Annotated in this window: 216 protein-coding genes, 1 tRNA gene and 1 pseudogene (1 of these 218 cut by a window edge); 142 read left to right on the top strand and 76 right to left on the bottom strand. The window is 29.8% G+C overall.

What is annotated here, in order from left to right; genetic code table 11:
• The 14 genes from ACY2RX_RS08055 to ACY2RX_RS08120 form a co-directional block, all read left to right on the top strand.
• Nucleotides 1–192, top strand: a 192-nt coding sequence (locus ACY2RX_RS08055; RefSeq protein WP_490103456.1) for a hypothetical protein, incomplete at its 5' end; no start/stop codon positions are given.
• Between the two features lie 182 nt (nt 193–374).
• Complete coding sequence (locus tag ACY2RX_RS08060; RefSeq protein ID WP_490103457.1) at nt 375–1481, top strand: T9SS type A sorting domain-containing protein; 1107 nt, start codon at nt 375–377, stop codon at nt 1479–1481.
• Nucleotides 1482–2075: 594 nt separating this feature from the next.
• On the top strand, nt 2076–3065 hold the full coding sequence (locus ACY2RX_RS08065; RefSeq protein WP_490103458.1) for an AAA family ATPase: 990 nt from the start codon (nt 2076–2078) through the stop codon (nt 3063–3065).
• Nucleotides 3066–3127: 62 nt separating this feature from the next.
• Nucleotides 3128–3997, top strand: coding sequence for a DUF58 domain-containing protein (locus tag ACY2RX_RS08070; RefSeq protein ID WP_490103459.1), 870 nt, complete (start codon nt 3128–3130; stop codon nt 3995–3997).
• A gap of 83 nt (nt 3998–4080) precedes the next feature.
• Nucleotides 4081–5097: a BatD family protein gene (locus ACY2RX_RS08075; protein WP_490103460.1), complete on the top strand. Its 1017-nt coding sequence runs from the start codon at nt 4081–4083 to the stop codon at nt 5095–5097.
• Entirely contained in the window at nt 5084–6088 is a 1005-nt protein-coding gene (locus tag ACY2RX_RS08080; protein ID WP_490103461.1) for a vWA domain-containing protein, read from the top strand. The genes ACY2RX_RS08075 and ACY2RX_RS08080 overlap by 14 nt, the downstream gene beginning before the upstream one ends.
• Nucleotides 6089–6135: 47 nt before the next feature.
• Nucleotides 6136–6501 (top strand): four helix bundle protein, encoded by a 366-nt coding sequence (locus tag ACY2RX_RS08085; RefSeq protein ID WP_490103462.1) that lies wholly within the window; start codon nt 6136–6138, stop codon nt 6499–6501.
• A gap of 34 nt (nt 6502–6535) precedes the next feature.
• The gene (locus tag ACY2RX_RS08090) at nt 6536–7582 is read left to right on the top strand and encodes a vWA domain-containing protein (protein ID WP_490103463.1); all 1047 of its coding nucleotides are present in this window, start codon (nt 6536–6538) and stop codon (nt 7580–7582) included.
• Between the two features lie 2 nt (nt 7583–7584).
• Complete coding sequence (locus tag ACY2RX_RS08095) at nt 7585–8409, top strand: tetratricopeptide repeat protein (protein WP_490103464.1); 825 nt, start codon at nt 7585–7587, stop codon at nt 8407–8409.
• A 69-nt stretch (nt 8410–8478) separates the two neighbouring features.
• On the top strand, nt 8479–10248 hold the full coding sequence (locus ACY2RX_RS08100; RefSeq protein ID WP_490103465.1) for a BatD family protein: 1770 nt from the start codon (nt 8479–8481) through the stop codon (nt 10246–10248).
• Between the two features lie 11 nt (nt 10249–10259).
• Entirely contained in the window at nt 10260–11009 is a 750-nt protein-coding gene (locus ACY2RX_RS08105) for an SH3 domain-containing protein (protein ID WP_490103466.1), read from the top strand.
• Between the two features lie 5 nt (nt 11010–11014).
• Nucleotides 11015–11323, top strand: a complete 309-nt coding sequence (locus ACY2RX_RS08110; protein ID WP_490103467.1) for a hypothetical protein — start codon at nt 11015–11017, stop codon at nt 11321–11323.
• Nucleotides 11324–11402: 79 nt separating this feature from the next.
• Nucleotides 11403–13265, top strand: coding sequence for a SulP family inorganic anion transporter (locus ACY2RX_RS08115; protein WP_490103468.1), 1863 nt, complete (start codon nt 11403–11405; stop codon nt 13263–13265).
• A gap of 11 nt (nt 13266–13276) precedes the next feature.
• The gene (locus tag ACY2RX_RS08120; RefSeq protein ID WP_490103469.1) at nt 13277–13906 is read left to right on the top strand and encodes a carbonic anhydrase family protein; all 630 of its coding nucleotides are present in this window, start codon (nt 13277–13279) and stop codon (nt 13904–13906) included.
• Nucleotides 13907–14015: 109 nt separating this feature from the next.
• Here the strand turns inward: ACY2RX_RS08120 and ACY2RX_RS08125 are convergent, their stop codons facing one another.
• Together ACY2RX_RS08125 and ACY2RX_RS08130 are read right to left on the bottom strand one after the other, a co-directional pair.
• The gene (locus ACY2RX_RS08125; RefSeq protein WP_490103470.1) at nt 14016–14402 is read right to left on the bottom strand and encodes a hypothetical protein; all 387 of its coding nucleotides are present in this window, start codon (nt 14400–14402) and stop codon (nt 14016–14018) included.
• 49 nt (nt 14403–14451) lie between these two features.
• Nucleotides 14452–14967 (bottom strand): CvpA family protein, encoded by a 516-nt coding sequence (locus tag ACY2RX_RS08130; protein ID WP_490103471.1) that lies wholly within the window; start codon nt 14965–14967, stop codon nt 14452–14454.
• 81 nt (nt 14968–15048) lie between these two features.
• On the opposite strand from ACY2RX_RS08130, the gene ACY2RX_RS08135 reads away from it, so the two are divergent.
• On the top strand, nt 15049–15399 hold the full coding sequence (locus ACY2RX_RS08135) for a hypothetical protein (protein ID WP_490103472.1): 351 nt from the start codon (nt 15049–15051) through the stop codon (nt 15397–15399).
• Between the two features lie 75 nt (nt 15400–15474).
• Here ACY2RX_RS08135 and ACY2RX_RS08140 read toward each other — a convergent pair whose 3' ends face one another.
• Nucleotides 15475–16662, bottom strand: coding sequence for a C40 family peptidase (locus ACY2RX_RS08140; RefSeq protein WP_490103473.1), 1188 nt, complete (start codon nt 16660–16662; stop codon nt 15475–15477).
• A 120-nt stretch (nt 16663–16782) separates the two neighbouring features.
• Between ACY2RX_RS08140 and kynU the strand changes: the two genes are divergently transcribed.
• The 11 genes from kynU to ACY2RX_RS08195 all read left to right on the top strand — a co-directional run bounded on the left by kynU (nt 16783) and on the right by ACY2RX_RS08195 (nt 26054).
• Nucleotides 16783–18042: a kynureninase gene (gene kynU / locus ACY2RX_RS08145; protein ID WP_490103474.1), complete on the top strand. Its 1260-nt coding sequence runs from the start codon at nt 16783–16785 to the stop codon at nt 18040–18042.
• 61 nt (nt 18043–18103) lie between these two features.
• Nucleotides 18104–19513, top strand: a complete 1410-nt coding sequence (locus tag ACY2RX_RS08150; RefSeq protein WP_490103475.1) for an FAD-dependent oxidoreductase — start codon at nt 18104–18106, stop codon at nt 19511–19513.
• A 93-nt stretch (nt 19514–19606) separates the two neighbouring features.
• Nucleotides 19607–19927, top strand: coding sequence for a GIY-YIG nuclease family protein (locus ACY2RX_RS08155; RefSeq protein ID WP_490103476.1), 321 nt, complete (start codon nt 19607–19609; stop codon nt 19925–19927).
• A 35-nt stretch (nt 19928–19962) separates the two neighbouring features.
• Entirely contained in the window at nt 19963–20505 is a 543-nt protein-coding gene (locus tag ACY2RX_RS08160) for a DUF1697 domain-containing protein (protein WP_490103477.1), read from the top strand.
• 79 nt (nt 20506–20584) lie between these two features.
• Entirely contained in the window at nt 20585–20998 is a 414-nt protein-coding gene (locus ACY2RX_RS08165; RefSeq protein WP_490103478.1) for a RidA family protein, read from the top strand.
• A gap of 38 nt (nt 20999–21036) precedes the next feature.
• Complete coding sequence (locus tag ACY2RX_RS08170; protein ID WP_490103479.1) at nt 21037–21186, top strand: hypothetical protein; 150 nt, start codon at nt 21037–21039, stop codon at nt 21184–21186.
• Between the two features lie 115 nt (nt 21187–21301).
• Complete coding sequence (locus ACY2RX_RS08175) at nt 21302–22750, top strand: aldehyde dehydrogenase (protein ID WP_490103480.1); 1449 nt, start codon at nt 21302–21304, stop codon at nt 22748–22750.
• Nucleotides 22751–22853: 103 nt separating this feature from the next.
• Nucleotides 22854–23648 carry an SDR family oxidoreductase gene (locus ACY2RX_RS08180; protein ID WP_490103481.1) on the top strand — a complete coding sequence of 265 codons (795 nt, stop codon included), beginning with the start codon at nt 22854–22856 and terminating at the stop codon, nt 23646–23648.
• A gap of 97 nt (nt 23649–23745) precedes the next feature.
• The gene (locus ACY2RX_RS08185) at nt 23746–24270 is read left to right on the top strand and encodes a 3-hydroxyanthranilate 3,4-dioxygenase (protein ID WP_490103482.1); all 525 of its coding nucleotides are present in this window, start codon (nt 23746–23748) and stop codon (nt 24268–24270) included.
• Between the two features lie 3 nt (nt 24271–24273).
• Nucleotides 24274–25356: an amidohydrolase family protein gene (locus ACY2RX_RS08190; protein ID WP_490103483.1), complete on the top strand. Its 1083-nt coding sequence runs from the start codon at nt 24274–24276 to the stop codon at nt 25354–25356.
• 5 nt (nt 25357–25361) lie between these two features.
• Nucleotides 25362–26054: an SGNH/GDSL hydrolase family protein gene (locus ACY2RX_RS08195; protein WP_490103484.1), complete on the top strand. Its 693-nt coding sequence runs from the start codon at nt 25362–25364 to the stop codon at nt 26052–26054.
• Nucleotides 26055–26059: 5 nt separating this feature from the next.
• On the opposite strand, the gene ACY2RX_RS08200 is transcribed toward ACY2RX_RS08195, so the two are convergent.
• The 12 genes from ACY2RX_RS08200 to dnaK all read right to left on the bottom strand — a co-directional run bounded on the left by ACY2RX_RS08200 (nt 26060) and on the right by dnaK (nt 37897).
• Nucleotides 26060–26683 carry a hypothetical protein gene (locus ACY2RX_RS08200; RefSeq protein ID WP_490103485.1) on the bottom strand — a complete coding sequence of 208 codons (624 nt, stop codon included), beginning with the start codon at nt 26681–26683 and terminating at the stop codon, nt 26060–26062.
• A 50-nt stretch (nt 26684–26733) separates the two neighbouring features.
• Nucleotides 26734–27162 (bottom strand): DUF2141 domain-containing protein, encoded by a 429-nt coding sequence (locus ACY2RX_RS08205; RefSeq protein ID WP_490103486.1) that lies wholly within the window; start codon nt 27160–27162, stop codon nt 26734–26736.
• A 98-nt stretch (nt 27163–27260) separates the two neighbouring features.
• Nucleotides 27261–29408: a TonB-dependent receptor gene (locus tag ACY2RX_RS08210; protein ID WP_490103487.1), complete on the bottom strand. Its 2148-nt coding sequence runs from the start codon at nt 29406–29408 to the stop codon at nt 27261–27263.
• Nucleotides 29409–29507: 99 nt separating this feature from the next.
• Complete coding sequence (locus ACY2RX_RS08215) at nt 29508–30137, bottom strand: GyrI-like domain-containing protein (RefSeq protein WP_490103488.1); 630 nt, start codon at nt 30135–30137, stop codon at nt 29508–29510.
• Nucleotides 30138–30147: 10 nt separating this feature from the next.
• A complete protein-coding gene (locus ACY2RX_RS08220) occupies nt 30148–31065 on the bottom strand; it encodes an AraC family transcriptional regulator (protein ID WP_490103489.1) in 918 nt (305 codons plus the stop codon).
• Nucleotides 31062–31415 carry a hypothetical protein gene (locus ACY2RX_RS08225; protein WP_490103490.1) on the bottom strand — a complete coding sequence of 118 codons (354 nt, stop codon included), beginning with the start codon at nt 31413–31415 and terminating at the stop codon, nt 31062–31064. The genes ACY2RX_RS08220 and ACY2RX_RS08225 overlap by 4 nt, the downstream gene beginning before the upstream one ends.
• 1 nt (nt 31416) lies before the next feature.
• The gene (locus tag ACY2RX_RS08230) at nt 31417–31725 is read right to left on the bottom strand and encodes a hypothetical protein (RefSeq protein WP_490103491.1); all 309 of its coding nucleotides are present in this window, start codon (nt 31723–31725) and stop codon (nt 31417–31419) included.
• Nucleotides 31725–33023 (bottom strand): NAD(P)/FAD-dependent oxidoreductase, encoded by a 1299-nt coding sequence (locus tag ACY2RX_RS08235; RefSeq protein ID WP_490103492.1) that lies wholly within the window; start codon nt 33021–33023, stop codon nt 31725–31727. The genes ACY2RX_RS08230 and ACY2RX_RS08235 overlap by 1 nt, the downstream gene beginning before the upstream one ends.
• Nucleotides 33004–34266 (bottom strand): phosphoethanolamine transferase, encoded by a 1263-nt coding sequence (locus tag ACY2RX_RS08240; RefSeq protein ID WP_490103493.1) that lies wholly within the window; start codon nt 34264–34266, stop codon nt 33004–33006. The genes ACY2RX_RS08235 and ACY2RX_RS08240 overlap by 20 nt, the downstream gene beginning before the upstream one ends.
• A 359-nt stretch (nt 34267–34625) precedes the next feature.
• Nucleotides 34626–35171 carry a class I SAM-dependent methyltransferase gene (locus tag ACY2RX_RS08245; protein WP_490103494.1) on the bottom strand — a complete coding sequence of 182 codons (546 nt, stop codon included), beginning with the start codon at nt 35169–35171 and terminating at the stop codon, nt 34626–34628.
• Between the two features lie 68 nt (nt 35172–35239).
• On the bottom strand, nt 35240–35773 hold the full coding sequence (locus tag ACY2RX_RS08250) for a hypothetical protein (protein ID WP_490103495.1): 534 nt from the start codon (nt 35771–35773) through the stop codon (nt 35240–35242).
• 216 nt (nt 35774–35989) lie between these two features.
• Nucleotides 35990–37897, bottom strand: a complete 1908-nt coding sequence (gene dnaK, locus ACY2RX_RS08255) for a molecular chaperone DnaK (protein ID WP_490103496.1) — start codon at nt 37895–37897, stop codon at nt 35990–35992.
• A 249-nt stretch (nt 37898–38146) separates the two neighbouring features.
• Between dnaK and ACY2RX_RS08260 the strand changes: the two genes are divergently transcribed.
• The 3 genes from ACY2RX_RS08260 to ACY2RX_RS08270 all read left to right on the top strand — a co-directional run bounded on the left by ACY2RX_RS08260 (nt 38147) and on the right by ACY2RX_RS08270 (nt 42646).
• Nucleotides 38147–38488: a DUF2853 family protein gene (locus ACY2RX_RS08260; RefSeq protein WP_490103497.1), complete on the top strand. Its 342-nt coding sequence runs from the start codon at nt 38147–38149 to the stop codon at nt 38486–38488.
• Between the two features lie 88 nt (nt 38489–38576).
• Nucleotides 38577–40001 carry an L-serine ammonia-lyase gene (locus ACY2RX_RS08265; protein WP_490103498.1) on the top strand — a complete coding sequence of 475 codons (1425 nt, stop codon included), beginning with the start codon at nt 38577–38579 and terminating at the stop codon, nt 39999–40001.
• A gap of 173 nt (nt 40002–40174) precedes the next feature.
• On the top strand, nt 40175–42646 hold the full coding sequence (locus tag ACY2RX_RS08270; RefSeq protein WP_490103499.1) for a T9SS type A sorting domain-containing protein: 2472 nt from the start codon (nt 40175–40177) through the stop codon (nt 42644–42646).
• Between the two features lie 96 nt (nt 42647–42742).
• Here ACY2RX_RS08270 and yaaA read toward each other — a convergent pair whose 3' ends face one another.
• Nucleotides 42743–43501 carry a peroxide stress protein YaaA gene (gene yaaA / locus ACY2RX_RS08275; protein WP_490103500.1) on the bottom strand — a complete coding sequence of 253 codons (759 nt, stop codon included), beginning with the start codon at nt 43499–43501 and terminating at the stop codon, nt 42743–42745.
• Between the two features lie 186 nt (nt 43502–43687).
• Here yaaA and ACY2RX_RS08280 point away from each other — a divergent pair, with 186 nt between their 5' ends.
• The 8 genes from ACY2RX_RS08280 (at nt 43688) to ACY2RX_RS08315 (ending at nt 49885) form a co-directional block, all read left to right on the top strand.
• Nucleotides 43688–44227: an RNA polymerase sigma factor gene (locus ACY2RX_RS08280; RefSeq protein ID WP_490103501.1), complete on the top strand. Its 540-nt coding sequence runs from the start codon at nt 43688–43690 to the stop codon at nt 44225–44227.
• A 41-nt stretch (nt 44228–44268) separates the two neighbouring features.
• On the top strand, nt 44269–44805 hold the full coding sequence (locus tag ACY2RX_RS08285) for a hypothetical protein (RefSeq protein ID WP_490103502.1): 537 nt from the start codon (nt 44269–44271) through the stop codon (nt 44803–44805).
• A gap of 71 nt (nt 44806–44876) precedes the next feature.
• The gene (locus tag ACY2RX_RS08290; protein ID WP_490103503.1) at nt 44877–45746 is read left to right on the top strand and encodes a hypothetical protein; all 870 of its coding nucleotides are present in this window, start codon (nt 44877–44879) and stop codon (nt 45744–45746) included.
• Between the two features lie 46 nt (nt 45747–45792).
• Nucleotides 45793–46266, top strand: a complete 474-nt coding sequence (locus ACY2RX_RS08295; RefSeq protein ID WP_490103504.1) for a hypothetical protein — start codon at nt 45793–45795, stop codon at nt 46264–46266.
• Nucleotides 46267–46272: 6 nt separating this feature from the next.
• The gene (locus ACY2RX_RS08300; protein WP_490103505.1) at nt 46273–47181 is read left to right on the top strand and encodes a hypothetical protein; all 909 of its coding nucleotides are present in this window, start codon (nt 46273–46275) and stop codon (nt 47179–47181) included.
• 68 nt (nt 47182–47249) lie between these two features.
• Nucleotides 47250–47576 carry an ArsR/SmtB family transcription factor gene (locus ACY2RX_RS08305; protein ID WP_490103506.1) on the top strand — a complete coding sequence of 109 codons (327 nt, stop codon included), beginning with the start codon at nt 47250–47252 and terminating at the stop codon, nt 47574–47576.
• A 32-nt stretch (nt 47577–47608) separates the two neighbouring features.
• Nucleotides 47609–48496, top strand: a complete 888-nt coding sequence (locus ACY2RX_RS08310) for an arsenite methyltransferase (protein ID WP_490103507.1) — start codon at nt 47609–47611, stop codon at nt 48494–48496.
• 84 nt (nt 48497–48580) lie between these two features.
• Nucleotides 48581–49885: an APC family permease gene (locus ACY2RX_RS08315; protein ID WP_490103508.1), complete on the top strand. Its 1305-nt coding sequence runs from the start codon at nt 48581–48583 to the stop codon at nt 49883–49885.
• Nucleotides 49886–49966: 81 nt separating this feature from the next.
• Here the strand turns inward: ACY2RX_RS08315 and ACY2RX_RS08320 are convergent, their stop codons facing one another.
• Both ACY2RX_RS08320 and ACY2RX_RS08325 read right to left on the bottom strand, forming a co-directional pair.
• Nucleotides 49967–51001, bottom strand: a complete 1035-nt coding sequence (locus ACY2RX_RS08320) for an RluA family pseudouridine synthase (protein ID WP_490103509.1) — start codon at nt 50999–51001, stop codon at nt 49967–49969.
• A gap of 103 nt (nt 51002–51104) precedes the next feature.
• Nucleotides 51105–51662 (bottom strand): PASTA domain-containing protein, encoded by a 558-nt coding sequence (locus tag ACY2RX_RS08325; RefSeq protein ID WP_490103510.1) that lies wholly within the window; start codon nt 51660–51662, stop codon nt 51105–51107.
• Between the two features lie 92 nt (nt 51663–51754).
• Between ACY2RX_RS08325 and ACY2RX_RS08330 the strand changes: the two genes are divergently transcribed.
• From ACY2RX_RS08330 to ACY2RX_RS08365, 8 genes are all read left to right on the top strand, one after another.
• Nucleotides 51755–52738, top strand: a complete 984-nt coding sequence (locus ACY2RX_RS08330) for a D-alanine--D-alanine ligase (protein WP_490103511.1) — start codon at nt 51755–51757, stop codon at nt 52736–52738.
• A gap of 85 nt (nt 52739–52823) precedes the next feature.
• Complete coding sequence (coaD, locus tag ACY2RX_RS08335) at nt 52824–53285, top strand: pantetheine-phosphate adenylyltransferase (protein WP_490103512.1); 462 nt, start codon at nt 52824–52826, stop codon at nt 53283–53285.
• 30 nt (nt 53286–53315) lie between these two features.
• Nucleotides 53316–54281 (top strand): energy transducer TonB, encoded by a 966-nt coding sequence (locus ACY2RX_RS08340; protein WP_490103513.1) that lies wholly within the window; start codon nt 53316–53318, stop codon nt 54279–54281.
• 7 nt (nt 54282–54288) lie between these two features.
• Nucleotides 54289–56034, top strand: coding sequence for a M14 family metallopeptidase (locus ACY2RX_RS08345; RefSeq protein ID WP_490103514.1), 1746 nt, complete (start codon nt 54289–54291; stop codon nt 56032–56034).
• 84 nt (nt 56035–56118) lie between these two features.
• Nucleotides 56119–57150: a lactonase family protein gene (locus ACY2RX_RS08350; protein WP_490103515.1), complete on the top strand. Its 1032-nt coding sequence runs from the start codon at nt 56119–56121 to the stop codon at nt 57148–57150.
• Nucleotides 57151–57186: 36 nt separating this feature from the next.
• Nucleotides 57187–57651, top strand: coding sequence for a (2Fe-2S)-binding protein (locus ACY2RX_RS08355; RefSeq protein WP_490103516.1), 465 nt, complete (start codon nt 57187–57189; stop codon nt 57649–57651).
• Nucleotides 57648–59867, top strand: a complete 2220-nt coding sequence (locus tag ACY2RX_RS08360) for a xanthine dehydrogenase family protein molybdopterin-binding subunit (protein ID WP_490103517.1) — start codon at nt 57648–57650, stop codon at nt 59865–59867. Before ACY2RX_RS08355 ends, ACY2RX_RS08360 begins: the two co-directional genes overlap by 4 nt.
• A 17-nt stretch (nt 59868–59884) precedes the next feature.
• Nucleotides 59885–60256: a DUF2200 domain-containing protein gene (locus ACY2RX_RS08365; protein ID WP_490103518.1), complete on the top strand. Its 372-nt coding sequence runs from the start codon at nt 59885–59887 to the stop codon at nt 60254–60256.
• Between the two features lie 7 nt (nt 60257–60263).
• On the opposite strand, the gene ACY2RX_RS08370 is transcribed toward ACY2RX_RS08365, so the two are convergent.
• Nucleotides 60264–61892 (bottom strand): SulP family inorganic anion transporter, encoded by a 1629-nt coding sequence (locus tag ACY2RX_RS08370; protein ID WP_490103519.1) that lies wholly within the window; start codon nt 61890–61892, stop codon nt 60264–60266.
• Between the two features lie 52 nt (nt 61893–61944).
• Entirely contained in the window at nt 61945–62541 is a 597-nt protein-coding gene (locus ACY2RX_RS08375; protein ID WP_490103520.1) for an NUDIX hydrolase, read from the bottom strand.
• A 7-nt stretch (nt 62542–62548) separates the two neighbouring features.
• On the opposite strand from ACY2RX_RS08375, the gene pyrE reads away from it, so the two are divergent.
• Nucleotides 62549–63190 carry an orotate phosphoribosyltransferase gene (pyrE, locus tag ACY2RX_RS08380; RefSeq protein WP_490103521.1) on the top strand — a complete coding sequence of 214 codons (642 nt, stop codon included), beginning with the start codon at nt 62549–62551 and terminating at the stop codon, nt 63188–63190.
• A 10-nt stretch (nt 63191–63200) separates the two neighbouring features.
• Entirely contained in the window at nt 63201–63590 is a 390-nt protein-coding gene (locus ACY2RX_RS08385; RefSeq protein ID WP_490103522.1) for an SRPBCC family protein, read from the top strand.
• Here the strand turns inward: ACY2RX_RS08385 and ACY2RX_RS08390 are convergent.
• Nucleotides 63587–64318, bottom strand: a complete 732-nt coding sequence (locus tag ACY2RX_RS08390) for a biotin--[acetyl-CoA-carboxylase] ligase (RefSeq protein ID WP_490103523.1) — start codon at nt 64316–64318, stop codon at nt 63587–63589. The genes ACY2RX_RS08385 and ACY2RX_RS08390 overlap by 4 nt on opposite strands.
• An 84-nt stretch (nt 64319–64402) precedes the next feature.
• On the opposite strand from ACY2RX_RS08390, the gene rsfS reads away from it, so the two are divergent.
• The 10 genes from rsfS (at nt 64403) to ACY2RX_RS08440 (ending at nt 74005) form a co-directional block, all read left to right on the top strand.
• On the top strand, nt 64403–64771 hold the full coding sequence (gene rsfS, locus ACY2RX_RS08395; protein WP_490103524.1) for a ribosome silencing factor: 369 nt from the start codon (nt 64403–64405) through the stop codon (nt 64769–64771).
• Nucleotides 64772–64790: 19 nt separating this feature from the next.
• Nucleotides 64791–66767: an ATP-dependent zinc metalloprotease FtsH gene (gene ftsH / locus ACY2RX_RS08400; RefSeq protein ID WP_490103525.1), complete on the top strand. Its 1977-nt coding sequence runs from the start codon at nt 64791–64793 to the stop codon at nt 66765–66767.
• Nucleotides 66768–66785: 18 nt separating this feature from the next.
• Nucleotides 66786–67370, top strand: coding sequence for an LUD domain-containing protein (locus ACY2RX_RS08405; protein WP_490103526.1), 585 nt, complete (start codon nt 66786–66788; stop codon nt 67368–67370).
• Between the two features lies 1 nt (nt 67371).
• Nucleotides 67372–68166: a phosphatidate cytidylyltransferase gene (locus tag ACY2RX_RS08410; RefSeq protein WP_490103527.1), complete on the top strand. Its 795-nt coding sequence runs from the start codon at nt 67372–67374 to the stop codon at nt 68164–68166.
• A gap of 2 nt (nt 68167–68168) precedes the next feature.
• Nucleotides 68169–68825, top strand: a complete 657-nt coding sequence (locus ACY2RX_RS08415; RefSeq protein WP_490103528.1) for a phosphatidylserine decarboxylase family protein — start codon at nt 68169–68171, stop codon at nt 68823–68825.
• Nucleotides 68826–68830: 5 nt separating this feature from the next.
• Complete coding sequence (locus ACY2RX_RS08420) at nt 68831–69097, top strand: acyl-CoA-binding protein (RefSeq protein WP_490103529.1); 267 nt, start codon at nt 68831–68833, stop codon at nt 69095–69097.
• A gap of 3 nt (nt 69098–69100) precedes the next feature.
• Complete coding sequence (locus tag ACY2RX_RS08425) at nt 69101–69718, top strand: YceI family protein (RefSeq protein ID WP_490103530.1); 618 nt, start codon at nt 69101–69103, stop codon at nt 69716–69718.
• A gap of 125 nt (nt 69719–69843) precedes the next feature.
• On the top strand, nt 69844–73314 hold the full coding sequence (locus ACY2RX_RS08430; protein ID WP_490103531.1) for a DUF8693 domain-containing protein: 3471 nt from the start codon (nt 69844–69846) through the stop codon (nt 73312–73314).
• A gap of 18 nt (nt 73315–73332) precedes the next feature.
• Nucleotides 73333–73506 (top strand): hypothetical protein, encoded by a 174-nt coding sequence (locus ACY2RX_RS08435; RefSeq protein WP_490103532.1) that lies wholly within the window; start codon nt 73333–73335, stop codon nt 73504–73506.
• Nucleotides 73507–73555: 49 nt separating this feature from the next.
• Nucleotides 73556–74005 (top strand): hypothetical protein, encoded by a 450-nt coding sequence (locus tag ACY2RX_RS08440; RefSeq protein WP_490103533.1) that lies wholly within the window; start codon nt 73556–73558, stop codon nt 74003–74005.
• 3 nt (nt 74006–74008) lie between these two features.
• On the opposite strand, the gene ACY2RX_RS08445 is transcribed toward ACY2RX_RS08440, so the two are convergent.
• The 5 genes and pseudogenes from ACY2RX_RS08445 to ACY2RX_RS08465 form a co-directional block, all read right to left on the bottom strand.
• A complete protein-coding gene (locus ACY2RX_RS08445; protein WP_490103534.1) occupies nt 74009–74887 on the bottom strand; it encodes a TIGR01777 family oxidoreductase in 879 nt (292 codons plus the stop codon).
• A gap of 10 nt (nt 74888–74897) precedes the next feature.
• Entirely contained in the window at nt 74898–75473 is a 576-nt protein-coding gene (locus tag ACY2RX_RS08450) for a YdeI/OmpD-associated family protein (protein ID WP_490103535.1), read from the bottom strand.
• A pseudogene (locus tag ACY2RX_RS08455) lies at nt 75473–75631 on the bottom strand (peptidase M28); the annotation flags it as partial. The gene ACY2RX_RS08450 and the pseudogene ACY2RX_RS08455, both read right to left, overlap by 1 nt.
• A gap of 163 nt (nt 75632–75794) precedes the next feature.
• Nucleotides 75795–77132, bottom strand: coding sequence for a hypothetical protein (locus ACY2RX_RS08460; RefSeq protein WP_490103536.1), 1338 nt, complete (start codon nt 77130–77132; stop codon nt 75795–75797).
• Nucleotides 77133–77229: 97 nt separating this feature from the next.
• Complete coding sequence (locus tag ACY2RX_RS08465) at nt 77230–77610, bottom strand: DUF6249 domain-containing protein (protein ID WP_490103537.1); 381 nt, start codon at nt 77608–77610, stop codon at nt 77230–77232.
• Between the two features lie 147 nt (nt 77611–77757).
• Here ACY2RX_RS08465 and ACY2RX_RS08470 point away from each other — a divergent pair, with 147 nt between their 5' ends.
• The 3 genes from ACY2RX_RS08470 (at nt 77758) to ACY2RX_RS08480 (ending at nt 80332) form a co-directional block, all read left to right on the top strand.
• On the top strand, nt 77758–78342 hold the full coding sequence (locus tag ACY2RX_RS08470) for an RNA polymerase sigma factor (protein ID WP_490103538.1): 585 nt from the start codon (nt 77758–77760) through the stop codon (nt 78340–78342).
• Complete coding sequence (locus ACY2RX_RS08475; protein ID WP_490103539.1) at nt 78329–78739, top strand: hypothetical protein; 411 nt, start codon at nt 78329–78331, stop codon at nt 78737–78739. The genes ACY2RX_RS08470 and ACY2RX_RS08475 overlap by 14 nt, the downstream gene beginning before the upstream one ends.
• 228 nt (nt 78740–78967) lie before the next feature.
• Complete coding sequence (locus ACY2RX_RS08480; protein ID WP_490103540.1) at nt 78968–80332, top strand: TlpA family protein disulfide reductase; 1365 nt, start codon at nt 78968–78970, stop codon at nt 80330–80332.
• Here the strand turns inward: ACY2RX_RS08480 and ACY2RX_RS08485 are convergent.
• A complete protein-coding gene (locus ACY2RX_RS08485; RefSeq protein WP_490103541.1) occupies nt 80329–80688 on the bottom strand; it encodes a YraN family protein in 360 nt (119 codons plus the stop codon). The genes ACY2RX_RS08480 and ACY2RX_RS08485 overlap by 4 nt on opposite strands.
• A gap of 47 nt (nt 80689–80735) precedes the next feature.
• On the opposite strand from ACY2RX_RS08485, the gene ACY2RX_RS08490 reads away from it, so the two are divergent.
• A complete protein-coding gene (locus tag ACY2RX_RS08490; protein ID WP_490103542.1) occupies nt 80736–81632 on the top strand; it encodes a DUF1207 domain-containing protein in 897 nt (298 codons plus the stop codon).
• Nucleotides 81633–81639: 7 nt separating this feature from the next.
• Here the strand turns inward: ACY2RX_RS08490 and ACY2RX_RS08495 are convergent, their stop codons facing one another.
• Nucleotides 81640–82590, bottom strand: a complete 951-nt coding sequence (locus ACY2RX_RS08495) for a S66 peptidase family protein (protein ID WP_490103691.1) — start codon at nt 82588–82590, stop codon at nt 81640–81642.
• A 101-nt stretch (nt 82591–82691) separates the two neighbouring features.
• Between ACY2RX_RS08495 and metG the strand changes: the two genes are divergently transcribed.
• Nucleotides 82692–84830, top strand: a complete 2139-nt coding sequence (gene metG, locus ACY2RX_RS08500) for a methionine--tRNA ligase (RefSeq protein ID WP_490103543.1) — start codon at nt 82692–82694, stop codon at nt 84828–84830.
• A gap of 24 nt (nt 84831–84854) precedes the next feature.
• On the opposite strand, the gene ACY2RX_RS08505 is transcribed toward metG, so the two are convergent.
• Genes ACY2RX_RS08505 through ACY2RX_RS08520 form a run of 4 tightly spaced genes read right to left on the bottom strand, consistent with a single transcriptional unit; the run spans nt 84855 to nt 88254 of the window.
• Entirely contained in the window at nt 84855–85619 is a 765-nt protein-coding gene (locus ACY2RX_RS08505) for a UDP-2,3-diacylglucosamine diphosphatase (RefSeq protein ID WP_490103544.1), read from the bottom strand.
• A gap of 15 nt (nt 85620–85634) precedes the next feature.
• Complete coding sequence (locus tag ACY2RX_RS08510; RefSeq protein WP_490103545.1) at nt 85635–87209, bottom strand: S41 family peptidase; 1575 nt, start codon at nt 87207–87209, stop codon at nt 85635–85637.
• Nucleotides 87199–87627 carry a deoxycytidylate deaminase gene (locus ACY2RX_RS08515; protein ID WP_490103546.1) on the bottom strand — a complete coding sequence of 143 codons (429 nt, stop codon included), beginning with the start codon at nt 87625–87627 and terminating at the stop codon, nt 87199–87201. The genes ACY2RX_RS08510 and ACY2RX_RS08515 overlap by 11 nt, the downstream gene beginning before the upstream one ends.
• A 45-nt stretch (nt 87628–87672) precedes the next feature.
• The gene (locus ACY2RX_RS08520; RefSeq protein WP_490103547.1) at nt 87673–88254 is read right to left on the bottom strand and encodes a HupE/UreJ family protein; all 582 of its coding nucleotides are present in this window, start codon (nt 88252–88254) and stop codon (nt 87673–87675) included.
• A gap of 263 nt (nt 88255–88517) precedes the next feature.
• Here ACY2RX_RS08520 and ACY2RX_RS08525 point away from each other — a divergent pair, with 263 nt between their 5' ends.
• The 7 genes from ACY2RX_RS08525 to ACY2RX_RS08555 all read left to right on the top strand — a co-directional run bounded on the left by ACY2RX_RS08525 (nt 88518) and on the right by ACY2RX_RS08555 (nt 96201).
• A complete protein-coding gene (locus tag ACY2RX_RS08525) occupies nt 88518–88757 on the top strand; it encodes a hypothetical protein (protein ID WP_490103548.1) in 240 nt (79 codons plus the stop codon).
• Nucleotides 88758–88760: 3 nt separating this feature from the next.
• Entirely contained in the window at nt 88761–91085 is a 2325-nt protein-coding gene (locus tag ACY2RX_RS08530; protein WP_490103549.1) for a molybdopterin-dependent oxidoreductase, read from the top strand.
• Nucleotides 91086–91088: 3 nt separating this feature from the next.
• Complete coding sequence (locus ACY2RX_RS08535) at nt 91089–91778, top strand: nitrate reductase cytochrome c-type subunit (RefSeq protein ID WP_490103550.1); 690 nt, start codon at nt 91089–91091, stop codon at nt 91776–91778.
• Nucleotides 91778–92404, top strand: coding sequence for a cytochrome c3 family protein (locus tag ACY2RX_RS08540; protein ID WP_490103551.1), 627 nt, complete (start codon nt 91778–91780; stop codon nt 92402–92404). The genes ACY2RX_RS08535 and ACY2RX_RS08540 overlap by 1 nt, the downstream gene beginning before the upstream one ends.
• Before the next feature lie 6 nt (nt 92405–92410).
• A complete protein-coding gene (locus ACY2RX_RS08545; protein ID WP_490103552.1) occupies nt 92411–93538 on the top strand; it encodes a 4Fe-4S dicluster domain-containing protein in 1128 nt (375 codons plus the stop codon).
• A 28-nt stretch (nt 93539–93566) separates the two neighbouring features.
• Entirely contained in the window at nt 93567–94784 is a 1218-nt protein-coding gene (dsrP, locus tag ACY2RX_RS08550) for a sulfate reduction electron transfer complex DsrMKJOP subunit DsrP (protein ID WP_490103553.1), read from the top strand.
• 142 nt (nt 94785–94926) lie between these two features.
• Nucleotides 94927–96201: an alginate export family protein gene (locus tag ACY2RX_RS08555; RefSeq protein WP_490103554.1), complete on the top strand. Its 1275-nt coding sequence runs from the start codon at nt 94927–94929 to the stop codon at nt 96199–96201.
• Between the two features lie 129 nt (nt 96202–96330).
• Here the strand turns inward: ACY2RX_RS08555 and ACY2RX_RS08560 are convergent, their stop codons facing one another.
• From ACY2RX_RS08560 to ACY2RX_RS08585, 6 genes are all read right to left on the bottom strand, one after another.
• A complete protein-coding gene (locus tag ACY2RX_RS08560; protein ID WP_490103555.1) occupies nt 96331–96957 on the bottom strand; it encodes a LutC/YkgG family protein in 627 nt (208 codons plus the stop codon).
• Nucleotides 96920–98290: a lactate utilization protein B gene (locus ACY2RX_RS08565; protein ID WP_490103556.1), complete on the bottom strand. Its 1371-nt coding sequence runs from the start codon at nt 98288–98290 to the stop codon at nt 96920–96922. Before ACY2RX_RS08565 ends, ACY2RX_RS08560 begins: the two co-directional genes overlap by 38 nt.
• A gap of 1 nt (nt 98291) precedes the next feature.
• Nucleotides 98292–99032: a (Fe-S)-binding protein gene (locus ACY2RX_RS08570; protein WP_490103557.1), complete on the bottom strand. Its 741-nt coding sequence runs from the start codon at nt 99030–99032 to the stop codon at nt 98292–98294.
• A 17-nt stretch (nt 99033–99049) separates the two neighbouring features.
• Complete coding sequence (fucP, locus tag ACY2RX_RS08575) at nt 99050–100345, bottom strand: L-fucose:H+ symporter permease (RefSeq protein ID WP_490103558.1); 1296 nt, start codon at nt 100343–100345, stop codon at nt 99050–99052.
• 52 nt (nt 100346–100397) lie between these two features.
• Nucleotides 100398–101837: an aldehyde dehydrogenase gene (gene aldA, locus ACY2RX_RS08580; RefSeq protein WP_490103559.1), complete on the bottom strand. Its 1440-nt coding sequence runs from the start codon at nt 101835–101837 to the stop codon at nt 100398–100400.
• Between the two features lie 244 nt (nt 101838–102081).
• Nucleotides 102082–102987 carry a helix-turn-helix domain-containing protein gene (locus ACY2RX_RS08585; protein WP_490103560.1) on the bottom strand — a complete coding sequence of 302 codons (906 nt, stop codon included), beginning with the start codon at nt 102985–102987 and terminating at the stop codon, nt 102082–102084.
• A 100-nt stretch (nt 102988–103087) separates the two neighbouring features.
• On the opposite strand from ACY2RX_RS08585, the gene rhaD reads away from it, so the two are divergent.
• The 15 genes from rhaD (at nt 103088) to ACY2RX_RS08660 (ending at nt 123905) form a co-directional block, all read left to right on the top strand.
• Nucleotides 103088–103882: a rhamnulose-1-phosphate aldolase gene (rhaD, locus tag ACY2RX_RS08590; RefSeq protein ID WP_490103561.1), complete on the top strand. Its 795-nt coding sequence runs from the start codon at nt 103088–103090 to the stop codon at nt 103880–103882.
• A 19-nt stretch (nt 103883–103901) separates the two neighbouring features.
• Nucleotides 103902–105689: an L-fucose isomerase gene (locus ACY2RX_RS08595; protein ID WP_490103562.1), complete on the top strand. Its 1788-nt coding sequence runs from the start codon at nt 103902–103904 to the stop codon at nt 105687–105689.
• 198 nt (nt 105690–105887) lie between these two features.
• Nucleotides 105888–107201, top strand: a complete 1314-nt coding sequence (locus ACY2RX_RS08600) for an FGGY family carbohydrate kinase (RefSeq protein ID WP_490103563.1) — start codon at nt 105888–105890, stop codon at nt 107199–107201.
• A gap of 5 nt (nt 107202–107206) precedes the next feature.
• Nucleotides 107207–108361, top strand: a complete 1155-nt coding sequence (locus tag ACY2RX_RS08605) for an iron-containing alcohol dehydrogenase (RefSeq protein WP_490103564.1) — start codon at nt 107207–107209, stop codon at nt 108359–108361.
• 370 nt (nt 108362–108731) lie between these two features.
• Nucleotides 108732–109166, top strand: coding sequence for an L-fucose mutarotase (fucU, locus tag ACY2RX_RS08610; RefSeq protein ID WP_490103565.1), 435 nt, complete (start codon nt 108732–108734; stop codon nt 109164–109166).
• A gap of 123 nt (nt 109167–109289) precedes the next feature.
• Complete coding sequence (locus ACY2RX_RS08615; protein WP_490103566.1) at nt 109290–109832, top strand: RNA polymerase sigma-70 factor; 543 nt, start codon at nt 109290–109292, stop codon at nt 109830–109832.
• A gap of 112 nt (nt 109833–109944) precedes the next feature.
• Nucleotides 109945–111114 (top strand): FecR family protein, encoded by a 1170-nt coding sequence (locus ACY2RX_RS08620; RefSeq protein WP_490103567.1) that lies wholly within the window; start codon nt 109945–109947, stop codon nt 111112–111114.
• 220 nt (nt 111115–111334) lie between these two features.
• Nucleotides 111335–114700 carry a SusC/RagA family TonB-linked outer membrane protein gene (locus ACY2RX_RS08625; protein WP_490103568.1) on the top strand — a complete coding sequence of 1122 codons (3366 nt, stop codon included), beginning with the start codon at nt 111335–111337 and terminating at the stop codon, nt 114698–114700.
• A 4-nt stretch (nt 114701–114704) separates the two neighbouring features.
• On the top strand, nt 114705–116117 hold the full coding sequence (locus ACY2RX_RS08630; RefSeq protein WP_490103569.1) for a RagB/SusD family nutrient uptake outer membrane protein: 1413 nt from the start codon (nt 114705–114707) through the stop codon (nt 116115–116117).
• Entirely contained in the window at nt 116104–117603 is a 1500-nt protein-coding gene (locus tag ACY2RX_RS08635) for a receptor L domain-containing protein (protein ID WP_490103570.1), read from the top strand. Before ACY2RX_RS08630 ends, ACY2RX_RS08635 begins: the two co-directional genes overlap by 14 nt.
• Nucleotides 117604–117682: 79 nt before the next feature.
• Nucleotides 117683–118570, top strand: coding sequence for a T9SS type A sorting domain-containing protein (locus ACY2RX_RS08640; RefSeq protein ID WP_490103571.1), 888 nt, complete (start codon nt 117683–117685; stop codon nt 118568–118570).
• Between the two features lie 43 nt (nt 118571–118613).
• Nucleotides 118614–119477, top strand: a complete 864-nt coding sequence (locus ACY2RX_RS08645) for an endonuclease/exonuclease/phosphatase family protein (protein ID WP_490103572.1) — start codon at nt 118614–118616, stop codon at nt 119475–119477.
• Between the two features lie 154 nt (nt 119478–119631).
• Nucleotides 119632–120879, top strand: a complete 1248-nt coding sequence (locus tag ACY2RX_RS08650) for a ComEC/Rec2 family competence protein (protein ID WP_490103573.1) — start codon at nt 119632–119634, stop codon at nt 120877–120879.
• A 7-nt stretch (nt 120880–120886) separates the two neighbouring features.
• Nucleotides 120887–122530 carry an alkaline phosphatase PafA gene (gene pafA, locus ACY2RX_RS08655; protein ID WP_490103574.1) on the top strand — a complete coding sequence of 548 codons (1644 nt, stop codon included), beginning with the start codon at nt 120887–120889 and terminating at the stop codon, nt 122528–122530.
• A 178-nt stretch (nt 122531–122708) separates the two neighbouring features.
• Complete coding sequence (locus tag ACY2RX_RS08660; protein ID WP_490103575.1) at nt 122709–123905, top strand: IS256 family transposase; 1197 nt, start codon at nt 122709–122711, stop codon at nt 123903–123905.
• A gap of 105 nt (nt 123906–124010) precedes the next feature.
• On the opposite strand, the gene ACY2RX_RS08665 is transcribed toward ACY2RX_RS08660, so the two are convergent.
• Together ACY2RX_RS08665 and ACY2RX_RS08670 are read right to left on the bottom strand one after the other, a co-directional pair.
• A complete protein-coding gene (locus ACY2RX_RS08665; protein ID WP_490103576.1) occupies nt 124011–126116 on the bottom strand; it encodes a KAP family P-loop NTPase fold protein in 2106 nt (701 codons plus the stop codon).
• A 129-nt stretch (nt 126117–126245) separates the two neighbouring features.
• A tRNA-Leu gene (locus tag ACY2RX_RS08670) sits at nt 126246–126327 on the bottom strand.
• Nucleotides 126328–126454: 127 nt separating this feature from the next.
• Here ACY2RX_RS08670 and ACY2RX_RS08675 point away from each other — a divergent pair.
• From ACY2RX_RS08675 to pth, 4 genes are all read left to right on the top strand, one after another.
• Nucleotides 126455–127396: a ribose-phosphate pyrophosphokinase gene (locus ACY2RX_RS08675; protein WP_490103577.1), complete on the top strand. Its 942-nt coding sequence runs from the start codon at nt 126455–126457 to the stop codon at nt 127394–127396.
• A gap of 18 nt (nt 127397–127414) precedes the next feature.
• Nucleotides 127415–128035 carry a 50S ribosomal protein L25/general stress protein Ctc gene (locus tag ACY2RX_RS08680; protein ID WP_490103578.1) on the top strand — a complete coding sequence of 207 codons (621 nt, stop codon included), beginning with the start codon at nt 127415–127417 and terminating at the stop codon, nt 128033–128035.
• A gap of 96 nt (nt 128036–128131) precedes the next feature.
• Nucleotides 128132–129802: a glycosyl hydrolase family 28-related protein gene (locus ACY2RX_RS08685; protein ID WP_490103579.1), complete on the top strand. Its 1671-nt coding sequence runs from the start codon at nt 128132–128134 to the stop codon at nt 129800–129802.
• A gap of 27 nt (nt 129803–129829) precedes the next feature.
• Nucleotides 129830–130459 (top strand): aminoacyl-tRNA hydrolase, encoded by a 630-nt coding sequence (gene pth / locus ACY2RX_RS08690; RefSeq protein ID WP_490103580.1) that lies wholly within the window; start codon nt 129830–129832, stop codon nt 130457–130459.
• A gap of 27 nt (nt 130460–130486) precedes the next feature.
• On the opposite strand, the gene ACY2RX_RS08695 is transcribed toward pth, so the two are convergent.
• The 8 genes from ACY2RX_RS08695 to lysM all read right to left on the bottom strand — a co-directional run bounded on the left by ACY2RX_RS08695 (nt 130487) and on the right by lysM (nt 137078).
• Complete coding sequence (locus tag ACY2RX_RS08695) at nt 130487–130939, bottom strand: 6-pyruvoyl trahydropterin synthase family protein (protein WP_490103581.1); 453 nt, start codon at nt 130937–130939, stop codon at nt 130487–130489.
• 98 nt (nt 130940–131037) lie between these two features.
• On the bottom strand, nt 131038–132537 hold the full coding sequence (locus ACY2RX_RS08700) for a GH3 auxin-responsive promoter family protein (protein ID WP_490103582.1): 1500 nt from the start codon (nt 132535–132537) through the stop codon (nt 131038–131040).
• Nucleotides 132537–133403, bottom strand: a complete 867-nt coding sequence (locus ACY2RX_RS08705; RefSeq protein ID WP_490103583.1) for a M23 family metallopeptidase — start codon at nt 133401–133403, stop codon at nt 132537–132539. Before ACY2RX_RS08705 ends, ACY2RX_RS08700 begins: the two co-directional genes overlap by 1 nt.
• Nucleotides 133404–133452: 49 nt before the next feature.
• Nucleotides 133453–134037 (bottom strand): nicotinate (nicotinamide) nucleotide adenylyltransferase, encoded by a 585-nt coding sequence (nadD, locus tag ACY2RX_RS08710; protein WP_490103584.1) that lies wholly within the window; start codon nt 134035–134037, stop codon nt 133453–133455.
• An 84-nt stretch (nt 134038–134121) separates the two neighbouring features.
• Nucleotides 134122–134700, bottom strand: a complete 579-nt coding sequence (gene gmk, locus ACY2RX_RS08715) for a guanylate kinase (RefSeq protein ID WP_490103585.1) — start codon at nt 134698–134700, stop codon at nt 134122–134124.
• Nucleotides 134701–135567: a YicC/YloC family endoribonuclease gene (locus ACY2RX_RS08720; RefSeq protein ID WP_490103586.1), complete on the bottom strand. Its 867-nt coding sequence runs from the start codon at nt 135565–135567 to the stop codon at nt 134701–134703.
• 36 nt (nt 135568–135603) lie between these two features.
• A complete protein-coding gene (locus ACY2RX_RS08725; protein ID WP_490103587.1) occupies nt 135604–136500 on the bottom strand; it encodes a DMT family transporter in 897 nt (298 codons plus the stop codon).
• A 107-nt stretch (nt 136501–136607) separates the two neighbouring features.
• Nucleotides 136608–137078 carry a peptidoglycan-binding protein LysM gene (gene lysM, locus ACY2RX_RS08730; protein WP_490103588.1) on the bottom strand — a complete coding sequence of 157 codons (471 nt, stop codon included), beginning with the start codon at nt 137076–137078 and terminating at the stop codon, nt 136608–136610.
• 146 nt (nt 137079–137224) lie between these two features.
• Here lysM and ACY2RX_RS08735 point away from each other — a divergent pair, with 146 nt between their 5' ends.
• The gene (locus tag ACY2RX_RS08735; protein WP_490103589.1) at nt 137225–137788 is read left to right on the top strand and encodes a hypothetical protein; all 564 of its coding nucleotides are present in this window, start codon (nt 137225–137227) and stop codon (nt 137786–137788) included.
• An 82-nt stretch (nt 137789–137870) separates the two neighbouring features.
• Nucleotides 137871–138524: a uracil phosphoribosyltransferase gene (gene upp, locus ACY2RX_RS08740; protein WP_490103590.1), complete on the top strand. Its 654-nt coding sequence runs from the start codon at nt 137871–137873 to the stop codon at nt 138522–138524.
• Here upp and ACY2RX_RS08745 read toward each other — a convergent pair.
• Complete coding sequence (locus ACY2RX_RS08745) at nt 138519–139448, bottom strand: DUF6427 family protein (protein ID WP_490103591.1); 930 nt, start codon at nt 139446–139448, stop codon at nt 138519–138521. The two genes, upp and ACY2RX_RS08745, sit on opposite strands and share 6 nt — an antisense overlap.
• A gap of 41 nt (nt 139449–139489) precedes the next feature.
• Between ACY2RX_RS08745 and ACY2RX_RS08750 the strand changes: the two genes are divergently transcribed.
• The 4 genes from ACY2RX_RS08750 (at nt 139490) to ACY2RX_RS08765 (ending at nt 141539) form a co-directional block, all read left to right on the top strand.
• Nucleotides 139490–139711, top strand: coding sequence for a DUF6341 family protein (locus ACY2RX_RS08750; RefSeq protein ID WP_490103592.1), 222 nt, complete (start codon nt 139490–139492; stop codon nt 139709–139711).
• 9 nt (nt 139712–139720) lie between these two features.
• A complete protein-coding gene (gene trmB / locus ACY2RX_RS08755; protein ID WP_490103593.1) occupies nt 139721–140392 on the top strand; it encodes a tRNA (guanosine(46)-N7)-methyltransferase TrmB in 672 nt (223 codons plus the stop codon).
• A gap of 192 nt (nt 140393–140584) precedes the next feature.
• Nucleotides 140585–140914, top strand: a complete 330-nt coding sequence (locus ACY2RX_RS08760) for an MGMT family protein (protein ID WP_490103594.1) — start codon at nt 140585–140587, stop codon at nt 140912–140914.
• A gap of 124 nt (nt 140915–141038) precedes the next feature.
• Entirely contained in the window at nt 141039–141539 is a 501-nt protein-coding gene (locus tag ACY2RX_RS08765) for a hypothetical protein (protein WP_490103595.1), read from the top strand.
• Nucleotides 141540–141597: 58 nt separating this feature from the next.
• Here ACY2RX_RS08765 and ACY2RX_RS08770 read toward each other — a convergent pair whose 3' ends face one another.
• Nucleotides 141598–141933: a hypothetical protein gene (locus ACY2RX_RS08770; protein WP_490103596.1), complete on the bottom strand. Its 336-nt coding sequence runs from the start codon at nt 141931–141933 to the stop codon at nt 141598–141600.
• 288 nt (nt 141934–142221) lie between these two features.
• Between ACY2RX_RS08770 and ACY2RX_RS08775 the strand changes: the two genes are divergently transcribed.
• The 18 genes from ACY2RX_RS08775 to ACY2RX_RS08860 all read left to right on the top strand — a co-directional run bounded on the left by ACY2RX_RS08775 (nt 142222) and on the right by ACY2RX_RS08860 (nt 162530).
• Nucleotides 142222–143355 carry an Mrp/NBP35 family ATP-binding protein gene (locus tag ACY2RX_RS08775; protein ID WP_490103597.1) on the top strand — a complete coding sequence of 378 codons (1134 nt, stop codon included), beginning with the start codon at nt 142222–142224 and terminating at the stop codon, nt 143353–143355.
• 10 nt (nt 143356–143365) lie between these two features.
• Nucleotides 143366–143602, top strand: coding sequence for a NifU family protein (locus ACY2RX_RS08780; RefSeq protein ID WP_490103598.1), 237 nt, complete (start codon nt 143366–143368; stop codon nt 143600–143602).
• A 75-nt stretch (nt 143603–143677) separates the two neighbouring features.
• The gene (locus ACY2RX_RS08785) at nt 143678–144733 is read left to right on the top strand and encodes an NAD(P)/FAD-dependent oxidoreductase (protein ID WP_490103599.1); all 1056 of its coding nucleotides are present in this window, start codon (nt 143678–143680) and stop codon (nt 144731–144733) included.
• Nucleotides 144734–145129: 396 nt separating this feature from the next.
• Nucleotides 145130–146287 (top strand): homogentisate 1,2-dioxygenase, encoded by a 1158-nt coding sequence (locus tag ACY2RX_RS08790; protein WP_490103600.1) that lies wholly within the window; start codon nt 145130–145132, stop codon nt 146285–146287.
• A 234-nt stretch (nt 146288–146521) separates the two neighbouring features.
• The gene (gene hppD, locus ACY2RX_RS08795; RefSeq protein ID WP_490103601.1) at nt 146522–147682 is read left to right on the top strand and encodes a 4-hydroxyphenylpyruvate dioxygenase; all 1161 of its coding nucleotides are present in this window, start codon (nt 146522–146524) and stop codon (nt 147680–147682) included.
• A gap of 126 nt (nt 147683–147808) precedes the next feature.
• Complete coding sequence (locus ACY2RX_RS08800) at nt 147809–148726, top strand: tryptophan 2,3-dioxygenase family protein (RefSeq protein WP_490103602.1); 918 nt, start codon at nt 147809–147811, stop codon at nt 148724–148726.
• Between the two features lie 100 nt (nt 148727–148826).
• The gene (locus ACY2RX_RS08805) at nt 148827–149597 is read left to right on the top strand and encodes a DUF3108 domain-containing protein (RefSeq protein WP_490103603.1); all 771 of its coding nucleotides are present in this window, start codon (nt 148827–148829) and stop codon (nt 149595–149597) included.
• Between the two features lie 99 nt (nt 149598–149696).
• Nucleotides 149697–150965, top strand: a complete 1269-nt coding sequence (locus ACY2RX_RS08810; RefSeq protein ID WP_490103604.1) for a peptidoglycan DD-metalloendopeptidase family protein — start codon at nt 149697–149699, stop codon at nt 150963–150965.
• 3 nt (nt 150966–150968) lie between these two features.
• Nucleotides 150969–152537, top strand: a complete 1569-nt coding sequence (gene pgi, locus ACY2RX_RS08815; protein ID WP_490103605.1) for a glucose-6-phosphate isomerase — start codon at nt 150969–150971, stop codon at nt 152535–152537.
• Between the two features lie 217 nt (nt 152538–152754).
• Nucleotides 152755–155331, top strand: coding sequence for a TonB-dependent receptor (locus ACY2RX_RS08820; RefSeq protein ID WP_490103606.1), 2577 nt, complete (start codon nt 152755–152757; stop codon nt 155329–155331).
• A gap of 11 nt (nt 155332–155342) precedes the next feature.
• Nucleotides 155343–156470 (top strand): hypothetical protein, encoded by a 1128-nt coding sequence (locus ACY2RX_RS08825; RefSeq protein WP_490103607.1) that lies wholly within the window; start codon nt 155343–155345, stop codon nt 156468–156470.
• A gap of 101 nt (nt 156471–156571) precedes the next feature.
• Nucleotides 156572–156994: a hypothetical protein gene (locus ACY2RX_RS08830; RefSeq protein WP_490103608.1), complete on the top strand. Its 423-nt coding sequence runs from the start codon at nt 156572–156574 to the stop codon at nt 156992–156994.
• A gap of 2 nt (nt 156995–156996) precedes the next feature.
• Complete coding sequence (locus ACY2RX_RS08835; RefSeq protein ID WP_490103609.1) at nt 156997–157725, top strand: lysophospholipid acyltransferase family protein; 729 nt, start codon at nt 156997–156999, stop codon at nt 157723–157725.
• A 5-nt stretch (nt 157726–157730) separates the two neighbouring features.
• A complete protein-coding gene (locus tag ACY2RX_RS08840; protein WP_490103610.1) occupies nt 157731–158711 on the top strand; it encodes an acyl-ACP desaturase in 981 nt (326 codons plus the stop codon).
• Between the two features lie 351 nt (nt 158712–159062).
• Nucleotides 159063–159677 (top strand): hypothetical protein, encoded by a 615-nt coding sequence (locus ACY2RX_RS08845; RefSeq protein WP_490103611.1) that lies wholly within the window; start codon nt 159063–159065, stop codon nt 159675–159677.
• Nucleotides 159678–159766: 89 nt separating this feature from the next.
• Nucleotides 159767–160228, top strand: coding sequence for a hypothetical protein (locus ACY2RX_RS08850; RefSeq protein WP_490103612.1), 462 nt, complete (start codon nt 159767–159769; stop codon nt 160226–160228).
• Nucleotides 160229–160279: 51 nt separating this feature from the next.
• A complete protein-coding gene (locus ACY2RX_RS08855) occupies nt 160280–161689 on the top strand; it encodes a sensor histidine kinase (RefSeq protein WP_490103613.1) in 1410 nt (469 codons plus the stop codon).
• A 58-nt stretch (nt 161690–161747) separates the two neighbouring features.
• The gene (locus ACY2RX_RS08860; RefSeq protein ID WP_490103614.1) at nt 161748–162530 is read left to right on the top strand and encodes an enoyl-CoA hydratase/isomerase family protein; all 783 of its coding nucleotides are present in this window, start codon (nt 161748–161750) and stop codon (nt 162528–162530) included.
• 59 nt (nt 162531–162589) lie between these two features.
• Here the strand turns inward: ACY2RX_RS08860 and ACY2RX_RS08865 are convergent, their stop codons facing one another.
• Both ACY2RX_RS08865 and ACY2RX_RS08870 read right to left on the bottom strand, forming a co-directional pair.
• Nucleotides 162590–163249, bottom strand: a complete 660-nt coding sequence (locus ACY2RX_RS08865; protein WP_490103615.1) for an HD domain-containing protein — start codon at nt 163247–163249, stop codon at nt 162590–162592.
• Nucleotides 163250–163360: 111 nt separating this feature from the next.
• A complete protein-coding gene (locus ACY2RX_RS08870) occupies nt 163361–163771 on the bottom strand; it encodes a BrxA/BrxB family bacilliredoxin (RefSeq protein ID WP_490103616.1) in 411 nt (136 codons plus the stop codon).
• Between the two features lie 371 nt (nt 163772–164142).
• Between ACY2RX_RS08870 and ACY2RX_RS08875 the strand changes: the two genes are divergently transcribed.
• The 7 genes from ACY2RX_RS08875 to ACY2RX_RS08905 all read left to right on the top strand — a co-directional run bounded on the left by ACY2RX_RS08875 (nt 164143) and on the right by ACY2RX_RS08905 (nt 171336).
• A complete protein-coding gene (locus ACY2RX_RS08875; protein WP_490103617.1) occupies nt 164143–164901 on the top strand; it encodes a TerB family tellurite resistance protein in 759 nt (252 codons plus the stop codon).
• Between the two features lie 148 nt (nt 164902–165049).
• Nucleotides 165050–168457, top strand: a complete 3408-nt coding sequence (gene ileS, locus ACY2RX_RS08880; RefSeq protein ID WP_490103618.1) for an isoleucine--tRNA ligase — start codon at nt 165050–165052, stop codon at nt 168455–168457.
• Nucleotides 168458–168461: 4 nt separating this feature from the next.
• Nucleotides 168462–168839, top strand: a complete 378-nt coding sequence (locus ACY2RX_RS08885) for a TraR/DksA family transcriptional regulator (RefSeq protein ID WP_490103619.1) — start codon at nt 168462–168464, stop codon at nt 168837–168839.
• Nucleotides 168840–168878: 39 nt separating this feature from the next.
• Nucleotides 168879–169523: a hypothetical protein gene (locus ACY2RX_RS08890; protein ID WP_490103620.1), complete on the top strand. Its 645-nt coding sequence runs from the start codon at nt 168879–168881 to the stop codon at nt 169521–169523.
• A 43-nt stretch (nt 169524–169566) separates the two neighbouring features.
• On the top strand, nt 169567–170175 hold the full coding sequence (locus ACY2RX_RS08895) for a lipoprotein signal peptidase (protein ID WP_490103621.1): 609 nt from the start codon (nt 169567–169569) through the stop codon (nt 170173–170175).
• 131 nt (nt 170176–170306) lie between these two features.
• The gene (locus tag ACY2RX_RS08900; protein WP_490103622.1) at nt 170307–170660 is read left to right on the top strand and encodes a hypothetical protein; all 354 of its coding nucleotides are present in this window, start codon (nt 170307–170309) and stop codon (nt 170658–170660) included.
• A 76-nt stretch (nt 170661–170736) separates the two neighbouring features.
• Nucleotides 170737–171336 carry a DUF4230 domain-containing protein gene (locus ACY2RX_RS08905; protein ID WP_490103623.1) on the top strand — a complete coding sequence of 200 codons (600 nt, stop codon included), beginning with the start codon at nt 170737–170739 and terminating at the stop codon, nt 171334–171336.
• A gap of 65 nt (nt 171337–171401) precedes the next feature.
• On the opposite strand, the gene ACY2RX_RS08910 is transcribed toward ACY2RX_RS08905, so the two are convergent.
• Entirely contained in the window at nt 171402–171581 is a 180-nt protein-coding gene (locus ACY2RX_RS08910; RefSeq protein WP_490103624.1) for a hypothetical protein, read from the bottom strand.
• Nucleotides 171582–171607: 26 nt separating this feature from the next.
• Entirely contained in the window at nt 171608–173740 is a 2133-nt protein-coding gene (locus ACY2RX_RS08915; protein ID WP_490103625.1) for a DUF8693 domain-containing protein, read from the bottom strand.
• A gap of 145 nt (nt 173741–173885) precedes the next feature.
• Here ACY2RX_RS08915 and ACY2RX_RS08920 point away from each other — a divergent pair, with 145 nt between their 5' ends.
• Nucleotides 173886–174893, top strand: coding sequence for an SAM-dependent methyltransferase (locus ACY2RX_RS08920; RefSeq protein ID WP_490103626.1), 1008 nt, complete (start codon nt 173886–173888; stop codon nt 174891–174893).
• A gap of 50 nt (nt 174894–174943) precedes the next feature.
• On the opposite strand, the gene ACY2RX_RS08925 is transcribed toward ACY2RX_RS08920, so the two are convergent.
• The 5 genes from ACY2RX_RS08925 to ACY2RX_RS08945 form a co-directional block, all read right to left on the bottom strand.
• Nucleotides 174944–175570 carry a phage tail protein gene (locus tag ACY2RX_RS08925; RefSeq protein WP_490103627.1) on the bottom strand — a complete coding sequence of 209 codons (627 nt, stop codon included), beginning with the start codon at nt 175568–175570 and terminating at the stop codon, nt 174944–174946.
• A 145-nt stretch (nt 175571–175715) separates the two neighbouring features.
• Nucleotides 175716–176396: a response regulator gene (locus ACY2RX_RS08930; protein WP_490103628.1), complete on the bottom strand. Its 681-nt coding sequence runs from the start codon at nt 176394–176396 to the stop codon at nt 175716–175718.
• Between the two features lie 14 nt (nt 176397–176410).
• Nucleotides 176411–177202: a sensor histidine kinase gene (locus tag ACY2RX_RS08935; protein ID WP_490103629.1), complete on the bottom strand. Its 792-nt coding sequence runs from the start codon at nt 177200–177202 to the stop codon at nt 176411–176413.
• Between the two features lie 139 nt (nt 177203–177341).
• Nucleotides 177342–177980 carry a hypothetical protein gene (locus ACY2RX_RS08940; RefSeq protein WP_490103630.1) on the bottom strand — a complete coding sequence of 213 codons (639 nt, stop codon included), beginning with the start codon at nt 177978–177980 and terminating at the stop codon, nt 177342–177344.
• Nucleotides 177981–178355, bottom strand: coding sequence for a hypothetical protein (locus ACY2RX_RS08945; protein WP_490103631.1), 375 nt, complete (start codon nt 178353–178355; stop codon nt 177981–177983).
• A 164-nt stretch (nt 178356–178519) separates the two neighbouring features.
• Here ACY2RX_RS08945 and uvrC point away from each other — a divergent pair, with 164 nt between their 5' ends.
• The 3 genes from uvrC (at nt 178520) to ACY2RX_RS08960 (ending at nt 183842) form a co-directional block, all read left to right on the top strand.
• A complete protein-coding gene (gene uvrC, locus ACY2RX_RS08950; protein ID WP_490103692.1) occupies nt 178520–180322 on the top strand; it encodes an excinuclease ABC subunit UvrC in 1803 nt (600 codons plus the stop codon).
• A 55-nt stretch (nt 180323–180377) separates the two neighbouring features.
• Nucleotides 180378–182573: a patatin-like phospholipase family protein gene (locus ACY2RX_RS08955; RefSeq protein WP_490103632.1), complete on the top strand. Its 2196-nt coding sequence runs from the start codon at nt 180378–180380 to the stop codon at nt 182571–182573.
• Between the two features lie 111 nt (nt 182574–182684).
• On the top strand, nt 182685–183842 hold the full coding sequence (locus tag ACY2RX_RS08960) for a hypothetical protein (protein ID WP_490103633.1): 1158 nt from the start codon (nt 182685–182687) through the stop codon (nt 183840–183842).
• A 237-nt stretch (nt 183843–184079) separates the two neighbouring features.
• Here ACY2RX_RS08960 and ACY2RX_RS08965 read toward each other — a convergent pair whose 3' ends face one another.
• Nucleotides 184080–186362 (bottom strand): inorganic phosphate transporter, encoded by a 2283-nt coding sequence (locus ACY2RX_RS08965; protein ID WP_490103634.1) that lies wholly within the window; start codon nt 186360–186362, stop codon nt 184080–184082.
• Between the two features lie 69 nt (nt 186363–186431).
• A complete protein-coding gene (locus ACY2RX_RS08970; protein WP_490103635.1) occupies nt 186432–187631 on the bottom strand; it encodes a porin in 1200 nt (399 codons plus the stop codon).
• 339 nt (nt 187632–187970) lie between these two features.
• Here ACY2RX_RS08970 and ACY2RX_RS08975 point away from each other — a divergent pair, with 339 nt between their 5' ends.
• Nucleotides 187971–190793, top strand: coding sequence for a TonB-dependent receptor (locus ACY2RX_RS08975; protein WP_490103636.1), 2823 nt, complete (start codon nt 187971–187973; stop codon nt 190791–190793).
• 185 nt (nt 190794–190978) lie between these two features.
• Nucleotides 190979–192943, top strand: coding sequence for a hypothetical protein (locus tag ACY2RX_RS08980; protein ID WP_490103637.1), 1965 nt, complete (start codon nt 190979–190981; stop codon nt 192941–192943).
• 218 nt (nt 192944–193161) lie between these two features.
• Here ACY2RX_RS08980 and ACY2RX_RS08985 read toward each other — a convergent pair whose 3' ends face one another.
• From ACY2RX_RS08985 to ACY2RX_RS09005, 5 genes are all read right to left on the bottom strand, one after another.
• Entirely contained in the window at nt 193162–194094 is a 933-nt protein-coding gene (locus tag ACY2RX_RS08985) for a DUF3078 domain-containing protein (protein WP_490103638.1), read from the bottom strand.
• A gap of 66 nt (nt 194095–194160) precedes the next feature.
• Nucleotides 194161–195015, bottom strand: a complete 855-nt coding sequence (locus ACY2RX_RS08990; RefSeq protein WP_490103639.1) for a DUF3078 domain-containing protein — start codon at nt 195013–195015, stop codon at nt 194161–194163.
• 63 nt (nt 195016–195078) lie between these two features.
• Nucleotides 195079–195588 carry a DUF2480 family protein gene (locus ACY2RX_RS08995; RefSeq protein ID WP_490103640.1) on the bottom strand — a complete coding sequence of 170 codons (510 nt, stop codon included), beginning with the start codon at nt 195586–195588 and terminating at the stop codon, nt 195079–195081.
• Nucleotides 195589–195674: 86 nt separating this feature from the next.
• Nucleotides 195675–195995, bottom strand: coding sequence for a DUF59 domain-containing protein (locus tag ACY2RX_RS09000; protein ID WP_490103641.1), 321 nt, complete (start codon nt 195993–195995; stop codon nt 195675–195677).
• A gap of 11 nt (nt 195996–196006) precedes the next feature.
• On the bottom strand, nt 196007–196432 hold the full coding sequence (locus tag ACY2RX_RS09005; protein WP_490103642.1) for a SufE family protein: 426 nt from the start codon (nt 196430–196432) through the stop codon (nt 196007–196009).
• A gap of 74 nt (nt 196433–196506) precedes the next feature.
• Between ACY2RX_RS09005 and ACY2RX_RS09010 the strand changes: the two genes are divergently transcribed.
• The 5 genes from ACY2RX_RS09010 to ACY2RX_RS09030 all read left to right on the top strand — a co-directional run bounded on the left by ACY2RX_RS09010 (nt 196507) and on the right by ACY2RX_RS09030 (nt 204825).
• Nucleotides 196507–197433, top strand: coding sequence for a PfkB family carbohydrate kinase (locus tag ACY2RX_RS09010; RefSeq protein WP_490103643.1), 927 nt, complete (start codon nt 196507–196509; stop codon nt 197431–197433).
• A gap of 65 nt (nt 197434–197498) precedes the next feature.
• Entirely contained in the window at nt 197499–199397 is a 1899-nt protein-coding gene (locus ACY2RX_RS09015) for an amidophosphoribosyltransferase (protein WP_490103644.1), read from the top strand.
• A gap of 131 nt (nt 199398–199528) precedes the next feature.
• On the top strand, nt 199529–199804 hold the full coding sequence (locus ACY2RX_RS09020) for a T9SS type A sorting domain-containing protein (RefSeq protein WP_490103645.1): 276 nt from the start codon (nt 199529–199531) through the stop codon (nt 199802–199804).
• A 78-nt stretch (nt 199805–199882) separates the two neighbouring features.
• Nucleotides 199883–201661 carry a hypothetical protein gene (locus ACY2RX_RS09025; RefSeq protein WP_490103646.1) on the top strand — a complete coding sequence of 593 codons (1779 nt, stop codon included), beginning with the start codon at nt 199883–199885 and terminating at the stop codon, nt 201659–201661.
• A 197-nt stretch (nt 201662–201858) separates the two neighbouring features.
• Nucleotides 201859–204825 carry a DUF8693 domain-containing protein gene (locus tag ACY2RX_RS09030; RefSeq protein ID WP_490103647.1) on the top strand — a complete coding sequence of 989 codons (2967 nt, stop codon included), beginning with the start codon at nt 201859–201861 and terminating at the stop codon, nt 204823–204825.
• 85 nt (nt 204826–204910) lie between these two features.
• On the opposite strand, the gene ACY2RX_RS09035 is transcribed toward ACY2RX_RS09030, so the two are convergent.
• Nucleotides 204911–205519 (bottom strand): superoxide dismutase, encoded by a 609-nt coding sequence (locus ACY2RX_RS09035; RefSeq protein ID WP_490103648.1) that lies wholly within the window; start codon nt 205517–205519, stop codon nt 204911–204913.
• A 111-nt stretch (nt 205520–205630) separates the two neighbouring features.
• Complete coding sequence (fbp, locus tag ACY2RX_RS09040; protein ID WP_490103649.1) at nt 205631–206641, bottom strand: class 1 fructose-bisphosphatase; 1011 nt, start codon at nt 206639–206641, stop codon at nt 205631–205633.
• A 174-nt stretch (nt 206642–206815) separates the two neighbouring features.
• On the opposite strand from fbp, the gene ACY2RX_RS09045 reads away from it, so the two are divergent.
• The 9 genes from ACY2RX_RS09045 to ACY2RX_RS09085 all read left to right on the top strand — a co-directional run bounded on the left by ACY2RX_RS09045 (nt 206816) and on the right by ACY2RX_RS09085 (nt 217100).
• Nucleotides 206816–207295 (top strand): GNAT family N-acetyltransferase, encoded by a 480-nt coding sequence (locus tag ACY2RX_RS09045; RefSeq protein ID WP_490103650.1) that lies wholly within the window; start codon nt 206816–206818, stop codon nt 207293–207295.
• 1 nt (nt 207296) lies between these two features.
• A complete protein-coding gene (locus ACY2RX_RS09050) occupies nt 207297–208547 on the top strand; it encodes an aspartate kinase (protein ID WP_490103651.1) in 1251 nt (416 codons plus the stop codon).
• A gap of 173 nt (nt 208548–208720) precedes the next feature.
• Nucleotides 208721–210532, top strand: a complete 1812-nt coding sequence (locus ACY2RX_RS09055; protein ID WP_490103652.1) for a GNAT family N-acyltransferase — start codon at nt 208721–208723, stop codon at nt 210530–210532.
• A 181-nt stretch (nt 210533–210713) separates the two neighbouring features.
• A complete protein-coding gene (locus ACY2RX_RS09060; protein WP_490103653.1) occupies nt 210714–211070 on the top strand; it encodes a phage holin family protein in 357 nt (118 codons plus the stop codon).
• 78 nt (nt 211071–211148) lie between these two features.
• Entirely contained in the window at nt 211149–212471 is a 1323-nt protein-coding gene (tig, locus tag ACY2RX_RS09065) for a trigger factor (RefSeq protein ID WP_490103654.1), read from the top strand.
• A 154-nt stretch (nt 212472–212625) separates the two neighbouring features.
• Nucleotides 212626–213285, top strand: a complete 660-nt coding sequence (gene clpP / locus ACY2RX_RS09070; RefSeq protein WP_490103655.1) for an ATP-dependent Clp endopeptidase proteolytic subunit ClpP — start codon at nt 212626–212628, stop codon at nt 213283–213285.
• Between the two features lie 112 nt (nt 213286–213397).
• On the top strand, nt 213398–214636 hold the full coding sequence (gene clpX, locus ACY2RX_RS09075; RefSeq protein ID WP_490103656.1) for an ATP-dependent Clp protease ATP-binding subunit ClpX: 1239 nt from the start codon (nt 213398–213400) through the stop codon (nt 214634–214636).
• A 219-nt stretch (nt 214637–214855) separates the two neighbouring features.
• Nucleotides 214856–216868, top strand: a complete 2013-nt coding sequence (gene dnaG / locus ACY2RX_RS09080) for a DNA primase (protein WP_490103657.1) — start codon at nt 214856–214858, stop codon at nt 216866–216868.
• Between the two features lie 100 nt (nt 216869–216968).
• Nucleotides 216969–217100, top strand: coding sequence for a hypothetical protein (locus tag ACY2RX_RS09085; RefSeq protein ID WP_490103658.1), 132 nt, complete (start codon nt 216969–216971; stop codon nt 217098–217100).
• Between the two features lie 292 nt (nt 217101–217392).
• Here the strand turns inward: ACY2RX_RS09085 and nadE are convergent, their stop codons facing one another.
• The gene (nadE, locus tag ACY2RX_RS09090; protein WP_490103659.1) at nt 217393–218181 is read right to left on the bottom strand and encodes an NAD(+) synthase; all 789 of its coding nucleotides are present in this window, start codon (nt 218179–218181) and stop codon (nt 217393–217395) included.
• A gap of 59 nt (nt 218182–218240) precedes the next feature.
• Between nadE and gldB the strand changes: the two genes are divergently transcribed.
• Both gldB and gldC read left to right on the top strand, forming a co-directional pair.
• Nucleotides 218241–219197, top strand: coding sequence for a gliding motility lipoprotein GldB (gene gldB, locus ACY2RX_RS09095; RefSeq protein WP_490103660.1), 957 nt, complete (start codon nt 218241–218243; stop codon nt 219195–219197).
• A complete protein-coding gene (gene gldC / locus ACY2RX_RS09100; RefSeq protein WP_490103661.1) occupies nt 219197–219532 on the top strand; it encodes a gliding motility protein GldC in 336 nt (111 codons plus the stop codon). Before gldB ends, gldC begins: the two co-directional genes overlap by 1 nt.
• 346 nt (nt 219533–219878) lie before the next feature.
• Here gldC and ACY2RX_RS09105 read toward each other — a convergent pair whose 3' ends face one another.
• The 7 genes from ACY2RX_RS09105 to tamL form a co-directional block, all read right to left on the bottom strand.
• Complete coding sequence (locus ACY2RX_RS09105; RefSeq protein ID WP_490103662.1) at nt 219879–221363, bottom strand: OmpA family protein; 1485 nt, start codon at nt 221361–221363, stop codon at nt 219879–219881.
• 70 nt (nt 221364–221433) lie between these two features.
• Nucleotides 221434–222558 (bottom strand): 2-amino-4-hydroxy-6-hydroxymethyldihydropteridine diphosphokinase, encoded by a 1125-nt coding sequence (gene folK, locus ACY2RX_RS09110; RefSeq protein ID WP_490103663.1) that lies wholly within the window; start codon nt 222556–222558, stop codon nt 221434–221436.
• Between the two features lie 81 nt (nt 222559–222639).
• Entirely contained in the window at nt 222640–224880 is a 2241-nt protein-coding gene (locus ACY2RX_RS09115; RefSeq protein WP_490103664.1) for a polyribonucleotide nucleotidyltransferase, read from the bottom strand.
• A 257-nt stretch (nt 224881–225137) separates the two neighbouring features.
• Nucleotides 225138–225407, bottom strand: coding sequence for a 30S ribosomal protein S15 (gene rpsO, locus ACY2RX_RS09120; RefSeq protein ID WP_490103665.1), 270 nt, complete (start codon nt 225405–225407; stop codon nt 225138–225140).
• Between the two features lie 153 nt (nt 225408–225560).
• Nucleotides 225561–226433, bottom strand: coding sequence for an acetyl-CoA carboxylase, carboxyltransferase subunit beta (gene accD / locus ACY2RX_RS09125; protein ID WP_490103666.1), 873 nt, complete (start codon nt 226431–226433; stop codon nt 225561–225563).
• Between the two features lie 155 nt (nt 226434–226588).
• Complete coding sequence (gene fbaA / locus ACY2RX_RS09130; RefSeq protein WP_490103667.1) at nt 226589–227656, bottom strand: class II fructose-bisphosphate aldolase; 1068 nt, start codon at nt 227654–227656, stop codon at nt 226589–226591.
• Nucleotides 227657–227753: 97 nt separating this feature from the next.
• Nucleotides 227754–230243, bottom strand: a complete 2490-nt coding sequence (gene tamL / locus ACY2RX_RS09135; RefSeq protein ID WP_490103668.1) for a translocation and assembly module lipoprotein TamL — start codon at nt 230241–230243, stop codon at nt 227754–227756.
• A gap of 70 nt (nt 230244–230313) precedes the next feature.
• Here tamL and ACY2RX_RS09140 point away from each other — a divergent pair, with 70 nt between their 5' ends.
• Nucleotides 230314–230686: the 5' portion of a TrmH family RNA methyltransferase gene (locus tag ACY2RX_RS09140; RefSeq protein WP_490103669.1), read on the top strand. Its footprint extends 359 nt past the window's final position; 373 of the gene's 732 nt are visible here — the first part of the coding sequence; its start codon is at nt 230314–230316; the stop codon falls past the right edge of the window.

The following is a 230686-nucleotide window of genomic DNA, read 5'->3' on the forward strand; positions in this document are numbered from 1 at the left end:
CAGGTTTTAGAAAAGCGAAAAGGAATTTTTAAACATCAATCACAAAAAGATGGTGTTGTATTTCAAGGAGCAGATAGTAGAGAGTTTTGGCAGAGAGCAGAAGACAGAAATCAAGAAACAGCCAATATATATGATGAATTAGGATTGGCTCATTATGCCGCTATGGAAGCTTTTGTGAGATGGGAATACTAAAAACTTCTAATGAAAACTCAATAATATTAATAAAACGAAAGATGTAAAGATTGATTTTTTAGAACAGTAAATTTATCTATGAAAATCGATTACAGAACCGATAATTAGAATTATATTAAAAAATAGAACCATATTTATATGGTTCTATTTTTTTAACTTTGAATACTTTTATTTTTTGTATTATGAAATTTCAACATATTTTTTTATTCGTTTTCAGCATCTTTATCAATTCAACCTTTGCTCAAAAAACTTATTATATTCCGGGTTCTGGAGTAAAAGTGAAAGAATTATCTTTCGAAGCAACATCATTATTAACAGAGAAATTTAATTATGGTTTAGGTTGGGCAGGAAGTGGGTTTGGTCTTTCTGGAACTCAAAGAGGAGCGCCAGAAATAATTTCTGTAATGGCAAATCCTCAAAAAGTTTCATCATCAGGAAATCAAGTTTTGGCATTTAGGTCTAAAGAAAGAGATAACGCTTGGTATACAGAAAACCCATCAGCAACAGGAACAACAGTATATGGTAACGCAGATACAGAAACACAAGATGATTTTTTTATGTACGGAGAATCTTGGGTATCTGCAGATAAACCTTCTGTAATGATGCATGTGTTTTTACCAAATTCATTAGGCGCAGGTGGTGTTAGTTCTTTGAGAATGCCAGTAAAATACAACAATTCTACTATTAATTCTTGGCCAGGCATTTGGTGTTATGGAGCTGAAATATATTTAAGAGGTCCTGGAAGATCAGATATTAAAATTACAACAAATGCGCCAAATGGAGGAAAAAATACTTGGTGGACACTTGGTTTATCAATAACTCCAACAGGAGACATTCAATATTATGCAACTCCTAACTATGTAACCACTTTAACAAGCGATCATTGCATTGGGTTTAATAGCGAAATAAGTCCTGCAAATGGGCACAATTACAATCCTGTTGATAAAAATAGAGATGCTATAATTATGTCTTCTAACAGAAACTTATCGCAAACACCAACCTTAATAGATCGCTTATACTATACTAAAGGAACAACAACTCAAGTTCTAAATGTAAAAAACAATAAGATTGCTTCTTTAAAAATATATCCTAACCCAACCACAAACTATATTTTTATTAAAGAATTACAAAGTAAGAAGCTATATAAAATTGTTGACAATTTAGGAAGAATTGTTAAAACTGATTTTATAAGTTCAACAAGTAACAGAATAAACGTAAATACCTTGTCTAGAGGAGTTTATTTATTAGTTATTGATAAATACAGTGCTAAAACGTTTATAAAAAACTAATTTTTTACACTAAACAGAGCCGAATCATACTTTTATTTTTAGCTATGAATTCACAAATTTTTTACTTTAATTATTAATTTCAATTATAAAAACCAAAAGTTTTTATAATTAACGTGAGTTTGATATATTATTTATTGATAATCAATTAGTTATTTGTTTTTTGGTGCGCAAATGTCATTCAGATGAAGAATGAGGAAGAATCTCATTAAGATTGAGATTTCTCATCACTCGTACTTCGTTCTTTCGAAATGACAAAACACTGATAATAAGAAATATAGTACCTCAATATAATTCTATGTTATATCGAACTCACGTTATTTATCAAAATTATTTTTGAATAGTCATCTATAAATTCGTGGCTAAAGTTTGTAGTATATTTCTTTTTTAAAAAAGTATGATTTTGCCCTAATACATTTAAACAATTTTCTTTTTACCATAAATTTTTATCAAAAGAGGGTATTATATTTCATTTTAATAACCTGTATTTATATACAAAAAAATACAAATCATCTTTAACCTTGTTTTAACAATTTTTTTTTTGTTAAAATTGTAGCTTTGTTTTTCGTAAAAAATAACACCTAATACAATATTACAATGGATGTAGATGTAAGAGCTATTAATGAGAAAATTGAAAGAGAAAGTGCCTTTATAGATATACTTACTTTAGAAATGAATAAAGTAATTGTGGGGCAAAAACAAATGATAGAAAGTTTGTTAATTGGTCTTTTAGGCAATGGTCATATTTTACTTGAAGGAGTTCCAGGGTTGGCAAAAACATTAGCAATTAATACCTTGTCAAAAGCGGTTCAAGGTAGTTTTAGTAGAGTTCAGTTTACACCAGATTTATTGCCTGCAGATGTTGTTGGAACTATGATTTACAATATGAAGGTAAATGATTTCTCCATTAAAAAAGGACCTATTTTTGCAAATTTTGTTTTAGCTGATGAGATAAACAGAGCGCCAGCAAAAGTGCAATCGGCATTATTAGAAGCAATGCAAGAACGTCAAATTACCATTGGCGATACTACTTTTAAATTAGATGAACCTTTCTTGGTAATGGCAACTCAAAACCCAGTAGAACAAGAAGGAACCTATCCTTTACCAGAAGCGCAAGTAGACAGGTTTATGCTAAAAGTTGTTATAGATTATCCAAAATTACAAAACGAGCAAATAATTATGCGTCAGAATTTATCGGGTAGTTTTGCCGCTGTTAATCCTGTAATTTCTGTAGACCAAATTTTAAAAGCAAGAGAAGTTATTAATGAGGTTTATATGGATGAAAAAATAGAAAAATACATTCTCGATATTATTTTCGCAACACGTTATCCAGAAAAATATAACTTACCACAATTAAAAGATTTAATCAGTTTTGGAGCTTCACCTCGTGGAAGTATCAATTTAGCAAGAGCCGCTAAATGTTATGCTTTTATAAAACGAAGAGGCTATGTAATACCAGAAGATGTTAGAGCGGTAGTTTTTGATGTTTTGCGACACAGAATAGGAATTACTTACGAAGCTGAAGCAGAAAATGTAACTTCTGTAGACATTATTAATTCTATTATTAATGAAGTTGAAGTGCCTTAAATAGCTCTTAGCATTTAGCATTTAGCAATTAGCAAACAGCGAAAAGCCAACAGCTTAAAAAAATGAATACCAAAGAAATACTCAAAAAAGTTCGTAAAATAGAGATTAAGACAAGACGTTTGTCTGATCATATTTTTGGAGGTGAATATCACTCATCTTTCAAAGGGCGAGGTATGACTTTTTCTGAAGTAAGACAATATCAATTTGGCGATGATGTTAGAACCATAGATTGGAATGTTACTGCGCGTTACAACCAACCTTATGTAAAAGTTTTTGAAGAAGAACGAGAGTTAACAATGCTATTAATGGTAGATGTTTCTGGTTCAGAATTATTCGGAACATCCACTCAATTTAAAAAAGAAACCGTTACAGAAATTGCAGCAACATTGGCTTTTTCTGCAACTCAAAATAACGACAAAGTCGGATTGATTTTATTTTCTGATGACATCGAATTATACATTCCTCCAAAAAAAGGAAAAAGTCACGTGTTAAGAATTATTAGAGAATTAATCGAATTTAAACCCAAAAGTAAAAAAACAGATATCTCTGCAGCGTTAAAATTTTTATCTAGTGTGATGAAAAAAAGAGCCATCGTTTTTTTATTATCCGATTTTATGGACGATGATTACGAAAAAACATTAAAAATAGCAGGCAAAAAACACGATTTAACAGGTATTAGAGTGTATGACAAACACGATGAAGAAATTCCGAATTTAGGAATGGTGCCAATGTTAGATGCAGAAACGGGCAATATTCAATTAATAAACACATCCTCTAAATCTGTAAGAACAAGTTACAAAGCAAATGCTTTACGATTATCAGACTATTATTTAAATATGTTTAAAAGAAGTGGCGCAGGTACTATTAATACTAGAGTTGATGAAAGTTATGTAAAAAAATTATTAGGTTATTTTAAACATAAAGGAAGATAAAAAAAGCCCATCTTAATCTTCCCAAAGGGAAGAAACAGTTGTGGAAAATCAGACAGGAAACAGTAATAATGAAAAATTAGAAATTGAAAAAAAGTAACATAAATATCGATTTTCAAAAAAGTGATAAAAAATCGCAAGCCAAGTGCTTTCTTTTCTTCGGAAAAAGAGTTAGAGAGATAGGCCTTTTCTTTTTTCTTTTTTCTCTTTTCTGTTTTTCTACTTTTGCTCAAGAAGGAATGGTAAAAGCGGAGATTGACACCACAAATATTAGAATTGGTGAGCAGTTTCATCTTAAAATTTCTGTAAACGAAACACAAAATGTTATTATTCCTAAACTTCAACTTACAGGATTAGAAATTGTAGATTCTACTAAAGTTGATACAATTAAAAACAAGTTAATCAGAAAATATATTTTAACAGGTTTTGATAGCGGCGCATTTTACATTCCGCAACAACAAATCTTTGTAAAAAATCAAGCATATTTAACAGATTCATTATTAATAAACGTAGCAACAATTGCTATTGATACGACTAAAGTGAAGAAATTTCCAATCAAATCTATAAAAGCAGAGCCCTATACTTTTGATGATTTTAAAATCTATTTATATCTTATTTTAGCAGCTTTGGCAATTATTGGTTTTTGGATTTATTGGTTTGTCATCAGAAAACGAAAAGAAATTGAAGAAGAACCAACATACAAAGCTTTACCACCTTATGAAGAAGCCATTTATCGTTTAAATGAATTAGATGAAAAACTGTTGTGGCAAAACAATAAAATAAAACAATATTATTCTGAATTAACAGAAATTGTAAGAGGTTTTATAGAACGAGAATTAAACGTACCAGCATTAGAAAAAACAACTGACGAGGTTTTAGAAATGCTAAAAGACTTTAAAGATTCTGAGGTAATTGTTACCTCGCAAGATACTATTGATAAACTAAAAAGTTTATTGTGTGAAGCAGATTTAGTAAAATTTGCAAAATCGAAACCACTTGCTTTAGAAATTGAAGAAGATAGAAAAGATGCAGAAGATATTGTGAGCAATTTAAAACCTAAACCAATGGTAGAAGAAAAAGACGCAGAAGATGAATTGGAGTAATTTTGAATTTCATAATCCCGAGTTTTTGTGGTTACTAATAAGCATTCCATTATTGGCAATTTGGTATTTTTTTATGTGCAAAAAAGATGCCGCTGTTTTAACAATGCCAAGTGTTAAAGGTTTTAAAGTAGATTCCTTTTTATCAAAATTAAAACCATTTTTGTATGTATTAAGATTGTTAGCCTTAGCGGCAATTATTGTGGCTTTGGCAAGACCAAGAAATGTATCTGTAAGCAAAAAAACAAAATCTAATAGAGGTATAGATATTGTAATGGCAATAGATGTTTCTGCCTCTATGTTGGCCAGAGATTTAAGACCCAATAGATTAGAAGCGTTAAAAAAAGTGGCGGTAAATTTTGTAGATAGAAGACCCAATGACAGAATAGGAATTGTAGTTTATGCTGGCGAAAGTTTTACACAAACACCTATTACTAGTGATAAAGGAATTGTAAAACGTACAATTTCTGAACTAAAATGGGGGCAATTAGAAGGCGGAACAGCCATAGGAATGGGTTTAGGTTCTGCAGTAAATAGGCTAAAAGAAAGTACTGCAAAAAGTAAAGTGATTATTTTATTAACGGATGGTGTAAATAATTCTGGAAATATAGACCCAAGAACTGCCACAGAGTTAGCAAAAGAATTAGGAATTAAAACCTACACAATAGGAATTGGAACCAACGGAATGGCAGATTTTCCTTGGAGCAGAGACCCAAGAACAGGGAAGTTAAATTTTAGAAAACAACAAGTTGAGATTGATGAAGCTTTGCTAAAAGAAATTGCTTCAGAAACGGACGGAAAATATTTTAGAGCAACAAACAATACCTCTTTAAAAGAAATTTATAATGAAATTGACAAACTCGAAAAAACAAAAATAGAAGAATTTAAGTATTATAATTATCAAGAAAAGTACAGGTTTTTTGTCTTTTTAGGATTAGGATTGTTATTATTTGAATTTGTTTTAAGAAGCACAATTTTTAAGAGTTTTATATAAAATATTGTGTAAATGTTGAATTGTTTAAATGTGTAATTGTAAAAAAGATGTATGTATTTTCATTTGAGAAATTAAAAGTATGGCAAGAAGCTATTGATTTATCAGTAGAAGTTTACAACATATCAAAAAGTTTTCCTGCTAATGAAAAATACGGAGTTACAAGTCAATTAAAAAGAGCAACAAATTCGATTGCTGCAAATATTGCAGAAGGAACATCAAGAATAACAAGTAAAGACAAAGCACATTTTTCAACAATAGCTTTTAGTACAACAATGGAAGTTTTAAATCATATAATAGTATCAAAAGAATTAGAATTTATATCCGAAGAACAATATTTAAAATTAAGAGAAAGAATTTACAAAATATCGAATATGTTAAATTCATTAAGAAAGTCTCAATTAAAGAACAGTTAACCATTTACACAATTAAACAATTACACGTTTTCAGATGTATCGTATAGAAGAACCAATTTATTTTTATGTATTCGCAATCATACCAATAATGATTGTTATTTTCTTGTTGGTTTTCTGGTGGAAAAAAAGAATGCAAAAAAAATTTTCTGACAGTAAACTATTGCAAAGGTTAGCGCCAAATTCTTCTACTTTTAAATCGGTTTTAAAATTAGGAATGTTGCTTGTAGCAATTGCTTTTTTAGTAATTTCTTTGGTAAATCCTAAAATGGGAACCAAACTAAAAACGGTTAAAAGAGAAGGTGTAGATGTGGTTTTTGCTTTAGATGTTTCTAAAAGTATGTTGGCAGAAGATATTGCCCCAAACCGTTTAGAAAAAGCCAAACAAATTATTTCTAAAATTATTGATAAATTAGGTTCAGATAGAGTTGGTGTTATTATTTATGCAGGTAATTCTTATCCACTTTTACCAATTACCACAGATCACGCTGCCGCAAATATGTTTTTGCAAAATGCGAATCCAGATATGGTTTCTAGCCAAGGAACAGATATAAACGGAGCGTTAGAATTGGCAAAAACGTATTATAATAATGATGATCAAACCAATCGGTTTTTAATCATTATTTCTGATGGAGAAGATCATCAAGAAGAAACAAAACAAGTAGCTCAAAATTTAGCGAATGACAGCGTTAAGATTTATACTATTGGAGTGGGTACAGAAAACGGAAGCCCAATTCCTATGCGTATAAATGGCTCTATGATTGGTTATAAAAAAGATAGAAAAGGCGAAACAGTGATTACCAAACGCAAACCAAAAGTTTTGCAAGGAATTGCAGATGCTGCCGACGGAAAATACATAGATGGTAATGTTACCGAAAAACCAGTAAAAGTAATTGCAGATATTATTGCAAATGCAGAAAAAAATGAATTTGAAACCAAACAATTTTCAGATTATAAAGACCAATTTCAGTGGTTTTTGGCATTAGGTTTGCTATTTTTAGTTGCAGATATATTTTTGTTTGATAAGAAAACAAAATGGTTGAAAAAAGTAGATTTATTTAATGAAGAAAAATTGAAGAAATAGTAATGAAAAATTTACAATATTTATTAATTATTTTCTTGGTGCTATTTTCATCAAAAGAAATGTTAGCACAAAAAGATTCTATTGCTTTACAACGTAAAGCTAGAAAATTTTTAAGACAAGGAAATGATTTATACAAACAACAAAAATATACAGATGCTTCTGTAGCATACCAAAAAGCACTTGGTAAAAATATTAAATACGACAAAGCTTCATATAATTTAGGAAATGCGTTGTATCAAAATAAAAACTTTAAAGAGGCAGTTCCGCAATACGAATTAACGGCAGAAACCGCCAAAGATAAGTTTACCAAAGCAGAAGCGTATCATAATATTGGCAATGCAATGCTAGAATCTAAAAACTATCAAGCAGCTGTAGATGCGTTTAAAAATTCTTTAAGAAATAATCCTAATGACGATGAAACTCGTTACAATTTGGCAGTTGCGCAAAAGTTGTTAGACAAACAAAATCAGCAAAATAAAGACGATAAGAATAAAGATAACAAAGACAAAAAAGACAAGGATAAAAAGGATAAAGACAATAAGAATAAGGATAAAAATAAAGATAAAGACGGGAAAGATAAAGACAAGGATAAAAAAGAAGACAAAGACGGAGATAAGGATAAAAATAAGGACAAAAAACAAGATCCTAAGAATAATAAAGACGACAAAAAAAACAAACAAAAACCAAAGCCACAACAAGGTAAAATGACACCCCAGCAAATTAAGCAGTTGTTAGAGAGTTTAAATAATGAGGAGAAAAAAACTCAAAAAAAGATGAATGCTAGAAAAGCAAAAGGTAAAAAAGTAAAACAAGAAAAAGATTGGTAGTTTATTGTGTAATTGTTTAATCGTTAAATTGTAACAGTTAACCAATTATACAGTTTTCAAAAAAATAAAATGACTTTAAAAATTCGCATACTATTTTTTATTAGTTTACTCTCTTTTATTGCAGTAGGGCAAGAAGCAACATTAACAGCAAAAGTTAGTAAAAATAAACTTGGCTTAAATCAACGTTTAAGAATAGAATTCGCAATAAATAAACAAGGTGGAGATAATTTTACTCCTCCTAAATTTACCAATTTTAAAGTGGTTGGTGGACCAAGTCAGTCAGTCAGTCAATCTTGGATTAACGGTAAAGTCAGTTTTTCTCAATCGTACACATACATTATCCAACCCAAAAGAAAAGGAGAGCTTACAATTGGTGCTGCAAGCGTTACATTAGATGGAAAAACCATAAAATCTAAACCTATAAAAATTATTGTTTTAGACGCTGTAGAATTGCCTAAAAACCCAAATGACCCTAATTATATTGCACAACAAAATATTCATTTGGTTGCAGAAATTTCTAAACCGAACCCTTTTGTAGGTGAAGGAATTTATGTGGAATACAGATTGTATGTTAGCGAAAATATTAATGTCTATGATTATGGCGTAACAGAAGCTCCTCAGTACAATGGTTTTTGGAACCAAGCTATTAAAACAAATGGTTTTCCTGTAAAAATTGGAAAATATAATGGCGAAGATTACAGATATGTTGTTATGCAAAAAGCATTATTAATTCCCACAAAAACAGGAAAGTTGGTAATAGATCCTATGAAAATGGATATTGTAATTGGTGTTCCTACTGGTAGAGCAGACTTTTTTGGAAACGTAATTACTAGAAATATTAGAAAAGAATTTTCATCGGCTAAAAAGATACTTAATCCTAAAAATCTTCCTTTAGAAAATAAACCAGAAAACTTTACAGGTGCCGTTGGTGATTTTAATTTTGCAGTAACTTTAAGTAAAGATATCTTAAAATCTAACGAAAGTGCTCAAATTAAAGTGGGGGTTACTGGTAAAGGAAATTTAAAACTCTTTGAATTGCCAGAAGTAACAACGCCTGTAGAATTAGAGAAATATCAACCAGAAAGAAAAGAAAAAGTTAGAGTGAGTGCTGGCGGAATTTCAGGTTCTGTGTCAGATATTTATACTGTAGTACCACAATATAAAGGAAAATACAAAATACCCAAGGTTGCATTTTCGTATTTTAATCCGAAAGAAGAAAAGTATTATACGCTATCTTCAGAAGATTTATTTGTTGATGTTATTGAAGGAAAAGAACTAATTACCAATAGCGATAAAAAAGATAACTCTATTCAGAAACAGGCTGTTAAACTCACAGGAAAAAACTTTAGATATATACAAACTAAAACGTCTTTTCAACCTTTAAATTCTGATGATTTTTTTCAATCGAATTTGTTTTACATACTTTTATTATTGCCTTTAATTGCTATTCCTGTAGCAATATTTATAGCAAAACAAAACGAAGCTAGAAGTAATGATATTATTGGAAATAAATTAAGAAAAGCAGAAAGATTAGCTAAAAAATATTTGTCTGAAGCAAAAAAACAATTAGGAAATAAAGAAGCATTTTACGAAGCATTAGAACGCGCTTTGCATAATTATTTAAAAGCAAAATTGGGTGTTGAAACTGCCGATATTAGCAAAGAAAAAATTACTCAATTTTTAGAACAAAAGAATGTTAATGCTACTTCTATTACTCAATTTATTGAAGTATTAAAACAATCAGATATGGCACGTTATTCGCAAATAACAAACACCGAAATGGAAGCCGAATTTGAGAGAGCAAAACAAGTTATTGTACAATTAGATAAACAATTATAAAAATTATAGAAATGAAAAACATATTATTTTTATTATTGATAATTGCCAATTCTGTTACTGCACAAAATGTAGATAGCTTGTTTGTGTCTGCCAATGAGTTATACAAAAATGGAGATTTTGAACAAGCAATACAAACTTATAAAAAGATAGAATTGCAAGATGTAGCATCATCAGAATTGTATCAAAATTTAGGAAACTCTTATTATAAGTTAAACAAAGTTGGACCCTCAATTTATTATTACGAAAAAGCCCTGAAGTTAAATCCTTTAAACGAAGATGTAAAAAATAATTTGGTGTTTGCCAAGCGTTTGGCTTTAGATAATATAGAAGAATTGCCGCAAACTGTATTACAAAAATTCAACAAAAATTATCTACAAAAACTATCTTATAATCAATGGGCAATTACGGTTGTTGTATTTTCTATAATTGCAAGTTTGTTGTTTTTATTATTTTATTTTGCAGAGGTTCCGTCTAAAAAAAGACTCTATTTTATAACAAGTATGGCAAGTTTTTTCTTTTTAGTGATATCTCTTTTTATAACGTACAATCAGTACAATTTTTCTAAAAAAAATAAAGAGGCGATCGTTTTTGTAGAAAAAACAAAAGTTAGAAATGCACCTACATTAAATTCTGATGAGGTATTTACTTTGCATGAGGGTACAAAAGTTATTGTATTAGATGTTGTAGATAATTGGAAAAAGATTAAATTAGCTGACGGCAAATTAGGATGGATTATTTCTTCCGAAATAAAAGAATTATAGTTTTAATGAAGATACCAAAACCTACCATTTTTAAAATACTTTTTTTAATGATACTTTCATTAAAGTTAAGTTTTGCTGTTTATCAAAATCTTTCTTTAATCTCAGAATCTATAGAAACTGCCTATGTTTTAGATATTGATGAGCCAGAAAATGAAGAAAAACAAGAAAAAGATGAAACTGAAAAAATTCATCAAAAAGTAAAAGATGTTTCATTAAATTTATCAACAAACATCTTTAAGTTTAGCTCAAAAGTAACTTTAAATTACAAAACTTTACATTTAGAGTTTACCACACCGCCACCAGAAATTATTTAAATTATTTCTAGAAAATCAAACAATTTAATTTTTAACTTTAAGCCTATTTAAAAAACAATAGGTTAAGAAATATTTATTTATGAAAAATTTATTTTCAAACATTAAAGGTGATGCTTTTGGTGGTATAACTGCCGGAATTGTAGCTTTACCATTAGCTTTAGCATTTGGAGTTTCCTCTGGTTTAGGACCAAGTGCAGGTTTATACGGAGCAATTTTTATTAGTTTCTTTGCCGCTCTTTTTGGAGGAACAAATACTCAAATTTCTGGTCCAACTGCGCCTATGACTGCCGTAAGTATGGTAGTAATTGCAGGTATTATTGCTGCAAACGACGGTGATGTAACCAAGGCTTTACCAACAATTTTAACCGTATTCTTATTAGCAGGTTTATTGCAAATAGGTTTAGGAATTTTAGGTTTAGGAAAATACATAAGATACATTCCGTATCCTGTGGTTTCTGGATTTATGACGGCCATTGGAGTTATTATATTAGTAACTCAAATTTTACCATCTGTTGGTTATTATGCAAAAGAAGACGCTCAATTTGTAGAGCAGTTTAAACCGCAAGCGGAAGAAATTATTCTAGAAAATATCTTAAAAGAAGAGGCTGGAGAAAAAATTCTAGTTTTAGAAGACTTCAAAGAAACAATTTCTCGTGCTGAAAAAGTAACACAAGCAGATATTCTTAAAGAAAGTGAAACATTAGCAGGTAAAGAAGCTTCTGGTGTTTTAGGAACATTTAAAGTATTACCAAGAGCTTTAAAAAATATTAATTGGCTTGAAGTTATATTGGCTTTAGGAACAATTTTAATTATCTACGGATTTAAACGAATAACAACTGCCATACCAAGTACACTTGTTGCCTTGTTGGTAATGTCTGGAATTGCTGTTGGTTTTGGGTTAAATTATCGTCCTATTGAAGAAATTCCAAGCGGATTTCCAATTCCGAATATGGGAATAATTACTGAGTTTAGTCTTTCTAACGTTACACCGTATATTTTTACCGCATTAACTCTTGCGTTATTAGGAGCCATAGATTCGCTTTTAACATCTGTAGTTGCAGATAATATGACCAAGACAAAGCACAAACCAAATAAAGAATTAATTGGTCAAGGTATTGGTAACAGTATTGCATCAATTTTTGGAGGAATTCCTGGAGCTGGAGCAACAATTAGAACGGTTGTAAATATTAATTCTGGTGGTAAAACAAAGCTTTCTGGTATGATTGCTGGTATAATGTTATTGGTAATTTTATTAGGTTTAGGACCAGTTGCATCCAAAATTCCAGCAGCAGTTTTAGCAGGTATTTTAATTACTGTTGGTATTGGTGTTATGGATTATAAAGGATTAAAAGCAATACCTGCATTACCAAAAGATGCTAAAATTGGACCTTTTAAAGTAAGTTCTGAAGTAATTATAATGTTGGTTGTTTTATTACTTTCAACTTTCTGGAACTTGGTATATGCTGTTGGTATTGGTTTAGTAATCGCTTCATTAATGTTTATGAAGAAAATTGGAGACTTAACTGCAGAACGTTCAGACGTTAAATCTTTAAAAGAAGAAGCTTGGTCTGATGAAAAAGATTTTCCCGAAAACTTTAAAGAAAAGGTTTTTATAAAACATATTAAAGGACCTTTGTTTTTTGGTTCTACTAGCGATTTTCAAGCGTTGGCATTGCAAATACCAGAAACTGCATCTACAGTTATTATGCGTTTAGGTAGAATGCAATATATGGATCAATCTGGGTTATATGCAATGGAAGATATGTTGCAAGATTTAAAAACGAAAAACGTAGAAGTTTTATTTGTAGACCTACTAGATCAACCAAGATATATGATGGAAAGAATTGATATCATTCCAGATTTCATTCCTCCATCTCATATTTTTAAAACTTTTGAAGAATGTACTAATTGGGTACAAGTAAACATAAAAGACAATCATTAAAAAATATAAATATGAGAAATACAGCAATTAATAAAGAAGTGCAATCGGGTTTATCACCAAATGGTGTTTTACAAGATTTATTAGAAGGAAATAATCGTTTTGTAAACAATCAGCAGGAAAAAGTAGCACATTTAGATTTGGTAAAGCAAACTGTTTCTGGGCAATATCCAAAAGCAGTAGTGTTATCATGTATAGATTCTAGAGTGCCTGTAGAGCAAGTTTTTGACCAATCTGTTGGTGATATTTTTGTAGCTAGAGTTGCAGGTAACTTTGAAAATACTGATATTTTGGGTAGCTTAGAATATTCATGTAATGTTGCAGGAAGTAAATTAGTTTTTGTTTTAGGCCATGAAAGTTGTGGAGCTGTAAAAGCAGCTTGCGATGGTGTAGAATTAGGTAATATTACAGAGATGTTAGAAAATATTTTACCTGCTGTTAAAGAAGCAGCTTTAGATTTTGATGATGATGTAGATTCTTCGAACAAAGATTTTGTTGCTAAAACTGTAGAGAGTAATGTGCGCTTAACAATAGAAAGAATTCGCGAAAAAAGTGGAATCTTATCAGAAATGGAAGATAATGATGAAATTAAAATTGTTGGTGGAGTTTATTCTTTACAAACAGGTAAAGTTACAATGCTTTAATCGAAAAGAATTTTTCTGAGTCTAGACCAGAATCAGGATTTCTAAATTAACAGGAAGCAAAAAACCCAAGATTAAAAATCTTGGGTTTTTGTTTATATATTGAAAATTTTTATCTATTTCTATTATTAACTCTTGTCATTCTTCCTTCCCAAGATCGTCCTCCTAAAGTAGAAGTATAATACACTTTTTTACCTCTTATTCTATTAATTTTAATATGAAGTTTAGTGCCAATTTTAAAAGGAAAATCTGGCAAGTTAGTTTCTTTTATAATTAAGTTATACTCACAATCTGTAATCCATTCAATATCAGACTTAATAAAATGCTTTTTTTTATTATGGTATTCTACATAATCATTTACTTTAAAAATAACTAAAACATCTTTTTTAGCATATCTATATGTAAAAGTATTATTTTTTAATGAGGAGCAATCTTTTTTATCAAAAGACATCAGCGCAATAAGACCGAATAAGAAAATTAATTTATATAATTTTTTCATAGTGATGATTAGTTTTTACGGCAGCAATTTACAAAAAAGCTACATAGATTTATATATTTTTAGAAGGGGTTTTTTCCTGTTTTTTTTCTTTAATTATAGAGGGGAATATAGTTGGGGCTATTTTTTTTACGGGTTCAAATAAAATAGAATCTTCTAAAGTTTCCTTATCAACAAAAGGAATTGTGTCATTCATTTTTCCAAAGAAAATAAAAACAACACTTAATATAAGTCCTATTTTTAAAGCTCCAAAAACACCTCCTAAAATTTTATTTAAAATACCTAAAGAAGCAAAATCTGCAATCTTGGTTAGCACCTTACCCAATAGAGCAATAATTATTATAATAATAACAAAAGTTGCAGCAAATGCAACTAAAGATATATATTCTTGATCCCAAGATACGGATTCTTTTAGAAAATCGGAAGCAAAATACGAAAAATGAATTGCTCCATACACTCCACCAACTAAGGCAACTAAAGAAGCCACTTCTACAAATAATCCTTTCATTAAGCCTCTTACAAAGCCAAAGAGCAATAATGCTGTAACAATAATATCAAAAATATTCATTTAAAATCTTTACCCAAACCTACATCTTTTTTTTATAATTTAAAAATGTGGGTTGTATATTTACATTCTTAAACGAGGAGTATGCCAAAAGTAATTAGCTTAAAAGAAAAGTGGAATGTTTTAGTAAATAAATTAACCCATCAATTTGCGAATGGAGATGCGTTAAATATTGATGGAATTATATATTTAGTTGGTGTTCAGGAGTTAGGGCAAGGTCATAGAACTTTTAAAAAAGACGAAAAAGTAAACTTAATGCACATAGCTATTTGTAAGTTATTAGAACCTTATGGTTATTATGAATTTGATTTTTTTGACGATGATGGTTGGCCTCATTATAAGACAATAACAGAATTACCTACTTTAAAACCTGGTGAACAAACGGTTTTAATGAAAGAAGCGGTTATTCTGTATTTTGAAAGATTGTCTTATTGAACATTTTAGACATAAATCTTTTAATAATCTTATAACTAATATGATATCTAGACTAATCGCTTATATTCTTTTCGATTAAAACTTTATCTTGTCTCTCAAATCAATAATATCTTTATCCACAATACCTAAATAACGTTTACTACCTAAATATCTGTGTTTATTAAAATCATCGTAATTGGGTTGGTTTTTATCCATAGAACTTAGATGCACATTTCCAGAAGCGTGGATAAATTCCATTTTGTCATTTCCTAACCAAATGCCAACGTGAGTTACTCTTTGTTTTTTTTCTGCAGTTGCTTTTTTACCAAAAAATAGTAAATCGCCTTTTTCTAAACCTTCAAATTTTAAATTTTCATCCACAGTTTTACCGGCATTAATTTGTTGCGATGCATCTCTTGGAATCACAAAACCATTCATTAAAAACACCATTTTTGTAAACCCACTACAATCCATTCCTTTGCTAGATGTACCACCCCATAAGTAAGGAAAACCGTCCATTTTTATAGCAATAGTTTCTATGCTTTCTTTTGATGGATGTAAATTTTGTAACCAAGAAGTATAAATTACAGCTTCATTTTTCTTTACATATCCAATTCTGTTATCAGGATATTTTACTTGGTAAAACTCATTGTCTTCAGAAATGTATTGTAACAGTCCGCCTAAAGTAATATCAGAAATAATTTGAGAATTCTTAGATTTATCAACATAAACATAACCAAAATTTTGAGTAAAAAGTACTTTTTTAGCTTCATTCCAAACATCAAAATCATTTTTATTCATTTTTGTAATTCCGCCTTTGTCTACCCAAGAAATATACTTATCAGGAGTTTGAATTCTGTAAAAATCACCTTTTTTATCCAAAACTTTTAAAGACATTCCTAACAAACCTTGTGTACCCAATTCAGCAGAATGTTTGGGTTTAGATCTAATGTTAATTACAGAATTCCTTGCAACAGCAAATTGTAAATTTCCAACTGCGGAATCTGGCAAAATTCGAACCTTATTTATAAAGTCTAATTTTCTTTTTTTTAAGCTGTCTAAAAGTATAGAAAATGCTTTTTTAGAAGTAGTTTCTCCTTCTAAAAAAAGTTTGTTGTTTAAAGTGTAGAATTGAATATCAAACAATTCAACTCTTTTGTCTGGAGCGAATTCTTTCTTTATTGATGAATGAATATTTTCTAATTCAGTAATTGTTTTTACATCTTTTTTACAAGAGCATAAAGCAAAAATTATAGTTAGAAAAAAATATTTAAATAGTTTCATTAATATCAGTTTTGTGTAAAAATACAAAAATAGCGTTTCAATGAAAAAGCTTTATTCGTTCAAAATTATTGAAATCTATCAAGGATTGTTTTATATTTGAAAGACAATCTTTTTAAATTAATGAATTATCAAAACACCTTAAAATACGCACAACAACAAGATAAAGAAGATAAGCTTGCTGATTTACGAAATCGATTTCTTATTCCTAAAGATAAAGAAGGAAATGATTGGTTGTATTTTACAGGAAACTCTTTAGGATTACAACCAAAGCAAACTCAGAAATACATTCAGCAAGAATTAGAAGATTGGGCAAATTTTGGAGTAGAAGGTCATTTTGAAGCTCAAAACCCTTGGTTGTCTTATCACGAGTTATTGACTGATAAAATGGCAAAAATTGTGGGCGCAAAACCCATAGAAGTTGTGGTGATGAACACATTAACAACCAATTTACACTTGTTAATGGTTTCATTTTACAGACCCACCAAAACAAAATATAAAATTGTTATAGAAAGTGATGCATTTCCTTCAGATAGATATGCAGTGCAATCTCAATTAAAGTTTCACGGTTTTTCTGAGGATGATGTTATTGAATGGAAACCAAGAAAAGATGAAGAATTGTTAAGAATAGAAGATTTAGAAGAAATTGTTTCAACCCAAGGCAATGAAATTGCTTTGCTATTAATAGGAGGCGTAAATTATTACACAGGTCAGTATTTAGATATTAAGAGAATTGCAGCAATTGGTCATTCAAAAGATTGTGTTGTCGGTATAGATTTAGCGCATGGAGCAGGAAATATTCAACCAAATTTACACGATTCTGGTGTAGATTTTGCAGCTTGGTGTACCTACAAATATTTGAATTCTGGACCAGGAAGTTTAGCAGGATTGTTTGTGCACGAAAAGTATTCTAAAAATAAAAATTTACCGCGTTTTGCAGGCTGGTGGAATCACAATAAAGAAACACGTTTTAATATGCGTCAACCATTTGATGTGATGGAAGGAGCAGAAGGTTGGCAATTAAGTAATCCGCCAATATTATCTATGGCAGCCATAAAAGCTTCATTAGATATGTTTGATGAAGTTGGTATGGACACTCTGTGTCAGAAATCAGAAAAACTAACAGGGTATTTTGAGTTTTTAATCAACCAAATTGGTTCTGAAGATATTAAAATTATCACGCCGTCAAATCTAAAAGAAAGAGGTTGCCAATTATCCATTCAAGTAAAAAATGCGGACAAAAGTTTACATCAAAAACTAACAGAAAATAATATTATTACCGATTGGCGAGAACCAGATGTAATACGTTGTGCGCCAGTGCCAATGTATAATTCTTTTGAAGATGTGTATAGAATGGTTCAAGTATTACAAAGATTGTTATAAATATATCTTAGACCTCACAGGTTTTAAAAACCTGTGAGGTCTTTTTAAAAGAATAATATTAATGAATAAACAAAATAACATACTAATCATAGGCGCAGGTTTATGCGGAAGTTTATTAGCATTGCGTTTAGCGCAAAGAGGTTATAAAGTTGATGTTTATGAAAGTCGCCCAGATTTACGAACTACAGATATTTCCGCAGGAAGATCTATCAATTTAGCCTTATCAGATCGTGGTTTTAAAGCTTTAAGACTTTGCGGAGTAGAAGAGAAAGCACGTGAAATTTGTATACCAATGTATGGTCGTTTAATGCATAATAGAGCTGGAAACACGTTCGCATCTAATTATTCTGGAAGAGAAAATGAGTATATCAATTCAATTTCTAGAGGAGATTTAAACGGAATTCTATTAACCGAAGCCGAAAAGCACGAAAACGTAACCATTCATTTTAATAAAAAATGTACGTCGGTTGATATTGAAAATACGGTTGCACACTTTAAAGATTATACTACCAAAGAAGAATTTTCTGTAGATGCAGCTGTTATCTTCGGAACAGATGGAGCAGGTTCTTCAATGAGAAAAAGTTATTATTTAGAGAAGAAGTTTTTATTTAGTTATTCTCAGAATTATTTAAATCACGGATATAAAGAACTAGAAATTCCTGCTGATAAAGTAGGAAATCATCAAATAAGTAAAAATTATTTACACATTTGGCCACGTAGCGATTTTATGTTAATTGCACTTCCAAATTTAGATGGAAGTTTTACGGTAACACTCTTTTTAAGTTATGATGAAGGCGAATATAATTTCAATAATTTAACTTCCGAAGAAAAAATAACTGCCTTTTTTGAAAAAGAATTTCCAGATGCATTAAAATTGATTCCGAGTATAAAAGATGAGTTTTTTAACAATCCAACAGGAGCTTTAGGTACTGTAAAATGTTCGCCTTGGCATTATCAAAATAAAACCCTTTTAATGGGTGATGCTGCGCACGCCATTGTTCCGTTTTACGGCCAAGGAATGAATGCGTCGTTTGAAGATGTAACAGTTTTTGATAACATTCTTTGTCATTTCGAGCGCAGTCGAGAAATCTTTGATTGGGAAACTGTTTTTAAAACCTACGAAAAAGCTAGAAAAGAAGATACAGATGCCATTGCCGATTTAGCGATTGACAATTTTTATGAAATGAGAGACCACGTTGCGAATCCGTTATTTAAAGAAAAGAGAAAGTTAGAAATGGAATTAGAAAAAACATTTCCTTCAGAATATTTTTCTAAATATTCTATGGTTACTTTTAATGAAAATATACCATATGCAGAAGCTATGAAAAAAGGTAGAGCGCAAGACAAAGCTTTGTTAAATATGTTTGCAGATAATGATTTGGCTACTATTACTGATTTAAAAGAAGTGCTCAAAAAAGTACAAGAAGAAACCAATGAGATTTTAGAAGAAGATAAAATTGCAGGATTGTAAAATCTAATAAAGTGTCTCCTCGAGCGCAGTCGAGAGGATGAAAAAGTAAAAATCAATTTAAATGTCTCCTCGAGCGCAGTCGAGAGGTTAATAATGAAAACGTATTATGTTTACATATTAAAATGTTCTGATAATTTTTTATACACAGGTATAACAAATAATCTTGAAAGAAGATTTGAAGAACATCAAAAAGGATTAAATAAAAGTTGTTTTACATATAAAAGAAGGCCTTTAGAGTTGGTTTTTAATCAAGCTTTTAATGATGTAAAACAAGCAATTTATTTTGAAAAGAAAATTAAAAAATGGAGTGGTAAAAAGAAGTTAGCACTAGCAAATGGAGATTTTGATATGTTAGAAATTTTATCAGAATGTAGAAATGCTACTCATCATAAATATAAACCAGATAATAATTAGGTCTCGACTGCGCTCGACCTGACAAATTAAGTAATATGAAAACATACATCGTTTTACTACGCGGAATAAATGTATCAGGAAAACACAAACTTCCGATGGTAGATTTACGCGATTTATTAAACGAATTAGGATTTCAAAATGTAAAAACCTACATCCAAAGTGGAAATATTATTTTAACTTCGGAAGAAAGTAAAACAGCAATTTGTAAAAAGATAGAAGACGGAATTAAAACTAAATTTGGATATGATGTTCCAGTAATTGCCAAAACAGTTTCAGAGTGGAAAAAAGCGATTGAAAATTATCCATTTCAGATAGACAACCCTAAAATAGTAACGTTTGTATTTTTAGATAAAAAAACATCAGAAACCAAAATTGAAGCAAAAGGGATAAATGAGGATAAATATAAAATTGATGGTGATGTTGTGTATCTTTATTGTCCGTCAACGTTTGCAAAAACAAAATTGTCTAACAATTTGTTTGAGAGAAAACTAAAAGTTACAGCAACAACACGTAATTTAAGAACAACGTTAAAGTTGCTTGAAATTGCCCATCCTAACCTTCCCAAAGGGAAAGAATGAGTAAGTTGATGAAAATAATTAAAACTCAAATCCCCGAATTGAGTTTCTCCCCTTTGGGGAGATTAAAAGAGGCTTATATATGAAAGTAACACCAAGAGGCGCATATCCACACGTAAAAGTTGTGGGCGATTTTATTTTTGTTTCAGGAACTAGTTCTAGAAGAGCAGATAATACCATTGCAGGTGTAGATATTATTGACGAAATGGGAACAAAACGTTTAAATATTGAAACCCAAACAAGAGAAGTTTTACAGAATATTGATAAAACACTGCAAACGGTTAGTGCGAGTTTAAAAGATGTGGTTGATGTTTCTACCTTTTTGGTAAATATGAATGATTTTGCTGGCTACAACAAAGCTTATGCAGAGTTTTTTGATAAGGAAACTGGACCCACAAGAACCACAGTTGCTGTACATCAATTACCACACCCAGATTTGGTGGTAGAGATTAAAGTAACGGCTTATAAGAAAAAGAATAGAGAAACTAGAAACTAAGACAGTTTTGTCATTCCTGCGAAAGCGGGAATCTATAAATGATGATAGATTTTAATCAACATATAAATGTATTTGAAGAAAACGGTTTTTCAATTGTTGAAGGAATTTTTCAACAAGAAAAACTGAATGAGATTATTAATTTTATTGAGAGTAATAATTTTGATTTTTCTGAAAAAATTATGATATAAGAGTAATTTATTTAGAGTTTTGTAATCAAGAGATTCCAATAGAATGATTAAAAAGAATTATAATAATTAGAAAAGACCTCACAGGTTTTTAAAAACCTGTGAGGTCTGGGTAAGTATGAACATAAAAAATTACATAAACGGCGAATTCGTAAATCCAATTAAAGGAGATTTTATAGACAACTACAACCCAGCAATTGGAGAAGTGTATGGGCAAATACCAAACTCATCAAAAGAAGATGTTGAGTTAGCTTATCAAGAAGCTTCAAAAGCTTTTCCAAGTTGGTCTAATACAACCTTAGATGAACGTCATAAAATACTATCCAAAATAGCCGATTTAATAGAGCAAAATCTAGACAAACTTGCTGAAGCAGAATCTAAAGATAATGGGAAACCATTGAGTTTAGCCAAAGCCATTGATATACCAAGAGCCTCATCAAACTTTCGTTTTTTTGCCAATGCTATTACGCAGTTTTCATCAGAAGCGCACGAAAGTGTTGGGTTAAATGCGGTTAATTTTACCTTACGTCAACCAATAGGCGTTGTAGGTTGTATTTCTCCGTGGAATTTACCTTTGTATTTATTCACTTGGAAAATTGCTCCAGCAATTGCCGCAGGTAATTGCGTGGTTGCAAAACCCAGTGAAGTTACACCAATGACAGCGTATTTATTAGGCAAAATTTGTAACGAAGCAGGTTTGCCAAAAGGTGTGTTAAATATAGTCCACGGATTAGGACAAACAACTGGTCAAGCCATTGTAGAGCATCCAAATATCAAAGCCATTTCTTTTACAGGCGGAACAACAACAGGAGCACATATTGCCAAAGTTGCTGCGCCAATGTTTAAAAAGTTGTCGTTAGAATTAGGTGGTAAAAATCCGAATATTATTTTTGCTGATTGCGATTATGAAAAGATGTTGAATACTACAGTTCGTTCTTCATTTGCCAATCAAGGCCAAATTTGTCTCTGCGGAAGTCGAATTTTAGTTGAAGAAAAAATCTATCAAAAATTTAAGAAAGATTTTATTAAAAAAGTAAAACAATTAAAAGTTGGTCATCCATCAAAACCAAATACAGATATAGGAGCATTAGTATCAAAAGAACATTTAAAGAAAATAGAATCTTATGTCGAAATTGCAGAAAATGAAGAAGGCAAAATATTATGTGGAGGTTTAGAAGTTACAATTCCAGATTTTGAAAATGGTTATTATTTTCAACCTACAGTAATAGAGGTTTTAGATAATTCTTGTCGCTTAAATCAAGAAGAAATTTTTGGCCCAATTGTAACTTTAATGTCATTTAAAACAGATGAAGAAGCCTTGCAATTGGCTAATGATACTAAATATGGTTTATCAGCAACTTTATGGACCAATAATTTAAATAGAACTATGCAATTATCTAAACAGTTACATAGTGGAATTGTTTGGGTAAATACGTGGTTGTTACGTGATTTAAGAACGCCTTTTGGCGGACAAAAAGAAAGTGGAGTAGGACGCGAAGGTGGTTTCGAAGCCTTACGATTTTTTACGGAGCCTAAAAATGTTTGTATAAAATATAGCCCCTCTTAATTTCCCCAAAGGGGAGAAATTTGAGGTAAAAATTAATAATTTAAAACTCTAATTACCCAGTTTAGAGTTCCTTCCTTTTGGGAAGGTTAGGATGGGCTTTTTTATGAATTTAGAACTAAAGAACAAAAACGCGTTGGTTTGCGGTAGCACACAAGGAATAGGAAAAGCATCAGCAATTCAATTAGCACAAGAAGGTGTAAATGTAACGTTAGTTGCTCGTAACGAAGAGAAGTTAAAAGCAGTTTTAAAAGAACTAAATGCTTGTCAGTTCGAGCGCAGACGAGAACAAAAACACAATTATATTGTTGCAGATTTTTCGAATCCAACAGAGTTGAAAGAAAAAATAGAAGCATCAAATTTAAACTTCCATATTTTAGTAAATAATACTGGAGGTCCAGCTGGAGGTCCTGTTTTTAATGCACAGTTAGATGAATTTGAACGTGCGTTTACACAACATTTAAAATGTAATCACGTGTTGGTGCAAGCAATTGTTCCGTTTATGAAAGAAGTTGGTTACGGTCGCATTATCAATGTAATTTCTACATCTGTAAAACAACCTTTAGACGGTTTGGGTGTGTCAAATACCATTCGTGGAGCAGTTGCCAATTGGTCAAAAACATTAGCAAATGAGTTAGGTTCCTTCGGAATTACAGTAAACAATGTACTTCCTGGTGCTACAGGCACAGAGCGTTTAAATGAAATCATTAACAATAAAGCGAAGAAAACAGGAAAATCTATTGAAGAAGTTTCCGAAGCAATGAAAAACGCTTCACCCGCTAAACGATTTGCAAAACCAGAAGAAATTGCCAATGCAATTGTGTTTTTAGCAAGCGAAAAAGCAAGTTTTATAAACGGAATTAACGTTCCTGTAGATGGCGGAAGAACAAAATCATTATAGGAAGAATCAAGAACCAAGATTTTTAGAGCCAAGACATTTTAGTGTATCTTTAAGCTGTCTTGAATCTTGTCTCTAAAAGTCTAATAATCTAAAGAATATGAAACTAGTACAACCTTTAAATTTTAAAAAGTGGATTGACGAGCATCGTCATTTATTAAAACCACCCGTAGGCAACAAATGTGTTTGGAATAATGGCGAATATATTGTAATGGTTGTTGGTGGCCCAAACTCAAGAAAAGATTATCATTATAACGAAACTCCAGAATTTTTCTATCAAGTAGAAGGCGATATGGTTTTGAAGATTATAAATGATAAAGGTGAAATGGTTGATGTAGAAATTAATGAAGGTGATATTTATTTGTTGCCTGCAAAAGTGCCACATTCTCCACAGCGAAAAGAAAATACAGTTGGTTTGGTTATCGAATATCCGCGTGCAAAAGGAATGATGGACGCCTTAGAATGGTATTGCGAAAACTGTGGAAATCAATTATACAGAAAGAAATTTAAGTTAGAGAATATAGAAACGGATATGCCAACAATTTTCGATAAATATTATTCTGATAAAAAGAAATGTACTTGTAATAATTGTGGAACAGTGATGGATGCTCCAAATAAAATCTAAAAAATGAAACGCAAATTACGCATAAACGGACATTCACATTTATTACCATACCCAGAAGAAATTCCTAAGTTTATGAAGGATAAAGAAATTTTTTGGGTAGATGATGAGCGTAAACATATGCTGCAAAAAGGTTGGAAACGTCCTGTAACAGATTCTAGTTTTTTCTTGGATGAAAAATTAATTTGGATGGAAAAAAACAAGATTGATCACGCAGTTGTTTTAAACCTTTCTCAATTATATGGTAATGGTTTACGTTTAGAAGAAATGAAAAAAGCCTTGCGCTTTCAAAACGATTTTAATGCAAAAGTACAACACAATCATCCAGATAAATTTACTTGTGGTTTTGTGGTACATCCTGGTTTTATTTATGGTGCACTCTATGAGATTGAACGTTGTGTAAAAGAATTAGGTTTAAAAGTTTTGTGCTTACCCACGCATTTTATGGATTCTATTGGGCAATGGCGTTGTGTTTTTGACAAAGAAAATGATCCCATTTTCGAATTGGCAAACAAGTATAAATTAGCCATAGAAATTCATCCTTATGATGGAGATAAAATGATAAAATTAGAAAATACCAATTGGCGTTTTCATCTCATTTGGATGTTGGCACAATGTGGAGATGCATATCATTTTTATACGTTAAACGGAATGCAAGAGCGTTATAAAAATATTAGAACTTGTTTTGCACATGGAGGTCAATTAGCACAAATGAACTTAGGAAGAAGAATTCAAGGCTTTGATGGAAGACCCGATTTATTTGAAGGAAAAACACATCCTAGAAAAGCTGTTGGCCATAAAAATATATTCTTTGATACACTGGTGCACGATACGGGTTCTTTAGAATTATTGGTTAAAAATCAAGGTTCAAAACAAGTATTAATTGGTTTAGATGATCCGTATCCGTTAGGAGAAATGGAAAGTGATCGTCAATCTTCTTACCCAGGAAAAATTTTAGATTTAGCCATAGATAGAAATATTATTTCTGAAAATGAAAAAGATGCTATGTGGGAAAGTAATGTTTTACAATGGCTTTTTGGTGAAGATGAAAAAGCTAAAAAAGAGTTGGTTGATAAAATTTTAAGTTAAGCTCGATGAAAAAACTTTTAAAATACAAAGCATTTATTTTTTTATTCTTTTTTTGTGGGCTTACCACAAACGCTCAAAAAATATTATTTGTTGGTAATAGTTTAACTTACACTAACAATATGCCAAAAATACTAGAGTTTATAGCAAAAAATTCTGGAGAGGAGATAATAACTAAAAGTTTATGTAAACCTAATTACGCTTTGGCAGATCATTTAACTGATGGTACTTTGCAGAAATTAATAGCTAAGGGTAAATACAATTATGTAATTGTACAACAAGGACCATCTTCTCAATCAGAAGGAAAAAAAATGCTAATTGAAGACGGAGCAATTATAAAAAAGATTTGCAAAAAGTATAATGCAAAATTGGTTTATTTTATGGTTTGGACATCTAAAATATGGTATCATACTTTTGATTTAGTAATAAAAAATTATAAAATTGCTGCCCAAAAAAATGATGCTTTATTATTTCCTGTTGGAGAAGTTTGGAAAAATTATAACAAGCATAAAAATGTAGAAAATCTATATGAATTTGATGATTTTCATCCGTCTAAAGCAGGAAGTTTTTTGGCAGCTTTAACAATGTTTCATCAATTATATCCTACAAAAAATCTTCACCTTTTAAAATTTAGAGATTATAAGAAATGGGTAAAAGATGAAGATTCTTTTGAATTAATGATTAAGCAAATTAATAAATAAGTTGTTTATTCTTGACATTGTTTTAAAACATTTTCAGCTCTTTTTACCATAAATCTTGGGTAAAATTCGATATCAATTTTTTCTTTTTTACCCAGTTCAATTGCTCTTTTTACATCTTTACAGAATGGTTTTGTAGATTGCTTAAAAAAGCGAGCTGCACCCATATCAGATTCTGCTTTGCTTAAAATTACTCTTGGATTGTTTGGTGCAATTTTTATAGCTTTTGCATACAAACCAGAGTTTTTCATAGACATTGTCATTCCATATTTTTGTCCGTCAAAGACAATATAAGCTGTATTTAATAAAGCTTGTGTAATTAAAATTTCTGGATTGTCTGGAGAATTAGAACTAGCTGCGTCTAAAAATTTTTGAGCCTTTGTTAATTTAGCTTTTAGTTTTGTTTCATCTTTTATGGCAAAGCTTTCTAAAATTTCTATGGTTGCGGCATAATAGGCTGGTAACCAATTTTTAGTTTCTGCTTTTGAAATTCTTTCAAAAAGCTGAGAAGCTTCTGCTGTTTTTCCTTCTTGCCAAAGAGAAAATGCTTTTTGCATTCCCTTTTGATATTTGGTTTGCGCAGAAATTCCTGTTGCAAATATTACTGCGATGATAAGTATAATTTTTTTCATAATATTACGGTTAAAGTTGTTGTGTAAAGTTGATGTGTTTTGAGAAAAGATTATTTTACTTTTATAGATATAGTTGTATCTGTTTTTAACGTAAATTTTGCATCTTTATATTTTGGAGGTCCCATAAAACCTTTGGCATTATTAGACATTCCTATAGGCTCTTTTGGAATTCCAAAAAAGTTTGTATCCATTTTTTTGTTATCATTTGCATCGTGGAAAGATGAAATTGCATAAATTCCTTTAGGTAGGTTTTTAAAAATAACTACAGATTTTTTGTTTTTTATTTTCGCAATTTCTCCTTTATAATTTTTCTTTAAAAAGTTTGCTTCTGTATTGTAAAGAGCTACAAAAAGACTTCCTTTATCAGATTTCATACCAGAGAATTCTACAGTTAAATTAATTGTTTCATTTTTTTCTTGAGCATTTATTTTGAAAATAAAAGTGAAAAAAATAGCTGTTATTAAAAGTGTGTTTTTCATAATGTTTGTTTTAAGATGATTCAAATATCAGATGTTTTTTTTATTAAAAAATGAAAACGATACTGAAATGTTATTTTTTATTTCTGAGTTGTAACTTTTTATAAATTATCTAATTGATTCGATTTGTTGTCATCGCTAATTGTCCAGAAAAAACCTATAAAAAAGAAGCGATCTGCACTTGGTACAATAGCTTGTCTGTTAAATTTTCCATTCATATTTGGTGTGTTTTTATATCGGTAACCAAATACATTTTTGGTGCCTAAAGCGTTGTTAACAGAGAAGTACAGTATTTTTTGTTGACTTATTAAATACGCCCAATTTAAACTTAAAGAGTTGTAGTTTTTAGTTGTATTATTTAAAAAACCAGTTTCGTTTTTGTTGGTGTAATTTCTGCCTGTACCAAAGTTGTAACTAAAGCCAATCTGACTTTTCCAATCTTCTACCCAATGTTTTGCAACCACAGACAAGTTGTGTTTAGAAGCAAAATTTGGTCTGGCTTTAGTAGGATAATTTTTATAATCTCTTTGGGTGTCTAAATATGAGTAAGAAACCCAGTAATCTGTATTTTTTATTTTCCCATTTTGCCTCCAAAAAATATCTACTCCTTTCGCAAAACCATTTCCGTTATTATTAAAATTACTGGTAAAGTTTGGTTGTTTGTTATTGTATTTTACTAGGTTTTTATAGTTTTTATAATAAGCTTCAATTCTAAAAATTTGTCCTTTTTTTGTTGCTTGATAATTGGCAATTAAATGCGATGTGTTTTCTGATTTAAAATCTTGATAAAACTTTAAATACGCATTCTTAGGATTTTGATAAAACTGCCCGTAAGCAAATGAAAACTGAGAATTTTTGCCAGATTTATAAGATGTTGATGCTCTTGGTGATATTGTAAATTCGTTTAATAAACCTGTGTTTTCTGCTCTTACTCCAATTTTTGTTGCTAATTTTTTTGAGAAGAAAATATCTGTTTCTACAAACGAAGCAAAAATGTTATTGTTAAAACCATAGTTGAATTTAGAACTGTTTATTGGAGTGTAGTTTTCATCATAATCACTCATAAAATATTCGGCTCCGAAGTTTAATTTAAATCGGTTAGAAAAATTCTTTTTAAGTTTAAGTTTTATATGTGCAGCGTTTTCATTGCTATTTACTTTGTCCTCAATAATTTTTAAATTAGAGTTATCGTTTGTAAAACTAATACCTGTTTCGTATTTCCAGTTATTTCCGAATTTATTTTTGTACGATCCATTAAAATAAAGATTTCTATTTTGTAATCCAAAGCGAAAACCATTTGTAAAATTGATGTCTTCTTGTATTACATCAAAATTTGTATAACTATAAGCATTATATAATTTTAGCATAGAATCATCTTTAAATTGATGTCTAAAAACCATTTCTCCGCTTAAAGCTTGGTAAGGTTTGTTCCATTGATTTCTGTCAGGAAAAGCTTCTAAATAAGGTGCTAAATTAATATAAGAAGTGTTGATGCTAAAAGAGTTTTTATCCCATTTTTGGGTGTTTCCAAGACCAACACCAACCGTCATTAAACTAACATCTGTTTTTTCTTGATTGGGTTCATCAATAGTGTTTAATAGTAAAACACTAGACAAAGCTTGCCCGTATTCAGCAGAATAACCACCTGTAGAAAAAGTAACTCCTTTAAATAAAAATGGAGAATATCTACCTCTGGTAGGAATGTTGTTTGTTGTGGGTGTAAAAGGTGTAAAAACACGGATTCCATCAATAAAAATCTGAGTTTCTTCTGCTTCTCCTCCTCTTACAAATAAACGTCCATCTTCTGCAACAGGAGTTGTGCCTGGTAGTGTTTGTATGGCACCAAAAACATCGCCTAAAGCACTTGCAGTAGTTACAATATCTAAAGGTTTTAAGACGGTAACTTTTGCTTTTTCGCTAGCTTCAAAAGTACCTGCATTTATAACAACTGCGTCTAATGTATTTACATCTTCGCGTAATTTTATTTTTAAGTTTTTTAGTGATGAAACATCCGCAGTTTTTATATGAGTTTCGAAAGAAAGAAAAGAAACTACTAAAGTTTGAGTTCCTTTTTCTGATGTAGTAAAAGAAAATTCACCTTTTTGGTTTGTTGATCCACCATCATAAGTGCCATCTAAATAAACATTTGCTCCGTTTATTGGATTGTTTTTTTTGTCTGTTACTTTACCAGAAATTGTAGTTTGCGCAAATAATGAAATTTGACAGAATGTAAATAAAATGCGTTTCATCGGTTTTTTTTTGATAATACAAAGATGCAGTGTTCTTCATTTTTTAAATAAAAACAAATACCGAGTTGTAATTTTTTATTGATGAATTGTAAAAATATTTTAACTCACGTTAAAACGTAAAACTGTTTTAAGTTTTTCTGCAGGAATTTTTCTAAAATCTGATAAATAAATTTCTCTATGACGTTTAGATTTTCTCTTTAAACCTTTACTTTTAGCAAAATCTTCCATTATTTTAAAAGTTGCAGGTTCATCATCATAAGAACCAATATGCAGCATTTGTACACAATTTCCTTCAGTGATTTTTTCCAACTTTACTTTGGCTAATAACGGATTTGGTTTCTTAAGCTTTACTTTTTTAATAGTTTCTAAAGCATATTTTTTGGTGATAAAATTAGGTTGTCTTATCATTAAAGTAAAAACTAAATCGTCTTTATTTAATTTTGTGTTTTCTGTGTAGTTTTTTTTAGCTTCATCAGAAATATCCCAAACACCTTCTAATGGATACACAGTGTAATCATAATAATTATCTAAAACCGGATTTTTCTTTAAACCCATTTTTATGCCATAACAAATAGAGTATAATACACCAATATAATTTGCAAATTCAGGATTATTTGGATTTCCTTTTCCAGAAATAGTTAAAAAATTATATTTAGGAATTTGAATTTGTTCTGGTTTGGCTTTAGGAATATAAATTTGTTTTTCCTTTTTTCTCCATTCGTGTTTCATCAGAATTATTTTATAAAATTGGAATACATAAATCTACAATAAACTTGTTTTCTGGATGCTCTGCAGCGTTATTGTAATAAATTTCAAAAGGATCAATATCAGATTTTTTGTAGCCATTTTCAAACATAAAAGCAAAAGAAGATTCCCAAGCTTGTTGAAATTGAAAAGGTGTAATTTCTAATCTAGAAACCAAGCATTTTGTAGGGTTTATAGTTCTTAAATTTATTTCTCCATCAACTTTTATAGGATCATTTAAAACAATACAAGCACTCATTCTTAAATTACTTGGATCTGTAATTTTAGGACTGTCGTGATAAATAGTTACCATTCTTGTTTGCTCATTTATCAAGCCTTTTGGAGTTGCCCATTTTACTAATTTATTATAAATACTGCCAATTGCTTCTATTTTTCCTTTATGAGAAATGTAAGCTAAATCTAATCTTGGAACTTTTTTAATTTCTATTTTTGCTTTCATTTTTAACCAATTTAAAGCGTTATTAATGTTGCAAATATATTGCTCAAATGTAATTGTTACTTTTCCATTCTTGCTTTCGGTTTTGCGAATCTTGCTGTATTTTTCTGGACTTTCTTCTTTAAATTTCTGAGGAGATAATCCATAGAACTTTTTAAAAGATTTAGAGAAAGAAGATAAATTTTGATAACCAACTAATTCAGCAATTTCTGTAATATTTTTTTCATTTTGATGTAATAAGTACGCAGCAGCTTTTTCAATTCTTTTTCTATTGATGAAGTTGTTTACTGTTTCTCCAACAATTACTTTAAACAATCTATGAAAATGAAATGGAGAAAAATGTGCTTTCTCTGAAATAATTTCTAATGTTAGTTTTTCTGATAAGTTTTCTTCAATAAAAAGAATTGCCGTATTTAAACGTCTAATATTTTCTTTAGCAATTTTAGATAAAGTCATTTGTTGTTTTTTTGCAAGTAATAAAATAAAAACCCACTTGCAAAGTATAAAATAATATCTATATAATCTTTGGTGTATCTTGCTAAATAATTAGGAATTATAAACTCGAAAAAGATACTATATAGTAAGCATAAATATAAAATAACAGGTAAACTAATTTTATAATTGACCTTATTTTTAGACCACTTTAAAGTTTGTAAACTAATAAATAATACAATTGGGATGATTAAAAAATCGTTTACATAATGACGTATAAATCTTGGTAACTGAATATTAAAAAAAGAAGAAAAGTAAATAAAAGTACCTGTTAATACTGAAAAAATAAAATAGTAAAATAGCTTTTTATTCATACTAACCAGCTGCAACCATTGCAATAAACCAAGCAAAACCTGCGCCAATTGCGCTAACAATTACGATTGCTGAGTATAAAAACCAGCCAAAAAAGCGGTAAAGAAAAAAAGGATGTTTTTTTAAACGTTCTGCTAAATTAGGGTTTTCAATTTTAAGAAGAATTTCATCAATGTGAGCTTGCTTAACTTTTTCTGCGTTTAACTCTCTTTTCTTTTGATGAGAAATTAGTGTATTGCAATTTGTACAATAATCTTTGTTGGTATTAAAAATTTTACAATTTGGGCATTTAATTTTTCTGCTTTCTGCCATCATTGTTTTTTAAAGCTGTATTGATTTTTCTTTTTAAAAGGTCTAATAATTAAACGCGTTTCTCTATCAAAACGAATGTAATTATACACCCAATTTAGAAAAACAATGGCTTTATTTCTAAAACCGATTAACGAAAATAAATGAACAAACATCCAAATAAACCAAGCAAAAACACCTTGAAATTTCCATTTTGGTAAATCTACAACTGCTTTATTTCTGCCAATAGTAGCCATAGAACCTTTGTTATTATATCTAAATTCTTGTTGTTTTTTATTCGTTATTTTTGCTAAAATATTTTTAGCAACCAATCTGCCTTGTTGTATAGCGGGTTGCGCCATCATTGGGTGTCCGTAAGGATTTTCTTTTGAAGACATACAAGCAACATCGCCAACAGCATAAATATTAGAATGATTAATAACTTGATTAAATTCATTCACTTTAATTCTTGCAGCTCTTTCTATAACACATTCAGCACTTAAACCATCAATCATTTTTCCTTTAACACCAGCTGCCCAAATAACAGTTTCTGCATTAAAATGATCTTCGCCATTTGTGGTAACAGTTTTACCATCATAATCTAAAACACGTAAATTTTTCCAAACATTAACACCTAATTTTATTAAGAAATCTTCAGCTTTTTCAGAAGCTTTTGCACTCATTCCTTTTAGCAAGCATTCAGAGCTTTGAATTAAATTTATTTGCATTTGTCTGATATCTAAATCTGGATAATCTTTAGGCAAAATTCCTTTTTTCATTTCTGCCAAAGCACCCGCTAATTCAACACCAGTTGGTCCTCCACCCACAATTACAAAATTCATTAACGCATTTCTTTGTTCAATGTTTGATGTTAATAAAGCTTCTTCAAAATTCTCTAAAATTAAACTTCTAATGTTTAAAGATTGCGGAACAGATTTCATTTCCATAGCAAACTTTTGAATGTTGGTGTTTCCAAAAAAGTTGGTGGTTGAGCCAGTTGCAATAATTAATTCATCATATTCTAAATTTCCAATTGATGTTTCAATAGCGTTTTTATCAGGATTAATTTTAGTAACATCTGCTAATCTAAAATAGAAATTATCTACATCGTTAAAACGTTTTCTTAACGGAAAAGCAATTGAATCTGGCTCTAAACCTCCTGTAGCAACTTGATAGAGTAAAGGTTGAAAAGTATGATAATTATGTTTGTCTATTAAAACAACTTGGAGCTCTTGTTTTTCAAGACCTTTTGCAGCTGCTAAACCTGCAAATCCGCCTCCAATAATAACAACTCTGGGAAAACTAGTTTGTGGAATGTTCATCTAGATTTTTAATTATTTTATAAACCTTTAATTCTTGGTATTTGTCGAAATAAAATATTGTGTCTTTGCTCTTGTAGTTTTGATTTACAATACTTTTATTTTTATTAAAATAATTAGTATTGTTTGTTGCAAGATTTACAATAGTATGAAAAATACTTTCTGTAGTAACAGGTTTATTTATATTATTTTTTGCAGCAATAAATTCTTTACTGCTCGTATCTGAAGACCAATAAATATAAGGGATTTTGTAGGTAAAATCGTTAGGAACAAAATAACCATGAAATAATAGGTTTTCATCTGTATCCATTAAATTTTCTCCATGGTCAGAAAAATAGACTAATGAAGAATTTTTATTTTGAATTTCTAAAATTACTGAATGCAAAAAACGATCTACTTCTCTTATTGCATTATCATAAGAATTTACTATTTTATTTTTTACTTCAACATTAAACTCATCATAAACATCAGGTTTAAAATAAGCATTTTTAGAATCATATCTATCTCTATATTTACTATGACTTCCGTAAGTGTGAAGAATTATAAATTTTTTTCTTGCAGAGTCTTTTAAAATTTCTTTGAATTTATGAAGTACTTTATCGTCTGTAGAAAAAACAGGATTAATAGAGATTAATTTATCACTTTCAGATTTATAACAATCAATTAAAGATCTATAATCTCCTTGATTATCTACAAAATAAGTTTTATATCCTAATTCTTTCATTGCAGTTATTATGCTTTTTTCTGAATATATAATTTTATTATTCCATTTTTTTTCATCAATTCTACTTAAAGCAAAAGGGATACTAGAACTTGTTGTTCCGAAAGGAGTGTATGCCTCTGGGAAAGAAATTAAATCTATTTTAGATAAGAGAGGATTTGTTTCTCTTTTGTAACCATTTAGCTGAAAGTTTAAACTTCTAGAACTTTCTCCTAATACTAAAACTACAGTTTTGCTTAAAGAATCATTTACTTTTTTATAACCAAATTTAAAATTTGAAGTATTCTTTTCGTATTGACTTATTTTTTTATCAATTATAATTGCTGTTCTTATATTTCTAATAAAATTTAGCGGAAATATTTTTTTTGATAATTCTAATGCTACAAATTTTGGATTATAAAACACACTTTTTTGTCCATAAATTACTTTATATCTATCTGAGTTTTTAATTCTAATAATATTTAAAAAAAGAAAAACAGAAAACAAGGCAACAAAGAGTAATCTGTATTTTCTTAATATATACATCTTAGTTTTTATTAAAATAAAAAAGATAATTAAAAGAATGAATAAGTATAAGTATAGGTTTTCTACTGTGGCTAGTGTCTCTTCTAAATTTGTATTAAAAAGAGAAATGTTTATTAATGTTGAGTTAATTACATCATTTTTAATGTCTAAACTATAATATAATTGAATGATGCTCAGTAAAAAAATAGGGATTGAAAAAAATAATAAAAAACTTTTTTTAAATGAAGCTAAAATCAGATAAATAGATAAAACTAAAACCGTACCAATTAACGATTCACCTAAGATTAGGTTAGGAAGAATTAAAAATAAAAGATAAATAATTAATGAAATAATCTTGCTATATTTTTTTATTTGTAACATTATTTATAGCATTTGTATATAAAACTTGGCGGTAAATTTCTAACAACAAAATCTAGTTTTACAAACTTAAATTTATTTTTAAAAAAGAAGTACTTGCCAAAACTATATTGATATTGAATGAAACAACCATTTTGTTGTAAATGAGCTAGTACTTTAGTTATTAAACTATCTATTAAGTTTTGTTTAAGAAGCGTTAATGGTAAACTAGAAATCACAAAATCTATTTTTTTATTCTTAATAGCTTCGATTTTGCTAAAATCTTCTGCAGAAACATTGTGTATTTCAAAATTATTATAATGTTTAAATTTTTCAGTACAATATTCGAAAAAACTAATATTGGTTTCAAAAGCAATTAATTTAGTGCTTTTAGGAATTCTTTTTAAAATTTCTTCTGTAAAGTTACCATTGCCAGAACCAAACTCTAAGATAATTTGGTTGCTTTTAAAATCTAAATCTTTTAAACATTTTTGAATTAGATGTTTAGAACTTGGTTTTATGCTGCCAACTGTATTTATTCTATTTATAGCTTCTTTTGTGAAAAACATATATTTTTTACATAAGTAACAAATATAATTAATCTTATAAGATATATTAATATCTACAATAAATGATATTAATATTTTAAATAAATCTTTTTTTTTATTTCTAATAAATTTTTATCAGAATTAATAAAATCTAAAATAATGTTTACTCGTAATTCATTAATTTCTGAGTCAAAATATTTTGCCCATTTATCATCTTTAAAAAGATAATTTATTTGTTTTATTCTTTTTTGAGCTTCAGAAAATGTAAATAAATATTGATTTGATTCTTCTGTGTTTACTTTAATGTTTGATGTTTTTTTATTAAAATCAACAAAAATAAAAAAGTTTTTTTCTGATGAATTGATAGGGTAAAAGTCGCTCCATTTTGCAAAACCTATTACAATTTGTTGGTTTTTATAGTTTTTGTTAGCAATTAATTTCCATCTACAATTGGCAACTCTTCCCCAATGATTCGATTTTCTATAAACACCTTCTTCAGTATAAAAATAAACACTTTCAGATTTACTTTTATAGTTGGTTTTTTCTAGAAATTGAAAGTTATCAACTTGTTGAAATTCACAAAAAGTATGTTTAAAAAAATTGGTTTTGTTATAGGTTTTCAAGATTGAAATTTAAAATGTTATTGCGAATGTAATGAAGCAATTTGAATTATCATCAAAGAGATTGCTTCGTTCCTCGCAATGACACATAAAAAACGCAACCAAATTAATGATTGCGTTTTATATTAATAGTAATTAAATTACTTTTTTGATGAGATCCCAAATCAATTTTGGGATAAGCGATTCACACAATTTTGTTTTACAAAACAGGTTCTCTGCTTACTTTACTTCTTCAAAATCTACATCTTCTACATTATCTCCTTGATCTGCATTACCAGCTTTTGGTTGCTCTTGTTGCGCTCCAGCATCTGCGCCACCAGCTTGTTGTTGAGCAGCATACATTTCTTCAGAGGCTACTTTCCAGGCTTCATTAATTTTTTCCATTGCAGCATCAATTTGAGCTAAATCTTTAGACTCGTGCGCTTTTTTCAATTCTTCTAAAGCAGCTTCAATAGGTTCTTTTTTATCTGCAGATAATTTATCACCAAATTCTTTTAATTGCTTTTCTGTTTGAAAAATCATAGAATCTGCACCATTAATTTTCTCTGCAGTTTCTTTAGCAGCTTTATCGGCATCAGCATTTGCTTCTGCTTCTTGTCTCATTTTTTCGATTTCTTCTTCAGTTAATCCAGAAGAAGCTTCTATACGAATGTCTTGCGTTTTATTGGTTGCTTTATCTGTTGCAGAAACTTTAATAATACCATTGGCATCAATATCAAAAGTTACTTCAATTTGTGGAATTCCTCTTCCTGCTGGCGGAATACCATCTAAATGGAAACGTCCAATAGTTTTGTTGTCAGCAGCCATTGCTCTTTCTCCTTGTAAAACGTGGATTTCTACAGAAGGTTGATTGTCTACAGCTGTAGAAAATACTTGCGATTTTTTAGTTGGAATGGTTGTGTTTGCGTCAATTAATTTTGTAAACACATTTCCCATAGTTTCTATTCCTAAAGATAAAGGTGTTACATCTAATAAAAGAACATCTTTTACATCACCTGTTAAAACTCCTCCTTGAATTGCAGCACCTAAAGAAACTACTTCATCTGGGTTTACACCTTTACTTGGCGATTTCCCAAAGAATTTTTCAACCGCTTCTTGAATTGCAGGTATTCTTGTAGAACCACCTACTAAGATAATTTCATCAATATCAGAAGTAGATAAATCAGCATTTTTTAAAGCTGTTTTACAAGGCTCAATTGTTCTTTTAATTAAATCGTCAATTAATTGTTCAAATTTTGCTCTACTTAATGTTCTTACCAAGTGTTTTGGACCACTTGCAGTAGCAGTAATGTATGGTAAGTTTATTTCTGTTGATGTTGAACTAGATAATTCAATCTTTGCTTTTTCAGAAGCTTCTTTTAAACGTTGTAAAGCCATTGGGTCTTTACGCAAGTCCATATTTTCTTCAGATTGGAATTCTTCTGCTAACCAATTGATGATTTTTTCATCTACATCATCACCACCTAAATGCGTATCACCATCTGTAGCTAAAACTTCAAAAACGCCATCACCTAATTCTAAGATAGAAACATCATGTGTACCACCACCAAAATCGAAAACAACAATTTTCTTGTCGTCATTAGCTTTGTCTAAACCATAAGCTAAAGCAGCAGCAGTAGGCTCGTTAATAATTCTTTCTACTTTTAAACCCGCAATTTCACCAGCTTCTTTTGTAGCTTGTCTTTGTGCATCGTTAAAGTAAGCAGGCACAGTAATTACAGCTGAAGATACATCTTGACCTAAGTAATCTTCTGCCGTTTTTTTCATTTTTTGCAATACCATAGCAGAAATTTCTTGAGGCGTATATAAACGACCATCAATATCTACTCTTGGGGTGTCATTGTCTCCTTTAACTACTTTATAAGGAACTCTGTTTACTTCTTTAGAAGATTCAGAGAATTTGTTACCCATAAAACGTTTAATAGAATACACCGTTTTTGTTGGGTTGGTTACGGCTTGCCTTTTTGCTGGATCACCAATTTTACGTTCTCCCCCTTCTACAAAAGCAACAATAGAGGGTGTAGTTCTTTTTCCTTCAGCATTAGGAATTACAACTGGCTCATTACCTTCCATTACAGAAACACATGAGTTTGTTGTTCCTAAATCTATTCCTATAATTTTACTCATAATAATTATTTATATTAATTTTTTAAATTCAATTTTACATTTACAGTTTAGTCAAATGGTATGCCAACTATTTTTTGACTAGAAAATGTCAGTTTTTAAAAATAAATTTAATAAAGTTGTGACATATTGACATAAATTGTATCTAAAAAAGAGAAGAGCAATCATAATTTGAAAACCACTTTTATTTTCTTATATTTGAATTGTTCTATAAAGAATCAAAACATTACAAATTAAATTAAAAACGAAATCATGAGTAAATTTGACGAAAAAGTTGCTTTGTACAAAAAATTTATGGACGATAGAAATCTACGTTCTAACACAGAGTTATTAGCTGCAGTAACCAAAGGTTTAGGACCTTCTATTTATAAAGCTGACGCAGAAACTGTTTCTGGATCTGATCCTAAAGAATTAGAAACTGTTAAAAAGAACTTTTTAATGAAAAAGTTAGGTTTGGCAGATAGTAAAGAATTAGATGCAGGAATTGAAGAAGTAATGGAAAGAATTGGTAAGTCTGAAAGAAACAAATATAGAGCAGTAGTTTATTATATGCTAATGAAGAAATTTGATAAAGAATCAGTTTACGGTTTCTAAAATTTTATATTTTATTAATACAAAAAAATCCAGCTCTATGAGTTGGATTTTTTACATTTACAGCGTTTTTAAGTTTTAATTTTTACGAATGTCGCAATTTATTAGTGTTTTTGATATGCTCAAAATAGGTGTTGGTCCATCAAGTTCTCATACTTTAGGTCCATGGAGAGCTGCTCAACAATGGGTTCAAAAATTGAGAGAAACAAATATTTTTGATACTATTGATGCTGTAAAAGTAGATTTATATGGATCATTATCTTTAACAGGTAAAGGCCATGCAACAGATTTGGCAATTCTTTTGGGGTTGAGTGAAGCTGATCCAGAATATATTCCTATTGTAGATATAGCCATTATTGTAGATAGAATAAATACACAAGAAGAGTTGCATTTTAAAGGTGGAAAAAAAATCCCTTTTTATAAAAATTCAATTGTTTTTAATCGTAATTTTTTACCATTTCATTCTAATGGTGTTGCTTTTAGAGGTTTTTCTGAGGGAAAAGAAATTTCAACAGAAACGTATTTTTCTATTGGTGGCGGATTTATTGTTCAGGAAAAAGATCATCTTGAGGAAGAAATTAAAATCAATAAACAAAATTTTCCTTATCCAATTAATAGAGCAAAACAATTAGAAGAGTATTGTGAGAGAAATCTTTTATCAATATCAGAAGTTGTTTTTAAAAATGAATTAGAATTACGTTCTTCTAAAGAAATTGATTTCGAATTGAATAGAATTTGGGATACAATGTTAGAGTGTATGTACATAGGATGTCATACAGAAGGTAGACTCCCTGGAGGGTTAAACGTAAAAAGACGCGCTTTTGATACACACAAAAAACTTATTAAAGAAGCACAATATTCTAACCCTGAAGAATGGATTGTAGCTATTAGAAATTCAGAGGTAAAATTTAGAGAAACCTTAAAATGGGTAAGCTGTTTTGCTTTGTCTGTTAATGAAGTAAACGCTTCTTTAGGTAGAGTTGTTACTGCACCAACAAATGGAAGTGCAGGAGTAATTCCTGCGGTGTTAATGTATTATTTGGTGATAGAAAATCACGAAGCCAATTTTAAACAAATAAAACAATTTTTACTAACTGCTGGAGAAATTGGTAGTATATTTAAAAAAAATGCCACAATTTCTGCAGCAATGGGAGGTTGTCAGGCAGAAATTGGTGTGTCATCTGCAATGGCAGCTGCCGCTTTAACAGAATTATTAGGCGGAACACCAGCGCAATCTTTAGTGGCAGCAGAAATAGCAATGGAGCATCATTTAGGTTTAACTTGCGATCCTATTGGCGGTTTGGTGCAAGTGCCTTGTATTGAGCGTAATTCTATGGGAGCAATAAAAGCAATTAACGCAGCAGAAATGGCGCTAGAAACCGATCCAAAAGAAGTAAAAGTACCTTTAGATAAAGTAATAGATACTATGTGGGAAACCGCAAAAGATATGCATAAAAAATACAAAGAAACTTCTGAAGGTGGCTTAGCTGTTAATGTTGGTTTAGCAGATTGCTAAATTTTATTAAATGTCTTTTTAAAAATTATTCAAAATTCTTATATTTACTTAGGTGAAATAAATTTCAAAAATCTACCGTTTGGTTTTTAATACTCCTTCAATAACTTGTAGAGGGTTTTTATGCTTTAACTTGTTTTAATAGTATTATTTACATAAAATTTAAATAAATGAATATGAAAACAACTTTTCTTTCTGTTTTATTAAGTTTAATTTTTTTTCAAGCTCAATCACAAGAATATAAAGAAAAAATAAAAAAAGGAACCTCTACTGTTAGAGAGATTATTAATTCTGCTGAAACTTACTTTAAAAATCATAAAGGAAAAAGTAAGAAATATAGAAGGTGGAAACACAATGCCCTAAGATTACAAAATGAAAAAGGCTATTTGCCTACTCATTCAGACTTTATAAACGCATTAGAAGATTACCAATCTAAAAGGAATCTGAGAAAGGTTGAGAATACAACAAATGCATCATGGGAAGAAATGGGACCAAAAACAGTTAAAGTTCATGTAATTTCAGAGGGAATTATGACTGCAACAGATTATGCTATTGGGCGATTAACCTCTTTTGCTATAGACAAAAATAACACAAATAAAATTATGGTTGGTGCTCATAAAGGTGGTTTATGGAGGAGTTTAGATAAAGGAAGTACTTGGACTCCTTTAACTGATAGCCACAATAATATGGTTGTATATAGCTTAGCCATTACACCTTCTAACTCATCAGTTTATTTTTGGGGATCTAACGGTGGGAAATTATACAAATCTACAGACTCAGGTTCTACTTGGGTTTTACATTCTACGATAGGTAATCCAGACTCAGAAATAAATGAAATAGTAAAGATTTTAATTCACCCTACAGACCCTAAAATAATGTATGCAGCTTCTAATTCCGAAGGAATCTTTAAAAGCACTAATGGAGGATCAACTTGGGTTAATATAGGTTTTAATAATGCTGGATACGATATTGAATTTAAACCAAACAATCCTTCTGTTGTTTATGCTATAGGGCGTGGAGGACTCTATAAATCTATAAATAATGGAGAAAGTTTTACAGAAATAACATCTGGTATCACTTCTGGTAATTTTGCAAAAATGATAGCAGTTACACCAGCTTCTCCCAACTTAGTCTATGTTCTTTCTGAGGTTGATGGCGGGTTTGAAGGTTTATATAAATCTACTAATTCTGGAGATTCTTTTACAAAATTGACTCACAGTGAAAACTACCTAGGTGCTCAGGCGCCAAGAGATATGGATATAGCTATTTCTAATACAAATGCCAATGAAATTTATATTGGAGGGCTTAAAACATGGAGGTCTACAGATGGAGGTGTTTCATTTACTTCTTTAGAATTGGCTTATCATCATGTAGATGTAGATTTAATGGAGTTTGTTGGAAATGAGTTGTTTGTGTGTACAGATGGAGGTTTGTTTCTTGCAGAAAATCCTTCAAATAATGTAACTAATACGTATTATAAGAACTTAACTGCTGGTTTAGGGATAAAACAAATATATAATTTTGGAGTTTCTCAAACGAATCCAGTTATAATATCTTCTGGAGCTCAAGATTCTGGTACATTAGCAAAGTTTGAAGACTTATGGTACCAAGTTAGTGGAGGTGATGGATTTGAAACTTTTATTGATAAAACAGACCCAACAATTGTTTACAGTTCATCACAAAATGGAGTTTTTTATAAAAGTAAAAAGAATGAAAACTCACTTGAATCCATAGCATTTAACAATCCTAACGAAAATTTAAACACAGAGTCTAGTGCTTTAGAACAAGATCCTAATTTACCAAATACATTATATATAGGAAAAGATAAAATTTATAAGTCTTCTGATGGAGGACAAACTTGGGTAGGTATATCTCAGTTACTATCTGATATAATGCACATCAAAGTAGCTAAATCTGATAGCAAAACTATTTATACTACTAGGATAGATGGTGATAATACTAAACTGTATAGAACAACAACAGGTACAGGTAATTGGACTTTATTAAAATCTTTTGAAGGTAATATCAATTCAATTGCTGTGCACCCAACTAATCCTAATAGAGTAGCGATTGCTTATACAGGTGCAAATAAAGTGATGGTAACAATAGATGGAGGAACAACTTGGGTTTCTTACAAAAAGAACCTCCCTAATTTTAGTGCATTGTCTTTAGTTTGGCAAAACAATGCAGATAATGGTTTATATGTTGGGATGAATTATGGTGTATTTTATATTGATGACACTTTTTCTGAATGGCAAGAATTTAAAAATCATTTACCAAATACCATTGTTAACGAGTTAGAGATTAATTTTAGTGATAATAAGATTTATGCTGCAACGTATGGTCGTGGTGTATGGAGATCTGATGTTTTTGATAAAAATGCACTTTCCATAATTAAAAATGAAGAGTTTATCTTTAAAATATTTCCTAACCCAACAGTAGATAAAATTTACATTAAAACAAATACACTAAAAGGGGAAGTTAAATTAACAATATTCGATTATAAAGGTAAAATGATTTATTTAAATCAAAAAGCAAAAATTGATGAGAGATTTATCTTAGATGTTTCAGGGTATGCTTCTGGAATTTATTTCTTACGCTTTAATACAAAAAAAGGAGTTTATACTTATAAGTTTATAAAGAAGTAATACTTGTTTTTAAAACGAAATAAAAATTTCAAAACTAGCACCTTATCTATTAATAAAAGAGGTGCTAATTCTCAACAACAATAATTCTATCTTCCTTTACCTCGTAAAAACCAATTCAGTTTCTGATGACATTTGTTCTGAAAAACGATAGTTATCAACATCAAAACCTTTTAATTCTTCAATTGTTTTTACATTGTTGTCAATAATATAGCGAACCATTAATCCGCGCGCTTTTTTAGCAAAAGTCATAATGGTTTTATACTGTCCTTTTTTAAAATCTTTAAAAACAGGCGTTATCATTGGCACTTTTAAAACCTTTTTAGGTATAGCTTTAAAATATTCAGAACTTGCTAAATTTATCAATAATTCATCCTCTTTTAATTCATCATTTAAAGATTTAGCCAAAGTGTCATCCCAAAATTTATAGAGGTTTTCTTTTCTACCAACTTTTAGTTTGGTACTCATTTCTAATCTGTAAGGTTGTATTAAATCTAAAGGTTTTAGCAAACCATATAAACCCGATAAAATTCGCAAGCGATCTTGTAATAAAGGAAGCTTTTCTTCTTCTAAAGAATTTACGTCAATTCCTCTAAAAACTTCACCAGTAAAAGCGTAAATAGCTTGTTTTGAGTTCTCTATATTAAAAGGAGTTTGCCAAGTTTGGTTTCTATCATAATTTAAGCGAGCCAAATCGTCAGAGATTTTCATTAATTCTGATAATTTCTTTTTAGAAAGCGTTTTTAACTTCTTGTTTAGCTTTTTAGATTGTTCTAAAAAACGCGGTTGTGTATGTAAACTTGTTAAAACTTTACTTTCGAAATCTAAAGATTTTGCTGGTGATATTATGATTTTCATACTCTGTTTTTATTGATATGTAAAAATACAATTGATTAAAAGATTTAAAAAATAATAAGTAATTTAAAATTGATATTTCCATTTATAAAATTGATAGCATTTGTAAAAGCTAAAATTTATTTTTAAATTCATCTAAACTATTTAGGTTTTTAAAGGTCTAAGAGATAGAAACTAGCAAATAATTACTTGAGTAAAGACACTGAACTTGTAAAAAAGTTAAAAGATGCTACACTAAAAGATATTGCTTTTAGTGAGCTGCTTTGCGTCTATCAAGAGCGTTTGTATTGGCATATTAGAAAAATTGTTGGCACGCATGAAAATGCTGACGATGTATTGCAAAATACCTTTATCAGAATTTATAAAAGCATTCAAAATTTTCAAGAAAAAAGCAGTTTGCATACTTGGATGTATAGAATTGCTTACAATGAATCTATCCGTTTTTTAGAAAAAAATAATAAAAAAAGTTATGATAATATTGATGAAATTTCTAGCAATTATTTAGAAGTTGTATTTGAAGATGCGTATTTTGATGGAGATGAAATTCAAAAAAAATTAAACACAATTATAAATGGATTTAAAGAAAAACAGAAGCGTGTTTTTGAAATGAAATACTTTGATGATTTAAGTTTTAGGCAGATTTCAGAAATTTTAAAAGTGTCTGAAAGCACGTTAAAATCGTCTTATTATTCAGCAGTAAAAGTTATTGAAGAAAAAATATTTTTATAAAACCAAACTATTTTTATAAAGTTGGGTCTAACTATTATATTATGAAAAAATCACAAAAAAATAGCCATAAAGAAAGTTTTTTAAAAGAAGACTTTAAAGGTGATATTTCTAAACATCACAAAAAGTATTTAGGAACAACTATTCCTGAAGGATATTTTGCAAAATCTAAAATATCAATTTTAGATAAAATAAAAGAGGATGTTAAAACAGCAGCACCAAAAGACGTTAAAAAACAATTGGTTTTTTGGATGCGTCCTAAATTTAGATATGCAGTTGCAGCATCCATAGTTTTTATTTTAAGTGTAACACTTTGGTTGCAGCATTCTAATAAAAATGATTTTAACAATGTAAATATTGAATTACTTTCATCTGCAGAAGATGTTTTAATCAATTCATTATTGGTAGATGATGCAGATTTAGATTTGTTTGCAAACCATACTTTAATGAACGAAATAGTTTTTAAAGCGGAACTTGATGAACAAAAAATGGATGATTTATTTTTAAATTCATTATTTATAGAAGACTCATTAATAGATAGTTACACGGGTGAAAAGTTTTTAGAAACAATTATTTTATAAAAAAATCAAACTATTTTAAAAAATGTAGTTCTAATTAAATAGAAACAATTATTAATTAAAAATTTACACTTATGAGAATTTCAATTTCTAAAGAGAATATTTTAAAATCGAGTATTTTATTTTTCTCAATTACTGCATTTTTTTTATCAGCTTTATTATTTACATCTTGTTCAGATTCTGAATCATCAGAATTAATAGATGATACTTCTTTAATAGAGCAAATTGAAAAAGCATCTAAAACACAAGTAGATATTTCTAGTTTACCTGCTGCAACACAAAATGTTTTAAATGAAGATTTAGCAGACAGTTATGTTAACAATGCTCAATTAGCATCTGGTTTGGGTTACAAAATATCTGTAATTACAGACAATGAATCTAGAGCAGAAGCTAGTAGCGATGTTTTCTTTGCTACAAATGGTAGACAATTAAATGATAAAAAACAAAGAGCTAAAAAAAGAAGACATAAATGTTTTCAGTTTGTATTTCCTGTAGATTTTATAATGCCAGATAATTCATCTATCACTTTAAATAGTAAAGAAGATTGGAAATTAATAAGAGATTGGTATAAAGCAAATAAAGGTGTTAAAGAACGTCCAGAATTAGTGTTCCCAGTAGATATTACTTTAGAAGATGGTACTGTTCAAACTTTAATTAATAGAGATGAATTAAAAGCAGTAAAAGATTCTTGTAAAAAAGGAAAAGATAAAAGAAAGTGTTTTAAATTAGTATTGCCAGTTAGTTTTACAATGCCAGATGCAACTGTAATTAATGTTACCGAAAGAAAAGATTTTAAATTAATTAGAGAATGGCATAAAGCAAATCCTGATGCTACTAAAAAAGGAACTTTAAATTATCCTGTAGATATTTTTTATAGAAATCAAACAACAGTAACTATAAATAATGAAACAGAAATGGAGGCAGCCAAAAATGGGTGTAAATAAAAAGTATTTTGTACTTTAGATGTTAAAGAGTAAAAATAAATTAAAAATGAAATTAAAAACCATCATATATACTATTTTCTTTATGAGTTTGATGTTCTTTAATACCACACTTTTTGCTCAAAATTCTAGTTACGATTTAATTACTAAAGAGCTCACAAAAGAGCAAAGAGCATTGTTGCAGAAAGAAAGAGAAGTAATGAAATCTAACAGAAAAGCTTTTAAAGCTACACTTACTAAAGAACAATTATCCATTTTAAGAGATAAAACAATTTCTAAATCAGAAATTCGAAAACGCTTGTTAACCACTTTTACTAGAACACAGAAAGATTTGGTAAGAAACCAACAAATGCGTTTAAGAAAAACGAGAGATAATTTTAGAAAAACGCTTTCTGGCGAACAACGCAAAATGCTAAAAGAACGGATTGATAAAATTAGAAAAGCAAAAGATAGAGGAGAATTAAAAAACGGAACAAGAGTAAATAACCCTAACAAAAGAAAAAAAAGAAATAGAGGAAATTAGTTATTTATGAGGCTTCTTTATCAAGAATTAAAAAACACTTTACAAGTTTTTGGGTTGCTATTGTTTACAATGGCAACCTCTTTTTGTGCTTATGCTCAAGAAGATAAAGATGATGATATAGATGGTTTGTTAGACGAACTTTTTTTTAGCAATCAACAATTTTTAGATGAATTAATAGAAAGCGATTTTACCTACAATTTTTTATACACATCTTTATCTTACAACAGCAACACTTTTTTTTCTGGTAGAGATTCAGGTACAAATCAATTTAATATCATTCCTCAAGTTTCTTATTATCATTCTTCAGGATTTAACGCTAGTATTTCCGGAATTTATTATCAAAGTTTTCAACCCAATTGGGATTTTACAAGCGCTTCTGTTGGCTATTTTAATACTTTAGGAAAAGCCAAAAACCTTATCTATAATTTAGGATACACAAAGTATTTTTATTCTGATGGAAATGATGATTTTACAAATTCTTTAGACCTAAGTTTAGGAATAAGAAATAAAAAAAGAACTTTAGGAACCAATATTTCTGCCTCTTATTTATTTGGTTCAGAAAGCAGTTTTCAATTCGTTTCTAGCAGTTATTTAAACCTTACTTTAAAAAGAACTTCAAATTTTGCACTACGTTTAAGACCAAGATTCAACTTTATAGTCGCCAAACAAAACATTACCCTAGAAAAGTTTGTTTTTGTAAAAGGAAAAAGAGTTTTAAGAACGTTTAATTTTGATGTTTTTAATTTGATGAATACACAACTTAATATTCCATTATCACTTTCATTAAAATCTTGGGATTTTGAATTAGGGTATAATCTAAATTTCCCAAATGCATTGGTAAACGAAAACAACTTAAATACAACTGGCTTCTTTAATCTTTCCGTTGGTTATTTGTTCGATTTAAGTAAAAAATAAAAAATCATTTTAATGAATATAGCTTTTGTTTTAAATATTAATCGCAATATTGCAATAAATAAATTAAGATGGGTGTAACCAAGTCAGAAATTTTTACAGAAGAACAAAATAAAATAGCAGAAATAGCAAAAGTGTTAGGGCATCCTGCTAGAATTGCCATTTTAGAGTTTTTAATCAAATTAAAATCTTGTGTTTGTGGAGATTTAGTTAAAGAAATTGGTTTGGCACAACCCACAATTTCTCAACATTTAAAAGAATTAAAAAAAGTAGGAATAATAAAAGGAACCATAGAAGGTACAAGTGTTTGCTATTGTATAGACCAAGAAAATTGGGAGCATATAAAAAATACCTTAAACATATTTTTAAATAAAAATTCAACAAATAGTTGTTGTTAAACAGAAAAAAATAACAAATTAAAAGAACACAAATGAATAAAGAGCAAGAATTAAAAGACATTGTAAGAGAACGTTATGCAAAAATTGCAGAACAAGGAAAAGCAGAAAATGCAGCATCTTGTTGTGGCGCTACTACACCATCAAATAAAGTATATAATATTATGATGGATGATTATACAGATACAAAAGGATATGTAGAAGATGCAGACCTTGGTTTAGGATGTGGCTTACCAACAGAATTTGCTATCATTAAAAAAGGAGATACTGTTATAGATTTAGGTTCTGGTGCAGGAAATGATTGCTTTGTGGCTAGACACGAAACTGGTGCAGAAGGAAAAGTAATTGGTATAGATTTTACACCAATTATGATAGAAAAGGCACGTATAAATGCAGAAAAATTAGGTTACAATAATGTTGAATTCAGACAAGGAGATATAGATGCAATGCCTGTAAGTAATGATGTTGCAGATGTAATAGTAAGTAATTGTGTATTAAATCTTGTACCAAACAAACAAAAAGTAATTAGAGAAATATACAGAGTTTTAAAACCAAGTGCACATTTTAGTGTTTCTGATATTGTTTTGGTTGGTAAACTACCAGAAGCTTTAAAACAAGATGCAGAAATGTATGCAGGTTGTGTTGCTGGTGCTATTCAAAAAGATGATTATTTACAAATGATACAAGAACAAGGTTTTAAAAACATAAAAATTCAGAAAGAAAAACCTATTGTTATCCCTAATGATATTTTGAGCAAATACTTATCAGAAGAAGAGGTAAATAAATTTAATAAGGGAGCTACAGGAATTTTTAGTATCACTGTTTATGCAGAAAAACCTGGAGAAAAATTTGAAAAAAAACATATAAAAATACCAGAAACTAATGCAGAGTCTTGTTGCTCACCAAAAAGTGGTTGTTGTTAGTTTGTTTATAATTTAAAAAAAGATAATTTAGTCATCACAATAAATAAACATCAAATTGTTTAAAACTAAGGTTAATTTATAACAATGACACAGCATAGAAAGAGAAATAAAAACTTAGGTTTAGCAGAATTAATAGCTATTGCTCTTGGAGGAATGGTAGGTGGTGGAATATTTACAATACTAGGAATTTCTGTTTCTTTAATAGGAAACTTAACACCAATTGCAATTATTATAGGAGGATTAATAGCGTCTTTAGCGGCATATTCTTATGTAAAATTAGGACTGTATTACAAAGATGAAGGAGCAACGTATTCTTTTTTTAAACGCACTTTTCCTAATTCAAATTTCTTTGCGTCTGCAATTGGTTGGTTTATTATATTTGGTTACATAAGTACTTTGGCACTTTATGCTTACACTTTTTCTTCTTATGCAATTAGCAGTACAGAATTTGCTGATAATATTTATATTAGAAAAAGTATTGCAATTGGCGTAATTACACTCTTTACTTTAATAAATATTTGGAGTGTAAACGGAATGGGTAAAATAGAAGATTTAATGGTATATACCAAACTCGTTGTTTTAACTATAATTTCTTTTGTTTTAATGAATCACGGAACAACAGATTTTGGTTCGTTTATAGAGAATATGACTTTAGATTTAGAAAAATCAAGTGTTTTTTCTATTCTAATTGTTGCCTCTTTAACTTTTGTTGCTTACGAAGGTTTTCAATTAGTTATTAACGCAGTTAGTGAAATGACAAACCCAGAAAAGAACATACCAAGAGCAATTTATAGCGCAATTACTTTGGCAGTATTAATTTATGTTGTTATTTCTATGGGAGCATTATTTGCTATTCCAACAGAAGAGATTGTTAAAAATAAAGAATTTGCACTTGCTTCTGGAGCAGGAAATGTTTTAGGTAAGCTAGGTACAAATTTGGTGATTTTTGGAGCTATTTTAGCAACAAGTAGTGCAATTAGCGGAACTGTTTTTGGTTCATCTCGTCAAATGTCAGTCATTGCAAAAGATGGGTTTTTTCCTCGAATTTTATCTATTAGAAAAAATAGCAGTCCACAAAATGCAATTATTGCAATGGCGTTAATTTCAAGTTTGTTAATTTTAATTGGTGGATTAGAACTAATACTCGAATTTGGAAGTATTACCTTTCTCTTAGTTTCCTTATTAATGGCAATTGCTAACTTTAAAATAAGAAGTAAAACCAATTCTTCTACATTTTTAACGGTAATTTCTATAGTAGGTTTAAGTATTGGTGGCGTTTTAATTCTGTATTATGAATTTACAAATAACTGGCAACAAATGCTAGCTATAATTATATTGTATATTTTACTTGCTTTAGGAGCTTGGAAATTTTCAAGAACTAAAGGATAAAAACAAAATTAAAAAACCTATTTATTGATGATGTGATTTCTAAGCACAAACAAAATAACATAAAAACATTAGCGAATTATTTTAAATTTCTTCTTTAGAATGCTCAGAATACGTTCTCCATTTTTCTAAACAATCTGCTATATCTCGTGGAATTTCAGAATTAAATTGTAAAAATTCTCCCGTTGTTGGATGCGTAAATCCTAAGGTTTTTGCGTGTAAAGCCTGTCTTGGTAACACTTTAAAACAATTGTGTACAAACTGCTTGTATTTGGTAAAAGTAGTTCCTTTTAAAATGTCATTTCCACCATAACGTTCGTCATTAAAAAGAGTATGACCAATGTGTTTAAAGTGCGCTCTAATTTGATGTGTTCTACCCGTTTCTAATTTACATTGCACTAGAGTAACATACGTTAAACGCTCTAAAACTTTAAAGTGTGTAACAGCGTGTTTCCCAAAATCGCCATCAGGAAAAACAGCCATTTGCAAACGGTTTTTTAAACTACGTCCAATATTACCTTCTATTCTTCCTTCGTCTTCTTCAATATTTCCCCAAACCAAAGCATAGTATAAACGCTCTGTAGTTCTATCAAAGAATTGTTTAGATAAATGTGCCAATGCAAATTCGGTTTTTGCAATTACTAATAATCCGCTTGTATCTTTATCAATTCTATGTACCAAACCTGGTCTTTCATTAGTGTTGGTGGGCAAGTTTTCTATGTGATGCATTAAACCGTTTACCAAAGTTCCAGAATGATTTCCGTGCCCAGGATGCACCACCATTCCTGCAGGTTTATTAACAACAATTAAAGCATCATCTTCATAAACAATATCTAAAGGAATATCTTCTGCAATCAATAAATTTTCTTGAGGAGGATATGCTAAAACAACTCTAACAACATCATTTGGTTTTACTTTATGATTCGATTTTACAACCAGATCATTTACCAAAACATTACCAACTTTTGCAGCTTGTTGTATTTTATTTCTGGTGGCATTTTCTACAAAATTCATCAAAAATTTATCTACTCGTAAAGGTACTTGTCCTTCAGTAGCAACAAATCTATAATGCTCGTACAAATCGTCGTTTTCTATGTTTTGAGGTTGATTTTCTTGCATTTTTTTTATTTAGTGGCAAAGTTTTTTAACTAAGTTACAGAGTTACAAAGTAAAAAAGTTGCAAAGCTGAATAGTATTTTAGTTCTGCTAACTGCTAACTGAATTAATTCCCTCTACCATCACCTAAAACTAAATCTACAATAGAATTTAGCGGTAATTTATCTCCAGGATTTAATATTTTTCCTTTGTAACGTAAACCACGAACCACATTTTTACCAATATCGTTAACATAAGTAAAATCTGTACCAACATTTAAACCTTTAGAACGCAATTGAGAAGTAGCTTGTCTTTTTGTACGCCCGTTTAAATTAGGGATTGTTACATCTCTATATTTAGACGGATTTAAAGTTAAATAGATTTTACGTTTTTCTTTTACAAAATCTCCAGCTTCTGGGCTTTGTTCTATCACAGATCTTTTTGGGTAATTAGGGTTATAACTCGCACTATCAATCACTATAAAATCTAAATTAAGTTCTTTTAAATTTTTAGCTACATCTGTTAAAGACATCTTATGTAAATTAGGAACTTGAATTTTTTGATTGTGATTGGTAGAAAAACCCAACCAATATTTTAAGGTAAAAATAAAGACCAATAAACCAATAATTGCAATGGCAACTTGTTTAAAAAAAACCTTACTTTTTAAAAATTGAAAAACACTCATTTTTTGATTTTTAGAACACACAAATATATAAAAACTAAACGTTGCTATTTCTATTATTATTTTGATAAATTTGTTTTATTATTTTACAGTCAATGAAGAAGAACATCGCAATTGTTATGGGTGGTTATTCATCCGAAGTTAATATTTCTCTTAAAAGCGGAAACGTTGTTTATAATCATTTAGATAGAGAGAAATACAATCCTTTTAGGGTTCATATTTTAAAAGAAAAATGGGTGGCGTTAGATGATTCTGATAACGAATATGCAATTAATAAAAACGATTTTTCTTTTGTTTTAAATAATGAAAAAATCATTTTTAATTGTGTGTTTAATGCCATTCATGGTTCGCCAGGAGAAAACGGAATGTTATTGGCGTATTTTAATTTAATAGGAATAAAACACACTTCTGCACCATTTTATCAAATGGCATTAACGTTTAATAAAAGAGATACTTTAAGTGTTGTAAAAGAATATGGTGTAAAAACTGCTGTGTCTGTATATTTAAATAAAGGCGATGAAATTAATCTTCAAAAAATTATAGATAAAGTTGGTTTACCTTGTTTTGTAAAGCCTAATAATGCAGGTTCTAGTTATGGAATTTCTAAAGCACATACTTTAGAAGAAATGATGCCTGCAATTAAAAAAGCTTATAAAGAAGATTCAGAAATTTTAATTGAATCATTTTTAGAAGGTACAGAAGTTTCTGTTGGCGTAATTGAATATAAAGGAAAAACCACGGTTTTACCAGTTACAGAAATAGTTACAGAAAATGATTTCTTTGATTATGAAGCTAAATATGAAGGAAAATCTCAAGAAATTACACCCGCTAGAATTTCTAAAGAAGAGAAAATAAAAGTTGAAAAAACTGCCAAAAAGGTATATTCAATTTTAAATATGTCTGGTTTTTCTCGTTCTGAATATATTTTAGTAAATTGTGAACCATATTTCTTAGAAATGAATACAGTTCCTGGGCTTACAGAAGAGAGTATTTTGCCTCAACAAGCTAACGAAGCAGGAGTCTCATTAAAAGATTTATTTGGTAATGCCATAGAAAGTTCCCTCAATAGCTTTAAATAAAGAGGTGTTACCTCTTAAGTTTTAAGGTATTTTTCTATTTTTATCAACTATTAATTTCTATACTTCAAAGTATAAAAGAGGGTATATGAAAAGAGCAATATTTCCAGGGTCATTTGATCCCATAACTTCTGGTCATCACGATATTATAACTCGTGGTGTTACTTTATTTGATGAACTTATTATAGCCATTGGTGTAAATTCTAATAAAAAATATATGTTTTCTTTAGAACAACGTAAAAAGTTTATTGAAGATTCTTTTGCTGATAATCCAAAAATTAAAGTAGTTGCCTACAAAGGTTTAACTGTAGATTTTTGCCAAGAAAATAATGTGGAGTTTATTTTAAGAGGGTTAAGAAATCCTGCAGATTTTGAATTCGAAAAAGCAATTGCTCATACAAATAGAGATTTAGCTCCCATAGAAACTGTTTTTCTATTAACAGCCGCAAGTACATCTTATATATCTTCATCAATTGTAAGAGAAGTGATTAGAAATAATGGAGATTACACAAAATTAGTCCCTAAAAGTGTTAGAGTTGCAAAACAATAAATTAATACAATAACAATAAATCAAAACAAAATGAAAAAATTTATAATTGCATCATTAGTTATGATGATGTCATTTTTAGGGTTTTCGCAAAGTTCTTATTATAAAGTAGGCGATACGCTATATTATGCAAACAATAGAGCAACTTATGTAAAAACAAATACTTTAGTTGTTATAAAAGAAACCAATGTTGGTAAAAATAGTAATGTTTTTAAAGTTGAAAAATTTTTATTAGACAATACTAAAAATAAATATGTTTTAGACTCTAAATTTACTACCAATGGCTTACAATTATTAAAAGCCAATGGAGGTTTTGTATCTTTTCATAAAAATGGAAATAAAGCATCTGAAGGTAAAGTTATAAATGGTAAAAAAGGAAATGGAATCTGGACATATTATTATAAAAATGGAAAGAAAAAATCTGAAGAGAAAAGGTCTAAAGAAACTTTTTTTAGTGATGAAACTTACAATTTAATAGAGAGTTTTTGGGATGATAAAGGAGAACAAACTGTAACCAATGGTAATGGCTTTGTTCAATTTAAAAATGATGAAGGTTTATTTGAAAAAGGAAGTTATAAAAAGGGTTTAAAAAACGGATTATGGACGGCTTTTAACGGAAAAGAAAAAAAATATGAAGAAACTTACAAAAAAGGAAAACTTACCAAAGGAACAAGTTGGAACAAAACCAGTGATGAATTTTCATACAAAGAAGTAAATACACCTGCATTTTACAAAAAAAGAGATAATAGTGCTATAAGAAAATATGTTAGCAAAAGGTTTAATACAGAAACAGCCGGAATTAAAGGAGATATTTATGTTACTTTTACTGTTACTAAAGAAGGTTTTGTAAAGAATGTTAATGTAATTAGAGGTTTAAACCCTGAGTATAATAACGAGGTAAAAAAAATACTTTCAGAAATGCAAGGATGGACACCCGCAAAGAAAAGAGGAAAAACGTATAACTCTAACTATACTTTAGATTTACATTTCAAAGATTAAAAGTAATATGAAAAGAATTGTTGTATTACTTGTTTTTTTAACGGTTATTTCTTGTGATAAAAAAACAAAAAAAGAGTTAGATTTTACAACACTTTTCGAAAAATCAAAAGGAACAGAAACATCAAAATACAAAGACGTTATTTCTTATTATAAAGATTTAGCAGATGCGTATTCTGGAGTTTCTTTGTTTTCTTTTGGGCAAACAGATTCAGGAGAACCTTTACATTTAGTAGTTTATAGTCAGCAAGAAATTTTTAATGTTAATGAAATTAAAATAGCAACTAAAAATAGAATTTTAATTAATAACGGAATTCATCCAGGTGAATCTGACGGAATAGATGCTTCTATGCTTTTGATTAGAGATATTATTCAAAATGATTCTTTAAAAGAAAAATATAAAAATTCTATTATTTGTGTAATTCCTGTTTATAATATTGGCGGCGCATTAAATAGAAATTCTCATTCTAGAGCAAATCAAAACGGACCTAAAGAATATGGCTTTAGAGGCAATGCCAGAAACTACGATTTAAATAGAGATTTTATAAAACAAGATACTAAAAACGCGGCTGCTTTTGCAGAGATTTTTCATACAGTTAATCCAGATGTTTTTATTGATAATCACGTTAGTAATGGTGCAGATTATCAATATGCAATTACACATTTATTTACACAACATAACAAATTAGGAGGTAATTTGGGCAAGTTTATAGAAACAGAAATGCGCCCGAGTATAGAGGAATCTTTAGCAAAAAAAGACATCATTATTACGCCTTATGTGAATGTTTGGGGTAAAACTCCAGAGAATGGATTTTCTCAATTTTTTGATGCTCCAAGATATTCTACAGGTTATACAACTTTGTTCAATACTTTAGGGTTTATGGTAGAAACTCATATGTTAAAACCGTATAAAACACGAGTAGAACAAACTTATCAATTAATGCTATCTGCTTTAGATTTTACTGAAAAAAAATCAACCCAAATCAAAAAATTAAGAGCAAATGCTGTTGATGAGATATTGGCTAAAAAAACATATCCAATAAGTTTTAAAGTTGATGTAGAAAATTCAACAGAATTGCAGTTTAAAGGTTATGAAGCTGCAATTATTGATAGTAAAGTAACCTCAGGAAAACGTTTGTTTTATGACACCAATAAACCATTTACAAAGTCAACAAAGTATTACAATAATTTTTTAGTAACTAAAAAAATCACCATTCCTAAAGCCTATATTTTACAGCAAGGTTGGCATAAAATAGTAGATCGATTAAAAAACAATCAAATACAATTTTCAAGATTTAAGAATGATACCATTATTTCTGTAGAGGTAAATCATATTGCAGATTACAAAACAAGAACATCTGCTTACGAAGGTCATTATTTGCATTATAATACAACAGTAAATACATCAATTCAAAAAATAAATTTTAGAAAAGGCGATTTGTATATTCCAACAAATCAAAATGGAGTTCGTTATTTATTAGAAACTTTAGAAGCAACAGCAACAGATTCTTTTTTTAATTGGAATTTTTTCGACACAATTTTACAACAAAAAGAAGGGTATTCTGGCTATGTTTTTGAAGATGTAGCAGAAGAGATTTTGGCTAAAAATCCATCACTTAAAAAGAAATTTGAAGATAAATTAAAAAATGATGATGCGTTTGCTAAAAACCCAAGAATGCAACTCAATTTTATTTATAAAAATTCACCTTATTACGAGTCAGCGCATTTACGTTTACCAATTTTTAAACTATTTTAAATAATGAAATATGTCTCATTTTTATTTTTAGTAACAATTTTTTTTGGATGTCAAAATCGAAAATCAAAAGTTAAAAAACAATCTATGAGCACTACTTTTTATGTAGGAACATACACAAATAAAGATTCAAAAGGAATTTACAAATACCAGCTTTCTAAAGAAGGAAAACTAAAACAAATAGGTTTGGTTGCTAAAACAGAAAATCCTTCTTTCTTAGCAAAAACAAAAGATAATAAAACTTTATTGGCTGTAAATGAGTTAGATGAAAACGGTACTGGTTTTGTGTCTTCATTTGCCATAAAAAAAGATACTTTGCAGTTTATTGGCAAATCAAAATCAGGAGGAGCGCATCCTTGTTTTATTGCTGTTAATAAAGAAAATGATGTGTTAACTGCCAATTATACAGGTGGTAATATTGGGTTGTTAAATGTTGATGAATTGGGTAAATTATCAACATTATTAAATGTACAACAGCATTTTGGTAAAGGAACAACAGACAGGCAAAAATCACCTCACGCACATTCTACTTGGTTTCATCCTGCAAAAAACGAAGTTGTCTCTGTAGATTTAGGCACCAATCAATTGTGGTTTTCTAAAATTGATACTGATAAAAACAAATTGGTTTTTACAAAACAGAAGACTTTAAAAATGGCAGAAGGAGCTGGACCAAGACATCTAGTTTTTCATCCAAATAATAAATGGATGTATGTAATAAACGAATTAAACAATACAGTTTCATTGATAAAACAAAAAGAAGAAAACTATTATGTAGATTTCTCAATTTCTACGCTGCCAAAAGATTTTATGGGAAATAGTTTTACTGCGGATATTCATATTTCTGATGATGGCAAGTTTTTGTATGCTTCTAATCGCGGACATAATTCTATAGCAATTTTCGAAGTCAATCCTAAAAATGGTACTCTAAAAACGGTTGGTTTTGAAGCTGTTTTAGGAGATTTTCCTCGTAATTTTTCTCTATCACCAAACAACAATTTTTTGTTAGTCGCTAATCAAAATACCGATAACATTATTTCTTTTAAAAGAGATTCATTAACAGGCAAACTAACTTTTGTAAGTAAAATTTCTGCGCCAACACCAGTTTGTATATTGTTTTAAATTTTTATGTAACTTGTTGCTTTTAAAAAAATACAAGTGAGTAAAATTTTATCAATCAACGGAAAAACTTATACTATTGATGTACAAGATGATATGCCTTTATTGTGGGCAATTAGAGATATTGCTGGTTTAACAGGTACAAAATTTGGTTGTGGCGTTAGCCAATGTGGCGCCTGTTCTATTTTAATTAATGGTACATTAACAAAATCTTGTAGTATGCCAGTTTCTTATGGCGTTGGAAAAGAAATTATTACTATCGAAGGAACTTCAGAAAACCTAGAATTTTTACGCAAAGCTTGGAACGATGGTAATGTGCCACAATGCGGATATTGTCAGTCTGGGCAGTTAATTGCAGCTACATCATTATTAGATAAAAACGCAAATCCAACAGATAAAGATATAGATAATGCTATGAGTGGCAACATTTGTAGATGCGGAACCTATACAAGAATTAGAAAAGCAATTCATAAAGCTGTTGCGCTTAAAAACGAATCAATATGAGTAAAATTCAGCAAATAAATCGTAGAGATTTCGTAAAATTATTGGGTTTAACTTCTGGCGGAATTCTCTTAGGATGTAATATTTCTTCAGATAAAAAAGAATTTATTCCGCAAGCGGATAAAAAAACATTTTCGCCAAATTTATTTGTTCAAATTCAAAAAGATGGAAACATTACTTTGCTAGCATCTCGTTCTGAAATGGGGCAAGGAATTAGAACGTCTTTAACCTCTGCAATTGCAGATGAATTAGAAGCAGATTGGAAATATATTACTGTAAAACAAGCAACAGGTAATGCAAAATATGGCAATCAGAATACAGACGGTTCTAGAAGTGTAAGAACTTTATTAAAACCAATGCGCAAAATGGGAGCAACAGCAAAAGCAATGCTAATTACTGCTGCTGCTAAAAAATGGAATGTGTCAGAAACAGCTTGTAAAGCAGAAAATCATTACATTGTAAATAAAGTTACAAAAGATAAAATTTTCTACGGAGATTTAGTAGATGAAGCATCAAAAGTTACAATTCCTGATGAAAAAAACATCAAATTAAAAAAAGTTGAAGATTTTAAATACATAGGTAAAACTTTAAAAAGTGTCGATTTAAAAGATTTTACACACGGAACAGCAAGGTATGGAATTGATGTAAGAATTCCGAATCTAAAATTTGCGGCAATTGCTAGATGTCCTGTTACTTTTGGTACTGTTAAAACTGTAGATAAATCGGATGCAGAAAAAACTGCAGGTGTAGAAAGTGTTTTTCAATTAGATAGAATTGTGCCGCCAACAGGTAAGTTTTTTGGAGCTTTAGGAGGTGTTGCAGTCATAGCAAATAATACTTGGGCGGCTTTTCAAGGAAAACTCAATTTAAATATTGAATGGAATTATGGTAAAAATCATTCTTTTGATTCTGAAGAGTTTACAAAAACGATAACAAAGAGAGTTCAAAAAAAAGGAAAGTTAGTTCCTGGGAGTAGAGGCAATATAAATTCTGCTTTTAAAAAATCAAAAAATATAGTTGAAGCCACTTATAACGTTCCTTTTTTGGTACACGCTCCTATGGAAGTTCCAAATGCAACAGCTTGGTTTCAGGGTGATAAAATTGAAGTTTGGGCACCTGTTCAAGATCCGCAAACTGCTAGAGCAGAAATTGCTCACTTTTTTGAAGTTCCGCTAGAAAATATTACAATTAACGTTACTTTTTTAGGTGGTGGTTTTGGTAGAAAATCAAAATCTGATTTTGTGGTAGAAGCTGTGGCGTTGTCAAAAAAAATAAATGCGCCAGTACAAGTTGTTTGGACTCGTGAAGATGATGTAAAACACAGTTTTTATCACGCTACAAGTGCACAATATTTAAAAGGTTCTTTAGATAAAAACGGACAAGTTTCTGGATGGTTACAACGTGTTGCATTACCATCTATAACATCAAGTTTTAAACCAATGTCAGATTACGCAGCAGGTTTTGAGCTTAATCAAGGTTTTACAAATAATCCTTATAACTTAGAGAATTTTCAATTAGAAAATGTAAAAGCAGCGTCTCATTTAAGAATAGGTTGGTTGCGTTCTGTAGTTAATATTCATAGTGGTTTTGGTAACAATTCTTTTGTTGATGAATTGGCTTTTGCAGCAAAAAAAGATCCTGTTCAATTTCAATTAGATTTAATAGGAAAAGATAGAATTATTAAAGGAAGGTCTAAGTTTTCATATCATTCTAAAAGAATGAAAAAGGTATTAAAGAATACTGCTAAAATTGCTAATTGGGGCAAAAATTTACCAAAAAATCACGGTTTGGGAGTCGCAATTCATTATAGTTTTTATAGTTATGTAGCCACCATTGTAGAAGTTTCTGTTAAGAATAATAAAGTAAAAGTAGAAAATATTTGGACCACCATAGATTGTGGTTTGGTATTAAATAAAGATAATGTAAAAAATCAGTTAGAAGGTGCAGCAATTTTTGGAATGTCTTTAGCGTTGTTTGGCAAAATTTCAGTAAAAGAAGGAGCCGTAGAACAACATAATTTCTTTGATTATCAAATGACAAGAATGAAACACACTCCAAATATTTATATTGATATTATTGATAATATGGATGAAAAACCAACAGGAGTAGGAGAACCTGGAGTTCCTGTAATGGCACCAGCAATTTGTAATGCAATTTTTAATGCTTCAGGTAAAAGAGTTCGCTCTTTGCCTATTATAGAGGAAGGATTTATGGTGTAATTTTAAATTTATAAAAAATGAAAGATACAAGTCATCATGATGAACGAGTTGCAAATATGAAGTTTGCGTCTGTTTATCCACATTATATTACAAAAGTTGAAAAAAAAGGGAGAACTCAAGAAGAATTACTACAAGTTATAGAATGGTTAACTGGTTATGACCAGAAAAAAATCAATCAGTTTATCCAATCAAAAATTACTTTTAAAGAGTTTTTTGATGGCGCTACTTTAAACCCTAATGTGTATTTAATTAAAGGTGTAATTTGTGGTTATAGAGTTGAAGAAATAACAAACCCAATAACAAAACAAGCCAGATATTTAGATAAGTTAATAGACGAATTAGCTAGAGGTCGTAAAATGGATAAGATTTTACGAACTCCCAAAAAATAATTATTTGCTAAAATTGATACTCGTTTAAAGGTTTAGGAAAATCTTCAGGGTTTGCTGCTAAATGATAACGGGGATCATCAATAGCTTCTTCAATAATATCTGTATAAATTGGGCTAGATTTGTATAGCAACAACTTACAATCTTCACTTAAATGCTTTAAAGTTATTTTTTTACCTGCTGCTTGATATTTTTCTACCAAAGCAAAAATGGCTTCTATTGCAGAATGATCCGAAACGCGAGCTTCTACAAAATCGATTTCTACTTTTTCGGGGTCGTTTTTCACATCGAATTTGTCATTAAAAGCAGCAATGCTTCCAAAGAATAAAGGTCCCCATATTTCATAAATTTTAGTGCCATCATCTTTAAAACGTTTTCTAGCTCTAATACGTTTAGCGTTTTCCCAAGCAAAAGCCAAAGCAGAAACAATTACACCAGCAATAACTGCAATTGCTAAATCAAAAATTACGGTTAAAGCAGAAACTAAAATTAGTACAAAAATATCTGTTCTAGGTATTTTGTTGATGATTCTAAAACTAGACCAAGCAAACGTACCAATAACTACCATAAACATAACGCCAACCAAAGCCGCAATAGGAACTTGCTCAATGTAAGAAGATGCAAAAAGGATAAACATTAGTAAGAAAACGGCTGCTGTAATTCCAGATAAACGTCCACGTCCACCACCTTTTATATTAATAATTGATTGCCCAATCATTGCGCAACCACCCATTCCGCCAAACAAACCAGTAATAATATTTGCACCACCTTGTGCCATACATTCACGGTTTGAATTTCCACGCGTTTCAGTTAAATCGTCAATTAAATTTAAAGTCATTAAAGATTCTATTAAACCAATGGCGGCTAAAATTCCTGCATAAGGTAAAATGAACCAAAATGTTTCCATATTTATAGGGATGTTAGAAAAAGTTTCTAAAACAGGAACAGGAAACCCACCTTTTAAGCCTTCTCCACCACCATCTCTAATAAAAGAACCAACCGTAGCAACATCTAAATTTGAAAATATTACAATACCTGAAACAACCAAAATTGCAATTAAAGCTTCAGGTAATTTTTTGGTTGCTTTAATTTTAGGTAAACCCCACATTATTAACATAGTTAAACCCACCAAACCAATCATATACCATAAAGAATTACCTTCTAACCAAACTTTTTCTCCGTTAACAGTTTGTTTAAACATACCTAATTGCGATAAGAAAATAACAATTGCCAAACCGTTTACAAATCCCATCATTACTGGGTGTGGAATTAAACGAACAAACTTACCCAATTTAAAAACACCAGCTAAAATTTGTATGATTCCCATTAAAATTACGGTTAAGAAAAGGTAATATAAACCTAAATTTTCTTCAGGATTTCCCATAGCATTTCCTTCAGCAACTAAAGAAACCATAACAACAGCTAAAGCACCTGTTGCGCCAGAAATCATTCCTGGTCTACCTCCAAAAATAGACGTAATTAAACCAATCATAAACGCAGCATATAAACCCACAAGCGGATCTACACCTGCCACAAAGGCGAAAGCCACTGCTTCAGGAACTAATGCTAATGCAACTGTGATTCCTGATAAAACATCATTTCTTACGTTTTTTACACGTTTGGTAATAAATTCAGTCATAATTATTGGTAGTTTTTAGAAGTCGGCAAAGATAGTAGGTTTTTTTAGAAAACTAACTTTCTTTAAAAGTATCATACACTAATTTTATATTGGCATATGAATTTTTAAAAATCTCTTTAATTTCAGTCTCATTTTTAAATCCAACTTCTGTTATTCCTTCTTTTATTTGAGGAATTAATTTTTTGTTATAATCAGAAGTCATTAAAAACCAGTGTGTTTCTTTTAATTTTATGCCTTTATGAAAGTAAATATGATAAGTTGTTAATAAAGGTTTAATCAATTTTAATTTTTTGATGCCACATTCTTCCTCAACTTCTCTAATTGCAGCAATTTCTTGGGTTTCTCCTTTTTCAATCCATCCTTTAGGTAAATCCCAAACAGCATTTCTGTAAATAAACAAAACTTCTTTTTTAGAATTTAAAACCAAGCCACCAGCTGCAGGAATTACTTTCATATTTTTAAGAAATGATTCCCAATCGCTCTCTAAATCAGTAGAATATAAATTGATGCCTTTAATCTCTTTATTTTTTATTTGTGCAATAATTTCATCAAAAGAGATGTTTTTAAAAGAATAAACAGGGAAATTATTTTCTTTTTTAGTAGAAGAAGTGATAATTATCTGCGCATCATTTACAAAAACTTTATACATTTGCGGTATGATTTTAAACAAAGATACGGCAAAAAAAACGGCTGAGCTTTTATTGCAAATTAAGGCAATAAAATTAAGTCCAAGCAAACCATTTAATTGGGCATCAGGCTGGAAATCGCCCATATATTGCGATAACAGAATTACATTATCTTATCCGCCAGTTCGTGTTTTTTTAAAAGAAGAAATTGCAAAAATTGTTGAATTAGAATATGGTAAACCAGATGTAATTGCTGGTGTTGCTACAGGCGCAATTGCTATTGGAATTTTAGTAGCTCAAGAATTAGGAGTTCCTTTTATTTATGTAAGACCTGAACCAAAAAAACACGGTAGAAAAAACCAGATTGAAGGTCATTTAGAAAGTGGACAAAATGTGGTTGTTATTGAAGATTTAATTAGTACCGGAAAAAGCAGTTTAAATGCAGTCGAAGCTTTAAAAGAAGCAGGAGCTAGAGTAAAAGGAATGGTAGCTATTTTCTCTTATGGATTTAATGTGGCAGACAAAAATTTTGATGAAAAAGGAATTCGTTTAACTACGTTAAGTAATTACGAAAACCTATTAGAACAAGCTTTAGATAGTAATTATGTTACTGAAAAAGAGTTGGCTACTTTAAATGATTGGAGAGAAAATCCTAGTGAGTGGAAACAATAAATTTAAGAAAATGAATATAAACGGAAATACAGTAATTTTAGAAAAACCGGCTAAAGAAGTCTTTATGTTTTTTACCAAATTAGAAAATTTTAAAGAAATTATGCCAGAGAATATTCAAAAATTTGAAGTGGATGGAGATTCATTTTTATTTGGATTACCAGGGATGCCAGAAATTAGATTGGTGTTAAAAGAAAAAACGGAATTTTCTAACATTACTCTAGGAGCTGCAAGTAGCAAATTACCTTTTACTTTGGCTGCAGATATTAATGAAATATCCGAAAATAAAACAGAAGTACAACTAAAATTTGATGGAGATTTTAACCCAATGATGGCAATGATGATTAAAAAGCCATTAACCAAATTTGTAGACACGCTTACAGAAAATATTGGCAAACTTTAAAGAAAAGAAATTTCTTTAATTCCGAATTCTTTTATAGATTCATCTTCTAATTCAATTAAAAGATTACCCACATCAGAAATTCCGGAAATCATACCCATAAAAATTTCATCCTTACTATTTTTAAACATAGTAGGGATGTTTTTTTTGTACAAAACTTTTAAATAATTGTCTTCTAAAAATTTAAATTTTTTGTCTTCTAATAACTTTATTTTTTCTTGAATTTTTATTAGAATATCTTTTAGTAAATCATCTAAATTAAATTTTTTTGATGTTGCTAATTTTAATGAAGTAGCATTTTTTAGGTAACTAGGAAATATTTCTTGGTTTACATTCAACCCAATTCCTATCACAGAATTTTTAATACTGTCACCTTTAAATGTGTTTTCTATTAAAATACCGCAAATCTTTTTATTTGCTGACAGAATGTCGTTAGGCCATTTTATAGAAAGTTTAGGAGTTTTTTTATCAAAAAGCACCTCATAAATAGATGATGAAATTGCAAAACTTAAATATTTTTTTTGAGTAATTTTTAAATCATCAAAAGTTATAAATATACTGAATGTAAGGTTTTTGTAAGGTTCAGTAATCCATTTTTTTTCTTGTTGCCCTCTTCCTTTTGTTTGTTTTTCTGTTACTGCAACAGTAAAATTTTTGAGTGTAGAATTTTGTGCCAAATCCTTTAAAAAAGAATTTGTAGAATCAATGGCACTAAGTTTGATTATTTTCAATTGTTAAATAAAGTGTAAACTACCGTAATAATACATAAAATACTCGCAAAAAAATAATAACTTTGCGTTTAATTAAAAAAGTTAATGACAAAAAAACAAGTAAGTACAGACAATTTAATTGCTGTAATCATAAAAGGGATTGATGATGTAAAAGGAGAAGACATTCAATTACTAGACTTACGAGATATAGAGAATACCGTTTGCGATTATTTTGTAATCTGCTCAGGTAACTCAAACACACAGGTAAATGCAATTTCTGGTTCAATTCAAAAAGCGGTTAGCAAAGAGTTGAAAGACAAACCTTGGCACATAGAAGGACAAACAAATTCAGAATGGGTTTTAATGGATTATGTAAACGTTGTTGTACATATTTTTCAGAAACACATTCGCGATTTTTACGATATAGAGAGCCTTTGGGGAGATGCTAAAATAACAGAAATAAATCCAGTTTAATTTTTTGATTTTTTAATAGATGAGTGATTCAAAAAAAGATAATAATTCTAATATGCCTAAGTTTAAATTTAGCGCATATTGGGTATATGCGGCTATATTTATTGCAATAATAGCTATACAGTTTTTTAATAGTGGAGATTTAGCTTCAAAAAATATTTCTAAAAATGAGTTTAATGAAATATTAAAAGAAAACGATATCAAAAAAATTGTTGTTGTAAATAACAATTTAGCGCAAATATATATAAAAGAAGAAGCCTTAAAAAAAGAGCGTTACAAGAAAATGGTAAAATCTGCTTTTTATTCTAAAGGTTCCTCTTTATTCGAATATGATTTTGGCGATTTGCAAAATTTTGAAGATAGCATAGAGAAATCTAGAAGCGAAAAAGACTTAAATTTTGATTTAAAATATGAATCAAAAACCAGTATGTTCGAAACTATTTTAGGTTTTCTGCCATTTATCATTTTAATAGCAATATGGCTATTTTTTATGAGAAGAATGTCTGGTGGTGGAGCTGCTGGTGGTGGAGGTCAAATTTTTAGCATCGGAAAATCAAAAGCAAAATTATTTGACAAAGACACAAAAGTAAAAACAACTTTCGAAAATGTAGCTGGTTTAGAAGGCGCAAAAGAAGAAGTACAAGAAATAGTAGATTTTCTTAAAAGTCCAGAAAAATATACCTCTTTAGGAGGTAAAATACCAAAAGGAGCTTTATTAGTTGGCCCTCCAGGAACAGGAAAAACCTTATTAGCAAAAGCAGTTGCTGGTGAAGCAGAAGTGCCTTTTTTCTCTTTATCTGGTTCAGATTTTGTAGAAATGTTTGTAGGTGTAGGTGCATCTAGAGTGCGAGATTTGTTTAAGCAAGCACAGCAAAAATCACCATCAATTATTTTTATTGATGAGATTGATGCCATTGGTAGAGCGCGTGGTAAAAACAGTATGACAGGGGGTAATGACGAAAGAGAAAATACTTTGAATCAACTATTAACAGAAATGGATGGTTTTGGTACAGATACCAATGTTATTGTTATTGCAGCAACCAATAGAGCCGATGTTTTAGACAAAGCCTTAATGCGTGCAGGGCGTTTTGATCGTCAAATTTATGTTGATTTGCCAGATATTAAAGAGCGTCAAGAAATTTTTGAAGTGCACATAAAACCACTAAAATTGGCTGAAGATGTAAACATTGAGTTTTTAGCACAACAAACACCTGGTTTTTCGGGTGCAGACATTGCTAATATGTGTAATGAATCTGCCTTAATTGCTGCAAGAAATGGTAAAAAAGCAATTCATCATCAAGATTTTTTAGACGCTGTAGATAGAATTGTTGGCGGTTTAGAAAAGAAAAACAAAGTAATTACACCAAAAGAGAAAAAAGTAATTGCTTATCATGAAGCAGGTCATGCAACCGTAAGTTGGATGTTAGAACACGCAGCTCCATTAGTAAAAGTAACCATTGTACCAAGAGGACAATCTTTAGGTGCAGCTTGGTATTTGCCAGCAGAAAGAATGATTGTTCAAACCGAGCAAATGTTAGATGAAATGTGTGCAACTTTGGGAGGTAGAGCAGCAGAGAAAATTATTTTTGATAAAATATCTACAGGTGCTTTAAGCGATTTAGAAAAAGTAACCAAACAAGCCAGAGCAATGGTTACCGTTTATGGTTTAAATGATGAAGTTGGCAACATAACGTATTACGATTCTTCTGGAAATGATGCTTTTGTAAAACCTTATAGCGAAGAAACAGGAAAGAAAATTGATAGAGAAATTTCTAAAATGATAGAGGCTCAGTATGTAAGAGCAGTTGAGTTATTAAGCAATCATAAAGAAAAATTAACGGTTCTGGCAGAATTATTATTAGAAAAAGAAGTTATCTTTAAAGATGATTTAGAAAAAATATTTGGAAAAAGACCTTTTGAAGAAGTAGCACCAAAAATTGAAAAAGAAATTAAAGAAAAAGAAGATATTCCCCCAGTTGCAGAAAGCACTGAAGAATAAATTAATATCTTTAAATGAATGAATTTTTTTAAGAAACTATTCAATATCCCTATAAAAGAGGATAAGGAAATTCAAAAGCAAGAAGTAGATCTATCTTTAGACGATCTTTTTGTGCATAATTTTTTAGAAAAAGGAGGAAAATTTTTATACTGCTTAAAAAAAGCAGAGGTTACCAATAATTTTAAAAGTATTCTTAAAGAGAATAATTGGAACGAAATAACACTTTTAAGCAAAGATTTATCTTCTTATTTTAAGAAAAAAGATTTGAAAATTAATAATGATTTTAAATCAGATGTTCCTGTTTTTATTAAATGTGAACATTTAATTGCAGATAATGGAGATATTTTATTTTCTTCTAATCAGCTAAAAAGTATAAAATTGTCTGCAATGCCTCAAAATTTTATTGTATTTGCAACCACTAGCCAGTTGGTTAGAGATATGGGGCAAGGTTTAACAGGTATTAAAATAAATCATAAAAAAAAATTACCAACCAATATTTCTGCTATTAAGAATTATCAAATTGATAAAAATGATGATAATTTCCTAAACTACGGTAACAGTAACTCAAAAAACTTATATTTGCTGCTATTAGAAGATTTATAGTATGGGTAACCTTTTCAAAAGGAGTTTTTCAGGAATTATTTACGTTTTACTTTTTTTATCGGCGATACTTTTTTCAAAAGAATCGTACATAATTCTTACATCAATTTTTGCATTATTATGCATTTGGGAATTCTCTAAATTATTACAATTTAAAGGAGTTATAGGATACATTCTTTTTGGTTTAACACTTTTTTTGTTATTAAAAAAACCAGATACACATACAATATCTTATATTTTAATTATAACAATTTTATCTTCTGTTTACCTTATTTATCAACTGTTTACTAAAAAAGAAATAACTTTTAGAGACGAAAGAGCAAAATTAGGATTAATAATAAGATACCTCATTTTTTCTATGCTATTTTTAGTGCTTTTACCTATTTATAAAGGTGAATACAATCCTCATTTAATGATTAATATTTTAATACTGATTTGGGTTAACGACAGTTTTGCTTTCTTGGTAGGCAAAAACTTTGGTAAAAGAAAATTGTTTGTTTCTGTTTCACCAAAAAAAACAATAGAAGGTTTTTTTGGTGGATTAGTTTTTGCGCTAATATCAGCTTTTATCATTAGTAAATATAATACCGATTTTACACTTGTTAATTGGTTAATTATTGCCACTATTGTTAGTGTTATAGGTACTGTTGGAGATTTAGTAGAGTCTAAGTTTAAAAGACAAGCTAATATAAAAGATAGTGGTAGTATTATGCCTGGTCATGGAGGTATTTTAGATAGATTAGACAGTTTGCTGTTTGCAGCACCATTTGTATATTTGTATATCAATTTTATAATTTAAGTATGATTCGTTTTCACAAAGAAGGATATAAAATCATTGTTATTGCGTTTATAATATCGATTGCTGGTATTTTATTAGCAGAAAGATTTATAGAAACAACTTGGTTGGTAAAAGCAATTCAAATCTTAATTATTGGTTTTTTAATAATTGTTTTACAATTTTTTAGAAACCCAAAAAGAGTTGCGCCTTTAAACGATAATGCATTAGTTGCCCCTGTAGATGGTAAAGTTGTAGTGATTGAAGAAGTAGAAGAACCAGAATATTTCAAAGACAAAAGATTACAAGTATCCATATTTATGTCTCCAATAAATGTGCATGTAACAAGATATGCAATGAGCGGAAATATTAAATATAGCAAATATCATCCTGGTAAATACTTAGTTGCTTGGCATCCAAAAGCATCAACAGAAAACGAAAGAACTACAGTTGTTGTAAATAACAATTTTTTTGGCGATGTTTTATACAGACAAATTGCTGGCGCTTTAGCAAAAAGAATTGTAAATTATGCTAAAGTGGGAGATAAAGTAGTACAAGGAACAGATGCTGGTTTTATTAAATTTGGGTCGAGAGTAGATTTGTTTTTACCTTTAGGTACTAAATTAAATGTATCTTTAGGTGATAAAGTAAAAGGAGGAGTGCAAATAATTGCTGAAAAATAGTATTTATGGATACTGATTTAGACATAGAGTTTAATGAAGCTTTTAAAAAAATTTCAGCATTAAAAAAAGCAATAGCACCAGATGTTATGTTAAAGTTTTATGCTTACTATAAACAGGCAACTTTTGGTAATAAATTTTCTTTTAATAGCGGACTTAATGTTAGAAGTGCCTTTAAATTCAATGCTTGGATGCAATTAAATGGTATGTCTTCTAAAGAAGCCAAAAAAGAATATATTAAATTAGCAAATACAGTTTTAAATTATAAAGATTAAATTATGAAAAGAGTTTTAGTTTTAAGTCTATTAGTAGTTTTTGTTTTCAATTTTACGGCTTGTAAATCAGAAAAAAAATCAGATAATAAAGTTGAAGAAAAAAAGAGTACATCTTTATTTTCAGTAAAAAAAGCTAAAAAAGAAATTAATTTTACAGCATACAAGACTACAGAAAAATTGCCAGTAGGAGGTAAGTTTACTAAAGTTGATATTAATTCTGGTGGCGAAGGAAATTCTATAAAAGAAGCAATTAATAATACAAAATTTTCAATTCCGGTAAGTAGTATTTTTACAAAAGATACCAGTAGAGATTTTAAAATTAAGAAGTTCTTTTTTGGTGTTATGGATAATACAAAATTATTATCTGGTAAATTGGTTATAGAAAATGATTCTATTGGTTATACTACCATTAAAATGAATGGCATTTCTGAGAAAGTTGCTTTTTCTTATACTATAAAGGATAAAACTTTTGAAATGAATGCAGTTATGGATATTACAAAATGGAATGCTGTAAAAGCTTTAAATTCTTTAAATACAGAATGTAAAGAATTGCATAAAGGAGCAGATGGCGTTTCAAAAACTTGGAGCGATGTTGCTCTAAATATTAAAACTACATTTTAGAAATTTGTAATTTTTATTTGTTTTTCAAAAAAAACAGCTATATTTGAAGAAATTAATAATTAATCAACCCCTAAAAAAATAAAAGTTAAGTATTAATTAAATACTCTTTTTGCCCCTATACAAAAATGACTAAAAAATTTTCCCCTAAATTTTTAAGACTTGTGCTTGTCTTAATTTCTTTTTCATTTAACTTATCGATTTTCTCACAATCAAATGTCTATATAAAAGTAAACTGGGCTAGTTATTCTGGAGAAAATAAAATTGAAATAATAAATTCTTCAAATACAATTGTATTAACTTATGATCATAATTATGGAACTTCTAGTAATACTTCACATACAAATCAGAATTCGAGTACAGTAAGTTTGCCAAATGGAAACTATACTGTAAGAGTTTATGATAATTATGGTGATGATTGGAATGGAAGTAATCCTTATGCAAAAGTATTTGTAAACAATGTAGAGAAATTTAATTTTAATGGAGATTTTTCTAATAATGGAGCAGCTAATGTAGAAATTAAGTTAGATTATAACTTAACAATTGGTTCTTTAGACGATGCTTCTTTTAGTTATGCTTCATCTTCTTATTCTAAAACAGATTCAGACCCAACACCAACAATTACTGGAGAATCTGGAGGCACATTTTCTTCTACAGCTGGTTTAAGTATAAATTCATCAACAGGTAAAATAGACACTTCTGCTTCTACAATTGGCAATTATGTTGTTACTTATACTACCACAGCACCAAATCAAAATAGTGCTACTTTTAACATCGCAATTAATGCAGCAAGTACACCCGGAGTTGCAGAATATTTTAGTAATAACGCATCATTTTCAAATAATATAGAATATATTCCTGGTAACTTACCCATAATAATTTCTGCTCCTCATGGAGGAAAAAATGTAGACAATACCTTATCAACAAGAAGTTGTGGTGTAAATGAAGAAGATAATAATACAGATATTTTAATCAGAATTATTCAAAAAGAAATTTTCGATTTAACAGGAGGTTATCCGCATATAATCATCAACAATTTAAGCAGATCTAAGTTAGATCCAAACAGAAATAAGACAACAGCAACTTGTAATAATTCAGCAACAAACCCTTATTTTGATGCTTATCATGGTTTTATTGATAAAGCAAGTGCTAAAGTTACAGCAGATTACGGAAAAGGTATTTATATAGATTTACATGGTCAGAGCCATACACCAAAAAGAATTGATGTTGGTTTTAATATTTCTACAGCTACTTTAGATGCAGGAACTTTAAGTAATTCTATTTCAACTTCTACGATTCAAAATTTAAAAAATAATAATTTAGGAAATTTACAATTAGATGCTCTTGTTAGAGGAACTACAAGTTTTGGGCATTTTTTACAAACTACTGGAGGTTCTTTTTACAATTCTACAAATAGTGGTACATATAAACAATGTGGTAGAACAACTGGTTATAGAGCTGTGCCAAGTTCTTATAATTCTGGAGGTTGTAATGATACAACACCAAATGGTTCTGCATATTTTGCGGGAGATTATTATAGCAATATTAGACACGGTTCAGGTCCTGCAGCTTCAGAATCTACAGTAGCAGGTGGTACTATTGGTGGTGGTGGTGTAGTAGATGGAATGATGACAGAAGTAAATAGAGATGTTCGTCATTTAGGAAATTTAACAGCAGAATATAACAGAAGTGATAGCAAACCGCAAACTATTGTTCCTTTTGGTAAAGATTATGCAGCCGTTATTCTTAAGTTTATAGAAGCTCATTATAACGATTTTTCTAAATTCTCTTACGCATCTAATACGCATTCAATTTATGGAGTAGATGTTACCCCAACAATTAATGGAGTTTCAGGAGGAACTTTTACAACTACATCTGGTTTATCAATTAATGCTTCTACAGGTATTATAGATGTTTCTAGCTCAACCCCAGGCACATATACAGTTACTTATACAGGCGGAAACATACATACTTACTATAAAAAAGAAGCTCAAATAATAATAAATTCATCAACAGTAACAAACGTATTAAAAGCTAATTCTGGTAATTGGTCTTTGGCTTCAAATTGGAGTTTAAACAGAGTGCCAATTACAACAGATAATGTAAATATTCCTTCTGGTAAAACAATTAATTTAGATGTTGCTGATGTAACTGTTGCTGATGTTTCAGTGGCAGGTAATTTAAATATTAATGCCGGAAAATCTCTTACAGTTAGCGGTAATTTAACAACCACAGGTACAACAAGAGTAAAATCTGATGCAACAAGTAGTGGGTCTTTAATAGTAACAGGAACTTCATCTGGAAATATTTTATACGAAAGATATATAGAAAACAATAGCAATTGGTTTGTTATTTCTAGCCCAGTTGAAAATCAAGATATAGATGCTTTTGCAAGTGCAAGTGCTTTAGCTACTGGTAAAGGTAATAATAGAGGCTTATCGAGTTATAATAATGTTTCTCAAACTTGGGAGTATTATCAAAATGGAACCACAACTTCTGGTAATTTTAGTTTAGGGGAAGGCAGAGCAATTAGGCTTTCATCTGCAGGAAACGTAAACTTTACAGGGAATTTAAGAACAAGTAACGTACCTAAACCTGTAACTTTAGGAGCTAATGGTTGGAACTTAGTGGGTAACTCTTTTCCTTCTTTTATGAATATAAATGACCCAGCAAATAATACAAATAATATTATTGATATTAATTTTGGTTTATTAAAAACAGGTTTTAAAGCGGTTTATTTTTGGGATACAAATACAAAAACGTATAAACCTTTTAACAATTCGTCTAATGCAACTTATGCTGCACCAGGGCAAGGTTTCTTTGTAAAAGTAAATGCGAATGGTAATCTTCTTTTAAATACAAATATGCAAAGTCATCAATCTGGAGATTTGTTTTTTAAAGGCGCTAGCAAAACAAATAGATTCGAGATTAGCTTACAAGTTTCTAACGGAAAAAGTAATAAAAACACCGAGGTTAAATATATAAAAGGAACTACTACTGGTTTAGATGATGGTTATGATGCAGGTTTGTTTTCTAATAATAACTCTTTTAATGTTTATACGCATTTAATTACTGATGATAATGGCACAAAATACGCAATACAAGCCTTACCAAATACAAATTATTCTAGTATGATAATACCTGTTGGTGTAAATGCTAAGAAAAATGCAACTTTAACATTTGCAGCAGATATTATTAATACTCCAAATGATGTAGAAGTTTTTTTAGAAGATAAAGTAACAGGAGAATTTTATAAACTTAATCAAAAGAATGCTTCATATAAAGTTACTTTATCAGAAGATTTAAATGGAAAAGGAAGATTTTTTATACATACAAAAAATAATACCTTATCAACAAATAATGATTTATTATTAAGAGATGTTACTGTATTTAAAAGAGGTAATCAGTTAATAATAAAAGGACTAAATCAAGAATCTAAAATTAAACTATTCTCTATATTAGGTAAACAAGTTTTATCAAAAGAACTAACTAATAAACCAGAACATCAAATAGAAATTCCAAAATTAACTTCAGGAGTTTATTTGCTTCAAATAGAAACTAATAAAAATAAAATACAGAAAAAAATAGTTTTAGAGTAACCCCTAACTTTAAAAAAAATGAACAAAAAAATATCCCCTAAAAACCAAGAAACAATATCGAGAAAAGAAGCCGTAAAAAAAATTGGCTCTTATACAAAATATGCTGCTCTTACTGCCTTAGGCACATATATGATATTAAGCCCGCAATCGGCACAAGCAGCAAGTCCAGAACCTCCAGGAGCAGGATTTTAACTCAAGAATTTAACCCCTAAACACATATTAACCCCTAAATTATTTTACAATGAAAAATTTTAAAAATCAATTATTTTTAGCAGCATTATTGTTAATTACATTTTCAGTTAGCGCACAAGATTATTTAATGACCCTTAAACCACTTTCTGCAAGTGTTTTAAAAGTTGATGAAAAGAAAACAGTAGAATCACCTTTAATAGAAAACCAAACATTTACTTATAATTATAAAGGTGGAGAAGTAGAAGTTGTTTTTAAAGGAAAGCAACATTTTGAATTCTTTAATAATAAAAAACACTTTATTAAATCTGAATTAGTTTGGACTTCTAAAGACGAATGTTATATGGTTATAAAAGAATATAATTTACCAAATTTCCCTTTTAAAGCGGGTACAAAGATGAGAATGAAAGTAACAAAAGTAGAAGATGGCTTTGTGCATTATGTATCTACATTAGGAGGTAGATCTTGGAAAGGTAAAATGAAAGAAACACTAATTAAATAATATTTAGCTTAGATCAATCAAAGCTTTTTTAAGTATAGAAAATCGGAAAGAATACCCATTCTTTTCGATTTTTTTTGATGATATTTTACTTCCTTTTAAAAGAATAACTGCCATCTCACCAAAGATTAATTTTAATAAAAAAGAAGGAACTCCTATTGGTAAAAAAGGTTTTTTACAGATTTCTGCAAGTATTTTAGAAAAGGATTTACTAGTTTGAAAGTCAGGAGCAACAGCATTGTAAATTCCAATTAAATTATTTTCAACCGCCATTATATACATATTACACAAATCTTCTATATGAATCCAAGAAATATATTGTTTACCAGAACCTAGTGGTGCAATAATAGGCGTTTTCATTTTTTCTAATGCACCCTCTTTTTTTGATAAAACAATACCCGTTCTAAAAATTGTTACAGGTATGTTTAGTGTTTTAAATTGATGCGCTGCATTTTCCCATTTCTGACAAACATCACCTAAAAAATCATTGGCAGGTTTGTCATCTTCAGCAAAAATAGTATTTGAAGTTATTGTGCCGTAATAACCAGTTGCAGAGGCAGAAATAAATCCTTTTAAATTTATTTTGTATTCTTTTATTTTTCTAAAAAGTAGATTACTTGCTTCAACTCTGCTGTCTAAAATTTCTTTTTTTCTTTTTTTATTCCATCTTTTTTCTGCAATACTTGCACCCGCAAGATGAATGATATAATCTGTGTTTTTTAGTGCTTTTTCATCAATAAAATTGTTAGAAATATCCCAGAGAAACTCGTTTTCTTCTTTCGGATTTCTTGTTAAAATAGAGATACTATGACTTCTTTTAAGCAGCATTTTAGTTAATTTTTTACCAACTAAGCCTGTGCCACCTGTAATTAAAATTTTTGCCATTTAAAATGTTTTAACGAGTTGCTCTCGATTTTATATTTCTTTCACAAAAAGAAATAATTTCTATAATTCTTCTTTGCCTTGTGCTTTCTCTTTTTGCCTGATTTAGCCAGTATAAATAACTTTTTCTATAGCTTGGTGCAAAGCTTGAGTAATTAGTAAAAGCCGTTTTATTTTTATCAAATTCTATTTGTAAATCTTCTGGAATGATGCCTTTTTCTACGTCATCTAAAGCGGTCCAAGAGCCATTTTGTTTACCAATTTTAATAATTTCTAAACCACTTTTGTGCATTAATTTATCAGAAGATAATTCTTTTATATATTTTTTATTGAGAGCGCTCCAAACACTTTTTGGGTTTCTAGGACAGAAATATTGTTTACGTTTTCCATTTCCTAAACTTTTAACGGTAGAATCTATCCAACCAAAACAAAGAGCCACTTTTACTGCTTCTTCCCAACGCATAGAAGGTTCTTTGTTTTCTACTTTGTAAAAAACGAGAAAAACACCTTTTGAAGAATTGTAATTATTTTCTAGCCAATTTCTCCATTCAACATTATTTTTAAAATAAAGTTCAGGTTTATCTGGCATTACCTTATAATTTTTGATGGAAAACTTACCACGCTTTCGTGCCCATTTTTTCCTACGGATGCAACACCAAAAAAGAAGTTGTCAATAACAATTCCGTCTAAAGTAAACGCTGTTGCTGTTACAAATTTAAAGTTATTCCAAGTTTTAGAAGTAGTATTACTCAATGTATAACGCGTGCCAAAGTTAGCCAGAGTTGTAATGTCTGCTTTAATTCTACTGGCAGAAACTGCATTTATAATATCGTACATTTTAGTATCTGTTTGCGCTATTATTGTTGTAGAAATTAGTAGTAAAAGTATTGTAAGTTTTTTCATCTGATAATTATTTATAATACCAAAAAGGAATATCGACTACTTTTTGTGTTTCTATTTTTTTTGATTTTTTACCAATTATATTTTTACTTATTTGGAGTAAATGTTTTCCTTCACTAATATTTTTTATGGGTAAAAAAGTTTCAAAACCAAGTTGCTTATTCACTTTTGCAATATGAAAATCCGAAGAAAAGTTTATGCTATCTACTTTTAGCATATAATTAGAGTTTACAGTTTTTAGATATAAACCATAAATGCTGTCTTTTTTTAAATAGTGTTCTCTTCTTTCTTTTTTTGTTTTGGTGTTTAATATTATAATATCGCTTTTTAAACCTCTATTGTCTTTTTGCGGCTTTAAATTTTTATTAAGTTTTAAAATCTGATCTTCAATTTTTTCCTTAAAAGGGATAAAAATTTTTAAGTAAGGTTTGTCTATAATTTTAGCTTGTATAGAAGCTATTTTTACATATTGATTTTCTTCTAATAAAGAAAGATAATTATGGTTTTTAGAATAATTTGCAGATGTAGAAGAGTTATCAGAAATATAATTAGATCTCACATTATTTAATGTTGCTGAATAAAAGAAAAGGCTGTATAAAGGAACTAAAATAAAAGCGATTCTTCTACCAAATTTGTTGTCTAAAAAGTTGTAAACTAAAGGTCTGTATAAAAAGGATAAAGTAATTACACTAAATACTTTATAGATGGGCATATATAAAAAAGATGTCCATTCTTTTTTCTTTAAAAAACCTTGTGTAATAAAATCTATAAAAACAATTAGCGCAAGAAATAAGTAAAATATAGCAAAAAAACCTAAAAACATTGTTCCTACAATTTCTGAAAAGATGCCAGATTCCATAAAAAGTTTTATTGCTAAAACGAGTATAAAAAACACGCAAAAAACGGCAATAAAATAGAAGAGTGTTAAAAATGTTACAGCAAATAAAATACTACAATAGTTTTCTAATTTGGCAATGTAACTATCAAAAGAACCAACTTTCTTTTTTAAATATTTGGTAAAACGTTTTCCGTAGTTTAATTCTTCATAATCAATTTCGTTAGAAACGTAGCGTAAACCTATGGCGCCAATCCATAAACCTCTTAAAACAACATGTATAATTAGGTTAATTATAAGGATGTAACAAGAACCTATAACCACTCTAAATAACGGTGTTATGTAAGTATTTTCTAATGCTCTGGCTTCATTGTAACCAGCTTCTAAAGGAGCTAACGCACTAATTAAACCAAAAATTGCAAAACCAGAAATTAGTAATTCTAGTTGCCAACTTTCTTGTTGCAATTTGTCTAATAGTTCTTTAAACTTACTGTCTTTATAATCGTTCTTCATTAAAAAAATATTTTCTTTAAAGATACTGACTTTTTAAAAACAAAAAAACCACTTCATAAAAATGAAATGGTTTGTAAACTGAGTTAAAAATTTTGGATTATTCTTTGTCTAATTTTTTGGTTTGATTAAATCCTATAAGTAAAGCGCCACCAGCACATAAAAATATAGATGCTGCATAGAAAACTCCAGAATCTATGGCGTTTTCTGGTCTGTTTTGCCAAGAACCATTATATCCAAAATGATAACTTAAAAGTGTACCTAATAAGATGCCAATTCCAATTCCCATTGCTAAAAGACCAAGATTAAGAATTAAAACTTTCCAGAAAGGAGCTGCATTTTTTGCGGATCCTTTCATAAAAATACTTGCATCTGCACCTTTTTCTATTAATGCTAAACGTTCTTTATTTCTTGTTGAAAAGTATAAATAAAATACTCCAAAAATGCTTCCAAAGATTACTGCTAAAACTGCGACTTCCATAATTTATTATTTTTAAGTTTTAAAATGATTAATTTTATTGTGTTTGTAGCTTTGACGATAACATTTAAAATTAGGTTACAAAAAAAGCAAAAAATATTTTTTATAAAAAACTGTAACCTATTTCTATGAGATACAGTCAAAGAAAAAATGACAAACAACAAAGACCAACTATATATTACAAAAGTCATCAACGGAGATACAAATGCTTTTGTGTATCTTGTTGATAATTATAAGAATATGGTTTTCTCTTTGGCGTTTAAAATGACAAAGAATAGAGAAGAAGCAGAAGAAATTAGTCAAGATACGTTTATAAAAGCCTATAAAAATTTAAATAAATTTAAAGGCGATTCTAAATTTTCTACTTGGTTGTACAGAATTGCTTATCACGCAAGTTTAGACAGTATCAAAAAAAATAAAAACAATAATAATACCTTTGAAATTAACAATATTACTTACCATCAAATTAAATCTGTAGATGCTGTTTTAGAAGGAATTGAAAGAAAAGAACGCGCTAAAATTATGAATGACTGCTTGTTAAAATTGCCTTTAGAAGAGCGTTCTATAATTTTGATGTTTTATTACGATGAGTTATCTTTAAAAGAAATTATTGAGGTAACTTCTTTGTCTGAAGCCAATGTTAAAGTAAAATTACATAGAGCCAGAAAAAGATTGTTAACTATTGTAGAACAAAATGTTGAACCAGAAATTATAAGCCATTATGGGAGAAAATAAACACATAGAAGAATTAGATGCTTTTGCAAAAAAGTATGTAAAAGAAATTCCGAAAGAAAAAATTTCTACAAATTTTACGGCTTCAATAATGCAATCTATAGTTGCAGAAGGTAAAGAAAGTGTTTTTAAAACCAAAGCGTTAATTTCTAAAAAAGCTTGGTTTGTAATTGCTGTATTAATTTTAGCTATAATTTTAATTCCGTTTAAAGCATCAGAAAAAAGTTTAGTAACGATTCCTGAAATAGATTTTTCTTTCTTAGATAAAATTCAAATTCCAAATTTATTGGAATCAATTTCTGTTTCTAACACAGTTTTATATGTAGTATTTTTCTTTGGATTGATGGTAATTGCGCAAGTAGTTTTCTTAAAGAATTACTTTAACAAACGGCTAGAGTAAATTGCATAAAAATTACTGTATTTATTTTTTCGTTTTTTATCGTATAAATAGCTCAATTGTTAAGGCTTTTCCTATTCCAGAAGAAGCCCAGTAATCCAAATTACTTTATTAGAAAAACCATAAATTTTCACTTTTAACGTTACAATATACCTATTTTAATAGAGAAATAGTATTTTTGGTACACTTCTTGAAAATAGTTTGTCAAGAACAAAAATCAACTTTAAAAAGATGAAAAAATTACTCGCATTATTATTTTTAGCAACCTCATTTGTCCAAGCACAATATACTGTTAACGGAACAATGACACCAACCATAAAAAGCGATTGGGTTATTTTATATAAAATTGAAGGAGCAAGACAAAATTTTGTGCAAAACACTACAATAAAGATTGATTCTATTACTGTTGATGCTAAAAAGAAAGCCATTGGTAGGTTTAGTTTTACCTTGCCAAAAGACACAGAAATAGGCTCTTACAGAGTTACTTATAAGTTAGAAGGAGCAGGTTTTGTAGATTTTTTATTTAATAAAGAAGACGTAAGTTTTGGTTTTCATCCAGATTATCCAAACCAAACTGTAACTTTTTCACAATCTAAAGAAAACATTTTTTATAAAGAATATTTAACAGCAATTTCTAAAGCCCAACAAACTTTAGATTCTATACAAGTTGCAGCTTTGCAAAATCTTAATTTAGATTTAAAGGAGAAATATAAATCTGCCTATAAAAATGTAGATTCTATTCAGAAAAAATATTTAAAAGCTTCTAACGGAATGTATGTACAACCGTTTGTAAAAGCAACTTTTAGAAATAGTCCTTTAGAGATTATTAATACTCCGCAAAAGTATATGGCAAATATGATTGATACTTTTTTTGATAGAATGGATTTTAACAATAAAACACTTTTAAATTCTTCTTTTTTAATTGATAGAATTACAGATTATGTTTTTTATATTAATTATTCTGATGATGTTGCTACACAAAAAAAACTCTACAAACAATCAGTAAATAAGGTGTTATCCAAAATTGAAAACATCACTTTTAAAAAGGATATTATTGAGTTTTTAATTGGCCAGTTTGAAGCATCAAAAAATTTAACTTTAATTGATTATCTTTTTGAAACTCATTATAATAAGTTGCCAAATGGAGTTCAAAATAAACAATTTAAAGAAGAAAAATTAGCACTTTTAGCTGCTGAAATTGGTAGAGTTGCCCCAGATTTTTCTTGGAAAGAAAATGGCAAAACATTAAAACTATCAACATTAAACGATGCTCAAAATTATTTGCTAGTTTTTTGGAGTACAGAATGTTCTCATTGTTTGCGAGAAATTCCTCAGTTGCATAAATTTTCACAAGACAATAAAAAAGTAAAAGTGATTGCTTTTTCTTTAGAAAAAAATGATTTTGGTTGGAAAAACTATAAACAAAATCTACCAAATTGGCATCACGTTTTAGGTTTAAATAAATGGCAAAACAAAATTGCAAGAACGTATAACATTCTTTCTACACCAAGTTATTTTTTGTTAGATGCTAATAAAAAAATTATTGCAAAACCAGATGAGTTAGAAGAATTAAAAGGCTTATTACAAAAGCTCTAAAAATGCAAAAAAGCATCTTTTAGATGTTCAATTTTTGTGTTGTTTTTTTGATGAATTATAGCAATAATATCAAAACGGACCTCTACATCTAAATCTTTTTCTACCACATAATGATCTATGGCAGAAAGTAGTAATTTAATTTTCTTAGGATTCACAAAATCTTGCGGATTTCCAAAATAATTGGTACTTCTTGTTTTTACTTCAACAACCGCTAAAACATCTTTTTTTTGAGCAATAATATCAACTTCTGCTTTTAAATATCGATAGTTTTTTTCGAGAATTGTATAGTTTTTATCAACTAAAAAATTGATGGCTAGTTGTTCTCCTTTTTTTCCTAATTCATTGTGTTGTGCCATAATGTTAAATTACAAAATATTAATTACTTTTATTTAAAATTATTTTAATGAAATCAATCAAAAGTAATCTCTATATTTTTATCTTTATTTTTTGCTTTTCTTCAAGTTTTGCACAAAAAAAATCAAATATATTTGAGCCTTTTTTAAGCCAGAAAAAAAGAAATTTTCCGTTTTTATTATTTAGCCCAACAGACAATAGTAGTGCATTTAAAGCGAGTCCTATTACGGCTAAAACCGCTAGCGGTTTTCAATTCAATTCTTACAAAGTTTTGGTAAATTTAAAAGCAAATGTTTTTAAAAAAATCTATGAAAAGAATAATTATCAATTCGCAATTAGTGGTTTGGTAGATAATCAGTTTGTGTTTAGAGAAGAGAAATCTGTCACGTTTAATGGCATTACACATTCTTTGTTTAATACTGATTTTTTTATCTATTTTCATAATGATTTTGTATTGAATCAAAATAATTTTCTTCGAATAAATCTCTATCATAGATCATCTCATTTAGGTGATGATTTTCTGTTAAAAAACAATTATACCAAAATTACAAACCCAGATTATTGGTCTAACGACCCAAGCAACTACGAAACCATTGAAGTTTTGTATGCATATAATAAAGAAAAAATAGGGTTTTATGGAGGCATTTCTTACATTATTAGAACAGAGAGTAATCGTAAAAAATTAGCATTACAAACAGGTGGAGTTCTTAAAAACTTCGAATTTGAAAGTGAGTTTTTAAACAGAATTTTTATTGGATATGATTTTCGTTTCTTAGAAAATAATAATTTTAATGCAGATTTTAATGGCGGAATTGGGTATGCCTTTAAAAACAACAATAGCTTACGATTAGAATATTACAAGGGTCATTTGCCTTACAGCAGATTAGAAAAAGAAGTAAAAACCAGTTGGCTTTCAGTGGCTTTTTATTATAATTTGGAGTTGTAAAATGAAGTTAATTCTTAAAAACTATTGAAGATTGCTTACTGCCACTCTTTACCGATAACTGAACATTTCTTCCAAAAATTAACGCTCTATTATCAGCTTCATGACCTGCAGGAAAATCGAACAAAATAGGAATGTTTTTAGGTAAAATATCTAAAAAAAGTTGCTCAATAGAACTTCCCCAAGGCGTTGTGTTTTTCTTAATACTTGTTATATTGCCAACAATAACAGCTTTTACATTTTTAAAATAATTAGCGCGTTTTAAACTCTGTAACATTCTATCAATAGCATATTTATATTCGCCAATTTCTTCAATAAAAAGAATTTTCCCATCAGTTTTTAACTGACTTTTAGAACCTAACATCGATGTTAAAATGGCTAAGTTTCCGCCAATAAGTTGTCCTTCAACTTTTCCTTTTTTATTGTATTTTGATGATGGAATTCTATAAGATATTTGTTCTCCAAACAGCGTTTTTTTGAATGATGAAACGGTTTCTATAATTTCTTCAGTTTTTTCTTCTAAACTTGTTGCCATCATTCCGTGAATGGTTTCTACACCTAAATTATGAATATGGTTATGAAACGCAGTAATATCAGAATAACCAATAATCCATTTTGGTTTTTTTAAGAATTTTGTAAAGTCTAATTTATCTAAAATCCTTACAGAACCATAACCACCTCTTGCTGCCCAAATTGCTTTAATATTTGGATTGTCTAAAGCTTTTTGAAAATCAGCAGTTCTTTCTGCATCAGAACCAGCAAAGTGATGTGCTTTTTTAAATAAATTTTTTCCTAAAACCACACACAAACCCCAGCTTTCTGCTAAATCTTTTGCCTTTAAAATTGTTTCTTGACGATTTTTTAAGATTCCTGCAGGCGCAACAATAGCAATGGTATCACCTTTTTGTAAATAAGATGGAGTTGTTAATTTTTCTTGAGCTATTGTTGATGAAAAAATCATCAATAAAAAAAGAATATATACTATAAAGTTTTTCAAAATCTATATTTTTTCTAATTATCTAACAATCTAAATATCTGTAAACGTAAATGTATCTATTTTCTATGACATTAAAAACTCCCTTTTTTGTACTTTTGCACTTCAAAAATCAGTCCAAAAAAATTAGAAACACTATGAGTGCTCCAAAAAGATATACAATTACAGCAGCTTTGCCTTATACAAATGGGCCAATTCATATTGGTCATTTAGCAGGTGTTTATGTTCCTGCAGATATTTATGCGCGTTATTTACGCGGAATTGGTAAAGATGTGGCGTACATCTGTGGTTCTGACGAACATGGAGTTGCCATACCAATGAGAGCTAAAAAAGAAGGTGTTTCTCCACAAGATATTATTGATAAATATCACGGAATTATTAAAAAATCTTTTGCTGATTTTGGGATTTCTTTTGATAATTATTCACGTACATCTTCAGAAATTCATCATAAAACAGCCTCAGAGTTTTTTGTTGATTTGTATGAAAAAGGAGAATTTATAGAAGAAGTAACAGCACAATTGTATGATGCAGAAGCAAACCAGTTTTTAGCTGATAGATTTGTGGTAGGAACTTGCCCAAAATGTGGCTTTGAAGAGAGTTATGGAGATCAATGTGAAAACTGCGGAACAAGTCATAACGCAACAGATTTAATCAACCCAAAATCTGCAATTACAGGAAATGTACCCACAGTAAAAGAAACAAAACACTGGTTTTTACCTTTAGATAAACACGAAGCTTTTTTACGAGAATGGATTTTAGAAGGTCATAAAAAAGACTGGAAACCAAATGTTTATGGACAAGTAAAAAGTTGGGTAGAAGATGGTTTAAGACCAAGAGCAGTAACTAGAGATTTAGATTGGGGAATTCCTGTTCCTGTAAAAGGCGGAGAAGGAAAAGTTTTATATGTTTGGTTTGATGCGCCTATTGGATATATTTCATCAACCAAAGAATGGGCAGCAAGAGAAGGAAAAAACTGGGAAGATTACTGGAAAAAAGACGATACTAAAATGGTTCATTTTATAGGGAAAGACAATATTGTTTTTCACTGTATTATTTTTCCAAGTATGTTAAAAGCGCATGGAGATTATATTTTACCTGATAATGTGCCTGCCAATGAATTCTTGAATTTAGAAGGAAATAAATTATCAACTTCTAAAAATTGGGCAGTTTGGTTACACGAATATTTAGAAGAATTTCCGAATCAGCAAGATGTGTTGCGTTATACATTAACGGCAAATGCACCAGAAAGTAAAGACAACGATTTTACTTGGAAAGATTTTCAAGCAAAAAACAACAACGAATTGGTTGCCATTTTTGGTAATTTTATCAACAGAGTTGTGGTTTTAACCAACAAATATTATCAAGGAATTGTACCAACGCCAAATAATTTTACAGAAGTAGATGAAGATGTTTTGGCGGCTGTAAAAGAGTTTCCTAATATTATTGGTAAATCAATTGAAAGATATCGTTTTAGAGAAGCAAGCCAAGAATTGATGAATTTAGCAAGATTGGGTAACAAGTATTTAGCTGATGAAGAACCTTGGAAAGTAATTAAAGTTGATGAAGAACGCGTACAAACCATTATGTATGTTGCCTTGCAAATAGCAACAGCATTAGCAGTTGTTTCTGAACCATTTTTACCTTTTACATCAATAAAATTAAAAGGTATTTTAAATGTCAGTTCGAGCGCAGTCGAGAACTCTATAACTTGGAAAGACATCACTGAAAAAGACGTTTTATTACCAGCAAATCATCAAATAAACAAAGCAGAATTATTGTTTTCTAAAATTGAAGATAAAACCATTGAAGCGCAATTAGCAAAACTAGCGGCAACAAAATTAGCCAACGAGCAAGAAAACAAAGTTGTTGAGCCTCAAAAAGAAACGATTGAATTTGACGATTTTACAAAATTAGACATCAGAATTGGAACTATTTTAGAAGCCGAAAAAGTAGCAAAAACAAAAAAGCTTTTAAAACTAAAAGTTGATGTTGGTATTGATACAAGAACCATTGTTTCTGGAATTGCAGAGAGTTTTTCACCAGAAGAAATTATTGGTCAACAAGTTGCTGTTTTGGTAAATCTAGCACCAAGAAAAATTAGAGGTGTAGAAAGCCAAGGAATGATTTTAATGACAGATACTCCTGATGGAAAATTAGATTTTGTTGCACCAAAAAAAGCAGTTAAAAATGGACAACAGGTAAGTTAATGCTAAAAACAAAGTATAATCTTTTTAGCTTTTATACTCTAAAAGCTGAAAAGATTCATCAAATTTACCATAAGTAAAATACTGAATCCAATCGCCAAGATTTATGTATTTAGAGTTTTCTTGTAAATTGATATTTAATGGTAAATGTCTGTGTCCAAACACAAAATAATCGTAATGATTTTCTGTAAGTTTTTCTTTACAATATTGCACTAACCACTCGTTTTCATCACCTAAATATTTTGCATCTTCATCACCAGAAATCAATTTGTTTTTTACAGACATATAATGTCCTAACCTTACGCCTAAATCTGGGTGTAACCATTTAAACATCCATTGAAATAAAGGAAAAGTAAACACTTTTTTCATTCGTTTGTAACCTTTATCTCCAGGACCTAAACCATCTCCATGGCCAATTAAAAATTTTTTATTGTTGATGAGAAATTCTTGTGGAGTATGATAAACAGGAATATTAAGTTCTTTTTCAAAATAACCATTCATCCATAAATCATGATTGCCAATAAAGAAATAAATAGGAATTCCGCTATCGCGAATTTCTGCTAGTTTTCCTAAAACACGCACAAATCCTTTTGGAACAACAGTATCATATTCGAACCAAAAATCGAATAAATCGCCTAATAAAAATATGGCTTCTGCATCTTTTTTAATTACATTTAACCAAGCCACAAACTTTTTTTCGCGCGGAAAACTAGCTTCTGGAGTTGGTGCACCAAAATGTTGGTCTGAAGCAAAATAGACTTTTTTATTTGCAGATGTAGTTATAGAAATCATTTTTGCAAAGTAACGCTATTCCTTTTTACTTTCCAACTCTAAAACTTTTTGCAGCATTTTATCGTCTTTATGTATAATTCTATAAAAACCAACATCGCCAAAAAGTGTATTTGCAATAGATGCTTTTACATATTTTTTAAGGCTTTGTTTCATTTTAAAAGTGGGTTTTGCACGGTCTTTTATTTTTGATAAATACGAATCAAAAACTTTTTCATCTTTGTCAAAATCTTTTATAAAACTATCAATTGTCCATTTTGCAAGTTCTTTTCTATTGTTATCTACATAATCAAACGCAAAATTATTAACGGTATTAAAATAGAAAGGCGATAGATAAGAAGTGGTGTCTATGGCTACAAACACATCAGGAATAATACCACCTCCACCATAAACCACTTTTCCTTTTGGTGTTTTAAATTTTAAAGAATCTATAACTTTAATGCTGTCTTTGCTCAACAATTCTCCATTAGTAATTCTTTTTTGATAATCTTTGTAATAGTTTTTATTTCCATTTTTACTATAAGGTTTTTGAATAGATCTTCCTGTTGGGGTGTAATAACGAGCTGTTGTTAAACGAACTGCAGAACCATCGCCTAAATCCATTTCTACTTGTACCAAACCTTTGCCAAAAGAACGACGCCCTATAATAGTGCCTTTGTCATTATCTTGTAATGCACCAGCTACAATTTCTGATGCAGATGCTGAGTTTTCATCAATTAAAACATACAAACCTCCGTTTTCGAAACTCCCTTTTGATGTTGCGTAAGATTCATCAATTTTACCTTTATTGTTTTTTGTAAAAACGATGAGTTTATCGTCTTCTAAAAATTCATCAATAATATTGTTGGCAATGTCTATAAAACCGCCGCCATTTCCGCGTAAATCTAACACCAAATCTGTCATACCTTTATCAATTAAAGTATTTAAAGAGGCTTTAAATTCTTTGTAAGTATTTCTTGCAAAACGATCTAGTTTAATATAACCCACAGTGTCGTTAATCATATAAGCTAAATCTACACTTTTAATGTTTACTTTACCACGGATAATATCAACCTTAAAAAGTGAATCGTTACTTTTTCTGTAAACCTGAAGCGCAACTTTAGTGTCTGGTTTTCCTTTTAAATATTTGGGCACTTTGTTGCTAAACATTTTTTTACCAAACAAAGTATCTGCATTTGCCATTAAAATTCGGTCTCCGGCTTTAATTCCGGCTTTAATACTTGGACCTCCTTTTATGGGATGAATTACAGTGATTGTGTCACTTATCATTCTAAATTGCACGCCAATTCCTACAAAATTACCTTGCATATTTTCGGTAACAGCTTGTAAGTTTTCTTTGGGAATGTATACAGAGTGCGGATCTAATTTGCCTAACATTTGAGTAATAGCACCATCTAATAAATGGTCTGTATTTATGGTGTCTACATAATCTTTTTCTATAAAATTAATGAGTCTTTTTATCTTCATTTCTTGCGAAGAATTTTTAGATAAAGACAATATGCTAGAAGGGTTTCCATTTAAAGAAACGCCAATAATAATTCCAAAAATTATGGCTAATGAAAAATAGAAAGGAAAGTTATTTTTATTCTTCATAAGGTAAATATTTAATTTTTATACCTGCTTTTTTTAAAAAATCTATTCCAGAAGTATCTCTGTAAGCATTTGCATAAACAACACGCTTAATACCTGCTTGGTGTATGAGTTTGCTGCATTGTGTACAAGGAGATAGTGTTATATAAAGTGTTGCACCGTCTGCAGATTGAGTAGAAGCTGCCACTTTTAAAATGGCATTTGCTTCTGCGTGTAAAACTTCCCATTTTGTTAAACCTTCTTCGTCTTCGCAACAATTATCAAACCCAGTTGGAGTTCCGTTAAATCCGTCAGAAATAATCATTCTGCCTTTTACGATTAAAGCACCAACTTGTTTGCGTTTACAATGAGAGAGTTTACCCCATTCTCGCGCCATTTTTAAATAGGCTCTGTCGTATTTTAATTGTTTGTTTTCTGTCATTTAAAACGAAAGTAAAAATATTTGTAGAAATAGGACGTTAATAATTTACCAAAATACCCTGTCTATCATCATTTGTATTGCAAAACCAATAACCACTGATGAGCACACTAAAATCCAATCTCTTTTGGTAACGCTAAAAAAGTTTTGTAAAAGGGTGCCAATTATTAATATTCCTAAAACAATAATTATTTGTGCAGCTTCTATACCCAAAGCAAATTCTAACAACGGAAAAAGTTTATTGTCTTCTTTGCCAACCATCATTCTAAAATAATTAGAGAAGCCTAACCCATGGATAAGACCAAAAAAGACGGCAAAAATTAAGTTGGTGTTTTCTTTACCAAAAGATGATTTTTTAGCTGTAAAAACATTTACCAATCCTGTTGTAAAAATAGTTAATGGAATTAAAAACTCTATTAAATCCATTCTAATTTTTAAAATTCCATAGGCAGATAATGCAAGCGTAATAGAGTGTCCAATAGTAAATAAGGTAATTAACCAAAGTACTTTTTTCCATTGATTAAAACTGAAAACAACAGTTAAAACAATTAAGAATAAAATATGATTATAAGCTTTAAAGTCTAACACATGGTTAAGACCCATTTTAAAGTAGAGAATAAATTCGTCCATTTTTTTAAATTTAGAGGATTTCAAAGATATTAAAAATCAGAGTTGATTTAAATAAAGAATTGTGTTAAATAGTTTTTTAGCCATTCCTTATTTATAATGAAAATAAACTACTTTTAAAATCTTTAAAGATATTTTACTTAAAGTGTTGATTTATAGGTTTTTTTATTGGTAATTCAGTTTCTTAGAAAAGAATAATATGACAATTATCATATTCTGTTTTAAGATATAAAGATAATTTTATCCGACATTAAATTTTTATCAAAATGGCCATAAAAAGTTATTTAGCGCATCCACAAACAGGTCAAAAACAGCAACTTATAAATGAGTTGTCTGCCTTGGGTAATTGCGAGATAATTCCAGCAGAAAATAAAGACGTTATTGTTGTTGTAACCGAAACAATGAGCGATCATGAAGACAAAATTTTAAAAGAGCAAATAGAAACTTTTACTAGCTTAAAATTACTAGCATTAGTTTCTGGATTTAACACACCAAAAAACAATTAACAGATGAGTGCACCATTATCAAGTAGAAGAAGTTTTATAAAAAAAATGGCAGCTACAGCAGCAATGACAGCAGCTGCAACAATGTTTCCAGGAATTGTTTTTGCAAATGAACAATTAGCAGGAATTCCTAAAGGAAATTTAGATTGGAAAAAAGGACCTTGTCGTTTTTGTGGAGTTGGATGTGGAATTCTTGTGGGGGTTGAAAACGGAAAAGCGGTTGCCGTAAAAGGAGACCCAAAATGTTCTGTAAACAAAGGCTTACTTTGTGTTAAAGGATATCACCAAACAATGTGTATCCAAGCAAAAGACAGATTAACACACGCTTTAGTTAAGAAAAATGGACGTTATGTAAAAACACCAATAAATGAAGCATTAGATTTAGTGGCTAGTAAAATGAAATCTACCATAGAAAAGTATGGTAAAGATTCTGTGGCAATGTACACTTCTGGTCAATCTACAATTCCTGAAGGTTATGTAGCTTCAAAGTTGATGAAAGGAGCCATTGGTACCAATAATTTAGATTGTAATGCACGTTTATGTATGGCAAGTGCAGTAGCAGGTTTTTTAACAACTTTTGGAGCAGATGAGCCAATGGGTTGTTATGAAGATTTTGACTATGCAGATTACTACATTACTTGGGGTAATAATATGGCAGAAATGCATCCTGTATTATTTTCTAGAATGTTAGAACAAAAAAATAAGAGAGGTGCTAAAATTATAGATTTTGCAACCAGAACAACACGTTCTAGTATGGCATCAGACAAATCAATTTTATTTGAACCTCAAACCGATTTGGCAGTTGGTAATGCTATCTGTTACGAAATAATAAAAAATGGTTGGGTAAATAAATCGTTTATAGAAAAACACTGTAACTTTAGTAAAGGGCTTACTAAGATGGGTTATGGTATGGAAGATAAGTTTAAATTTAAAGACAAACCCACAAAAATAGATTTCGACCAATACAAAGCTTTTTTAGAAGATTATACTCCAGAAAAAGTTGCGAAATTGTCTAATGTCTCCGTAAAAGATATTAAGTATTTAGCGTCAATTTTTGGAGATCCAAATAAAAAAGTAATGTCACTTTGGTGTATGGGTGTAAACCAACATACTAGAGGAACTTGGATGAATAATATTATTTATAACATCCATTTATTAACAGGTAAAATTTCGCAACCTGGTAACGGCCCATTCTCTTTAACAGGACAACCTTCTGCTTGTGGTACCGCTCGTGAAGTAGGTACATTTACACATAAATTACCAAAAGGTGTGGTAATGAAAAAGAAACACAGAGAACTGGCTGCAAAAATTTGGAAAGTTCCTGTAGAAAGAATTCCTTCGAAACCAACTTATCATACAACAGAAATGTTTAGAGCTGTAGATAGAGGTGATATTAAGTTTATTTGGACTCAAGTTGTAAACCCATTAGTGTCTTTACCAAGAACCAGTAGATTTAGACCAGGAATGGAGAAAAAATCTTGTTTTGTGGTAGTTTCTGATGTGTTTCCAACACCAACTACAGATGTTGCTGATGTTATTTTACCAGCATCTTGGCATATAGAAAAATCTGGTTTGTATGGTAATTCAGAAAGACGTACCCAACATTGGGATAAAATGGTGGAAGGTCCAGGAGAAACCACACCAGATGCGTGGATGACTATAGAAGTTGCAAAACGTATGGGTTATGGAGATTTATTTCCGTATTCAGAAGAAAATCACGTAGAAGAAATCTATAACGAATACCGCCAATTCCACGAAGGTAAAAAACACGGAATGGCACCATTAGATGCCTTAAAAAAAGAATCAGGTATAATTTGGCCATATGTAAATGGTAAATCTACTCAATGGCGTTTTAATGCAGAATATGATCCAGCAGTTAGTAATGGAGAAGATTTTCATTTTTATGGCAAACCAGATGGTAAAGCTGTAATTTGGCAACGTCCTTACGAAAAACCAGCAGAATCGCCAGACAAAGAATATCCATTCTGGTTAAATACGGGGCGTGTTGTTGAGCATTGGCATACAGGTTCTATGACACGTAGAGTTCCTGTATTGCATAAAGCAATGCCTGCTGCATATATTGAATTTCATCCAGAAGATGCAAAAGCGTTAGGAATTAGTAAAGGAGAAAAAGTAAAAGTATCTTCTAGAAGAGGTTCTTGTGTTTTACCTGCATCAATAAATGAAAGAGGGTTGCCTACAAAAGGACAAGTGTTTGCTCCGTTTTTTGATGAAAATATGTTAATTAATGATGTAACCTTAGACGCTTTTTGTCCTATTTCTAAAGAACCAGACTTTAAAAAGTGTGCAGTAAAAGTCGAAAAAGTTTAGATTATGAAAAAACGATTAGGTATTATTTCGTTATTTGTACTTCTATTTATTGCTTTTATAGTTGTATGGAATTTTAGTTACCAAACAGGTAAAGAAGAAGCATATATTCCTATGTCTAAAGATATAGAAAACCCTGTAATTTTTGGAGAAAAAGCAGTGTTTGAACGTTCTGAATACGCTATAGATTATGCTAATATGCCTGTTGATAGAAATCATCAACGTAAAATGGATAACTATTTTGATGATAGAGCTTTTTATGGTGCGCCACCAAGTATTCCTCATGAAGTAAGTAGTGAAAGAAATATGGGAGGTAATAGCTGTTTAAAATGTCATAAAAACGGCGGGTATGTAGATAAGTTTAAAGCTTATACACCAGTAACACCACATCCAGACAAAGTAAATTGCCGCCAATGTCATGTGCCTCAAAAAACCAAAGGGTTGTTTAAAGCTTTTACTTATAGAAGAATTGAAGCTCCAAAACCAGGAAAAAATAATGCACAATTAAGTAGTCCTCCTGTAATTCCTCATCAATTGCAATTAAGAGAGAATTGTTTGGCTTGTCATGCAGGACCAAGTGCTCCTAGAGAAATAAGAGTATCTCATCCAGAGAGAGTAAATTGCCGCCAATGTCATGTGCCAAATAATAAGGTAACTGTAGATATTGGAGAATTCACCAGAAAAATAAAGAACTAATGAGAAACTATTCAATTATTAAACTAACAATCTTTTTTGTTTTAGTATCTCTTGTAATTTCTTCTTGTAAACATAAAGAGGAAGAGTATCATAGTATTACTGATAAAATTAAAGCAAAAAGTAAAAATTATCACGGTGTATCAGTTTCATCAGAAAATTATTTTGATGATGTTAAAATGATTAAAATCTCTGAAGACAACCATACTTTTTTAATTCCAGAAAGAAAAAGTCAGATTAAATCTTATGCTTGTACAGAGTGTCATACAAAACCATTAAATCAGTTGCATAGTAAAGATGTAAAAAAAGCGCATTGGGATATAAAATTAGCACATGCAGATCTAAATACTATGAATTGTATTACTTGTCATAATGAAAAAAATATGGACGAGTTAAAAAGTTTAACCGGTTCTAAAATCGATTTTAATAAGAGTTATAAACAATGTAGCCAGTGTCATACAAAACAATTTGATGATTGGAAAGGCGGAGCTCATGGAAAGAAAATTGGAGGTTGGGCACCACCCAGAGCATCTATGACTTGTGTAAATTGTCATAATCCGCACAAGCCACATTTTGAAACTAGATGGCCAGCACGTTTTAATACTCAAAAGATTAAAGAAAGAAAATAAAAAGGCATGAGCAATACTAACGAAAAATGGTTTTCTTTAAATTTAAATAGCCAACATAAGCAAACATCTAGTTCTTGTGGTTGTGGTAAAACAGAAGGAGGTTGTAATTCTCATCAACCTAAAGAAAATCTAACAGAACAAGAGTTTTTAGAAGCCGCAGTTAATGCATCAATAGGAGAAGAAGTTAAGAAAGATGGTTTTGACCAAGTTTTTGATGTAAAAATGAATAGAAGAACGGCCTTTAAACAATTAACAGCAAGTTTGTTAATTGGAGCAGGGGCAGTAACCACTTCATGTACTTCTGTTGTGGGAGATAAAACCAAAGAAAAAGCACAAATAGATTGGGAAGAACAATTTAAAGGAAATTATAAATTGATGTCTGATGATGAGAAAAATGCTACTGTAAATAGATTAGTTCGTTCTTATCAAATTAGAACCAATAAAACCATAAGTATGTCCTCTAAAAACGCAGACAAAGATGTGCTTTTTGGATACGCTTTTAATATATCTAAATGTAAAGGATATATGGATTGTGTAAGTGCTTGTGTAGAAGAAAACAATCAAGACAGAAATTCACAAATGGAATATATCAGAATTCATGAAATGAAAGATGGTAAAGGTTTCAATTTTAGTGAAGCAGATGACAATTATTATCATGAAGTACCCGCAGAAGGGCATTTTTATATGGGAACTCAATGTTTTCATTGCGATAATCCACCTTGTGTAGATGTGTGTCCTGTACAAGCAACTTGGCGTGAAGAAGATGGCTTGGTTGTAGTAGATTACGATTGGTGTGTGGGTTGTAGATATTGTATGGCAGCTTGTCCTTACGATGGTAGAAGATTTAATTGGAGCAAACCAGAAGTGCCAGAAGCAGAAGTAAACAAAAACCAACATTACCTTGGTAATAGAATGCGTAAGAAAGGCGTTATGGAAAAATGTACATTCTGTGTGCAACGTTCTAGAGCAGGTAAAAATCCTGCTTGTGTAGAGGCTTGTCCAACAGGAGCACGTGTTTTTGGTAATTTGTTAGATCCAAATAGTACAATACGTTGGGTTTTAGAAAATAAAAAAGTGTTTAGATTAAAAGAAGATTTAGGAACAGAACCAAAGTTCTGGTACTATATGGACTAAAATATTTTTCAATAGAAAAAAAGAAAACATGAGACGACTTAAGGTTTTTAAAAGTTTAATAAAAGGAAGTTTAGACGTTATTACACACGGCTCTAGAAAATATCATATTTGGATGGCATTTTTGACTTTTGTAATGTTAACAGGAATGTATTGTTATTCTATTCAACTAGAAGAAGGACTAAGTGTTACTGGTATGACAGACAAAGTAAGTTGGGGTCTTTACATCTCTAACTTTACATTTTTAGTAGGAGTAGCAGCAGCAGCAGTAATGTTGGTAATGCCAACCTATGTTTTAAAAGATATCGATTTTAAACAAGCAGTTTTAATAGGAGAAGGTGTAGCTGTAGCAGCATTAATTATGTGCTTGGCATTTGTAATTGCAGATATGGGAGGGCCATCAGTTTTATGGCATATGATACCAGGTATTGGTGTTTTTAACTTTCCTGATTCTATGTTAACTTGGGATGTTTTAGTTTTAAATGGATATTTATTTTTAAACATTACCATTCCTTTTTATATTCTTTTTAGACATTTTCAAGGAAAAGAATCTAAAAAAAGTGTGTATATACCAGGCGCATTATTATCAGTTTTTTGGGCAGTAGCGATTCACTTAGTAACGGCATTTTTATACCAAGGTTTACAAGCACGTCCGTTTTGGAATAATGCCTTATTAGGACCTCGTTTTTTGGCATCAGCTTTTGCAGCAGGGCCTGCTTTAATCATTCTAGTTTTAGCCGTAATTAGAAGTTTTACAGAATTTAAAGTGCCAGATAAAACCATTAAAAAAATAGCAATGGTGGTTACAGTTGCAGCACAAATTAACATTATTATGTTAATTTCTGAATTGTTTAAAGAGTTTTATGCACCAACACATCACAGTGAAAGTGCTTATTATTTATTCTTTGGTTTAGATGGTAAAACAGCTTTATTACCTTGGATTTGGACTGCTATTTCTTTAAATGTTTTAGCAACAGTAATTCTAACTTTTCATAAATTAAGAAACAATTTAAAAGTATTGTACTTTGCTTGCTTTATTTTATTTGTTGCTATTTGGATAGAAAAAGGATTCGGATTAATTGTTCCAGGATTTATACCTGGTCCTTATGGTAAAATAGCAGAATACACGCCAACAGGAATAGAAATTGGTGTTACTTTAGGTATTTGGGCTTTAGGAGCTTTAGTTTTTACAATTCTAGCAAAAACCGCAATTAGTATAGAAACAGGTAAACTTAGGTATAAAAAATAGTCAATTTTACTAACCAATATTTTATCTTGTAATATGAGATTTATCATATAAATAAGCAAAAAGCAAAACTATTTTTGTGTTTTGAATAATAATTTAGATTAATTAAAAACAAGTAAATTCAATTTATATTAAACAATAGAAAATGAAAAATAAGTACATTATTTTAGGATTAATGTTGATGTGTTTTCAATTTGTAAACGCACAATTTACATTAGATGGAGAATTTAGACCACGTACAGAATATCGTCATGGATTTGGAAGTATAATTCCGGATGCAGCAGATGCAGGATTTGGAATCTCTACCAGAGCAAGATTAAATGCTGGTTTTATGACAGATAATTACTGGGTATATATTAGCTTACAAGATGTTATGGTTTGGGGAGAAAACAGACAAATTTTACCTTATGACCAAAACAATTCTTTTGCAGTATTCCAAGCTTGGGCAGAACTAAAATTAGGAGAAAATACTTCTACAAGAGTTGGGCGTCAAGTTTTATCTTACGATGACCAAAGAATTTTAGGAGGTTTAGATTGGGCGCAGCAAGGTAGAAACCACGATGCAGCATTATTAAAGTATAAAAAAGACAATTTTAAGTTAGATTTTGCTTTAGCATTTAACCAAGATTACTCTCACCCAACAGGCTTTAGGTCAGTAGGAACAGATTATAGTACAACAGGTTTTTTCTCGTATAAAACAATGCAAATGTTGTATATGAAACAAAAATGGGAAAAATTATCTGGTAGTTTATTGTTAATGAATAATGGATTTCAAAAGTACGACACTAGTAATAATCCTGATGGTGTAAGCAACTTACAAACTTTAGGGACTCATCTTACTTATAAAGGTGGAGATTTTGGTTTGTCTGCAAATGCTTTCCTTCAAACAGGAAAACGCCAAGGTGAAGTAAAGGTTAAAGGAGCTTATTTATTTGGCTTAGATGCAACTTTTAAAACAACTGATAATGTTACTTTAGGAGCAGGTTTAGAAATGATTAGTGGTAACGATGGTGGAGCTGGAGAAACAGGAGCGTTCTTCCCATTGTATGGTACTAACCATAAATTTAATGGTTTTATGGATTACTTTTATGTGGGTAATCACGCAAATTCTATTGGTTTAGTAGATATTCACGCAAGTGCAAACTTTAAGTTAAGTAACACATCTAGTTTAATGGCAAAGGTTTTAAACTTTAGAGGAGAACAAGCTTTAGCAAGTGGAGAAAAATCTTTAGGAACTGAAGTAGATTTAGTGTATAAAAAGAAATTTAAAGGGTATGCTTTAGTTGCAGGTTATTCTCATATGTTTGCAAATGATGGAATGTATGAACTTAAAAAAGTAGCAAAAGCGAATGCAGCTGATGTTCAAAATTGGGCTTGGGTAATGTTAGTAATTAAACCTAAGTTTTTATCAGGTAAATAAAAAGCAAAAGATTATATATTTAAAAGAGACAACAATAGCGTTGTCTCTTTTTTTTGTACAATATAATATTTTGTTTATAAGATAATTAAAGATAAAAAATACAGATATTACTTAGCGTCCTAAATGAAGTTAATTCTCCGTATTTATCAAAAATATACTCAAACTTAACGCGCCTTGTGCACCAATTACAAGAGATTGCTCAATATCAGCAGTTTTTGAAGGACCAGAAAGTAACACTCCAAAATCATTGTCTACCGCTGTTAATTGTTTGTAAGCTTGGTGTAAATACGGAACCACATCATTTTTATTAATTACCAACACTAAATGCTTGGTAATAAAAGGTAAAACGCGTACAGGTAATTGTTTATCATGAACCCAAACAGCACCATTTTCTGCAATTCCAAAAGATCCTTTTAAGATAAGCACATCTAAATCGTCTAAATCGTGTGGTTTTTGTAATTCAGATAAATTAATAGTATTAAATGCTTCTGTTTTTTCTAAAACAGAATAATTTAATGTTGTATTCGGATATAATTTTTTAACCTGATTGATAATATCATTGTTAGAAGTTGCAGTAAAGACATTGCCACCAACAATTTCAACCTTTTTTTTAAATTCTTTTAATTGATTGATGTCTTCGTAAAAAACTTTTGCATCAATTTTAGGTAACTCCAAAATTTCTGGTTTATTCTTTTCTATTTTAGACAATATTTGTTCTCTACTCATCATCTTTTTTTCTGTTTTTATACCAATCATCAAAACTTTCTTTTGGTCCGCTTGGTAAATCACGATGTTTTCCCCAAACGTTAGGTTTAGAATTGATAAGGCTTTTTGGCATATTTCTAAGCGACCAGCGTGCAAGTTTCCCAACTTTTTTATACTGAGAAGGATTCGCAAATATTTTTCCCATAGCTTCCATAGACTTCTTTTTTACAAAAGGTTGTTTGGTTTCTTTGGTAATTATTTGTCGCCATTTGTATAACTGTGTATGAATATCAATTTTTACAGGACACACATCAGAACACGATCCGCAAAGCGTAGATGCAAATGGTAACGTGCTATATTTTTTTAAATTTTTACCAGGTGATAAAATAGCGCCAATAGGTCCAGGAATTGTAGCGTTATAACTATGCCCTCCACTACGTCTATAAATAGGACAAGTATTCATACACGCTCCACAGCGAATACAATGTAAAGAAGCTCTAAAATCGGGTCTGCTTAGTTGTTTAGACCTGCCATTATCAACTATAATAATGTGCATTTTGGCTTCTTTTCGTGGTTTTTTAAAGTGCGATGAATATGTTGTTATGGGTTGCCCAGTTGCAGATCTTGCCAACAATCTTAAAAAAACACCTAAATGTTCTTGCTTAGGAATTATTTTTTCTACACCCAAACAGGCAATATGAACAGGTGCTAAATGTGCACCCATATCAGCATTTCCTTCATTTGTACAAACAACAAATCCGCCAGTATTGGCAATTGCAAAATTTACTCCTGTAATGGCAACATCTGCTGTAATAAATTTTTCTCGAAGATGTTTTCTTGCTTCATTAGTTAAGTACTGAGGGTCGCCATTACTAGGTTTTGTACCTAAATGATCTTGAAATAATTCATCTACTTCATACCTGTTTTTGTGTATTGCAGGCAAAACAATATGACTTGGTGGCTCTTTTGCTAACTGAACAATACGTTCGCCTAAATCTGTATCTATAACTTCTATGCCTTTATCCTCTAAAAAAGGATTTAAATGGCATTCTTCCGTTAACATTGATTTGCTTTTTACAACTTTTTTAGCATTAGTTTCTTTTAAAATAGAATGAACAATATGGTTGTGTTCATCAGCATTTGCTGCCCAATGAACTTGAACGCCGTTTTTTAAAGCATTTTCTTCAAATTGTACTAAATAGTTGTCTAAATTAGATAGGGTATGTGCTTTTATTTGCGAGCCTAATTGCCTTAATTGCTCCCATCCTTTAACGGAATGCGCAGATAAATCGCGTTTATGACGAACAAACCATAGTGCTTTATCATGCCAATCAACTCTTTTTTCGTTTTTATTGAAAATACTTGCTAATTTTGAATGACTCATTTTATTCTAGTTTGCTATTTAAAATTTCGGCAATATGTAAAACTTTTAAAGGTTGCTTGTTTCTATTTATCAATCCTTCTAAATGCATTAAACAAGAAGTATCTGTTGCAGTAATAACTTCTACACCATTGTTTAAATGATCTTTAATTTTATCTTTTCCCATTTTTACAGAAACAGCTTCTTCTGTTATGGCAAAGGTTCCTCCAAAACCACAACATTCATCACTTCTATCTAAAGGTATTATTGCTGCGCCTTTAACTTCTTTTAGTAATTCTTCGATATAAGAATATGGTTTGCTAACAACTTCAGAGCAAGAACCAAGTCTTAATCCTCTTAAGCCATGGCAACTTTTATGTACTCCTATTTTATAAGGGAAAGAAGCTCCTAGTTTTTTTACTTTTAAAACATTTAATAAGAAATCACACAATTCATAAACATTGTTTCGTACATTTTTTACATCATTAGTTTGAGGGATAATATTGTAATGTTTTTTTACGTGATAAGCACAACTTCCTGAAGGTGTAACTATATAATCGAAAGATTTAAAATTATCAACAAAATTATTACAGGCTCCAACAGATTCGTATTCGTAACCAGAATTTGCCATTGGTTGTCCGCAACAAGTTTGTTTTGTAGGATACACAACTTCTACATTTAGCTTTTCTAAAATTTGTAGTGTTGCTATGCCCACTTGCGGATATAACTGGTTTATGTAACAAGGGATAAAAAGACCAACTTTCAATTTTTTTAAATTTTATATTACTGATGTACTTTTAGTGTTCTGTAACCGTAAATTGCAATAATGCAAAAACAAATAAAAGGTAGAATAAACGAAAAATTTACTGCAGAAAAACTTCCAACGGTTTTTAGATCAATAATCAATCCTTGAAGAATAGGCATTAAAGCGCCACCAACAATAGCCATAACAAGTCCTGCTGCACCTAAAGCAGCATCTTCTCCTAAACCATTTAAAGCAATTCCGTAAATGGTAGGAAACATTAAAGACATAAAAGCAGAAGTAGCAATTAGACAATATAAACCAAACATTCCTTCAATAAAAATTACACCTAACATTGTAAACATAGCTCCTATTGCAAAAAGGGTTAAAAGTTTTCTTGAGTTAATGTATTTCATTAAAAAGGTACTTATAAAACGACTAGACAAAAAGATTCCCATTGCAAGAATATTGTAGTTTTGTGCTGTTGATTTTGAAATACCAAGGTTGTCTGCGTATTGAATGATAAATGTCCAACACATTATTTGTGCAGCCACATAAAAAACTTGTGCGAATACACCTTCTCTATATTTTGAGTTTCTTAAAAGCCTACCAAAAGAAGAAGCAACACTTGTTTGGTGTTCATTCTTTTTTCTTTTGGGCATTTTAGTAAATAAAATAATTAAAAGCATTACAACAACTACACAGCCTAAAATAAGATAGGGGTTTCTTATAATTTCTAAATCATGGGTTCTTATAATTGCTTTTTTTGCACTATCTAACGTAGAAAAAATTAACTCTCCAGCTTCATTTCTTTTGTCAGAATCTAAGGCTGTAAGAATAAATTTTGAGGCAACAAACATTCCAAACAAAGAACCTATTGGGTTAAATGCTTGCGCTAAATTTAATCTTTGAGTAGCAGTGCGTTCATCTCCCATAGACAAAATAAAAGGATTTGCAGTGGTTTCTAAAAAAGCCAATCCAAAAGTTAAAATATATAAAGACACTAAAAAGAAACCAAAAACTTCATATTGAGCTGCTGGAAAAAATAGAAAAGCCCCAATAGCATATAAAGTTAATCCTAGTATAATTCCTTTTTTGTAACTGTATTTTCTAACAAATAAAGCAGCCGGAATTGCCATAGTTGCATAGCCGCCATAAAATGCTAGTTGTACTAAAGCTGCTTTGGCTGTAGAAATTTCCATAACTGTGCCAAATGCAGCAACCATTGGGTTTGTTATATCGTTAGCAAAACCCCACAATGAAAAAAGTGATGTTATAATTATAAAAGGAAGTAAAACTTCTTTAGAAACAACAGGTATTTTTTCTTTTGAACTCATAATCTAAAAAATTTAAAAAACATAAACCTAACTTTTAAGGCTTGTTACATATTTATCTATATTGTGCATAAACAACTTTGGTTTGTAAATACTCTTCCATTCCGTGTTTACCATCAGCACCACCTAAACCAGATTTTTTCCAACCTGCATGAAATCCTTGAATAGCTTCAAAATGTTCTCTGTTTACATAGGTTTCTCCAAATTGCAGTTCGTTTGATGCGTGCATTACTTTGTTAAAATTTTCAGAAAAAATAGAAGAAGTTAATCCGTATTCACAATCATTTGCTAAATTAATAGCTTCGTCTAAATCTCCAAATTTCATCACAGGTAATATTGGTCCAAAAACCTCTTCTTGTATAATTTGCATTTTTTGATTGACATTGGTTAAAACCGTTGGTTGATAAAAATAACCTTTTTCAAATTGTTCTAAACGATTTCCTCCAACAAGAACTTCTGCGCCTTCTTTTTTAGCAAATTCTACCATTTCAGCAACTTTGTCTACTTGGTCTTTAGAAACCATACTACTCATATCTGGGTTATTGTCAGAAAAAGCATCTTCTACTTTTACTTCAGACATTTTTTTGGTTACTTTTTCCATAAACTCATCGTAAACAGCATTTTCTACATATACTCTTTCTGCACAATTACAAACTTGTCCACTAAAAATAACTTTTGATGAAACAATAGCATTAACTGCTAAATCTAAATTTGCATCAGCACAAACAATTGCAGGAGCTTTACCTCCTAATTCTAAAGATACTTTTGTAATGTTGGCAGCAGCAGCTTCCATAATTTTTTGACCCGCAAAAACACTACCTGTAAGACTTACGATTCCTGTAATTGGACTTTTTGTAAGCGCATTGCCAACAATAGAACCTGTACCACAAACAAAATTTAAAACTCCTGCAGGTAACCCAATATTTTTTATTAATTCAGAAAACTCCATAATAGTATTTGGTGCAATACAGCTTGGTTTTATAACACAGGTATTACCAGTTACTAAAGAGGGAGCTACTTTACGGGCCATTACAAAAAACGGAAAATTCCAAGGACAAATACCTACAGCGACTCCAATAGGAGCTTTATGTAAAAAGATGTGCTCTTTTTTTCTGTCAGATTGAATAATTTCTCCTTCTATTCTTCTTGCCCATCCTGCGTTATAATCAAAATAATCAGCAGTAACGTCAATTTCTACTTGTGCAAGCCCTATTACTTTTGCTTGTTCAGCAGCTAAAGTTTCAGCTAAAAAAACTCTGTTTTTTCTGATTACATCAGCCATTTTATGTAAATAACTAGCTCTTTCAATTGCTGTTAATGATTTCCAATTTTGTTGTGCAGTTTGGGCTGCTTCTAAAGCATTATTCGCATCAATTATAGATCCTTTAGGAATTAAAGATAAAACTTTTTCGGTACAAGGATTCAAAACTTCTTTCATATCAGAAGAAGTAGATTTTACAAATTTTCCGTTAATAAATTGATTGAATTGCTTCATAATAATGTGGTTTTTATAATAGTAAAAGAATAAAAAATATTTTTTTATTCTTTACTTACTATTAAATGTTAGTAATTATATGCGGTTTCCACAAATTTATAGATAAACACTACTTTAAGTTTTATCTATAACAATCAATAATATGTATAATTTAAACACTGTGCTATAATTGTTGATTTTAACTCAGGTTAAAACCCCTTTAATGTGAGTTGTTTAAGAGTGTTTTAGTTGCTGTGTAGAATTTTTATACTTGTGTGTATTTTCCTGAATTATATGAGCCAGGACTAATGCCTGTAACTAATTTAAAAACTCTAGAAAAATGGTATCTATCAGAAAAACCTAAAATAAAAGCAACTTCTTCTATTGTTTTATTTGTATGTTCAAATAATTCGCAAGATCTCGCAATTTTTCTTTTTTGTATAAAATTATGAAGTGTAATTTTCATTTCATTTTTAAATAAACGCGCAAAAGAATTAGGTGCCATATTAACTATTGATGCAATTTCTGGGTTTTTTAATTTATTACCTATATTAACTTCTATGTGGCGTATTACCTTTAAAACTCGTTGGTCAACATTAATTGTTTTCCATAATTCTGGTCCTATATTAGTTAAAGCTTCTTTTATAAAAGCTTGAAGTTTTAAATTAAAAGTAAATTTAAAATTTTTGTTTTCTATTTTTAATCTTTCAGTTAGATAAGCTAACCTATCTTTTAAGTAATCTGTTAGCTCAATTTTTAAAATACCAGGATACACATTATCAAAAGGAGAGCCAAGATTAAAGTGGATAAAGAAGTGAAATAAAGAATTTTCTGTATAAAGATTTTCATCAAAGTCATTTGTTAAATGACGACCCGAAACATGAATTCCGGTTTTAAATATATGTTTTTTGGAAGAACGAGAAGAAAAAGAAGTAAAAGGAGGTATTATATATAAAGCATTAGGTTTCATTATATGAATTTCATCTAAATGCACCAGCTCTCCACCTTCATTTTTATTCCAATAAATTCTCCAAAAAGGAAATATCATATCATGGCAATCCCATAAATCTAAAAGCCAATATCTACAGCAAAGTAACTTTAAATTAAAATTTATAAAATGCTGCTTGTTAGAAGATGGATCTCCTAACGCTATGTTTTTTGCTAGCTTCAATTTTTAATGACGTTTAAATTAGATACAAAAATACAAATTTTGAATATTTATTTGTGCCTACTCTGTTCGTAAATTTGTGTATTCAAAAATGTAGAATTTTATGAAAACAATAAATCTTCCTTTTAAAGTTGAAAATGAATTAAAAAAAGTATCTAAAGTAGCAGGATACTTATGGCAAAGAGAATGGGCAGAAAGAAATGCAGGAAACATATCTATGAATTTAACATCTTTCTTTACAAAAGAAGAAGTGAAAGATATTGGAGAAGAAATACCTTTCGATTTTCCTGAAGGAGCAGGTGGTCTTGTAATATATATTACAGGAACAGGATGTTATTTAAGAGATTTGGTAGATAAACTAGAAGAAGTTTCTTGCATCCTTTATATAAATGAATCTGCAACAGCATACTCAATTATTTGGGGTGGTAAACGCGAAAATTTTGGACCTACTTGCGAGTTAATTTCACATGCAAGTATTCATCTTTTTAATTCTATTCATCAGCCAGAAAATTTAGCGGTAGTTCACACACATCCTCTTGAGTTAATTTGTATGAGCCATCATGAGTTATTTGATAATGAAGAAGAACTGAATAGACAAATTTGGATGATGTGCCCTGAGGTAAAAGTATTTGTCCCTAAAGGAATTCATTGTACTCCATATGCTTTGTCTAGTACAGCAGAATTAGCTAAAGTTACTATAGAAGCATTTAAAACAAGAAATGTTTCGCTTTGGGAAAAACACGGAGCAACAGCTACAGCACCAGATGTAGAAAAAGCTTGGGATTTTTTAGATGTAGCTAATAAAGGAGCTAAACTTTTAATGATGTGTTGGGCTTCAGGTTTTAAACCAGCTGGGCTTTCCAATGAACAACTAACAGAACTAGAACAATTTACCTAATTGAAAAAAAATAATTAAGATGAACAGATTAATAGGTAGACTACCAAAAATAGGAATTCGTCCAGTAATAGATGGGCGTGAAGCAGGTGTAAGAGAATCACTCGAAGATCAATGTATGGATATGGCGAAAGCCGCCGCAAAATTGATTGAAAGCAATTTACGTTTCCCTAGTGGAGAACAGGTTGAATGTGTGATTGCAGACACCACCATAGGTGGAGTTGCAGATGCTGCAGCCTGTGCAGACAAGTTTAAAAAAGAAGGTGTAGAAGTATCATTAACAGTAACTCCTTGTTGGTGTTATGGAACAGAAGTTATGGATACTGACCCTTTAATGCCAAAAGCGGTTTGGGGTTTTAATGGTACAGAAAGACCAGGTGCTGTGTATTTAGCAGCAGCGTTAGCAGGCTATTCTCAAAAAGGATTACCTGCATTTGGTATTTACGGAAAAGAAGTGCAGGATGCTGGCGATATGAGCATTCCAAAAGATGTGGAAGAAAAACTTTTACGTTTTGCTAAGGCAGCTTTAGCGGTGGCACAAATGAAAGGGAAATCATATTTATCAATAGGTTACAGTTCTATGGGTATTGCTGGCTCTATGGTTGATGTTAATTTTTTACAAGATTACTTAGGCGTAAGAGCAGAATTTGTAGAATCTGTTGAAATATTACGTCGTATAGATGAAGGTATTTATGATAAAGAAGAATATGAAAAAGCACTAGCTTGGACTAAAGAAAACTGTGTTGAAGGAAAAGATTATAACAGTCCTGAAGCTCAAAAATCTGCCGAAGTAAAAGCAGAAGAGTGGAAAAAAGTGGTTAAAATGACACTTATTTGTCGTGATTTAATGATTGGCAATCCTAAATTGAAAGCACTTGGTTTTGGTGAAGAATCAAAAGGAAGAAATGCGATTATGGGTGGTTTTCAAGGACAAAGACAATGGACAGACTATCAACCTAATGCAGATTTTACAGAATCTATACTAAACTCATCTTTCGATTGGAATGGTATCCGTCAAGCTTTTGTTTTTGCAACAGAAAATGATTGTTTAAACGCAGTTTCAATGTTATTTGGACATTTATTAACCAATACAGCGCAATTGTTTTCAGATGTTAGAACTTATTGGAGCCCAGAATCTGTAGAGCGTGTTACAGGTAAAAAACTATCTGGTATCGCCAAAAATGGTATTATTCACTTGATAAATTCTGGGTCAACCACATTAGATGCTACAGCACAACAAACAGATGCAGATGGTAACCCAACTATGAAACCGTATTGGGATATTACCGAAGAAGAAGCACAAAAATGTTTAGATAACACAAAATGGCCAGCAGCCATTGGTGAATATTTTAGAGGTGGAGGCTTTTCATCACAATTTAAAACAAAAGGTACTATGCCTTTAACCATGTGTAGAATAAATTTAGTGAAAGGCATTGGTCCTGTCCTACAAATAGTTGAAGGATGGAGTGTAGAATTACCTGAAGATATTCATACTATATTAGACGAAAGAACAAATCCAACTTGGCCAACAACATGGTTTGTACCTAGGTTAACAGAAAAAGGATTCTTTAAAGATGTATATACTGTTATGGCAAAATGGGGCGCTAATCACGGAGCTATTTCTTACGGACATATTGGTGCAGATTTAATTTCGTTAGCCTCTATACTTCGTATTCCTGTGAATATGCATAATGTAGCTGAAGCTGATGTGTTTAGACCTAGTGCTTGGTCTGCGTTTGGAGAAAACCTAGAATCTGCAGATTACAGAGCCTGCGAAAATTATGGCGCATTATACGGATTTAAATCTTAAAAAAATAAATTTGAATTAGTTTTTAGATGAAGCTTCCATTATAATCGAAAAGAATTCCCCGAATGCTTGCATCGGGGTTTCAGTTGAAATTGTCATTCCCGTGAAAACGGGAATCTAAAATATTGAATTTCAAGAAATTGTTTTTATTAAGAAAACGCTCATTAAATGGGAGCTTTATCGTCTTAAATTGATCTAAAAATGAAAAAAGTAATAGCCGTTTTTGATATCGGAAAAACACATAAAAAAATCTTTCTGTTTGATCATAATTTTTCAGTCGTTTACAAAAATGTGATACGTTTTGATGAAACTGTAGATGATGATGGCTATCCTTGTGATGATATAAAGGCTATTGAAAACTGGATTACTTCGCAAATTAAAATTATTCAAAAAGAAGGTGAGTTTAAAATTAAAGCTATTAATTTTTCAACACATGGTGCATCATTAGTTTATTTAGATAAAGAAGGAAAACGCATTACGCCACTTTATAATTATTTAAAACCATTAGATATTGATTTTAATGATTTTTATGACAAATATGATGGTGTTGAAGAATTTTCAAGAAAAACAGCATCACCTGCTTATGGTATGCTAAATGCAGGTTTACAAATCTATTGGCTAAAAACAAAGAAGCCTCATTTTTGGAATAAAGTAGATGCTATTTTACATTATCCACAGTATTTAAGCTATTTATTTTCTAATAAAATTACAGCAGATTATACTTCTATAGGAGCACATACTGCTACTTGGAATTTTGATAAAATGGGCTATCATAAATGGTTAGAAAAAGAAAATATTTCATTACCAAAACCCACAAAAACGAGTAGTATTACAAAGCATAATGTAAATGGAGAAAATATTGCAATTGGTAAAGGATTGCATGATAGTTCATCATCAATAATACCACTTTTACAAAATAACAAAACAGATAGAGAATTTGTTTTATTATCAACCGGAACTTGGATTATCTGTATGAATCCTTTTAGCAAGAAAACCTTAACACAACATCAATTAAAAAACGATTGTTTGTGTTTTATGACTCCAGAAAAGCAACAAATAAAATCATCGATGCAATTTTTAGGAAAAGTGCATGAAGTGAATACCTTAATTCTTAGTAATTATTTTGGTGTTAAAACGGATTATTATACTGATTTAGAATTAGATAAAAATTTGTGTAAAAATGTGGTTTCAGCATCAAAAAATAGCTTTTTTAAAAAAGATATTCCAGAGAATTATAAAGGCGATATAAATCAATTAAAAAAATATAATAACTATAAAGCAGCTTATTATCAATTAGTTTTTGAAATAACGAATCGCGTTTATGAGGGTATTAAACTCATATTAGATAGTAACCATAATTTAAAAGATGTATTTGTTTCTGGCGGATTTAATAAAAACGACATCTTTATTTACTATCTGTCACTTATGATGCCAGAACAAAACATACAGTTTCCTAACTATAAAAATGCCAGTGCATTAGGAGCTGCCGTATTAATGAAAGAATTTTTAAAATAAAAGATATGTTACAAAGTAGAAGAATTTATTTACCTCCACTAAGTTTAATTGGACCAGGTTCTTTAAATGATTTAGGAGAAGAGTTAAAAGCACTTCCTTATAAAAAAGCACTTTTTGTTACCGATAATGTATTAGTTAAAATTGGTGTTGCACAAAAAGTGATGGATGTTTTAAAAGCATCTGATATAGATATGGTGCTTTTTGATGATGTTAAACCCAATCCAACCGTAAAAAATGTTAATAACGGATTAGATTTATTAAAAGAAAATAATTGCGATTTTATATTAACACTTGGTGGCGGATCTCCCCAAGATTGCGGAAAAGCAATTGGTATTTTAGCAACTAATGGCGGTGAAATTAATGATTATGAAGGTATTCATAAATCTAAAAAAGTGTCATTACCACTAATTGCAATAAACACTACTGCAGGAACAGCGAGTGAAGTTACCATAAACTATGTTATTACAGATGTAGAACGCCAAATAAAAATGGTAATGGTAGATAAAAACTGCTTAGTTTCTATAGCGGTTAACGACCCAGAATTAATGTTAGGCAAACCAGCAGACCTAACTGCAGCTACAGGTATGGATGCTTTAACACACGCTATTGAATCTTATGTTACAAAAGGAGCTTTTCGATGGTCTGATGCATTGGCATTAGAGGCTATTAAATTGATATCTGAAAGCTTAGAAGAAGCTGTACATAACGGCAACAACCTAGAAGCAAGAAGTAAAATGGCTTGGGGACAATTTATAGCGGGTCAATCTTTTTCAAACGCAGGTTTAGGATTTGTACACTCTCTGGCGCATCAATTAGGAGGTGTTTACGATTTACCACACGGTGTTGCAAATGCCATTTTATTGCCTCATGTAGAACGTTTTAACATTCCTTCATGTGCTCACAAATTAAAAAGAGTAGCTAGAGCGATGGGTGTAGCTGTTTTAGATATGAATGATGAAGAAGGAGCTTATGCAGCAATAGAAGCTATTGAAAAATTATCTAAAGCTGTGGGTATTCCATCAGGACTTGAAGAATTAGGCGTTAAGGAAGAAGATTTTGAAATAATGGCACAACACGCCTTAGAGGATGTTTGTACTGGAGGTAACCCTAGAGACGTTACTTTAAATGATGCAATATCAATTTATAAAGCTGCATTTTAAAATCTATTTTCTAAAACTTTAAAGCTATTTAGCAAATCTGAAAAAAAAGGAAAATGTAAAAAAGTATCTTAAAAACTTTATAAATTTTTAAGATACTTTTTTAGTTTAATTTATTTCTGAGTAACAACACCTAATTCTCCAACAGACATTTTCTTAACATCATCAACCATTTTAAGGTCTTTTCACTTAATATAACGCCCTTTTGTTTTGTTGAATTATCGGGTTATTTAAAATAAAAAATGTTAAAAAGTAGAAGAATTTATTTACCTTCACTGAGTTTAAAAGATTAGGTTTTTTAAAGGATTTAGGGGATGAATTAAAAATACTTTGTAACTGATAAAGTATTAAAATAAATTAAATATATTATAAAATGTTAAAAGGAATATCACCATTAATTAGTCCAACTTTATTGAAGATTTTAGCAGAAATGGGCCATGGAGACGAAATTGTTTTAGCGGATGCTCATTTTCCTGCAAAATCCCTTAACTCAAAAGTTTTACGATTAGATGGTGTGCCAATACCAGCTTTATTGTCAGGAATTTTACCTCTTTTTGAATTAGACAGCTACACTCCTTTTCCATTAATTATGATGGCAGCTGTTCAAGGAGATGTTTTAGATGCTAAGGTAGAAGAAAGTTATTTAAAAAGTATTCATACTATTTACCCTAATGCTGCACCAATAAAACGTATTGATAGATTTGATTTTTATGATAGAGCTAAAGATGCATTTGCTATAGTTATAACAGGAGAAACTGCAAAATATGGAAATATTATTCTTAAAAAAGGAGTAACACCAATAACTTAAAAAAGTCAATTAAGGCAATTATTTATATTAATTTTCGTAGTGTTTTGATGCTTATTTTTTAAAAGTAAGTTCTATTTATTTTATTTAAATTGCAAATTAATTAATCTAATTAAATAGTTTTCATTGGTAACTAAAGAGAATATAATCATTAAAGAAAAAATTAAAGAAATATTTGATTTATATTATCAAGGGCTTGTGCAATATGCTGCTCGTTTTTTGAATTTAAAAGACGAGTGTGAAGATTTAGTTCAAGATGTTTTTGTTGGGCTTTGGGAAAAAGAAAATATTTTTCCAGATAATATATCTCTTAAGGTTTACCTATATAAAACAACAAGAAACAAATGTTATAATGTTATTAAGCACAATAAGGTTAAAGACAAGTATGCTTCTAGTACTATAAAAGCCTTAGAAGACGATACCTTATTTCTAAAGCAATTATTAGAAGAAGAGGTAGTAAGGCAATTGCATAAATCTATAGAAGTGCTTCCAAAACGAAAAAAAGAAATTATTAAATTAAGTCTTAAAGGTTTAAAAAATAGCGAAATTGCTGAATCGCTAGGCATTAAAACACAAACTGTAAAAACCCTTAAATCACAGTCTTACAAAATTCTAAGAGAACAATTTGTAAAATTAGACACATTTATTTATTTTTTATTAGCTAACTAATAGCCTCACTTAGAGCATTATATTAAAGTTTATTTTAATTTATAAAAAAAAGTACAAATTTTAATAGTACCTTTTTTATTATTAGTTGTTCTATATATAAATGTACTAAAAAATGAATGATATTTTTAGCATATCTACATTAATAATTAAAGAGAAACTAAAAGTTATTACTGATTTAGAAAAAGAAGATTTAAAAAGGTTAAATAACAAATACTCTTTTTCAAAAGAAATAAACTTTAAAGATTTAGTAAATCGAGTTTCTTCGTATTCAGAAATAAATAAAGAAAAAGCTTGGGCTGCTATAGAGCTTAAGTCTAAAAAGCATCAAAGAAAACCAATTATTAAATTATTTAATAAATCTTGGCAAAAATATGCAGCAGCAATTCTATTAGCTATTCTTACAACAAGTTATTTTTTTAGAGATAATTTTTTTAAAAATGATATTGAAATTATAGATCCAATAACAGTAAACACTCCTATAAAACCTGGTACAGACAAAGCAACTTTAACATTAGAAGATGGTTCTCAAATTGCTTTAGAAAAAGGAGAATCTTTTCAAACACAAAACGCCAAAAGTAATGGAGAGGAGATTATTTATAAAGCTAAAAAACAGACCACCAAAGAAATTACATATCATTACCTAACCATACCTAGAGGTGGAGAATATTATATAAAATTATCTGACGGCACTCAAGTATGGCTTAATTCAGAATCTCAATTAAAATTTCCTACAAACTTTGTTAAAGGAGAACCTCGTCAAGTAGAACTTGTTTATGGTGAGGCTTATTTTGATGTTTCTCCAAGTACAGAAAATGGAGGCTCAAAATTTAAAGTATTCAATCAATTTCAAGAAGTAAAAGTTTTGGGTACAGAGTTTAATGTCAAAGCATATAAAGATGAGGTTAATATTTATACCACATTAGTAGAGGGGAAAGTAGAAGTTAGTATTAAAGATAAAAAACAAGATTTAGTTCCAAGTCAACAATTAAATTTAGATATAAATACCAATATTTCTACAGTAAAAACTGTTGATGTTTATACTGAAATATCTTGGAAAGATGGTGTTTTCAGTTTTAGAGAAAAACCATTAAAAGAGATTATGAAAATAATTTCTAGATGGTATGATATAGATGTCTTTTTTAAAAACAAAGAACTTGAAGATATTACATTTAAAGGAGTGTTAGGAAAAGACCAAAAAATAGAAGAAATTCTGGCTACAATTAAAACATTAAGTGTGCTTAAAGATTATGAAATAAACGATAATACAATCATTTTAAAATAAATTACTATTCAATAACCAAAACTATAAAGGATATGAAAAAAATAACGAAATAAGAAAAAAGCAAAGGGAATAGAGTATAAACCGTGGTAAGTGTAAGACTCAAATTCCCTTTTTTGAATCATTAATTAAATATTTAACTAATAAATAACTAAACAAATTTATGGAAATTATATTAAAGAATGTTCTATTTAATTTTAGAAAAAAAATAATCAAAGTCTTTATGAAAGCCCTCATTTTTTTATTTTGTATTGCTGCTTTTGGCTTTGCTCCTAGTGAGGTACTATCTCAAAGTTCTAATATAAAGATCGATTCAGACATCACCTTAACTGTTGATGAGGTTTTCGATCTTATAATGAAACAAACAGATTACAAATTCATATACCAAGAAGGTATTTTTAAAGACTTTCCGAAAGTTTCTTTAAAAAAAGGAAAGATTAATACAAACAATTTATTAAAGAGAAGTTTATCTAGCGGAAGCTTTAATATTATTATAACTAAAAATAAAACGGTTTTAGTAAAACAAAAATTAGTTAAAGAAGAGCCAGAAAAGCAACAATTTCAAGTCTCAGGAACCGTTAAAGATAAAAATGGACAGTTATTACCTGGAGCTTCAATTTTAGAGAAAGGAACTACAAACGGAACTCAAACAGATTTTGATGGTAAGTTTTCTTTAAAAGTTTTGGATGAAAATGCTACAATAGTCGTGTCTTATATAGGATATAAAACACAAGAAATCAAAATTAAAAATCAGGTTTTTGTTACAATAACACTACAAGAAGATGCTGCGCAATTAGATGAAATCGTTGTTATTGGGTATGGTGGTCAATCCAAAGCAAAAGTAACTGGAGCAATATCTTCTGTTAAAGGAGAAAGTCTTAAAGATGTTCCTTTTACAGATGCTTCACAAGCATTAGCAGGAAAACTTTCTGGTGTTCAAGTAACACAGAATACTGGTGCACCTGGTTCAACGCCTAACATAAACATAAGGGGTGTGGCAACATTAACTGCAGGTACTAAGCCTTTAATAGTTTTAGATGGTTTACCACTGTCTGAAAATGCAAATATTCAATCTATAAATCCAACAGATATTGAGTCTGTAGAAATTTTAAAAGATGCTGCATCTGCTGCAATTTATGGTTCTAGAGGTTCTAACGGAGTTATTTTAATTACTACTAAAAAAGGACAAAAAGGGAAATTACAATTTTCATATAATTCTTATTATGGTATTCAAAGTGTTGCTAAAAAACTTAACTTATTGGACGGTTATGGGTTGGCGAAATTAATTAAAGAAGCTCGTGATAATAAATATGTAAGCTTAGATCCAGTTAATCATTCTCCTAATGACTCAAATAAAATAAGAAAAGGTAACACATCTAGTACAGGGGTATTAATTCCTAACTATATGCAGCCTTATTTAGATGGACAAAAAGGATTAGTGAATACTGATTGGCAAGATGCTATTTTTGTTAATGCTCCTATTGAGAGTCATGAATTCAACGCTAGTGGAGGTAGTGACAATACAACCTTTTTTGTGTCAGGAAATTATTTTAATCAAGAAGGTATAATTATAGGGACAGGTTTTAAGAGATATTCATTAAGAGTAAATTTAAAGACGAAGTTTAGTGATAAATTAACATTTGGTATTAATTTGACTCCGTCAAAATCTGAACAAAATAAAATAGTTGAAAAATGGGCACAATCACCTGTGTCTATGGGAATTAATTCACATCCGTTTTTCCCAGTATATAATGCTGATGGCTCCTATGCAATAAGTGAGCAAGTAAGAGAAGCTGCATTGTATGGTTTGCCTGAGGCCGAAAACGTTGTAGCTATTTCTGATCTTACTAAAGATGTAAGAGAAGACTCAAGGTTATTGGGGGGAACGTATTTAGAATACAATGTTCTCAAAGATTTAACAGCAAAAACATATTTTGGCGGGTATATTATTTCTTCTCGTTCTAATTATTTTAGACCTTCCTATTTAGGGATTTATAGAGTGCCAGCACCTACTGTAGCACAAGGGAGGTCAAGTACATTTAGGATTAATAACTGGATAAGTGAAAATACACTTCATTACAAAAAGAGATTTAATGATCATAACCTAGATGTTCTATTAGGGTATTCTATACAAAATGAAAATATTGAAAGAAATAATATTAGAGCTCAAGGATTTCCTAATGATGAAATACAAACAATAAATGCAGCAACAGATATTATTTCTGCATCTTCTAGTATAACTGAGTGGAGCCTAATATCTTATTTAGGTAGAGTACAATATGATTATCAAGATAAATATTTATTGTCTGCAGCAGTTAGAAGGGATGGTTCTTCAAGATTCGGAGCAGATACTCAATTTGGTGTTTTTCCTTCTTTATCTTTAGGATGGAGGGTAGATAAAGAAAATTTCTTTCCAAAGGATGCATCTATTTCTTCTTTAAAGTTTAGAGGTAGTTGGGGGATAACAGGAAATAATCAAATAGGGAATTTTGGTTCTCAAGCTTTGTTGGGGTCAGCTAATTATAATTTTAATGGGGCAGTAGCAAGTGGTCTTAGACCAAGTACTTCGCCTAATAATAAACTGTCTTGGGAAGAATCAACTACAACGAATATTGGTTTTGATGCAGCGTTCTTTGATAATAAATTGACCTTATCTACAGAGGTTTATAGAACAGATACAGATGGTCTTTTATTAAATGTTCCAGTGCCAAGTCATTCAGGTTTTAATAGTTCTTTACAAAACATTGGAAAAATAAGAAATGAAGGTTTAGAATTTAGTATTGGTTATCAAACTAAAATAGGTGATTTTGAAATAAATTCTTTAGCAAATATTTCAAAAAACAAAAATAAGGTACTTTCCTTAGGTCCAGGACAAGACAGGATTATTTCAGGTAGAAATATTACTGAAGTAGGGAAACCTGTAGGAGCACATTATGGTTATAAAATTGCAGGTATTTTTGAAACTCAAGAGCAAGTAGATAATCTTCCAAAATTTAGAAACAAAGCAAATATTGGAGAGTACAGATTTGTGGATTTGAATAGAGATGGTATTATTAATAGTGATGACAGAACTAGTTTAGGTACATATTGGCCAGATTATACTTGGGGATTAACGAATACATTTAAGTATAAGTTTGTAGATTTTAGTTTTAATTTACAAGGAGTAGAAGGTGTTTCTGTTCATGATAGAATGGTAAGTGTAGTTCTTTATTCTCATGAACCTTGGGGGAATCATACTAAAGATTATGTGAATAATGTTTGGAGGAGTGTAGATAGCCCTGGTAAATATGCAAAACCTGGTTCAAGATCAAATACCTTACACAGAGAGTCTGACCTTTTTATTGACGATGCATCATTTATACGAATTCGTAATATAACCTTTGGTTTAACACTAGATAAAAGTTTAGTAAAAAACCTATTTGTTAATAGTATTAGAGTTTACACATCAGCAAAGAATCCATTTACATTTACCAATTTCAGAGGATATAATCCAGAACAAAGTGAAGGAAACCCTCTTAAACCTGGTGTTACCTTAGGTAATTTCCCTTTAGAAAAATCTATTGTTTTTGGTGTTAATTTAAATTTTTAAGAAAATGAAAAAAATATTTATAATAATTTTGTTGACACTTACAATAAGCGGGTGTGAAAATCAACTTAATATAAAACCAGAGTCTAATTTTACTACAGATAATTTTTATAGAAATAAAAATGACATAGAACAAGTTGTTAATGCTGCATACGCATTCTTGCAGTCCGAAGGGCAATATGGTGAGAACTTTCATTTTTTTATGGAAGTAAGAGCAGATAATTCAGTTGAAACAGATTTAAATGTTAGAGGTGGTGATTTTGGTCAGTTTGAAACATTTAGTATTGCAACAACAAATAGCTTGTTAAACGAAACTTGGTCAGATTGCTATAAAGGTATTCAAAGTTGTAATATAGTATTAAATAGAATCGAGGGTATCCCGGATATGCCACAAGAGCAAAAAAGTATTAGAAAAGGAGAAGTACTTTTTATTAGAGCATTAACTTACTTAAACTTGGTGAGAATTTGGGGAGATATTCCTTTGGTTTTAAAAGAAACTAAGAACCCTTTTGATTTTTTTGACGTTGAAAGAACAAAGGTAGCAGATGTTTACAAACAAATTGAAACAGATTTATTGGAGGCTATTGACTTTTTACCTGTATCACCGTTACAGATAGGTCGTGTTACTAAAGGTGCAGCACAAACGTTATTAGGAAAAACATATTTAACACAGAAGAAATATAATGAAGCTGTTACAAGTTTAAAACTTGTTTCAGGGTATAAATTGATTGATAACTATGCGCAAGTATTTGGTCCTCAATTTGAAAACAATGATGAATCAATTTTCGAAGTTCAATTTACAGGAGGTATTGGTGGAGAAGGTAGTAAGTTGTCAAATTTATTTACTCCGTTAGGAGGTAATAGTATTGTAAATAATGTAGGACAACCTTCAGGTCATAATGCACCTACAATGGAACTATTAAATAGTTATGAAGTAAATGATTCACGTAAGAATGTTACAATCGGTATTGTTAATGGTAAGCAATTTGCTAAAAAATATATTACAGAACCTAAAGGACCAAATGATTCAGATGCAAATGTAATTGTGTTAAGGTATGCTGATGTTGTTTTAATGCTTGCAGAAGCATTAAATGAAATTGGCTATGTGGCAGATGGTGAGGCGTTTACGCTAATAAATAAAATAAGGAATAGAGCAGGTTTAGTTAGTTTGACATCCGCAACAATAACAACACAAGAGTTGTTTAGAACTGCTGTAGCTAAAGAAAGAAAGCTAGAATTGGCTTTTGAAAATCATCGTTGGTTCGATTTATTAAGAACCGAAAACTTTGTAAATGTAATGAATAATTCTAGTCAAGAATCAGGAAGTTTTACAGTAAAATCATTTCATAAGTTTTTCCCGATACCTCAAAAACAAATAGATACTAACCCAGAAAAAATCAAACAAAATGAAGGATATTAAATTAATTGATGACGTATTAAAATGTAAGTTCAACAATGTTTTAATCTTTGTTGTGGCATTATTATTAACGGTAACTTTTTTTTCTTGTTCAGATGAGAATAATGAGTTTTCACAACCTGTTCCTATAACAAATTTTAAAGCTACTTCAGGAATTAACAAGGTAACTTTAAATTGGGATGCAGTGAATGCTCAAAATTTTAGTGGGTATTGGGTAGATTTCTACCCAGGTGATGGGCTATCTGTTATTACAGATAAAACGAATAACTCAATCGTATTTGAGAAATTAGACCCGAGTATTGAATATCGTTTTACATTAGTATGGGTAGATGATAATAAAGTAAGATCAATGCCTACAATAGTGAATGCGAGACCTAAATCTTTATTTGTTGAGCCACAAGTGGTTTACGATGGGGATTTAATTATTGAAAATCAAGATCAATTAAATGCACTTCCATTAGCTTATACAAAGATAGATGGTAAATTAAGAATTAAGGGTGCTGATATTACAGATTTATCAAAGTTATCATCTTTAAAAGAAATAAAAGGAAACTTAGAAATTATTGATGGAAATACTACATTAACAAGTATATCTGGACTTGAAAAGTTAGAAAAAATTGGTGGAAGCTGTTGGATTCGTAGAAACCCACTGTTAGTCTCGGTAGAACCATTACAAAAATTAACATCTATTGGTAAGAATTTATACTTTTATGAGAATGATGCAGTACAATCTCTTTCAGGTTTTGATAACTTAACAGAAGTAGGTGATATGTTTATTGGTGACCGTGATGGAGATATTTCAGATGGTGAAGGAAATCCAATCTTAAAAGATTTTTGTGCGCTTCAAACATTATTTACAAGTGCATCAAGTAGGAAAGTATTTATTGGAGAAAACGCATACAATCCTACAGTATCTCAAATTGTAAAAGGGTATTGTACAAAGGTGGTAAAAGATGGAAATTGGACAATTTCCTCACAAGCAAATTTAGATGCTATAACTGAGAAGTATACACATATAAATGGTAAATTGGTTATTAAAGGGGCAGATATTACAGATTTATCTAAATTAATTGGATTAGTAGAAGTCAAAGGGCTTGAAATTAGAGATAGTAACACTGTTTTAACAAATTTAGATGGGTTAAATAATTTAACTACAATTGTTGGTAATTTTTGGTTACGAAGAAATGCTGAATTGATTTCAATTCAGGGCTTAGAATCGTTAAGGGAGATTAATGGCAACTTGGTTCTTTATCAAAACCCTAAGATTCCATCATTAGCAGGTTTAGAGAAATTGGCTAAAGTGAAAAATATGTATATTGGAGATAGAGATGGAGATCCAACAGACGGAGAAGGAAATCCCTTATTAACTAATTTATGCCCTTTACAACTTGCAGCTTCTTATGGAAGTCTTGTAGAATTTTTTATTGCTGAAAATGGGCACAACCCAACGAAGCAAAACATTATTGATGGTACTAACTGTAGCTTATAAACCAATCAATTATTTAATAAATTTTTCTTTCAAATAACTTGAAAGGAAAATTTAGAATTTGTTTTAAAAATATTATATTATGAAAACACACACACATACTAAGAAATTTCAATTGTTTATTATGTTATTGTTAATTGTTGTACAATTTGGTACTGCACAAACATTTACAGGAGATTTAATAATTTCAACTCAAGCAGAATTAGATGTATTACAAACTTATACAAAAGTAACAGGTAAATTAAGAATAAAAGGAGCTGATATTAAGGAACTTTCTAAATTAAGTACTATTCAAACAATAGGAGGTAATTTAGAGATTTTAGACTCTAACACGAGTTTAACTAATTTAAATGGACTAGGAGGATTAACCTCAATAGGAGGTAATTTTTGGTTAAGAAAAAATACAGAGTTAATTGATATTTCTGCACTATCTAATTTAAAAGAAATATTAAACAATACTTCAGGAGGTTTGTATCTTATCGGAAACTCTAAATTAACAACTTTAGACGGTCTTGATAATTTAGAAAAGGTGGCAAATATGTATATAGGTGATCGAGACGGGGATCCAAATGATGGAGAAGCAAATCCATCATTAATAAATCTATGTGCATTGCAAAAAGCTGCAAATTATTCAGGTTTGGGTAGTTTTATTATTGCTGATAATGGATACAATCCAACTTCTGCTCAAGTTGTTTCTGGTACAAATTGTGTTTTAGGTTTGAAAGATGTTTTTGGTCAAAAGTTTAGTGTGTATCCAAATCCAACACAAGAATTTATACAAATGTCAGATTCTCGAAACAAGGAGTATAAGGTTAATGTATTTAATAATCTTGGTAAGCTAATTATTGGAGATGCTATTATTTCCAATGTGAAAAGAATAAATATTTCAAAATTAGAAAAAGGTGTTTATTTTATGAAAATTAGTCTAGGGAAAATTAGTGCAGTAAAGAAAATTATAAAATCAAATTAGTTCTATACTTATAATTTCTTTGATTATTTTAAAATTAATAGTTATGAAAATAAAAAGATTTATGTTGGTAATATTGTTTTTTTCAATATTAATGGCATGTAGCAGTAATAATGATAATCCTTCTGATTCAGATCCAAAACCAATTAATCAATGTGATTCTGGAGATTGTATTAAGGTAGCAACATTTAATGTTGCTGTTGGTCAAAAAGCGACAGCATCTAGTATTGCTGCAAAATTAAAACCTCTCAATTTAGATGTTTTGACACTTACAGAGTGTCCTACTTTGATTGATAAAAGTTCAGGAGATAAAGATTTTGTAGAAATAATTGCTGAAACTTTAGGAATGTCTTATTGGAAAATAGGAACAATTTCATCAGCAAATCATTGGGAAGCATGGGGTAAAGATGTAACTGGGAAATACCATGGTAAATTAAAAGCTATTTTAAGTAAAACTCCTTTGTCTAATCCAGAAGATATTATATTAAATGGTAGAGGTTGGTCTCCAGCTAGTGCGTTTAAAGTTAGAACTACTATTAAAAGTAAAAGCTTTGCTATTTATGCATTACATATCCCTGGTAGTAATGATGTTGTGGATGGTTCAGTTCATAAAGATTTTGCTGATAGAATACTTGTAAACGAAAGTTCTACAAATTTTTTAGTAATGGGAGACTTTAATGATATTCCAACGAATGCAACTATGAAATATATTAATGGAAAAGGGATGAAAAATGCTTTAGATGACCTTGATAATTTAAATGAAAGATTAGATGCATATTCATCTGGTCGAATAGATAATATTCTCTACAATAATGCTTCAAAAACGAAAGGTATTGATGGATATAGTATGTACAACCCAGCTATTTCAGATCACCCTTATGTTTGGTGTAAACTATTATATGAGAAATAAGATTAAGATTTTTTTGATAAATTAAGTTTGTAAGTAGTAGCTGATTTGTTAAAAGGTCAGCCATTATTTTTATCTGATATTTAGATTAAATAAAGTCATTTAAAATAATCAAGCTTCTTAAAATCACAAGCTAAAATCAATATATAAAAGATAAATGAAGAAACTAAAATATAAAGTAATAGCATTATTAACCTTGTGTTTGTTTAGTTGTAATGAGAAAAAAGAAACACCTCTAGAAAGTAACAAGTCGTCAGAAAACCATCAACGATTTTCTCCTTGGCAAGAAGGGTTTTTAGATATCCATCATATTAATACAGGAAATGGCGATACCAGTTTTTTAATTTTACCAGATGGCACCACAATGCTTTTTGATGCAGGAATTATTCAAAAAGAGGAATTTGAAAAAAAATACGCACCTTTAAAAGCATCACTTCCAAAACCAAACGATTCACTGTCAGCAGCACAATGGATTGTAAAATACATTCAAAATCTCTTGCCAAAAAATAACTTTAAAATTGATTATGCTTTGGTATCTCATTTTCATGAAGATCATTATGGGAGTTTAGTAGAGTTGGGTAATCAGATTCCGATTCAAAAAATAATTGATAGAAATTATCCCGATTATGATTTCCCTTTTGACTTAAAAAAGTATTTGAAAAAAGAGGCTATTTTTCAAGAGTATTTATTATTTATAGAGAAAAATAAAATACCATCAGCATCATTAATTGTGGGTAGTCATTCCCAAATTAAATTACAAAATTTACCTGAAAAGTATCCAACTTTTAAAATTCAGAATGTAAAATCAAACGGAACAATTTGGACAGGTAAAAACAATGAAACTTTTAAATATTTTACAGCAAAAGATATGACCTCCTTTTACAAAGGAAAATACAATGAAAACCCACTCAGTTTAGCATTAAAAATTTCGTATGGAAAATTCGATTATTTTACGGGCGGAGATAATACAGGCTTACAGGGTTTTGGATTACCAAAATGGTTTGATGTAGAAACCCCCATAGCAAAAGCAGTAGGTAGTGTAGAAGTAACTACTTTAAATCATCATGGAAACAGAGATGCTACCAATGAATTTTTTGTAAAAACATTAGACCCAAAAGTAGTAATTCAACAATCTTGGTGTTCAGATCATCCTGGGCAAGAAGTGTATCAACGTCTTATTTATAAAGATAAAAATGCAGAGAAGCGTTACCTTTTTGCAACGAATATGCACAATGAAACGAGCGTAACTTACGGACCTTGGTTTGTTAAGAATTATAAGAGTTTGCAAGGGCACATTGTAGTAAGAGTATTTCCTAGAGGAGAGAAGTATAAAGTGATTATTTTAAATGATAATTCTATAGATTTAACCGTAAAAGAAACATTTGGACCTTTTAAAACATATTAAGAAAAAAATGAAGTTTAGTTTAAAGTTATTAGTAATTATTATGCTTGTTAATATTCAAGTTAATTACGCACAACAAGTAGATAAACCTAAATTAATTGTTGGTGTAATAATAGATCAAATGCGGGCTGAATACTTATATAGGTTTCAAGAAAATTATACAGAAAACGGATTTAAACGATTAATACGAGAGGGTTTTAATGTAAAAAACACTCACTATAATTATATTCCAACAGCAACAGGTCCAGGGCATACGTCTGTTTTTACAGGAACCACTCCTGCTAATCACGGCATCGTTTCAAACCATTGGTATAGTAGAGATTTAAAAAGAACGATGTATTGTGCAAAAGACTCAACCTCTTATTTAGTAGACAATTTGGGGATTCAAAAAGATGCAAAGTTTCGTGTTTTTTCGAGATCACCAAAAAACGCAAAGACTTCTATGATAACTGACGAATTAAAATTAGCATCAACAGGACGTTCTAAAGTTATAGGGATATCTATAAAAGATAGATCAGCCATTTTTCCTGCAGGTCATATGGCAGATTATGCCTTTTGGTATAATTCTAAAAACGGACATTTTGTGAGTAGCTCTTATTATACTAATAAGCTTCCAAAATGGTTAATAGCATTTAATAATCAACAAAAAGCAGATGATTTATTAAATAAAAGATGGAATTTTTTATTGCCCATAAATAGGTACAGAAATTCTAGTAAAGACGATTCGCATTTCGAAAAAATATTTAAAGGGAAAACAAAAAGTACTTTTCCTTATAACTTAAAAGAATTACGCAAAATTAATAATAATTTTAATCTATTAACAGAGGTACCTTATGGAAATACAATGGTTACAGAATTAGCGATAGCCACTCTTAAAGGAGAAAATTTAGGAAAAGGAAAAGAATCCGATTTTTTAACCATTAGCTATTCAAGTACAGATTATATTGGCCATCATTTTGGAATACGATCTAAAGAATTAGAAGACACTTATATAAGAATGGATCGAGAAATAGCAAGATTACTAGAGGCGTTAGACAAACAAGTTGGCAAAGGAAACTATATGTTGTTTTTAACTGCAGATCATGCCGGAAGCGATCATCCTCACTTTTTAAATGAAAAGAAACTACCAGGTAAATTTTATAACTCTAAAAAAATGAAAGGTATTTTAGAAAAGCATCTTTCAAAGATTTTTGGAGAAAGAATCTATATTTCTTTTATGGATAAAACGCAGATTTATACGGCTAAGACAACTATTTCTAAAAAGAAACTTTTAAATGAAATTAAGAATTATTTAAGCACTTTAGACGGTGTTAAAGCAGTTTTTGCACCAGCTTTAAAAGAAGAAAATTTGAATAATAGTTTAATAGAAAATGTTATAAAAAATGCCTATAATTCAAAAACATCAGGAGATATTATTTATCAAATGGAATCTGGCTGGATGGAAGAACGCTCTTTTGGAACCACGCATTGTACTTGCTACACCAGTGATACTCATGTGCCCTTATTGTGGTATGGATGGAACATTCCTAAAGGAGAATCTGTAAAAAAAGTAGAAATAACGCAAATAGCACCTACTCTTTCTATGTTATTGAATATTCCATTGCCAAGTTCAAGTAATCGAAATCCAATAATTAATATTTTTATAAGGAAATAAAAAAGGACGGTTTCCAAAAAACTGTGTAAATAGAAAATTAAGGTACTAAACCAATAAGTGTGTAAGTAAAGTTATTCTGGAATTTTTCTAGAGCAATAATTAAATTGCTCCGTGAGGAAAAATTTTGGAAATAACTTTACGATTAAATTATTATTAAATTTATAAACACACATTTATTATGAAACCAGAAGATTTATTAAACGAAGACTTTTTAAAACAATTTAAGACAGGCTCAGAACTGACCAGTTTTATAGAACAGCTTCATAAACGTGGAGTAGAGAAAATTCTTGAAGGTGAGTTAGATGCACATTTAGACTACGATAAGCATCAAAAAAGTACTAACTCCAACTCACGAAATGGTTATGGAACTAAAACCATTAAAACTAAGCTTGGAGAGACTCAAATTCAAGTTCCCAGAGACAGAGATAGTTCATTCAATCGAATGCTCATCAAGAAAAGAGAAAATGTGGCTGATGGAGTAGAAAACATCATTATTTCTTTATATGGCAAAGGAATGAGTATTTCAGACATTGAAGAACAAATCAGAGAAATTTACGATTTTAATATTTCTAGTTCTGCTATTTCAAGAATTACAGACAAAATAACAGCAGATATTATAGCTTGGAAAAACAGACCTCTAGAAGCTACTTATTTGATTGTATGGATGGATGGTATTGTTTTCAAGGTTCGTGAAAACTCCAAAGTGATCAATAAAACCATTTATATTGCTGTTGGATTGCGAATTGATGGAAAGAAAGAAGTCTTAGGATTATGGCTAGGAAAAAACGAATCTTCCTCTTTTTGGATGACTGTTTTAACCGAGATAAAAGCTAGAGGAACACAAGATGTTTTAATTACAGCTACAGACAATTTAAACGGATTTACTGATACCATTAAAACGGTTTTTCCTAATTCTGTAACTCAAATTTGTGTGGTGTATCAAATCAGAAATTCTTGTAGATATGTGGTTTGGAAAGATAAAAAAGCCTTTGCCAAAGATATGAAGCAAATCTATACTGCACCTACTAAAGAAGCTGCTAAAGCTGCTTTAGAGGACTTTAAAATAAAATGGAACTCAAAATATTCTTATGCCATAAAGTCTTGGGAAAACAATTGGGATGAACTCACCGTTTTCTTTGATTTTCCACTCGAAATTAGAACCATTATTTACACCACTAATTTGATAGAAAACTTAAATGGAAAAATTAGAAAATATACCAAAAACAAACTCTCTTATCCAACTGATGATGCAGTAATTAAATCTGTATTTTTAGCTTTAAGAGAATCCACAAGAAAATGGACAATGCCTATTAGAAATTGGGGAATCATTTTAAATCAATTTTTGGCTATATTTGAAAACAGGATTAAACTATAAAAAGTTTAACCCTGTAATTTTTTACTTACACACTTGATGGGATAGTGTCTTTTAGAACTTGCTAAGTTAAGGTTACTTGAGGTTAACAAGATTATAGATGATACTTTATCTTTCTGAAACTTCTAATGTCTCAAAATTATAATAAGTACTCTTTTTAAATCCATCCTCATATGCTTTTAAAAATATATCAACAACGTTTTGTTCGTCTGAATCTAAAATACTTCTATCAATATTCTTTAGACGGTTTTTAATATCTTCCTTATCCATTTTAGGAAAAAACTGATACTCTGCAAGTTGAAAGCTAATATTTGATTTTCCAGATAAACTGTTCATATATGCTCCTTTTAGACATAAATAAATATATTTAACTAAATCGTTATCGTCAATTATTAGTTTTGGAAACTCATTTTTATAGAGTTTTGGATGTAGTTTAGCTGTCCATTCTAACACTAAAATAATTTCATCTTCGTTAAGTGTATTTTTCTTATTAAGTTCTAAATTAAATAAACTTTTAGAATGAGTTTTATGAGAAAGTTTAATTTTTTTAATAAATTCTTCTACTCCTTCTTTTTCTGAAAAAAGATGATACCATAAATTATCGTAGTATAGTTTATTTTCTTTTTTACTAGATATATAATTTAAAACGAAATATCTTCTATCTTTTATCAGAGAAATATTTTTTAGCATTTTTGAGTTAAACATTGCCACAAACATAAAATCTGATCCAATAGAAAACAGTCTAGTTTTCTCATATTTTAAATTTTTAGTAAAACAAAACCCTGCTAAAATAATCTGTTTTACATTTTCTTCTCTAGTGTTCTCGCTTTTAAGTTCTGTCCAATGTAAAAATTGAAATAATTTATCTGTTTTTTGGATTTTATTTAAAATCTCTATTTTTTTATTAATATCAGAATTGTTTATAAATTTTTCAAAAACAGATTCTTGTATATCCAAATTACTTAATTGTAAACTAAAATATCTATCAAAGTAGCTTCTATTTGCTACTTTTTTATTTTGAATTAACTTTCCTTGTTTGTGTGAGTTATAGGAATGATTTTCACTTACAAAGACAAGTTGGAAAATTAAATTTTTAGAAATTTCATCGAAATTTTGGTCTTCAATAAATTCTTTTATAGATTTATTATTCTTACTACCATAAAACAATGATATGTTTTTTGAAGAATTGTTATCTTTTTTATAAACTAGTTGCTCTTTATTTTCAGCAATAAACTGATAAACTTTTGGTCTAAAAATCCTAAAAGATTCAATAATTAGGAAGTCATTTATATTTAACTCTTTATAAATTGATATTAGTCTAAGTTTTATTCCATTATTAAATCTATAAAGGTCTCTAATAGAGCTAAAATAGTTAGTAAAATTTTCTGATTGTAAACTAGTAATTACTTTTTTAAATTCATTTTGTAAATTGTTATCAATAAATAAATTATCAATACTATCAATAAAAATTCTTTTAATATCTCTTTTAGAAACTGATGGCAATGTGTAATCAACTTGCACAATTTTTTCTAAATATTTCTGTCCGTTTTTTCCAAATTGTTTTTCTAATGCAGAACAAACAATTTCTCTATCATATGCAAGAATAAATATAGTGTTTGCAAAATTTCCATTTAATTTAACTAACTGAAAAATATCCGTTACCTCAGTTGGTGTTAATCTATCAATATCGTCTATAGTTATATATAGTTTTACTTTTGATGCTATTAGCAGTTTATCAATATCTTCTTTTAGTTTCTGTATATCTTTTTCTTTACTAATATTTTCAAGAAAATCTTTAGCTTCATTTACTGCTTGCCCAACGCCAGAGTGAACATATTTTAACCAATTAAGATAATCAAGGAAGTCAATAATTTTTTTTGAAGCATCTTTTAGTTTTTGCTGATTATTTTGAAGTTTAATTAACAATTCCTTTAAAAAAATATCTTGCAGTTCTCTTTGACCAGAAAACATCCAAGGATTAAATCTTAAAACAATAATTTCAGTTTCCTTCTCATAAGAAATTCTTTCTACTTCTTTAATTATAAAATTAATTAAAGTTGATTTCCCAGTTCCCCAAGTTCCATTAATTCCTAATACGATACTTTCGTTATTTTGGCTAAAAGATTGAACCAGTCCAGTAGCAATTTGAGTAGCGAAACTAAATCTTCCTAGCTTATCATCTTCAGCTTTTAATAAAGGTAAATCTGTATGCATTTTTTCTGTAAAGATAAATTAAAAGAAGAAACTACTATATTACGATAGAAAAAGGGGTGTTATCAGGGGTGATAATAAAAAAATAAAACCCTAATCAATTAATATATAGTAGATTAGGGTTTTTATGTGTACTCAAGGTGGGAATCGAACCCACACTCCCGAAAGAACTGGATTTTGAATCCAGCGCGTCTACCAATTCCGCCACTTGAGCAAGTAATAAAGTAGGATTGCAAAGCTACTAAATATTTTTAGTATTTAAACTGAAAAAATTAATTTCAAACTCAATAAATAATTTCTACTTTTGTCTACTAACAACAACACAACAAAAATTTATTTAAATGCCTACAAATCAACTTGCACCAAAATTATTTGCTTGCAGACAAAGCATCGTTTTGGCTAAAAAAATTGCAAAAGAATACAATACAGAACTAGGAAATGTAGATACCACATACTTTAGTGATGGAGAATTTCAGCCGGCTTTCGAAGAATCTGTGCGTGGAAGACGTGTTTTTATCATTGGCTCTACTTTTCCGAATGCTGATAATTTAATGGAAATGCTATTAATGTTAGATGCAGCAAAAAGAGCATCAGCAAGACACATTACTGCTGTAATGCCTTATTTTGGTTGGGCAAGACAAGATAGAAAAGACAAGCCAAGAGTTGCAATAGGAGCAAAATTAGTGGCAAATTTATTGCAATCTGCAGGAGCAACCAGAATTATGACAATGGATTTACACGCAGATCAAATTCAAGGATTTTTCGAAAAACCAGTAGATCATTTATTTGCATCTACAATCTTTTTGCCTTATATAGAGAGTTTAAAGTTAGATAATTTAACAATTGCATCCCCAGATATGGGAGGTTCTAAAAGAGCTTATGCATATTCTAAGCATTTACTTTCTGAAGTAGTAATCTGTTACAAGCAAAGAAAAAAAGCAAATGTAATTGGTCATATGGAGTTAATAGGTGATGTCAAAGACAAAAATGTAGTTTTAGTTGATGATATGATTGATACCGGAGGAACCTTAGCCCATGCAGCTAACTTAATGATGGAAAGGGGTGCCAAAAGTGTTCGTGCAATTTGTACGCATCCAATACTTTCAGGTGGCGCTTATAAAAAAATTGAAGAATCTGCATTAACAGAATTAATTGTTTCTGATACAATTCCTTTAAAAAAGAATACTTCTAAAATAAAAGTTGTATCTTGCGCGCCCTTATTCGCGGATGTTATGCATAAGGTACAAGATAACACCTCAATAAGTGGGCAATTTTTAATGTAAATAATTAACAAAAAAGTAATGAAATCAATTACAATTAAAGGATCAAAAAGAGAAAGCGTGGGCAAAGTAGCTACTAAAGCCTTGCGTAATGCTGGTATGGTTCCTTGCGTTATATACGGAGGAAAAACACCAATACACTTTTCAGCAGAAGAAAAAGCGTTTAAAAACTTGGTTTATACTCCAAACGTTTATACAGCAAGTATTGATGTTGATGGACAAAAAATACCAGCAATTTTACAAGACATTCAGTTTCACCCGGTTACCGATAAAATTTTACACGTAGATTTTTATCAATTGTTTGATGATAAAGAAGTTACAATGAATATTCCTGTAAAATTAACAGGTACATCTCCTGGGGTTTTAAATGGTGGATCTCTACGTTTTACAAATCGTAAATTAAGAGTAAAAGCACTACCTGCTAATTTACCAGATTTTATAGATGCTGATATTTCTGGTTTAAAAATTGGAAATAAATTATTTGTAACATCATTAGTTAATGATAAGTATACATTTATGCACCCAGACAATACAGTAGTTGTTCAAGTTAGAACTTCTAGAAACGCAACTGAAGATGAAGAGTTAGAAGAAGGAGTAGAAGCTGCAGAAGGAGCTGAAACTGCTGCACCAGCAGCAGAGTAAATTTTACTCACATAAATTAATAAAAAAGCGTTACAATTCTGTAATGCTTTTTTATTTCAGTATTTTTGGATACTAAAATTTTATAAACTTCGTAGAATGAAAATAACTATACTAAGTATCTTTATTACATTGTTTTTAATAGTAAATTGTAGTAAAAAAGTGCCTGAGCAAAAATGGGAACCAAAAATTTTGCAAGCCTTTAAAAAAGATGCCGTAAAAAGTATTTTGCCAGATTTTTCTTATGCAGGATATATGTATGGAGAAAAATCGATTCCGACAGAAACAAAATTAAAAATATTTAATATATCAGATTTTGGAGCCATTGCAAACGATTCTTTAGATGATACAAAAAACATACAAGCTACAGTAGATGCAGCAGGAAAAAATGGTGGAGGAATTGTTTTGTTTCCAAAAGGAAAATTTCTTGTTAATTCTGATAGTACAAAACAAGATATTATTAGAATTAATTATTCAAACATTATTTTAAGAGGTGCTGGTCAAGATAAAAAAGGAACCATTATTTATTCAGGAAGCGAAACTACTTCTTTGCACGGAGAAAGCCCTTGGTTATCAGCATTTGTTTTTCACTCAGGATTAAATTTACATAACAATCAAAAATTATACTCTGTAGATGAAGAACCCGTTTTTACAAACTTAACCTCAGATGTTTATAAAGGAGAAAACATTATAAAGTTAGAAAAAACAGCAGGTTTAGAACCAGGAGGTTTTATAATGATTGCAATGAAAAATACAACAGATGATGGAGGCTTAATTAAAGAATTAATGTTTCCTTTAAAGTTTGAACCTTTTCAAACATCATATATAGAAGCAGGAAAAAACAGGTCAACTTCTTTTCAATGGCTTGTAGAAATCGATAAAATTATCGACGATAAAACAATTAAAATTAAGCAACCAGCCAGAAGAACAATAAAAACAAAATATCAAGCATTTATTGCCAAAACTGAAATGCTGCAAAACATTGGTATCGAGAACTTTAGATTCGAATCTAAGTATAAAGGTGATTATAAACATCATAAAACAAAAATTCATGATTATGGTTGGGGGGCAATTTGCCTTCAAAGAGCTGCTCATAGTTGGATTAAAGATGTTACCATCAATAATTATACGCAAACAACACATCTTATAAATAGTAGAAATGTTACAGTTTCTAATATAACGATTACTGGCGGAAATGGGCATTATGGACCAAAAATGTACAGTTCTTCAGATAATTATGTGTCAAATATTAGTATTGAAGCAAATAGAACGCATGGACCAGGTGTAGAAGGACCAAGTTTTGGAAATGTGTTTAAAGATATAAAAATGAAGCATTCATTGCCAATAGATTTACACGGAATGGGATCATCAGAACTTTGTCCGCCAATGTATAATTTATTCGAAAGTATATCAAATGCAGAAAGTATTACAGGTGGTGGTGCGCCTTTTAATATTCCGCATGCAGGAGAATATAATACTTTTTGGAATATAGAAATGACAGGTTTTAAAGAAGATGGTTTTAACGAATTATTTAGTTCTTGGATCTGGAAAAATCCAAAGAGTTTTAAAAACGAATTTCATAAAGATTGTCATAAACAATATCTTAGATCTATAGTAGTTGGAGTTCATCACCCAAAAAATACACTTTCTATCGAAAATATGACAGAAGATAGAAATAATGAATGGATTTATGTTGAAGGCTTAAATAAAAAAACAGAAATAGTTTCTTTATACGAAACCCAATTACAAATTAGATTAAAGTCTAAATAGTTAAAAGATAATTTTTACTTTTGATGGATGAATTTAAAAAACTTTTTTTCTAGAATTTTTGGTATAAAAGTTGAAAGTAATGAAGAATTGATGAAGAAATTTTTAATTGTTGGTTTAGGTAATATTGGTGATAAGTATACAAATACGCGTCATAATATTGGTTTTAAAATTGTAGATGAAGTTGCAGAAGAACACAAGGTTACTTTTGAAACAGAAAAGTTAGGTGCAATTGCAAAATTCCGATTTAAAGGCAGAACATTTATTCTTTTAAAGCCAAGTACGTTTATGAATTTAAGCGGAAAGGCTGTTAAATATTGGATGGATAAAGAGAAAATTCCTTTAGAAAATTTATTGGTTGTTACAGATGATGTAAATATAGATTTTGGCACTATCAGATTAAAAGCAAAAGGTTCTGCTGGCGGACATAATGGCTTAAAAGATATTGAAACTAAATTAGGACATCAAAAATATGCGCGTTTTCGTTTTGGAGTTGGTGGCAATTACAGCAGAGGAAGGCAAGTAGATTTTGTGCTTGGAGAATGGAATAAAGAAGAAACCAGCCAATTAATAGAACGTTTACCAACATCAGCAAAAATAATTACTTCTTTTGGTACAGCAGGCTTAAATAATACAATGAATACTTTTAATGGGAAGTAGTATTGTTACATTTTTTAATTGATTCATTTACACATTATCACTAGCAAACCATTCTGCAAAACTAGAATCAGTTTCTTGAAGTTTAATAGAATGTAATTTGATGTTTTTAGGCAATCTATTCTTAATTTTTTTAGAAAAATCTATCACCATCATTTCACTTGTAGGTTGATAATCTACTAATAAAACATGATGTTCTCTATCCATTAATTCTTTTGCCAATTCAACGTGAGGTGTGTTTTTGTTAAACACAGTTGCGTGGTCAAAAATATCAACAATTTCTTCGTTTACAATTTTTTTTAAATCACCAAAATCTATAACCATTCCAAACTTTACATGGGTGTTATCAGAAATAGGTTTACCAGAAACAGTTACCGATAATTTATAAGAATGGCCATGCACATTTTTACATTTACCATCATAACCATACAATGCGTGCCCAGTTTCAAAATTAAATTGTTTGGTAATTCTAATTGTACTCATTAACGTCTGTTTCTGTATTTATTGTAAAAGTACACAATAACTAAAGCTATTGCTAATCCTAAAAATAAAAAATCTCCTCCCATACTATTTGTGTTTTGTTATTCTTTAATTAAAAAATTTTGTAAAACGTCTGCAATTTTTCTATTGTCAGATAATTGCGGAATTTTATTTTGTCCTCCAAATTTACCAATAGATTTCATATAATTATGAAAACCACCTTTTTTAACTTTTCTGATGATGAGTGAGCGTAACACTTTTCCTTCAATTAAATCGAAATAATAAATGTTTTGTGCTTGCATAGAAGCATCTACTTTTAAAGCAAAATCTTCTAAATCTTTTGGCTCATTTTCAAACTCAATAAACCATTCGTGATAAGGTAAACCACTTTCTGGATTTACTTGCGGAGCCACTGTAAACTCGCTAATATTTATTTTTGTTCCTTTAATAGAATCGTTTAAAGCTTTTTCAACTTCTTTGCCAATAACGTGTTCGCCAAAGGCGGATATAAAATGTTTTATACGTCCTGTAACTTTAATTCTATAAGGTTTTGTTGATGTAAATTCTACAGTATCACCAATATTATAACCCCAAAGACCTGCTGTTGTGTTTAAAATGATGACATAATTTACACCAATTTTTACATCTTTTAGAGAAATTCTTGTTGGGTTTTCGTCAAAGAATTCAGTTGCTGGAATAAACTCATAAAAAATACCAGCATCTAATTGTAACAACATTCCTTTTTCGGTTTGCGAATCTTGATAGGCAATAAAACCTTCGGATGCAGGATACAATTCTATGTAATCTATTTTCTTGCCAATTAAAGTTTCAAACTTGTTTTTATAAGGCTCAAAATTTACACCACCATAAATAAAGAAGTTAAAATTTGGAAACAATTCTGAAACTTTTTTACCTGTTTTTTCAATCAGTTTTTCAAAATACATTTGTACCCATGAAGGAATTCCGCTAATTACAGTCATATCTTCATTAATGGTTTCCTTAACAATAGCATTTACTTTGGTATCCCAATCTTCAATACAATTGGTATCCCAACTTGGTAAACGGTTTTTTAGTAAATATTGAGGAACATAATGCGCAACAATTCCACTTAAACGTCCTAATTTTACACCGTTTTTGTCCTCTAAAACAGGACTTCCTTGTAAAAAAATCATCTTACCATTTACAAAACTCGCATCGTTTTTTTCTGCAATGTAAAATAACAAAGCATTTCTTGCAGCTTTTATATGCGTTGGCATCGATTCTTTGGTAATTGGTATGTATTTTGCACCCGAAGTTGTACCCGAAGTTTTCGCAAAATAAAGAGGTTTTCCAGGCCAAAGGACATTAGATTCTCCAGCAACAATTCTATCTACATAAGGTCTTAAATCTTCGTAATCTGTAACTTTTACTTGTTTTTTAAAATCTTGATAAGTATTTATTTTATTAAAATGATGATCTTTACCGAAAGCCGTTTTTTGTCCTTTAGAAATTAAATTTTTAAAAACTTTTTCTTGCGTTTTATACGGGTTTTTTGCCCATTTATACACTTTTTTTGTGGCAATTTTAGCAAACGGAATTGCAAAAAAAGATTTGATGCTCATTATTTAAAATCTATAAAATTTGTTGGATTTACAGAGTAACCTCCACTCCAAAGTTCAAAATGTAAATGTGGTCCTGTTGTTAGCTCTCCTGTAGAACCTACAGTAGCAATTACTTCTCCAGATTTTACAAAATCTCCTTGTTGCTTTAGTAAAGTTCCATTGTGTTTGTAAACAGAAATATATTCTTTGGTGTGTTTTAAAATGATAACATAACCTGTTTCTGTTGTCCAACCAGAAAAAATTACGGTTCCATCTGCAGTAGCTTTTACAGGGGCTCCTTTTTTAGCAACAATATCAACTGCAAAATGTTTAGAGTTTGCATCGAAATTTTGAGAAATTGTTCCGTTTAAAGGAGCAAAGAATACAATTTTTACTTTATTTATGGCGCTGTTATGAAGCGAAAAACGTGTTTGGCTTTCTATTTTTTCTCTAAAAAGAGAATCTTCTTTAGTGGCATTTAATTTGTTTTCATCAATAAAACGTTGTCTTGCTTCTGTTTGAATAGAGTCTATACTTTCTGGAGCAATTTCACCCGTTAAAACAGGTTTTAAAGCTTTGGTATAATTTTCTAAAACAGCTAATTTTATTTTTAGAGAATCTGCTTCGAAAGTTAGTTTTGCTGCTTTTCTTTTTAATGCTGTAGAAGAATAGCCAGGTATGTATTCTTTAATGGGTGTAAATGCAATTAAAACGGTTGTAATGGCAATCAATAAAATAGAGAAAATTCCGCTTAAAACAAACACATTTAATCTAGATAATTTTAATGAAAAACGTTCTTCAAAAGTGTCTTCATTTAAAACAACTAGCCTGTATTTGTCTGTTAGTTTTTGTTTTAATTTACCTTTTTTTTTATCCTTTTTTGCCACAAAGTATTATTTGATGATATAGCAAATATACAACGTTTTTTAAGTGAAATTATTTTTTGTAAAAATTCATTTCATCTATGTATTGCCAAACTTCTTTGGTTAAAAGAGGCTGTACGTTTTTTTTGTTTTTAATTCCGTTTCTAATCATTGTTGATGAAATTTGTACAATTGGTGCATCAACTTTATGAATTTTAGGATGATTTTTAAATTGATGTTCTACAATTCCATCAGCAATTCTTGGATATACATAAATATGATGATGCTCTAAAATGGTTTCATAATTTTTCCATTTATGAAAACTTTTTAGGTTGTCTTCTCCCATAATTAAACAGAATTCTTTATCAGAATACATTTCTGAAATATGTGCTAAAGTATACACAGTATAGTTGGGTTGAGGCAATTTAAACTCAATATCTGAGGGTTTAATTTTAGGGTAATTTTCTGTTGCTTTATAAACCAACTCAAACCGATGATTGTTTTCTAATAAAGATTTTTTCTTTTTAAAAGGATTATGTGGCGTTACAACCATCCAAATTTCATCTAAATTTGAATATTCTACCATATGATTGGCAATAATTAAATGCCCAATATGAATGGGATTGAAAGTGCCAAAATATAAACCTATTTTACTCATAAATTTTTAGTTTGAAGTGTGAAGTGTGAAGATTGAAGTTTGAAGAATGAGTTTAAATCTATTTTCTTCCTAACTTCAGACTTCCTACTTATTTAAAAAATCACTTACTAACTCTTCTGCTTCTTTTAGTGCAACTTCTAAATCGTAATTTTTAATAATTTTATCAAATTGTGGTGCTGTTGCTAATTCTACAGAGGCTTTTGCAATTCGCATATTTATTTTGTCTTCGCTTTCTGTAGAACGCTTTTTTAAACGAATTTTCAACTCATCTACACTTGGTGGTTTTACAAAAACGGCTAAGGTTTCTTTTGGGAATTTCTTTTTAATTCGTAATCCGCCAACAACATCAATATCAAAAATAACGTGTTTTTTTAGTGCCCAAATACGCTCTACTTCGCTTTTTAAAGTTCCGTAAAAATTATCTCTATACACTTCTTCCCACTCTAAAAACTTATCATTTTTAATGTTATTTTTAAAATCTTTTAGAGAGATAAAATAATAATCTTCGCCATCTTTTTCTGTTCCTCTAGGTTCTCTAGAAGTGGCAGAAATAGAAAACTCTAAATTAAATTTTTTTTGTTGTAATAAATGACGAACAATGGTTGTTTTGCCAGAACCAGAAGGTGCTGAAAACACAAATAATTTTCCTTTAAAATCTGACATTTACAATACGTTTAAAATTTGTTCTTTAATTTGTTCTAATTCGTTTTTCATTTGAATTACGGCTTTTTGCATTGGTGCAAAATTAGCTTTAGAGCCAGTTGTATTTATTTCTCTACCCATTTCTTGAATGATAAAACCAAGCTTTTTACCATTAGAATCTGGTGTTGCCAAGGTTTCAAGAAAGTAATCTAAATGATTTGCTAAACGCACTTTTTCTTCATTGATATCTAATTTTTCTAGATAATAAATTAATTCTTGTTCAAAACGGTTTTCATCGGTATCAACTTTTAAATCGTCAATTGCCTTTTTTAAACGCGTTTTTACGTTTTCTATTCTATCTCCATCCAACGCTTTTACTTCTTCTAAATAAGTTTTTATATTGGTAATTCTTTCTTTAAAATCTATTTCTAAAGAAGCCGCTTCATCAACTCTATACTGTACAATTTCTTTGATGGCTTGTTGAATTCCTTTTTCTATTTCTAACCATTCATTTTCATCTAATTCTTCGCGTTCTGTTTTTAATGCATCTGGCATTCTTACTGCCATTTTTAGCAACTCAACATCATCAGAAGAACCTGTTTGAACAACGTTTCTTAATTGTTGCATATATTCTTTTACAACGCCATTATTTACAGTTGTAGAGGTTTCATCCGCAGTCATTTCAACAAAAATCGAAAAATCTACTTTACCACGAACCAAAGCACTTGCCAAATTTTTTCTGACTGATAATTCTTTTTCTTTATAGTAAGAAGGTATTCTAACGTTTAAATCTAGATTTTTACTGTTTAAAGATTTAATTTCTATGGTTACTTTTTTAGTAGGTAGTTGTAATACAGATTTACCATAACCTGTCATAGATTGAATCATAAAATCAATGTTTTAGATGAATGGCAAATATAGTTTTTATTTCATAGAAATTTTTGCTTGTTTGGTAACTAAATACACTCCTAAAAAGATGATGATTGTGGCTAAAATCTTTATTAAATTTAAAGAATCGCTACCTACAATTAAGGCATAAATAGTAGCAATTACAGGTTGTAAATAAATAAAAACGCTTACGGTTGTTGGTTTTAATTTTGTTAAAGCAAATAAATTAAAAAGATAAGTGATGCAGGTTGTAAATATAACAACAAAACCAACTTTGTAATAAATAGTTTCTGGCATTGTTTGCCAATTTATGGCTAAAGCTTCTTGAATGCTAAAAGGAGTGATATATATTAAACCAAAAAGATACAACCATTTTACAAATACTATTGGGTTGTACTTGGTTACTAGGTTTTTAACTAACACTAAATATAAGGCAAATGAAGCTGCATTTATAAAAACTAAAATATTTCCGAAGATTACATCTTCACCATTATTTTGGGTTTTATTACCGTAAACAATTAAAATAATGGCTCCTATTACACCAATTAAAACACCAAGTATTTTTCTGAAAACCAACTTTTCTTTTAGTAGAATGCTAGAAAAAATAAGCACCATTATTGGAGAAATTACTGCAATTACAGATGCATTTATTGGAGTTGTTAAGTTTAACCCTTTAAAAAATGAAAGTAAATTAATACCCACACCAAATAGTGCTGCTAAGGCAATTCTTTTAAAATCTTTTTTGTCAATAGTTTCAGATTGTACAAACAAACCAATAAACCAAAAAACAATGGTAGCCCCAGCAACTCTTAAAAAAATAAAACCAAAAGGCTTTACAAAATTGGGCATTACATCTTTTGCAACAGAATAATTTACACCATAAATAATAGCAACAATTAATAAAGCTATAAGGGCAATAGTTCTTGAATTCATTAATTAAAAAATTAGCGCAAAGTTGAGAATATTTTTTGTTTTAAAGCACAAAAAAAGAGTTTCAAAATATTTTGAAACTCTTTTTACTTTGGTTATCTAACTTTTGGTTAGTCCACTAAAGGTGGTATTCTTAAAACTTGACCAGGATAAATTTTATCTGGATGAGATAACATAGGTTTGTTAGCTTCGAAAATTACAGGATATTTCATTGCATTACCATAATATGTTTTTGCAATTTTACCTAAAGTATCTCCACTTTCTACGGTATGAAATTGTGCCATTGCAGCCTCTTCAATTTCTGCTACTTCTGCAACAGTTAAATTGTCTTCTACAGAAGCAACACCATTTGTGTTACCTACCACTAAAACAACTTTTTCTTTGGTTGCTAGATCTGGAGCCTCACCCCAAAGTTTTACAGCATCATCATCTACTTCTATAGATAAATCTTTAATTTCTAATTCTAATGCAGTAATTGCACCTCTTAATTGATTCGATTTTTCTGCATTTTCTTCTTCTGTTGTTTTTCCGATTCCGAAAACTTTTGCTCCGGCATTTTTAATGAATGAAAAAATTCCCATTTTTTTGATTTTTTTTGTTAATATTTAATTTTTTGTGTGATGCCAATATACAAATTTATATGGATTTTTAATGTGCTCAAAACTTATTATTTTGGTATAGTGTTTGATATTACTTTCCTTTTTAATAAACCTTAAAAAAATTACTTATGAGAACTTTTATTTTTACAATTATGTCTATTTTTATTTTGTCTTTCAACTCTTTTTCGCAAGATAAAAATGTGAGTGTAGAGAAATCTATTTACGGTATTCAGACAGGTATACTTGGAGTTTGGGTGTATAATGAAGCTAAATTAAATGAAGAATTTGTGTTACGAACAGAAGTTGGTTTAGATGCAGGTTATAATTATAGTAGTAATAATACTCCTAAATCTCAATACATTATAGTGCCTTCTTTGTCTTTAGAACCAAGATGGTATTATAATTTTGATAAAAGAGTAAAAAAAGGAAAATCAATAGCAAACAATAGTGCAAATTTTTTAAGTTTAAAAGCGAGATATATTCCTGACTGGTTTGTTATTTCTAATACAAAAAATGCAACTTTTTCAAATGTTTTTACAATGATACCTTCTTGGGGAATTCGTAGAAATTTAGGGCCTAATTTCGATTTTGAATTAAGACTTGGTTACGGTTATGGTTTTGCATCAACCAAAAATACTTCTAGTAATGGTTGGTTAGGAGATTTTTCTGTACGTTTTGGATATAATTTTTAGTACAATTAAAAAGATTTTTTTATTCAGTTTATAGTTAAAACTGCATTTTCTTTTTTGTAAATTTGATTTAATTTTTTTAAAAATGATTATTCATCACCTACAAGAAAAGAACTCGATACTAAATAAGTTTCTCTCTGAAATTAGAGATGTTAAAATTCAAAAAGATTCTCTTAGGTTTCGAAGAAATATTGAAAGAATAGGAGAAGTTTTAGGTTATGAATTAAGTAAAGAACTATCATATTCTAGTGTTTATGTAGAAACTCCTTTAGGAAAAAAGAAAATTCAATTATCTTATAACGATTTGGTTTTGTGCTCAATTTTAAGAGCAGGTTTGCCTTTGCATCAAGGTTTATTAAATTATTTTGATGATGCAGAAAATGCTTTTATTTCTGCGTATCGTCATCACCCAAATAACAATGCAGATTTTGAGATTGTTGTAGAGTATTTTGCGGCACCATCTATAGAAAATAAAACGTTATTATTGGCAGACCCAATGTTGGCTTCTGGGCAATCTTTAGTGGCGGTTTTAGAGGCGATAAAAAAATATGGAACTCCAAAAGAAATTCACATTTTAGCAGTAATTGGTTCTGAAGAAGGGATTGAATTTATGAAAGATAAATTCCCAGAAAACACGCATTTATGGATTGCTGCAATTGACAGTGAATTAAACTCTAAAGGCTATATTGTTCCTGGTTTGGGTGATGCTGGAGATTTGGCTTTTGGGGTTAAATTATAGCCAGAAAAAGGCAAAAACGGTTCCTAATAGTAATAGACTAAATAGAATATCTTTTAGTACTTTTTTTTGAATTACCTCAAAACCATTTGCAATTATTATGGATGCAGGAATGGTTAGAAAAACAATTTCAGAACCCTTTTTATCGGCAATAATTATAGCATAGAAAATGGCAATAATTAAATTTATTATTAAAAGCAACCAACTTTTTTTAAAAGAATTATTTACAGATAAAGCTTTAGGAGATTTTAAAAAAACGGAAATAATACTTAATAAAAGGATCGTTGCAAAAAACCAAATGGTTGCCTCTTCTGCATAAATAAAGAGGTTATTAAATGCATCTAAGAAAAAAAACGGTGCAATATTATCAGCAGAATTATTCCAAATTAAATAAGTAAAATAGATAATTATAGGACTTAAAAACCCAATAAGAGGAGTTAGTAAAGTGTGAAGAGTAATTTTTTGTTGAAGTAAAGTAGAAGCTAAAATCAAAAAATAAAAAAAGATTGAAAAAGGTTCTAAAACACAGAGAACTCCTAACCAAAAACCACTATCAAAAAGTTTCTGAATTACGTTTTTTGGTGATCGTAAACTGTATATTTTTCTTAAAAATAAAAGATGAATAAGTAGTAATATTAATATTTTAAACTCCAATAATTTAGAAAGAAAAAGAATAGAAGTGAGTATAAAAACAAAAAAAGCAAAAGAATGATCAAACGTTAGTTTGTTTTTAGAAACTACAAAGTTGTAAAAGAAAAAAATTGCTAAAAAAAGCGTAAAAAAAGTAATGCTATAAACAACTTTTATCCAAGTAAAATCATCAATAAATAGTGTTGAAATTACTGCAAATAAAAAGAAGCAAAAAAATAGCGCTATATAAACTAAAAAATTGATGGGCTTAGATTTCTCTAAAAAATTGGTTAACATTGTTTCTTTTGTTATTTTTGCACTGTAAAGATAATTAAGTTATGATAGCAAGCAATATTTTTAGATGGATTGGTAGTTTATTTACAGATTTACTTTTTCTACCTTTTGAGTGGTTAAGATTAGATTTGGCATTATCGGACTTAGGATGGTGGATTTCTAATGGGGTTAACTGGCTTTTTTTGGTGGTTCTTTTAGTATTATTTGCATATTGGATGAAAGAATCTGCAAAGTTCTTAAGAGAAGGAACAGAAGACAGAGCTTAATTTTACGTCTTGGGAAGTAAAAATAAATTAAAACGTTTCAAAGAAAATGAAACGTTTAAAAATGTCATTCAGCCAACAAGAGAAGAAGTGGTAACTAACTTTTTTTACAAAGGTAAATGGCATTCTTTTTTTGGCAATAACAATCCTATTGTTGTAGAACTAGGCTGTGGTAAAGGAGAATACACAATTGCGCTTGCAAGAAAAAATCCTGATAAAAACTATATTGGCATAGATATTAAAGGCGCTCGTTTTTGGAGAGGCGCAAAAACAGCAATCGAAGAAAACTTAGATAACGTTGCTTTTGTAAGAACGCAAATAGAGTTGGTCGATTTTATTTTTGATAAAAATGAAGTTGATGAAATTTGGATTACATTTCCAGACCCGCAAATAAAATATCAGCGTACAAAACACAGAATGACAAATGCTACTTTCTTAAAAAAATATCATCATATTTTAAAAGAAGATGGTATTATGAATCTAAAAACTGACAGCGAATTTATGCACGGTTACACATTAGGTTTGTTGCATGGAGAAGGTCATAAGGTTTTGAATGCAAATCATAATGTTTATAAAAACCAAGGGTCTCCTAAAGAAGTTACAGAAACGCAAACCTTTTACGAAAATCAATATTTAGAAGCTGGTAAACCCATTACTTATATTCAATTTAAATTGAAGTATTAAAAGTTTCTAGCCACCAATTCACGAATTTATCAAGTTTTAAAAAAGCACAATAGAGATTTATTTTGTGATTTCTATGTGCCTACTATGTGTCCAGTTTTTTAGCAAAATGTATAATTTAAAATTTACTTTTTATTTTTATGAAACTCAATTTTCCTTCCAAAAACTCTGTGTAATAATTCCTATCTTCACTACGTGAAAAAATCTGATAATTTTTTTGAAAAAGTATACAAAGTTGCTCGTTTAATTCCTTACGGAAAAGTTACAAGCTATGGAGCAATTGCAACTTATTTAGGAACAGCAAAATCTGCAAGAATGGTAGGTTGGGCAATGAATAAAGCTCATAATTTAGATGATATTCCTGCGCATAGAGTTGTTAATAGAAAAGGAATTCTAACAGGTAAACATCATTTTAACGGTACTAATTTAATGCAACAATTACTCGAAAACGAAGGAATTGTTGTTGTAGAAAACCAAATACAAGACTTAGATAAAATTTTTTGGAATCCTGTTACTGAATTATAAAGAAATTTTCTAATTTTTTTAAATAAAAAGGGGGTAGGGAAATTTAAAACAGATCTGTTTTACATACAACAGAATAATTTTATGTTTTCTGTTTAGAAATTTTTTAATCAGTAAAAAACAATTTATGAAATCTTTGTCAAAACAATTCTTGTTAGTTGCAATCCTTTTAAATTCAGTAATAATTTTTAGTCAATCAGATTTTTTAGAAAAAAAGAATAATATAGACATTACACTTGGTGGTAATGGGTTAATAGCATCTGTAAATTATAATAGAATACTTACAGTTAAAGAAAATTATTTTATGAATTTGTCTTTAGGAGTTGGTTTTGTAGGTTCAGGATTATCTATACCACATCAATTAACGTTTAACTTTGGAAAAAAATCTAGTTTTTTAGAATTAGGTTTAGGAGGTACATATTGGACAGGAGCTAGCTCTGCAACACCTAAAGTAAAATCTATATCTTCTTATGCTATTTCCCCGATTATAGGTTGGCGTAAATACATAAATAGTAATTTTGTGTTTAGAATTTATGCAAACCCTTTAGTTAAAGTCTCTGGTGAAACCATTTACAAAAACTACAAAACGTTACCTTTTGCAGGAGTAAGTTTAGGATATTCTTTTTAAAAAAAAATATTTTAAAGGAAGTTTTAAAATCAGTGATTTATGAGTTTTGAAAATAAATTTATTTCACTTTTTTAAAGCTTCCATTTCTGGTTTTATCATTTAAGCGAGATGTATAAAAGTATTCATTTCCTTCTATTTTTATAATTTCAGCCGTAAGTTCACTGCCTATTTTTAAAGGAACACCTCTTTTTTCCATATCTACAATAATTAGCTTGTACTTATTCTCAGATTTCCAATCTATTACGGCCTTAATGTATTCTTTTTCAGGATGGTATTCGTAGTAATAACCATTTTTAATCTCTATTAAAATCTCTTTTTCTTTCAACTTATAGGTGTATTTTCCATCTTTTAATACAGGGTTTTCAACAACAACACTTTTAGATAAAGTATACATTTCTGAATACGAGTTTATCATATTCTCGCGAACTCTCTCTTGCGAAAAAGAAGCTTGAAAATTGAAAGAAATTAATAATAGGAATACAACAGACTTAAGGGAGCTAGGGTTTTTCATAAAAAGTTAGGGCTTAAATGATTGTACAAATATAATAAATATTTTTTAAATAACTGATTTTTAATAAATAAGAGTAATTTGTGGGTGGTATTTCTTGCTTTATTTTCTTAAAACTAATTTTACAAGTATCTTTGCAATCTAGAATTAATCCGAATAAATTAAAACCGTAAAATGAGTTTTATAAAACAAGATATATACAAAGCTTTAGAAACAATTACTGCACCTGGTGAAGGAAAAAGCTTAATAGAAAATAACAACATTACAAATGTGGTAACATTTGGAGATGAAGTATTAATAGATGTAACAATAAACAACCCTACTTTACAAGCAAAAAAGAAAATAGAGCAAGAAATTGCAAAAGCTATTCATACAAATGTTAGTGATAAAATTGATGTTAAAATTAAAGTAACTGTTGAAGCTCCTGTAAAAAAAGAAAATCCAAATCAAATTAGAGGAAAAGAAATTCCTAATATTAAAAATATTATTGCCATTGCTTCTGGTAAAGGAGGTGTTGGTAAATCTACTATTACAGCAAATACGGCAATTTCATTAGCTAAAATGGGTTTTAATGTTGGTGTTTTAGATGCAGATGTTTACGGACCATCACAACATATTATGTTCGATGTAGAAAAAGCAAGACCGCTTTCTGTTAAAGTAGATGGTCGTTCTAAAATGGAACCTATAGAAAATTATGGTGTAAAATTATTGTCTTTAGGTTTTTTTACAAACCCAGATCAAGCAGTAATTTGGCGAGGACCAATGGCTTCTAAGGCATTAAATCAATTAATTTTTGATGGAAATTGGGGAGAACTAGATTTCTTATTAATAGATTTACCTCCAGGAACAGGAGATGTGCATTTATCAATAGTACAAGCACTACCAATTAACGGGGCTGTAGTTGTAAGTACACCACAAAATATTGCTTTGGCAGATGCTAAAAAAGGAGTGGCAATGTTTCAACAAGAAAATATTAATGTTCCTGTTTTAGGAATTATCGAAAATATGGCATATTTTACACCAGAAGAATTACCAGATAATAAATATTATATCTTTGGTAAAGATGGAGCAAAAAATTTAGCAGAAGATATTAAAACTAGATTTTTAGGAGAAGTGCCTTTGGTGCAAAGTATTCGTGAAGCGGGTGATGTAGGTCATCCAGTAGCTTTACAAGAAGGTACTGTTTTAGAAAAATCATTTAATAATATTACTAAAGAAATGGTATCAGAATTATTAAAAAGAAATGCAAATTTACCACCCACAGAAGTTGTTAGAATTACAACAATGAGTGGGTGTAGTACAAAATAAATTCAATTTTATGACAGCACAAGAAACTTTAGATAATGTAGAAAAAGCATTAGATGAAATCCGTCCTTTTTTAATAAGTGATGGAGGCAATATTAAACTACTTTCTATTGAAGATACAATTGTAAAAGTACAATTAGAAGGAGCTTGTACAGGTTGTTCTGTAAATCAAATGACTTTAAAAAACGGTGTGGAAGCTACCATTAAAAAGTATGCACCACAAATAGAAGAAGTAATAAATATCACTTAAATTGATATGTGACAAATGTCACATTTATAAGTAATTGATTCACTTATTTTTGCGCAATTCTTATTTTTAAAATTAATGATTACTACAGATATTCTAATTATTGGTGCTGGACCAACAGGCTTATTTACCGTTTTTGAAGCAGGTTTATTAAAGCTGCGTTGTCATTTAATAGATGCATTACCACAAGCAGGCGGACAATGCTCGGAGATTTATCCAAAGAAACCAATTTATGATATTCCTGCATATCCAGAAATTTTAGCGGGCGATTTAACCAATAAATTAATGGAACAAATTAAACAATTTGAACCAGGTTTTACATTAGGAGAACGTGCTGAAACTATTGATAAACAAGAAGATGGAACTTTTATAGTGACTACAAATAAAGGTACAAAACATAAGGCGCCAATTGTTGCAATTGCTGGTGGTTTAGGTAGTTTTGAACCTAGAAAACCTCCAATCCCAAATATTACAGATTTTGAAGATAAAGGTGTAGAATATATGATTCGCGAACCAGAAATGTATCGCAATAAAAATGTAGTCATTGCGGGTGGTGGAGATTCTGCTTTAGATTGGTCTATTTTCTTGACGGATGTTGCTAAATCAGTCACATTAATTCACAGGAGAAACGAATTTAGAGGCGCTTTAGATTCCGTTGATAAGGTACAAGAGCTAAAAGATGCAGGTAAAATTAAATTAATAACTCCTGCAGAAGTAAAAGGAATTGTTGGTGCTGATAAAGTTGAAGGAGTTTCTGTTGTACAAAAAGATAAAGAACCTTTTACAATTGATACAGACCATTTTATTCCGCTTTTTGGATTGTCGCCAAAACTAGGACCCATTGCAAATTGGGGATTAGAAATTGAGAAAAATGCTATTAAAGTTAATAACGCGTTGGATTATCAAACCAATATTCCAGGAATTTACGCAATAGGTGATGTAAACACCTATCCAGGAAAATTAAAACTGATTTTATGTGGTTTTCACGAAGCTACTTTAATGTGCCAAAGTGCCTATAAACGTATTTTTCCTGATAAAAAATATGTAATGAAATACACCACAGTTGGTGGTGTAGATGGTTTTGATGGAACCAGAAAAGAAGCTCCAAAAGCGGTTATTAAAAAGATTGAGTAACCAGTTTGTCATTCCTGCGAAAGCAGGAATCTATACTTTGTAAATTAATTTTCTTATTTTAGATAAACTTTGTAATACCAGAAAAAACTACTTCAACTTGGGTTAGAGTTTTAGTATTTGTATGAATTCTTTTTATAGCTATTACTCCTTTTCAAGAATTATTAGGACTTTAGGTTTTTTTAACCAAAAAGAATCTTCTAACAATCTTTTCCTATATTTGTAGAACAACGAAATCGATTGAGATGTTCTCAGAGTTACTAATACACTTAAAATTCTTAATAAAGCGCAATCCTGAATGAGGATTTAATGTACTAATATTTCAATGTAAAAATGTAGCAATTGAACTCTAATACGAAATTGTTACATTGTTTTATTAACTCATTAATACATTAAAAAATGCCTTTTTATCATAAATTAGGAGAAATTCCACCCAAAAGACACACACAATTTCGTAAAAAAGACGGAAGTCTTTACTACGAGCAATTGTTTGGTACAGTTGGTTTCGACGGAATGTCTACCAACTCATATCACGAACAAAGACCAACACAAGTAAAAGAAATTAGAAAGCAATATTCTGTTGCACCAAAAATTTCAAAAGCAAATAATATACAATCATATAGATTAAAAGGTTTTCAAGTAAAACCTCAAGAAGATTACTTAGAAAGCAGAAAAATTGTTTTAACAAATTCAGATTGTCACATAGCATTAGCTGCACCCAAAAAATCTACCACCGATTATTTTTATAAAAATACCGATTCCGATGAAATGATTTTCATCCATAAAGGAACAGGGAAATTAAGAACCATTTACGGAAATTTAGATTTTAAATACGGAGATTATTTAATTATTCCTCGCGGAATTATTTATAAAATAGATTTCGATACAGAAGATAACAGATTGTTTATTGTAGAATCGCATTCGCCAATTTATACGCCAAAACAATACAGAAATTGGTTTGGGCAATTGTTAGAACACTCGCCATTTTGCGAACGAGATATTCGCAGACCTTATGAATTAGAAACCAATAACGAAAAAGGAGATTTCATTATCAAAGTAAAAAAGAAAGACGAAATTTTTGAAATGGTTTATGCCTCACATCCTTTTGATGTAGTTGGTTACGACGGATTTAATTATCCGTACGCATTATCTATTCACGATTTCGAACCGATTACTGGGCGTATTCATTTACCACCACCAATTCATCAAACATTCGAAACTACCGCGTTTGTAATTTGCAGTTTTGTACCACGTTTGTACGATTATCATCCAGATGCAATTCCTGCGCCATACAACCACAGTAATATAGACGCAGACGAAGTTTTGTATTACGTTGATGGCGATTTTATGAGCAGAAACGATATTGAAGCAGGTCATATTTCTTTGCATCCAGCAGGCATTCCACACGGGCCACACCCAGGAGCCGCAGAAAGAAGTATTGGTAAAAAAGAAACCGAAGAATTAGCGGTTATGGTAGATACTTTTAAACCTTTAGAAGTAACTGAAGAGGCTATGAAAATTGCCGATGACGATTATTATAAATCGTGGCTAGAGTAAGCCCCTAAATCCCCAAAGGGAACTTTTTAAAACGTTCATTAAAATAAAAATAATTAGAAGCTATTTCCTGCTTTCCACTGTATCTTTTTTGAGAAAAATCAAAAAAGGATGCCGTTTCAATCAGGGCTAAACTTGTTTACAAGCCAATAGTTTTAAATAAAGAAATAGCTAATTTATAAACCAAAAAGACCTCACAGGTTTTTAAAACCTGTGAGGTCTCCAAATCATTAAAAGATGGCAAAAGAAATAAAATCAGTAAACTACGGTTTAGAAAAAATATTTGAAGGCGCACAAGATTTCCTTCCGTTATTAGGAACAGATTATGTAGAATTCTATGTTGGAAACGCAAAACAAGCAGCACATTTTTACAAAACCGCATTCGGTTTTCAATCGCACGCATATCGCGGATTAGAAACTGGCGCAAAAGATGCTGTGAGCTATGTATTAACACAAGACAAAATAAAATTGATGCTAACAACTCCGTTAAGCAGCAAATCACCAATTAACAACCATATTGTAAAACACGGCGATGGCGTAAAAATAATTGCACTTTGGGTAGAAGATGCAAGAAAAGCTTACCAAGAAACCACTTCTCGCGGAGCAAAATCTTATATGGAACCAACTGTTGAGAAAGATGAGTTTGGTGAAGTTGTTAGAGCAGGAATTTATACTTATGGAGAAACGGTGCATTTATTTGTAGAACGTAAAAATTACAAAGGCGCATTTTTACCAGGTTTTCAAAAATGGGAATCCGATTATAATCCACCAACAGCAGGTTTAAAATTTATAGATCATATGGTGGGTAATGTGGGTTGGAATCAAATGGATGTTTGGGTAAAATGGTACGAAGATGTAATGGGTTTTGAAAACTTTTTATCGTTTGATGACAAGCAAATTCACACTGAATATTCGGCATTAATGAGTAAGGTAATGTCTAACGGAAATGGAAGAATCAAATTCCCAATAAATGAACCCGCAAAAGGTAAAAAGCGTTCTCAAATAGAAGAATATTTAGATTTTTACGAAGGCGCAGGTGTACAACATATTGCAGTTGCAACAGATGATATTATTAAAACAGTAACTCAGTTAAGAGCAAATGGCGTAGAGTTTTTATCAACTCCACCAAATGAATATTATAAATCAGTTCCTGGTAGGTTAGAGGAATTTGATCACGAATTAAGAGAAGATATCGAAAAATTAAAATCTCTCGGAATTATGATTGACGCAGACGAAGAAGGCTACTTATTACAAATATTTACCAAACCCGTAGAAGACAGACCTACCTTGTTTTTTGAAATCATCCAAAGAATGGGAGCTCGTGGTTTTGGAGCAGGTAATTTTAAAGCTTTGTTTGAATCTATAGAAAGAGAACAAGCATTAAGAGGAACTTTATAAAATAAGAAACTAGAAAATAATTAATTTTTCAATTGCAGCACTTATAATTACAGACCTCACAGGTTTCTAAAACCTGTGAGGTCTTATTTAAAAGTATTTATATTTGTTATTAAATATCAAAAAAAAATGGAAAGAGACGAAATCTTAAAAGCAATAGAAGAAAAGTATGAGAAACTTAACGTTCCTTTAAACTCAATGTTAGAAGGTTTGCTTTGGAGTACCCCAATAACCTATTGGGATTACATTCAAACAGACGCGCTGTTAGGCTTGCAAACGCCAAGAACAACACAACCAGACGAAATGGTATTTATTATGTATCATCAAGTAAACGAGTTGTTATTTAAAATGATTTTGTGGGAAATAGATCAAGTTGCAAAACCTGTAGAAATTACCGCAGAAAAGTTCTCTATGCATTTAATGCGTATCAGTAGATATTTTGATATGTTGTGTAGTTCTTTTACAGTTATGGGCGATGGAATGGAGAAAGAACAATATTTAAAATTCAGAAATACTTTAACGCCCGCAAGTGGATTTCAATCTGCACAATATCGTAAAATAGAGTTTGCATCAACAGAACTCATTAATTTAATTGATGTACGTTATAGAGATACCATTGATAGAAATTCATCTTTTAAAAATGCTTACGATCATTTGTATTGGCAAGCTGCTGGTGTAAATCATAAAACAGGAAAAAAATCAACCTTAATAAAATTGTTCGATAAAAAGTATATGGGAGATTTTATCGATTTTATGGAAGATTATAATGATTGTAACTTATCAAAAAAATTTAAACAGTTGCCAAAAGAGGTGCAAGAAAATGAAGAATTAATAAAAGCAATGCGTCATTACGATTATACTGTAAACGTAAAATGGACCCTAGCACATTATAATGCTGCAGGCAAATATTTAGGAGGTGATGACAAAGAATTAGAAGCTACTGGCGGAAGCAGTTGGCGAAAATATTTACATCCAAAATATCAAAGAAGAATATTTTATCCTTATTTATGGAGCGAAGAAGAACTCAAAAATTGGGGAACTTTTTAAGTTTATAAAAGTTAAAAAAAGGCATTTTCAATATCTTGTAAGTGACTTTTTTTATTTTGGAACGGTAATTGTCAATACTTTTTTATAAGTTTGATTTTTTATGAAAAAGTATATCCTATTTTTAGTTACCCTATTTTTTTTGACAACTACTTTTAGTCAAGAAAAAAAACAAGCATTTAAAAGCGGAGAGTGGCTACGTTATAAAATGAGTTATAGTGGTTTTTTACGTGCTGGTTCTGCAATTTTAGAAGTTAAAGAAATAGATTATAATGGTAAAAAAGTTTTTCATACAAAAGGAACTGGTTGGACATCTGGTATGATAAAATGGTTTTTTAAAGTGGATGATAAATACGAAAGTTATTTTGACAAAGACACTATAAAACCTTATGTTTTTAAAAGAAAAATTGATGAAGGAGGGTATAAAAAACACAGAATTACTTCGTTCAACTATAAATACAAAAAAGCTTACGTTCAAGATTTTACAAAACAAACTGACACTTCTGTAGCATTTTCTAATGTGCAAGATATGCTATCTTCTTTTTATCATTTAAGAAATCAAAATGTTGCCAATATGAAAAAAGGTGAAGAGATTGCAATAGATATGTTTATGGATTCTCAAGTGTATCCTTTTAAACTTCGTTTTTTAGGGAGAGAAACTATAAAAACAAAATTTGGAAAATTAAAAACAATGATTTTTAGGCCTTTAGTTCAGTCAGGTAGAGTTTTTAAAGCCCAAGAAAGTGTTACACTTTGGATTACTGATGATGCCAATAAAATTCCTGTAAAATTAAAAGCAGATTTATCTGTGGGCTCTCTTAGAGCAGAGTTAGAAGCTTACAGAGGGTTGGCAAATCCTTTTCTTAAGAATTAATAAAATTTTAACGAAACCGTTATCGAAACTTCATCAATATTCTTAGATGAAGAATCATAATTATTTGTATTTTTGGGGATTAAATTTTGTATAATCTTCTTGAAAAAAATAGTTTTCCTTTTAATCTTTATAGTTGCGTTTTCATCTTGTAAAAAAGAGAAAACAAAACAACCAATTCCTCTAAAAATAGAGAAGCCAAAGCCTGTATATAAATTTGGATATAATTTAGATAAATTTAAAGTAATACAAGATACTATTAAAAACGGAGAAAGTTTCGGAATTATTTTAGACAGGCATCACGTTTTTTATCCAAAGATTAATAAAATTGCTAGTTCTATAAAAGAAACTTTTGATGTTAGAAGAGTTAGAGCAGGGAAACCTTACACAATACTTGCCAGTAAAGATTCTACAGAAAAAGCACAAGTTTTTATTTATAAACACGATAAAATTAATGCCACAATTGTAGATTTTAAAGATTCTTTAATTACTGCTAAACGTCATAAAAATCCCATAAAAACAGTAATAAAAACAGCAAAAGGAGTTATCAATTCAAGTTTATCTGTTGCTATGGATAGCTTGCATTTATCACCTAGTTTAACATGGACAATTGCAGATATTTATGCTTGGACACTAGATTTTTACAAACTTCAAAAAGGAGATTCTTTTAAGTTTATCTATGAAGAAAAGTTTATAAACGATTCTATTTTTGCTGGTTATGGTGAGGTAAAATCGGCGGTTTTTAAACACAAAGGAAAAAATTTATTCGCATTTCGTTTTATTGCAGATTCTATAAAAGGAATTCCAGAATATTATGATGAAGAAGGAAATATGTTGCGTAGTCAATTTTTAAAATCGCCTATAAAATTTAGATATAGAATATCATCAAGGTATAATTTAAGAAGAAGAATTGCTTATTATGGTAATAGAGTTAGACCACACAGAGGTACAGATTTTGCTGCCAATATAGGCACACCTATTTTAGCAACCGCAAGCGGAACAGTTGTAGAGTCTACAAGGAGAGGTGGTAATGGTAAGTTTGTAAAAATTAAACATAACGCAACTTATTCTACACAATATTTGCATATGAAAAAACGAAATGTTAAAAAAGGTCAATATGTAAAACAAGGAGATGTAATTGGTTGGGTAGGAATGACAGGTAATACAGGTGGTCCTCATGTTTGTTATCGTTTTTGGAAAAATGGACGAGAAGTAGATCCATTTAAACAAAAATTGCCAGCGGCAGAACCTTTAAAGAAAAGTATAAAACCAAAATATTTAGAGTTTATAAAACCTCAAAAATATCAATTAGAAAATAAAATACTTCCGGTAAAAGAACCAGAAACAGTAGAAATTTTAGAAAAAACTTAAAAAATGGCTTTAAAAAATATCAACCCTACAAATACAAAAGCTTGGTCAGCATTAGCAAATCATTTTAAAGATATTCAGAATATCAACATTAAAGATTTAGAGAAAGATACTCATAGGAAAGATGATTTTTCTATTCAATTTAATGATTTATTAGTTGATTTTTCTAAAAATAGAATTACCCAAGAAACCATTAATTTATTAGTTGATTTAGCAAAAGAAGTTGATTTAAAAGACGCTATTGAAAAACAATTTTCAGGTGAAATTATCAATGCTACAGAAGGTAGAGCCGTTTTACACACAGCGTTAAGAAGTACTTCTGATGAACCTGTTTTGGTTGATGGAAAAGATATAAAACCAAAGATTCAGTCTGCTTTAAGAAAAATGAAAAGTTTTTCTAACAAAGTAATCTCTGGTAAATGGAAAGGTTACACAGGAAAATCTATTACTGATGTTGTAAATATTGGTATTGGAGGTTCAGACTTAGGACCAGATATGGTTGTAGAATCTTTAAAATATTACAAAAACCAGTTAACCACACATTTTGTTTCTAATGTTGATGGAGACCACGTTTCTGAAGTAATCAAAAACTTAAATCCAGAAACTACTTTGTTTGTAATTGTTTCTAAAACATTTACAACCCAAGAAACCATTTCGAATGCAGAGACTATTAAAAATTGGTTTTTAAAATCGGCTACAATTTTTGATATCCCAAAACATTTTGTGGCAGTATCAACAAATTTAGAAGCTGTAGATAATTTTGGAATCGATAAAAACAATGTTTTCCCAATGTGGAACTGGGTTGGTGGTCGTTTTTCACTTTGGTCTGCAGTAGGTTTGTCTATCAGTTTATCTGTTGGTTTTGAAAACTACAAAGCACTTTTAGAAGGAGCAGAAGAAATGGATTTGCATTTTAAAAACGAAGATTTTGAGAATAATATTCCTGTAATTCTAGCTTTAATTAGTGTTTGGTATAATAATTTTTACAATGCAGAAACAGAAGCTGTGTTGCCATATTCTCAATACTTAGCAAAATTGCCAGCGTATTTACAACAAGCCATTATGGAAAGTAATGGAAAAGGTGTAGATAGAAATGGTAATAAAATTGAGTACCAAACAGGAACCATAGTTTGGGGAAGCACAGGTACCAATATGCAACACGCATTTATGCAGTTAGTACACCAAGGTACAAAGTTAATTCCTGCAGATTTTATCGGGTATAAAGAATCTTTATACGGCCTAACAAGTCATCACAAAAAATTAATGGCAAATTATTACGGACAAATGGATGCCTTGGCTTATGGTAAAACAAAAGAAGAAGTTCATTTAGAGTTAAAGTTTTCTGGTGATGAAGATAAAATCGCAACCCTATTACCATTTAAAGTTTTTGAAGGAAACAGACCAAGTAATGCCATTCTTTTTGATAAACTAACGCCACATTCTTTAGGAAAGTTAATTGCACTTTATGAGCATAAAATTTTTACTCAAGGAATTTTATGGAATATTTATAGTTATGACCAATTTGGTGTAGAATTAGGAAAGGAATTAGCAAAGAAATTATTGAATAATCAATAGTATCAAATAACTTCAAAAAATACATATTTTTTTAACTTTTAGCATTCTTTTTGTTAATAACTCTGTTGATATGTAATTGTTCCATTTTCAGCTTCAAAACTATATTTTAACTACTTTCCGTTGTCTTAATTTTTTGTTAAAACTTAACATTAAATTAACATTATAACCCTGTAAAAAAGAGAATTTTGCAGAACATTTAATAACATAAAATTAAACAATGAGAAATTTTAAAAACTTATTATTTGTGGCTTTGTTTTTTGTAACAGCTGCAGTTTTAGGACAAACAAAAATTACTGGTAAAGTAGTTGATGAAACTAATCAACCCTTACCTGGAGCTAGTGTTGTTGTAAAAGGAACAACAAATGGAACATCAACAGATTTTGATGGAAAATTTACGCTAAAAGCAAAATCTAATTCAGGTGTTTTGGTAGTTTCTTTTATTGGATATAAAAGTACTGAGGTTTCTTTTTCTTCTTCAAAAAGGAATTTAGGGACTATCAAATTGGTAGAAGATTTTGGTTCTTTAGAGGAAATTGTAATTTTAGCTTCAGTTGCTATTGGTAGAAAAACACCGGTTGCAGTATCTACTATTAAAGCTGCAGATATAGAAGCTAAGCTAGGCACACAAGAGTTTCCAGAGATTTTAAAATCTACTCCAGGAGTATATGCAACAAAAACTGGTGGTGGATATGGAGATTCTAGAATTAATCTACGTGGATTCAGTTCTGAGAATATTGGAGTTTTAATTAACGGAGTTCCTGTTAATGATATGGAAAACGGAAGAGTTTATTGGTCTAATTGGGCAGGTTTGTCTGATGTAACTAGCTCTATGCAAGTTCAAAGAGGTTTAGGAGCTTCTAAAGTTGCAGTTCCTTCTATTGGAGGTACTATCAATATTATATCTAAATCTACTGATGCTGAAAAAGGAGGAAATTTTAAAACTTCAATTGGAAATGATGGTTATTTAAAATATGGTATGACTTTATCTACTGGGTTAATGGATAATGGTTTAGCAGTTACTGTTTCTGGAGCTAAAATTTCAGGAGATGGATATGTTGATGGAACTCAATTTGATGGGTTTAATTACTTCATAAATGTTGCAAAAGAGTTTAATGATAATCATAAATTATCTTTTACTGCATTTGGAGCTAAGCAAACTCACGGTCAAAGATATAATAGAAGAACAATTGCTGAAAATAGAGCGACAGAACAAGGAGGAAAAAGATTTAACCCAGATTGGGGATATAGAAATGGTCAAGTAGAGCACACTTCTTACAATTTCTACCATAAACCACAAATGTCTTTAAACCATTATTGGAATATCTCAGATAACACTTCTTTATCTACAGCAGTATACGCTTCTTTTGGCTCAGGAGGAGGAAGAAGACCTCAAGGAACAAAGTTAACAGATATTATTACAACTAATAAATATAGGTTAGGAGGTGCTGATCAACCAATTGATTTTGATTTAATAGCAAGAGAAAATACAGTAAATGGTGCTGGAGGTTCAACAAACTTTTTTGCAGCCTCAAGAAATGCACATAAATGGTATGGAGTGTTATCTAATTTAAATACTAATTTGTCAGACAACTTAGTATTATCTGCAGGTATTGACGCAAGATATTATGTAGGTTCTCACTGGTATGAAGTTTCAGATTTATTGGGTGGTTTGCACTATATCAATACTAACAGTCGTGATAATACAAATGGGCAAGCTTTAAAAGTTGGAGATCGTTTTAATAAAGATTATGATGCTACAGTTAAAAGGTATGGAACTTTTGCTCAATTAGAGTTTTCTCCAAATGAAGATCTAACAATGTTTTTATCTTCAGCTATATCTAATACATCTTATAGTAAATTAGATGTTATGAGGTATAAAGCTAATGACCCTAAAAGACAATCGCCAACTGCATCTTTTATAGGTTTTAGCACAAAAGGTGGTGCAAATTATAATTTAGATGAAACAAATAATGTGTTTGCAAATATTGGTTATTTTTCAAAAGCACCTTTTTTAACAGGTAATGTGTTTTTAAGTACTAGTTCTACTGACTTAAATAAAGAAGCATTAAACGAAAAAGTTTTTAGTGCAGAACTTGGTTATGGATATAAAAGTGAAAATTTAACAGCAAATATAAATGTTTATAGAACTTCTTGGATAGATAAATCATTAACTGGTACAGAACCAACAAAAATAGGTAGAGTTACTTATAATATACCTGGTTTAGATGCTTTACACCAAGGTGTTGAGTTAGATTTTGTATATAGAGCTACAGAGAAATTGAGAGTTAATGGTATGGCTTCTTTAGGTAATTGGAAATGGAAGAATGATGCAAGCGGTAAATTATTCGATGAATCTGGAGACCCAATTATAGATCCTAAAACTGGTAAAGATCAAGTTTTAGAAGTATTTGCAAAAGACTTAAAAGTTTCAGATGCAGCTCAAACAACTTTTGCTTTGGGTGCTACTTATCAAGTACTTGAAAAAACTTCATTATCTTTAGATTATAATTATGCAGGTGATATTTATGCTAGATATAATATTACTAATAGAAGAACTGCTGCAAATAGAAATAATTCGTGGGAAATGCCAGCATATCATTTATTTGATTTAGGTCTTAGACATGGTTTTGAAATAGGAGGTTTAAATGCTACTTTAACAGGTAAAATGAATAATATTTTTGATGTTGAATATATTTCTGATGCATTTGATGGTCAAAATTCTGATTATAATACAGCAACAGTTTATTATGGAGCTGGTAGAACATTTAGTTTAGGTTTAAAAGTTAAATTTTAAAAAATAATAAAATGAAAAAAATATTTTTATTTTTCGCAATATTTTCAATGGTGTTTACAGCTTGTACACCATTAGAAGACATCAATAGTGAAATTGATGCAAAACAAAACAAGAATAGTGTTGTTTCTGATGTAGCATATACTCTTTCAGATGATGACTACACTAAGAAAAAAGATGATGGAGGTTTTTTTGAATTTAAATTTCCAAATTTTGGTTCAGTAACCGAAGCTAAAGAAAAATTACCAGCATTTATAGCAAAAAAATACCCTGTTTTAGGGGTAAAGTTTAATGATGAAGGTAAAGTTGAACTTGCATCTTCTGCTAATATTACTTTTAAATATTATAATAAAGTTAATACTTATAGCAAAAATGTTGAGAAGGTGTCTGCTGCTGATTATGAGTCTATTGAAGGTGCTGGAGCAACAAGTTTTAACAGTTCTGGGGATATTTATAAATATCTAGATTCAAAATACCCAACTCCTAAAGTTGGAGATTTTTATTCAGTTTCTCACAAATTAACTAGATCTGGAGTTACCAATACAATTGTTGATGGTTTTGTTCGTAAATCTAGTTCTTGGAGTAGAATAAAAGGCTTTACTAAAGAAGAGTACAATACAATGGGAGAAAGCTATCCAAACTTTTCAAATCATGATGAAGCAGCGGAAAAAATACCAGTTTTCTTACTTGATAAATTTAAATTTGATGGGAAAAAAGTAGGAGATATTGAACCTATTATGTATGAATTATACAAAGGTAAAGGTGTAACAAAAAGTTATGTAAATAATTATATTTTTAATGGTTCTGTTTGGACTAAATATAATAATGTTTTAGAAGAAACTGTTAAGTTTGGTCATGATGGTACTGTTTGGGTGCCAGATAATACAATAAAATATACATTAACAGCTGCAGATTATGCATTAGTTGGTAATGGTAAATATAATAATTTTGATGTTAGAACTGGTAAAGATGAAGAAAAGGAAGAAGCTAGATTAGCTAAAATTAATACTATTTTATTAAACAATTTCCCTTCAGATGCTGAAGGGCAAAAATATGTTGTTTCTTATGCTATTTATAATGGATCTGCTGGTGTTTGGACTTTAGCAGTTATTAAAAAAGGATCTAAATATATAAAACAGTAGATTTCTCAATAAAATTTAATTTTTTCCAAAAACCACCTCAACAGAGGTGGTTTTTTTATTTATAAAATCATTAACTTTACAGCCATAAACTAACTATTATTATGAAAGAAATACATTCTTATTGGGCATACATAGTCTTGGTAATTTTAATTTTTACAGTTGTAAATGCAATTATTGGGTTCACCCAAAAAAAGAAATTTACAAACAAAGACTTACGAATTGGCTTATTCACTTTAATTGTTTCACATATTCAACTTTTAATTGGTTTGGGTTGGTATTTTATGTCTCCTTGGTATAAAACTTTAAAAGCCAACGCAGGCGAAGTTATGGGAGATAAAGCTGTAAGATTATTAGCGGTAGAACATCCAATTATTATGATTTTAGCCATTGTATTAATTACCATAGGTTGGTCTAAACATAAAAAGAAAACAGAAGATGCAGCAAAATTTAAAACTTTTGTAATATTCTACGGAATAGCACTTTTATTAATTCTTTCAAGAATACCTTGGAGTAGCTGGTTTTAAAAATGAAAATTCTAAGCTACATACTATCACCAATCTTTGCATTGGTGTTTTTTTTACTTTTAGTAATTTTTCATCCATTACAATGGTTGAGTTTAAATTTATTGGGGCATAAAGCACACGCAAAAGTAATAGATGCACTAAACTTTTTTTTAGTAAAATCGATGTTAATAATTGGAGTACCAATTCGTTTAATCAATAAACATAAAATACCAGAAAATACATCAATTATTTTTGTATCTAATCACCAATCTACTTTCGATATTCCGCCCATAGGATGGTTTTTTAGAAAACACAGTCCAAAATTTGTTGCAAAAATTGAGCTAGGAAAAGGCATTCCTAGTGTTTCTTTTAATTTAAGATATGGAGGAGCTGCTCTTATCAATAGAAAAGACCCAAAACAAGCCATAAGCGCATTAGTAGATTTTTCTAAACGGATAAAAAAGAATAAATGGGGAGCCATAATTTTTCCTGAAGGAACCAGAAGTAGAAACGGAGAACCCAAAAGGTTTTCTTCAAACGGATTAAAAGTCATCACTAAATACAATAAAGACGGTTATATTGTTCCGTTAACGATTAACAATTCTTGGAAAGTTTTTAAATACGGAAAATTTCCTTTAGGCATTGGAAATCCAATAACAATTACTGCTCATAAACCCATAAAAATAAATTCATTACCTTTTGATGAATTGTTAGAGCAAACAGAAAAAGTGATTAAAGAACATATAAAATAACCAAAATGTCTATAAAAAATATAAGAATAGAAGTTATGCAAACTTTAGAAAAAAGTATGCAAAGCTTTGTAGATAAATATTTAATTCCTGCCGATAAAGTTTGGCAACCCACAGATTTTTTACCAAACTCTCAAAAAGATTCTTTTATTTCTGAAGTAGAAGAAATTAGAGAATTATCTAAAGAATTACATAACGATTTTTGGGTAGTTTTAGTGGGAGATACCATTACAGAAGAAGCCTTACCAACTTACGAATCTTGGTTATTAGATTTAGACGGAGTTTCTCAAGACCCAGATAATAGTTGGGCAAAATGGGTAAGAACATGGACCGCAGAAGAAAACAGACATGGAGATGTTTTAAACAAATATCTCTATTTATCTGGTAGAGTAAATATGCGCGAAGTAGAAATATCTACACAACATTTAATTGCAGATGGCTTTGATATTGGCACCTCAACAGACCCATATAAAAACTTTGTATATACAAGTTTTCAAGAATTAGCAACCTATGTTTCTCATAATAATGTAGCAAAAATTGCGCGTAAAAAAGGACATAAAGCATTGGCAAAAATGTCTAAAATTATTGCTGGAGACGAAATGCGTCATCATAAAGCCTATACAGATTTTGTAAGCGAAATCTTTAAAATAGACCCAAGTGAAATGATGTTGGCTTTTCAACATATGATGAAACACAAAATTGTAATGCCAGCAATGCATCTAAGAGAATCTTTTAACCAAAAAGGAAGTTTGTTCGACGATTTTTCTGTAGTTGCTCAAAGACTAGGCGTTTACACAGGTTTCGATTATGTAAATATCCTTAAAAAACTAAATACAGCTTGGCAAATAGATAAGATAACCGATTTAACTCCAGAAGCAGAAAAAGCAAGAGATTATTTAATGAAATTGCCAGAAAGAATGTATAGAATTACAGAAAGAATTGTGGTGCCACAAACAGATTTTAAATTCAAATGGATGTTACAGCCATAGAATTATAAGAAGTTAACTGTCTGCCGCAGGCAAGCTTTCCTGCTTGGAATTTATCTTGATCGAAGTCGAAAGGCTATATCTTTTTATGAGTGTCATTGCGAAGTTTACTTTTTTGTAAACTGTGGCAATCTCCTTGTAAAAAAAGAGATTACTTCGTTCCTCGTAATGACGCTTGTTTAAAAGCTATACCGTTTCAATCCTTGTTTGTCAACTTTTAAACAAACTAAAAAGATAATAAAAACACAAAGTCATTACAGTATTTGTAATGACTTTTTTTTATTAACTGATTATTGTCACAATTTAAAAAAAAATAAGATTTTATTTTTGGAACTTAATTCATAAAAATTTAAAATGAAATTCAAAAAAATTGGTTTTTTACTATTTGTAGTAGTACTTTCAAGTTGCGCTTCTGGTTACAGAAACATTAATCCAAACACATTAAGTTATAGGTCTAAATCTTTAGATAAAGATGTTCTTTTAGAATATAAATACGAATTATTATCAAAAAAGTATAAGAAAAAAGAACTTGCAAAAGGAGTTAGGTTAGTTGCAATAAAAATTACCAATAACTCTAAAAAAGATTTAATTTTTGGTAAAAATATTAAATTAGTTTACGATGATGGAACTGCACCATATATTATGGAAAATGAAAAAGTCTTTTCAACTTTAAAACAAAGTCCAACGTCATATCTATGGTACTTATTGTTAACACCCTTAAATTTATATACAACAAAATCTCAAAACGGATATACTCAACAAACAAGTTCTACTCCTATTGGTCTTGTAATTGGTCCTGGATTGGCTGGAGGTAATATGATTGCAGCAAGTTCTGCAAACAAAAAGTTTGAAGAAGATTTATTAGATTATAATATTAATGGAGTTACAATAAAAAAAGGTAAAAGTTTTTCTGGCTTGATTGGTATAAGGTCAGATGATTATAATTCTATAAAAGTGAAGGTAGAATAAAACTATTATATTTTTAAAAAACAAAGTCATTACAGTATTTGTAATGACTTTTTTATTTAAGTATCTTGTGGTTCTTTAAATAAAACAAAATGAAAATTAAAACTTTTTTCCTTTTTATCATTTTCGGAATGTTTTTTGTTAGTTGTAAACAAGAAAAATTGTTAAAAGATTATATGACAGATTCCTGGCAAACCACCTATTTAAAAATAGAAATGCCAACCGTAAATAAAACGGATTCTTTAGAAGTTTATGAAGATAAATTTGAAAACAATCCAGAATTAATTGCCCAATCTAAATACAATAAAGACGGCACCTTTTCTGCTTGGTTTATCAACAAAAAAGGAGAGAAAATTTCACCATCAGATGGAAAATGGACTGTTTTAGGAGACTCTTTATTTGTAGCATTTTTTTATAACGGAAAAGATGTTAAAGCAAGTTATCACATCACAAAAACAGAAAAAGGTTTTATAGGAGTTAGCAAATACGATTGGGATGAAGATGGTGAATTTGATGACCTTTTAACAATGAAAACAAAAAGAATAAAACAATAGAATTTGTTTCGATTTAAAAATATATCTTTAAAAATACGCATCTTTTTATCAATGATTTTCTTGGTGTTGTTAGCATCAATTTTAATCTTGGTGGTTACCGTTTATCAATATGATGAGCAAACTAAAGATTACAACATCCAGCGTTTTGAACGAAAAGAAGCAATTGCCAAAGAAACCATAGAACTCGAATTAAAAAACAAAACCTCTTATCCTATAAATACTAAAAATTTACCCAAGATTTTTCAAGAACGTATTTATGAAATTTCATCTATCAATAAAATTAACATCACCCTTTTCGATTTGCACGGAAACCTACTAATTTCCTCTAAAACAAATGCTTTCGAAAACAATAGTATTCAACCTTTAGCTTATAATACTTTAAATGATTTAGCACAAAATTCTAACCATAAAATTCTAAAAACAAGAGAAGAAAAAAAAGTAAGTTATCAATCTTCTTATGCATACATTAACGACCCTAAATTTAAAAGAATAGGAATTTTAGAATTACAATTTACCCAAGACAATACAGAAATAGAAAGCGAGTTAAAAGAGTTTATTTCAAGGTTAGGTTTGGTGTATATATTAATGTTTTTAATTGCAATTGCGTTTGCCTATTTTTTATCAAGTTATATAACACGTTCTATAAAAACCATTTCAGAAAAAATGCAACAAACGCGTTTAAATGAACGCAATGAAAAAATTATTTTAGAGCAAGCAAGTTCAGAAATTGGCGTTTTAGTAGAAGCTTATAATAATATGATTGATCAACTAGAAGAAAGTGCAGTAAAACTAGCAAAAAGCGAGCGTGAACAAGCTTGGAGAGAAATGGCAAAACAGGTAGCGCATGAAATAAAAAATCCGTTAACTCCAATGCGATTAACGGTACAAAGTTTTGAGCGCAAGTTTAATCCTGATGATGAAAATGCAAAAGAAAAATTAACAGAATACAGTCAAACTTTAATTCAGCAAATAGATGTTATGAGTTCTATTGCATCAGCATTTTCAGATTTTGCAAAAATGCCAACTCAAAAAAGAGAAAAAGTAGATGTAATAAGTGTTGTAAAATTAGCCTTAGATATTTTTAATAAAAAGTACATAAAATATGTACCACAAAAAAAAGAATTGTTTGCCAATTTAGATAAAACACAACTGATAAGAATTGTAACAAACTTGGTTAAAAACGCATCTCAGGCAATAGATAAACAAGAAAACCCATTAATAGAAGTAAAAGTTTCATCAGAAAAAAACAACATAAAAATTTTAGTTTCTGATAACGGAAAAGGAATACCAGAAAAGGTAAAAGATTTAATTTTTGAACCTAAATTTACAACCAAAACAAGCGGAATGGGATTAGGTTTAGCAATGATCAAAAACATTATAGAAGCTTATGAAGGTACAATTTCTTTTACTTCTAAAGAAGGTGTAGGTACAGTTTTTACTGTAATTTTACCAATAACATAAAATTAATTGTCATTATTGAGTAAGCAGGAATCTAAAAGTCAATAAAAAAAATAAAAAAATGAACCTCAAAAATATTTTAATCCAAAAAAAACAAAATTTAGCACAAGTTACTATTCACAGACCAAAGAAATTAAACGCTTTAAATAAAGCTACCATAGAAGAATTAAATGTTGCTTTTAAGGCATTAGAAGCTGATGAAAACATTAAAGTTATTATTTTAACAGGTAGTGGAGAAAAAGCATTTGTGGCTGGTGCAGATATATCAGAATTTGCACATTTTTCTGTTGAAGAAGGAGGTGGTTTAGCAAGAGAAGGTCAAGAAAAGTTATTTAATTATGTAGAAAATTTATCAACGCCAGTAATTGCGGCAGTTAATGGTTTTGCTTTAGGAGGTGGTTTAGAACTGGCAATGTCGTGTCATTTTAGAATTGCTTCAGACAATGCAAAAATGGGCTTGCCAGAAGTATCTTTAGGTGTAATTCCAGGTTATGGTGGCACACAGCGTTTACCACAATTAGTGGGTAAAGGTAAAGCAATGGAAATGATAATGACAGCAGGTATGATTTCTGCAGAAGAAGCTAAAACTTGTGGCTTAGTAAATCATACAACTACGCAAGAAGAGTTATTACCTTTAGCAGAAAAAATTGCAAGTAAAATTGTTAGAAATTCCTCTGTTGCCATAAGTGCTGCCATAAGAGCAGTTAATGCAAATTTTACTGACGGAGTTAATGGTTTTAATGTAGAAATTGATGAATTTGGAGAGTGTTTTGGTACCCAAGATTTTAAAGAAGGAACCACCGCATTTTTAGAAAAACGAAAAGCAGATTTTCCGGGAAAATAAAAATAGAGCTAAAGTATGTCATTCCTGCGAAAGCAGGAATGACAAATCATCTTTTCTTGTTACTTTACACCATTCCATTCATCATAAAATTGTTGCAGAAAGCTTTCCATATAAGTATGTCTTTCTTGCGCAATTTTTTTTCCAGATGCAGTATTCATTTTATCTTTCAATAACAATAATTTTTCATAAAAATGATTAATAGTTGGTGTAGTAGAATTCTTATATTCTTCTTTACTCATCTGTAAGTTTGGTAAAATATCAGGATTGTATAAAACGCTGTTTTTAAAGCCACCATAATTAAAACAACGAGCAATGCCAATAGCACCAATAGCATCTAACCTGTCTGCATCTTGTATCACTTCTAATTCTTTAGAAGTAAACTTTACGCCATCCGTTTCTAAAGAGTTTTTAAAAGAAATATGTTTAATAATATGAATAATATGATTGATACTCTCGGTATCAACTTTTTGTTTCTCTAAAAAACCTTTTGCTATTTTGGGACCAACAGTTTCATCACCATTATAAAATTTTGGATCTGCAATATCGTGCAGCAAAGCACCTAAAGAAACCACAAAAGCATCTACATCTTCATTCTTAGCAATTAGTTTTACATTGTTTAAAACTCTCTGTATATGAAACCAATCATGACCTCCTTCAGCATTTTTAAGTTCTTTTTTTACAAACAAAATTGTATTTTCGATTACTTTTTCTTTATTCATTTTTATCTTCTTAAGAGCGTTCTATTTTGTTTTTATAAAAATAAAAAATCCACGTTTATTAACGTGGATTTTTGTCTAGATTCTTTGTTCTAAAATCTCTTTTCTTTAAGATTAACAATACTCATCATAAGCTTGTGCTAAATTTTGTGCAATCATTTGGGCAGATCTTCCTTCAATATGATGACGCTCTAACATATGCACCAAATTACCATCTTTAAATAAGGCAATTGCTGGCGATGATGGAGGAAAAGGAATCATAAATTCACGAGCTTTTTGTGTAGATTCTTTTTCTACACCTGCAAATACAGTTGTTAAATTAGTTGGGGTTTTATCTGCTCCTAAAGATGCAATTGCACCTGGTCTTGCTGTACCTGCTGCACAACCACAAACAGAGTTTACCATTACCAAAGTTGTTCCTTCTTTAGACATTGCTTTTTCAACATCTTCACTTGTATATAATGCTTCAAAACCAGCGTTTATTAATTCATCGCGCATTGGTTTTACTAATTCTTCTGGATACATAATTTATAATTTTATAGATTGCAAAGATACTTATAATTTTCAGTTTTTGGGCGTGCCCATTTTTTAAAAATATTGTTCCGTTTTCACTTCACAAATAGTTTAAAAATCGTCAGGCTTTTCGTACTCGCTTTTTTTTCGTTCCTCAAAAAAGAGCTCAAACAAATGCTACAATCCTTCACGCAAACGCATCTTTAACAACTTTATTACTTATAAGAGTTTTCAAAATTATCAATCTAGCAAACCAATATCTAACAATAAAACATTCCCACTTTCCAACTTTGTAACTTTGCCACTTTGTAACTCTGTCACTTTCTTACTTTCCAACCTCAAAACTTTTGTAACTTTGCAGCTTTGCAATTTAAAATAAGAATATGGGAAATTTTACCAAATGGTTAGGAGCAGGTTTAGGATTTAGTCTAGGAGGACCAATTGGAGCTGCAATTGGTTTTGCAATTGGTAGTTTTGTAGATGGTTTTTCTGAAGATGATTTACATCAAGAAAAAAGAGAATACCAACGTAGGGTTAAAACAGGAAGAGGAAATGTAAACACACAATCTGGAGATTTTGAAATGAGTTTGTTAGTGTTGGCATCAATTGTTATAAAATCTGACGGAAAGGTAGATCAACGCGAGTTAGATTTTGTGCGTAATCAGTTTGTAGATATGTATGGTAAACATAGAGCCAATCACGCTTTTCAATTGTTTAACGGAGTTATAAAAAAGAAAGTTTCTGCGCGCCAAGTTTGTATTCAAATAAGACAGAATATGTCGCATGCATCTCGTTTACAATTGCTTCATTTTTTGTTTGGTATTGCTAAAGCAGATGAATTTGTAATTGAAGCAGAAGTAGAAGAAATTAGAAAAATTGCTGGTTATTTATACATCAACCAAAGAGATTTTGAATCTATTAAAGCAATGTTTTATGATACATCAGAAAATGCTTATAAAATATTAGAAATAGAAAAATCTGCATCAGGTAACGAAGTAAAAAAAGCGTACAGAAAAATGGTTAAAAAATACCATCCAGATAAATTAAGAGATTTAGGCGATGAGCATTTAAAAGGCGCAAAAGAAAAGTTTCAAAGCATACAAAATGCGTACGAAAAGATTAAAAACGAAAGAGGATTGTAAAGAAGTTACAAAGTTACAGAGTCGCAAAGTTGAAACCTTATTTAAATTTGACTTTTAAGACTTTATAACTTTTAAATTTTGCAACTTTCAAACAACAAAAATTAACAGAAAATCCTTAATTTCGCAATCTTATTAGAAAAGACTGAAAATGAGCGCGAAATTTCCTGAATATAAAGGACTTGACTTGCCAAAAGTAGCAGAAGAAATTCTAAATTACTGGCAAGAAAATAACATCTTCGAAAAAAGTGTAACCTCTAGAGAAAACGCAAAACCTTTTGTGTTTTTTGAAGGACCACCATCTGCAAATGGTTTGCCTGGAGTACACCATGTTTTAGCAAGAGCTATTAAAGATATTTTTCCCCGTTATAAAACGATGAAAGGTTACCAAGTTAAGCGTAAAGCAGGTTGGGATACGCACGGTTTGCCAATAGAATTAGGTGTAGAGAAAGAATTGGGAATTACCAAAGAAGACATTGGTAAAAAAATTTCGGTAGAAGAATACAATGCTGCTTGTAGAAAAGCAGTGATGCGTTATACAGGTATTTGGAACGATTTAACCCAAAAAATGGGTTATTGGGTAGATATGGATGATCCATATATTACCTACGAACCAAAATATATGGAGTCTGTTTGGTGGTTACTAAAGCAGATTTATAACAAAGAATTAATTTACAAAGGGTATACAATTCAGCCATATTCGCCAAAGGCTGGTACAGGTTTAAGTTCGCACGAATTAAATCAACCAGGAACCTACCAAGACGTTACAGATACAACTGTTGTTGCGCAATTTAAAGCGATTGAAAATACACTTCCAGATTTTTTACAAAATGAAGGAACTGTTTATTTTATAGCTTGGACAACTACTCCTTGGACGTTGCCAAGTAATACTGCTTTAACTGTTGGACCAAAAATTGAATACGTTTTAGTTGAAACTTTTAATCAATATACATTTGAACCAATTAAAGTTATTTTAGCTAAAAATTTAGTTGGAAAACAATTTGCTGGTAAAAATAATGTTCAAGTAGAAACATCAGAAGAATTATCTTCTTATAATTCTGGTGATAAAAAGATTCCTTACTTCGTTGGAAAACAATTTATTGGTAAAGATTTAGTAGGTATAAAATACGAGCAATTATTAGATTATGTCTTGCCAAATGACAATCCACAAGATGCGTTTAGAGTAATATCTGGAGATTTTGTTACAACAGAAGATGGAACAGGAATTGTACATACAGCACCCACTTTTGGAGCAGATGATGCTTTAGTTGCTAAACAAGCAACTCCAGAAGTGCCACCAATATTGGTAAAAGACGAGAATGATAATTTAGTTCCTTTAGTAGATTTACAAGGGAAATTCAGACCAGAAATGGGAGAATTTGCAGGTAAATATGTGAAGAATGAATATTATGAAAAAGGTAAAGTACCAGAGAAATCTGTAGATGTTGAGATTGCCATCAAACTAAAATTTGAAAACAAAGCTTTTAAAGTAGAAAAATACAAGCACAGTTATCCAAATTGTTGGAGAACAGACAAGCCTATTTTGTATTATCCATTAGATTCTTGGTTTATTAAAGTGACTGATGTTAAAGATAGAATGCACCAATTAAACAAAACCATTAACTGGAAACCAGCATCTACAGGAACTGGTCGTTTTGGAAACTGGTTAGCAAATGCAAATGATTGGAACTTATCTCGTTCTCGATATTGGGGAATTCCACTACCAATTTGGAGAACTGAAGATGGTAAAGAACAAATTTGTATTGGTTCTGTTGAAGAGTTAAAAAGTGAAATGGCAAAAGCTGTTAAAGCAGGTGTTTTAGAAGCAGATATTTTTGCAGATTTTGAAGTAGGAAATAATTCTGAAGAAAACTATGCAAAAATAGATTTACATAAAAATATTGTAGATGAAATTACGTTAGTTTCATCTACTGGACAACCAATGAAACGTGAATCTGATTTAATTGATGTTTGGTTCGATTCTGGTTCTATGCCTTATGCGCAATGGCATTATCCGTTCGAAAATAAAAATAAAATTGATGGAAACGAATCTTTTCCAGCAGATTTTATTGCAGAAGGTGTAGATCAAACTAGAGGTTGGTTTTATACGTTACACGCCATTGCAACTATGGTTTTTGATTCTGTAGCGTATAAAAATGTAGTTTCTAACGGATTAGTTTTAGACAAAAACGGACATAAAATGTCTAAACGTTTAGGTAATGCTGTAGATCCATTTACAACGTTATCAACTTATGGAGCAGATGCAACTCGTTGGTATATGATTGCAAACGCAAATCCTTGGGATAATTTAAAATTTGATTTAGACGGAATTGAAGAAGTAAAACGTAAGTTTTTCGGAACTTTATACAACACGTATTCGTTCTTTAGTTTATATACAAATATTGATGGTTTTGCTTATGCTGAAGCAGATATTGCTTTAAAAGAAAGACCAGAAATAGATAGATGGATTTTATCAGAATTACACACTTTAATTGCAAAAGTGGATAAATTTTATGAAGAATATGAGCCAACAAGAGCTGCAAGAGCCATATCCGATTTTACACAAGAATATTTAAGTAATTGGTATGTGCGTTTAAGCAGAAGGCGTTTCTGGAAAGGAGATTATCAAACAGATAAAATTTCTGCTTACCAAACCTTATATACTTGTATGGTTACCATTGCAAAATTTGCATCACCAATTGCGCCATTTTTTATGGACAGATTGTATCAAGATTTAAATTCTGTAACTGGTAAAGAATCATCAGAAAGTATTCATTTGGCAGAATTTCCAAAATTTGATGAGCGTTTTGTTGATAAAAGCTTAGAACGCAAAATGGAAAATGCGCAAACAATTTCTTCTTTAGTTTTATCGTTAAGAGCAAAAGAAAAGATTAAAGTGCGCCAACCACTACAAAAAATTATGATTCCTGTTGATAATGACCAGCAAAAGGAAGAGATTTTAGCAGTGTCTGGTTTAATAAAACACGAAGTAAATATTAAAGAAATTCAGCTTTTAGAAGACGCATCAGATATTTTAATCAAACAAATAAAACCAAACTTTAAAGCTTTGGGTCCAAAATTTGGAAAAGAGATGCGTTTTATAGCAGCTGAGGTTCAAAAGTTTACACAAGAAGATATTAACAAAATAGAAAAAACAGGTAACATTTCTATAGAAGTTAATGGAAAAATTATTAATTTAGAACGCGCAGATGTAGAGATATCATCTAAAGATATAGAAGGTTGGTTGGTTGCTAACGAAGGAACGTTAACAGTTGCTCTAGATGTTACTATAACTGAAGATTTACAAAAAGAAGGAGTTGCCAGAGAATTGGTAAATAGAATTCAGAATGCACGTAAAGACACAGGTTTAGAAGTAACAGATAGAATAAAATTAACGGTCTTAAATTATCAAAATTTACAACAATCTATTACAGATAATAAAGAGTACATTATGAGCGAAACATTAACCAAAGAATTGGTTTTTGTAGACGAATTAAAAAATGGTACAGAAATTGATTTTGACACCATTAAAAGTAGAATATTAATAGAAAAAATGTAAGATTATGTCAGAAATAAAAGTAAAATATTTAGAAGAGGACTTACAAGAGTTTAAAGAAATTATTAATAAAAAAATAGCGAGAGCAGAAGAAGATTTAGCTTTATTGCGTAGTTCTTATAAAAACGATGCAGATAATGGTACGGATGATACTTCTCCGTCTTTTAAATCTTTTGATGAAGGTTCTGAAGTTATGAGCAAAGAAGCAAATGTTCAGTTAGCAATTAGGCAAGAAAAGTTTATTAGAGACTTAAAAAATGCCTTATTAAGAATAGAAAATGGCACGTATGGCGTTTGTAGAGTTACAGGTAAATTAATACAAAAAGAACGACTAAAATTGGTTCCGCACGCTACTTTGAGTATCGAAGCGAAACGCAAACAATAATTTAAAAAAGCTTCCAAATTTTGGAAGCTTTTTTCTTTTATGAGAAAAAGACTCTGCATATTATTTTTTTTAATTTCATTCTTAGGATTTTCGCAAAAGAAATCTCTTAAGAAAATTCAGGTTGCTGCCAATCAAATAGAAATCTTAACACAAGGATTAGATAATATTGTTATAGAAAATTCTAAAAGTAATTTTATAGAAATTATTTTGTTTGATGAAAACTCGAACAAACATCATATTGTAACGGAAGAAAAAAATGATAAGTTGAGTATTGGTTTTAAAATTGCATCCATAAAAACAGAAGAAACTGTATTTAGAAAATTTATTACTAAAAGATTGCATAGAGCGTATGCTATTGTTAAGTTTCCAAAGAATAAATTGATTGCTGTTTTTGGAGGTAATATAGATATTACTACAAAAAAATGTAATAATCCTCTTTTTATTTCAATTGAAGAAGGCATTGTAAAATTAAATTCTGTACAGCAAAATGTTGTGCTAAAAATGTATGCAGGAAATGTATTTGCTAGCCTTAGAAAATCGAATATTGATATCAATTCTAAAGTAGGAAAAATAAATATTGATGGTATTTCTTATCAGGATAAAATTAGAAAATCAACTAAAGAAAACACAAAAAAAATTATTGTAAACACAATAAAAGCTAATATTTTCTTAACGACTAAATAAACACAATAATATTGTTATTTTTGTGAGCACAAATTTTATAAAAATGTCAAAAAAGAACATCGCAATTCTTACTATACTTATTGCAATTATTTTAGATCAAGCAATTAAAATATATGTAAAAACACACTTTTATTTAGGTGAAGAAGTGGTGGTTTTCGATTGGTTTAAAATCCATTTTACAGAGAATAATGGAATGGCAATGGGTTTTGAATTTGGAGGAAAAGCAGGAAAGCTTTTTTTAACATTATTTAGACTGGTAGCAGTTACAGCGATTATTTATTGGTTATCGCAAAACATAAAAAGAAAAGTACATAATGCTGTAATTATAGCGATATCATTAATTTTTTCTGGTGCAATTGGTAATATTATAGATTCGGTTTTTTATGGAGTTATTTTTGATTCTTCAGAACACAAAGTTGCTACACTTTTTGCAGATAAGCCTTATGGAGAATTTTTATATGGTAAAGTAGTAGATATGTTTTATTTTCCTTTATGGGAAGGCACTTTACCAGAATGGATTCCTTTTATTGGAGGAGAATTCTATACTTTTTTTCAATATATTTTTAATCCTGCAGATGCTTTTATAACTGTGGGCGTTGCAATTCTTTTTATTTTTAGCAAGCAGGCTTTTCCGAAAGAAGAGAAAGTGTAAAGTACCTTTTTATAAACTAAGTATTTACTCCCAAGTAGAATGTCTCATTTTTTAAAATAAGAACTAACACTCTGTTTTACAGTGTTTTAGTTTTGTAGGTTTGCCTTAATATTAACTTAAATTTATTTATTATGGCAGTAAAAACCCACAAAGAAGATGTGTTGGCACACATAAACGGACCAGAGACTTTAGCAGGTCAAGTAGCAACAACTAATGCTTGTATTTCATTACTAGGCGCTCTAAAAGTTTGCGCAGATATACAAGGAGATATTGTAAAAGTAACAGTTTATTTAATGGGAATAGAAATAGGAAGTGGTACATTAAGCTTATCTCACCCTACTATAACTATTGGAGGTGGAGCAGCAGGGTTTAAAGCAGAGGTAAAACTTACTTTAAAAGAAAATCCTTTTGCTTTAGAAATTTGCGGAAAAGTTTGTGCTCCGTTTGTTGGATGTAAATCAGGATGTACAACTTTACACTTTTAGAATTTTTTTATAGTATCTTTAAAATCTGCAATGTTAATTCATTGCAGATTTTTTTAATTCTATAAAGCTTAATGTAATGATTCGCTTATTAAAATATCTTGCTTTTTTTTTATTAGGTTTTTTAATTGCCAAATTTTGGTATAAAAAAAATGAAAAAAATCACAAACAAGAAGAAATTCAAGTTGTTGTAAACTCCATTAAAAATCTTAGTAAATTAGTTGTTTCTAAAGGGTCTTTTTCTGAGGTTTATAATTATTCTGACTCAAAAAAATATTTTTACGATTATCTTTCTTTTGATAAAAAAGCCATAGTTACTGTAAATGCTGATGTAGAGGTTGGGTATGATTTATCTAAATTAGAAATTCAAATTGATTCTTTGAGCAAGAGAATTATCATTAATAAAATACCCAAACAAGAACTTACTATTTTTCCTGATGTAAAATATTTCGATTTACAACAAAGTCGGTTTAACTCTTTTTCTAAAAATGAGCTGAATAAAATCAACCAAAAAAGTATCGAAAAAATTAAAGAAACAATTGCAGTTACAGATTTAAAAGAGAAATCAAAAATAAGGTTATTTACAGAGTTGTCTAAAATATATCAACTCTCAGCAATTTATAATTGGCAAGTTGTAGATAATACAAATTCTGAAATTCTTAAGAGCTTTAAAGATTAGTTTTTTACGATAAAAAAAGCCATCAAAAATAAATTTGATAGCTTTTTTTCTGAAGAAATAATTATTTAAAAACCAGTTCCAGGATCTTCAGGGCTAGCAGCTTGTGCTTTTTGTGGATGTAAAATTAGATAAGTACCTAAAGCTGTTAGAGCAGCATATTTACCGTAATTTCCTATTTTTTTAATTGCTTCTTTACGAGTAATTTCTTGTGCAATATCTTGAGTATTTTTTGTCTGTTTTTTCATGATGTTTGTCTTTTAAATTCTCGTTTTTATTCTAAAATTATTTTTTTATTCAACTTTCCTTTATCTGTCTGTAGTTGAACAACATAAACACCAGTAGCTAATTTTGGTAATGATATATCTTTTATGCCATTATTAGATTTGAAAGAAGTGCTTAATACCAGTTTTCCAAGAGTATTAAATATTTTTACAGCTGTTTTACTGTTTTGTATGCCAACAATCTTTAAAGTAGAAATATCAGATTTATAAACACTAATATTTTCTAGGTTAAAGTTATTGTTAATGCTTAAAGTACTTCTAGAAGTATGCAAATAAAATCTTCCTATTCCATTAGAATCATTTGTTAATGTAATTTTATAATTACTATTTGCTTCATCTAAGCGTGTAAAAGTATTTGTTTTTTTATCTTCAATATACAATTTAATATCTGAAGGCAAGTTTACATTATTAGCAGAAAAAGCTATTTCTTTACCCGATTTTGCATTTAATCCAACAGGGATAATCATATTTTTGTAATTAGAATCTGGTAATGCTTGTACTTGATAATTTTTTCCTTTGCTATTAGAAACTAAATGTGTGTAAACAGCAAAAGGATTTGAAGTTCCGCCAAACGTTTCACCATCATAACCAACATCAAAGCTTTTAGTAGCATTATTTAAATAATAAACTTTTGCATAATTACTTATGGTTCCATCAGAAATTGTTAGTTTAAATTCTTTTTTAGAACTCTTTTGAAAAGTATCAGTTCCGCTATGACTTTGGTTTGATTCTGCAAAATTAAAAGTTCCACCACCTGTATTTGCTTGCACAAAAAAGCCTTGACCTGGTGCTATCTTTAAAGCGTCTCCAACAGTTTTTACTTCATAATCTCCATTTGTACTTAGAGTATGATTCCAAATCCATAAAGTTTTTGTGTCGGAAATTGCTCCTTCATTATTTAAAAATGTAGCACTGTTTAAATAAGAAATATATGGGTTTCCTAATAAATTAAATCTATTACCTGTAGTAGTTAACGTTCTATTAACACCAGAGTTACTCGTATTTAAAGTTCCTGTAAAACTAACTGTTCCTGAACTTGTTTTTCTTTTTATAGAATATCCTTGTCCTGCGTTAAAAGTACCACTACTTCCTCCTTGTAAATAAGACCAAGAATCAACTCCTGTATTGTAAGTTGCAATACCTCTGTTAGTGCCACTGTCTGCAATACTATTAGAAGTTACGAAAGTATCATTATAAGTTTGACCAACAACAGGAGATGACATTAAATACCATCCTTTTAAATTTCCTACAATAGAATTTATATTTCTATTGTAGGTAACATTACCAGTTGCTGTACCACTTACAATTAAAGAGCCTCCGTTGTTTATGGTTAAAGAAGAACTTGCATTTATAGTAATGTCTTTGGCAACTGCGCCCGTGCTTGAGCTTATTATTGGTTTATTTGTAACATTTGGGATGTCAACATCATCTGTAGCTGTTGGAACAACTCCATCTTTCCAGTTAGAAATAGTTGCCCAGTCAGTATTTGTACTACCAGTCCATTCTTTACCAAACTCCCACCTAAAACCATCTAAAGCCATATAATCTAAATCACCAGTACTAGTAAATGTCAATTCGTCTATATTTTTATTAGAATTATCAGTTCCTGAAGAAAAATCGATAAAAGTAAAACCGTTAGCAGTTCCAACATTGGTATTAAAGCCAGAACTTTTTGTAATTGTAAAAGCAGTTATACCATTTTTTTTACCAGTAATAGTTAAAGTTCCTGTGTGGGATAAACTTGCTGCATTATGAGTTGCTGTGTATAAATAAAGACTTTTAACATTTATTAAAGTTCCTCCATTGGTTTTAATGGTAAAGTTACTTCCATTACCAGATCCGTTTGTGTTTGCAGCACCATTGTTGTCTAAAAATTTATTATCAGCTGCAGTTCCATTCCAACCACAACCTGAACAAGTATTAGTAGCACCACTATCTGATGTTCCAGTTTCAAAAATATTATAATCTTCACCAGTACTTGTTACATTAAAAGTTTGTCCGTTATCTATAAATGAAGTTGAGTGAGCTGCTTCACCTTCAAAATCTTCTGTTGTTTGCGTAAAAGAAATTTGTATTAAAAAAAGGTAAAAAAAAGTGAATAAATAAAGTATTGTTTTTTTCATAATTTAAGACTTAATAGTTAGTGGTTAAATTTAATTTTATTAAGGCAAAAAAAAACCCGTATAAACACCTGTTTTACCTTGGTTAAAAGTGAAAATTCTTTTATTAGACTAATTTTATTGATATATAGGTTATCTTTATTTTATTATGATAAATGTAAAATTTGATTTTAAAAGAGCCATAAAACTTATACTAGACTCTAAAACAATTAAAGAAGAAATTAGAGCTGTTGCTGCTTTAATAAATAACTATAATGATGTATGCAATCATTTATTCTTTGGAGATTATTTAAAAAGTAATAAAGAAACAATTGTTAATGGAGGCATTGCATTATCTTCTAAATATGCAAAAGATTGTTTAGAAGATCCTATTAGAACTGCACGTTTTTTAAAAGGAATTTATAATGCTTTATTGATTGTAAAAAAAAGATTTAAAAACGAAAAGATAACAATACTTTATGCTGGTTGTGGTCCTTTAGGAACGCTAATAGTTCCGCTATTGCATTTATTTTGCCCCGAAGAAATTGAAGTTATCTTTTTAGATATACATCAAACGTCAATAGATTCAATAAAAATAATAATTTATAAACTTAATTATGAAACTTATGTTAAAGAATTTGTTATTGCAGATGCAACTAAATATAAGAAACCTAATAATTATTCTTTGCATTTGATTATTACTGAAACTATGGATAAAGCGCTCACAAAAGAGCCACAAGTAGAAATTACAAGAAATCTAGCAAAACAATTAATACAAAACGGAATCTTTATTCCTGAAAAAATAGAATTACAAAGAGGATATTCTTTCTTTGCAAAAGAATTTCTTTTTGATTTAAAGAAAGATATTTCTGAATTAGAAATACAAAAGAAAGATTTGAAAAAAGAAAAATTATTCTCTATTACAAGAAATATTAAAACGCAGAACAATTTTAGTTATGAATCAGATTGGATTGATATTCCATATAATTTTGAAAAAAAACCAGACATTTGTTTGTATACGGAAGTAACAATTTTTAAAGATATGAAATTAACAAAGTCTGAATCTTTTATAACAAACCCATATTGTGTTAAATCTTTATATACCTTAAAAAATAAAAAATACAGATTAATTTACAATACAAAAGGAATACCTTGCTGGAAAATATTAGGACAATAAAAAAGTCAGATTTAAATCTGACTTTTTTTAAATTAATTCTTTTTAAGGGGTTAACTTCTAGGTGGAAATAAACCTTGCAAACATATAATATAATTCATACCTAAAGAAGGTTGTATATGATAAACGTTTTGACTTGATCCTGTTGGATTTACAGTAACATTTACATCTATAGCTGGCGCAATACCTTCAGAAGTAATACCACCTAATTTGATGTCTGGTGTTGCATCATTATATATTTGTACTGGGTTAGTTGCTCTACCTGTTACCTGATTTCCAGAAGCCAATGAAGAGTTTTCAGTTGGTACTTCTTTATCAGCACCAACAGAACTTACCATAAATTCTGATTCCACATTAAATCTTGCAGGTACGGTTCTACCACTAGCTGTATGAGTATGAGAAGGTAATTGAAGTGGAGTTAAATTATTATATTCTGTACCTAGCCTTTGACCTAATTTAATGGTAGTTAACCCTGCACCAGTTCCAACTCCTAAAGGCACTCTACTGCGTAAATCTGGTAAACCAAAAGTAGATCTTCCATCACCACCATATGTGGTTCCTAAAATTGAAAATAAAGCGCTGTTTTGAGCAATTGATAATAATTGTCCATGACAGAAAGCCCATTGTCTTGGTGCAAAATTTCCTGCAAATAATTTAATAATTCCAATGTATTCGTCCATAATATAAAATTTTTATTGGTTAAACATACTTCAAATGTAGCAGTAACAATTAGTGTAGTTTAGAGAACTAATTCCTGAAAAGTAAAAAAGGTATATATACTTGGTTGTTAAGTATATATACCCTTATTTTATAAAATAGATTGTTTTATATGTTGAAATCTGGCGTAATTTCTATCAGCTTTTTTTGAATACCATAAATTACCAAACCAGCCACATTTTTAGATTGTGTTTTTAGCAATAGATTGTTTCTATGACCTTCTACAGTTCTTGGACTTATAAAGAGTTTATCTGCAATTTCGTTAGTGGTATATTGCTCGCAAATAAGTTCTAAAACATCTATTTCTCTTTTAGAAAGCAGTTTTTTGTCTAAATCGCTTTTTATTCTTTTTCCACTTGATGATATAATGTTTTCGTGAATTATTTTTAATACTTTTTCATCATAATAAAATCCTTTTTCAAAAACTTGATTTATGGTGTGAACTACAGTTTTTGGAGTGGTGTTTTTTAACAAATAAGAAGATGCGCCAACATCTATCATATTAGTTATAAAAGATTTGCCATCGTAACTAGTAAGTGCAATTATTTTTATATCAGGATTTTTTTTATGAATAATTTTTGTGGCTTCTACACCATTTAATTCTGGCATTTTTAAGTCCATTAAAATAATGTCTGGCAATTCTTCTGCAGCATTAATAAAGTCTATTAATTCTTGCCCATTTTCGGCTTCAAAAATGATGTTAAAATTATTTTCTCGCTCTAATAAAAAACGGATTCCTTTTCTAAATAGTTGTTCATCATCAGCAATTATTATGTTAATTTTTTTCATCTTTTTGAGGGAATTTATAATGTTATTGTAATTTCAAAACCTTTATTTTTTGCTGTTTTAATAGTGTAATTTCCTTTTAATAAAGCAACTCTACTTTCTATGTTTTGTATACCAATACCTTTTTTATAGCTTACATCATTTAAATTAAAACCAACACCATTATCTGTATAATTTATTTGAAGTTTTCTATCTTTTAAGAAGATATTTATGTTGCTTTTTTTTGCTTTACCATGTCTAATAGAATTGTTTATAAGCTCTTGTATAATTCTAAAAATATGTAATTCGTTTTCTGGTATTAAATATTCTTTTGGGTATTTAATATTATATATAATATTTATTTTTCTACTATTACTAAAAGAATCTGCTAAGTCTTCTAAAGTATCTTTTAATCCAAATTTTGATAACATAGGAGGCAACAGATTATGCGCAATTTTACGAGCACTTTCTAAGGTTTTATCTGTAGCTTCTAAAATGCTATTGTTTACAGTTATATATTCTTCTGGTTTTAAATCTCCGTCTTTTAAAAGATTTGCATTTAAGTTAATTACATTTAATTTAGAACTAATATCATCATGTAAATCTTGGGCAATTCTTTTGCGTTCTTTTTCTTGCGTTATAATTATAGATTCTATTATTTCTTTTTGATGATTTATCTCTAAAGTTTTCTTTTCTAACTCTTTTTCTACTATTTTTTTTCTAGAGAAGAAGAAAAATAATAGAAGAGCAACTCCCATTAAAAGGAGCAAAAGAACACCTATTAAAACTATTGTTATCACTTGATTTTCTTCTGTAAACAATTCTTCCATAAAGGGGCTTGGTTATTGGTGAATAACACGAAGTTAAGGAAAAATACTTTTAAGATAAATATATAGCTTTTAACAGTTAGTATTATACCTGTAATTAAAAACGGGTGTTTATACCTGCTGAAGTAAAATAGGTGTTTTATTAAGGGTTTAGTTTAGGCTTCCTAAAATTCTTAAACCATTCTAAAGTTACTAAAAGTTGATATATAATATAAAGAAATGCGTTAAAAAGCCAAATATATAATTTGATGTCTGCTTTTAAATTTCCAGCAGAAAAAAGAAGAGTACTGCATAAAAGGTAAACAAATAAACCAGAGATAAAAAAAATAAATTTCTTATTTGTGTTGTCTATTTTTCTTACAAGAAAGGTAAAACCATACACAATTAATGGAATAGAAGTAATTAAAACTTCAAAAATATTATGTTTATTATATACTTCTGGATAAAAATAATAATAAGCTGCTAAAGAAGCTAAAATTAAACTTAAACTTACTTTTATAATATTAGAGAGCAGTTTATTTTTAAATTCTTTGATAAAAAAGAAACTTAAAAATATAAACTGACCTATAAAATAAAAATGTGTGTAAAGTAAATTGTTTGTTTTAGATGAAGAAAGATAAGACATTCTTAATTGAATTATTAAAACATACAATAAGTAAAATGCAATTATTTTAAAAGCTATCGTTTTGTTACGATAGCTTTTAAAATAAAGAAATACATTGAGCGCTAAAATTACATTACCAATGTGAGCAAGTAATCTATAATTTTCTATAGAATCCATTTAATTCATTAAAGGGCTAGAGTCATCACAAAAATCGGGACAAGGTGTTGTAGCATCATAAATGTCACCACCATCTGCGTCTAAAACATCACCATCTTTAGAAGATATCATGTCTTTTCCGTTTTTATCAACCCCAACAAACATTAGCTTTTCAATAAAAACATTTTCTCCTTCTACTTTTGTTTTTTCAACTCCTAAATAAGCACGAGCAGCAACAGCACCTTCTCCAATTACTTCTTTTAAATCTTCTAGCGGAATTGTAAATGCTCTACATTCGAAATATTTATTGTAAGAAGCTTCATCATCTCTCCATTCTTTTGCCCACTTCTTTGCTGTTTTTAAACTGATTTTGTTTGTTTTGATTGGTTTTTCCATTTTTTTAGTATTTATAAATAAGTTTGGTTAGAGGTTAAAGTTAAATAAAATTCTATAAAAGTAGTATCAATACCTAAAAATTGATTTAAAAACAGGTGTTTATACTTAAATTTTATAGGAGATAATACTACTTATTTTCTTTATAAATTGTGTATTTTCGTTCTATGCCTTCGTCTTTAGAACTTCAAATAAAAACCTTACCAAATTCTCCTGGAGTGTATCAATATTTTGATAAAGAAAATGTTATAATCTATGTTGGTAAAGCAAAAAACCTAAAAAAAAGAGTAGCATCTTACTTTACAAAAAATCACGAAAACGGAAAAACAAGGGTTTTAGTAAAAAAAATTGTTCGTATAAAACACATTGTTGTTAATACAGAAACTGACGCGCTTTTATTAGAAAATAATCTGATTAAAAAATACAAACCACGTTATAACGTTTTATTAAAAGACGATAAAAGTTACCCTTGGCTTTGTATAAAAAAAGAACGTTTTCCGAGGATTTTTATGACACGCAGCGTTATAAAAGATGGCTCAGAATATTTTGGGCCTTACACTTCTGTTAGAACTGTAAAAGTGTTGCTAGACTTAATTAAAGAACTCTATCCTTTACGAACTTGTAAATACGATTTAAGTCGTCAAAAAATAAATGAAGGCAAATATAAAGTTTGTTTAGAATATCATTTAAAAAACTGTTTAGGAGCTTGCGAAGCTTTAGAAACCGAAGCAAATTATAACGATTCTATTAAAGAAATTAGAAATATTATTAAAGGTAATTTTAAAGAAAGCTTAGAAAAATTTACCAAAATGATGCTATCTTTTTCTGAAAAAATGGAGTTTGAAAAAGCCCAAAAAATCAAAGAAAAATTAGATAGTTTGCAAAATTATCAAGCAAAATCTACCATTATAAACCCGTCTATAAATAATGTAGATGTGTTTTCTATTATTTCTGATGAAACCCACGGATATGCCAATTTTTTAAAGATTTCTAACGGATCAATTATACAATCTCACACAACAGAAATAAAGAAAAAATTAGACGAAACAGACAAAGAATTACTAGAGCTTTTTATTGTTGAAATAAGACAACGTTTTAACTCTCAATCACCAGAAATTTATGTTCCTTTTCAGGTAGATTTAGGAAAAACCGTAAAAGTGACCATCCCAAAATTGGGAGATAAAAAACGTATTGTAGAACTCTCTGAAAGAAATGCTAAATATTATAGACAAGAGCAATTTAAACAGATAAAAATTGTAGATCCAGACAGGCACGTAAAAAGAATTATGGCGCAAATGAAAAAAGATTTGCGCTTAAAAGATGAACCCAAACATATAGAATGTTTTGATAATTCTAATATTCAAGGTACAAATCCTGTGGCAGCTTGTGTGGTTTTTAAAGATGGTAAACCCAGTAAAAAAGAGTACAGACATTACAATATAAAAACGGTTGATGGCCCAGATGATTTTGCTTCTATGGAAGAAGTTGTGTATAGAAGATACAAACGTTTGTTAGCAGAAGGAGAATCGTTACCGCAATTAATTATTATTGATGGTGGTAAAGGACAATTATCATCTGCATTAAAGAGTTTAGATATTTTAGGTTTGCGTGGTAAAATTGCCATTATTGGAATTGCAAAACGTTTAGAAGAAATATATTATCCAGACGATCCAATTCCTTTGTATTTAGATAAAAAATCGGAAACTTTAAAGATTACACAGTATTTAAGAAATGAGGCACACAGATTCGGAATTACTTTTCATAGAAATAAAAGAAGTAAAAGTGCTATTCAATCAGAATTAGAACAAATTCCTACCATTGGTATGCAAACTATTACAACTTTATTGCGTAAATTTAAATCGGCAAAGCGCGTTAAAGAAGCTTCACTAAAAGATTTAATAGAAGTTGTTGGTAATGCTAGGGGCACCAAGGTGTATCAATATTTTCATCCTCAGAAAAATGAAGTTTGAAGAGGGAAGTTGGAAGAAGGGAGTTTGAAGCACCGTAAAAAGATCAATAAGAATTATGAAAAAAAAAATGCTCTTTATTATTTTAATTCCAATGCTAGTTTTTTCGCAACAAAAACAGCCTAAAATTGGCTTGGTTTTAAGCGGTGGTGGCGCAAAAGGATTTGCACATATTGGCACACTTAAAGAAATAGACAAAGCAGGAATTCAGTTAGATTATATTGGTGGCACAAGTATGGGTGCTATAGTTGGTGGCTTGTATGCTGCTGGTTATTCTGGAAATCAAATAGAAGAAATTGTTTTAAAAACAGACTTTATGTCTATTTTAAGAGATCAGTTGCCTAGAAGTTCATCGCCTTTTTTTGAAAAAGAATATGGAGAAAAAACAGCCATAACTTTACCGGTTAAAAATGGTGCTATTGGTTTGCCAAAAGGGGTTTCTAAAGGACAAAATGTGTTAAATTTATTATTTGAATTACTAGATCCTTTAAACAAGATTAAAGATTTTTCTAAATTGTCAATTCCATTTTTTTGTATTGCTACAGATGTAGAAACGGGTGGAGGAGTGTTGTTAGAAAAAGGCTCACTTCCTTTAGCTTTAAGAGCAAGTAGCTCTTTTCCAACGTTATTAAATCCTGTAGAAATAAACAATAAATTATTGGTTGATGGTGGAATTGCTAATAATTTTCCTATTAGTATTATGAAGTCTAAAGGAATGGATATCATTATTGGTGTAGATGTAGAAGGAAAGTTGTTTGAACGTAAAAAATTAACTTCCGTAATTTCTATATTGAGTCAAATTGTAAGTTATCAAATGTATCATAAAACAGATAAAGAAAAAGAAAAATTAGATGTGTATATTCATCCAGATATTTTTAATTTTAATGTAGTAGATTTTAATAAAAAAAGAGAAATATTACAAAAGGGAATAGAAAAGGCAGAAAAGTATAGAAGCGTTTTTAAAGAATTAGCAACAAAACAAAAAAGTAAAAAAAAGAAAAATGTTAAAGAACTTGCAGATGAAAAACATTTAGTTTCTAATATAGGTACTTCTGGTGTAAAAGATTACACTAGAGCTTATGTTTTAGGAAAACTAAAAATAAGACCTGGAGATAGTCTTTCTAGAAAAGACATCACAAAAAAGATTTTTTTACTCTCTGCTACAAAAAATTACGATAGAATAACCTATTCATTAATTAAAAGAGAGGATAATTCTTATAACTTAGATTTTAAATTAAAAGAAAGTAATGATAATGCTAATTTAAAACTGGGTGTACATTATGACTTTCTCTACAAATCTGGTGTGCTTGCTAATTATAATCAAAAGCATTTATTAATTAACAACGATTTATTTTCTTTAGATTTAATTTTAGGCGATAACCTTAGATATAACCTAAATTATTTTGTAGATAATGGCTTTTATATAAGTTATGGTTTTAGGTCTAGGTACAATCACTTTAGAGCCAACTCAAAGTTTAAACCAATAACATCTCAGCAGCCTAGTGTAAATAAAATAAATTTAAAATATACAGATATAACCAATCAGATTTTCTTTCAAACCACTTTTAATAGAAAGTTTGCATTGGGTGTGGGTGTAGAACAGAAACATATAAAAGCAACTACAGAAACTATACAAATTAACAATAACGAAACTATTTTTGATAACAGTAATTATTACAATTTATTTGGATATTTAAAATTAGACACCTACAATAAAAAGTATTTTGAAACCAAAGGTTTTTTGGCTGATTTAAATTTTAAATGGTATTTGACTTCATCAGATTATAATAACGATTTTAAAAGTTTTGCTCAAGCAAAAGGTACTTTAGGTTTTGCTACCACTTTTAGAGATAAATTAACTTTTAAAATAACAAATGAAGCTGGTTTTACATTAACAAAAATAGATTCTAATGTTTTTGATTTTTATTTAGGAGGATATAATCAAAACTATATAAACACTTTTGTATCTCTTTACGGATATGATTTTGGAGAACTTTCTAATGATTCTTTTTTAAAAACAGAATTTAATTTTAGGTATAGATTTGCAGACAAACATTATGCAAGTTTTATTGCCAATTATGCCAGAATAGAAAATAATGTTTTTAAAGATATAGATGTTTTTGAAGACATCAAATCTGGTTATGCTTTAGGATATAGTTATAATTCTTTCATAGGTCCTATAGAACTAAAATATAGTTGGTCTCCAGATAATAAACAAAATTATTGGTTGTTTAATTTAGGCTTTTGGTTTTAACAACCATAATAAATAATATATTTTAAAAATAAACGTTGTAGGGTTTTTATTTAAATAACTGTTTTATTTAAAAGTATAAAATCCAAAACCAATTATTAAAATCCCAAAAAAATGAATAACTTATTTAAAAACACAAAGAAAATTTTAAAAAATCAATTATCTTTTTTTAGTATTACTATTTTATTAGTATTATTTTCTTGCTCTAAAGATGATGATTTAAATCAAACTACAAACCCACCAAATTCTGTTAAAGTAGAAGAAGTAGATAAAACATTATTTACTCAAATAAAGCAAGCAGCAAATGAATTAGATAAAAATGAAATTTGGAAAGGATACAATTACTCAACAATACCAATGTACTATATTCATATAGATAAAAAAGGTAAAAGTGTACGCGGATATTTAGTAAATCCACATAAACAAATAGAAGGTGCAAAAAAAATAACTGGAGACGATGCCAAAGGCTTAAATGTTTACAGGTATGACAAAGCAATAACAAAATTGCAAGAAGCCTTAAAAAAAGGGAATGGAGCTTACGAGGTTGATTTTCCTATAGAAGGAAAAAAATATTATGCGCAAAGTTATTTTGAAGAAGGATTAAAAAGGGTAGTTAATAGTGTTATTCAGTTAAGTACACATGAAGCTTTCCATTATTATCAGATAGAGAAATGGACTGATAGCGATAAGGCTAGTCAAGAGGTAGAAAAATTTCCACTCACAGAAGATATATTGGCACATCAAATACTGAGTATTAAGATTACTGAAAAAATCTATAATGAAAAAATTACTGATAAAGCTAAAATAAAATCTTATTTAAAAATGTATGTGGCAGCAAGAAGTAATGAAATGAAAATAGATCCAACAGCAGAAAAGCTAATAAAAAATATGGCTAATGAACAAGAAAGAGTAGAAGGAACTGCAAGATATATAGAGAATATGGTGTCTCGTAAAATAATACCAAAGTTCAATGAAGAAATTAGAGCTCCTTTTGATTCTGATGTTTACCCAGATTTAAAAACCAAAGCACAAGTAAAATATTTATTTACGTTTGGAATTTGGTATGATACAGGATCTACTTTAATGTATATGTTAAAAAATCAGAATGTAAAATTTGAAGAAACTATTGCTAACGAAAAAACTCCGTTTGATGTAGCCAACACGTACTTAAATCTTACAGAAGCACAAAAAGAAGAAGCGTTTAAAAAAGCAAAAGCAGAGTTTGGATGGGATGCTATAAAAGTAAAAGCCAAAAAATTAGCTGCTTTATAAAAATATAAAAAGTACACATAAAATTAAAAGCCAACTAAAAATTAATTTTTAGTTGGCTTTTTTCATTAAAAATGTTTTTTAAAAACCAAGTATTTTTTAAGATATAGATGTTTTTTGAATACTGCGCCTAAATAAATTTGATTACCAGTAAGTAAGAAAAGTTTTAGATTATTGGTATAACCCAAAAAACCATAAAAATTAATTTATGGTTTTTTGGGTAAAAATTGGGTATGTTATTTATTTAGTGTTTTCTTCTGTAACATTAATTGTTGCAGGTTTAATAGAACTATCAAAAGAGTTATGATACTCTTCTAAAAGATTCATAGTTGAATCTACTAAATCTTTTGTTTCTAAAAGTAATCCAAAGTGTAAGGTTGTATTTTTTGGACTAGATTCTTCAGATCGAGTACGTTCTATTTGTTTTTCAATTTTTTCATTTAACAAACTATAAACAACTTTCTTTTCATTTAAGATAACACCAATTTCTTCAAATGATTCCGATTTAAATGCGTTTTCAATATCACCAAATAAAATTTCGAGTTTGTCATCAATCTCTTTTAGTTCTTTAATTTGACTTAATTTTAATTCTTTATGGTTGTTGTTAATGTGTTTGTAACTTATTTTAGAGATGTATTCTAAAGATTGAGACATATCTTGTAAGGATCCTAAAATATTAATATAAAAGCCACTTGCCTCTAAGCTAGATGCATCTAAATTTTTAATAAAATAAGTAATATTATCTCTTAAATCATCAATCTCATTTGAGAGTTTTACAACTTGATTTTTACTCTTTTTAAGCAAAGATAATTCTTGTTTTGCTAAACCTACAATAGCATTAGAGTAAATTCTGTTGGTGCGTTTTACAACTTTAGAAATATTTTTTGCACTTTCATGAATAACTCCTTGAACAGAACTACTCTCAGCTTCGCTTAAACTATCTTCATCAATAGCTTTTGATGATTTAGTTTTATGAGATTTATAGTTTCTATATAATAAAATTACCGTTAATAAAAGCAAAATTGGTATTATAACACTTGGGTTAAAGTTAATTAAGAATACCACAATTCCTGCTGCAATAAAAGCTCCTATTGCAGTACCAAACCATCCACCAATTACATTTAATACACCCGCAACTCTATACACAGCACTCTCTCTTCCCCAAGCTCTATCTGCTAAAGAGGTTCCCATTGCCACCATAAAAGTAACATAGGTTGTAGATAATGGTAACTTCATAGAAGTAGCAATTGCAATTAATACCCCTGCAACCATTAAATTTACTGAAGCACGAATCATATCAAAAGCTGGCGCTTCTATACTTTGGTCTTTACTCATAGTATAGTTTGGTTTTTTAAAACTCTTTTCGAAATTTTCTCTTATTGAAGAAGGTATAATAGCAGAAAAATAACTAGACAATTGAGTAGTTCCTTTTACAATAGCTCTTGAAATTTGATTCGGCTCAAACTTTTCATGCGTTTCTCCTTGACGTGAAAGACTTATTTCTGTTTCTGCAACTGTTTTTGCTTTTTTAGAAAACCAAAGTGTAAGTACCATTATTGTTCCTGCAATAAATAGTAAGAAAGGTTCAGCAGGTACTTTTTTCTCTAATACAGCCATAGACATAGAGGTATCCATACCACCAAGAGTCCATGCTTCGTATGAATGATATGCAGCCATTGGCACACCAATAAAGTTTACCAAATCATTTCCAGAAAATGCTAGTGCCAATCCAAAAGTACCAATTGCAATTACTATGAGTAAAACGGTTTTTTTTGTTAGTTTTTCAAAGATAAAAGAGAACAAAGTCCAGAAAACAAAACTTCCTGCAATAATAAATATTTCATTGCCTTCTAGTACACTTTTTAAATCTTTATAATAGGGTGTTCCTTTTAATCCTTTAAGAAATATAAAATATGTGATTGCAGTTAATGCTACGCCGCCAAAAATTATTCCAAAATTCTTTATTCTTTTTTCATAATTAAAAGTAAATATAAGTCTAGAAACCCATTGAACAAATGCACCAACAGAGAACGCAATTACTACCGAAAGTAAAATTCCTGTTATAATTTCAATAGCTTTTGAAGTATTTATATAAGACCCTAAATCGGCAAAAGTTTGAGATTCTGAATGACTAATTTTTATTAAAGACATTACTACAGCAGCTCCTAATAAATTAAAAACAATGGAAACTGTAGTTGATGTTGGCAGCCCTAGCGTGTTAAAAAAATCTAGTAATAATATATCAGTAATCATTACAGCCATAAAAATGAGCATAATTTCACCAAATTCAAATTGAGCAGGAACAAAAATACCTTTTCTGGCAACTTCCATCATTCCACTCGAAAATACTGCACCTATAAAAATCCCTAAACTGGCAACAATCATAATAGTTCTTAGAGAAAGAGCTTTTGAGCCGATTGCTGAATTTAAAAAGTTGATAGCATCATTACTCACACCTACTACAATATCAGCTATAGCTAAAACTGTAATAGCAATTAACATTAATAAATAAATATTATCCATAGTTTTTGTTTAATTAGTTTGCAAATATCAAGACTGTTTTTGAAAAATATGTTATGAAATTGTTATGTTTTAAAAGTGAATATCTACTTGTAATCTATATAATAATTGATTTGTTTTAAACCCAATATCTGTATAGCTAACATCTGTTTGTATTTTTAATTTATGACCTACAATAAATTTTGATAACCCTAGCGTATATTGGTTTTGATCACCTTTATCAATAATATTTTTATCCCAATTTATGTTTGTATATCTGCCAGATAATTCTAGTGTTTTAGACAACATATAACCCGTTTGTAAGTTTATTGCGTTACCAACTTCTACTTTATCACCAGTTAGAGTTCCGTCAGAATTTTTTGCTAAAGGATCTTTTGCGTCTCTGTTTGCATACTCTGCCATAAAAGAAAATCCTTTATGCTTGTACATTGCATCAATAAAAAAGGTAGTAATATTTGTTTCATAAAAACCAGCGTCATTTGTCATATAAGAACCTTGGTTGCTTCTTGTTTTTACAGCATTGTTATTAAAATCGTAAGTAAACCCAAAAGCTAGTTTTGGTTTTTCTTCAAACTTTAAATCACTTCCTTTATAATCTCCTTTGCTTGTAAAGTTTCCAAAAGGCAATAGCTCAACTCTTGTTGTGTATTGATGACCACCAAGATTACCAGTGGTAATATTTCTACCTTCACCTTGTGCTATAGAAAAAGCTTCTTTTACAATAAATTTATTGGTAAGGTTAAAGTGATGTCTTAATTGCACACCCATATCTCTATCAATATTAAACTTACTGTTTAATAAAGAACGATCTACTTGTTGTAGATTTCCTGAAGATATAACACGTTCTCTGTTACCAGGTAATTTTGTTTGTCCAAACCAAAGCACAAAGTTTCCAGAAAAATTCCATTTTACAACCGCATCTAAAATGTATTTTGGAGCGTTGTTGGTAAAAGCAGAAGCTTTGCCAATATCTCTGTTAGATAAACCTAACTCTAATTTGTATTTTAATTTAGGCGAATATGCAAAACCGCTAAATTTTAAACGAGCTCTTCTTACTAAAAGGTTCGATGTTGGGTTAGATAAACCATTATCTGCATTCCATTGAGAGGTTCCTAAGAACTGCATTCTTGCACCAATATTCATAGAAAAAGTACTGTCTTTTCCTATTAAATTAAATAAACCTTTACCAAATTTTGGAGCATTTGTTTCTTGAGCATTTGTACTCAAAAAAATAACCATACTTATAGCTATAAGTACTGATTTTAATTTCATAAATTATTAGTCTTTGTCGATGCAAAGAACTAATAATTATGTTAAGTTAATGTTAATACAATGTTATCAAAATAAAAAAACTGCCTTGGCCAAAGGCAGTAAGTCATATAAAATTGTTGACAAAAACTAATAATTTTAAGATGACATAATAATCCTTAAAAAGATTACTACAAATGTTCAAAAATAAAATAAAATAAATGCATACTTAAAATTAAAAAAACGTTAACCATTTTTTTAATTTAACCTTTAGTTAATGTTTCAGTAATGTAAGCATAATTTACAACTAACATAAACTTTACAAGAACTGTAGAGTTTTGCAAATGTAAATTATATATTAAAATGAAGAAATTATTACTTATTACTTTTTTAGCTTTAAGTCAGTTTATTATTGCTCAAAGTAATGGAACTTTAAAAGGATTGTTAACAGATAAAGAAACAAATAACGAGCCTTTACCGTTTGCAAGTGTTATTGTAAAAGGAACAACTATTGGAACTACTACAGACTTTGATGGTAATTATATATTAAAAGTGCCCGCAGGTACTCATATTGTAGTTTTTAGTTTTTTGGGATATAAATCAATAGAAAAAATAGTTACTATTAAAAATGAAGAAACAATAACTATTAACCAATTAATGACCGCAGAAGATGGGGTTTCTTTAGATGAGGTGATTGTAAAATCTGCAAATGTAAAAGAAACTGTATCTGCTCTTTTGTTAGATCAAAAAAAAGCAGTTGTTATTAAAGAAAGTATTGGAGCTCAAACATTGTCTAAAATAGGAGTTTCTGATGCAGCAATTGCAACAACAAAAATTACTGGAGTAACTAAAAGTGAAGGTTCTGGCAATATATACATTAGAGGTCTTGGAGATAGATATTTATCTACAACTATGAACGGATTACCAATTCCTTCAGATGATGTTGAGAATAAAAATATAAATCTAAATTTATTTTCAACTAGTATTATTGAAAATGTAGGAATAAGTAAAACGTATGCCACAAATAGTTACGCAGACCAAGGCTCTGGAAATGTAAATGTAAATTCTAAAAAGTTTTCTAAAAACGGATTTTCTATTTCTCTTGCAGGAGGTACAAATACAAATGTTTTAGAGGTGTCAGATTCATTTAGAAAAACAATTATAAATAAAGATGTTACTTTCGGTTTTCATCAAAAAAAATATGCGCTTCAAAATTTAATTACTTACCAAGGTTGGGATACAGAAAAAGAAACGACTCCAATAAATTATAGTGGTTCTTTTTCATCAGCAAGAAAATTTGAAATTTTTGGTAAAGATTTTTCTATTTTCTTAACAGGTTCTCATTCTAAATCTTTTGAATATCAAAATGGAGTTTTTAGAGCTTTTAGATCTAATGTTTTAGACAAAGCTTTTCCGGCAGTTTCTAGACAGATAAATAAAAATAGAGGTATTAACCCGAATGAAAATGATGTTGAAAGTTTTATTTCTAAAACAAATACAACAGGTTATGTAAACGTTGATTTTAAATTTAATAAAAACAATAAAATTAAATACAACACTTTGTTTGTAAATAAATCTTCAGATAATTTATACGAACAAGGTAGAAAAGGTTTTGGATATGTTTTTGATCAAGACCCTCAAGAAGATGGTGCTTTTGTAAGAGATCAAAACTTTAGACAAACAACAATGTTTGTGAATCAAATTTTAGGAAAACATCAATGGAACAAACATAACGAATTAAACTGGGCTGGAGGTTACAATTTTGTTTTAGCTGAAGAACCAAATAGAATTAGAAACGAAGTAAATATTTTAGATATTACTGCTTCACCAACCATTCAATATGCACACGTTGGAGATTTTCAACAAAGAAAATCGAGTCAAAAGATTCAAGATACAGAATACAATGGCTTTATAGAAAATAGATGGGCATTAGGTCAAAAAAATGAAGATAATGATAAACCTTATTCTTTAAATTATGGATTAAACTATAGATACAAAGAAAGAACATTTAAGTCTTTATTTGTGGGCGTAAGAGCTAAAGGTTTTACAGCTCCTTCTGTAGATGAGTTATCATCAACATTTACATCAACAGGATTTAATAATGGTCTTGTTTTAAGAACTTCTCCTGCAGATAGGTTTGAAGCAGATTTAACAATAATGGCGGGTTATGTAAACTTCGATTTTACTTTTGATAACAATTTGTCTGGTAACTTAGGTTTGCGTTTTGAAAGAGATGAAATTAATGCAATTTGGGATGTTGCTAACTATATTGATGTTGCAAACGGGGGCAGACCAAGATTAGGTACTCTTAATAAAGTGTATGAAAGTTTATACCCAAGTATAAATTTAAAATATGAGTTAGCAGAAGATAAATATTTACGTTTTGCTTCTAGTGTAACTCAAACTTTACCAGAATTTAAAGAATTATCTCCTTTTGAGTATGTCTCACCAACAGGTCGTGTTACAAGAGGTAATCCAAATTTAGAGAAATCAGAAATTTATAATTTCGATTTAAAATATGAAATGTATCCACAAAACGGACAAGTGTTTTCTGCTACAGCCTTCTACAAACAAATTAATGATCCTATAAATTTAGCTCAAACAAGAGGTTCTTCTGGTTATTTCTTTTATGCAAATACAGGTAAAAAAGCCACAATTTACGGTCTTGAAGTAGAAGCTAAAACAGATTTAATAAAAAATGATGATGATGAAGGTATCTTAAATTTAACAGGTAATATCACTAAAATGTGGTTAGAGCAAGATTTATTAAAAAACTTTCAATACAAAAATGTGACAAAGTCTAGTTTACAAGGCGCATCAGATTTTATTGCAAATGGCTCTTTAAGTTATAGTAATAAAAAAGAAAAAGAATTTATTGCAACATTAACGGGTAACTATGCATCCGATAAAATATTTGCACTAGGTTCTCCAGAAGATTTTTCTAATAGTTCTACTTTATATAATGATGAAATTATTGAAAAAGGATTTGTAACCTTAGATTTAGTTGTAAGTAAAGAAATTAACCAAAACTTAATGATAAGATTGGTTGGTAGAAATTTATTAAACCCTGTAATTAAACAAACACAATTAGTTAAAAGTCTAATTACCAATGTAGAAACTACAGAAATTGTACAATCTTATAAAAAAGGGAGTCAATTAACATTTAGTATAAAATACAGTTTTTAATCGAAAAGAATTCCACGAGGCTCTGCCTTAAGGATGGTTGATTTCAAAAAATTCTTTATTAACTATTATTTAACAAACCAGTAAAAAAACATTAAAACCTAACATACTATTAATATTTAGGTAAAGAAAACTAAAGAATAACTCAATTTCTTTGCATTATAAATAATAATTATATTAAAATAAAAATGAGAAAATCAATTTTTAAAATTTTAAACATAGTAGCGTTTTCTTTTGCTACTTTAACACTAACAAATTGTGGTAGTGATGAACCTTCTATTATTATAGAAGAACCATCTTCAGAAGTTGTAAAGAACTTAAAGGCTGGTATAATGAAAGGTAACTTAAAAGAAAGTTATACTTTAAATTCAAATACTGTTTATAATTTAAATTCATCATTTATTGTTGAATCTGGTGCAACCTTAACCATTCCTGCAGGAACAAGAATTCAAGCCGTAAACGGAGGAACAAGCGTTTATATTGCCGTTTTAAAAGGCGGTAAAATAGATATTCAAGGTACTTCTTCTAGTCCTGTATTTATGTCTTCTGCTTCTGGTAATCCTGGAGATTGGGGAGGCTTAACAATCTGTGGAGATGCTACAACTACAGCAGGAATTAATGCTGAGGCTGAAGTAGGTGGTTTTATTTATGGAGGAAAAAATGATGCAGATAACTCTGGATCAATTAATTATTTAGTAATTAAAGGTACAGGTGCTCAAATTAATCCTGATTCTCAATATAATGGAGTTTCTTTTTACGCTGTGGGTTCTGGTACAAAAATTAATAATATAGCCGTTATAAATGGTTCTGATGACGGCGTTGAGTTTTTTGGAGGTACAGTATCTGCAAGTAATTTATATTTAGAAAATAACGAAGATGATTCTATAGATTGGACTGAAGGTTGGAACGGTACCATAAATAACGCTTACATTTCGCATACAATTGCAGGTTTTTCTACAGTTTTTGAAGGCGATAAAATCAACAAAAACCCGAAGTTTAATAATATTACAGCAGTATCTACTGTTGGAGGAACAGCTTTACAGTTTAAAAAACAATCAGGAGCTACAATTAAAGGATTGTCATTATCAGGTTATGATAAATCTATAGATATGAAAGATGGTGGTTCTTTAGCAAATGTTATTATAGATGGTGTTGCTGCAAATCCATTATTATCTTATACGAATCCTCCTGTAACAAAAGCTTCAGATTTTGCTTGGGTAAACTCAAATGTATCTATACCTACTTCAGTTTTACAAGGTACAATAACAGGTAAAGTAACCTTAGATGCTTCTATAAAATATAAATTAAACTCTTCTTATATTGTTCAGTCTGGTGGCGAATTAGTAATTCCTGCAGGAACAAAAATTGAAGCTAGAAATGGCGGAACAGGAGTTTATATTGCAGTTTTAAAAGGCGGTAAAATTGATGTTCAAGGAACTAAGTCTAAACCCGTTGTAATTTCTTCTGTTGCTTCAAAACCAGGAGATTGGGGAGGTCTAACAATCTGTGGTGCAGCTTCTACTACAGCAGGAAAAAATGCTCAAGCTGAGGTTGGAGGCTTCATTTATGGTGGAACAAAAGATGATGATAATTCAGGTTCTATTAAATATTTAGTAATTAAAGGTACAGGTGCTCAAATTAATTCAGATTCTCAATATAATGGAATTTCTTTATACGCAGTAGGTTCTGGTACTACAATAGAAAATGTATCTATTGTAAATGGTGCAGATGATGGTATAGAGTTTTTTGGAGGTACTGTTTCTGCAACAAATCTGTATTTAGAAAATAATGAGGACGATTCTGTAGATTGGACTGAAGGCTGGAATGGTACAGTAACCAATACTTATATTTCTCATACAGTTGCAGGTTTTTCTACAGCTTTTGAAGGAGATAAAGACAATAAGAATCCTAAATTTGTAAATTTAACTGCTATCTCTACAGTAAAAGGAACAGCATTACAGTTTAAGAAAAAATCTGGTGCAACTATTACAAATATTTGGTTAGAAGGTTATGCTAAAAATATAGATATGAAAGATGGTGGGTCACTAGCAAATGTTATTATTGATGGAAAAGTAGCTTCTACAACAGCAAATTATAAAACAGGAACTAAAGTAGATGTAAGTGGTTGGACTTGGAAAAGTGCAGGCTTATAATAAAATTGGCAGTATCCAAAAAACTGTGTAAATACATAGTTTATTTTATTATTAGATAATAGGTTTTTAAAACTTGTTGTAAATAATTTCTTTGAATTTATATCATACTTCCATATCCATTAAACCCCATACTATAATAAAAGTATATTTAAAAAAAAGCCATCAAAAATTAATTTGATGGCTTTTTTACACTCAGTTTTTTAGTTAGAGTAATTTTTTTAGAAAGAATAATTCATCCCAAATAACCAATAAGATTGTAGTTTGTTATCAACATCTTTAAAATCGGCAGTAGGTTTTGGGTTTGTAACTCTAGTTCTTAAATTATTTAAAGCTTCTTGTTTGTTGTTGCGTAAACCTAATTCAAAACCAACTCCAATTCCTTTCCAAAGTGTATAGCCTAAAGCGTTTGTCCATGTCCAGTTAGACAAGTTCGTGTCTTTGTAACTTTGAAAAATAGATAGGTTAGATTTTACACTTAACTTCTTGTATTTTGCATTGTAATCTGCAACAACTTTTGCACCAGGTGAAGAGCTGTAAATACTCTCTCCAGAACTAAAAATAACATTGTAGTTGGCAGGATGGATAACCACAACCAATCTGCTGGTAGGTGTCCATGTAAAACCAACACCAATATCTAAAAACCCAGGATTGTTAAAGTTGTCTAATAAAGTTGTTCTGTATTCGCCTAATGCAGAAAGCGCCCATTTTTTATTTAGTCTTCTACCATATAAAGAAGATAAAGTAAAAACATCTGTTGCAGTTTCAAAATTTCCACTATCCTTTGGGTCGTCTTTGTCATCAATTTTTACCCAACCTATATTAATAGATCCAGAGTTTCTCCAAAAGAAATCTTTTTCTATAAGGTTTGCAAAACCGTTTACAGTAACACCAATATTACCAGCAGATGAGTTTGGCTCATTTTTAGAATACCAATTGTTAAACCCAGAAAGGTTACCACCTATTGTACCAAAAGCGCCTTTTCTCCAACCAGGAAGTGCATCAATTTTAGCTTGTAAAGCAGCTACTTCTGCTTGCAATTTTGCAATTTGTTCTTTTTTAGGAGCTTGTTCTTTTGTTAATTCTTCTTTTGTTTGTGCGTTTATTGTAAAGCTAAAGCACACCAATAAAATTAAGATGGATAATTTTTTCATTTTTTGTTTCATCATTTATTTAGAACGTTTAAAGATACGTTTTTCTTGTTTAGACAAATAAACTTTTTAATATGTCACTTTTTCGTGAAAACTATAATTTAAACCCAAACCAAATAGTTGTCTAAATTGAATTCGGCTAGAGGCATTGTCATCCATAAGAGTATGAAAAGTCATTTGCATTTTTATATGTTTGTTAACTTTAAAACGGATGTTGGTTTGATATTCTGTGTCTACATTGGCAATTTTATCTAAATAATCGGAATACAAAGTTAAAATATTTTCCATTTCGATGTTTTCCATCAGATTAAATTTAAAGTATCCTGCAAAGTTAAAACCGAAACTGAAAGCTGTATTTTTTCCTTGTTCTACACCAAATTTACCAGAAAAACGATTGTTAACAAAAGTAAATCTTGCAGTTGCAGGAGCAATATTTATATTTAAATTATCAGATTTTTTCCATAACATACCAGGTCCAAAAACTAAATATGCAGGAGCAAAGAAGTCTGATACTTTAATTTTAGGCTCTTTTTTATAATTGTACCCAGAAGTATATTGAGTTTTAAAGTTGGCAATAAAAGAGAAAAACCAATAATTTTTAGATTTTATACCTAAAAGAGAGTTCAACTCAAAACGGTCGTCAGTTTTTCGAAATCCTTTTTCACTTAAATGCGTTAAACCATACCCTGTAATAATTCTACTATCCCAGTTTACATTGTCTTTTTTATAATTAAAATCGTAGTTAATATTTATATTCCCTGCAACAGTGTTTTCTCCACCAGAAGCCCAATTAGAAAAAGAAGATTGATTAAAAATAAAAGCAAATCGTCCATTAATCTTCCATTTAGGAATAGAATCTGTTTTTTTTTGAGAAAACGTATTAGTTGTAAAAATAATTACAAAAAGTAAAAAAAATTTCTTCATAAGGAAAAATTATAGCTCGCAAAAATAATAAGGTAAGTAATAATATAAACGTTTTTTTTAATTTTACTTTTTTAATCTATAAATGGGTACTGTAGAGCAAGCTTCACCAAACATTATAGATTTTGCAATAGGCTGTAACTTTTCTATTAAAAAAGCATAAGCAGAATCTGGTATGGGTTTATTTGCACATCCTTTTATAATTACGGGTGAATTTGCAAAATCTTTAAAATCTAAAAAACTAATTAATTCTTGATAAATTGCAGTTTCTAACAATTCTAAATTACCAATAACAACTTTATTTGCAAAAGGAGTAATTTCTGATGCAACTAACATAAATGCCCAAGAAGGTATAATTGCATCTGCAGAACAAGTTATTGCCACAAAAGAATTTTTGTATTGTGTCCAATCGTGATTTTTAACAGACGCTCTAAAATCTTTTTCTTTTAGAATTAATTCTTGATGTAACCAGTCTTTAATATCAAACAAAACTCTTTTCCCGTCAGGATAAATTTCTTCTAAATCGAAGGTTTTTAGTTTGCTGTTGGCTACTCTATTTATAATTTCTTCTGCCATTGATTTAAGTTTCAAAGTTTCAAAGTTTCAAAGTTTCAAAGTTTACACTTTTAACTCATCACTTAAAACTCAACATTCATAACTAATTACAACATTCCTAATTCTAATTTTGCTTCTTCACTCATCATATCTTGTGTCCAAGTTGGGTCGAAAGTAATTTCTACTTCACATTCATTTATTTCCTTTAAAGTTTTTACTTTATCTTCAACTTCTACAGGTAACGTTTCTGCAACTGGGCAATTGGGCGATGTTAAGGTCATTAATATTTTTGCATTATTTTCATCAGAAACAAAAACGTCATAAATTAAACCTAATTCATATATATCTACAGGAATTTCAGGGTCGTAAATAGTTTTTACAACTCTTACAATTTTGTCTCCTATTTCTTCTAGTTCTTTGTCTGTCATTGTTTTAACTCTTAATTAGTTAGTTTAGTTTGCTGTGCAATGGCATACATTTTTATATGTTTTATCATAGAAACCAAACCATTGGCTCTTGTGGGAGATAAATGTTCTTTTAATCCAATTTTATCAATAAAATCTGTGTTGGCAGTTAAAATATCTCCTGGTTTTTGATTAGAATAAACGCGCAACAACAATGCCACAATTCCTTTGGTTAAAATAGCATCACTATCTGCAGTAAAGGTTATTTTATCTGCATCTAATTCAGAATACAACCAAACTTTTGATTGACAGCCTTTTATTAAATTCTCATCTAATTTATATTTTGCATCAATAATTGGCAAAGATTTTCCTAATTCTATAATGTATTCATAGCGTTCCATCCAGTCATCAAACATAGAAAACTCGTCAATAATTTCTTCTTGTATTTCTTTGATAGTCATTTTTAAAACTTATTTTTGCGCTTTATAAAAAAGTTTTGCAATTATTGTGCAAAACTACTGATTAAATTTAAGAAATGAGCAAATTATTAGCAGTTGGTACAGTAGCTTTTGATGCTATTGAAACTCCTTTTGGAAAAACGGATAAAATATTAGGAGGTTCAGGAACTTTTGTAGGTTTGGCTGCAAGCCAATTTGGTGTAGAAACAGGAGTTGTTTCTGTGGTTGGTGGAGATTTTCCGGAGGCATATTTTAAAATGATGAATGCTAAAGGAATAAATACTGACGGAATTGAAGTTGTAAAAGAGGGTAAAACTTTCTTTTGGAGTGGTAAATATCATAATGATATGAATTCTAGAGATACCTTAATTACTGAATTAAATGTGTTAGAGAACTTTACACCTGTAGTACCTAAAGAGTTTAAAAATGCGAGCATTGTAATGTTAGGAAATTTACACCCTTTAGTACAAGCATCTGTTTTAGATCAAATGGAAAAAAGACCCCAATTGGTAGTTTTAGATACGATGAATTTTTGGATGGATATTGCACTAGATGATTTGCATACTGTTTTAAAAAGAGTAGATGTAATTACTATTAATGATGAAGAAGCACGTCAACTTTCAGGAGAATATTCTTTAGTAAATGCTGCAAAGAAAATTCATAAAATGGGACCTAAATATGTAGTCATTAAAAAAGGAGAGCATGGAGCTTTATTGTTTAATGAAGGAAGTATGTTTTACGCACCTGCTTTACCTTTAGCAGAAGTTTTTGATCCTACAGGAGCAGGAGATACTTTTGCAGGTGGTTTTTGTGGGTATTTAGCAAAGACAGAAGATGTTTCTTTTGAAAATATGAAGAACGCCATTATATATGGTTCTAACTTAGCTTCTTTTTGTGTAGAAAAGTTTGGGACAGAGCGTATGCAAGAGCTAAAAACAGATGAAGTAAAAGAGCGTTTACAAGCATTTAAAGAATTAACACAATTTGACATAAAAATGTCTTAATTTTAATCCGCGGTTTTTTGCTGCGGATTTTTTTTACAACAACACAACAAAAACAACAAAAACTAATGAGTGACGCTATTAAACATGAATGTGGAATTGCACTTGTTCGATTAAAAAAACCATTACAATTTTATAAAGATAAATACGGTTCTGCTTTTTACGGAATAAATAAAATGTATTTATTAATGGAAAAACAGCACAATCGTGGTCAAGATGGTGCTGGTTTTGCAAGCATAAAATTTAATGTTGCTCCTGGTACAAGATATATTAGTAGAGTTCGTTCTAACAAATCGCAACCAATTCAAGATGTTTTTGCACAAATAAACGAACGTTTAAATGGTGTTTTAGAACAAAACCCTAATAAAAAAGATGACGTTGTATGGCAAGAAGAAAATATGCCTTATATAGGGAACTTGTTTTTAGGCCATGTGCGTTATGGAACTTTTGGTAAAAATAGCATAGAAAGTGTACATCCTTTTTTGCGTCAAAGTAATTGGAGGCATCAAAACTTAATTGTTGCGGGTAATTTTAATATGACAAACTCTAGACAACTTTTAGACGAGTTGGTAGAGTTAGGGCAGCATCCAAAAGAGTTTACAGATACTGTAACTGTGATGGAAAAAATAGGTCATTTTTTAGAAGATGAAGTAGCAAAATTGTATCAACAAGCAAAGAAAAAAGGATTCAATAAAAAAGACGCATCACCTTATATAGAAGACAATTTAAGTATTAAAAAAGTATTAAAAAGATCTTCTAAAAATTGGGATGGTGGTTATGCAATGGCAGGTTTAGTTGGTCATGGAGACGCTTTTGTGTTGCGTGATCCAAATGGAATAAGACCCACTTATTTTTATGAAGATGATGAAGTTGTTGTTGTAGCATCAGAAAGACCAGTGATTCAAACAGTTTTTAATGTGTCTATTAAAGAAGTAAAAGAGCTCGAAAGAGGACACGCATTAATTATTAAAAAGAGTGGGAAAACTTCTATTAAACAAGTTTTAGAGCCCAAAGAAAAATTAGCATGTTCTTTTGAGCGTATTTATTTTTCTAGAGGTAGTGATGCTGGTATTTATAAAGAACGTAAAAATTTAGGAAAATATGTATTTCCTAAAATTTTAAAATCTATTGATAGTGATATTTCGAATACCGTTTTTTCTTACATTCCAAATACAGCAGAAACCTCATTTTATGGAGTAACAGAAGCTGCTGAAGATTTGTTGAATGAACAAAAAACAGCAAAAATTTTATCTGGAGGTAAAAATTTATCAGCCAAAAAAGTTACCGAAATTTTATCTGAAAGACCACGTTTTGAAAAAATAGCAATTAAAGATGCAAAATTAAGAACTTTTATTGCCGATGATAATAGTAGAGATGATTTGGTAGAACACGTTTATGACATAACTTACGGCGTTGTAAAACCAACAGATAATCTTGTTATTATTGATGATAGCATTGTTAGAGGAACCACTTTAAAGAAAAGTATTATTAAGATTTTAGACAGATTAAAGCCTAAAAAAATAGTAGTAGTTTCTTCTGCACCTCAGATTCGTTATCCAGATTGTTACGGAATTGATATGGCAAGAATTGACGCTTTTATTGCATTTAAAGCGGCTTTAGAGTTGTTAAAAGAAACCAATCAATATCTTATTGTTGACCAAGTTTATAATAAATGTAAAGAGCAACAATCTAAATCTGACTCTGAAATTGTAAACTATGTAAAAGAAATTTATAATCCTTTTACTGCTAAACAAATTTCTGATAAAATTGCTCAAATGTTAAAAACCGAAGATATTAAAGCAGAGATAGAAGTTATTTATCAATCTATAGAAGGTTTGCATAAAGCGTGTCCAGATAATTTAGGTGATTGGTATTTTACAGGTAATTATCCTACGCCTGGTGGCCATAGAGTGGTAAACCAAGCATTCATAAATTTTTATGAAGGAAATGACAAAAGAGCTTATTAAGTTTAAATAAAACTTTTCTTAATTATTTATCTATAAAAATAAATTTAACTACTTAATAGATTTTTTTTGTAAAGGTTTTACCTAAAAATTTACATAGAAAAAGAGCAAATTATTTTAATTCGCTCTTTTTTGTGTTTTTAACAAATGAGGATTTACTTAAAAATACTTTTTCTTCTTTAGAAGTAAAAGTTTACCCAAACCCTACATCAAATATTCTAAATTTTAAAGTTGATAATCAACAAATAGAATCATTAAAAATATATTCTTTATTTGGTAAAGGAGTCTTAAAGTTCTCTAATAAAAACGGAATTAAAAAGATCAATATTTCAAATTTAACTTCAGGAGTTTATGTGTTGCAATTAAATACTGATAAAGGATTTTTTAGTAAAAAAATCATCAAAAAATAAGGCAAATGCCCTATTTCAAAAATTGTGAACTACAAATATTTTTGGAAAGAATTTATAACCTAAAAAACACATCAAAAAATGAAAAGTATTAAAAACAACATCATTTTAACATTAATGCTGCTTGCATTCTTATCAATAAATGCACAATCATTTTTAAAGAAAAAAGAAAGAAAAGCTTATAAATGTGGCTATGTGTATAAAGAAAGTTTCTTTAAAAAATTAAAACCAATGAAACTGATTTCTAAAGTTACAGGTGGTTTAATAAAAGCAAAACCAAAATCAGATTTAAAAGATGTTGCTTTAGCCGTTAATTATGCTTCGGGTTTAATCCCAAAAAGCCAATTAGATTTTGCAACAAAAACTCCAGATTGGGAAACTTGTGGAGAAGGAGTTTCTGTTTTCTTTTTAAACAAAGCAGGTATAGGTTTAACTGATACAGATAAAGATGTAAAATTAAACGGAACAAAATTAGAAAAAGCAGGAATGGGAACTTATTTTCAGGGTTTTTCTGCGGATAAAAGAGGAACTCAAAATGTAGAAATTACAAGTTCTACTGGCAATAAAGTTACTCTAAATATCGAGCCCGCAAAACCGTTAAAAATTCTGTCTGTAAACGGAGTAGAAAAAGGAGGAGATATTATTATTGATGGTACAAAAGATGTTGTTATAGAATTAGAAGGGGGCAATGCAGACCCCAATTCAGAATTGTATGTAGAAATAATTATTAGTGCTATGAGTTTAAAAGTACAAACACATTTATATCCATCTAAAGCTACAAACACCATTGTAGTTCCTAAAGAATCTTTCAAAAATTTTGAAAACTCGCCTTTGCCAATCATCAAAAAAAACACCTTGTCAGTTACAAGAGTTAAACACCAAATGATATACAATACAGATGCAGGTGTTATTCAAAAAATTGCTACTTTTTCAGATTTCACCCCAATATTAATTAAGAGTGATATTGCTGGTGGAAGTTTAATTGGAAACTCTTTTAATAAAGATAAAAATACGAATGCTTCAGGTAAATTTAAAACTGTAGAAGGGGAGTATAATGTAAAAATTATAAAAGGAAATCCGTATACACATCCTCCAGTAGATAAAATGAAAAATATTGGTATTTCATCATTTGTAGTGAGAGGTAATTTATTCAAGAAAAAGACTACAACCACAGAAAAAACAACTTACGGTTTTCAAACTAAAACAATTACAACCACTAAAAAAACAATTAAAAAATGGTTTCCAAAGTTAACAGATAATACTTGGCAAACATTTGTAAATAAATTATATGATGAATTTAAAAGTAATTTAAACGGTTTAGGAATTAATGTTGTTGCTGTAAATAAGATTGTCAACTCTAAAGCTTATTCAGAAATGAAACCAATTTCTGATACAGTTACAGCAACTTTTATAGAAAAAGGGGCATATGGTACAAAAAGATTGATAAAAACTGGAGCTTTAGATTATATCAAAGACATAAAAACTACGTTTCCTGCGGATTATACCAATGAAAAAATTATCAAACAATTAAGTTTAGATGGCGTTATTGCAGTTACCATAGATTTAGATTTCGACTTAGAAAGCGAAGGATTAAATCCGGTAATTAAAATAGCAGCTTTTGCGCCAAATGTTTCTTATAGAATGGCAGGTAAATACTTTGAAATGGATTTTTCTACCAAAGCAAAATCGTTAAAAGAAGCAGGTAAATACAATACTATAACTGGCGGACCAGAAGAAGCTGTTTATAAAGTGATAAAAGGAAATGAATTTTTTAAAGCATTTCAATTAGCAATGAGAGAGTTAAAAAAAGGTGAAAAAGAAAACCCTGCGTATCATAAAATTTGGAAAGATAGAATGTAATAATGTTAAAAAGAAAAAGTAGTTATCTCAAAAAAAGCATCCAAATTTTGGATGCTTTTTTTTCTAGAATTTATACCTTCAGCAAAAATTATTTTTAACAAGATATACAAAATCAATCTTTAAAATTGCAAATAAAAGTTAGTTTTAAGTGATTTTTAGTATCTTTAAATTGAAAAAATGAAATAAAATTACAGAAAATGAAAAAACAATTTATTATTATTTTCTTTTTAACTTCTGCCATATTTGCCCAAACTGGGCCAGGAGGTGTGGGTAATATTGATGGAACATCAACTTTAAAAGTTTGGTTAAGAGCAGACGATTTAGATGCAGATAATGATATTACTGATAATCCAGCAGACGGAACAGTTGTTTCCACTTGGTCAGATTATAGTGGTAATTCTAATAATTATACTCAAACCGGAACAAACAGACCTACCTATTCTACAGGCACCTACAATGCTGTTAATTTTAATGCAAGTGCAGCTACTGTACAGTATATGAATGCACCAAGTACAGGTTCTTACAGTAATTCAAGTGCTTTTTTTGTAACTACCCCAGTAAATGTAAGTACATCACATTCTTTATTTGATGGTAGTGCCACTTCTCTAAGAGCTGAACAATGGAATAACACTAATTTAGTTGGTTTTACACGTTATGGAGTTGCAGATTATTCTTCTAGCTTATCAACTCCTTTTGGCACAAGGTCACTGTTTTCTTTTCATAAAGCGTCTGGTTCTTCAACAATGAATATTAGAAGAAATAATGGTAGTAATAATGTAAATATTGGTTCTACAACAGCTGGAATTCCTTATGATAGATTGGGAGATGATAATGCTTCTACTGATGACGCTAGTGGAGATTTTTTTGAAGTCATTCTCTTTAACGCAAGAGTTAACAACGCACAAAGAATAATTATTCAAAATTATTTAAGTGCTAAATATGGTAATATCTCTATTTCACAAAATTATTACAATGAAGATAATGCAGCTAATGGGAATTTTGATTTTAAAGTAGCTGGAATTGGAAGAACAAATGCATCTAATATTCATTCAGATTCTCAAGGTACAGGTATTATAAAAATTAACAATCCTTCTAGTTTAGGAAATGGAGATTTTCTTTTTTGGGGAGAAGATGTAAAAGATGCAGATTATGATTTTTCTTTATCAACATCAGCATCAGATTATGCTTCAAGAATTGATACAAAATGGAGAGTTAGCGAGAGAAATAGCGTAGGTACTGTAACAGTAAGTGTAAAAGCTTCTGATATCAATTTTAATTCTACAGAAGGTTGTAATCAGCTGCAAATAGTGGTTGATAATGATAGTGATTTTTCATCACCAACAAATACATATACATTTACATTAAGTGGTGGTGTTTATACTGCAACTGGTGTAGATTTTACTAATAATGATTATTTTACACTTCAATACACAGATGTTATAGTGTTAGATGGAGCAACAGCTTATAATGGTTCTGGTACTTCTAATAAACCAAATACATCTGACGATTGTTATAAATTATTAGTAAAAACCAATACACTAACGTTAACTGAAAATGGTGATGTTAGAGAAGTTGAAATAGAATCAGGTGCAATTTTAGCTGTAAATAGCGGTTTTCGTTTAAAAGTTACCAATGGAATAAATAATGGTGGAGAAATTCGTTTAGTGGGTACATCACAATTAGTGCAAACTCACACAGGAACAAACTTAAATACAGGAACAGGAAACCTTTTTGTAGACCAAACAGCAAGTACATCAACAGAATTTCATTCAGGTTATTGGACTTCACCTGTTACCGAAAACGGCTCTACATTTACAATTAGTGGCGTGTTAAAAGATGGGGCTACACCTACAGCTGCTACTGCTACAATAGGAGAAGCTGCTGATATCGATTTTATTGCTGATTTAGATGGAGATGCTTCTGCATCTCCCATAAAAATAAGTACAAGATGGTTAGCAAAATTGGTTAATGCTGCAGATTGGACGCGTTTTTTAAGCCCAACAGGTGCTAGTTTTAATCCAGGAGAAGGTTGGAATATGAAAAGTGTGGGAGCAACGTTTACGTTTAAAGGAAGACCTAATGATGGTACCTATACAATTCCTATAGATAAGGATAAATTTAGTTTAGTTGGTAATCCTTATCCATCAGCATTAGATTCAGAAACCTTTATTTCTGATAATACTTCAGCCATTAATGGTACTTTATATTTGTACAATAGTGCTAGCGATAATACTCACGTTAGAAACGATTATACAGGTACTTATTCTACAATAGTTTCTGGTGTTACAATTGGTGGAGGTAGATATTTACCTATTGGGCAAGCATTTTTTGTAGCAAGAACAGCAGATGGTTCTGGGACAATTACTTTTCAGAATTCTCAAAGAGCAATTACAGCAATTTCAAATACAGCTACTATCGTTGCAAAAGGAGCTTCAAAGAAAAAAGAAACTACCTCAAAATTTATTACAACTGATAAAGATTTTCCTATTTTACGTTTTGGTTTTGGTATTACAACTGATGATGATTTTAATTTTAAAAGACAAATAGCAGTTGCTTTTAGAAAAGGAAAAACTGCTGGTTTTGAAAATGGTTATGATGGAGAAATGTGGGATAAAAAACCTAGTGATATAAACCTTAAAGTAGAAGGAAAAGAGAATCCTTATGTTATTTCTACCATTCAAGAATTTGATGAAAACATTGAAATTCCTTTAAATTTAGAGGTAGATAAAAACAGAGAAGTAACTCTTAAAATCGATGCTTTAGAAAATTTTGATGATGTTACTGTTTATTTAAATGATAAGTTAACTGACAAAAAATATAATTTAATAAAAAATGATGCTGTAAAAATTGATGTAATTCAAGGAAAATATTCAGATAGATTCTCTATTTCTTTTAAATATGAGTTGTTACAAGACAGTAATTATGATTTTGTAAAAATGTATTACTCTAAAAATAACAATAGTATTATTATCAGAAAATCGAATCCAATAGACATAAATGAATTAAGAATTTATGATATTAATGGAAGAGAAGTTTTTAGAAAATTAAATAATAGTAAAAGTAACAGGTTAGAGTTTATGCTGCAAAGAGAACTAAACACAGGCGTTTATATTTTAAAATTAGAATCAGACAAAGGCATTATCTCTCAAAAAATAGGAATATAAAAAACGAGACTGCCTTAATTAGGCAGTCTCGTTTTAAACTTATTATTTTCACAACTGAGTGAGATACAAAGAAAGACGAGGTCTTTTATTTTGCAGCTGAATAACGTTTTTCAACTTCATTCCAGTTAATTACTTTAAAGAAAGCATCAATATAATCGGGTCTTCTATTTTGATAGTTTAAATAGTAAGCGTGTTCCCAAACATCTAATCCTAAAATAGGAGTTCCACCACAAGCTATCCCTGGCATTAAAGGATTGTCTTGGTTTGGCGTAGAACAAACTTCTACTTTTCCTCCTGGATGTACACACAACCAAGCCCAACCTGAACCAAATTGAGTTGCTGCAGCTTTAGAAAAAGTTTCAATAAAAGCATCTTTAGAACCAAAAGCAGCTTCTATTGCATCTTTTAATTCTCCCGATAAATAACCTCTATCTTCAGGATTCATCACTGTCCAAAATAAAGAGTGATTAAAAAATCCACCTCCATTATTTCTAACAGCTGCATTGTTCATATCTAAATTAGTTAAAATATCTTCTATCGATTTTCCTTCTAAATCTGTTCCTGCAATTGCTCCGTTTAATTTTGTTGTATATCCATTATGATGTTTGCTATGGTGAATTTCCATAGTTCTAGCATCAATATGTGGTTCTAACGCATCATAAGCGTATCCTAATTCTGGTAATTGAAAAGCCATTTTTATGTTTTTTAAAAGTTAGTATATTTTTTACGATTGTAAAATTAACTATAAATAGATGGTTTTACAAGAAGTTTGTGTTTTGAAAACTTATAGAAGTATAAAAAAGATTTATTCTCCGTATTTCTGCATAAATTCTTCCAATTCTTCTACCATATTTATACTACCACAAATAAAAGGAACTCTTTGGTGTAATTCTGTAGGTTCTACATCTAAAGTACGTTTATATCCATCAGAAGATTTTCCGTTAGCTTGCTCTGCTATAAAAGCCATAGGATTGCATTCGTACAATAAACGCAATTTTCCGTCAGGATTTCTAGAACCTTTTGGGTACATATAAATTCCGCCTTTAATCATATTTCTATGAAAATCAGACACCAAAGAACCAATATATCTACTCGTATAAGGTCTTACTCCTTCTTCTTCTTGACAATATTTTATATATTTTTTTACTCCCATAGGAAAATCTAAATAATTACCTTCATTTACAGAATAAATAGTACCATCTTCTGGGAATTCCATATTTGGGTGCGATAAGTAAAAAGAACCAATTGCAGGGTTTAATGTAAATCCGTTTACACCATCGCCAGTAGTATAAACCAACATAGTAGAGGTACCATAAACCACATAACCAGCAGCAACTTGCTCACTTCCTTTTTGTAAAAAGTCTTGTAATTGTACAGGAGTTCCTACAGGAGTAACTCTTCTGTAAATAGAAAAAATGGTTCCAACAGAAACATTTACATCAATATTAGATGAACCATCTAATGGGTCTATTAAAACTACATATTTGTTTTGATGTTGCTCATCTTGACTGTTTATTGTAATAAAACTATCTTCTTCTTCGCTAGCAATCCCACAAACTATATTTCTTCTTGTTAAGGTTTGAATAAATTTATCATTAGCATAAACATCTAGTTTTTGTTGGTCTTCACCTTGTATGTTTGTATCTCCAAAAGCACCAATAATGTCAACCAAACCAGCTTTATTCACTTCATGATTTACCACTTTTGCAGCTAATCTAATAGAGTTTAAAAGGCTAGATAATTCACCAGAACTGTATTTAAAAGATGCTTGATTTTCAATAATAAATTCACCTAAAGTTTGTCTTTTTGCAGTCATTTTCTTATCAGAATTTGTTTCAACAAATATCTAAACTTTTTTTAGTTACTACAACGATTTCGAAAGTTAATTTTAAAGTATAAAATTTTAAACAAATCAAAAATAAGTGTGTAAAATAGTTAAATATTTTTTGTCGAAATCAAAAAAACTATCTTTGACTAAAATTAAAGTAATATGCGTTTTTCTATAAGGTTTGCAGAAAAAAAAGATATGCAATCTGTATTAGATTTAATTACAGAATTAGCTGTTTTCGAAAAAGAACCCAATGCTGTAGAAATTACTGTTGATGATCTGTTGAAAGATGGTTTTTCTAAAAACCCAAAGTTTAAAATTTTTGTAGCTGAGCAAGAAAACACAATCATTGGAATTGCTTTATTTTACGAGCGTTTTTCTACTTGGAAAGGAAGAACAATTCATTTAGAAGATTTAATTGTAACAAAAAGTAAACAAAAAATTGGAGCAGGAAAAGCGTTATATAAAGCTGTTTTAAAATATGCGCACAATAATAATTTTAAAAGAGTTGCTTGGGAAGTTTTAGATTGGAACACCAATGCCATCAATTTTTATAAAAGTACGGGCGCAACTTATTTAAAAGATTGGTCTGTAGTACAAATGAACAAAGAGAATTTAGCAAAATTTATTCAAGATAATTAAAATGAAGATTTTTAAATTTGGTGGAGCATCTGTAAAAGATGCAGAAAGTGTAAAAAATGTAGCCAGAATTTTACAAGATGAAGGTACAGAAAACACAGTTGTAGTTGTTTCTGCAATGGGTAAAACAACAAATGCTTTTGAAGAAGTTATAAATGCGTATTACAATAAAACAGACAAGCTTTCTGAAAAGCTAGGCGTAATTGAAGATTTTCATAAAAATTTGATGAATGATTTGTTTCATAAAGAAGATGAAATTTATAGAGAAGTTGAGATTCTTTTAGGCGAATTAAGTTGGTTTTTAGCCAGAAATACATCAAGAAGATTTAATTATGTGTACGATCAAATTATTTGTTTTGGAGAGCTGCTATCAACAAGAATTATAAGTGCATATTTAACAAAAACTGGAATCAAAAATAATTGGTTCGATGTTAGAAATTATATAAAAACCGATAGCAATTATAGAGATGCAAAAGTAGATTGGAAGTTGACACAAGACATTATTTCTAATAAATTAGATGCATCAAAATTAAATATTACACAAGGTTTTATAGCTGCAAATGATACTGAAAACACCACCACTTTAGGTAGAGAAGGTTCAGATTATACTGCCGGAATTTTTGCCTATTGTTTAAATGCAGAAAATGTAACTATCTGGAAAGACGTGCCAGGCGTTTTAAATGCAGATCCAAGAGTTTTTTCTAATACTACTTTGTTAGAACAAATTTCTTACGAAGAGGCAATTGAAATGGCTTTTTATGGTGCTTCTGTAATACATCCAAAAACGTTACAGCCTTTAGAAAGAAAGGAAATTCCTTTATTGGTGCGTTCTTTTGTAAACCCAAAAGAAACAGGAACTAAAGTTTCTAAAGGAGCAAGATTGGTACCTTATATTCCTTGTTTTATAGTTAAGAAAAATCAAATTTTAGTATCAATTTCTGCCTTAGATTTTTCTTTTATGGTAGAAAATAATATTAGTTATATTTTTAAAAAATTACACGATTATCAACTAAAAGTTAACTTAATTCAGAACTCAGCCATTAGTTTTTCGGTTTGTATTGATAATAAATTTAACAAGTTTGATGCTTTTTACGATGAGTTAAAATCGCAATTTAAAATTGAGGTTCAAAAAGAAGTAGATTTGTATACTGTACGTCATTTTGATAAAAATGCAGTTCATAATATAGAAGAAAAAGGAAAATCACTTTTAAAACAAGTGAATAAAGAAACGATTCAAATTGTTATAAAAAAATAAAAATTTTCTTATAAATCAAAAAATGTAAAAAAGGTTTTTATCTTTTTTTAACAAAGATGAAATAGCACTTTTAGAAAGAGATATTAACATATTTTTAAAAGAATAATATGTTTAAAACTCAAGTTTCTTATATCATTTTTTAGTATGTTTGCATTTACGTCTAATTACAACTTATGGCATTAGTAACATCTAAAGAAATTGCGCAAGTAATTGGTTTACAGAAACTTGGTTTTTTTGGAACTTTTATTGGATGGATTTTATTAAGAGTCCTTCGTATTTCAGCTATTAATAAGATTTATGACAAGAATAAAAGCAAATCTGATTTAGTTTTTCTAAATGGTGTTTTAGATGATTGTAATATTGAATTTGAAATTCCAGAAGAAGACTTAAAAAGGATTCCAAAAGAAGGTGCTTTTATTACTGTTTCTAATCATCCACTTGGTGGTATAGATGGCATTTTATTGTTAAAACTTTTAATCGAAAAAAGAGCAGATTATAAAATTATAGCCAACTTTTTATTGCATAGAATAGAACCGTTAAAACCTTATGTAATGCCTGTAAATCCTTTTGAAAATAGAAAGGATGCAAAATCGAGTGTAGCAGGAATTAAAAGTGCCTTATTACATTTAAGAGAAGGAAAACCTTTAGGTATTTTTCCAGCAGGCGAAGTTTCTACTTATAGAGATGGTAAATTAATGGTTGATAAACCTTGGGAAGAAGGTGCTGTAAGATTGATAAAAAAAGCAAACGTACCTGTAATTCCTATTTATTTTCACGCCAAGAATAGCAGGCTGTTTTATGTACTTTCTAAAATTAGCGATACATTTAGAACCGCAAAATTACCATCAGAATTACTCTCACAAAAACATCGGATTATAAAAGTAAGAATAGGAAAACCTATTTCTGTTAAATCTCAAAATGAATACAAAGACATTCCTTCTTTTTACGAGTTTATAAGAAAGAAAACTTATATGTTGGCAAATCCTTTTGAGAAAGCACATAAATTAATTTCAACTCAAAACATCAAAATAAAAAAACCTGCCAGAAAAATTACCCCTCAAAGAAATACTGATTTATTTATAAAAGAAGTAGAAGCTTTAAGAGAAAAAGATGGTAGACTTTTAGAAAGTAAAAATTACGAAGTATTTTTTGCCAACGCAAAACAGATTCCGAATTTATTACATGAAATAGGACGTTTAAGAGAAATTACTTTTAGAGATGTTGGAGAAGGCACAAACAAAGCTATAGATTTAGATAAATACGACAAGTATTATTACCATATGTTTTTGTGGGATAGAGAAGCAAATTGTTTAGCTGGAGCCTACAGAATGGGGCTTGGAAAAGAAATTTATAAAAAATATGGTATTAATGGTTTTTACATTCAAACATTGTTTAGAATAGAACCAGAATTACACCAAATGATGGAGAATACCATAGAAATGGGTAGAGCTTTTATTATTGGTGAATATCAACAAAAACCAATGCCTTTATTTTTACTTTGGAAAGGTATTGTACACGTTACTTTACGTTATCCAGAACATAAATATTTAATGGGCGGAGTTTCTATTAGCAATCAGTTTTCTGAGTTCTCAAAGTCGTTAATGATTGAGTTTATGAAATCTCATTATTACGATCCATATATTGCACAATATATTTATCCGAAGAAAGAATTTAAAGTAAAATTAAAAGACGGAGACAAAGATTTTGTGTTTGATGCCACTAAAGCAGATATGCAAAAATTTGATAAATTTATCGATGAAATTGAGCCTGGAGCATTAAGAATTCCTGTCTTAATTAAAAAATATGTAAAACAAAATGCACGTTTAGTGGCGTTTAATGTAGATCCAAAATTTAACAATGCCGTAGACGGATTAATGTACATTAAAGTAGCAGACATACCAGATAGTACAGTAAAACCTGTGATGGAAGAATTTCAAGCAGAATTAGAGCGTAAAGCTACTGAACTTCAGGGTAGTAATAAATAATTCTTTTTAATTTTTTGCTAAATTTAGAAGGATGTAAGGTCATTTTAAAGACTTATATTCGAAGTTAGAGAAGCTATATTTTTTAAAGTTTAGAATAACCAAATTAAATACTAAACCTGCCAAAACTTCAGTTTTTTTCATTTGGTATAGTTTTCGCTTTCAGTAGTTTAAAATTATATAAATGAAAACATTTTTAAAAATCTTATTAACGGCTTTGGCAGTAATTATTTTAGCCAATATTTTAACCGGAATTACAGTAACAGGTTATGTTTCTGCAATTATTGTAGCAGTAGTAATTTCTTTGCTAAATATGTTTGTACGTCCACTTCTAATCTTTTTTACCCTACCAGCAACCATTGTAACTTTAGGTTTATTCTTATTTGTAATCAACGCTTGTATTATTTTGTTGGCAGATAAATTGGTAGATGGTTTTGCAGTTTCTGGTTTTTGGGCAGCCTTGTTTTTCAGTATATTACTGTCCATTTTTAGGTCGGCATTATTTTCATTATTAAAAGAAGATAAGAAAACATTAAAATAACTGAAATAGAAGTATTTAAACATTTGTGCAATCAATAAAAATGACTAATTTTGCACTCGATTTTTTAAAGAATAAGAAATGAATATTACAAAAGAAAACATAGACGCGTTAAACGCAGTTGTAAAAGTAGATATTGTTGCAGATGATTATCAAGCAAAAGTAACAGAAGTATTAACAGATTATCGTAAAAAAGCAGACATTCCTGGTTTTAGAAAAGGACACGTACCAATGGGAATGGTAAAAAAACAATATGGTAAATCTGTAATGATAGATGAGGTTAACAAGCTTTTACAAGATTCTTTAAACAAATTTATTACTGAAGAAAAATTAGATATCTTAGGAAACCCTTTGCCAAGAGTTCAAGATGATTTTAACTGGGATGCAGATAAATTTTCTTTTGAATTCGAATTAGGTTTAGTACCAGAATTTGAGGTTGATTTAAATGGTAAAAACAAAGTAAAACAATACAATATTGTTGCTACTGATGAATTAATTGATGAAGAAGTAAAAAACTTACAAACTCGTTACGGAAAAATGAGTTCTTTAGAGGAAGCAACTGAGCACGCTAATGTAACGGGTACTTTTGTAAACGAAGAGAATGACATCAATAAAAAATCTACTTTTTTAGTTAACGACCTTAAAGGAAAGAAAAACGAAAAGAAAGTAATTGGAGCTAAAGTAGGTGATGTAATTGAATTTGATACAAAAAAATTATTCGAAGACGACCATAAATTACAACACATTTTAGGAGTTTCTCACGATGTAATTCACGATTTAGATATTACGGTTACTTTTACAGTAGAAGAAATTACAAAAACAGAATTAGCAGATTTAGACAAAGAATTGTTCGATAAATTATTTACAGACGGTAGTGTTTCTACAGTAACAGAATTAAGAGAAAAAATTAAGGAAGATGCAGAAAAGCAATTCTTACAACAAGGAGATCAACAATTATTAAATGCAATTACAGAGCATTTAATAGAAAACACAAAGTTTGATTTACCTGCAGAATTTTTACAAAAATGGTTAGCAACTGCAGGAGAAAAAGAATTATCTGCAGATGAAGCTGCAGCCGAGTACGAAAAATCTGAAAAAGGTTTACGTTATCAATTAATCGAAGGTAAGATTATGAAAGATAACGATATCAAATTAGAATATCAAGAATTGGTAGACTACGCCAAAGGATTTATCCGTCAGCAAATGGCTCAATTTGGTAATATGAATCCAGAAGAAAAAGAATTGGATGATATTGCTGGTAGAATCTTACAGAATCAAGAAGAAGCACAAAAATTGCAATCTCAATTAATCAGTCAAAAATTATTGACTTTCTTTAAAGAGAATATGAAATTTAAAACAAAAGAAGTTTCTTACGAAGATTTCATTAAAGAGGTTTATAAATAGACAATAATCTGTCATTCCTGCGAAAGCAGGAATCTCATTATAAAAAAAACCTGAATTGTTGTTAGATTCAGGTTTTTTTAGCGACTATGTGTAACATAGAAGTAAGAAAATAGTTCTTATCTTTACAGGATTAAACTTAAAATAGAATCACGAAATGGATTACGGAAAAGAGTTCGAAAAATATGCAACAAAACATCACGGAATAAACAGCACATATTACAATAAAATTACCAGTAGTTTAACGCCATATATTATGGAAGAACGCCAGATGAACATTACACAAATGGATGTTTTCTCACGTTTAATGATGGATAGAATTATCTTTTTAGGAACAGGTATTAACGACCAAGTAGCTAATATTATTCAAGCACAATTGTTGTTTTTAGAAAGTGTAGATGCCAATAAAGATATTTCAATTTACATCAATTCTCCAGGCGGAGGTGTGTATGCAGGTTTAGGTATTTATGATACAATGCAGTTTATAAAACCAGATGTAGCAACAATTTGTACAGGTATGGCAGCTTCTATGGGAGCCGTTTTAATGTGTGCAGGAGAAAAAGGAAAACGTTCTGCGTTACCACATTCTAGAGTTATGATTCATCAACCATTAGGAGGTGCTCAAGGGCAAGCTTCTGATATCGAAATTACAGCAAGAGAAATCTTAAAACTAAAAGACGAGTTGTATCAAATCATAGCAAATCACTCAGGTCAAACTGTAGAAAAAGTTCATAACGATTCTGATAGAGATTATTGGATGAAAGCAGATGAAGCAAAAGCTTACGGAATGATTGATGAAGTTTTAGCAAGAAAGTAAAAAGGCTTTAAGCCATAAGCTTTATGCAATAAGCGAAAAGCAAAATTGTAGTTTACAATTTGCATACTGCTGAAAGCCTATAGCTTATAATCTAAAGCATAAAGCGATTAAAATGTCGAAAGAAGAAAATTTAGAATGTTCGTTTTGCGGACGTAAAAAAGCAGAAACAGACTTGCTAATAGCAGGTATGGATGCACATATTTGCGATAAATGTATAGAGCAAGCGCACGGAATTGTAGCAGAAGAAATTTCTGATGCAAAATCGAGTAGCTTATCTAAAGATTTAATCTTAAAAAAACCTATCGAAATCAAGAATTTTTTAGATCAATATATTATTGGTCAAAATGAAACCAAAAAAGCAATGGCTGTTGCAGTTTACAATCACTATAAACGTTTGTTGCAAGATAGAAATGATGAAGATGATGTAGAAATAGAAAAATCGAACATTGTTTTAGTAGGAGAAACAGGAACAGGAAAAACCTTAGTTGCTCGTACAATTGCCAAAATGTTAAACGTGCCATTTTCTATTGTAGATGCCACTGTTTTAACACAAGCGGGTTATGTAGGTGAAGATGTAGAAAGTATTTTAAGCAGATTGTTACAAGCCGCAGATTATGATGTAGAAAAAGCACAAAGAGGTATTGTTTTTATAGATGAGATTGATAAAATTGCCAGAAAAGGCGATAATCCATCCATTACAAGAGATGTTTCTGGAGAAGGTGTGCAGCAAGCATTGTTAAAATTATTAGAAGGAGCTGTTGTAAATGTTGCACCTAAAGGTGGAAGAAAACATCCAGAGCAAAAGTTTATAGAGGTTAATACAAAAGATATTTTATTTATTGCTGGTGGTGCTTTTTCTGGTATAGATAAAATCATTAGTAAACGTTTAAATAGACAAGCAGTTGGTTTTGGAGCTTCTTTAGAAGAAGATAAAATTGATGAAGAAAATTTGTTGCAATACATAACACCTTTAGATTTAAAATCTTTTGGATTGATACCAGAAATTATTGGGCGTTTACCAGTTTTAAGTTATATGAATCCTTTAGATGCTAAAACTTTACGTGCTATTTTAACGGAGCCTAAAAATTCAATCATAAAGCAATATGCAAAATTGTTTGTTATGGATGATGTTGAATTTACAATAGAAGAAGAAGCACTAAATTACATTGTAGAAAAAGCAGTTGAGTATAAATTAGGAGCAAGAGGTTTACGTTCTTTATGCGAAGCAATTTTTACAGATGCAATGTTCGATTTGCCAAGTTCTGATCAAAAAGAATTCAATGTTACTAAAGAATATGCAGAAGCAAAATTAACAAATACAACATTAAAAAAGTTAAAAGCAGCTTCATAAAATATTTTGGGCGTTCCCTTTCTGGTCAGGCTGAAGTTTATCTTGAGCGTAGTCGAAAGGCGCTCGCTTTTTTTGTGAAAAACAAAAAAGAACTCAAACAGTTGCTCAATCCTTAACGCGTATTGCTAATTAAAAGAGGAAGTTCATAAAATTAACTATTAGTAAAAGACCCTTCAGGTTTTAGAAACCTGAAGGGTCTAAAAACTAGAACCACAAAAAATGATATCTAGAAATACCATAGACCGCGTTTTTGAATCTGCAAGAGTAGAGGAGGTTATTGGTGAGTTTGTTCAGCTAAAAAAAGCAGGAAGTAATTTTAAAGGTTTAAGTCCGTTTACAGATGAAAAATCGCCATCATTTATGGTATCGCCAGTAAAACAAATCTGGAAAGATTTTTCTACCGGAAAAGGAGGTAATGCAGTTTCTTTTTTAATGGAACATGAACATTATTCCTACCCAGAAGCTTTAAGATGGTTAGCTAAAAAATACAATATTGAGATTGAAGAAACAGAGCAAACATCAGCAGAAAAAGCGCAGATGAATGAACGAGAAAGTATGTTTTTGGTGTCTAATTTTGCCAAAGATTATTTTCATAATATTATGTTGAATACCAACAAAGGAAAAGCAATTGGGTTAAGTTATTTTAAAGAACGTGGTTTTAGAGAAGAAACCATTAAAAAATTCGATTTAGGATATTGTATAGATGAATGGGATAATTTTACAAAAGCTGCTTTAGCTAAAGGATATGAATTAAAATATTTAGCAGCAACAGGCTTAACTATTGTAAAAGAAACCAAACAGTTTGATCGTTTTAAAGGACGTGTAATGTTCCCAATTCATTCTATGTCTGGACGTATTTTAGGTTTTGGAGGACGTATTTTAACTGCGGATAAAAAAGCTGCAAAATATTTAAATTCACCCGAAAGTGATATTTACCATAAGAGTAAAATTCTCTACGGAATTTATCAAGCAAAAAAAGAAATAGCCAAGCAAGATAATTGTTTTTTAGTTGAAGGTTATACAGATGTTATTTCTTTCAATCAATCTGGTATAGAGAATGTTGTGGCTTCTTCTGGTACAGCATTAACTTCAGATCAAATTAGATTAATTAACAGATTAACAAAAAATATTACGGTTTTATTTGATGGTGATGCTGCAGGAATTAGAGCTTCTATTCGCGGAATTGATTTAATTTTAGAACAAGGAATGAACGTAAAAGTGGTTCAATTCCCAGATGGAGAAGACCCAGATAGTTTTGCAAAAGCAAATTCTGATGCAAGCTTAAAAGAATATTTAGAAAAGAATGCGCAAGATTTTATCAATTTTAAAGTATCACTTTTATTAAAAGATTCTAATAATGATCCTATAAAAAAAGCAGGAGTAATAAGAGATATTGTAACAAGTATTTCTAAAATTCCTGATGGCATTCAGCGTGAAGTTTATGTGCAAGAATGTGCAAGAATTATGGATATTTCTGAGCGAGTTTTGTTTAGCGAATTAGCACAGTTGTTAAAGAAAGGAGTACAAGAAAAAAACAAAGCTAGTAAACAACAAAATAGACTTCATCAAGATCCAAATCAACCACCTCCAGAATATTTTATGGAGCAAGAACAAGCGCAAATGGGCTTAGTTAAAGGTGGTGGAATTGCTACGCAAAAAGTAGATCAATTATCTATTTTAGAAAATGAGATTATAAGAATTCTTCTTTTATATGGTAATGAAGAGGTAGAATTTGTTGAAGATCTTATAAATGTAGATGAAGAGGGTAAAGAAACAATTACTACTAGAAAATATCAAAATACGGTGTCTGCAGAAATATATTTACACTTGCAAGAAGATGAAATTGAGTTTTCTAATTCTACATTTCAAGAAATTTATAGCGAAATTATTCATCAATTAAATCAATTAGAAAAACTAGATATTGATGCTCTTATTCATCATAAAAACCCAAAAATTGCATCAACTGTAACTTCAATTTTAATGGATGAAGAAAAGTATCAATTAAGTAATTGGGAGAGTAAAAATATTTTTGTTACAGGAGCTTTAGAGGTTTTAAAAAAAGCTGTTAACGATTCTGTTTTTAATTTACGACGAATTTTAATTGGAGAAAAAATTGATGAGTTAATGAAAGAGGCGGCTCAAGAAGAAACAGAATCTATAGATTTAGAGGTTGTAAAAAACTATACTAGCCTAAAAATGAGGTTGTTTGAAAAGCTAAACAGAGTAATATAATTTATAGTCTTATAAAAAGGGGTGTTTTTCCCTATTCTAAAAAATTATAACTAAATAGTTTTTTTGTATATTGCACACGCTAAAGAAAAATCCTCACACTATGAAAAAAATATTACAATTGTTAAAAATTGCTCAGCTATTTATTTTATTGCCTTTCGAAATCTCTAAAGGATCTAAAAAAAGAGCTTATATGAAAATTAAAAAAATGATGATTGCTGCTAATTTACTGTAAGTAATTTTTATTATTTTTAAATATCCTCTAAAATTTATTAAAGTGACTTCCTTTCTTTTTAAGTGTCTTATTATACAGATACTAAAGATTAAGATATGGAGAGGTTTTTACAGGTGTTAAAAATAATTTGGCTTTTTATCTTACTACCTTTTAATATTATTAGAGGTTCTAAAAAAAAGGCGTATGTAAAAATTAAACAAAAGATGATTGCAGCAAACTTACTTTAATCAAACAAGTAAAATAAAAAATGCCTTAATAGAAATATTAAGGCATTTTTTATAGGTTAAAAGAGTTATTTTAAATCTTTTGGGATTTTACAAACAGGTATAGCAACCATTTTATGTTGATTGATTCTGTTTAATCTAGAATAAATCTTAAAAACTTCTAATTTTCTATTAGAAAAATCATTTTCTGTTTTGCCTTCATTATGCATTTTCATAGCCCATTCTAATTCATCATAAGAAGCACCAATTTGATCTTCATCTGTTCTGCTATCTCCAAATAAACCATCTGTTGGCTGCGCTTTTTGTATAGAATTTGGTACATTTAAGTAAGCTGCTAACTCATAAACTTCAGACTTTAATAAATCTGCAATCGGACTTAAATCAACACCTCCATCTCCGTATTTTGTATAAAAACCTACACCAAAATCTTCTATTTTATTTCCTGTTCCTGCCACTAAATAACTGTTCAATCCAGCTAAATAATATAAAGCAGTCATTCTAAGTCTTGCTCTTGTGTTTGCTAAAGATAAATCAACTTTAGGAGAAGAATTAACTTTAGGAACAACTTTTTTAAAGTTTTCAAAAGTAGAAGTTAAATCAACCTCAACTTCAGAAACATTTTTAAAATGTTCTTTTAACTGAGCAATATGTTCTTGTGCTCTAGTAACTTGGCTCTCTGCTTGATGAATAGGCATTTCTACACACAAGGTAGAAAATCCTGTTTTGGCACATAAAGTAGATGTTACCGCAGAATCAATACCGCCAGAAATACCAACAACAAATCCTTTTACTTTTGCATTTTCTGCATAATTCTTTAACCATTTTATAATGTGTATTGCAACTTTTTCAGTCTTCATTGATAAACTATTTTAGTAATTTTGTCGTTCTTTAGTTTTAATAGCAAGATACAAAGTTTATGAGATTTTTTATAAGAGTTTTAATGGTTTTATTGTTTGTCATTTCTTGTGATAAAAAGAAAAAAGTAATTGATGTATCTAATATTGATGTTAATTTTTCAATTAAAAGATATGAAACTGATTTTTATACATCAGATAAAACATCACTTTTAAAATTAAAAAATAAATATCCTTATTTATTTCCTGCTGAATTTACTGATAGCATTGCACTTGTTAAAATAAAAGATAAAGAAGAGCAAGAACTATTCTTAGAAACTCAAAAATTATATAAAAACTTTTCTGATGTTGAACATCAAATTAAAAATCTTTTTAAGCATATTAAATACTACAATCCTAAATTTAGAGAGCCAGAGTTAACAACAGTGATAAGTAATATTGATTATGATAATAGAATATTATATGCAGATAGTTTATTGTTAATTTCTTTAGACGCTTATTTAGGCAAAAACCATAGATTTTATGCTGATTATCCTAAATATATTAGAGAAAATAATACAAAAGAAAGAATTATTGTTGATGTTGCAAACGCTATTATTGATAAGCAAATGCATCCCATTAAAGAAAGAAGCTTTGTTGCAAAAATGATTAACGAAGGAAAAAAAATGTACCTCTTAGATTTGTATTTACCTAAGGTTTCTGATAAAAATAAAATGGGTTATCAAAAAGAAAAATTAAATTGGGCAATTGTAAATGAAGAGCAAATATGGATGTATTTTGTAGAAAAAAATTTGTTGTTTAGTACAGATACTAAATTAAATAAAAGGTTTTTAGAAATTGCTCCATTTTCTAAGTTTTATTCTTCAGAAGACAATCTTTCTCCAGGAAGAATAGGAGTTTGGATTGGCTGGCAAATTGTTAAATCTTATATGAAACATAATGATGTATCTTTGCAAGAATTAATAAAAATAAAACCACAAGATTTATTTAATAAATCTAAATACAAACCAAAAAAATAATGTCAGTAAAACATAATTCAGAGATAACTTTTAATGTTGGGTTGGATGAGAATAAAATTCCAGAAGAGATTTCTTGGACAGCAAAAGATGGAGGGATTGAAAATGAAGAATCAAAATCTATAATGATTTCTGTTTGGGATCATAAAAAGAAAGATACACTTCGTATGGATTTATGGACAAAAGATATGCCTGTAGATGAGATGAAACAATTCTATCATCAAACGTTAGTATCTATGGCAGATACTTTTGAGCGTGCTACAGATGATCAAAAAATGAGTGCTACAATGAGAGATTTTTGCGCTTATTTTGCAGAAAAATTAGAACTAAAAAAATAGAATTATAATAAAGTTTTATTACCAATAATTTTAAGCTACTGATATAATTTCAGTAGTTTTTTGTGTTTAATTATTTTACTTTTATACTCTTAATTTAATCGAAAAGAATTCCTTGAGGCTCTGCCTTGGGGTTTCCGTTTAAATTGTCATCCCCGTGAAAACGGGAATCTAAATACAGAATTTTGGTTTTTGATCTTTTTTAGGTCAAAGCTTGTACTCAACTTGATTGAGTATGAAACCAGCGAAATACATAAGGATGTTTGGTTTCAAAAAAATCTTTATTTGCAAAAAAAAAGAGACTACATTTTAAGTAGTCTCTTTTCTTATTTTTTGTATTTTAAATTATTTAATCAATAGAACCTATAGGTTTAATTTCTACCCTTCTATTCAATTGTCTACCGCCTGCATTGTCGTTAGAGAATTTAGGTCTAGACTCACCATATCCTTTAGATTCTAATCTGTTATTAGGTATACCTTGTTTAATCATATACTTTCTAACACTTGCAGCTCTTCTTTGAGATAAGTATAAGTTGTATCTGTCACTATTTCTATTGTCTGTATGACCTTCAATAACAAATTTAACGCTTGGCACTTTTTTCATTAAAGCAATAATCTTATCAATATTTGCAAAAGAAATACTTTTAATTCGATCACTATTTGTGTCAAAATAAATACTTGTTGCTAATAATGCAATTTGTTGATTAATATTGTCTGGTTTTAATTCTTGTTGTTTCGGACAACCTCTGTTTTCTACAACTCCAGGAGTATTTGGGCATAAGTCTTCTCCATCCATAATGCCATCACCATCAGTATCTTTATTTAAAGGACAACCTTGGTTAGATATTGGTCCGTATTTTAAAGGACATTTATCTTTGTAATCTGGTAATCCATCTTTGTCAGAATCTACTGCTTTACCATTACCATAAACCATTACACCTGCAGGTGTATTTGGTTCAATATCTAATTGATCCATTACACCATCATTATCAGTGTCAACAATTTTAAATTGGTTTCCTGCACCACCATTTTCATCACCCCAAATCGTAAAAATTTTCTTTTTACCTAATTTTACAGCAACACCAATACTCGAAACAAAGAAAGTTTCCCAATCTTGTTTTCTAGAAATAGCTGCATCTAAATGGTCTTCGTAATTAAAGTACATTCCTGTTCTAAACTCTAAATCTACTCGTTTACTTATTCTTCTTTTTAAACCGAATTGAGCCGATAAGTATATAGAACTAGCATTATTTACACTGTTTCTTGCAGGGTTATGCCCAAAATCTGCATTTGGTAATTTTACATTATCTCCGTTTCTATATTCATACAAGGCTGAATTGTATAAATGGTAACCAACCCCAAAGTATCCTGCAGCATGCCATTTTGTTGCTACAGTTTGATATAAATTTGTAAAACTAAAAATTAGATTTAATTCGCCTCCAAAAGCTCTTCCTTTAAAATTTGTGTTGTTTAAATCGAGAACATCTTTTTCTACATATTGAATTCTATAGAATATATTAGAGTTGTTAAAATATTGCGCACCACCAGACATTTGTGTATAAAATGCTTTTAATTCTAACCCTAATAAAGGATTAAACATTTTATCAACATAAGCAAATGCCCCAAAGTTTAAATAATTTGTATCATCTCCTGTACCTATTGAGCGTAAATCTCCATGCATTATAAAATTACTGATACCACCACCAACAGCCCAACTATTGCTGTTTTCTAAGTCGATTCTGTTTCCGTAAGTAATTTCATCTGTAGTAAATTGTCCAAAGGATTTAGCTATTAAAAGAGAGCTAAAAAGAACAAATAAAAAAATTCTCCTCATTTTTTGTGTAATTTTCTGTTTTAAAACAATTGGGGGAATTATTCATTCCTGCAAAAGTATAATTTTTTTTTTAAAAATACTTTATTTTATTAATAATGTACTTGTAGTCTTTAATATTGTTTACAAAGTCTAATTTTGAAACATCAATGATTAGTATATTTAAATTTTTTTCAGTGTGTATAAAGCTTTTATAACCACTTTGTATTTTTTCTAAATACGAAGGTTTAATGTTTTGTTCATATGCTCTTCCTCTAATTTTAATGTTTTCTAGTAAACGTTCTGTATTTTGATATAAATAAATGTACAAATCTGGTTTTGTAATTTCTTTATACATTAAATCAAACATTTTTCTGTATAATAGATACTCCTCTTTTTGTAATGTTACTTGAGCAAAAATTAACGATTTAAAGATATAATAATCTGAAACAATAAAATTTTTAAATAAGTCGAATTGCGCCAAATCATCGGTTAATTGTTGATATCTATCTGCTAGAAAACTCATTTCTAATGGAAATGCGTATCGTTCTTTATCTTCGTAGAATTTAGGGAGAAAAGGATTATCTGCAAAACGTTCTAATACCATTTTGGCATTAAACTCATCAGAAATCATTCTTGCCAAAGATGTTTTTCCTGCTCCAATATTTCCTTCAATAGCAATATAATTATACTTTTCTGATAACGGAATTGGTCTTTCTAGTTTTTCAGAGATAACAGTAATTTCTGAATCATCATTACAATTTAGTATGCAACCAGAAATTTGTTTTTTTTCTATAGGATGAATAACATTTGCTGCAATTTCTAAAAGAGGAATCATTACAAATTTCCGTTCTAACATTTTAGAATGAGGTACAATAAGTGTTTTTGAGAAGATAATTTCATCATCAAATAATAAAATATCGATATCTATATTTCTGTTTTGATATCCTTTTTCTGTAGAGCGTTGTCTGCCTAAATCATTTTCAATTTCTAATAAAGAATTCATTAAAGTTTCTGGTTGTTGGTAGGTAGAAACTTTAATGCAAATATTATAAAAATCATCACCTTTAAAACCCCAGGCTGGAGTTTTATAAATAGAAGAAATTTTTTGAATAGCACCAACTTTATCATCTATTTCACTGATAGCATTTTGTAGGTTTTCAATTTTATTTCCTTGATTTGTGCCTAGAGATAAATATGTGATTCTTTGAATTTTCATTAAGAAGAACAAAGAAACAAAAAAGCACAAAAAAATCGCCAAAATTAATTGGCGATTTTCAATATTAATTAAAAAAAGAAATTAATCTTCTTTTTTCTCTTGTCTAGGTTTTCTATCATCACGTCTATTATCTCGTCCGCGATTATCTCTACCTCTGTTGTCTCTTCCACGATTGTTATCTCTTGGTGGTCTTGGAACCCAACCTTCAGGTTTTTCTAACAATGCTTTTCTAGAAACTTTTTCTTTACGTGTTTTAGGGTCTATACCAAAGTATTTTACATCTAAAACATCACCTAATTTAACCACATCAGAAACGTTGTCTGTGCGTTCCCAAGCTAACTCGCTTACATGTAATAAAACTTCGTTTCCTGGAGCTTCTGTATATTCTACAACCGCGCCAAAATCTAACATTTTAATTACTTTTACTTCGTAAACGGAACCTCTTTCTGGTTTAAATAGCATTGCTTCTATTTTTGCAATAACAGCATCTATTCCTTCAGGTTTTGTTCCTAAAATTTCAACAATACCTTCTTCAGTTACAGGGTCTTCATTAATTACAATTGTAGTTTCAGTTTCTTTTTGTAATTCTTGAATGTTTTTACCTCCAGGGCCAATAAATGCACCAATTAAATCGTTAGGAATTCTTCTGGTAATCATTTTTGGAGCGTGTGCTTTTACATCAGCATTTGGAGTTTTAATGGTGTCTGTTAATTTTGATAAAATATGTAAACGTCCATCTCTTGCTTGTTTTAGTGCATTTACTAAAATCTCGTAACTTAATCCTTTGATTTTAATATCCATTTGACAAGCTGTAATTCCGTCAGCAGTACCAGTTACTTTAAAGTCCATATCTCCTAAGTGATCTTCATCACCTAAAATATCAGATAAAACGGCATAGTTTTTACCATCAGAAATTAATCCCATAGCAATACCAGAAACGGGTTTCTTTAACTGAACACCAGCATCCATTAATGCCATTGTTCCAGAACAAACAGTTGCCATAGAAGAAGAACCGTTAGATTCTAAAACTTCACTTACAACTCTTACAGTATAAGGACAATCAGCAGGTATCATTCCTTTTAAGGCTCTTTGTGCTAAGTTTCCATGACCAACTTCTCTACGTGAAGTTCCTCTTAAAGGACGAGCTTCACCCGTTGAAAAAGGAGGAAAGTTGTAGTGTAAATAGAAAGTTTCTTCACCTTCGAAAGAGGGCATATCTATTTGATTTGCTTCTCTAGAAGTTCCTAGAGTTACTGTTGCTAGCGCTTGAGTTTCTCCTCTTGTAAATATTGATGAGCCATGGGTTGATGGTAAATAATCTACCTCACACCAAATGGGTCTAATTTCTGTAGTTTGTCTTCCGTCTAAACGTAAACCTTCGTTTAAAGTTAAATCTCTAATAGCCGTTTTTTGTGCTTTTGAAACGTATTTATGAATTAGTTTTCCTAATTCAGCTTGTTCCTCTTCAGAAAAAGAATTAAAAACTTCTTCTTTTATTTCGCTAAAAGCAGCACTTCTTTCGTGTTTTGCAGAACCTGCTTTTGCAATTGCATACGTTTTATTGTAGACTAAATCTTTAATTTTTGCAGCTAAATCTTCATCTTCTACTTCTGGTTCGTATTCACGAGTTTCTTTTTTACCAAAAGCTTCCGCTAAAGCAACTTGTGCAGCACATTGTACTTTAATGGCTTCGTGTGCAAATTTAATAGCATCTGCCATTTCTTCTTCAGAACATTCATCCATTTCACCCTCTACCATCATTACAGAGTCTGCAGAAGCACCTACCATCATATCAATATCAGCTTCCGCTAATTGCGTTCTTGTAGGATTAATGACAAATTCTCCATTTACTCTTGCAACTCTAACTTCAGAGATTGGAGTTTCGAAAGGAATGTCTGATAATTGAATAGCGGCTGAAGCTGCCAAACCTGCCATTGCATCTGGCATAACATCATCATCATGAGACATCATCTGAATCATTACTTGTGTTTCTGCGTGGTAATCTTTTGGAAATAATGGACGTAAAACACGGTCTACCAAACGCATTGTTAACACTTCTCCATCACTAGGTCTTGCTTCTCTTTTAAAGAATCCTCCAGGATAACGTCCTGCAGCCGCAAATTTTTCTCTATAATCTACTGTTAAGGGTAAAAAATCTACATCTGCTTGATGATAGTTTGATACAACAGTACATAATAACATACATTTTCCTGATTGAACAACAACAGAACCGTGCGCTTGTTTTGCTAATTTACCGGTTTCTAATGAGATGGTTCTTCCATCTCCAAGGTCTATGACCTCTCTAAATACTTTTGGAATCATAAAATTTTAATTCTAAATTTTTAATTTGTTTGTTGTTGTGTTGTTGTTTGTTGTTGTGGGTTTTTTCCAACGGAAATACAAAAATGTTGTTAGTATTTTTGATTTTTTATAATGATTCTGTTTGTTAGACAGAGTTAATTTTTTTTTTTTGATTCCCGTTTTCACGGGAAAGACAAATTATTTTTTTGTAGCAAAAGCTACAAGGAATTTGTCATAAAAAAAAGAGGCACGTTTATAGAGCCTCTTTTTTGTAAGAATTATTTTCTAATTCCTAATTCTTTGATGATTGCACGATATCTAGAAATATCTGTTTTCTTTAGATAATCTAATAAACTTCTACGCTTACCAACCATTCTTACTAAAGAACGCTCTGTGTTAAAATCTTTACGATTGTTTTTTAAGTGTTCTGTTAAGTGGTTAATTCTGTGCGTAAATAACGCAATTTGACCTTCTGAAGAACCCGTATCATTTTTTCCTTTACCGTGTTTTTCGAAGATTCCTTCTTTAATTTCTTTTGTTAAGTACATGCCAATATTATTTAAATGATTTTTATGTATATCAATGATACTTTCATTGAAGCTGCAAATATAGAATTATTTTTGATAATAAAGTTGATGTAAGCGGTTTCTTTTTAGAAACTTATATAGATAAAAAAGCCAGCAATTTTGCTGGCTTTTTTATTATGATACAGTTTCTTCTTTTCGAATAGGAAGATTTTGTATTAAATCGATATATAAATTAATTTGTTTTTTTAGGTTTTTACGTTCATAAATAGCATCTAAGAAACCGTGTTCTAAAACAAATTCAGATTTCTGAAATCCTGGAGGTAAATCTTTACCTGTTGTGTCTTTAACAACTCTTGGTCCTGCAAAAGCAATTAATGCATTGGGTTCTGCAATATTTATGTCGCCTAACATTGCATAAGAAGCTGTAGTACCCCCAGTTGTTGGGTCTGTACATAAAGAAATGTAAGGTAGTTTTGCGTCTGCTAATTGTGCTAATTTTGCTGATGTCTTTACCAGTTGCATTAGTGATAAAGAAGCCTCCATCATACGAGCACCACCAGATTTAGAAATCATTAAAAATGGTAATTTATGTTCTATTGCATAATTAATTGCACGCGCAATTTTTTCTCCAACAACAGAACCCATAGAACCTCCAATAAAAGCAAAATCCATAGCAGCTATTACTAAATCTTTTCCTAAAGATTTACCAACAGCTGTTCTTACAGCATCATTTAATTTGGTTTTTACTTGGGCTGCTTTTACGCGGTCTGTATATTTTTTTGTGTCTTCGAATTTTAAAGGGTCTTTAGAAGTTAGTTTTTCGTCTAATTCTTTAAATTTATTGTCATCAAAAAATAATTCGAAATATTCTTTACTTCCTATTCTTACATGATAACCATCTTCTGGACTCACATATAGGTTTCTTTTTAATTCTTCTGTATCTATTATTTTTCCGCTAGGTGTTTTATACCATAATCCTTTTGGAGTGTCTTTTTTGTCTTCTGTAGAAGTTTGGATTCCTTTATCAGTTCTTTTAAACCAAGCCATACTCGTTGTTTTGTTTCGTTTGTTCTAAATTTGATATAAATTAGAAATACAAATGTAAAAGTTTTTTCTTTAAAGTATACTTTTTGATGTTTTAAAGTCATAAAAAAAGCACTTTGATTTAATCAAAGTGCTTTTTTGTAAGTTAAATTTTACTTTTATAAGGTGTCTACATTGTTTAAGTCTGCAAAAGCTTGTTTTAAACGTTCTTTAAATGTAACCTCGCCTTCTCGTAACCATTTTCTTGGGTCGTAGTATTTTTTATTGGGTTGGTCTACTCCATCTGGATTCCCAATTTGAGTTGCTAAGTAAGGGGCTTTTCCTTGCATATAATCTCTAATTCCTTCGGTAAAGGCAAATTGTAAATCGGTATCAATATTCATCTTAATAACTCCATAACCAATAGCTTCTCTAATTTCTTCTAATGTAGAACCAGAACCTCCATGGAATACAAAATCGATATGATTTTCTTCTACACCATATTTTTTTGTGATAAATTCTTGAGAGTTTTTTAAGATTTTTGGAGTCAGTTTTACGTTTCCTGGTTTATAAACACCGTGTACATTACCAAATGCAGCAGCAATTGTAAATTGCGGAGAAACTTTTAATAATTCTTCGTAAGCATAAGCAACTTCTTCTGGTTGCGTGTATAGTTTAGAAACATCTACATCAGAATTGTCTACACCATCTTCTTCACCACCAGTAATACCTAATTCAATTTCTAGAGTCATACCCATTTTGCTCATACGTGCTAAATACGTTTTACAAATTTCGATGTTTTCTTCAAGTGGTTCTTCAGATAAATCTATCATATGAGAACTGTAAAGAGGTTTACCTGTTTCTGCAAAGTGTTTTTCTGATGCATCTAATAAACCGTCAATCCAAGGTAATAATTTTTTTGCACAGTGATCTGTGTGTAAAATTACAGGAACTCCATAAGCTACCGATAATTCATGTATGTGTTTTGCACCAGCGATGGCACCTGCAATAGCTGCTTTTTGACCATCGTTAGACAATCCTTTACCTGCGTTAAATTGTGCGCCACCGTTTGAAAACTGAATAATAACAGGAGCATTTAAATCTCTAGCAGTTTCTAAAACTCCGTTAATTGTATTTGATCCTACAACATTTACTGCTGGTAAAGCAAATCCTTTTTCTTTAGCAAGATTAAATATATCTTGAACTTCTTTTCCGGTTGCAACACCTGGTTTAATATTATGACTCATATCTGTTTTTTTATCATTATTTTACTTATCAAAAGTAGTAAAAATACTAGTTAAAGTTTAAATAAATAACGAAAACGTTATAGGTTTTTCGTAGATTTTAGAAAGGATAGTTGATTCCTATATTATAAACGGCATCTGCAAAATTATAGTTTTTAAACCATTTTTTATCAGACAGATAAGGTTCGTAAGTTTTAAAACCTACATCTAGACGAAGAATAAGAAAACTAAAATCTAACCTTGCTCCGAAACCAGAGCCAACAGCAATGTCTTTTAAAGATGAAAAACCATTTAATCTTGCTTTTTTATCTACAAAATCTGAGTTGGTGATATCCCAAATGTTACCTGCATCAATAAAAAGTGCGCCTTTTAGTTTGCTAATAACAGGAAATCTATATTCGGCACTGGTTAAAAATTTAAAACTTCCTACATTAAATTCTAATCCAGTATTTCTGGTTCCTGGACCCAGTTCGTAAGTTTGCCAAGCTCTAATATCATTTGATCCTCCAGCAAAATAGCTTTTTGTAAACGGAATATCAGAATTGTCGTATGGAATAATGGCACCTAAAAAAGTTCTAAACCCGAAAACAGCATTTGAGCCCACATTCCAAAATCGTTTATACTCAATATCCGTTTTAAAATATTGCGCTAAAGGAATGTTTAAAAAAGTTTTTTTATTATTTGCGTTCGTTTTTTTTGAGATAAGCCCTAAAATATTACCAGAGTTTGCTATTCTGATTTTAAAAAAAGAAAAATTATTGTCTTTAAAATTTGTTTGGCTGTTATAATTAAAAGTATAAGCTAGAGTAGGAATTAAAAAATCGGAGGTAATAATTTTATATCGATTTAAGATGTTTAGTGTTGTATTGTATTCTTCTGGGTTTGAATTTTGAAAGGCATTATTTGTAGAAACTATATTCATAAATTTTACAGCCTCAGTTGCTTGCTTATTGATGTCTGTTGGTAAATCTTGTGATGTATCAGGGAAAATTGTGTTTATTTTTTGCAAAGCATCAAATTCTGAACTATAAATACTAAAATATCTATTTACATTTAAATTTTGAATATACTGTACATTAACAGCTTCTACTTGTATAGTTTTTTTTGGATTGTAATTCCACTTATAATCTGCCAAAACAGTAAATGTTTTTCTGTCTAAGCCAATGTTTTTTTGAAAACTAGCTCCTAAAGAAAATAAGGTTCTTGGAGACATTCTTTTAGGAACCAATCTACTTAAACCAAAAGGCGCCATAAACCTTGGAACTTCTAAAGAGGCATCTGCTCCTATTTCCCAACCAGGACCATTAGTGGCATTAAAATAAGATCCTAAAAAAGATAATTTTAATAATTCTGCACCTCTAAAAGTATTTCTGTTTGAGATTGAAAACTTAGCAGAAGCACCAATGTTTCTAATGTTAGAATGTGTTAACTCAGTTTCTAAACCTAACGTATATTTTTCTATAGGGGCTAAAAAAACATTCATTTTTAATGCATCATCTTTACCTTTAATGGGTAAAAATGTTATGTTAGTAGATTTAAAGTTTTTAAGTGATTTTAAATGACTTCTTGTTAAATTTCTTAACGTATCTTTATATATCTGATTAGGTTTTAAAAAAATAGATTGAGATAAATATTTGGGATTGTATTTTAACTTATCAAACGCTAAAAAATTAATACCTTTATAGTTGATAGAGTCTTTAAGCTTTTGATTTTTTTTTGTAAAAGAATAATCTGTAATTACATTAATTTCTTCAACCTTCATTTTTTTATAAGGTTTGCTTACATAGGTTCCATTTTCATCAATCAATCTGTTACTAGAAATTAAAAAATCTACATTCGTTTTGTAATCTGTTCTTGTAGAATCTACATAAAAACCAAGAGCCGATTCTGTAAAGTGATAGATTCCATTATTTCTAAAAAGTTTAAGAACTCTTTTGGCTTCATTTCTAAAATCTTCGTCTTTATACTGATTGCCAGATTTTAAATAAGAAGAAATACCTGAAGATTTGTAAATAGAATCTAAAACAGTAGATTTTATATCAAGGTTTATCGTGTCTAAAATTGTAGGTTTTCCTTTGGTAATGTAATATTCTACTGTTGCTTTTTTATCATCATATCTATTAATTTTTGATACCACTTTCGACTTAAAATATCCTTGATTTTTATAATAAGCCCATAAATTATTTTCAGTATTTTTAACTTTTCTGTCGCTAATTATTACAGGTCCTTGATAATTTAAAAACCAATTATTTAAACCAATAAAAGAATTTGCGTAAGCTATACTTTGTTTTTCAGAAAAAATATTTTTAATAAAATGATATGAATTAGGATTTTTTTTGCCCCACTCACTTGGTTTTTTTGGTTTTTTGTGATTTCCTAAATTATGAAGATACAAAGCAAAAGGTAAGCCTAAAAACCTAGGGTTTGGTTTTTGTAATAAATATTTTTGTAAATCCGTGCTTTTGTTTCTTACACTATCTACATAAATATAATTTTGAGTGAGCATATGCTCTTTTTCAGCTACGTGTTTTGTAGAATTACACGAAACTAAAATGATTAAGATAAAAAGATAAAAAGAAAGTTTTTTCATTAATTTAGCAATGCTATCAAAATCAAAAATAGTATTTTTCGACGGTTTATTTTAATTTACAAATCAATTAATGAGTATCTCAAAAAATCAACTTAAACTCATAACAAGTTTATCGCAAAAAAAGTATAGACAAAAGCATAAATTATTTATTGCAGAAGGCGTTAAAGTAATTTATGAATTATTAACTTCTTCTTTAGAAGTTGAAGCTCTTTTTTGTACAGAAGATTTTTATGTAGATTTAGTTGATGAAAAGATAGTTCGTATTTCAGAAAGTGATTTAAAGAAAATTAGCAATTTAAAAACACCCAACAAAGTTTTAGGTTTGTTTAAAATTTCTGATGAAAAAATCCTTAAAAACAAAGGATTGGTTATTGCTTTAGATGCAGTTAACGATCCAGGGAATTTAGGAACCATTATTCGTTTGTGCGATTGGTTTGGGGTTC

Source organism: Polaribacter sp. 2405UD43-2 (assembly GCF_058147125.1).

Bases quoted from the DNA above. Each gene is read 5' to 3' on its own strand.
- ACY2RX_RS08060 (WP_490103457.1), top strand. From the start codon at position 375: ATGAAATTTCAACATATTTTTTTATTCGTTTTCAGCATCTTTATCAAT.
- ACY2RX_RS08065 (WP_490103458.1), top strand. From the start codon at position 2,076: ATGGATGTAGATGTAAGAGCTATTAATGAGAAAATTGAAAGAGAAAGT.
- ACY2RX_RS08070 (WP_490103459.1), top strand. From the start codon at position 3,128: ATGAATACCAAAGAAATACTCAAAAAAGTTCGTAAAATAGAGATTAAG.
- ACY2RX_RS08080 (WP_490103461.1), top strand. From the start codon at position 5,084: ATGAATTGGAGTAATTTTGAATTTCATAATCCCGAGTTTTTGTGGTTA.
- ACY2RX_RS08085 (WP_490103462.1), top strand. From the start codon at position 6,136: ATGTATGTATTTTCATTTGAGAAATTAAAAGTATGGCAAGAAGCTATT.
- ACY2RX_RS08090 (WP_490103463.1), top strand. From the start codon at position 6,536: ATGTATCGTATAGAAGAACCAATTTATTTTTATGTATTCGCAATCATA.
- ACY2RX_RS08095 (WP_490103464.1), top strand. From the start codon at position 7,585: ATGAAAAATTTACAATATTTATTAATTATTTTCTTGGTGCTATTTTCA.
- ACY2RX_RS08100 (WP_490103465.1), top strand. From the start codon at position 8,479: ATGACTTTAAAAATTCGCATACTATTTTTTATTAGTTTACTCTCTTTT.
- ACY2RX_RS08105 (WP_490103466.1), top strand. From the start codon at position 10,260: ATGAAAAACATATTATTTTTATTATTGATAATTGCCAATTCTGTTACT.
- ACY2RX_RS08110 (WP_490103467.1), top strand. From the start codon at position 11,015: ATGAAGATACCAAAACCTACCATTTTTAAAATACTTTTTTTAATGATA.
- ACY2RX_RS08115 (WP_490103468.1), top strand. From the start codon at position 11,403: ATGAAAAATTTATTTTCAAACATTAAAGGTGATGCTTTTGGTGGTATA.
- ACY2RX_RS08120 (WP_490103469.1), top strand. From the start codon at position 13,277: ATGAGAAATACAGCAATTAATAAAGAAGTGCAATCGGGTTTATCACCA.
- ACY2RX_RS08125 (WP_490103470.1), bottom strand. From the start codon at position 14,402: ATGAAAAAATTATATAAATTAATTTTCTTATTCGGTCTTATTGCGCTG.
- ACY2RX_RS08130 (WP_490103471.1), bottom strand. From the start codon at position 14,967: ATGAATATTTTTGATATTATTGTTACAGCATTATTGCTCTTTGGCTTT.
- ACY2RX_RS08135 (WP_490103472.1), top strand. From the start codon at position 15,049: ATGCCAAAAGTAATTAGCTTAAAAGAAAAGTGGAATGTTTTAGTAAAT.
- ACY2RX_RS08140 (WP_490103473.1), bottom strand. From the start codon at position 16,662: ATGAAACTATTTAAATATTTTTTTCTAACTATAATTTTTGCTTTATGC.
- kynU (WP_490103474.1), top strand. From the start codon at position 16,783: ATGAATTATCAAAACACCTTAAAATACGCACAACAACAAGATAAAGAA.
- ACY2RX_RS08150 (WP_490103475.1), top strand. From the start codon at position 18,104: ATGAATAAACAAAATAACATACTAATCATAGGCGCAGGTTTATGCGGA.
- ACY2RX_RS08155 (WP_490103476.1), top strand. From the start codon at position 19,607: ATGAAAACGTATTATGTTTACATATTAAAATGTTCTGATAATTTTTTA.
- ACY2RX_RS08160 (WP_490103477.1), top strand. From the start codon at position 19,963: ATGAAAACATACATCGTTTTACTACGCGGAATAAATGTATCAGGAAAA.
- ACY2RX_RS08165 (WP_490103478.1), top strand. From the start codon at position 20,585: ATGAAAGTAACACCAAGAGGCGCATATCCACACGTAAAAGTTGTGGGC.
- ACY2RX_RS08170 (WP_490103479.1), top strand. From the start codon at position 21,037: ATGATGATAGATTTTAATCAACATATAAATGTATTTGAAGAAAACGGT.
- ACY2RX_RS08175 (WP_490103480.1), top strand. From the start codon at position 21,302: ATGAACATAAAAAATTACATAAACGGCGAATTCGTAAATCCAATTAAA.
- ACY2RX_RS08180 (WP_490103481.1), top strand. From the start codon at position 22,854: ATGAATTTAGAACTAAAGAACAAAAACGCGTTGGTTTGCGGTAGCACA.
- ACY2RX_RS08185 (WP_490103482.1), top strand. From the start codon at position 23,746: ATGAAACTAGTACAACCTTTAAATTTTAAAAAGTGGATTGACGAGCAT.
- ACY2RX_RS08190 (WP_490103483.1), top strand. From the start codon at position 24,274: ATGAAACGCAAATTACGCATAAACGGACATTCACATTTATTACCATAC.
- ACY2RX_RS08195 (WP_490103484.1), top strand. From the start codon at position 25,362: ATGAAAAAACTTTTAAAATACAAAGCATTTATTTTTTTATTCTTTTTT.
- ACY2RX_RS08200 (WP_490103485.1), bottom strand. From the start codon at position 26,683: ATGAAAAAAATTATACTTATCATCGCAGTAATATTTGCAACAGGAATT.
- ACY2RX_RS08205 (WP_490103486.1), bottom strand. From the start codon at position 27,162: ATGAAAAACACACTTTTAATAACAGCTATTTTTTTCACTTTTATTTTC.
- ACY2RX_RS08210 (WP_490103487.1), bottom strand. From the start codon at position 29,408: ATGAAACGCATTTTATTTACATTCTGTCAAATTTCATTATTTGCGCAA.
- ACY2RX_RS08215 (WP_490103488.1), bottom strand. From the start codon at position 30,137: ATGAAACACGAATGGAGAAAAAAGGAAAAACAAATTTATATTCCTAAA.
- ACY2RX_RS08220 (WP_490103489.1), bottom strand. From the start codon at position 31,065: ATGACTTTATCTAAAATTGCTAAAGAAAATATTAGACGTTTAAATACG.
- ACY2RX_RS08225 (WP_490103490.1), bottom strand. From the start codon at position 31,415: ATGAATAAAAAGCTATTTTACTATTTTATTTTTTCAGTATTAACAGGT.
- ACY2RX_RS08230 (WP_490103491.1), bottom strand. From the start codon at position 31,725: ATGGCAGAAAGCAGAAAAATTAAATGCCCAAATTGTAAAATTTTTAAT.
- ACY2RX_RS08235 (WP_490103492.1), bottom strand. From the start codon at position 33,023: ATGAACATTCCACAAACTAGTTTTCCCAGAGTTGTTATTATTGGAGGC.
- ACY2RX_RS08240 (WP_490103493.1), bottom strand. From the start codon at position 34,266: ATGTATATATTAAGAAAATACAGATTACTCTTTGTTGCCTTGTTTTCT.
- ACY2RX_RS08245 (WP_490103494.1), bottom strand. From the start codon at position 35,171: ATGTTTTTCACAAAAGAAGCTATAAATAGAATAAATACAGTTGGCAGC.
- dnaK (WP_490103496.1), bottom strand. From the start codon at position 37,897: ATGAGTAAAATTATAGGAATAGATTTAGGAACAACAAACTCATGTGTT.
- ACY2RX_RS08260 (WP_490103497.1), top strand. From the start codon at position 38,147: ATGAGTAAATTTGACGAAAAAGTTGCTTTGTACAAAAAATTTATGGAC.
- ACY2RX_RS08265 (WP_490103498.1), top strand. From the start codon at position 38,577: ATGTCGCAATTTATTAGTGTTTTTGATATGCTCAAAATAGGTGTTGGT.
- ACY2RX_RS08270 (WP_490103499.1), top strand. From the start codon at position 40,175: ATGAAAACAACTTTTCTTTCTGTTTTATTAAGTTTAATTTTTTTTCAA.
- yaaA (WP_490103500.1), bottom strand. From the start codon at position 43,501: ATGAAAATCATAATATCACCAGCAAAATCTTTAGATTTCGAAAGTAAA.
- ACY2RX_RS08285 (WP_490103502.1), top strand. From the start codon at position 44,269: ATGAAAAAATCACAAAAAAATAGCCATAAAGAAAGTTTTTTAAAAGAA.
- ACY2RX_RS08290 (WP_490103503.1), top strand. From the start codon at position 44,877: ATGAGAATTTCAATTTCTAAAGAGAATATTTTAAAATCGAGTATTTTA.
- ACY2RX_RS08295 (WP_490103504.1), top strand. From the start codon at position 45,793: ATGAAATTAAAAACCATCATATATACTATTTTCTTTATGAGTTTGATG.
- ACY2RX_RS08300 (WP_490103505.1), top strand. From the start codon at position 46,273: ATGAGGCTTCTTTATCAAGAATTAAAAAACACTTTACAAGTTTTTGGG.
- ACY2RX_RS08305 (WP_490103506.1), top strand. From the start codon at position 47,250: ATGGGTGTAACCAAGTCAGAAATTTTTACAGAAGAACAAAATAAAATA.
- ACY2RX_RS08310 (WP_490103507.1), top strand. From the start codon at position 47,609: ATGAATAAAGAGCAAGAATTAAAAGACATTGTAAGAGAACGTTATGCA.
- ACY2RX_RS08315 (WP_490103508.1), top strand. From the start codon at position 48,581: ATGACACAGCATAGAAAGAGAAATAAAAACTTAGGTTTAGCAGAATTA.
- ACY2RX_RS08320 (WP_490103509.1), bottom strand. From the start codon at position 51,001: ATGCAAGAAAATCAACCTCAAAACATAGAAAACGACGATTTGTACGAG.
- ACY2RX_RS08325 (WP_490103510.1), bottom strand. From the start codon at position 51,662: ATGAGTGTTTTTCAATTTTTAAAAAGTAAGGTTTTTTTTAAACAAGTT.
- ACY2RX_RS08330 (WP_490103511.1), top strand. From the start codon at position 51,755: ATGAAGAAGAACATCGCAATTGTTATGGGTGGTTATTCATCCGAAGTT.
- coaD (WP_490103512.1), top strand. From the start codon at position 52,824: ATGAAAAGAGCAATATTTCCAGGGTCATTTGATCCCATAACTTCTGGT.
- ACY2RX_RS08340 (WP_490103513.1), top strand. From the start codon at position 53,316: ATGAAAAAATTTATAATTGCATCATTAGTTATGATGATGTCATTTTTA.
- ACY2RX_RS08345 (WP_490103514.1), top strand. From the start codon at position 54,289: ATGAAAAGAATTGTTGTATTACTTGTTTTTTTAACGGTTATTTCTTGT.
- ACY2RX_RS08350 (WP_490103515.1), top strand. From the start codon at position 56,119: ATGAGCACTACTTTTTATGTAGGAACATACACAAATAAAGATTCAAAA.
- ACY2RX_RS08360 (WP_490103517.1), top strand. From the start codon at position 57,648: ATGAGTAAAATTCAGCAAATAAATCGTAGAGATTTCGTAAAATTATTG.
- ACY2RX_RS08365 (WP_490103518.1), top strand. From the start codon at position 59,885: ATGAAAGATACAAGTCATCATGATGAACGAGTTGCAAATATGAAGTTT.
- ACY2RX_RS08370 (WP_490103519.1), bottom strand. From the start codon at position 61,892: ATGACTGAATTTATTACCAAACGTGTAAAAAACGTAAGAAATGATGTT.
- ACY2RX_RS08375 (WP_490103520.1), bottom strand. From the start codon at position 62,541: ATGTATAAAGTTTTTGTAAATGATGCGCAGATAATTATCACTTCTTCT.
- pyrE (WP_490103521.1), top strand. From the start codon at position 62,549: ATGATTTTAAACAAAGATACGGCAAAAAAAACGGCTGAGCTTTTATTG.
- ACY2RX_RS08385 (WP_490103522.1), top strand. From the start codon at position 63,201: ATGAATATAAACGGAAATACAGTAATTTTAGAAAAACCGGCTAAAGAA.
- rsfS (WP_490103524.1), top strand. From the start codon at position 64,403: ATGACAAAAAAACAAGTAAGTACAGACAATTTAATTGCTGTAATCATA.
- ftsH (WP_490103525.1), top strand. From the start codon at position 64,791: ATGAGTGATTCAAAAAAAGATAATAATTCTAATATGCCTAAGTTTAAA.
- ACY2RX_RS08405 (WP_490103526.1), top strand. From the start codon at position 66,786: ATGAATTTTTTTAAGAAACTATTCAATATCCCTATAAAAGAGGATAAG.
- ACY2RX_RS08410 (WP_490103527.1), top strand. From the start codon at position 67,372: ATGGGTAACCTTTTCAAAAGGAGTTTTTCAGGAATTATTTACGTTTTA.
- ACY2RX_RS08415 (WP_490103528.1), top strand. From the start codon at position 68,169: ATGATTCGTTTTCACAAAGAAGGATATAAAATCATTGTTATTGCGTTT.
- ACY2RX_RS08420 (WP_490103529.1), top strand. From the start codon at position 68,831: ATGGATACTGATTTAGACATAGAGTTTAATGAAGCTTTTAAAAAAATT.
- ACY2RX_RS08425 (WP_490103530.1), top strand. From the start codon at position 69,101: ATGAAAAGAGTTTTAGTTTTAAGTCTATTAGTAGTTTTTGTTTTCAAT.
- ACY2RX_RS08430 (WP_490103531.1), top strand. From the start codon at position 69,844: ATGACTAAAAAATTTTCCCCTAAATTTTTAAGACTTGTGCTTGTCTTA.
- ACY2RX_RS08435 (WP_490103532.1), top strand. From the start codon at position 73,333: ATGAACAAAAAAATATCCCCTAAAAACCAAGAAACAATATCGAGAAAA.
- ACY2RX_RS08440 (WP_490103533.1), top strand. From the start codon at position 73,556: ATGAAAAATTTTAAAAATCAATTATTTTTAGCAGCATTATTGTTAATT.
- ACY2RX_RS08445 (WP_490103534.1), bottom strand. From the start codon at position 74,887: ATGGCAAAAATTTTAATTACAGGTGGCACAGGCTTAGTTGGTAAAAAA.
- ACY2RX_RS08450 (WP_490103535.1), bottom strand. From the start codon at position 75,473: ATGCCAGATAAACCTGAACTTTATTTTAAAAATAATGTTGAATGGAGA.
- ACY2RX_RS08460 (WP_490103536.1), bottom strand. From the start codon at position 77,132: ATGAAGAACGATTATAAAGACAGTAAGTTTAAAGAACTATTAGACAAA.
- ACY2RX_RS08465 (WP_490103537.1), bottom strand. From the start codon at position 77,610: ATGGAAGTCGCAGTTTTAGCAGTAATCTTTGGAAGCATTTTTGGAGTA.
- ACY2RX_RS08470 (WP_490103538.1), top strand. From the start codon at position 77,758: ATGACAAACAACAAAGACCAACTATATATTACAAAAGTCATCAACGGA.
- ACY2RX_RS08475 (WP_490103539.1), top strand. From the start codon at position 78,329: ATGGGAGAAAATAAACACATAGAAGAATTAGATGCTTTTGCAAAAAAG.
- ACY2RX_RS08480 (WP_490103540.1), top strand. From the start codon at position 78,968: ATGAAAAAATTACTCGCATTATTATTTTTAGCAACCTCATTTGTCCAA.
- ACY2RX_RS08485 (WP_490103541.1), bottom strand. From the start codon at position 80,688: ATGGCACAACACAATGAATTAGGAAAAAAAGGAGAACAACTAGCCATC.
- ACY2RX_RS08490 (WP_490103542.1), top strand. From the start codon at position 80,736: ATGAAATCAATCAAAAGTAATCTCTATATTTTTATCTTTATTTTTTGC.
- ACY2RX_RS08495 (WP_490103691.1), bottom strand. From the start codon at position 82,590: ATGATTTTTTCATCAACAATAGCTCAAGAAAAATTAACAACTCCATCT.
- metG (WP_490103543.1), top strand. From the start codon at position 82,692: ATGACATTAAAAACTCCCTTTTTTGTACTTTTGCACTTCAAAAATCAG.
- ACY2RX_RS08505 (WP_490103544.1), bottom strand. From the start codon at position 85,619: ATGATTTCTATAACTACATCTGCAAATAAAAAAGTCTATTTTGCTTCA.
- ACY2RX_RS08510 (WP_490103545.1), bottom strand. From the start codon at position 87,209: ATGAAGAATAAAAATAACTTTCCTTTCTATTTTTCATTAGCCATAATT.
- ACY2RX_RS08515 (WP_490103546.1), bottom strand. From the start codon at position 87,627: ATGACAGAAAACAAACAATTAAAATACGACAGAGCCTATTTAAAAATG.
- ACY2RX_RS08520 (WP_490103547.1), bottom strand. From the start codon at position 88,254: ATGGACGAATTTATTCTCTACTTTAAAATGGGTCTTAACCATGTGTTA.
- ACY2RX_RS08525 (WP_490103548.1), top strand. From the start codon at position 88,518: ATGGCCATAAAAAGTTATTTAGCGCATCCACAAACAGGTCAAAAACAG.
- ACY2RX_RS08530 (WP_490103549.1), top strand. From the start codon at position 88,761: ATGAGTGCACCATTATCAAGTAGAAGAAGTTTTATAAAAAAAATGGCA.
- ACY2RX_RS08535 (WP_490103550.1), top strand. From the start codon at position 91,089: ATGAAAAAACGATTAGGTATTATTTCGTTATTTGTACTTCTATTTATT.
- ACY2RX_RS08540 (WP_490103551.1), top strand. From the start codon at position 91,778: ATGAGAAACTATTCAATTATTAAACTAACAATCTTTTTTGTTTTAGTA.
- ACY2RX_RS08545 (WP_490103552.1), top strand. From the start codon at position 92,411: ATGAGCAATACTAACGAAAAATGGTTTTCTTTAAATTTAAATAGCCAA.
- dsrP (WP_490103553.1), top strand. From the start codon at position 93,567: ATGAGACGACTTAAGGTTTTTAAAAGTTTAATAAAAGGAAGTTTAGAC.
- ACY2RX_RS08555 (WP_490103554.1), top strand. From the start codon at position 94,927: ATGAAAAATAAGTACATTATTTTAGGATTAATGTTGATGTGTTTTCAA.
- ACY2RX_RS08560 (WP_490103555.1), bottom strand. From the start codon at position 96,957: ATGATTGGTATAAAAACAGAAAAAAAGATGATGAGTAGAGAACAAATA.
- ACY2RX_RS08565 (WP_490103556.1), bottom strand. From the start codon at position 98,290: ATGAGTCATTCAAAATTAGCAAGTATTTTCAATAAAAACGAAAAAAGA.
- fucP (WP_490103558.1), bottom strand. From the start codon at position 100,345: ATGAGTTCAAAAGAAAAAATACCTGTTGTTTCTAAAGAAGTTTTACTT.
- aldA (WP_490103559.1), bottom strand. From the start codon at position 101,837: ATGAAGCAATTCAATCAATTTATTAACGGAAAATTTGTAAAATCTACT.
- rhaD (WP_490103561.1), top strand. From the start codon at position 103,088: ATGAAAACAATAAATCTTCCTTTTAAAGTTGAAAATGAATTAAAAAAA.
- ACY2RX_RS08595 (WP_490103562.1), top strand. From the start codon at position 103,902: ATGAACAGATTAATAGGTAGACTACCAAAAATAGGAATTCGTCCAGTA.
- ACY2RX_RS08600 (WP_490103563.1), top strand. From the start codon at position 105,888: ATGAAAAAAGTAATAGCCGTTTTTGATATCGGAAAAACACATAAAAAA.
- ACY2RX_RS08605 (WP_490103564.1), top strand. From the start codon at position 107,207: ATGTTACAAAGTAGAAGAATTTATTTACCTCCACTAAGTTTAATTGGA.
- fucU (WP_490103565.1), top strand. From the start codon at position 108,732: ATGTTAAAAGGAATATCACCATTAATTAGTCCAACTTTATTGAAGATT.
- ACY2RX_RS08620 (WP_490103567.1), top strand. From the start codon at position 109,945: ATGAATGATATTTTTAGCATATCTACATTAATAATTAAAGAGAAACTA.
- ACY2RX_RS08625 (WP_490103568.1), top strand. From the start codon at position 111,335: ATGAAAGCCCTCATTTTTTTATTTTGTATTGCTGCTTTTGGCTTTGCT.
- ACY2RX_RS08630 (WP_490103569.1), top strand. From the start codon at position 114,705: ATGAAAAAAATATTTATAATAATTTTGTTGACACTTACAATAAGCGGG.
- ACY2RX_RS08635 (WP_490103570.1), top strand. From the start codon at position 116,104: ATGAAGGATATTAAATTAATTGATGACGTATTAAAATGTAAGTTCAAC.
- ACY2RX_RS08640 (WP_490103571.1), top strand. From the start codon at position 117,683: ATGAAAACACACACACATACTAAGAAATTTCAATTGTTTATTATGTTA.
- ACY2RX_RS08645 (WP_490103572.1), top strand. From the start codon at position 118,614: ATGAAAATAAAAAGATTTATGTTGGTAATATTGTTTTTTTCAATATTA.
- ACY2RX_RS08650 (WP_490103573.1), top strand. From the start codon at position 119,632: ATGAAGAAACTAAAATATAAAGTAATAGCATTATTAACCTTGTGTTTG.
- pafA (WP_490103574.1), top strand. From the start codon at position 120,887: ATGAAGTTTAGTTTAAAGTTATTAGTAATTATTATGCTTGTTAATATT.
- ACY2RX_RS08660 (WP_490103575.1), top strand. From the start codon at position 122,709: ATGAAACCAGAAGATTTATTAAACGAAGACTTTTTAAAACAATTTAAG.
- ACY2RX_RS08665 (WP_490103576.1), bottom strand. From the start codon at position 126,116: ATGCATACAGATTTACCTTTATTAAAAGCTGAAGATGATAAGCTAGGA.
- ACY2RX_RS08675 (WP_490103577.1), top strand. From the start codon at position 126,455: ATGCCTACAAATCAACTTGCACCAAAATTATTTGCTTGCAGACAAAGC.
- ACY2RX_RS08680 (WP_490103578.1), top strand. From the start codon at position 127,415: ATGAAATCAATTACAATTAAAGGATCAAAAAGAGAAAGCGTGGGCAAA.
- ACY2RX_RS08685 (WP_490103579.1), top strand. From the start codon at position 128,132: ATGAAAATAACTATACTAAGTATCTTTATTACATTGTTTTTAATAGTA.
- pth (WP_490103580.1), top strand. From the start codon at position 129,830: ATGAATTTAAAAAACTTTTTTTCTAGAATTTTTGGTATAAAAGTTGAA.
- ACY2RX_RS08695 (WP_490103581.1), bottom strand. From the start codon at position 130,939: ATGAGTACAATTAGAATTACCAAACAATTTAATTTTGAAACTGGGCAC.
- ACY2RX_RS08700 (WP_490103582.1), bottom strand. From the start codon at position 132,537: ATGAGCATCAAATCTTTTTTTGCAATTCCGTTTGCTAAAATTGCCACA.
- nadD (WP_490103584.1), bottom strand. From the start codon at position 134,037: ATGAGTAAAATAGGTTTATATTTTGGCACTTTCAATCCCATTCATATT.
- gmk (WP_490103585.1), bottom strand. From the start codon at position 134,700: ATGTCAGATTTTAAAGGAAAATTATTTGTGTTTTCAGCACCTTCTGGT.
- ACY2RX_RS08720 (WP_490103586.1), bottom strand. From the start codon at position 135,567: ATGATTCAATCTATGACAGGTTATGGTAAATCTGTATTACAACTACCT.
- ACY2RX_RS08725 (WP_490103587.1), bottom strand. From the start codon at position 136,500: ATGAATTCAAGAACTATTGCCCTTATAGCTTTATTAATTGTTGCTATT.
- lysM (WP_490103588.1), bottom strand. From the start codon at position 137,078: ATGGGAATTTTTTCATTCATTAAAAATGCCGGAGCAAAAGTTTTCGGA.
- ACY2RX_RS08735 (WP_490103589.1), top strand. From the start codon at position 137,225: ATGAGAACTTTTATTTTTACAATTATGTCTATTTTTATTTTGTCTTTC.
- upp (WP_490103590.1), top strand. From the start codon at position 137,871: ATGATTATTCATCACCTACAAGAAAAGAACTCGATACTAAATAAGTTT.
- ACY2RX_RS08745 (WP_490103591.1), bottom strand. From the start codon at position 139,448: ATGTTAACCAATTTTTTAGAGAAATCTAAGCCCATCAATTTTTTAGTT.
- ACY2RX_RS08750 (WP_490103592.1), top strand. From the start codon at position 139,490: ATGATAGCAAGCAATATTTTTAGATGGATTGGTAGTTTATTTACAGAT.
- ACY2RX_RS08765 (WP_490103595.1), top strand. From the start codon at position 141,039: ATGAAATCTTTGTCAAAACAATTCTTGTTAGTTGCAATCCTTTTAAAT.
- ACY2RX_RS08770 (WP_490103596.1), bottom strand. From the start codon at position 141,933: ATGTATACTTTATCTAAAAGTGTTGTTGTTGAAAACCCTGTATTAAAA.
- ACY2RX_RS08775 (WP_490103597.1), top strand. From the start codon at position 142,222: ATGAGTTTTATAAAACAAGATATATACAAAGCTTTAGAAACAATTACT.
- ACY2RX_RS08780 (WP_490103598.1), top strand. From the start codon at position 143,366: ATGACAGCACAAGAAACTTTAGATAATGTAGAAAAAGCATTAGATGAA.
- ACY2RX_RS08785 (WP_490103599.1), top strand. From the start codon at position 143,678: ATGATTACTACAGATATTCTAATTATTGGTGCTGGACCAACAGGCTTA.
- ACY2RX_RS08790 (WP_490103600.1), top strand. From the start codon at position 145,130: ATGCCTTTTTATCATAAATTAGGAGAAATTCCACCCAAAAGACACACA.
- hppD (WP_490103601.1), top strand. From the start codon at position 146,522: ATGGCAAAAGAAATAAAATCAGTAAACTACGGTTTAGAAAAAATATTT.
- ACY2RX_RS08800 (WP_490103602.1), top strand. From the start codon at position 147,809: ATGGAAAGAGACGAAATCTTAAAAGCAATAGAAGAAAAGTATGAGAAA.
- ACY2RX_RS08805 (WP_490103603.1), top strand. From the start codon at position 148,827: ATGAAAAAGTATATCCTATTTTTAGTTACCCTATTTTTTTTGACAACT.
- pgi (WP_490103605.1), top strand. From the start codon at position 150,969: ATGGCTTTAAAAAATATCAACCCTACAAATACAAAAGCTTGGTCAGCA.
- ACY2RX_RS08820 (WP_490103606.1), top strand. From the start codon at position 152,755: ATGAGAAATTTTAAAAACTTATTATTTGTGGCTTTGTTTTTTGTAACA.
- ACY2RX_RS08825 (WP_490103607.1), top strand. From the start codon at position 155,343: ATGAAAAAAATATTTTTATTTTTCGCAATATTTTCAATGGTGTTTACA.
- ACY2RX_RS08830 (WP_490103608.1), top strand. From the start codon at position 156,572: ATGAAAGAAATACATTCTTATTGGGCATACATAGTCTTGGTAATTTTA.
- ACY2RX_RS08835 (WP_490103609.1), top strand. From the start codon at position 156,997: ATGAAAATTCTAAGCTACATACTATCACCAATCTTTGCATTGGTGTTT.
- ACY2RX_RS08840 (WP_490103610.1), top strand. From the start codon at position 157,731: ATGTCTATAAAAAATATAAGAATAGAAGTTATGCAAACTTTAGAAAAA.
- ACY2RX_RS08845 (WP_490103611.1), top strand. From the start codon at position 159,063: ATGAAATTCAAAAAAATTGGTTTTTTACTATTTGTAGTAGTACTTTCA.
- ACY2RX_RS08850 (WP_490103612.1), top strand. From the start codon at position 159,767: ATGAAAATTAAAACTTTTTTCCTTTTTATCATTTTCGGAATGTTTTTT.
- ACY2RX_RS08855 (WP_490103613.1), top strand. From the start codon at position 160,280: ATGATTTTCTTGGTGTTGTTAGCATCAATTTTAATCTTGGTGGTTACC.
- ACY2RX_RS08860 (WP_490103614.1), top strand. From the start codon at position 161,748: ATGAACCTCAAAAATATTTTAATCCAAAAAAAACAAAATTTAGCACAA.
- ACY2RX_RS08865 (WP_490103615.1), bottom strand. From the start codon at position 163,249: ATGAATAAAGAAAAAGTAATCGAAAATACAATTTTGTTTGTAAAAAAA.
- ACY2RX_RS08870 (WP_490103616.1), bottom strand. From the start codon at position 163,771: ATGTATCCAGAAGAATTAGTAAAACCAATGCGCGATGAATTAATAAAC.
- ACY2RX_RS08875 (WP_490103617.1), top strand. From the start codon at position 164,143: ATGGGAAATTTTACCAAATGGTTAGGAGCAGGTTTAGGATTTAGTCTA.
- ileS (WP_490103618.1), top strand. From the start codon at position 165,050: ATGAGCGCGAAATTTCCTGAATATAAAGGACTTGACTTGCCAAAAGTA.
- ACY2RX_RS08885 (WP_490103619.1), top strand. From the start codon at position 168,462: ATGTCAGAAATAAAAGTAAAATATTTAGAAGAGGACTTACAAGAGTTT.
- ACY2RX_RS08890 (WP_490103620.1), top strand. From the start codon at position 168,879: ATGAGAAAAAGACTCTGCATATTATTTTTTTTAATTTCATTCTTAGGA.
- ACY2RX_RS08895 (WP_490103621.1), top strand. From the start codon at position 169,567: ATGTCAAAAAAGAACATCGCAATTCTTACTATACTTATTGCAATTATT.
- ACY2RX_RS08900 (WP_490103622.1), top strand. From the start codon at position 170,307: ATGGCAGTAAAAACCCACAAAGAAGATGTGTTGGCACACATAAACGGA.
- ACY2RX_RS08905 (WP_490103623.1), top strand. From the start codon at position 170,737: ATGATTCGCTTATTAAAATATCTTGCTTTTTTTTTATTAGGTTTTTTA.
- ACY2RX_RS08910 (WP_490103624.1), bottom strand. From the start codon at position 171,581: ATGAAAAAACAGACAAAAAATACTCAAGATATTGCACAAGAAATTACT.
- ACY2RX_RS08915 (WP_490103625.1), bottom strand. From the start codon at position 173,740: ATGAAAAAAACAATACTTTATTTATTCACTTTTTTTTACCTTTTTTTA.
- ACY2RX_RS08920 (WP_490103626.1), top strand. From the start codon at position 173,886: ATGATAAATGTAAAATTTGATTTTAAAAGAGCCATAAAACTTATACTA.
- ACY2RX_RS08925 (WP_490103627.1), bottom strand. From the start codon at position 175,570: ATGGACGAATACATTGGAATTATTAAATTATTTGCAGGAAATTTTGCA.
- ACY2RX_RS08930 (WP_490103628.1), bottom strand. From the start codon at position 176,396: ATGAAAAAAATTAACATAATAATTGCTGATGATGAACAACTATTTAGA.
- ACY2RX_RS08935 (WP_490103629.1), bottom strand. From the start codon at position 177,202: ATGGAAGAATTGTTTACAGAAGAAAATCAAGTGATAACAATAGTTTTA.
- ACY2RX_RS08940 (WP_490103630.1), bottom strand. From the start codon at position 177,980: ATGGATTCTATAGAAAATTATAGATTACTTGCTCACATTGGTAATGTA.
- ACY2RX_RS08945 (WP_490103631.1), bottom strand. From the start codon at position 178,355: ATGGAAAAACCAATCAAAACAAACAAAATCAGTTTAAAAACAGCAAAG.
- uvrC (WP_490103692.1), top strand. From the start codon at position 178,520: ATGCCTTCGTCTTTAGAACTTCAAATAAAAACCTTACCAAATTCTCCT.
- ACY2RX_RS08955 (WP_490103632.1), top strand. From the start codon at position 180,378: ATGAAAAAAAAAATGCTCTTTATTATTTTAATTCCAATGCTAGTTTTT.
- ACY2RX_RS08960 (WP_490103633.1), top strand. From the start codon at position 182,685: ATGAATAACTTATTTAAAAACACAAAGAAAATTTTAAAAAATCAATTA.
- ACY2RX_RS08965 (WP_490103634.1), bottom strand. From the start codon at position 186,362: ATGGATAATATTTATTTATTAATGTTAATTGCTATTACAGTTTTAGCT.
- ACY2RX_RS08970 (WP_490103635.1), bottom strand. From the start codon at position 187,631: ATGAAATTAAAATCAGTACTTATAGCTATAAGTATGGTTATTTTTTTG.
- ACY2RX_RS08975 (WP_490103636.1), top strand. From the start codon at position 187,971: ATGAAGAAATTATTACTTATTACTTTTTTAGCTTTAAGTCAGTTTATT.
- ACY2RX_RS08980 (WP_490103637.1), top strand. From the start codon at position 190,979: ATGAGAAAATCAATTTTTAAAATTTTAAACATAGTAGCGTTTTCTTTT.
- ACY2RX_RS08985 (WP_490103638.1), bottom strand. From the start codon at position 194,094: ATGAAAAAATTATCCATCTTAATTTTATTGGTGTGCTTTAGCTTTACA.
- ACY2RX_RS08990 (WP_490103639.1), bottom strand. From the start codon at position 195,015: ATGAAGAAATTTTTTTTACTTTTTGTAATTATTTTTACAACTAATACG.
- ACY2RX_RS08995 (WP_490103640.1), bottom strand. From the start codon at position 195,588: ATGGCAGAAGAAATTATAAATAGAGTAGCCAACAGCAAACTAAAAACC.
- ACY2RX_RS09000 (WP_490103641.1), bottom strand. From the start codon at position 195,995: ATGACAGACAAAGAACTAGAAGAAATAGGAGACAAAATTGTAAGAGTT.
- ACY2RX_RS09005 (WP_490103642.1), bottom strand. From the start codon at position 196,432: ATGACTATCAAAGAAATACAAGAAGAAATTATTGACGAGTTTTCTATG.
- ACY2RX_RS09010 (WP_490103643.1), top strand. From the start codon at position 196,507: ATGAGCAAATTATTAGCAGTTGGTACAGTAGCTTTTGATGCTATTGAA.
- ACY2RX_RS09015 (WP_490103644.1), top strand. From the start codon at position 197,499: ATGAGTGACGCTATTAAACATGAATGTGGAATTGCACTTGTTCGATTA.
- ACY2RX_RS09025 (WP_490103646.1), top strand. From the start codon at position 199,883: ATGAAAAGTATTAAAAACAACATCATTTTAACATTAATGCTGCTTGCA.
- ACY2RX_RS09030 (WP_490103647.1), top strand. From the start codon at position 201,859: ATGAAAAAACAATTTATTATTATTTTCTTTTTAACTTCTGCCATATTT.
- ACY2RX_RS09035 (WP_490103648.1), bottom strand. From the start codon at position 205,519: ATGGCTTTTCAATTACCAGAATTAGGATACGCTTATGATGCGTTAGAA.
- fbp (WP_490103649.1), bottom strand. From the start codon at position 206,641: ATGACTGCAAAAAGACAAACTTTAGGTGAATTTATTATTGAAAATCAA.
- ACY2RX_RS09045 (WP_490103650.1), top strand. From the start codon at position 206,816: ATGCGTTTTTCTATAAGGTTTGCAGAAAAAAAAGATATGCAATCTGTA.
- ACY2RX_RS09050 (WP_490103651.1), top strand. From the start codon at position 207,297: ATGAAGATTTTTAAATTTGGTGGAGCATCTGTAAAAGATGCAGAAAGT.
- ACY2RX_RS09055 (WP_490103652.1), top strand. From the start codon at position 208,721: ATGGCATTAGTAACATCTAAAGAAATTGCGCAAGTAATTGGTTTACAG.
- ACY2RX_RS09060 (WP_490103653.1), top strand. From the start codon at position 210,714: ATGAAAACATTTTTAAAAATCTTATTAACGGCTTTGGCAGTAATTATT.
- tig (WP_490103654.1), top strand. From the start codon at position 211,149: ATGAATATTACAAAAGAAAACATAGACGCGTTAAACGCAGTTGTAAAA.
- clpP (WP_490103655.1), top strand. From the start codon at position 212,626: ATGGATTACGGAAAAGAGTTCGAAAAATATGCAACAAAACATCACGGA.
- clpX (WP_490103656.1), top strand. From the start codon at position 213,398: ATGTCGAAAGAAGAAAATTTAGAATGTTCGTTTTGCGGACGTAAAAAA.
- dnaG (WP_490103657.1), top strand. From the start codon at position 214,856: ATGATATCTAGAAATACCATAGACCGCGTTTTTGAATCTGCAAGAGTA.
- ACY2RX_RS09085 (WP_490103658.1), top strand. From the start codon at position 216,969: ATGAAAAAAATATTACAATTGTTAAAAATTGCTCAGCTATTTATTTTA.
- nadE (WP_490103659.1), bottom strand. From the start codon at position 218,181: ATGAAGACTGAAAAAGTTGCAATACACATTATAAAATGGTTAAAGAAT.
- gldB (WP_490103660.1), top strand. From the start codon at position 218,241: ATGAGATTTTTTATAAGAGTTTTAATGGTTTTATTGTTTGTCATTTCT.
- gldC (WP_490103661.1), top strand. From the start codon at position 219,197: ATGTCAGTAAAACATAATTCAGAGATAACTTTTAATGTTGGGTTGGAT.
- ACY2RX_RS09105 (WP_490103662.1), bottom strand. From the start codon at position 221,363: ATGAGGAGAATTTTTTTATTTGTTCTTTTTAGCTCTCTTTTAATAGCT.
- folK (WP_490103663.1), bottom strand. From the start codon at position 222,558: ATGAAAATTCAAAGAATCACATATTTATCTCTAGGCACAAATCAAGGA.
- ACY2RX_RS09115 (WP_490103664.1), bottom strand. From the start codon at position 224,880: ATGATTCCAAAAGTATTTAGAGAGGTCATAGACCTTGGAGATGGAAGA.
- rpsO (WP_490103665.1), bottom strand. From the start codon at position 225,407: ATGTACTTAACAAAAGAAATTAAAGAAGGAATCTTCGAAAAACACGGT.
- accD (WP_490103666.1), bottom strand. From the start codon at position 226,433: ATGGCTTGGTTTAAAAGAACTGATAAAGGAATCCAAACTTCTACAGAA.
- fbaA (WP_490103667.1), bottom strand. From the start codon at position 227,656: ATGAGTCATAATATTAAACCAGGTGTTGCAACCGGAAAAGAAGTTCAA.
- tamL (WP_490103668.1), bottom strand. From the start codon at position 230,243: ATGAAAAAACTTTCTTTTTATCTTTTTATCTTAATCATTTTAGTTTCG.